Source organism: Cyclobacteriaceae bacterium, assembly GCA_030584025.1.
Lineage (GTDB): Bacteria > Bacteroidota > Bacteroidia > Cytophagales > Cyclobacteriaceae > UBA2336.
In genome coordinates this window covers 807,400-1,038,085 of sequence record CP129487.1, presented here as the reverse complement: position 1 = coordinate 1,038,085, position 230,686 = coordinate 807,400, and the positions used below count along the sequence as shown (strand labels likewise).

Sequence of the window (230,686 nt, the reverse complement as noted above, 5' to 3'; positions counted from 1 at the left end):
ACGGAAGCTGGCCTTGAATTACTCAAAAAAATGCAACAGCAGGAAGTCGATCGCTTCCTCAATTTATCCGATAAAGAAGCGGAACAGCTGAGTAACTTGCTAGATAAAAGTCGGGGCTGATATAGCCTTAATACTCTACCTTCATTGAGTTTTAACTTTTCTCAAAGCGGTTTTCCTTCGTGGAATTAATAATTTAATATCCCTCGTAAGATTTCTTTTCGATCGAGAGGCAGACCATAGATCAAAACTGCTTTGAAGGTTCAACCAATACTGCGGGGTAGTGTCAAACGCAAGCGATAGCTTCAAGGCCATTTCAGGAGAAATGCCGGCCCTACCATTGACGATAGCCGAGAGATTAGGCCTTGCAATATGCAAATGCTCTGCAGCCTTAGTAACAGACAGCCCTAATGGTTCCAGATATAGGTCCTGCAAAATTTCACCGGGATGAGGAGGAGAATGTTGCAAACTAAAATTCATAATCATTTCTTTTAGTGCGTGTCTATAAAGTCCAAATCATACACATCACCATTTTCAAACCTAAAGACCAATCGGTAATTCCCAGTTACATCAAGAGACCAAAAGCCCCTCAAGGGCGGTTGCTTAAGCTGATGCAACCGTGCACCCGGAAGATCAAAATCCCGAACCGTAGTAGCACTATTCAAAACTGCTAACATTTGTTTAAGTTTCTTTACTCGTTCCTGAGGCAATCTCTTAGAATTACCTTTTTCAAAGAGCTCCTTGAGCCCTTTATGTATAAAGTTCTTCACCATGAAATACGTGGTTTTCTTTAAAGAGTTTAAAAAATGGTGAAAAGGTGTCATAAATGTAATGTGTAACATTACACTATACAAATAAAATCACAGAAAAATTACTAGAAAGCCCTACTTCAATTCATTCAGCTCTTTCTTTACAAACGCCATCAGTTCACTGATGTACGCACGACTGAAATCAAATCGTATATTCGCTGCTGCATATACTTCCGGGATGGATTTCATATAACCCAACTTCAAGGCGTTGAGGTAGCCCTGTAATCCTTGCTGCTTATCCTGTTTGTAATTTCGCCAGATGGCAACAGCCCCTAATTGCGCCATACCATATTCAATGTAATAGAAGGGCACTTCGTATAAATGAAGTTGCTTCTGCCACAGGTAATCCTTTGCCTCCTCCTGCCCTTTCCAATCGGTAACGATATCACTGAATTGATTTACGATGGCATTCCAGTTCTCCCTACGCTCCTCCAACGAATGATTCGGATGCTCATAAATCCAATGTTGGAATTTATCAATGGTGGCTACCCACGGCAACGTTTCCAGAATATCCTCCAGATGTTCGCGCTTGGCACGCTTGAGGTCATCTTCATTCGTGAAGAAAATATCCCAGGCATCCATCGAAATCAATTCCATCGACATGGAAGCCAGTTCAGCCACTTCCGAAGGTGTTGATTTAAAATCATTGAGCGTAAGATCACGCGTTAAGAAATTATGCACCGCATGCCCACCTTCATGCATAATGGTAACCATGTCGCGCAAGGTTGATGTGGCATTCATAAAAATAAACGGCACGCCAATTTCTGCCAGCGGATAGTTATAACCACCCGGAGCTTTCCCTTTGCGTGATTCCAGATCAAGATGCCCCATGGCGTTCATGATGCTCAAACATTGACCGAGATACGGATCAATTCTGCGAAAGCATTCAATTGTTTTATCTGTCAGGTCTTTGCCATTTTCAAACGCTTTAAGCGGATCTTTCCCTTCCGGATCAACGGCCTTGTCCCACGGCTTTAGCGGATCAACACTCAGCAATTTTTTACGCTCAACAACGAGTGCATTCTGAATGGGTACAACTTCCGCAGCCACCGACTCATGAAAATCGAAACAATCTTGTGGGGTATAATCAAAACGGCCCATCGCTGTAAACATATAATCGCGGAAGTTTTTAAAACCAGCATTCACAGCCACCCGATGCCGAAGATCAATCAACTTCGTGAACAATTCATCCAGCACTTGCTTATCCTGCAATCTTCGGCTGGAAATTTTATGATATACCCGCTCGCGTTCCTCCCGGTTAACCGACATGAGTTTTACCGATGCCTGTTGAAGTGTCAGCTCTTTTCCATCCAGTTCCACCATCATGGCGCCTGCAATGGTGTTGTACTTTTGCTGCTCCAGACTGATTTCAGTAAACAACGGAATATTTTCTTCCCTGAAAATTTCAATATCCTTCTTCAGGTTCCGGATCATGATATCATAGCCGGTTTCATTGGCCAGCACATCAAGGAATTCACTGGATGTAGCTTTGCGGTTTAACTGATCGGATACCGGGGCCATTTTAGGTTGGATGTTTTCAACAAAATCCTGATAGGCTTTGCTATAGGTTTCGTTTTCGGTAAAGCGGGTCATGTTGATGTAGCGCCAGGCAAAATCTTCACTGATTACACTTTCCAGTTCGCTGCGATCACGCAACCAGTCTTTCAGGCCATCAATGGAAGTAATTTCCCTTTCCAGAAGCCTATCGAAATAAGGCTTCAATTGATCCCACCCGGTAACGGTAAACGTTTCCGGTAAAAATTTTCGGATTGGGCGTTCTAACTTCTCTGCTGCTACCATGTGTAAATAGTTTTAATCCGCTTATATTGAATCACGCAAAAATAAACCGATTTGCCATACTGATCTTTCCACCTGTAAAATTATTACCATGCGATTTTCCATACCCATACTTTTTGCTGTTTTGCTACAGGCCTGTTCCACTGCTGATGAAAATAAGATCGGTTCCATTGAACGACTGGATGCTGAATTGGACAACATTCTTGACCAAAACACCCCCATTGAGATTTTGGCTGATGGTTTTACCTGGAGTGAAGGCCCGGTTTGGGTTGAGGAGCACAACATGTTGCTGTTTTCGGATGTACCGAAAAACACAATTTACAAATGGACAAACGAGAACAAAGTTGAGGTTTACCTCGCTCCCTCCGGGTTTACAGGAACAGAAACGCTTAGCAGAGAACCGGGTTCAAACGGCTTGCTACTTGATAAAAAGGGAAACCTTGTTCTTTGCCAGCATGGTGACAGGCGCTTGGCGTACATGGATGCACCGTTAGACAACCCCCAATCAAATTTTATAACCTTAGCCGATCGTTACGATGGAAAACGGTTTAATAGCCCGAATGATGCAGCTTACTACAATGATGAACTTTACTTTACCGATCCGCCCTATGGTTTGCCAAGGCAAGATGGTGATCCTACGAAAGAAATTCCGTTTCAGGGTGTGTATAAAGTAAGTAAAGATGGCGCTGTAACCCTGTTGATTGATTCACTTACAAGGCCAAACGGCATTGCCTTTACACCAACAGGCGAAATGATTGTTGCCAACTCTGACGGACAAAAAGCAAGGTGGTATACATATACAATAAACGACAGTACAGTTTTAAGTGGAAAAATACTGTATGATGCAACCGACCTGGTACCCACAGAAAAAGGTCTACCCGATGGATTAAAAATTGATAGCAAGGGAAATATTTTCGCAACCGGGCCGGGCGGAGTATTTATTTTTAATTCCGCGGGCAAGCTTATTGGTAAAATAAAACTGACAAACGCTTCTGCTAACTGCACTTTGTCTGATGATGAGAAATTTCTTTATGTTACAAATCACATGTATTTATTTAAAATAGCATTAAAATAATTTACCATGTGGCGTGGATTCATCTTTAACTTAGGATTACTATTTTTTTGTGCTTGCACAACGTATCCATTAAAAAAAGTGGATTGGAATGATCAAGGGTTTGTGCAGACCAGTTATAACGATTCAAGTTGGAACAAAAATATGATTGTGGTATTAGAACACTATAATGAGCCGTTCAAGATCAAAGAGGGTGCAATATTCATAAACAGAAAACTCTATATTAACAAAGAACTACTTTACAATTATTCTACAAAAGCCAAAGATTCAGTTTGGTTAAAGCAAAACACGCTAAGATGAAATTCCTCATTGACATTATCGGCTGGACTGGATCAATTATGGTAATTGCTGCCTACGGCTTAAACAGCTACCAGAAAATAAAATCCGATTCATTAGGATTTCTTTTATTAAACCTGGTTGGAGGGATTTTTTTGATTGTTTACACGGTTTACTATTCTGCATACGCCAACACGTTCATCAATGTAGTCTGGGTAATCATCGCCATTCCTGCTATCATTAAACTTATTGGCAAAAAAGAAAGGCAGTGAAAATCACTGCCTTTCCAAATTAATTTGTTTTTCAGATTTACTTTGGTGCCGACCAAACATTGTTCTGTCCATTGGCATCGCCATTGGTAGGGATAACCAATGAAACGGATTTAATCTTCTTCTTACCCGCATTAACCTTGTGCGCATAGGTAGCTGCATTTTTCCACACAGATGGATTAACCTCTTCCGTAACTTTTGAGTCATCTGTAAACGTAATGTCCATACTAAAGGCTATGGGTCTGCCGCCTAAATTTTGCAACGTTACCACATTGTCTTTCACTCCGGCAATGCCCATATCCATATAACCCCAATCGAAATACCACTTATTCCAGAACCAGTTCAGGTTTTGACCCGACACACGATTAAAGGTGAACATGAAATCATAAGGCGTTGGATGTTTAAACTTCCACTCATTCATATACGTATGCAAGCATTTCGTGAAGACATCTTTACCCAACAGTTTGTATAAACTGTAATACGAGTATGAACCCACCGTATACGAATTTAGTCCGCTTCCTTCATGAACATGGCTGGGCACCATGATGGGCAGAACACTTTGTGAACCCAGGTATGGTTGATCCCAATTTCCTGCAGGAAACAGCGGCTCAATAAAATATTCTGAAAAGGAAGCAAAGCCTTCATCCATCCAAGCATACTTCTTTTCGTTTATTCCCATCATAAACGGAAAATACATATGACACATTTCGTGTAACGTCAGGCCAAGTTGTGCATCCACATCGCTTACTTTTTTACCCGTCCATTGTTCAATCATGGCACCCGACATTTCCTGGTCGTTGGCCATGCCCGGAAACTCCATACCTCCTCCTTGCAAACCATTGAAGATGGTGAAGTAATGGTATGGAAATTCGTAAACCGGAAATTCTGTATGGAAAACTTTCAGCGACTCTTCCATAGCTTTTAACACCGCACCAAACTCCTTATGATTGGCCGGATAGGCAACCTGAATGAAGTAATCTCCCATTTTGTCTTTGTAAGAGCGTGCATCCCAAACAAAGTGGTCGCTTAAGGCAAAAGAAAAATCAGGAAAATTTTTGGCAGTGTATTTCCAGGTAATATTTTTTGAGGAAGATTTTTTGAAATCAGATTCACCGATAATATTCACCGGCTCAATGCTGGCTTTTGCTTTGGCCAGTCTTTCACGAACAGTTTGTGAATACACTTCGCTTTCATTGTTTGGCGCCACTGATGCCCATACCGTAAAATTATCCGGAGCAGTTATCTCTACTTCATAATCAGAATAATCGTGGTAAAACTCGGTTGCCGCATCATACACCACACGATCCCACAGATCAATATCATCCAACACGGCCATTTCCGGATACCAGTAGGCAATGAACATGGAGGTGCTGTCGATGGCGCCACTGCGCTCAAAACCTTCACCGGGTACTTTGTACTTCCAGTTAATTTCAAATTGCATAGCCGACTTTGGTGCCAACGGTTTGCTGAGACGAACGGTATAATTGGTACCGTTATGCCGAACCACTTCACGATTTTTAATGTCTACCACTTCTCCGTTCACCGCCAGCTTCTCAATCACCACACCTTCATGGTTGGCATCAGCCGGGCTACCGGAAGCAAAGAAACCTGCCTTCTTGGAGCCGGGTTTGTAATAATCGTGATAGGTGTGAAACGTTGGGTTGCGAATGGTGTCAGGCGAGTTGTTGAAATACGTGATGATAGCCTGACCGTACAACATTCTCGTCTTCGGGTCAATGGTGGCTTTGATTTTGTAATCGGAACGGTTTTGCCAGTAGGTTGGTGAAACCGAACCGTCTGCTTTACGGGTACCGGCCTCATATGCATTTTGAAATTCAATAGGCATATACAGACCGTATTTGTTGTTTTGTGCTGTTGCTACAAAGCTGACAGCCACGAAAGAAAAGAGTAATATTCTCAAACGCATGAAATAAAGGGTTTAGTTAACTATGATGTACTACGGTTTTTTTAACCGATTGGTTTAAACTATTTCAAAAAGATTGTGAATGAAAAAGGAAGCAAGCAACTTGCATTTATATCAACCTCAATAATTTCACGCAAAGGCGCGAAGTACGCAAAGAAATCGCAAAGTTTTTAAATTACCCAATCTCAATCACCACATCATCCGTAAGCGGATGCCCCACACACGTCAACACATACCCTTCATCGCGTTCCGATTGCGACAGCCCTTCTTCTTCATCCAGTTTTACTTTGCCACTCAGCGCTTTTCCGCGGCAAGCGGTACACAACCCACTTTGGCACGAGAACGGAAGATCAATGCCTTGATCCAAAGCAGTTTCTAAAATGGTACGGTTGGGTTCTACCATAACCTTATACTCATTACCATCGTAACGAATGGTTACTTCGCGTGCTTTCTTCTCTTCTACAGCAGGTGCTGCTTCCTGTTTCTTTTCTTTGTCAATTGTTCCTTGAACAAAACTCTCTTTAAAGATTTTTTCCTTTGGTATGTTATGTTGTGCCAACAGCGTATCCACATTCTTCATCATGCCTTCAGGTCCGCACATGAGGTATGTGGTTTTATCGATGCCCCAATCAGGGATGCGTTCAAATAATTTCTTCAGCATCTCCGGATTCAACAATCCGGACAGACCTTGCCAGTTCATCGGTGCATTGTCGAGCACATGAATCACGTGTAACCGACCCTGGTAGTTCGTCTCCCACTTCGCCAGTTCATCCTTGAAAATAATGCTATCGATGTCGCGGTTGCAGTAAATCAACGATACGATGCTTTCCGGTTCCTGCGTAAGCAGGCTTTTTATAATTGACATCATGGGCGTAATACCTGATCCGCCCGCAAACATGATGAGGTGGCGCTTGCGCGTTTTATCAAATTCAGTGGTGAACTGCCCCATGGGCTCCATGATCTTCAGCACATCACCCGCTTTCAGGTTATCCGGCAGCCAGTTCGACATCAGCCCGTTATCCACCCGCTTTACGGTTACCGCCAAATCTTCATCTACAAAAGGCGATGAACATAAGGAATATGCCCTGCGCACCTCTTTGCCCTGAATGGGTATAATAAGCGTTAAAAACTGACCGGATTTATAAGTGATTTTAGGTTGAGACTGCTGAAACACAATGGTGATGGCATCCTTCGTTTCCCGGATAATCTCCTTCACCTTTAATTCATGATACCGTGACCCACTGTTTGTAGCAGGGGTTTCCTTCTTCTCACTCTTTTTAAAAAAACCAAAAGCCATTTTTTATTGATTTTGAGTCCTGCCTACCAACAAGGCAGGCGCAAAAATAAGGATAAACTACCGGCCGTACTAAAGATTAAACCAATAGGTTAACTTAAACACCAACGCCCGGTTTTTACTGGCTAAATGTTGGGGCAGGTAGTTCTCCGTGTATACAACAAAAAAATCGGAGGCTGGTTTATACCGCCACTGAAAACGGGCGTTCAAATTGATATTATCCGCCAGGTTGTTGTATTGGATAAAGGTAGTGAGGAAGATTTTATCGGTAAACGTAAGGTCAATGCGCGGCCCGATCAGAAATAATTTTTCCTTTCCGTAATTATCGGGCAGATCAATGGCGTTGTAATCGTAGCGGATGGCCACGCTGCCAATAGGTTGATACCGGTAGTTCAGTGAACCATTTACATTAAGTAAGTTACCGTTATAGAATCCGCCATAATTAATACCGGTGGAAAAGTTAAAAATCTTGCGCTGGTCTGAACGGTACCCAATACCAACGCCCGCCCACGTATAGTCTTCTCCTTCCAGAAAGGATGTATACTTCTCCCCGTCAATCGGATTAAACGTATTGGTGAGTTTCTGGTACGTGAGAAAATAACTGAATTCAAGTTCGGATGTATTTCGGAAATTAAAACCATACCCCAACGACAAACTTTTATCGGTAACACTGCCTCCCGGGATGCGCGAGATTTCAGCATTCAAACTTGGACCCATGCGCACAATGTGTTTGCTGTCCGGATAGAAAATACCCTCAATATTCGTAAAGGAATTTTGAAAGCCGGGGTAAACACCGCGAGTAGGTACAAAGCCAGCCTCAGCATTATAGTTTTCCTGAATAAATGCTTCCCCGTACATCGCCTGAAAATTTCTGCTCCTGTAATTGATAAAACCAAAACCTGATTGATTCTTTCCCTCCAGGTGTGGATCGAATGAAGCGCTGTAATAAAAACTTCCATACCACCGGTTGTCGGAACTGAGCAGTTCAAGGTCGGTGGTAAGCACACGGTTATAATCGTTCAGCACCCACGTGGTGTCATTATTGTTAACTTTTGGCTGCCATAATTCCTCATTGAAATATTTGAGACTATCAAATCGCGAAACACCAAGCGATTGTTTCTCCACATACGTAACCGATATATTCGATTGCTTCCAGAAATTTCGTTGAACCGTGGCCACGGTATACAACTGATTCGGTAGGCCGAGTTCTTCCTTTTCCTGCGTAAGCATATTGAGTGCGCTCACGCGCCACTCCTTATTAATTGAACCACTAAGCCTTGCGCCATACAAAATCGGGACCTGCTGGATGTTATTGGAAGTATCACGCGTTAGCCCAACCCTTCTGCTAAAGAACGGACGTGCACTTGGGTAGCCAGCCTGATCGAACAAATCGCTGTTCTCCAAAAAAAATTGCCTCCGCTCCGGAAACCGAAATTCAAAACGCGTCAGGTTAATCACTTGCTGATCGACTTCTACCTGGGAGAAATCAGGATTAACCGTAAGGTCAAGGTTAAGTGAAGGCGTTACACCAATCTTGGCATCAAAGCCTGCATTCAAATCGCTTGTTCGCTTACGCGGAGAAACCTGCCGGTCGACTGATGAAAGTCCGGCTACATACGGAATGATGGAAATGTTTGTGGTGGCTGCCGGTGAAGGATCTTCCCACACCAATTGTCCCGAATACCCAAACGAACCGGAATCAAACTGAATCGGTACAGCAACCCAGGTGCTGGATAAATTTCTTTTTCTATCCCACCGGATGAAGTTGATGTTCCACTCCCTCAAATTGCTTTTAAAGCGAAAACTTTTAAAGGGTATGGCGATCTCCGCAATCCACCGATCTTCATATTTCTCTACGTGGCTATACCACTTGTTGTCCCATGTGGCACTGAAATTATCACCACTTGCACCACCCCCTGAAACGGTTCCTTCCATCTGCACACCACGTGGCGTGATGACAAAAAAGAATCCATTGATGCGATCGTTATACGGTCCAAGGGTGAAGCCAACATTATCGTTATTGTCATAGTCGAAATCACGTCTCAAAGATTGAACGATGTCGGGTGTTTGATCATCGTAACACACAAACGATAGGTAAAAGTTATGGTCATCAAACATAAGGCGTGCTTCCGTTTGAAAAGGCGCAAAGGCTGTATCCACTGGAAAGTTGAGGTAAAAATCCTTAGCCACAGCTGCTCGCTGCCAGTCGGGCTCATCAAGCTTTCCATCCAGTGTTATTAAACCCTGCGCTTTCCGAATGGGCAACTCCGTACCTGGTTTGTTTTGGGCAGTGGCGGCAACTACGAAACACGTAAAGAGGATGGTCAGGAGTCTCATGCGGGCGCGAAGGTAAAGAATAATGATAGTTCAACGGAAGGCCGCTGGTGGAGTTTTGTTCGTTGCTTTCGCCCTTCGAGAACCTCAGGGCTCAGGCGGGGTACAGGTTCAGGGATATGAGGTACGAAACCGGTAACACGTAACCCGAAACGCCCGCGATTTTTACTATTTTTACACCTTAACTACTACACGTGCAGCTCAATACCCTTACCGCTATTTCGCCCATTGATGGCCGCTACTTCTCAACCGCCTCATCGCTGGCTCCATTCTTTTCTGAATTTGGCTTGATGCGCTACCGCGTACAGGTGGAGATCGAATATTTTATTGCGCTTACCTATGCCCTGCCCGAACTGGCAACTTTCCCGAAAGAAAAGGAAGATCAACTGCGCGAACTGTACCGCAACTTTAGCGAAGCCGATGCCACCGCCATCAAAACCATAGAAAAAACTACGAACCACGATGTAAAAGCCGTGGAGTATTTCATCAAACAGAAATTTGAAGCACAGAAGCTTGATGCCTATAAAGAATTTATTCACTTCGGACTCACCTCGCAGGACATCAACAACACCGCCATTCCGCTTTCACTTAAAGACTTTATGGGGCAAGAGTTTTTACCGATGCTTCAACTGGTGGTGAGTGAACTCACTGCGCTTTCCGTATCCTGGAAAGACATCCCCATGCTGGCGCGCACACACGGGCAGCCGGCATCCCCTACCCGCCTGGGAAAAGAACTTTACGTTTTTGTAGAACGAGTAAACAAACAACTCGAACTGCTCAACACCATTCCGCACTCGGCCAAGTTTGGTGGCGCTACCGGCAACTTCAACGCACACCATGTTGCCTACCCCGACATTAACTGGGGGCATTTTGGAAATACGTTTGTGAGCAAGCATCTGGGTTTAGTACGCAGTGAACCCACCACACAAATTGAACATTACGACAACCTGGCGGCCTTGTTCGATAACCTGAAACGCATCAACACGATCTGGATTGATTTCAGTCGTGATGTGTGGCAGTACATTTCCATGAACTACTTCAAACAAAAAATAAAAGCCGGTGAAGTGGGCAGCTCGGCCATGCCGCACAAGGTAAACCCCATCGACTTTGAAAATGCGGAAGGAAACCTGGGGTATGCCAACGCCATTTTTGGGCACCTTTCAGCCAAGCTACCCGTGTCACGCCTGCAACGCGACCTCACCGACAGTACCGTGCTGCGCAACATTGGCGTACCGTTAGCACACACCGTTGTGGCATTGCAATCGCTGCGCAAGGGTATTGGCAAACTGGAGTTAAACCAGGAAGCAATCAATACTGATCTCGAAAACAACTGGATGGTGGTTGCTGAAGCCATTCAAACCATTTTACGCAAAGAAGGCTACCCCAACCCGTACGAAGCCCTGAAAGAACTTACCCGCAAAAACGAGAAAGTGGGCAAAAAAGAGTTTGAAGATTTTATCGACAAGCTGGATATAAAACCAGAGTTGAAAAAACGGCTGAAGGAGATTACGCCTTTTGGGTATACGGGAGTTTAATTAAGTTAGACTCCATTCTTTGCAGTATCTCTCAAAGAGCTTGCCTGCTGCAAGCAGAGACGTTGCAAATAAGGCGCAGAGTCCCTTGCAGGAGAATCTGTGGAAAAGAAAAGGTAAACCGGAACAAAAAAAACGGTTAAAGGAGATTACACCTTTTGGGTATACGGAGATTTAATTAAATTGACTACATTCTTCGCGATCTCTTTCATAAAAAAGACGTTTCGGACAAGACTCTAAGCTACCAAAATAGAAATGCAATTAAAATTATCATTCATTAACGACCCTCTCGTTCTTCCAAAAAGGTATGAATTACTCGAAAGAAAGGCTTCTGAAATAGGGGCTGAGCTAACGAAAATAGTGAAGAAAATTGAAAGCGCTAATCTCCAAATTCAAAATCTTCTCGGAAAGATACACGTTGGTGGCGTTGGACAATTTCAGCTCTTTTTTGGGGAATCAGGTTCAGGTAAAACAACTTTCTTAAGGACTCTACCGAATTTTTTCAAAGACATCCGAATTCATTCATTTGACGCTAATGCCACATATCAATCAATTATTGATCAGATAAAAAATGATAGTCACATTACTGAAAAGAGAATTTATGTGATCGATGATCGAGACAATCCAAAGGTGACAAAAGAAGAACTTCAGACATTTTTTGAAGATTTGAGAATACTATTTCGAAAACAAGAAGGATCTGTATTAATAATATGGCCAATTACAGACAAAGTAGCATGTAAATTAATTGCTGATACAGCATGGGAAGTTGGAAAAGAAAGCATAAGTCCTATTGAAGGGCCAATTTATACTTTTACAGGACTCCCGAAGAAAGATTACTTTGAAGTTGCGGACTACACTGTAAGAAGTTTAAATAATGGTGAAACAATTGAATCATTCGGTATTACAAAAGCTGCAACCGATAGTTTACTCAGTGGATGTAGCACTATTGGTTCCTTTTATTCTCAAATTGAAAAGCTTGCGTATGAAGTGAACGAAAGCAAATGGAAAATACTTGAAGAGAAAGTTAAACCTAAAATTTGGATAGTTCTTACAGGTGACTCTACCACCGAACTAGACCGAACAGTGCGGTATCTCACGCAAGGTATTGAAGGGAAGGTTGATATTGAAAGAGTGTGTGCATTCTTAGACGATCCTGATAATACAAGTGCTTATCTTAATGATTGGAGAAAAAGAAGATCCGAAGCAGGCTTTCTTTTTAGATTTCTGGATGTCCGACTTTTTCACTTGTCACCAAATTTTGTATTATCTGCAATTCGCGTATTTGGCTCTGACATGGCTAAAGAAGCTCTTAACAAAAAAAATGAATCAAAAAATATTTGTGTTGACTTGGTGAAAAGGTCCAGCTTATATAATGCTTTAACAGATCAAACAGATTCGTCAAAACGCAGCGAGAGAGCCACAAAAACTGGTACTCAATATGAGTATATAAGAGTTCAACAAAAAGCTAAGTCACAGGACAAAGAATTAAACAAGGCTATTTCGAAAGCAATTGAAAATGTTCTTTTAGATGATGGGTATAAAGATTTTAATATTAAATCTGAAAAGCAGGCCCTAGCTGGCACAAATTTAAAGCCCGATGTAATTGTCGAACTTAATTCTAAACAGGTAGTTTGCATTGAATTAACCTGGAGAACTACTGGAATAAAAATTGAAGGTGAAACTGAAACAAAACAAAACACCTTATCTCCTGGTCATATTCAGAAATATATACTCGATAAGATTATGGAGTATATAAAAGAACTAGATATTTAAAGTAATTATAAACTAGTCATATTCTTGAGTTGTCCTTTACCAATAAAGCCTAGTAAACTCAAAACCTTGTTGTAAAAGAACTCCTACAAGGGCTAGCGTCACACACAGAGATGTTGATCATTACGAACCCCTCAACTCCTCCATCCTTTTCAACCCCTTCCTCATCAACCTGCCACGCACCACATCCGCCAGCCAGGGCCAGGCACCGGCTAATCGCGCCAATAAACCGCGACTTGCAGGAATGGTTACTTCACGCTTTTTGGTTTTCATCACATCTACTATCTCCGCCACCACGCGCTCAGGCGTGAGCACCTTTTTGTTGCCGGAAAATACGAGGGCGGTTTCTTCGCGGTATTGAAGTTCCAGGTCGTACATGGGTGTTTTCACCAAATCGGGGCACACCACGCTTATGGTTACCCCAAATGGCGCGTACTCGTGTGCGGCCGCCAATGAAAACCCGCGCACCGCAAACTTGGAGGCACTGTACAACGCAATGCCCGGCACAGGTGCAATGCCGGCTAAGGAAGCAATATTAATGATATGTCCGTGACCTTGTTTTTTCATTTGCACGCCAACCGTGTGCGTACCGTACAGCGTACCTTTTGTATTGATGTCGATGTGCCGGTCTATGTCGCTTACCGGAACATTATAAATAAAACCGGGTTGCACGATGCCTGCAAAGTTTACGAGGTAATCAATGACACCAAATTTTTCCACCACGTGGTCGGTCATGTTTTTCCAACCAGCGGCATCGCGCACATCCAACGCATAAAACACCAACTGATCAGAAGCTGGTAAAGCCGCCTGAATCTTGTCAAGTTGAATATCCACCAAACACAACCGGTATTGTTGTACATGCAAGGCGTGCGCAAAAGCAAACCCGATGCCGCTGTTCGCTCCGGTGATGATGGCAACGGGTTTAGTCATAATGTTGGCTTTTTCCGGCCCGATCGATCATTGCTTCTATACACGTGGTTACATAAGCGCCTGTTCCGTACCCATACCAGTTCATCAGCCGGGTTTCGTAGTGGTTGGTTTCAAAATATTTGTCGGGCGTAACATACCCGATGTACCCGCCATTGAAGCTGGTGACCATGGGCATTAAATCATACGCAGCGCCTTGTTGATCAAGTTGTGTGTGAAACTCTCCGGAGTAGTCGCAGGGCGTGCCTAGCATCAGCACATCGCCCAATTGCAACGCGGTAAGAAAGACAGGGTATTCGCCAAAAGCCGAACGAAACACCCATGAACGCAACCGTAAATTACCCGTAAGCTTGGGTTGCGGATCGTTCAGCACCAACCCTACCCGATAAAAATTCAGCGCGTTCTGTTCAACCGGTTTCAGGGTTGATGCAAATGAGGTTACTGCTTGTGTCAGTTCTGTGGCCATCCAGCCGATGCAATCATCGCCACCTTTGGGCACCTTACACGCGTGACTGCCCACTGCGCCCGCCAGAAACATGGCAAAAGAATAACCGCTGGCTTCCACACTGTCGACAAGCGCTCCGGGATAATCGCGCGAAATGCGCAAATCACGTGACGATAGACAAGTAGCATGTGCCGCGTAGCTCAGCAAAATTTGTTTGGTGCTATCTGCAAATTCAAATTCAACGATGCGCAGCAACGAATCCACCGGTCCTTCCTTGATTAACCGGTTTCGTATCGCATGCGGAACAGGAATAACACCCGTGCGAATTGAAGACTGTTTTTGCCTGCGTGATGCCTTTTGAATACAGGCTTTAATCTGATCGGCAATAAAGCGAACTACCTGTTCATTGTAATCGCCATACAAAAAAGAAGCTGCGCCCTCACCCCAGTTGCCGATGCTGTTGTGGCTGTGTGTTGCCCCGAGGTATGTATTCTCCAAAGAGAAACCGATGGCCGGTAATTCCTTTTCCAGGATGGAGGTGACCATAGGCGGAATAATCAGCAAGTCGGCACTCACGATGGCCACCCTTCGCGCACCATTGTCAATCACCATCGCCCTGACAAAAACAGAGTCACGGATTTCGGTGTATAGTTTTCCCCTTCGCTTGCCGTAACCTGCTGTGGCAACCTGGAAAGACGGCACCAGGCTTTCCTTGGCTGAGCCAACATTAAACTGTTCAGCACGTCCTACCTCAGCTGGTAGCAATGCATCTATGCGTTGTTGCATCTCCTCCAGCATCGCGGTTCGATCAATCGAGCGATTAACCGGAGCTATCGTGATCAACGCCAGCAGGAGCAAAAACGCCAGCAGAAAAAGAAATGCCTTGCCAACACCACGAAAAATTTTTTGAATCTTCATGTGGCGTTAAGTTAAGGAAAAGCCGTGATTCCTTGTCTTGATGACGATGTAATAACTAATTTACTATTCCTCAGGCGTATACAACAACCTGCGGTTGGAGAAATCGTAAAGCGTTAGCCTGCGCAGGTCGTAATAGGCTGTCCAGTATGCGCGGAGGGCGCCCACGTAACTACGTTTGGCTGCATCCTTCTCCATCAACGCATTATTTAGATTAGTAATATCTAGCTTCCCAATAAGGTATCTGTTTTGAGAAACCACATAACGCTCTAAGCCTACCTCATCAGATTTTTTGGTGATCTCAATTTGACTCAATAAAACTTCAAATTGCCTAACTAATGTAATAATTTCCTGCTCAAAGTTCACTTCATCCTGAGCGATGACATAATCGTTTAATTTCTTGTTCGCGATAGCAGTTTGCATACGCGCCTGGTTCCGTCCCCAATCAATTACCGGAACATTAAGCGTTAACCCAAAGGTTTGCTGCTGGGTGGGGTCCTGATAAATATCGGATAATGCAAACCCATTATTATTCAAACCAAAAGCAGCTGTCAGGTTCGTTTGAAAACGTTGGCCCCGCGCCTGTGCCACTTCGCGTTCGGCTTCAATCTTCCTTCTTTCAAAAGCAATGAAATCAGCCCGATTCTGCTTAGCCAATTGTAATGCCTCATCAACCGTTACAAACAAAGGGGGAATGGTTTCCGGTAACACCAATTCAAACTCTTCATTATCGCGTAAGCCGAGGTAGCTTCTCATCTGTAACCGCGCTATCTGCAAATTAATCTTAGCTTGTGTTACATCCTGGCGCGAACGCAGCAACTGCAATTCAGCCTGTAACAATTTATCCTTTGGTGTGGTGCCAATGTTATAACGCCCTTCCTCTATCTTGTAAATCGTATCATTATTGGCAAGGTTAAATTCAGCAATCTGCAAATTGATCTGTGCATCCAGTACATTGAAGAATCTATTTACAGCCTCCGCAGAAATAGATTCCATTTCCTCAACGTAACTCCTTTTGGATTCTTCATAGCGCAGGGGTTCAGTGCGCCTGTCCCATCGCAACTGATTAAAAGCAAAAATGGGTTGATTCAATTGGATGTTCATCACGGTTCCACCCCACTGCTCAGCAAAAATCGGATCGGAAGGATTATAATTTCGAAACAACTGAAGGCTTGAGTTCACAGAAACAGTTCCTCCTGTAAATGAAATTGGCTGCACCAATCCCAGGTTAAGGTTGTTATTGGATTGCTCAATCGGAGTGTACCGGAACGAACCATCTTGCTGTGGCGCCTGACTAACGCTTTTTGAATATGCAGGCACCGTACCATTTAACCGCAATTGCGGATTATAATTCGATCTGAAAAACCGATACTGCCAATAGCGGTTTTCCTTTCGGGTTTCGGCTTGCTTGGAAAGTGGCGATTGTGATTTGGCCAGCTCAATCACATCCATGAGTCCGTATTGTTTCTGCTGAGCATCTGCTTCTACACACGCGAACAAGCTTATCCACGCAAACAAAAAAAGTGATCGGATTTTATTCATAACGTAACGATGTAATGGGATCCTGTAGTGCAGCTTTACGCGCAGGGGCAATTCCGAAAATCAACCCTACCGTTGCGGCAACACCAAAAGATAAGATGATGGAAGTAAAACTGATTACCGTGGGAATATTCGCAAACGAAGAAACCAACACAGCCAAGGTAATGCCCAAGGCCACGCCAATTATTCCTCCGCTGATGCTGATCATCACGGCTTCAAACAAAAACTGTTGAATAATATCTGTTTTCTGTGCGCCAATCGCGAGGCGCAATCCAATTTCCTTAATGCGCTCCAGCACGGAGGCCAGCATAATGTTCATAATACCAATACCGCCTACCAATAAGGAAATACCGGCAATGGCACCCAGTACATAATTAAAAATATCGTTGGTGCGCTGTTGTTGCTTGAGTAGTAATTCAGGGATTTCAATTTCATAATCGACTACACCGTAGTGTTTACGCTCCAGTAAGCGAGAAAGAATTTCAGCTGTAGGAGTAAGCGATGTAGTTTCCCCTACCTGGATCACCAGGCGATCTAGTTGATGGTAGTTAACTGCCGGGCCGGTATCTTCATCTCCACCACCATCACCGGTTATGATAATGATCCTTCCTCTGCTAAAATTCTGCATTGGGTTTAGCGTATTTTGGGTAATCATATCGCGGTTCTTGTAGCGAATGAGTACCGTTTGCAGGGGCGTATACACATCCATGTTAAAATCACGGATACCCAGTTTGGCAATACTGCTCTCCGAAACGTAACGCTCCTTCATTACCCCGATAATCGTAAGCCAGTTGGGACCAACCTTTATGGACTTTCCGATTGGGTTTTCAGCTGGAAAAAATTTTGACCGGATTGAGTTACCGATAATGCAAACCGGTGCACCAATTTTCAAATGCTCATCGGTAAACATGGAGCCCTCAGAAAGTTCGAAATTATAGATCTCAAAATAAGCCGGCTCAACGCCCACCAATTTTGCCGATCTGCGAATACCACTTTTAATGATGGTTGACTCCAGAATGATTTCGGGGCTGAGCTTCGTGATGCCTGGAATGGTATTTTGAATACTCTCCAGGTCGCGCACAGTAAGGCCAGGTGAAAATTTCTTTTTCTCTTTCTCTGCCGATGCCTCTTCAATCTTGGTTTCCTCCTGCTCCACGATGGGCTTAACCACAATGTTATTAACCCCTACCAATTTGATTTGATCCAGGATTTCCTGTTGCGCTCCATTGCCAATCGCCAGCATGGCAATAACCGCAGCCACTCCGAAAATAATACCCAGCGCAGTGAGCAACGACCGCAGCTTGTTGGCGATTACCGCGTCAATGGCGATGTAGAGGTTGGCAAAAATTCGTTCCTTCATGATATATAAATAGAGAAGGTAAAGTTATTGTCCGGCTGGCTTCGTGCCTCCCTGTTTTCTTCCTTCTCTGCGAGGTCCGCCCTGCTGCGGTTGACCATTGGTTGATATCTTCACTACCTCACCATTTGGAAGGGTGATGGTCTGCTCTTCCGGCTGAAGGTTTTGTTCAGGCTCCGGTTTCTTGCGCTTTCCATTCATCTCTGGCAACAAGCGGATATCACCATCGGTATTTGAAGGCAGTGATAGATACAGCCGTTCGCCTTCTGTTAATCCAGCCAGAATAACCGCATCATTTGCATTGGTTTCACCCAACATCACTTCCTGCTTGGTACCATTGCTCTTAAATACATAAGAAATGGAATCGGCATGGCTATGCAAACACTCCAGCGGAACATATAGCGCACTGTCCATCACCAATGTGATGATTTTATTACTGGTCGTCATGGCCGGGCGCAAGGAAGGATCGGTGCCCGCAATCTCCACATCTACCTGAAATACTTTAGCATCGCTGTTGGGCCGTTGTTCACCCACATTAGCCACATTTATAACCTGACCAAACAATTTTTTATCGGGATAGGCATCCAAACCAATCTCCACACGCTGACCGCGTTTCACCTTGCGCACATCCACTTCATTTACATATGTCTTCGACATCATGGTGGTAAGATCTGGCAACGTGGCTACAACGGGATCCCAGGTACTGATTTGCGAGCCAGACTTTATAGGTTTTCCATCCCAACCCTTTCGGTAAATAACCATACCGGGTTCAGGCGCTGAAATATCAAACGTTGAAATAAGTTGCATCATGCCATTATGTTCACCTTGCACTTTGCGCAGTTCAGCATTTACCGTACGCATCTTTTCAATGTTCTGCCGCTTTTTAATTTTATAATTCTCAAGCGCCTGGTCTAATGCGCGTTGTGCTTTTTCGAGGTTGATTTCATTTTGCTTGATAGTAGCCGGTGGCTCAAACTTGGATTGCTCCAGTACAATTTTCATTTCCTCCACATTGTAGCGCAGGTTAATCAACTCATCGCGCGACTGGCGCATTTGAAGCGTAGTATCAAGCTGTGTTTGCACAAAAGCAGCCTGCGCCTTTTCCAACTCTATCTCTTTGTCTTTAATGCGTCCTTGAAATTCCGAACGATCAAGCGTAGCAATCCACTCGCCTTTTTTAACTACAGTTCCCTCAGTAATTATATTCTGAATGGTGAGGTTATTAACCCGGTACTCACGCAACTGCGTGGGGGCCTGGATTTTCACTGAGTTTTTAGCCTCCAATTCGCCAGTGGTTTCAATCTCAACCTTAAAGGTGCCGCGCTTTACCGTGGCAAAAACATCAACACCATCCGCTTTCTGATTTCCTTTTACGATAAACCAGGTGATCAGAATAACAACAACTACGCCTGATCCGATAATGAGGTTTCTTTTATTCATAACGGTTTACTTAGTGTACAAAAATAATCGGGTGGCTTTGGTAAATAAAACCACCCGAATAAGATGAGGCCCTGTGGTGTAATTACTCAGGCACTCAGCGAAAGTTTCACTGCGCCTGACCTTTTTTTACTGAAATTTTGCCAATGGCTGCTTCTTTTGTCACTTTACCCGAAGCGTAATCCTTCAACACATTGCCTTTCACCGATAATTCGAGCGAAGAAGGAATTCCGCAGCCCTCGCATTTGGTTAATTTAACGTTAAAGATAAGCGATTCATTGTCTCCCAAACTCTTTACGGTACGGCCATATTCCACTATATTTTCCTTGATATCCTTTTCAAAAGCCGGATATAGCTCTTTTACCTTCTTATCGCGCGCTTCCTGATCTACTTCACTCAATTGAGCGGTGGGCATATTGAACAGGCGTGAGTTTGGCAATTGGTTGCTGCTGTAAACCCGCATGTAATACACGGCCCCAAAATCCTTCAAACGTTCATAGTATATGCCCTCATCGGTGAAGAAGGTGTTGGAAAGATCGGAACGATACAAGCGGTTGAAAATACTCGATAAAAGCTCGAGGTCTGGCTCCACTGCATCAACGGATTCCGTATTGACTACATTAATTTTTTTCAGCGCCTGCTCACGTGTAAGCTTGCCTTGTTTGTGTGCAGTAATGTCACCTTTTGTAATCTCAACCGACAGGTGTGAACGCTTGGGTGATGTAAAGAACTGGTTTACCCAGATGCGTGGTTGATCGCCACGGTTGGTGATTACAATTTTTTCAGTTGGACTAAGTTGACTGATTAAATCGCCATAATCCACTAGAAAATCTTTTGCAGCTGAAATAAGTTTTTCATTATAAACCTGGCGAATGCTATCCGGATTAATTTCTGTTTCCCGTGCTGTCTTGGCTTTTAAGCGAACGCGCTCCAACTCCTCCTTTGCCTTTTGTTGGGCTTCCCGATCCTCACGCGTAGTGACCGAGTAGGTATAACCTCGCGGCATTTCATCTACCCAAACCACATCACCACCCATGCCTGACATGTTAAAAGCTATGGGTGTGGTGAAGTCGGCCGGGAAACGAAACGTTACGCCAAAACCTTCCTGGTAGCTGCCTTCCACATTAAAGCCAAAAAACATGCGTTGCTGATCGAATTGTTGCCGAACCAGGGTCTTCAGAATATTCTCCGCTACTTCAATATCGCGCTCCATGCGCGCTTCGTCTATCTTTTGTGCCCAAGCAGGCGAGGCCATCAGCACAAGTCCACTCATCAAAATGCCTATTATCGTTTTCATCTTAGTTAAATATTAATTTTTAGTTACCAATGAATTTGTGTTATCCACCGAGCTAATGATGCTGGTCAAAATCTGTTCGGTTTCATGTTTGAATAAATCTGTGTTTTGTTCAATCGAGTTAAGTCGTGCCTGAAGCACTTGTAAATCGTTGCGGTGCTGTTGCTCCAGGTATTTGGCGAAATCAATCAAGAGTTCTTCCATATACTTGCGCTGATCCGTTGAGTTCAGGGTGAGGTAATCTTTGATCATCGAAGCATTTTCAGCCTGTAGGGTTAAAGCAAACTGCTGGATCTGATCTTCAGAGGCAGCAGACACGCGCTGTACAAGCTTATTGAAATCAGCATCTGAACGACTGGCCAGGTTTGTCCGGATGGATTGATCAAGTTTTTTCTGCGTCTCAGTCCATTGCGCTTGTAATTGATCATTGTTTCGTGTAAGCGATTGGTCAATCATTTCCTGAACAGCATAAGCCGATAAACCAGGTTGAACCGTTTCCGTTACCGGTAGTTCTTTTGGTTCACCAAAACGAATGGTAAAAGTATTATCCGTATACGATGCATTGAGCCCGGTGAGTTTACCAACCAAAAGAATGAGTGTTAGTGAAGCAGCGATACCCATTAACGAACGACCAAAAGGCGTATTCCAGAAGTACCGGGTTTTGTGATCATCAAACACAATCGGTGGGGCAATCACTTCCTTGTCGGGAATGTTGGTTAATGTTTTTCTTACAAAAGCCAATGATTCCACGTCTTTCAACGCTTCCGGATGTTCCGCCAGGTAGCGCTCCACTTGTCGTTTTTCTTCGCCCTGCAACTCGCCATACAGGTAGCTGATCAACAGGGCTTCATCAGGTCTATAGTTCATAACTCACTGTTTCTTTCGTAATGTTTCTCTTTTCTAAAATCCGCTTCAATGCATCAAGTCCGTAGTACATTCTTGACTTCACTGTGTTCTCCGAGATATTCAACGCTTCAGCTATCTCGCGAAACTTCAACCCTTCATACTCTTTCATAATCACCACTTCGCGTTGCTCCTCGCTTAATTCCTTCAGGCACTGTTGTAGCAAATCGGCCAGCTCCTGTTGCTGATAATGCTTCTCCGGATTATCATTTCTTCGTCCTGTCCTTTCCCAACCGGGCGAGTCTTCCGCCTCCACGTTCACCACCGCATCAAACGATACCGCCTTGGCGCCTTTAATCTTTCTGGCTTCTTCGCGGCAACTGTTCACGGCAATCTTGTACAGCCAGCTTTTAAATCGCCCCACATCCTGCAAGGCTTCAATATTCCGACACATAGAAATAAAAGCCTTCTGCGAAGCCTCCATGGCCAGGTCATGGTCGAGAAAAAACTTAAAACAATAATTATAAATACGCTTGTACCACACCTGTACCAGCCTGCCTTGGGCATTCTTATCCCCTTGTCGGGCGCGCTCGATCAGGGTATCCGAATGCATCAGGGCCATGTCCTGTAAAGTTTCTGCATGCATGTAACTACGTTTTTTGACTGGCTTTAGGCTGTTACTGTATATAGGATGATCGGAAAGTTAAAAAAGTTTTAAACAGGCCATGCCTTAAAAGAGGCAAGGGCTATCTTTGCCCGCTTTATGAAACGACTAATTTCGTTCCTGATCCGTTATGTGCCCAGAAAATACCTGCAACGGGTAACTGGTTTAGGGCAAAGGGTATTTAGTTTGGCCTATGCCGGTAAAAACGTCATGTGCCCGGTGTGCGAAAAAAGTTTTAGAAAATTTTTGCCTTACGGCCGAATCCATCCAAGAGAAAATGCACTATGCCCGAACTGCCTGGCGCTTGAACGCCACCGGTTGTTGTGGCTGTATCTGAAAGAAAAAACCGATTTCTTCTCAGGTCAAAAAGCAGTACTACACATCGCTCCGGAAGTATGCTTCATGAAGCATTTTGAAAAACTGCATGGCGATCAATACATCACAGCTGATATTGAATCACCACTCGCCAAAGTGAAAATGGACATTCACCATATGCCGTTTGAAGACGATCGGTTTGATGTAGTGCTTTGCAATCATGTTTTGGAACACGTACAGGATGATCGGCAAGCGCTAAAGGAAATTTACCGTGTATTAAAACCGGGTGGTTTTGCCATTCTGCAAATTCCTTTTTTTGAACCGGTGCCAGATATAACGTTTGAAGATAATTCCATAACCGATCCAAAAGAACGAGAAAAAATTTTTGGGCAGGATGATCACGTTCGCAAGTACGGTAAGGATTATGTCGACCGGATTAATCAGTCGGGATTAAAAGCTGTTGCCGATACTTTCGTTGACGAGTTGATGCCGGAAACCCGGAACCGGTTTAAGCTGCCGGAACATGAATTGATCTATAAAGCCGTAAAATAATGTCGTTACCCTTTGCCGTTGTATTTGATATGGATGGTGTGATTGTGGACACCAACCCCACGCATAAAATTGCCATTCAACAATTTTGTGCGCGGTACGGATTTAATCTTACCGAAGAAGAGTTACGCACCAAAGTTTACGGCCGCACCAACCGCGATTGGATCACCAACCTGTTTGGTAAACTGACTGAAGAGCAGCTTGAGGCTTATGCGTTTGAGAAGGAACAACTCTTCCGCGAATTGTATGCACCCATTATTAAGCCGGTAAAGGGACTTGTTACATTTCTTGAACTGTTGAAAACAAATAACATTCCCCGTTCAATCGCTACATCAGCCCCACGCGCCAATGTCGACTTCATTTTAAGCGCCACCGGCATCGGGCACTACTTTGATCTTATTCTGGATGAAAGCATGGTGAGTCGCGGCAAACCCAATCCGGAGATTTACCTCAAATCCGCAAAAGCGCTAAACCTGCCAAATGCACAATGCATTGTGATTGAAGATTCATTATCCGGGGTTGCTGCTGCGAAAGCCTCGGGCTCAAAGGTGATCGGGATTACTACAACGCATAGTGAAGAGGAACTGAACAATACTGATCTGACAATACGTGATTTCGATGACCTGAGCATAGATCAGCTTATGAAGTTGATCTGAAGGGTTAGAATTTGACGCCTTCCAAAAAAGGAAATTAGTATACAAATCTGTATCTTTGATACAATCATATGAAATGGAGAGATCATATATCATCTGACCCAGACATCATGTTTGGGAAAACGGTCATCAAGGGTACCAGAATACCGGTGGAGTTAATACTTGAAAAGTTAGCGTCAGCCTACTCAATTGATGAGTTATTGAAAGCCTACCCCCGGATAACCCCACAAGACATTCAAGCTTGTCTTCTTTACGCAGCCGAAAGCACCAAACATGAGAAAACGCTTGCTGTTTAATGCATGAAACAACCCATTATTGCTGACGAGAGTGTTGATTACAGAATCGTTACTGAATTAAGAAATAATAAATTTGAAGTCTATTCAATATCCGAACAACAACCATCAATTCAAGACGAACTAGTGCTAAAAATTGCCTGTGATAATAACGCTCTTCTACTAACTGAAGACAAGGATTTTGGTGAACTGGTTTTTCGCTTTAAGCTTCCCCATAGAGGAATTTTGCTTATCAGAATAGAAAACCCACAAGAAAAAATTCCTACTGTAGTCAGGATGATCAAAAGATATTATAGTGAACTAATAGATAAATTTTCCGTACTCACGGATAGCAAACTCAGGATTAAGGATTGACTTTCCTATATTCAATCATTTTATAATGACATTAAAAAAAGCCGGATTGACCCGGCTCTTTTTATTCACACTATCAAATCTGTAATCTATCCCAACTTATCCAACACGTCCATCACTTCGCGTACAGCCTTGCGACTGGCTTCGAGTAATGCTTTCTCGCCTGTGTTCAGATCAAGCTCAATAATCTTTTCAATACCATTCTTACCCAACACAACCGGAACACCGAGGTAGCAGTCTTTTATTCCATACTCGCCATCTAACTGCACACACACCGGGAATACCCTGCGCTGGTCACGAACAATGGCTTCAACCATTTGCGCTGCCGCAGAACCTGGAGCATACCACGCAGATGTACCCATAAGTTTCACCAACTCACCTCCGCCCACTTTGGTTCTTTCTAAAATCGCGTTCAGTTTATCAGCATCAATCAACTCCGTTACCGGAATACCCGCTACGGTTGTATAGCGTGGAAGCGGCACCATGGTATCACCATGTCCTCCCATCAGCATCGCCTGAATATCTTTAGGCGAAACATTCAAGGCCTCAGCTAAAAACGCACGGTAACGGGCTGTATCCAAAATACCTGCCATACCAAACACTTTCGTGCGTGGAAGTTTTGAAGTCAGGTGCGCCTGGTAAGTCATTACATCCAGCGGATTGGATACCACAATGATGATGGCATCAGGCGAATGCTTGATAATATTTTCAGTAACTGATTTTACAATTCCGGCATTGGTTCCGATAAGGTCATCGCGGCTCATGCCCGGCTTGCGTGGCAAACCTGAGGTGATCACCACCACATCCGATCCGGCAGTTTTTGAATAATCATTGGTTGAGCCAATGGTACGGGAGTCGTACAAATCGATTGGGGCCTTTTGCCAGATGTCAAGCGCTTTACCTTCGGAAATACCTTCCTTAATATCGACCAATACAATTTCATTGGCGATTTCCCGGTATGCGAGAACATCGGCACAGGTTGCGCCCACATTACCGGCACCCACTACAGTTACTTTCATACAATAATCACGTTTAAGTTGTTGAAATTCATTTCGTTGCTTTTACCCGAGAATGGGGTTGCTGAAAAGCGTGGCAATTTATCAATCGGAGAACCAAAGAAAAAGGATAATCAGGCAAATTATGGAGATACTGCAAGCCGTAACACATGACGGGTTTTATCGGTGAGTTTAAACCGGTCGTCAATCCGGTGGCCCACAACCCAAACGATCTCTCCGGCCGATAGTAAAACCGTCACCCGACTCTTATCTGCCCGGTTGACCTTCTCATCAACCAATAGGTTGCTTACCTTTTTTCGACTGTTCATACCTAACGGGAAAAATGAATCCCCAGCCAGCCATTGACGCCATTGTAACGGAAATGCTATCGTATCCGCATCCACCAGGGCAATGTGCTTACCTGAACTTTTTGATAATTGACCCCTGGCGTCTTCAACCGAAATGCGTTCAAGTTTTAGGCTCCATGAACCTAGTTGTGCATCGTGTTGATCGTGTTGAATCACCACCTCGTTCCATTTTGGTGCGGTGTGTGAAAGAATTAACGCATCCCGATCGACAATCAACTCATATCCGGCTCCTTCAAATTTTTTACCCGGTTGTCCGTTCAGCGCTTCCACCACGTGTTCACATACATCAAAATGAAACCCCAGGTGGTGAATTAAATGCCATAACAGAGACGCCTTGTTTGTGTACGTGTTGAAAGCATGTTTGGGAATTACCAGATTATGTCCTTTATAGGTAATGAACTCATTCTTCCAACGACTAAAATTTTCCTCTGCCAATTCCCGCGATCCGGCTTGTTTTCTCCAGCCGCGAAGTATGGTCTGCTCCAAGGAAGGATTTATTTCTTTCAACAAGGGCAAAACCCGGTGACGGATGAAGTTGCGTTCGTAATCCGTTGTAGCGTTACTTAAATCTTCCCGCCATGAAATTCTGTGCAGACTTGCATATTGTTCCAACTCCGCTCGCGTGGCAAACAATACAGGGCGAATAACTTTCCTGTTTTTTACTGGAATTCCTGAAACTAACAGACTTCCCTTTACCCAATTCAGCAAGGAAGTTTCAATGGCATCGTTGGCATGATGTGCCGTTGCCACAAAGTTGTACCCTTCACTATTCAACAATTCGTCAAACCACTCATAGCGCAAATCACGGGCGGCCATTTGAGTTGAAATGCCCCGCTCATCTGCAAAGGCTTTGGTATTAAAGCGGGTAATAAAAAAGGGAACTTGCAACGCCTCCGCTTTCTCCCGAACAAAGCGCTCATCTTCATCCGAATCGTTACCCCTAAGTTGGAAATTACAATGCGCTACGCCAAGATTGAATCCTGCCTTCACAAATAAATCCAGCATGACCATCGAATCCAACCCACCACTTACTGCAAGCAGTACCCGATCTTGCTTAGAACAGAGCTTATGCTTATCAATATGGTTCAGAAATTGCTGTAACACAGGCCAAAGATACAATTCGTGCTCATGTGCCTTCCTGCAATGCTTAAGTTTTTGGTTAATTTTGGCGCCATGCGTTTTGTACTCCTCATCCTTTTATTGGTACCGTTCGGTTTTACCCTGGCACAAAGTCGGGTAACACTCAAGCAGGCCGACCAGTTAAAAGGTGGCGTTAAAGATGGTGAACGTTTCGATCGGGTAATCGGCAACGTAATCTTCGAGCAAAGTAAAACCACCATTTATTGCGACTCTGCTCATTTTTTCCGGGCCAAAAATACAGTGGAAGCTTTTGGCCGGGTTCGTATTATTGAAGGCGACTCCGTAACCATAACGTCCAACAAAGCCGATTACGATGGTAACTCCCGTGTTGCGCGACTACGCAACAACGTAGTGTTCACCAAGCTGGCACAAGCAACGTTATACACAGATTACCTCGACTTCGATCGAATAAAAAATGAAGCCTATTATTTCAATGGTGGAAAGTTGGTGGATAGCATCAACACACTTACCAGTAACAAAGGGTATTACCAGGTTAATACCAACATGGCCTCTTTCAAACGAAATGTGAATGTGGTGAATCCGGATTATACCATGAAGTCGGATTCATTGCAATACAACTCTGCTTCTAAGGTCATCTACTTTCGAACGGAAACAACCGTAATCGATAAAGATGGGAGCACATTTGTATATGAAGGTGGTGAATACGATACCAGAAGCCAACAGTCCGACATTAAACAAGGACAAGCAGAATCGCCATCGTATACCTTAACCGGAAAAAAAATCAAACTGGACGATCTGCGAAAATTCTATACCGTAAGTGGAGATGTGGTGATGACGCACAAAGAAGAAAATCTTACCATCTACGGTGATGATGCTACCCTTGATAAACAAAAGGGAATTGCCAAGGTGTACAACAATGCGTGGTTGGCTCAGGTTACCGAAGAAGGCGATACGCTTTTTCTTTCGGCTGATACATTAGTGTCAATCGACAGTCAGGACCCGACTAAAAAAAGATTGCTTGCCTACCATAACGTTAAAATTTTCAAAAGCGACCTGCAAGGGATAGCCGATTCGCTCGAATACCGGCAGGCAGATTCCATGATGTTCTTCTACAAAGCTCCTGCCTTATGGACCTCCGGTAACCAAATGACAGCCGACACGATCACGATGTTGATCGAAAATAAAACCATTAGTAAAATATTCATGTCCAGCAATTCATTTGTCATCTCAACTGATACCATAAAAAATTTCAACCAGATTAAAGGCCGGAAAATGATTGCCTTTTTCCGTGATAAAAAACTGCATCAGGTGAATGTGGATGGAAATGGGGAGAGCATTTACTTCGCCCTGGAAGACGAAACCAACCTGCTCATGGGAATGAATAAAATTATCTGCAGCAATATTGTCATTCGTTTTAAAGATGCCCGCGTTAACAACCTGAGTTTCTACACCAACCCGGAGGCGGATTTTATTCCACCACACGAACTCCAGAAAGATGACATGCTGCTACCGGGATTTGAATGGAAAATCGACACCCGCCCAACCCGCACGGATGTTGTCAAGCAGAAAAAGGAGTCCGAACTGCCCGCGCCCCAACGTACCCGGTTTTAAATTATTGTTACTTCTTTCAAAATTTTAGGGTTATAGCTATGAAATGCCCTAAAAAATGCTAAATTTTGAGGAACTTCATAGAAGTTTATGAAGAAGACTCTACTCTTGGCATGTTCACTTTTAATCGCATCGCTCCTTCAGGCGCAAAGTTTTGAGGTCAGGGAGGTTGCGGACAACCACAAAGGTTTCATCGGAGATCAGATCAAAGCCCCGTTGTTCATTAAAAACACAACTCAAAAAACCCTTGTTTTGCTTATCCGCAGGGCCGATTCGCAAATTGGTAGCACACAAAAAACACTATTTTGTAAGGATGCTGATTGCCAGGAAAGCAGCACCAACGAAATTACCATACGGCTTGAGCCTGGCCAAACCCTGGAAAATTTTTCTATTGGTCTTGAGGCCGGTCTTGTTCCGGGTGTGAGTTCTGTAAAATACACCCTGATCAATCGCGCTAATCCTATTGATTATCAGGAAGTTGATCTACATTTCAGTGTGGAAGAAAAACCGGCTAAAAATGATATGTACTCCTCCCGGTTTATTACCGTGCACGATGTTTATCCTAATCCGGTTTCGGATTATGCCCACATTGAGTACCGGTTATTGAATGATCAGGTTAAAGCCAAGCTAATCATACACAACATCCTGGGAAGCGCCCTTTCTGAATACCCCCTTCCCTACCATGAAAACCGGGTAAAAATCAGAGCAGAAGAATTTACCCCCGGCATTTATTTCTACACCCTGTATCTCGATAATGAAGGTGTGATGACGCGCAAACTCATCGTAAGGCGCTAATTTTAGCCCGCCAACGTATCTGAACCCACCAAATCTTCGTTTTACTCATTTCAGTTGATGTGCTATATTTGCGGGCTTATGCGGATACCAAAAACCGGATTAACGATTTTAATAACCTTGCTCATTGCAGCGGGGTGCAGCAAATTCAGGAAAATCGAGAAAAACCCCGATTGGCGTGTGAAATACGAGGCTGCCCTGCGCTATTACGATAAGAAAGACTACTATCGTGCTTCCGTGCTCATTGAACAGGTTATGCCCATTATCAGGGGGTTACCGGAAGCAGAAAAGGCACAGTTTTATCTGGCCTACTGTCAGTTCCATGAAAGGCTTTACTTGTTGGCTTCTGAGCAATTCAGAACGTTTTATGAAACGTATGGCCGAAGCGCATTGGCTGAAGAAGCACGTTACATGTACGCATATTCACTCTTTAAATCTTCACCCGGATCAAACCTGGATCAAACCGGCAGCATTGAGGCTATGGCTTCTATGCAGGAGTTTCTAAACCGTTATCCGAATAGTAAGTTTCGTGATCAGGCATTGGATGTTATCTATACTACACAAGACAGACTTGACGAAAAAGGATTTGAAAATGCCCGTCAATACTACCGGATGCGACAGTATAAGGCAGCCATTGTAGCCTTAAAAAACTTTCAAAATAATTTCCCTGACTCCAAGCACCTGGAAGAAGCACGTTACCTGGTTATTGAAGCGCAATACAAACTGGCTGAACAAAGCATTTATTCAAAACAGCGTGAACGGTATCAGGAAGTGGTAGACACGTATCTTGAATTTTTAGATCGGTACCCGTCCAGCGCATTTCTTAAAGAGGCAGAAAAAATGTATGCCGACAGTCTTGAAAAACTCAGTAAATTCAAAAATATAAATTCATAATTATGGCTATCCAATCATCTATTGTTACCCGCGACCTGGAACAACTGGCTAAACCCACCGGAAATATTTACGAATCGGTAGTGGTTATTTCCAAGCGCGCGAAACAAATTGCAGTGAATATCAAGGAAGAACTGAACAGCAAACTGGCTGAGTTCGCCACTACCGTTGATAACCTGGAAGAAGTATTCGAAAACCGTGAGCAAATAGAAATTTCACGTTTCTATGAGCGCATGCCTAAGCCAACTTCTACGGCTACAGAAGAATTTCTGGAAGGCAAGTTGAACTACCGCCTGCGCGAAGAAGAGAACGCTGCTGAAAATTAATTCTATCCGGCATGCTGCACGGAAAAAAAATACTGGTAGGGGTAACCGGCAGCATAGCCGCTTATAAAAGCGCTTTTCTCGTACGACTGCTTGTAAAAGCAGGAGCAGAAGTAAAAGTTGTCATGACTCCTGCTTCGCATGAATTCATAACTCCTTTAACGCTCTCAACATTATCCAAAAATCCTGCGTTATCTGAATTTGTCAGAAATAACAGCGGAGAGTGGAACAACCACGTTGAACTTGGCCTTTGGGCTGATGCGATGGTTATCGCGCCTGCAAGTGCCAACACCATCAGTAAAATGGCTCACGGTACCTGCGACAATTTATTGCTTGCCGTGTACCTGTCAGCCCGATGTCCGGTAATGGTGGCTCCTGCCATGGATCTGGATATGCTTCAACATTCTTCTACAAAAGAAAACCTGACAGCTCTTACTCGCTTTGGTAATCACATTATTGAACCCAATCATGGCGAACTGGCCAGCGGTTTGGTAGGCACAGGTCGAATGGCCGAACCTGAAGAAATCCTGGAATACATCGACCAGTTTTTAAAAAAAAATAAACCGCTTTCGGGTAAGACTGCATTGGTAACTGCTGGCCCTACGCATGAAGCGATTGACCCGGTGCGTTTTATTGGCAACCACTCCACCGGAAAGATGGGGTATGCCATAGCCGAGGAGTTGGCTAAGCAAGGCGCAACCGTTCATCTGGTTTCCGGCCCAACATCCTTGCATACGATTCACCCCGCCATTCACGTTAAGAAGGTGATGTCGGCAGAAGAGATGTATTTGGCTTGTCAGGAAATCTTTCCTAAGACGGATGTTTCCGTGTTGGCTGCAGCCGTTGCAGACTACAAACCCCTTGTCAGAGCCGATCAAAAAATTAAAAAGAAAGACGAAACGCTTTCGCTTGAGCTGACCAAGACACATGACATTGCAGCCTCACTCGGTAAACAAAAAGTAAACGGACAACTCATTGTAGGTTTTGCCCTGGAAACTGAAAATGAAAAATCCAATGCACTGGGTAAACTGGAATCCAAGAATTTTGATTTGATCGTTTTGAATTCCTTAAACGATGAGGGAGCCGGTTTTGGCCACGATACCAATAAAATCACCATCCTCGATCGCCATCAAAAGGCCACCTCATACGAACTGAAAAGCAAAAAAGAACTGGCTAAAGATATTGTTCAGGCAATCCGCGAAAAACTTCATGCGTAGCTTCTTATTTCTGTCTGTACTGTTGATCGGGCTTGCTGCATCAAACGCAGTGGCACAGGAATTAAACTGCATTGTTACCATAAACATTGGCCCCAAAGTGCAAACCACCGACCGTACGGTGTTTACGGATATGAAAAATGCTTTCCAGCAATTTCTGAACACCCGCAAATGGACCAATGACAACTACCTGCCGCATGAAAAAATTAATTGCAGCATTCTGATCAACATAAACGACATGCCGGCTATTGGAATTTTCAGTGCATCTGTACAGGTGCAGGCTGCCCGACCGGTTTACAACACCAACTACAACAGCCTGATTTTCAATTTTGCTGACCGCGATTGGGAATTTGATTACCTCGAATCGCAACCGCTGGAATTCAACGACAATACCTTTACCTCAAACATCACCTCGCTGCTTGCCTTTTATGCCTACGTTATTTTAGGCATGGATTACGACACCTTTAGCGAACTGGGTGGTACACCGCATTTTCAAAAAGCTCTACAGGTTGTGAACAATGCACAATCCAGCAATCGCCCGGGTTGGCAATCTGTTGGCAGCATTCGTAACCGGTATTGGCTAATCGAAAATATTATCAATACCCAATTTACCGATATCCGCAAAGCATCATACAGCTATCACAGGCTTGGCCTTGATACCTTTGACAAAGATGCCGATGCGAGCCGCGAGGTCATTTTAAAAGGCCTGATGGACATTAAAAAAGCCCGGGACATAAACCCGAACGCCATTTTGATTATCGCCTTTTTCGATGCCAAAGGACGTGAACTCGCCAACATTTATTCCGAAGGCGAACTCCCCGTTCGCAGGGAGGTGTATGACCTGATTACCACAATGGATCCCTCCAACCGGTCGAGCTACGAGAAAATTATAAAGAATTAGCCGGCCCAATTCTTTGTGGTGCCGTAGGCATTCATCCTGTATATTTCGAAAAATTAGTTCCCGTTGCTTAAGCACCTGACGATAAAAAACTATGCGCTCATCCGGCACCTGGAAATGGAGCCCTCGGGTCACCTGAACGTAATTACTGGCGAAACCGGTGCGGGTAAATCCATTATGCTCGGAGCCTTAGGTTTACTCATGGGCAACCGGGCCGACACCAAAGTGTTGTGGGATGAACAGGAGAAATGCATTACGGAAGGTATTTTCCTCATCAAGCCGTACAACCTGAAATCATTTTTCAAAGCGGAAGATCTTGATTACGATAATCAAACCGTCATCCGAAGAGAGATCAGCCCAAGTGGAAAATCGCGAGCATTTATAAACGATACACCGGTTACGTTGGATGTGCTGCGGAAACTTGGCGCACTGCTTATGGACGTTCATTCCCAGCACGAAACGCTGATGCTGGGCGATAAGAATTTTCAACTAAAGCTTGTTGATGCGTATGCGGGCAATCAAAGTCTGCTGGAGCAATACCAGGAAGCATGGCAACAATTCGTTCAATCAAAAAAGGAATACGAATTGCTTCAGTTGAAAGCTGAATCATTAAGGCAGGAATCAGACTTCATCAACTTTCAATTGGATGAATTGGTGAAAGCTAGTTTTGAACCCGGTGAACAAGAGAAATTAGAAAGCGAATTGAAAATCATGGAGCATGCCGAGGATATAAAAAGTCGGTTTAATGCCATATTGGATTTGCTTTCCCGATCGGAATATACTGCACAACAAGCGCTAACAGAAGCACGCAATCAATTACAGGCGGTTGCTGATTATTCCAAAGCTTACGAAACGCTGGCTGATCGATTGCAGAGTAACATTATTGAGTTGGATGACATCCTGAACGAAATCGAAACAGCTGAAGTCGCAGTTGAATTTGATCCGCAACGCGCTGAAGCAGCCAAAGATCGTATTGACTTATTGTATCGCTTACTTAAAAAGCACCGGGTAAACTCAATTGATGAACTGCTAACGCTCCAGGAAGAGTTCCAACAAAAAGCCAACCTGACGGCTAACCTTGATGATGAGCTTGCAAAAGCAAAGGCCGACCTTGATCAGAAAACAAAACAGATGCAGGCGCTTGCAGAAAAATTAAGCAAGGCGAGAACCAAGATATTCGAGTCGTTATGCAAAGAGATCACACATTTGTTAAACGAAGTGGGTATTCCACAAGCATCCCTGCGAATTGAACACGCCAGAACTACCCCGACTAATTATGGAGCAGACAGCCTCGATTTGCTGTTTAGTGCCAACAAGGGAATAGCGCCCCGGCCGTTAGGTGATGTTGCATCGGGTGGCGAGTTTTCGCGCTTGATGTTTTGCATAAAATATGTGATGGCTGAAAAAACGGAGATGCCCACCTTGGTATTGGATGAAATCGACACCGGTGTCTCGGGTGAGATTGCCATTAAGCTGGGCAAGCTGATGAAAGCGATGGCTAAAAAGCATCAATTGATAACCATCAGTCACCTGCCACAAATAGCCGCGAAGGCCGATACCCATTACTTTGTTTTTAAAGATAACTCTTCGAAAAAAACAATCAGTTCCATTAAGCGCTTATCCGAACAGGAACGCGTAGAAGAGATCGCCAAAATGATTGGCGGAGAAAAGCCTTCAAAAGTAGCAGTAGAAAATGCCCGTGAATTACTGGTGAACTGATTTATTATGGTTTGATCCGCAATTTCCAAACCTCATCGTACTCAATTCTTCCTTCATCCACCAGTTCGCGGATAACATCTACAAACAACTCGACATCACGTGGATTGATTTTTTGCTCCAGCTCTTCACTGGTCATGGCTGCGTTCGATAGTAAATTCAGTATCTCCTGATGAATTTCCCCTGCCTCTTCCCGGTTTTCCTTTTTTCGGTTTGCGATACACACATCACACAAGCCGCATGTTTCCCAACTGTGTTCATCAAAATATTCCAGTATGCGCTGCATCCGGCATCGGTGATTGGTTGAAGCATAATCCACCATAGCCTGCATCTTTTCTTCAGCCAGTTTTTTGCGGGCAGCCAGCCGCGCACGATCTACCGGTAAACGATCGGCATCCTGACGGGGAAGGATGTACGTAATTTGCGGGTTATCAATAACCGGTTGATACGTGACCACCTGAAGCTCATCTAAATGCTTTAGCAAACCTTTAACTTCAGAAATATCAACCTTCAAACCTGTGGCCAATTGAGCTTCTGATATTTTTATAAAATCCGTAAACAACTGCGCGCCATACAAGCGCAACAGCATTTTAATTACCGAATCAAATTTTTCGTTGGCAACCTGAAATTCATACAAGGCACCCCGATCCATTTGAATATGCAGTTGCGTAGGACTGTAAAAGCTTTCATTAAATTGAACCAATCCTTCTTCTTCCAGTTTCTTCAAGGCACCATAGACCTCCGCCACATGAAAACCGTATCGCTCGCAGAAATCATGCAATTCGAAATCAAAACTCTCACCCACTCCACTTCCTTCAGCCAGTTGAAAATAGTTCGCCAGTGCCTGGTAAACAGTTTTGAGCACCGGAATTTCCGGATGGGATAACTTTACTTTTGTTTTTAGTGATTCAACATCGGAATCGTGATAGAGAATAACGGCATAAGCCCGTAAGCCATCGCGCCCGGCACGGCCTGCTTCCTGGTAATACGATTCCAGGTTTTCGGGTAAGTCCATATGCACCACCACCCGAACGTCTGACTTATCAATGCCCATACCGAATGCATTGGTGGCCACCATCACCCGAAACCTTCCCTTCAACCAATCATCCTGATGCTCCGTGCGCTGCTGAAAATGCAACCCGGCATGATACGGCAAAGCTGTAATGTTTTTTTGGTTCAGCAGATTTGCCAATTCGACTGTTGCCTTACGCGACCGCACATACACAATAGCAGGGCCCTTTACCTTTTGTAATATCTCCAATAATTTCTTCTCCTTATTTTCCGATTTGCGGACAACAAAGGAAATGTTCTCGCGGGCAAAGGTTCGCTGAAAAACTCCGTGAGCTTTTCGGAAACGAAGCTTTTCCATGATATCGGTTTTAACCAATTGTGTGGCGGTTGCCGTCAATGCAATTACCGGAATATCGCCAACCAAATCGCGCAGTGCGGCAATCTCCAGGTAAGGCGGCCGGAAATCATACCCCCATTGCGAAATACAGTGTGCTTCGTCTACCACCAACAACGCTACCTTCATTTGCGATACACGCGCAATGAAAATTTCTGTTTTCAACCGCTCAGGTGAAACGTACAGAAACTTTACTGAACCATGAATACAATTATCAAGTGCTGTATCAATCTGGCCGCGTGGCATCCCGGAATGAAGTGCCACCGCTTGTATGCCTCTCTTCTTCAATCCCTCAACCTGATCTTTCATCAAGGCTATGAGTGGTGACACCACAATACACAACCCATCCAGCAACATGGCCGGTACCTGAAAGCAAACCGACTTACCACCGCCTGTTGGCAACAATGCCAGGGTATCCTGTCCTTTGAGTACGGAAGCAATAATCTCTTCCTGCATCGGACGAAAGACGGTGTGCTTCCAATAGCGCTTTAATATGGAGAGGGGTGTATCCAAACTTTATAAAGATATAAAAAAGAAAACGGGCCAAAGCCCGTTTTTCATGTCACAAAATATTTCAGTACCTGTTACTTATTTGCCGATTGCAGGAGTTTCACACCCGTTTCACCCAGGTGTTTGGTGAGGATATTTTTATAGGGGGTTGAATTTGTATACCCACCGTTTGCTTTGAAAAACTCTTCAAGCAATGGAGTCCAGTCGCTGTTCGTAGGCATAATAAAACCAAATTGCTCCGCTGCCATGTCGCCAACAGGATGACGCTTAACCGATTTCCGTTCGCTTACCGCTTTCAGGTAAAAGGCAAGGTCGAGATAAGAAAATGCATTGGGATCAGAAAATACTTTCTCATATACATCAGGACTGGTATCTAGTGTAACAACCTTCATTGCGGGGAAGTGCTTCTTTTTTAATTCAAGAATTCGTTTTTCATTCAGCGTACCCTTTGCAGTGTATGCTGTAAGCTTTGAGAACGTAGTGGAAATATCTTCCAGTTTATTTAAGGTAGCCACGTTGTTTTGTGTGATCAGGATAGCAAAGTTGGTTATAAATGGCGGGCTGAACTTTACTTCCCTTTTTCGTTCATCGGTTATCGTAATGTTTCCCAACCCAAAAACACCACCGGTAGAAGCCTTTACCTTATCGTACATGCCCCTGAAATTACTTCCATCACCAACATACTTGGTTTGAAGCTTAACGCCTTTCGTTTTATTAACCCAATTCACAAACTCGTTGGTAATATCCACACAAATACCCGTAAGTTTTCCGTTGTTATCCTTGTACACAAAACTGGGAGTCTCTACATACGCGAGGGAAATGGTTCCCTGCCCATTTGCTTTTACCTGCGCCCATGAATCCCCCACATACCCTTGAGCCAGTACCAGCTCCGATGCCAATAGAAGCATCACCAAAACCCATGTCTTTTTCATAGTCAAATCGATTAGTGTTAACCGATTTACAAAATAGTTTCAGGAAATAGGGGAATGGAGTAAGATCAATGTACTATTTACCGGCACATTGAAAATTACCAGATGATTTTCTCCTTATTGAGAAAGGCTTCGATGCCGCGTTTACAATCATTGGTGCCACGCGCATGGGCATTGGATTCGGCCGCGTGTTGTAAGGCTTGCGTTAAAGTCATACCCTGAACTTCTGCTATCAGCTTTTTGGTGAGCTTCATGCTATCAGCCGAATTGGAAGCGATCAATCGCGAAGCAAAATCATTCACTTCAACTTCTAGTTTATCAGCTGCTACCACGCGGTTTATCAAACCAATTGCCAGAGCGCGATCTGCGGCAATCAACTCACCACCTAATAACAATTCACGTGCTGCACCTTCACCAAGCTTACGTAACAAGAACACGGAAACCAAGGCCGGAATAAATCCAATCCGCACTTCCGTGTATCCAAACTTGGCTTCAGGCACGGCAAACACCCAATCGCAAATACTGGCTAATCCACAGCCACCAGCCAAGGCATGACCCTGAACCTGTGCGATCACTACCTTTGGGTGCGTATAGATATTCACAAACAGCTCCTTTAATTGATTGGAGTCGGCCAGGTTTTCTTCAAACGAAAAATTTTGCAGTTGTTGAAGGTAGGCCAGGTCAGCTCCGGCACAAAACGCTTCTCCTGAAGCATTCAGCAAAATCACTTTAACCTGATCGTCTTTTGCCGCCCGATCAAAAGCCTGCTTTAACCCTTCAACCATTTCCGGGCTCAAGGCGTTTCGCTTATCCGGTCGGTTCAGGGTTATTCTGCCGATTCGCTCCTTTACAGTATATTCAACCATGTTCATAACATTACAATTTTATGGAAAAGGCTCCGTGTTGTAAAACGGAATGCACCGGAAGTTGAAGTTGCATCGCTTCTTTCATCAACCGGTTTACGTTGTAATATACGTTACTGCTGTCAATGATTATCTGTTTATAATTGATAGTATTTAGCTGCGTCAATGACCTTACACTATTATAACTGATAATCACATAATCGATTTTAAGATTATCTGGCAAAGAAAAATCCGGTGATGTAAGTTGAAGAAAAGTCTTTCCTTTCCAGGAATATAGTCGACCACCGGGAATATCCTGAACAAAAGCTGATTCGTTGTAATGAATCCGCTCAATACCGCTGATTAACCGGTTTGGACGAATATGAAACCGCATGCGATCGGCATTGGTTACCAGTAATGAATCGGCAAACAAAAAAGATTTTCCCCGATCCATCCATTCCATAGCATGATGACCAGCCACACTATACACAACAAATTTTTCCTGATTGATTTCCTGTTGGTAGTGAACCCATTGAGTCAACCCAAACAACAATGCACAAGCAGATACACCCATCAAATAAATATACTTTCGATACTGAAACAGCAGCAAAGCGAACAGCACGATCCCGACAATCAACCAACTTTGAGCGGTGGTGATGTAAATGTTGTTGATCAGGCTGTAGGGCCATCGTTCAACAGCAAAAACCAGGTAATTCAATAATCCTAAAATACCTTCCAGCAATTGTCCGATCCAGCTTGCTACAACATCCAACGGACTTACCATCAACAAAACAACCCCCATAAGAAGCGAAATGAAAGCTCCCGGAATTACAAACAGATTCGAAACCAAAAAATACACTGGAAACTGATGGAAGTATAACAGACCCAATGAAAACGTTGCCAACTGTGCGGCAAAAGAAACGCAGGTTACCTGCCACACCTTATCCAGCAATCCGTTATTAGGTTCCCACAGTTGGGCGAGTTTAGGTTGAACGTATACAATACCGATTACCGCCAGAAAAGAAAGCTGAAACCCGACAGACATGATCAGGTAAGGTTCATACACCAGCAAAGCAAAGGCTGCGACAGCCAACGTATTGTAAATATTTGTGCTGTAATTTAATGGTCGTGATAAGGCAATAACCGTAAACATGGTAACGGCACGCAAAACAGAGGGCGAAAGGCCCGTAACAAATGCATAAGCCCACAACGCCAAAATACTGATCACGGCCAGCATCCATTTTCCATACCTCCACTGCTTTAAAGGTTTCAGAAAAAGCATGAGAATAAAATAGATAATCCCCACATGCAGTCCGGATACTGCGAGTACATGCATAGCCCCTGATGAAGCGTAGGCCTGAACCAATTCATTATCCAAACCATCTTTAACACCCAGTATCAGAGCAGATGCAACAGCTCGCTCCTGATTCCCATGAATGTGTTTCTCCAATACGCTTTCAGCCCAACGTCTTGCCGTTAAGGCATAGGCCATTATAGCATGAGGCGGATCATTTTCAATCCAGTGCACCGACTCCTTTCGTAAGAATTGCTGATGATAAATTTTCTTGAATGTGAGAAAGCGTTTGTAATCAAACTCGCCCGGGTTGGCTGGCCCCTTTAACTCGTTAGGTGAACCCTGTATCAGCAAACGATCGCCATAGGAGAACGGAGTGGGGAAATCTTCTTTTGAAAAATACCAAAGCATCTTTCCGGAAACCGGTTTCCAGTTCGCACTATCAAAAATATATTGAACATGCGCTTCAACCTTCCACGACTTGGTCTTCTCTTCTTCAAACCCCGCCACAACGGCTATGTATTGCTTGATTACCTTTTCATGCAAAAAATGATCTGCCCTTCTTGATTCGGTATGTAATAATGTGTTGCTGTAACCGGCAAAGAGTACTGCCATCAAACCCAACACGCCAGGATTGATTTTATATTTAAAACGAGAAAGTATCAGAAACCCGGTCACACATCCGATAAAAAGAAACCAGGCCACTTTATCAGGAATCAGATCAGGCTGATAAATGCCCAATACAATACCTGCAATGAAGAAAAAAACGATCCGTACAAATGTGTAGGGCGTCCAATAAAACATGTAGGGAAAATAGCGAAAAGGCGATAGAATTCAAGGCAAGGATCAATTCAGACTATTAATTTCCGCCTTCACTCTTCTGTTTGCGCGCATAGGCGTCAATGATATCACGCACCAATTTATGACGGACAACATCCTTTTCATTCAGTTCAATCAAGCCAATGCCCTTAACGTCTTTTAAAATCGAGATGGCTTCATTCAAACCGGAACTTTGTTTTTTCGGAAGATCAACCTGTGAGGTATCCCCTGTAACAATCATTTTGGAATCAGGGCCCATACGCGTGAGGAACATTTTCATTTGCATGGGTGTGGTGTTTTGCGCTTCATCCAGCAGAATAAAGGCGTTATTTAACGTACGACCGCGCATGTAGGCCAAAGGCGCTATTTCAATGATTTCGCGCTCCATATAATATTGAAGCTTCTCGTATGGAATCATGTCGTTGAGTCCGTCATAAATTGGGCGCAGGTACGGGTCAATCTTTTCTTTCAAATCACCGGGAAGAAAACCCAGGTTCTCCCCTGCCTCCACTGCGGGGCGAGTTATGATTATTTTCTTTACCTGTTTATTTTTGAGTGCCCGCACGGCCAGTGCTACTGAAATGTAGGTCTTGCCTGTACCCGCAGGACCGAGTGCAAACACCAGGTCGTTTTCTTTCACCAGTTGCACCAATCGTTGTTGATTTGGGGTTTTGGCTTTAATCGGTGTGCCTTTGGTTCCATGAAGAATCAACTCTTCACCCGCAACCTGCGACTGAACAATTTCCTGCTCACGCGAAACATAATCCTTCACATTTTCTTCGGTAATAATGCCGTACTTATGGTAATGGTCCATCAGCGACTGGAGGATATCATCAATCTGAATAATCTCATCGGCACTTCCGCGAACCATGATCTGGTTACCCCGCGCCACAATACGGCTTTTAGGAAAAGCAGATGCCAGTTCGGTGATGTTTCGGTTTTCAATCCCCAGAAAATCAACCAGGGATACTTCCTCAAGGGTTATTACTTTCTCAGTCAAAATACGGGATGCAGTTTTTACGGATAATAAATGCTGTTAAAAGTGTTTATTTTTGCCAGTAAACTTACAAAAGAACACGGGGAGCATCAATACATGGCCATTATTACCCTGCTGACAGATTCGGGAACAAACGACCACTATGTGGCGGCTATCAAGGCTAAAATCCTGTCGGTCAATCCGGGTATCCGAATCATCGACATTACCCATGCCATTGCTCCGTGCGATCTGGCACATGCCGCTTTCATTTTGCGGGGTATTTTTCGTGATTTCCCAAAAGGCACCGTGCACCTGGTAGGTGTGCATGCCACGGGTAACCGAAACGATGCCGCAATCGCCTTGCAGGTGGAAGATCATTTTTTTGTTGGCGCAGATAATGGCCTGTTTGGCTTGGTTACCGATAAAGCCCAACAGAACCTGGTTGAACTGAATACACTAACTACTTCAACTACTACCTTCCCGGAAAAAGAAATTTTTGCTCCGGCTGCAGCCCGATTAGCCAGTGGAGTGGGCATCACATCGCTTGGAAAACCGCTACCTACCTTCAAAAAAATGATCGACCGGCAGATGAAAGCCACGCGAAAACAAATTACCGGTCATGTGCTTCGGGTGGATAATTTTGGCAACCTGTTGACCAACATTACCAAAGAAGCCTTTGACGTACTGAGTCAGGATAAAGTGTTCACCATTCAGTTTGGTGGGGAAAAGTTCAGAAAGCTCCATACCCAATACAACCAGGCCGAGGAAGGAGAATGTTTTATTGTATTTAACAGCCTGGGTTTAATGGAAATCGGAATCTACAAAGGCAATGCCTCGGAATTGCTGGGCCTTGAATACGATAGCGTGGTAAACATTATCTTTGACGACTAACTTTATGCTGATCAGAATTGTACGCATGCATTTTACGGAGGCCGGTGTTGACGAATTTTTACAAATTTTTAACACCAACAAAGAGGCCATCCGAAACTTTGAAGGATGTACCCATCTTCAACTCTTAAAAGATGTTGATAACCCCAACACCTACACGACTTTAAGCCATTGGAAAGATGCGGAGTGCCTGGAGCGATACCGCAAGTCAGAGCTTTTCGGCAATGTTTGGGGGGGCATAAAAACCTTATTTGCCGAGCGTTCGCAGGCATTTTCGCTCCAGAAATTTATTGAATTGTAGATTGTTCAAACGGTAATCTTTACCCATATTTGCAGCCCAACAAACAGGCCGGTAAACGGCCTGGCGTTCTTCAAAAAGCCCGGATGGCGGAATTGGTAGACGCGTTGGTCTCAAACACCAATGGTAGCAATACTGTGCCGGTTCGACTCCGGCTCCGGGTACTAAAAAAGGTGCGTTTTTCGATCAGATTAACGCACTTTTTACCGACTTCAACAAACTGTGCCAAGAAACTGTGCCACGGTACCCATATAAACTGGCTAAGCTGGTGCATCACAACTACGATGTTACTAAACGCTGGTATGTCGATTTCTCTGCATGGAACGTTAAGACTGAACGCCTGGAACGCAGGCGACTGTTCGACCCACTAAACCGTAAAAAAAATACGCTTGCGCAGCGCCTTGATATCGGCCGCGAAATGGTAAGCATTGTTAACGCGCAGCTCACTGCCGGCATGTGCCTGGGCCGCGATGAAATTACAGCCGAACCACCAGCCAATATTAAAACCATGCGCGTAAGTGAAGCGCTGCTATTCTTTAAAGATCACAAGGAGGCAGGCGGTTACCGCAAAAGTTATTACCGCAGTTACGTTACACTGGCCACCAATTGGCTGGAGTATGTTGATGCACGCAAGCAAACCGATTTTGAATTACGGCAGCTCGATGCCAACGACCTGCACGCGTGGTTTACCTGGCTCAAAAAAGAAAAGCAGATTGCCAACAAAACACACAACAAGTACCGAAGTGATTTTAATATTTTCATCAGGTGGGTAATGAAGCGATACCCCGGCTCGTTCAAAAAAAATCCGGTTGAAGATGTCCCCATACTGAAAACCGTTGCGCGTAAACATGCTGCATTTAGTGATGAACAAATGAAGGCAATATTGGCCCTTTGCCTGGATAAAGACTACACGCAACTATGGCTGTTTATTCACTTTATTTACTACACACTTGCCCGGCCAAACGAATTGATGCAGCTACGCATACACCACATTGATGTGAAAGAAAACCGGTTATTTATACCCGGTACCATTAGCAAAAACCGAAACGATGAATGGGTGGCCATTGCTCCACCGTTGCTGCGCGCTATTAAAAAAGCAGCCATCCTGAAGGCGGATCCTCAGCATTTCATTTTTGGCAAAAAGCAAGCGCCTGGCGAGGCCATGCCGTACCGTAGCACATTTTGGGAGCGAAACGTTAAGGTGCTGAAGGAGCTAAACTATACCGACCGGCCCTACGATATTTACAGTTACAAGCATAGCGGTGCTATTAGCTTGTACCGGGCCACAAAAGATATTAAGCTGGTGCAACGCCAATGCCGGCACCAAAGCATTGAACAAACCAACACGTATTTGCGCGATTTGGGATTGATGGACGACCACCAGGCGTTACAACACTGGAAAGGATTTGCCGAATAGGCATTATATTTGGTTACTGTAATCAAAAAAAATATACCAATGAAAAAACTGTTCCTTGCACTCATTGCCGTAGCAGCTATGGCAATGGCGTTTACAAAAGTTAATGAGCGTAGCCACGCCAAAGTTGAAAAGTATTTTGGTATGGATGTTTACATTTATAGCGAACCACTTGCCAGGTATGAAGTGCTGGAGGAAAAAAGTTTGAACGTGGCGATGGGTTGCAAAGAATGGATAATTGCACCCATACGTAAAGCTGGTAAAGTTAATGGCGCTGAAGGTGTTATTATTGATTTTCCTGAACCCGGAAAAATGCAGGGTATCAACTACAAAGTAATACGCTACGTTGATTGATTTTTCTTTTTCTTCTCCGCTTTGTGGGCACTCCACCACAACCCCCCAATAATACTTAATGCAACAAGCGCACCAATCCAACCAAACCCGGCCTGCATAATGGCCGGGCTTTCTTCACCCGGCTTACCAGGTGCCTGCATGTTTGAAAATACTTGATTACCGCGTATGCTGTAAACGACACCATCAGGTGCAGTTAACACTAGTCTATCTACCTTGTTAAAGTCGTAGCCTTTGGCTTGCACAGATTTTACAATATCAGCGGGGAATTTGTAGGTTAACAAATCGTTAGGATTTTTTTCAGCCACCTGTAAAATGCCCTTTGAGAAAAAAAAGTCCGCCAACTTGGCCTGTATTTGGGCTTCATACTCTCTTTTAAGCGTGCCGGATATTAAAAGGCTATTTGTTGTACTTAATGGAAGTATTGGTACAAATGTACTTGCATGTCCATCAATTAAAACAAGCAGATGAAATCTATTAGCCGGATCCTTCGGTATAAGCTCCATATATTCAAGCCCGTTAATGGTTACGCGCTTCATGGTATGCGTGGCTGGTTTGTTGCCCAGCTTAATTAATGCCGCAAATGCACCTAATACAGCTCCAACGGCTGTACCAATAACCGGCACAGCTGTACCAAACCCTGCCCCTGCTGCTGCACCACTGGCAATAACGCTAGCCTTACTACCGGTTGGTGTAGTCTGTGAAGCAATGTTTGTAATGGTATTAATTTGATCGGGTGTAACGGTTACACCCAACCCGGAAAGTGCAAAGGCGTTCATAAAAAATTTGGTTTTTACTTTTTCTTCTTCTTGCCAAAAATTGCCCACGCGGCCAAACCAGCAACGGCAACACCGCCAACAATCAACACGGTTTTCATGGTGTTGTTTTGTTGTGGTATGGGCTGTGGCTGAAAGCTGCCGCCATACGTTGGCGTTTGTGTGGCCGGTTGCTTTACGGCATTAATTACGTTGGCAGCACTATCGGCAGCTTTAAAAAGCGTATCCCAAAAGTTAGCCTTTTGCTGTGGTGGCGCTGGTTGCGTTGTGGTGGTTGCAACCTGCTTAATCGGGTCGTTAACCTTTACGGTTGTGAGGTATGAAGTATCTACAAACATAAAATATGGGTTTACATGCTTACCGGTTCGGCCGGTTCCGTTTGTTCTTTAACAAGTTTTTTGATTTGCTGCTTTTGCTTTTGTTCTTCTACCAGGGCATCAACCATAAGTTTATCGGCTTTGGTTTTAAAGTTGCTATCGAGGCGGTTTTTACGCAGGATCAGTTTGCGGTTGCGGATCTCTCCGGCAATATCTACAATGTGCTCCCAATCACGGCCACCCCTAAAGTCGCCTTCTTTGGTGGTTTGCACAATGAGGAAAAATAATTTGTTCGGGTACTTTTTATCCAGGCGCTTTACATCGTGGCTGGTTAGGCCCATGCTGTTCACGCTATCGAAGAAAATCACATCAAAGTGTGCCAGGTGATCTTCCACCAGTTCACCGGAAAAGCTCAAATTAGGATGGCCGATTTTAAACGTGGTTAATTTTTCGGCCAGTGTGCTTTTGCCGTATTCTTCTTCAGCCACGTACAACACCTTTTTACCATTATTGGCAAAGTGTTGCGCAAGCTGGAGCAACTTAACCGTTTTACCGTGGCCGGGCTGGCCCCATATCATTACGTTGCTATCGCTGTTAAGGCGATGAAACTCCTTTTTGAACGGACCTAAATCGTGCTCATAAAATTGTATGCTGGTAAGCTGATCGGCACCGGCCAGTCCATTGAGTGATTTAGCCATTTTAGGTTTACGCTTTTCCACTTTCGGTTTTAAATTTATTGAAGGCTCCGCTGCGGCCTTGCCGCGCTTGTTACGATCCACAGGTGGCAGTGGTCTTTTACTTTCTCGCTTCAACTTAGGAGCGTTCACCACTTTAGTTTTTTTACCCCGGCTTTTTGGTTTAAAGGCTTTACGCTTTTCCTTCTTACTTTTTTTCTTAACCGGTTCAATATCGTTTTTGGTATGTACCACTTTTACTGAAGTAAGTTTTATCGGCTTTAATTCAACCTGCATGGTGTGGCCGTTAATCTGTGTAATTGCCTTTGCCAGTTTCTTTTCGATATCCAAACACTCTACGCCAAACGGTACGTGTGCATCAATTCGCCTGCTGTCAATGTCTTTTTTTAGGGCAGCATGAAATTTTACCAGGGCTTTTTTGGTAATCAGGTTGCCGTTAAGGCGATTGTAATGGCGTATGTGCTTTTCGGCTATTCGCATAGTTCAATTAAAAATTAGCTCCACCCGGATGATCCTTTATACTCCTTGCGGAATTTATCAAGTGTTATGTTCAAGGCTTCTTCATAGGTATATCCAAAATTGCCTATCAAATAGTCAATTTCCCTGATCTCATGCGGTTCAAGGTTCAGGTAATCGGTGCTTTTTTTGCGCCACGGCTTAAAGTAAAGCAGCGCGGCCAGCCCGGCAATGCCTACACCAATCCATATTTTGTTTTGCGTGCTCATTTATTTTTGGCTTTACGTTTAACGGTTGCAATGGCCTTGCTGGCTTTTGCTTTTAGCTTGTGCCGGTTGGCCCATAACAACCCACCACCAATACTCAAGGCCAGCAACCAGCCTAACCACCCGGGCACACCGGCTTGTTGCGGGGTGGGTTGTGTGGCGGGTGTTAGTGGCTCCAGTTTATCGGGTAAAATCAACACCTGGCCGGGGAAAATCAGATCCGGGTTTTTCAAATCGTTAAGCTCAGCAATTGCCGGCCAAAGGGCCATGTTGCCCAATACATCGCGGGCAATTTTGCTTAGTGTGTCGCCTGGTTTTACGGTGTAGGTCATACGTTTTAAATTAAGGTTGCCAAACGCCCAAATGGTTTACAGTTGTGTAGTATTTATATCTTATTATCACATCAACACCATTAGCCCATGTTCCGGTTTTTCGTAAAATGTTTACTGTACCTGTTCGTGTATCAACAAATCCTTCCGCATTGGTTCCGTCAAGTAAAAATCCATCAAATGAAAGCACTTCATCCGTTTCCACTTCAACATCTTCAATAAATTTATTGTCCATCCCATATAGCGCCTGCAATTCAGCTTCCACTAAATCAAGGCTTCCATCGGATGTTGCCAATACACGCTCAACTTCTGTACTTAACACCCCGGCTATTTCGGTTGATCCGTTTAGTTCAAGGAAGTTACCCGCTGTAATTGTACCTGAGTAATTAATATTTCCTGTGTTTACAACTGTAATATCTGTACCAACTGCATGGATTCGTACCACACCATTGTAGTTAATGGTTCCATCTAATAAACTCGCTCCGTCAAAATAGTTGGCTTTCAGGTTTTCAAGTGTTCCGCCACCTGTTATGTAAACATCCTGCTCAAAGTTAAAATTAACTGTGTTTGCATTAATTGTTTTGTTTGCTGTTGTAAGTAAAGGTTTATTAACCATTACCCGTAAGGTTCCGGTTTGAAGCATACCACCTGCTACTATGCTACAATTGTCAACTTCAAGTTGAGTTCGTAAGTGTGGCCGCAAGCGTGTATAATCCGACCAGCGTGATGTGTTTATGGATGAATCTTTAATTATTATTTTTCCACCCACCACTTGCGAAACATCCCATTCGGCAAACCCGTCATCTTCTTTCAGGAAAAATCCGCAATAATATTTATTATCTACAACGGTTAACCCTTCAATGTACATAAGTTGAGGGCCAGCGGTTTCATCAGCAACATTACCTACGTAAATCAAGGCTTGTGCAAGCTGCGCACCACCCGGTTCAGCGTTACCCGGTGTAAATAAACTTACAGTATCGTCAACATCAACTTCGCAATCAATTAAATTAAGCGTTGGGTTTGCACCGTTAACAATAAATAAAGCCTGAGAGGCATTAAACTCTTTATTTTTTAACTTTAATGTGGTGTTGTTAAATGTAATCGAACCACTCATAAAGAGTTCACCCGTAATTATACCACCATTTATAATGCAATCAGTTGGGAAGCTGCCATAAATATCTGTATGATCGGGTTGTACATCAACAAGTGTCATTTCAGCATAACCAATGGTAGTTTGGTAATGCAGGTTTACCAACCGTGTGCTGTTAAGCAGTTGGTTTACATTGGTTGGTATTTTGTTGCTTGAACGAAAATCGCCTTCAATGTTATCTTCACAATAAATTACGTTAAAGTCTGCGCGGTATTCAGGATCAGCGATAACAGGCCCACCACCTGATGCAGAATATAATCTAAAGGCAAAGGCAGTATTTCTAATCAAATTCAGTTGGTCACCACGTATCAAAATATTTGGATGTATGTATGCACCTGAGCCAAGAATATCGCCTGCTGTAAAGCTCGTTATTGATCCGGCAACGATAACCCCGTTATCCACAAGGTTTAGTGTTTCAAACCTAAACATTTGGTAATTGGCAGCGCTCGAAGCAAAAAAGTTAATGCCTATTTCACTCTTTTCAATGGTTACTTCGCCTGTAAATTCGAGTTCACCACGTTCAATACTTAGCAGGAAGTGCCTGTTAAACCCGTAGGTTTGAAGGTTATCGGCTGAAATATAAACCGCTTGATGACCGTTTGGTGGAATAGAGTACACAAAAACATTTCGGTGGTTTTCATAAATCCAAAATCTACCATATTCCTCATAATCGGCAACTGAAATGGTAGGTTCAAAAGCAGTACCAATAAATGTGTATGCGTTTGATCGGTCGTTGGTGGTGTTAATATCGTTGGTTACCGTTATGGTACCCGCTATTTCATCCCAACTTGCAATGGTGTTTACTTCACCAATGGTTTCAAATTCATAGTTGATTAAAATTGTTTTGCCCACTTCAAGGTTATCCCAAAAGCCAGCACGGGCGGATTCATTCAGCTCAATTAATTTTGGATTAGCGCTTTTTCTCAACGTAACATTATAGGTTTCAAGCTGACCACTCAATACATCATTTGCAGTCCATTTACCACCGCCTGTAAACTCTAAGGTGCCTCCTGAATTAACTTTAAAAAGCACATAGCGTAAATGATCGTTTGCAAACGGGAATACATTAACAGTAAATGGTGCATTAATGCGCAGCACTTCATCGGCATTGATGTTTACTTTACCGTTTGTTACGGTATCACCCTGATCGGGTTCTGCATAAATTTCAAGGTAATCGGTAATCTGTAAAACGGTTTCTGTATCAATAGCTCGCAAAGCCTTTTCTTTCAACACATTCATGTTGTTTACACGCATGGCTGTAATTTCTTCAAAAGAGGCTTCGGGATACAGTGTTTCAAGTTCACCGTAAATGAACGCCCCTTCTATAGGGGCTTCCTCAAAAAAATCCTGAAGATCGTCCATTACACCATCTAAATCCTTATTTCCTATAATCAAAAAACTCATTGGGCTTGTTACCTGTGAACCTGCTGTGAGTGTACCCGCGTTATTTTGGGCAAGTACAAAATAGTTATGTGTAGGTACTGTTGTTGAAGCGTGGCTGCCTGTATTTATTTCACCATTAGCTGAAACTGTTACGGTTGTTCCATCACGTTTAGCAGACAAATAATTAAACTCTGCACTTGGTGTATATATTACAGTAACTGCTGTACCTGAATTAAATATAGCTGAAAAAGCATCGCTGTTATTGCGTGGTGTTAATACTGCGCGTTGCGATGATGCTGATCTAACTCCGGTAATTTGGCTTGTGTTAGCCACCGGATTAAACTGAACAATTCCTATAAACGCACTGTTTTGTTGGTACTGTGTTAAAGAGGAAAGAGAAAATCCAGCATTATAATAAGCTAACCCGTCAGATTTTGTGCCTTCTTCGCTATCCCAAATTAAAGCACCACCATTAGCTACTTCGGTCAGTCGATGCGTGGATGGGTTTTTCCATTCAATCTCTCCAAATTGTTTTGATCCATCGTTGGCTATAAAATAAATTTTGTCTGCGTTATCCCAGGTTCCGTCAGCCAACCACCTACGCAATAATTGATCCTGCCGGATTTGATAGGCTAATGTAGGTTTCGTTATGCCCCATGTTGTAGCCTGAGCGAGAATAGCTAAATACTCGTCAGAAAAAACGTAGGCACCGCCCATTGCCATCAATATTTTCCGTAATCCACTCATACAATAATTTTGCAGGTGTATAGTATTGTACCAGCGTTAGCATTACCCTGATTATCGTAGTTTAAAAATTTGGCGAAAAATATAAGTTCATTAACTGCACCATCAGTGTTTGAAATTTCATCGTTGGCCATGTTCACCCATGTATAGGCTGGGTCAAGGGTTATGGTGTCGCCATTCGCTGTAATGCGTACTGAATCAGTACCACCCGGAATAGCATCACCATCAATAGTAATGGTTAAATTATCATCTTGAACGTAATCTGGCCAAACCGTTCCAATTGGGTTATTCATGGCTAAAGAACCATTAAAAGTTACCCGGTTAGATCCTTTGTTTACCTGATCGGGGCTTACAAATTTTCCATTTGGTGAAATCCCTGGTTCGATTACATCACCTGTACTTAGCCTTCTGAATAATGATCCCATGTTATTGCTTTTTAATTTTTCGTTTGTCGAACGCGTTGTTAATGGTTTCTTCAACTATGGTGCGCAGCGCAGTGCTATCACCGGCTACGGTATAGTTTTGGTGTAAATGCAAATTAACGGTGCCGCGTGTGTTTTTAATTTTATCCAGCTCCGTGCCAATGGCGGGCGGGCAATTGCAGTCGGGGCACCTGGGTATGTTTACCACCGGTTTGCTATCCACCACAATGTTTGGTTTCAATACTTTGGCCTGAAACACCATGCCACCAAAGAAGCTGCCACCGGCAATGAGTAGCGGTAAACCAATTTTTGAAAGTATGGCTGTGCTGATCATTTGTTTTCGCGTTTATGTTTGAGGTAGCGCCAATACATACCGGCCCCACCGGCAATGATTGATCCGGTTAATAAAATAGCCTCCAGTATTTGGTTGAGGTCGGCAATGGTGTTTATGCCTATAACTGTAAATCCTAAAATCGAAAGTTTTTCTTCAAAATTCATAGTTCAATCAATCCAGTTTGCGGTTGCTGTAATTTGTTTCGGTATTCGATACTTCACATATACGCCATCGCGGCTGCCGGCATCGTTGGTGTTGCCTTCAACGGTACGTACTTTAGTTGCGGTCCATTCGTCAACAAAGCCTACGTGTGCAATGCGTTTTTTGCTTTGGTAATACAGGCCAAACACATCGCCTGGCAATGGGTTATGGGTTAGCCTATCTTTTGCAAACCAACTTGGCGACCATGCCGCAGCCTGCGGACCTATTACGCCACAGTGGCGCATGTTCCAGTTTACAAAAGCTGCGCACCAGGCGTACCCTGGGCCAAGCTGTGTGCTGGCCAGGTACTTTTCAACGTGGTGGCCATCGTTATTGCCGGTTGCTTCGCGTACACCTATTTCAGCACGGTATGTTTCAACTACACATTCGCGTTGGGTTTTGGTGGCCTTAATTAAGCTGCTTACCGGTGGCTGAATAATAACCGGCTTTTGCTCAGGCACACAACCTGAGCACGTAAGCATAAGCAGAAACAATGCGGTAAGCACTGCCGCCAGTATTACATTGCCCCGTGGCGCGTTATTTTTTACACTGTAAACCATACGGTTGCGCAGAATAAAAAGGTGAACACTAAAAACATGATAAAGGCCAGCTTGGCCATGCTGAATTTGTAGCCCTCCAGCGGCTTGCTGCCATCGCTTTCTAAAAATTCATCGAATGCCTTGTGTAAGCCTGGCGCAGTAAAAAATACCAGCGCGAAGGATAATCCGCTGGCAAAGCAAAGCACACATGCCGCGTAAATAATCGGGTGAATGTAACCGGCATCAAACTGGCCCGCTGTTGGATCAAAAATGCGGTACACAGGTGGTGCAATAAAAAACAGTGCGCTGGCTATGGCGAAGCCAAACCACCCGTTAAATGTTTTCAATATTTTTTTAAAGCGTGTCATACATCAATTTCATTTCCATACTGATCAATTCCACCTAAGCCGTTTAGATTAGTCATAACCATGTAGCGCAACGGTGTTTTATAACTTACGTGCACATGCGTTGGGTAAATAATTAACTGATCGAACGGTAAACCTGATTTTTTTAGTGCTTCGGCCACTTCGTTGGGTGTCATGCCGGGTACGCTGAAATCAGTTGCGCGGCCGGTCATGTGATCGCTGGTGGAAGATCCGCCAACGGCTGCATTAACTAATGGTGAACGGTAACCGGATGAAGGTACAATTCTGCGTTCGGGTGTTCCGGCTGGCCGTATTCTGTTCAGGTAATCGCGAAAGGGTTGCAATACGTTTTGAACCAGGGTGCGCAGGTTATTTATTTCACTTTCACCCGGTACGTTATCGTAACCGGTGGCGGTTTGAATAAACTCATCCAACGTAAAGTTTGTGCCCAACCTAATGGCATTGAGGTTGCCTACAATGCGCTGGCGGTTAAGTACCGCTGCACCACCGGCAATAAGCAAGGCCCACCAATACCATTTTATATTTTTCATGCCGCCTGCGATAGTTTACCCTGGATAAATGATTTACCATACGTTGCAGCCAAATAAATGCCGCCACCAATAAGCAACACGGGCAATCCGTACTTTTTCAGGTAGTAGCCCACGGGATCAGTTCTGCGGGCTTCTTCTTCCTGCTCTTTTTTAACTTCTTGTGCTACGGTTATGGCTCCCTGGTCTTTTAACCCGCTGCCGCTGGCAGCTTCGTTGGGCACGTAGTAAACTTTAGGTGCAGTTCCTGGTGTGTAGCTACTTTCAAACATTAACCAGCTACGGCCATCGGCTTGCTCAGGTCGTAAATAACTATACACAATACCAATGGGTTGCCCGGCCTTTACGGTGCCCACTACGGATGGTGTTCCTCGTGGGCCGCTGTACAATTTTGTATCAACGCTGGCGGTAATGGTTTTGCCGATGATCTGATTTACTGAATAGGTTTTACCACCAATTTTAATCTGATCGTATGCCAACACGCTACCCAACTGCTGGCAGTCGCAGCCTAAACCTGAAAAACCTGAAAGTGCAAATGCGTTCATATCTTTCTAATGTTCGTTACCTGTTTCGGTATGGTGTTTACTTCCTGTGTGGCACCGGTCCATGTGCCGGATGCTTCGCGGTTTTGGCCGCTGCCGGTTACGCGCACATTGGTAAACCCGATTTTTATAAATTCTTTCGCCACTATTTCGTTGCTGGCTATGCTTTCAATCCATGAAAGTTTAAGCGCAGCTTTATACGCTGTATTTTTTTCAAGTACCATACGCCATGCTTGCCGTTCCGTTACTCTTTACAATGGTGCTGCCGTTTTTAATGATGTTGACCAGCCGGCCAATCAGTTCGGGCAATTTGGTTTTATCCTGCACGGTATTGAGTGCGGTAATAAGCGTAGCAAAGCTGAGCTGCACGGGCTTATCCTGGTGGGCAAACCATTGCAGTAATTCCATTATCACTGCGTTGGTTTCTTCATCGCCACCCAATTGTTGTGCCTGCATAGGCATAATGCCACCCGGTGTAAAAATGCCGCGTAAAATATCGGCTATTACCGGGCCGGTGTGTGGGTTATCAAATAGCCCTTTGGCGTGCTCCAGCAACCCGCTTAACCCGGATGGTTTTTCGTGCTGGCGCTCAATTTCTTTTATCTTTTCTTCGGTTTTAATTTCGGCCAGTTGGTTGCGTAGCTTTTCGGCTTCTTCTTTATATTTTTCAGCCCGCTTGCTTTGCTCTTTGGCTTCACTTTCCCACCGGTCAACGTCTTTATTCAGCATGTTGAATACATACTGCGTTTGAATATCCATGCCTGAAGGCATTGAAATGCGTTCGCGTTTCATTACCGGTTTTTCATCATCAGTTTTCTTAAACAGGTTGCCTTGCAAACCGGGTTTATCCGGTTGTGTGGCGGTTAGTTTTTTGGCAATGTTATGTTGCCGCCTGCACCACGGGCTGCAATGCTCCTGGTTAGGCTTTAGCGGTTCAAATTCTTTTCCGCAGGTGGGTAAGGCACATTTGCTCATGTCAGTTTTATTATTTTTTTACTGAGTGCGTTCATAATTTCCTGTTGGTCTTTTGCAAGGCCAACAATTTCAATGCGGCCACGTATCTGCACCTGGTTGCTGGTGGTACGGGCTTCAAGCAAGGTTTTAAACTTGCCATCGGTTACCTGGCTGGCAACCGGAAAAAATTCGATAAAGTCTTTTTCTTTCATTACACAACTTTTACAAATGATATGATGGCAAAGAAATTCCATCGGTAAACTGTAACGCTTCCGCTATCGTAGGCAACCCGTATATCATCCAAACCACCACCTACGGCTGAAATGGTTATTGTTGGTGTGTCGCCACTATCTTCTTTACTTACCAAATCGGTGTTGGCTCCAATCTGTACCGGGTCGGCTGCTCCATCTTTACGAAAACTGGCTGAAATAACTTTGCTTATGCCTGCGCCTCCATCTTCAGCAATACCTTGTGCAAAAAGTAAAATGGTTGCAATGGCATCGGTTATGGTGTCGGATAAAAATATGTTTCGATCCATGTTACCAGCTGCGCCAGCTGTATCCCAAAACCCCCAATTCACAAACTGCGCATTGTTGTATGGGTTGGCTGCACTTTCGCGCAGGTTAAACCCGTTGCCGCCATTTTGTGAAATAACATTGCCCGGTATAACCATATCGGCACCATCCCACGAACCAAAACCGGCAAATGCTCCGGCATTGTTGTATTGTATTGCCTGGTCGCTTCCGCCTGCGGGTGTGGTTGCACCTATGTAATCGGAAAGTTCTTGCCAGTTAGTGTTATCGTTTATGTCGGTGTTGCTCAGGCCACGTACTAAAATCCATGCAACGTTGTTGGCGGGTGTGCCATCTTCAGTAACCTGGATAATCATACCCCACCTGCGCGGCTGTATGTTGTTACGCGCAGTAAGGTCCGTTACCGTAAGGAAAAAAAACGCTTCGTGATTTTGTACGCCTGCAAACATAGGTTAACACTTTGAGTAAACGGTAATCAATGCTTTTCCGCCACTTGTGCCATCCCATTTGATGTACAGTTTATTGCCAGCAATGTCGAAGCCTTCAAAACCGTATTGCAAGCTCGTGGCTGGTGGTATGTAGTTACCCATGTTGGCGGGCTGATTCCAGCCCACCATCATATATTGGGTACTATCAAAGGCATTGCGTATAACTACGGCAACCACATCTTCATCAAGGCCAATGGCATCTTGCGGGCTGTGTGTTGCCTGGTTAACGGCAATTTCGTTAATGCGCAAACTTCCCATGTGTGTGGCTTTTTACTTGGGTAATTCAGTAAGGTCGCGGGCCAGCAGTAAAACCATTTGGCCGGTTAGGGCTGTGTTGGTGTTTACGGTTGGTGTTACGCGGCCATAGAAATTATCGCCACTGGCATACGGAATGTTGACTTTCATCATTTTATCGTCCGGGCCTACGCCACTGTTGGCGTTCCAGGCGTTAATGTTAATGTCGTCAACCCATGTTCTGCGCTTGTCGCGGGCACCTACGTTGTAGAGGCCGGCAGCAGCGCCACCGTTGGCGGTTTCAAAAAAGCCAATGGCAATGATGCGGTTGTAATCGCGATCAAGCTGCACACTGGTTTCTATAATTGAATTGGCAGTAGCGTTGGCACTTTGGCCAAGCTCAATAACCTGCCTGCGATATTGTCTTTCCATTGCTTCAAAATTTCAGTTGGTGGGTGTTGTTTTAAATTTTCCCTTTGGCCCCACCCACCGGTGAAGACAAAGGGAAATTTGCTTACACTGCTTTGCTGAAATTTTTTAGCGCAGGCGGGCCTGGCAACCTTTAAACAATACTTCCATGGCGTAAGTAGTGTTGGCTGCACTTGGCACAGTACCGGCCAGGTTAATATCCACTTCAACCTGAAGTTGCTCAACCCATACCTGCGGGTCGGCCAGTTCGCCACCGTCAAAGTTCAAGGCGCTTCCGCCACTAACGGCTGCTTTTGATCCGTAGTCGGTTACGGGGCTTTCAATCTGCACTTCGCGGTTAAGCTGCACAATCAATTCACCGTTGCGCAGGGCATCATCCATTGAGGATAATACTGAGCTGTATCCGGCTAATGCTGCGGGGCTAAGTGATGCGCTGGTGTTATCAGTTGTGTAACCTACTTCAATGCGATCATAGCAGAAGTTGTAATACTGTGGTAGTTGTCCTTTATCCAAATTGCTAATACCTACGCTTTCGCTGGTTGCGGCATTGATCAACGCCTGGCGACCACTTAAACCGGTAATTGCTCTGCGGATGTAATAGGTAATGTTATCCCACTTGATAGCGCCACCGCGCAGGGCATCCAACGTAATTGCGTTACCCTTCATACGGATGTAGTCATACAGTTTTTTCTGAGCGCGGGTAAGTGGTGGTACTTCCTGACCATCAACAATAAGTTGCGCAGGAATGATAGTCATGCCGGCAAGTGATACACCAGCCACCAGGCCATTTACCAATGCTTCAGGTCCAAGAACAATAGTTGCAACCAGCGTTATGGCCATTGCAACAAAAAAGAAAAGGTTTCGAGATTTCATGTCGTTTTAAAAATTTTGGTTTCACGTTCATTTTTATCGATTCTTTTTTCGGTTGCTTTTTTTGTACGGGGTTTGGGGAGTTGGAGAATTTTTTTTACCTGCGGCCTTCAAGCTGGTAGGCATTGCCTAACCGGCCAAAGCCTTCAAGCTTAAACGCAGTTGATCCGGGGGTGCCTGCGCCTTCAAGCGCATACGCATTACCTAAACCACTTACCTTACCCGGTATACGGTCGTAAGCTGCATTGCTTTCGGTCCAGTGTGTTGGGGGGTAGTGCCCTGAATTAACGGCATGGCCCTGGCTTACGCCACCCAAACCGGTAGGCAGTGCGCTGTGTACACGGGCCATAAATGAACCCTCGGCACCACCTGCGGTAAGGCGCTTAACGGCATTGATAAAACCCACCAGCCCTAACGCAAACGCACCGGACTGCACCAAATCATTTTTGAATTTCTTGTCGGCTAACAGCGCAAGAAACATTACTGCAACGCCTGGAGCTACTTTGCTCAGGAAGTTGCCCACCACCGGAATACGTGCCAAAAAGGTCAGATCCGGTATTCTGCTTACTACCATGTTACCGATAACTAAACCGGCAACACCGGCCCCAAACTTTGCTGCGGGTGCCGTTACTTTTTTTACAGTTGCTTCAACTTTCATTTTCAGATGATTAAAATTTACACTTCGTTTTATCACGTGCTTTTGGCTTCGGGTGCCTTAGCCAACGGCACGGTGATGCTTTTCAGGCTTATGCCTTTGGTTTTTTTACTTTTGGTTGCTTTGGCCCTTTAGGTGCTTTAGGTGCCTTTGGCGCTTGTGGTTTTTTGGGTGCCTTTACTTGCGCACTTGCCTTACGACAAAACTGCGCGTACTTATTATCAATGTTTCGGTACACGCAACCGTTGTGCTCAAAGTGTTCGCCAATGGCAACGGGTTCAACTTCTATTTCGGTTCCGTGGTGCGGACCTTCGTTTAAAAAAATTACTTGCTTACTCATGCTTTTAATTTTAGAGGTGTAACACTTTTATTTTTTTGCGCTTTACGCCACCTAAACCGGGTGGTAATCCCGTGCCGGATCCATTGTTTTTCATGGCGCTTAACGCAACACCGGCAACCATCAACAAACCCCACCAGTTGGTGCCGGCTTCTTTTACTTCGGGTTGTGTGGGTTGCGCAGTTTCTTGAACAGGCTGCGCAGTGGTTTGTACCTGGTCAATTGGTTTTTTTACGGCCACCGGTTGGTGAATAGCCTGGTTAATTTGATCGGCTTCGGTTTTTGTAATAATGGTGGGCACGTTAACGGTGCCTTGTGGCGTATCAACCTTTAAAAAGCTGCCGTTGGTGGTTGGGTTAATGGCTACTTCATATGGTATGCCGTTATCCTGTAAAAATTCTTCAGTAGGTACAAAACCTTGTTGCTTAATGGTGGCATTGTCTACGTATGTGCGCAGCTTGCTTAATTCTTCTACGCTTTTTTGTGCCACGGTTGGGGTGCTGCATTGGCCCAATGTGCCCATGCCTACACCATCTAAATATTGTAATGCCATAGGAAAATCCTTTTTAGCTGTAAAATCAACTTCGTAATTGTGCTGGTTGGTTACCGGATCCAGCACGTAGTATTGCGTGCGGTTGGTTAGCTCAATGTTTTCGTTGCGCTGGTCTTTCGGTACCACAATGTATATGTGGCTCCACTCTTTGCCCGAATAGCGCGTAATGCGATATTTAAACTTTATGCCCTGGTTGGTCAGTAATGATGCCAGCAACACAGCAAAACAATCGCAGTCGCCTGCTAAATCGTGTACCAATCGCCTGGGGCTTCGTATTTGTTCGTGCTTTGGATCATCTTTTTTATAGGCGATGTAATCCAAAATAAAATGACTGTTGTTGCGCAACGTTTGTTCAAGTGTTGCGCCCTTCAGGTGTGCCGCCAGCTTTTTTGTTTGCCATAGTGTACGCTTTACCTTGTCGATGATCAGCGGCATGGTGTCTTTTTCAACATCGGGCACGGATGGTTTTACCGTTACATTATTGTCGGCAGGCTTTGGTACCAGGCCGCGCAAATTCGCAGGCATAGGCTTTACGCTGCGTGCGCCACCGGGTACCAGGCCAAGATGTTGTAACAGGTTATGCCACATTTTTGAAAAGCTGTTTTAAATACACCTGTTTGAAAATATCCTGCGTAATGGGTATGCCGGTAATGGTTACCGTTAATTCCAGCTTTACATCCAGCAACGGGTTTTGATTGCTCAATACGGATAGTAAATTGTTTAGTGTGTTTGATCCGGAAAAAGGATTGAACGCCTTCAGGTTAATTTGAGGAAACAAAGTAACATCGGTGCTATCGTTAGGGTTGATGTTAAAACCTTGTGTGGGTGGTGCCTGGCCAAAGGGCACATACATGCCATTTTTCAAATAGAACATTTTTAGTGAGGCACTTTGAATGGGTGCATACAATGGGCTTGGGTTGTTGATGCGCAGCTTTACCGGCAGGGTAAACACATTATCTTTTATAGAAGGCTGAAAAAAGTCGATAAGCTGTACGGTAATTTGGCCGGCCCATGCTTTAGCCTTTTGCGCCCCTTTCAATAAAACAAAGGCGGCTGCTCCCAGGCCCGTAACGATCAATACTTTTGCCGTTGTAGTCATTTCAAGTTGTTTAAAAAAAGGCGGCTTTCACCGCCTTTTCTCCTTTACCCCTGTACATAAGCTCCAAAAAGAATCGAATGCGCACGTAATATGCGCAGGTTTTATTTACCGGCACCGGTTACGCCCTATTTGTTATGAATTGAGCTTAATTTTAACTATTTTTATAGTGTAAATGGCACACTTTAAACCCTGAAGCACATGCCGAAACTGATCCAAACCCGTACCCGATTGGGCCAACTTTACGGGGTAGACAAACAAACCATTTCGTGTTGGTTAAAGCGCATTGGTATTATGCACAGTTGCGCACTTACACCCCTGGAGCTGGAATTGTTTGTAACCAAATACGGTACACCTGAGCAATTGAAGAAAGTAAGCGAATTGCTTAACGGTTAACGCTAATGCCCCAATAGTTTGCACCGTTGCTCCTATTGGCTGGCGGATTTGAAACACTAAACTAAAATATATGGATGAATTTGTAATAGGATTTATGAGCGAGGAGCCTGATGGCCTCACCCCAATAGATATAGTTATGGACGTGACGGGGCTAACTTATGACGAAATCAAATCATGCTGTAAGGTAATCACCATCCCTGAGTCAGAACCAAGCCAGCCAGAAAAAAATGAAAAATAGTCGCAATGGTGCAAACTTGGTGTTGGCAACTGTGCCGCCACGAAGCGTGGGCAACCGAGGGAAAAAGCTCTGCGCCCGAAGGTTATTGAGGGTGGCGGCATTGTTGCCAATGTATCAAGTGTATATGGCGTAAAATGGGCGAACACGAACTATCTACAAAACACTGAACAGCAAAAAGAAAATTAAAGCCGGAGGGCGGAAACTCACAATTATGAAAGCTACTGTAAAAATTGAAAAAGAAGTCGAATTGAAAACTCTTTCAGTTCAGGCAAATGTGCGCTATTGGGATGATGCAACTATTAATGGTGTTGATGATAAAGAGGGAACGCTAACACCATGTAAAAAAGGTGCTTGCTGGTGTCCAGAAATTGATATTGAAACTGGACAAATTACCAACTGGCAGAAAGGGGTAAAAGCCGACATTCATTTTAAAGTATGTGATGAAGGTGTTTATACACTGAAAGATGATGAAGGTAATGTAATTCAAGAGCGTGAAGGTTACGTTCCAAAATGTATGTCACCAAAAGAACCTGGTTATGGTGATTACATTATCATGAGTGTTAACGAAGATGGATTTATTGAAGGTTGGAAATTTGACCCAGATGATTTTATTGAAACCGAAGATTAATTATTTGTCGTGCGGTGGGGGCTTTAATTTTCTCTTTTTGCCTTCACCACACTTCAATCGAAGAACAAAACTTCAACGCCTATTTTATGACATATACACGTTGTTATAGGCTGGTTTTTGGGCGCGTTGGCTTGGCGCACATGTGGGCTGGATCGCGCGGCCTCCGGCATGGGTGCGACAACTCAGAGGAAAAAACTTGCCTATAATGTATCAAGTGTATAACCAGTGCAAAAAGGCGAACACAATAGTAACTATGAAACACACACTAAAAATATTTTTAAATGCGAAGCGGGGGAATTGAATTACTGAATATTGATTGCATGGAGTATATGAAGGGTGTTCCTGATAAACACTTTGACTTGGCAATAGTGGACCCTCCATACGGGAATAATTTGTCCGGTGGTAGGTCCGCTAAAAATGGGTGGAACCAAAGTATTGATTGGGAGAAGTGTAACAAAGGGTGGAATTTAGAAATACCAAAACCCGAATACTTTGCGGAACTTCAGCGCGTGTCTAAAAATCAAATCATTTGGGGCGGAAACTATTTTGCAAACCTATTGCCGCCTTCTGAATGTTGGTTGATATGGGATAAAGGGCAAAGGGATTTTAGTTTAGCAGATGGTGAAATGGCTTGGACTTCTTTTGATAAAGCCATGAGAATAAAAACCATTCATAGAGCGGTGGCAAATCAAGAAACTAAAATACACCCAACTCAAAAACCCGTTAAACTTTACCAATGGATTTTAAATAGTTTTGCAAAAGAAAATGATAGAGTTTTAGATACTCATTTAGGAAGCGGCTCAATTGCAATAGCTTGCAGTGAGTATAAAGTAAACCTTACCGCTACTGAAATTGATAAGCAAATATATGAAGCAGCCTGTATTCGGGTATCTCAATCACTTGCTCAAATCTCAATGTTTTAACCTATGAGCGCGGGGGCATTTAAAAATATTTTTCTTTCACTGAACTTCACTACGAAGCACACACGTCAACGCCTTTTTGCATTGGTTATACACAGTGTTATAGGCTGGTTTTTGGGCGCGTTGGCTTGGCGCACATGTGGGCGGGTTTGCGCGGCCTCCGGCATGGGTGCGACAACTCAGAGGAAAAAAACTTGCCTATAATGCCTCTGGTGTTTGCGTTCGGGCGATAAGTATTGATGAAACTATTTTTAAAACACTAAACATAAAACTTAAATTTTTGAGCGATGGGAATATTCACTAAAAAACCAACAACATTTATCACACTTGAAATTGACAGTGTACCGGGGCTATTTGATTACCCAAAACATTTACCTATTCCAAGAATAGATGAGGTGATAATTTTTGAAAGCCATCACGGAAAAGTGAGAGAGGTGAGACACATGACAAGTGGTACGGTACATGAAGTAAAAATAGTGTGCGGGAAAATTTAAGTTTTATGTTGCCAAAAACGTCATTCGATATCCTGTCACTAAGCCTGACGCAAACATGGTGTTGTGTGGCTGCGAAGTGTCGGACGTGGGTGGGGCAGCTTACGTTTGGCGTGCGCGTTGGGTGGCCGCTTGCGCACGGGCATGTGGGTTTGTGTCAACGGCAGCGCGCCACCTCGTAGGCAGCCAAATGGCACACAATAATTCAGTACATGCACCAAAGCCGTTTGCCAACGGCTTTTTTTGTGCGCAGCATGGTGCATGTACGGTATTGGCGCACGGTTTTTCTGCAGAAATTTCTTGATCACTACTTTTTTTGAAAAATGGCGACTGATATGCCAAAAAATGGCGTTTCCAGCTTGTTTTAAGCGTTTTTTGCAGTCGTTATTGCAGTCTTTATCCAGTCGCGATTGGTTTTGATGGCGACTGATGGCGACTGCGCACCGGCTTTCAGTCGCTATGGGTTTTGATGGCGACTGGATAAAGACTGGATAAAGACTGATCTAATTACTTGTATTTCAGTTTATTACCTTAATTCAGTCTTTATTTTTACTAAATTATTATAAAGTGGGTGTAAAGGCTATATATATAGAGTGAATCCAATAAAAAAAGGGCTTTCGCCCTTTCACTTATTTTTCCGGATCCGGCCGGAATTGTATGTACCCTGCGCCATTGCTGCGCCAATCGCGCGGGTGTTTTATTTTTAAATGCAGCTCAGCATACTGGTGCAACCAGGTATTGAATTTTTTGCTGGTTAACCAGCTCTTAAAATCTGTGTTGGTTTGCAAAAAGTATTCGTACAGTTGGCGCTTATCAAATTCAAAATCTTCGAAACTGGTGGTGGTAGTCATGGTGCCGTTGAAGCGGTAATTTTCAAACGGCTTGCCGGTGCGTTCAATCACTTCGCGGCAATCGCTCATAAAATCAATAAATTCTGTGGCCGTGTGGTTCATTAGCTTGCGGGCCTCCAGGTTAATGGTTTCCGGCATAATCAAACCTTCCTTCAAAAATAGCTGCGCACAAAAGCAAATAAAGTTATCAAACAAGCTCCATTCGGTTTCATCCCAATCGCGGCCAAACCACTGGCCATAGTATTGGTGTGGGCTGCGATCTTCGCCAAAAAAATCGCTCATTTCGAATTCAATAATACGGTCGCGCTGGCTGGCCCCGATTATGTTTAGCGTTTTATTGGTGCTAATAATCATTTTTGCAAACTGCCTGAAGGGTGTCATGTATTTGGCGTTAACAATCATGCCTTCGGTTACATCGTTAAACACATCTTCAAAATCAAATTTGAAACGGCCACGGGTTTTTACATCGTTCAGGTGTACTACCTGCGTGCCCAGGGTAACATCTTCGTATTTGTTTTTGTTGCCACTGTCAAAATCCTTTCCGTTTATTTCGGTGTAGCTGCGCACGTAGCCCAGGCATTTGGCGAAAAGTGTTTTACCGGTACGGCCTTCGCTGGCTTCGCTTAAACTACTATCGGTAAGCAATACGGCCTTCAATTTGTATTCGTAAAAGTCATGCAGCAGGTAGCCGATAATGCTGCACAAACTTTGAAAACGGTTAACGTTATGCCCGCTTATCTGCCAACAAAAATCGGCAAATACACCTTTCGGATATTTTTCGGCTTCGCGCTCAGGTGCATCCAGGTCGATCAGTTTAAAATCACGGTCCAGCATTTGGGTATCCCATACGCTGCCGTTCATTTCTTCATACGGTTGCATGGTAATGCTGCTACGGGTAACGGTTACAAACCCGTTGCGAAAATAAAAGTACGTGTTGGCGGGTGTGTCTTTGTTGATAATTATGGGTTGATCGGTGCGCACGCGGGCAAATAAATCTTTGTTGAACAACGTTTTCATGCCCTTGTAAAACTTATTGAGCAAAATGGAGCTATCCACGTAGTGGCATTTTTCAAAGTTGTATTCCTTTCGGATAAAATTTTCAATGAAGTCGATTATTTGCTGGCGTGAAACGTTGCGGATTACGTTACCATCTAAACGTACAAACGCAAAGCTATCTTCTTTGCTGTTGGGTGTGTTGCCGGTTTCGTAGCGGGTAAAACCAAAGCTGGCCAGTAAGGCAATGAATTTTTCCAGGTCAATTTCAACACCTTTAAAAACTTCTTCACTGTCTTTATTCAGCGCAATTTGTTCGATAAAAAACGGCCAGCGTGTGGGGTCGCCTTCCAGGGTGTTAACCTTGTTTTTGCGCACCTTAATTTCATCGCTGCGCTTGTGGATGGCAATAAAATCATCAATGAGTTTTTTAAACGTTGGCCAGCTTATGTTGTATTGCTTGCCGATTTGTTTGGCGTATGCTTCGCGGGCTACGGGTTTGGGTATGTGTGCCAGGGTGCGGGCAATATCTTCAACCCGGTCGTTTTTAATGATTGGGTTTTCAATGTTGGCCAGCAGCTTATCGGCTTTCCAAAGTACACCATCTTGTTGGTGGCGTTGAATGTAATCGGCAAGTGAAGTGCATCCGTTGAACATGGGCAAATAAAAAAATGGTTATACGGTTTCGGGTTCATGTTTAACATTGGCAAAAGCCCTTATCAATTCATCCGGATCTATCTTTTTTCCATCATCGGTTTTGGGCATGGGCACAATGGCGGTTTCAAAACCGTGTTGGGTAAGTAAATCAATGCTGCGCAGTGCGCTGGCTTCTCCAGCGGCATCCGGATCCGGGAATAACACCACCTTGTTGGTGTACTTTTTAAGCAGGGCACATTGTTCAGGTGTTAAGGCTGTGCCACAGGTACCTACGGTGTTTTCGTGCCCGGCCTGGTGAAAGCTGATTACATCGGTGTACCCTTCAACTAACCCGGCCCACTTTACGGTGCGTATGGCTTGCTGCGCATAGTGCAGGCCAAACAACACACGCTTTTTATCAAATAGCACACTTTCGGGGCTGTTCATGTATTTGGGGTTGTACTTATCGGGTGTTAAGGCCCGGCCACCAAACCCGACTACTCGGCCCAAATGGTTGTGGATGGGAAACATAATGCGATTGCGGAAGGTATCATACACTACTTTATCCTTTTCGGTTACCAACCCGATTTTAAGCGCTGGCCCGATTAGCGCTTTTTCGTGCAGGATGCTGGTTAAAAACTTCCAGGCATCGGGTGTATAGCCACCGGAAACATCGCCCGGTGCCCAACCAATTTGCCATTGTGCCACGGTGTCGTTGGTGAATTGCCGGTTGGCCAGCTCCAGCGCTGCCGGGTGTGTATTGTGTAAAGCGTTTAGCTGTTCGTTGTAACGCCTGGAAGCGGCCAGCATAATTTTGTACAGTTGTTCGCGTTCGGTTTGTTGTTCGGTAGCCTTTTCGGTTTCTTCATACTCCACACGTTCGCCCACTTTGCCGGCAATGTCAACAATGGCCGAAACAAAATCCATGTTGTTCAGCTCCATTACAAAGCGTATGGCATCGCCACCCTTGCCCGTGCTGAAACATTTAAAAATATTTTTTGCCGGCACTACGTAAAACGATGGTGTTTTTTCGCTGGTGAACGGGCTTAGTGCCGTATAGTTTGCGCCTGCGCGTTTCAGGTCAATGTACCGACTGATTATGTCGTACACAGGTAATTCGCGTATGCGTTCAATGGTGCCGGGTGAAATCATTTGCTGATTTGCTGTTTTTGTGTTTGTAAAAGTTCAATAGCTTCTTTGAGTTCCTTCACGCGCTTGGGTGCAAAACGGTCGGCACCTTTGGCGGCCAGTGTTTGCTCCAGGTGCAGGCGTTTGGATAGTATGCGTATGGGGAATTTCATTGGATTTACTTTTTTATAGACCTACTGTGGCATTTACGGCCGCAATTATTTCCTGCATTACTTTTTGAGATGAATTGCGAAGCGTAAATAATCTACCAGCGCCAGTAAGCCTTAACTCACCATTGATATTGTAGGCTAAACCAACAGGTTTTTCATCTGAAAGCGGAATACGGGTAATACGTGTAAATTGGTTGGCATCAATCCAATAAAAAGCATTATCGCCAACCAACTTAATTTTAATTTTTGGTTTCATAGCTTCGGAAATTCAAGGTGTTGTTTGCCATCGAGTGTGTTGCCGGAAATTTTCTTACCTACTTTGTAGAGTAGAATAGGATGTTTACTTTCTTCATCAATGACCGTACACTTGTACTTATCAATTTTATCTAAATCAAAAGTTGTTTCGGAATTTTCTGCCACGTCCGTCCATGTTGCCCACTCGCCCCACTGCTTAAAAAAGAACGGCACGTTTGCGCTTGCGCACTGATCGCGTAGCGAGCGCACCCAATCGGGGTGCATGGGCCTGGCACCGTGGCCGCTTTCGCCACCGGCTATTACCCAATGAACACCCCCCTTGCCCCCCTCCAGGGGGGATAAGTATGCGGATAAATCAATTGGACCTAAAAGCGGTTCGCATGAAAGGAAACGCACGGCCGCGGGTATTTGCAGTAGCAGGGGTATGCGTTCGTTTGCTGTGGCCTGATCTTCGCAGCTTGTGCCAATCCAAACGTTATCCATTGGCATAATAAACCTCAAGTCGTTTGCTTTCGACTGGAAAAAATCAAGCGCTATGTCAGGTCTTTTAGTTAGAATTTGAAAAGTAGTATTCGGTAAATACCAAAATTCACGGAACACATCTGCGATAAAATTGAAAGGCACATGCGGATGAAATAAATCACTCATGCTGCACACGAAAACCTTTTTACCATCCCATTTTTTGTCATTCATGCGTATTTGATCAAATCGCTCAGGGTGCGTCATTACATCGGTAAATTTCCGATCGCCCCAAAAGCGGTTGGCAATGGTTTCGGCATAACAGTTTTTGCAGCCTTGCGATACTTTGGTGCACCCGGTTACGGGGTTCCAGGTGTAGTCAGTCCATTCAATTGTTGTTTTGTTCATGGCGTTAACAGGGTTAAAAAGTGATAGAACACAAAACCGAATACGGCACCGGCTACAAAGGCGGTAATTACTTTTGCTTTTAGCCGGGTGCGCTGTTGCTCCAGCTCAGCCACAAAGTTGGTAAGCTGTTTGGCGCGTCTTATGCGGGCGTGTTTACTCATGGCTTTTAGCAATTTGTGGTTCATGCTTTTGGTGTGCAATCGGGTATGGGTTACCCCATTCTAAAATGTACTCCCAAATTTTACACAACATGCCTTCCTGGTATGTTTCGCAACGCTTCATCAATGGAAGTAAATACCAAACCGTGCCACTGCCTTTGTATTTTTCCGTGGTTTCGTTGGTATAATGTATGGTCATTACTTGTGTACGCCTATCGTATAACGCCATCAAAATTTCTTTGCCGTAAAAAAATTGCTTCACTTTCTTACAAAAATTTCTCATGGCTACACCCGGTTAAACACGTACAACGATTGATTGAAAAACGCCAGTGTTGGCGAACATGCGGCTGCTGCGCGTGCCTGCATGGTGCGCACAAAATCTATTTTAAAGCCACGGGCTTCAACGGTTGGTACTACGTAGTCGGCATTGCGGCAATTGATGTGGCCGTGGCCGTTTTGCCCTTCAATGGCCCAACTTAATACCAATGTGCTGTTGCAAAAATTGGTTAGTGTATCCAGCACGTTGCTTTCATCTTCCGGGCGTATGTGCTCCAGCACTTCAATGCACAACACCTGGCCACGCATGATGTTTTTTGGCTTTATGGTGTGCATTTTAGTAATGTCAAATTCTTCAACGGCATCGGTTACGGCTATTTGCTTTATGCCGGGTGTGCCTTCGTAACCCATTACTTCGGTAAAGCCGTTATCTTCCAGGGCTTTTAAGTACCGGCCAATGCCACACCCAAAATCAAACACGGGTTGTTGCGCACTTAAATTTGCGCAAAGCCAATGCGCAAGGCCGGGCGAGTGTACATGCAGGGTTTTGGCTTCTTCGAGGCTCCAAATGGTTCCGTTCATAGGGTTATTGGTTAATTGGTTGGTATAGTGATCATCCCACGTGGCACCCCACACCTGGTTGTTGTTGTAATTGCGCTGGCCTACGTGTGCAACTTCTACTTCGCGGGTGGCCATTACTTTGCCGCCATAGCTTTGTATTAGGCGACTAAAAAACCAATCTTCCGGATCGGTTACGGGGTACAACCGGCCTTGCTTATCGGTGCGGATGTGGTCGTTAATGGTAAAATACAGGCTGCGCGCATAAGGCATTTGCATGTTTACAATGATGCACCCTGAGTTAACAAGTATGGGGTATTCGGTGGCTTCGAGTGCCTCAGCCACCGGTGCCTCAGCCATCCGAAAGTATTTGTGCAAGTCTGAAGCGCCAAAGGTTGGCGGCAGCTCCATTACCTGGTGCATGGTTAGGCGGCTAACAATGTTGAATGGATCCGGACTACCTAACGCGGTACTGGTTAGCCCGCTTTGATCTTTAAACGGCACCACTACGCTGAGTAAATCGGTTTCGTGCTTTTCGGCCAGGGCAATCAGTTTATCAACCCAATTTGGTTCGGGCACAATGTCGCCATGTAGCAGAAAAAACCATTTGATGTGCTTTTCTTGCGGGCGTTCGGCATTGTAGTTAAGGGCGGTGCTCCATATGCGGTTAAAGTTGGTGGCCAGCAAACTGCTGGTGCTGAAAATTTTCAGTATGTCCAGGTCGGTGCGGTTACTTGGAAAGTGAATAGCGCTTGCGGTTTTGTGTTCAAGCTGGCTGGTGTGTATGGGGCACCCGATTAAAATGGTAGTTCGTTTGGCTTGCATAAAGGCTTTTACTTTTTCGTATTCGTGTTGATCGTACATTATTGTTCAATTAGTTGTACCGATTTTATTTGCGCAGGCGGCACAATTACCGGTTGTGGGGCTTTCGCATCGGGGCAATAGCCGGTGTTTGCAATGCGCAGGGCTGAACCAATATTTTCAGGTGCGTTTAACGGCTGGCCTATGTTTAGTGCCGAACCAGCGAGGGGCATCAGGTGTGTGGTGCCATCAACGTGGGTAATTTTTGCGTACTTCTTTTTCATGGGTTTATGCGTTTTTGTAAAATGTATGCGATGTCTTTAATGCTGTCGATGGGTTCAGGTTTAAATTGGTATTCATCCCAAAGCATTTGCACCACACGGTCGTACCGTTCTTTGTCGAGCACGGCCCGCAACGGTTGGTGTTGTACCATGTTGCGGTACCCCACCACCGTTTCAATGCGATGCGTAATGATGGCCAACTGCCTGGCGCGGATGGCTTCAGGTGTTTCAGTTGCCGGGTTTGGTGTTATTGCTTTGCTCATATAATTCTTTGTGGATTTTCAGGTTTTCGATCAGCTTGGCGCAATCGGTGCGCGCTTTGTCGTTCATTTGCTGTGGGGTGGCTATGGCTAAGATGTGTTCATAGTGGTGTATCAAATAAATTACTCCTTCGTATGTGTGGCCCACTTCAATACCGTTGATCTTTGTTTTTTGATCGAGGTATATTTTTGCCGGGCGTTTGGGTTCTTGCATCAATAAAAAAGTTTACGTTGGCTGCTTATGCGTGGTGGCTGTGCAACGGGTTTAGGTATTCGGTTTTTCAGTGCTTCAATTTTGTGTGTGTAAGCCTGTACCTGTATGTAATCCCATTGCTGCACATTGTTGATCAATTCACGTTCAGCAAATTGTTTTACCACCAGCAAAAGCCGTTGCCGTTTAGTCATTAGTTGTACCGGGTTTTGTCGTTGTAAAATTTGTATGCCCGGTTGTATCGCTTGTATTGCAGCCAGCGAAATAGGTTGCCGATTAACGTGGCAAAAAGTAAGGATGCGTACAAGTAAATGGCTATCCAAAAAATGGCATCCAGTTTCAACACGTAAAAAATAACCAGCAACACTATTACCAGCATGGCGAACACGCCATTGTAATACCAAAAGTTGCCCAGGCGCAGGTATCGTAAAAAGTTCATGTGGTTTAGGTTTTTTGTTTAGCACGTTCGCGACTTGCTTTTATTAAATCTTGCTTAATCATTTCCAACACACCAATCAGTTCGTAAGTAGTCATGTTGGCTTGGGTTAAATCAATTTTGGTATTGGCAACACCATCAACCTTGTCAACCGTTACTTTTATTACAGAAGCCCCGTTGTTCATAGCTGTGTGTGATGGTTTTCAGTTTTCAATTTGCGCAGTTCGGTGCAGCGTTCGCACACATACTCACCCCTATGCACTAAAACTTTGTCGCCATCCGTTGCAAAGTGTATGGCATGGTTGGGTTTTACCGGTTGGTTGCAGTCGTTACATAGTTTTGGCGTTTGAGCCAACTGCAACTGTTTTACGGCAACCAAATTTTCGTGTATGTCGCGCAGCAGCTCAGCCACCACACTTGGCGGGTAGGTGTTTTGCATGGCTTCGCGCTGGTTGTTATCAAAGCTATCGCGCAGGGCTTCTACAAAGCTGATTTGTTGTTGTATGGTTGTCATGGCTGTGCGTTTAAAATTTTACCCTGAAAGTGTATGGCACCACTAAGCGAATACAGTAAATGGTATTTGCTTTTTGGGTTGTTAATCAGTTGCTCCATTGAGCTGCGATAAATGTTGTGTCGATCTTCGTGCTGATTGAGCACGTGCAAAAACTGCTTTAAATCGTACCTGCCGGTGCGTTGAAACAGGGCCAGCACATCAATGGTTTGTTCGTGCAGGCGTGGGTTTGGTGTAATGTTTACAGTCATTGGCAGGGGCATGAAATGGATGATCGATTATTGGTAATACTCACAAAGCAATTCGTGCTTTTGATTTTATAAATGCGTGTTGCATGATCCTGTTTGCTGTGTTGGATTGTAGCCACCAATTCAGCATCACTGAGCGTATCGGGTGTGGTTACTTTGCTTTTTGGCTGGCAGGCAAGCATTAACACGCCCAACACCAGGGCAAGGCCCAGCGGTAACTGTGGCGTGTGCTTTTTTACCTGGCTTGCCGGTGTTGGTGTGTTAATAAGATTATCGAGGCGCTTTTGCCATTTGGCCCGTGCTTTGCGTAGCACGCGCAATTGTTCGGGGCTGCAATACTGCTTACGCTGCAATTGGCCTTTAATGGTAGCCAGTGTGGTTATTATTCGGTTTGCGTTCATAGGGTGAAAATTCTACGTGGAAAAATTTCTACACTTGTGGGCAAAATTTTTTACTTCAAAGAAGTTTTAACCTTCAATCGTTTTTGGCGGATTGATTCAGCCTGCGGTATGTCGTGGTTCAGTAAATCTTCCACGTTGCAATCGAACACGCGGGCGTAGATAAACAGGCGATCGGACGGGATGGAAGATTTAGCACCGAAAGGAATTTTGCGATCGGCATAAAATTCGTTTTGACTTATTCCATAATCCTGCAAATGCTTCACAACATCACCGATGGATGTTGCGCGAGGCAATGAACCCACTTGCTCATTCAGGGTGTACTTATACTTGTGCTTTGCCTTGCCTTTTTTTGAGATGGGAATGACTTTGGCCATGTGTGTTGTGTTTGATTGTCCAAACATGGCAGGTATTTTGCATATTTCAAAAATTATTTCTTATAAATGCTAATTTTTTTATTAAACAGTTGATTTTCAGCTTCTTAATTTTGTTGAAAATTTTTGCATGATGCCCCTTGAATTAGGAGATATAATGAAAAAGCTGCGGGAATCGAAAGGTTTGAACCAAACGCAGTTGGCTGAGAAAACCGGATTTCCACTGAACACGATCCACCGGTATGAGAACGATTATAAAGATCGCATACCGTCTGATCGACTGGAAACTATTGCCCGTGCATTGGGCGAAACGGTTGATCATTTTTATCAGTATAAATCCAACCCTACTATGTTGGAGGAACCGGCAACATTTTACAGTAAAAGTAAGTCGGCAAAGGTTTCGGTTGTTGTAGAACTTGACGGCAGCATTGAGACGCTTAACAACCTTTTTACCATGCTAAAAAAGCTAAATACGGCAATATGAAGGCACTGTTATTTTTGATCGCGTTTCCTGTTCTTTCTTTAGCACAGGTAGCACCCACCACCCAGGAGGAATACAATTACATTACCAAAGGCTATAAAGAAACAGTTGAAAAGGGTTTAGATATCAAAACCGGCTACGCTATAAAAGATGCCTTTGATTATGCTTTCAATACGAACTACGAATTTAATTTTAAGCAAGTACTGCGCACATCAACCAATGAGGTAGCGGGCACACTTGTTATAGCAAAATCGAAGCTGTGGAGCAACACCTATTACTTGTGCATACCTAACGATTACGGTCGGTTGTACGAAGAATATTTTAAGTCGATTGCAGCTTGGGACCGTGCCATGCTTTACGAGTACTTTAAGGCATATTCGATGTATAGCATACGGTACTAAAGTGTGCCATAAAAGTGTGTCAAACATGCCCAAAATCAGGCACTTAAAAGCATCAGTAAAGGCCAAAATCATATCAAATTTTGATATTCCAAAGGAGTTAGTGTATTCGACTCCGGCTCCGGGTACAAAAGCCTCAGAAGTTTTCTGGGGCTTTTTTGTTTTTCCCTAACCAACGGGTCGAAACCCTCTTTGCAGCTAGTAAAGTTGAATTGTACGGAATGATGGCGCTTCTAATTAACCAAAACAAACGCTCCCCAATAATAGGGATCTTTATACACCTTTTTAATTTCCTGCTGTGCCAACTGAAATGCCTCTTCAATGCTGCGCTTGCCAGTCATCCAATTTTTATAAAACGATTCAAACAAAAGTCGGGTAGCTTCATCATCCACCTTCCATAGGCTCATTATAAGTTTCTCCACCCCGGCAATTTTGAATGCGCGTTGTAATCCAAAAACTCCCTCTCCCACTTCTACATGACCCAACCCTGTTTCACATGCCGATAACACAGCCAATTGCGTGCCTTCCAGATTCATTCCCTGAACTTCATAGGCGGTGAGAACTCCGTCATTTGAATCGGTTATACCTTGCTCCTGTTGATTCATCACTCCCGCAAACAACAACCCGGAATTAAACATCGCATCTGCACGTGCTGCTTCTTGCTCCTTAAACCAAAATCCATGTGTGGCCACATGTAAAATATCAGGTTTAGATTTTTTAAAGGCTTCTTCCGTTGCCTCTGCGCCTAGGTATTGTTCCACAGCCACGCGGTTCTTCTTTAGGGATGTGGCTACGCTTTCCACTTCTTTTTCAGTTCGGGGCAAATCACTCACATTACCCGATGCAATCTGCGCATGTGTAATCGCGCGCTCAGGATACGTTTCAGCATTATCAAATACCTCCTGCTTATTATAGTCATTTATATAATAAGCCGGTCTGCCCATCAACATAGCTTTTTTAACCTTTCTGCGAATGTTAGTTGCTGATGGCAATTCTTTGGCGCTCACAATTTGGTAAACCGTTAAGTCATCAATCAGGTAATTGCCTTTATCGGGATTGAACAGGGCATGCACATTTATCTGTGCATATACCCCGTCAGGCGAAAGAAAAACTTTTCGAACACCCTTTAAATATTCCTGAATCGGCTTCCAATAATCATAATAACTGATGCGATCTTCAATCCGGGCCTGAATGGAGTTTTGATATTTTTTCAATCCACGACCTTCCAAAAACTCACCGTTTTGTAAGAAGATAATTTCCGGGTATTCCGAATCGGGCTTGATGATGAATGCAGCATAAACTACCTGATCATTCGCAAGTGCTTTAAAGCGTTTAATTTCCACAACCGCTTCGCGTTGTTTTAATTTTTCCTTTACCTGCTGCCAAAACACAAACTTTTCAGAGGGTGCTGCAACAAGAGCGGTTTTATAAGATAAGGAAGCCCGAAGCGTATCCAGCTCAATTTTCAACTGCTCCAATTCCTCCTGAGAAGCATTGGCAGATTTTTGTCTTGCATACTGCTGTTGAAGTTCCTTAAACTGCTCATAGGATTTCTTAAGCGACTCATCTTTACTACTCTCCAGTGCCTTGCGCATATGTCGATACTGATACAACAGATTGACCTTGGCATCGAGCGCATGGGCAAATGCACGTTTCTTATTATCAATGATTACATCCTTTTCTGAAATAGTATCGCTGAGTATGCCTTCGAGAAACCAATCGTAAACCGGAAATAACGCCTCTTTCTGTTCATAGATATCCAGCAAATCGGTTTTGCCGCCCAGTTCTTGAAACAGTGCAACCGACTCACGTTCGTGATAGTACTCATTAATATATTCTCCGCTGTGCTGTATGGCTTGCTGGGGATGGCCTGCCAAAATGGAAGTGGCTGACAGTTTTCTCAACAATTTTCGGTAATCCGGTCCGTAAGGTTTAAAGGTATCATCATACATCATCATCACAGCTGCTTCCGAACCGATATCCAATACCATATTTTCATCGCCATAGGTTTGAATTATCTCTATCTCAGCTAACTCCTCCTTTTGTTGTGTACGAGATTCGTAGCCTTCTTGCCACTCATGCTTATAGACATCTGTATACAACACCAATGCCGACTTATATTCCTTAAGGCGAAACATCATATCACCATAAAGCTCCGTTCTTTCACGCCAATCAAAATCAATATTTATTCCCTTTGGTTTTTCAACAAATTGTTTCAGAATTTCTTTAACTCGTGAAGGATCAGAAGATTTTGAAAGCGCCAGAATACGGTTGTGCGAAACCTTCACCGTCCATTCATAAGCGCTAAACCTGCTCTTCAAAAAGTGATTCTGCAATTGTTCAAACCATTGGGCTGCCTCGGTATAATTACTGTCTGCATAATAAGCACAGCCCAACAGGTTAAGGGTATTGTAATAGGCTATTTGGTTGTCAGTATCCGATGTTGATTTGAGCAGGTTTTCGATTCGTTGCTTAGAACTTCGAAAAGTTTGGATAGCTTCCTTGTAATTTGCATTATCCATTTCCAGTTGGCCCTTATGGATTAACACTTTGATGTCACTCAACGCGTACGCTCCTTTCACATCTGAGGTATGATTAATCCAATCGGTGTAAAGGTTGGAAGCCAGCCATTTCCGATAAGGACTTACCCGGTTAGCATATTGATCACCAAGCCAATTGCTATACTGATATAACCAGGCTTTCCGGATGATATCAGCTTCTTGAACTTCATGCAAAATTTCAACCGGGCTCTTTTCCTTACGTTCAAACAACAAGCGATACGGTTGATTCACGCCTAGAAAATTTCGCCTGTTCTGATCAGCCCTCTCTTTGAATCTGACAGACAGCTCGAGTTCACCAATGGATATATAGTGGCCGGCAATAGCTTCAAGTAAATCTGCATATAGTGGATGTTCAACCCCAAGTTTTGACTCAGCTAGTAAAAGGGCCCGATTTAATATTCGTAATCGATCATGTACTTGATGCTTTTGATTCAGCATGGAAGCATAATCCATAAGTGATTGGATAAACAAATACGAAGAATCCAGTTTAGCGTCTTCAAATAATGCCAGCGCTTTTTCCATATAGACTAGCAGAACGGTATCCCTTTCTGAATATCGGTCGCCATGCGATGTAGCATAATCCATCAGGGCTACAGCGCTACGGACAGAATCGCTTTCAAAACGCTTTAACAGATTTGTTAGAGACTCCGTTTCTTCCGCAAACTCGGCTGCCCAAACGGCCCGCAAATACGACAAATGCGGATCATTACTTTGCTGTTCATTCAATGATAATATGTCAAACAATTCGCGTAAACGATCATACCCCTCAAATAAATCATCCTGTTGCATTTGCGTCTTAAGGAAATCATCAGCGGCTTTTTGCCAACGATTATCCTGGGCAGAGAGAATGTAAAAACAAAGAAAGAGGGAAATAAAAACGAAAATCGACTTCATGGTATGCATTAAACCTTTAAAAAAAGGAAATTGAGTCAATCTTAACAATGAATTGAAGTTTTTTCGAAAAATAACTTCAATATTTTTTTAATTATGCTTTAACAATTTCCGTCCCACTTTCAACAGATGCCACATAATGCGTCAGTGGCAATTTCATTTCAGCTTCATATTCACGTTTCAATGAGGATACCAGTTCGTCAATTGCATGCTCATACACAAGGTTTACAGTACAACCACCAAACCCCCCACCCATCATTCGGGCACCAATCACCGCTTCATTGTCCCTTACCCGGTCCACCAACCAATCAAGCTCCTTGCAACTAACCGCATACATATTTCGTAGCCCATCATGTGTTTCAAACACTTTTTTTCCCAACGCCCTCAAATTTCCTTGCTGAAGATCCTCACATCCGGTAAGCAGTCGTTGTATTTCTTGAACAACAAACCGGCTGCGTCTATCAATCAATTTATCTTTTGGCAAAACGTATGCATCCAGCATTGCTTCCGTGACATCACGCAAGGAATTTACACGAGGCTCATGCGCCCGAACCCATGCTACCGCTTGCTCACACTCTGTTCTTCGCGTATTATATTCCGATGAAGCCAACGAATGTTTGACATTGGTGTTTAACAATACCACTTTAACCCCATCAAGTTTAAAGGGCACATACGCATACGCCAGTGAACGACAATCCAGTTTTATCACATGATCCTTCTTACCCATCATGGAAGCAAACTGATCCATGATCCCACACATTACTCCGGCATATTCATGTTCGGCTTTTTGAGTCATTTTCACCATCGTCAGTTTATCCAGGTTGGTGCGCAAAACTTCATTCAACCCAAAAACAGTGGCACATTCTACTGCAGCTGATGAAGACATACCCGCACCAATGGGAATATCGCTAACGAGCACTGCATTAAAACCACGCAGTCGGATTCCTCTTTTTATAAACTGGGCCGCAGAACCAAGTATGTAATTCGGCCAACTGTTACCGGCAACCGGCTGCATATCGGCTACGTTAACGCAGAACGATTCATTGAAGTCAAGCGCCTTCAAATGAATCTCATCATCATCGCGAAGTGTAATGCCGATGTATGCCGCTTTATCAATGGCAGCCGGCAACACAAAGCCTTCGTTATAATCCGTATGCTCTCCGATTATATTGATCCGGCCGGGCGACCGAACGATAAGCGGATTTCCGTGAAATGATTCTTCAAATGCGTTATGAAGTTTCGTAATTAACGTATTCATCATATCTGGAATATAAGTGCCTAAATATAAAGCTTCACATCAATTGAAACCACAGCACAACAGCATACATCACACTTGTATGAATAATTTTTTTCGTATGTTCGATCTGATTTTTTTGACACCAACTCAAGCAAACGATGAAACTCGAAGCCATTGATCATTTACTAAAACCCTTCAACAGCTTCATCAAAAACGAATCAACCGCGGGTATTTTTCTGCTGTTGTGTTCTATTGCTGCCTTAATTCTTTCCAACTCGCCCTGGCACGATGAGTTTCATCATTTCTGGGAACATGAATTTACCGTTGGCATAGCTGGCTACACCATTTCCAACACCCTTCACCACTGGATTAACGATGGACTGATGGCCATGTTCTTCTTTGTGGTAGGCCTTGAACTGAAGCGCGAAATTATGGGTGGCGAATTGGCTTCACCACGCAATGCCGTTTTACCCTTAGCCGCAGCCGTTGGTGGTATGCTTGCACCTGCACTCATCTTTGCCTGCTTCAACTATGATAAACCTTCTTCAAGCGGTTGGGGAATTCCCATGGCCACAGACATTGCCTTTGCGCTGGGTATCCTTTCTTTGCTTGGTGATCGTGTACCCTTATCAGTAAAAATATTTTTAACTGCATTAGCCATTGCCGATGACCTCGGTGCCGTGTTGGTTATTGCCATTTTTTACACATCCGAAATCTCATTTTTAAACCTGGCAACAGGTGCCGTGTTCATGATCACGTTAATGACGGCCAACTACCTGGGGGTACGCAGCACCTTGTTTTATGGAATCGTGGGTATCGGTGGATTATGGCTCGCCTTTCTCATGTCGGGTGTGCATGCCACGGTGGCGGGTGTGTTGGCTGCGCTCACCATTCCGGCACGGACAAAAATTGATGAAGTGGGTTTTGCTACCCGACTCAGAAATTATGTGAAAGAGTTCGAAGCCATTCCCCCTAACGATGTTACGCTGTTGGAACCCGAGCAACTTCATGTGGTTGAGAAAATCAAAAAATTAACGCGTGCAGCTTCCACTCCCCTACAACGTTTGGAGCACGCACTTCACCCAATTGTATTGTTTATCGTGATGCCGATCTTCGCCTTGGCAAATGCCGGTATATCGCTAAAGGGAATTTCCTTTTCTGAAGCGATTACGCCCGTTAGCCTGGGTGTATTTTTTGGATTACTGATTGGAAAATTTATAGGCGTAGTGGGCGTAAGTTGGTTTACGTTAAAAATGGGATGGGCTCAACTGCCTTCCGACATGTCGTTTAAAAATTTATACGGAGTGGGTATGCTGGCAGGTATAGGCTTTACCATGTCGTTATTCATTACCAATCTCGCCTTTCGATCGCCCGATGTTATTCTCGAGGCAAAAGTAGGTGTACTTTCCGCCTCCATACTGGCAGGCGCAGTGGGCTTTTTACTGTTGAAAAAGACGCTGCCTAAATCCGGTGATAGCCAGTGAAATTGTTTATTTTTGCAGTAAATTATTCACATCGGCAGTCTCCCGCTCAGTTGATCGCTTTTCTGCCCGTTTAACCGTAATCATCACTTAAAAAACACATCATGCAAATCGCAAAAAACACCGTAGTTTCCATTCATTATACCTTACGTGATAACCAGGGTAATGTACTTGATTCCAGTATTGGAAAAGATCCATTGCACTACATTCAAGGCATCGGCAACCTGATTCCGGGTATGGAAGAAGGACTGGAAGGTAAACAGAAAGGTGATAAACTGGATATTAAAGTAAGTCCTGAAAAAGGATATGGTGAGCGTAACGACTCCCTTATGCAAAAAGTACCCCGCACTGCTTTTGGTGATCAGGAAGTAAGACCAGGCATGCAGTTTCAGGCACAAACCAGTCAGGGAGCTCAAATTGTAACCATTACTGAAGTTGGATTGGAAAGCGTTACCGTTGATGGCAACCATCCATTAGCCGGAGTTGAACTCAACTTTGATGTAGAAGTGATGGAAGTGCGCAACGCAACATCAGATGAACTGGCTCATGGCCACGTACACGGACCGGGCGGACATCACCACTAGGAATTTTGATTATGACGCTAAAGAGGAAGAAGTTATTCTTCCTCTTTCTTTTTGTTGCTCATCTTGCAAAAGTTATCCATGCCAAGGTGCATCAACGCATCTCCGGCATTAACAACCGGAATGTTATTCAACCCGATGATGTATCCGGTTTCGCTGGCAATCACTTTTTCCTTTGCTGTACCAAACGGATCGGTAATGGTGCCAACCCATTCACCCTTGTGCACCAACTGCCCACATGAAACATTGGCATGAAACAATCCGGCATGTTTTGCGCGCACCCAACCCGAACTCCAGATGATGCGATTCTCCTCCTTCGGCTCGGGTGACCAGTCGATCATGTTCAGGTGATGCATCAACCGCAGCGTTCCGGCTATCCCTTCCTCTATGGCTTGCTGATCAAATCGTAACGACTCACCGCCTTCATACACAATTATGTTCTTGCCCTTCTTTGCCGCTTCTTTGCGTAATGAACTGGGACGAAAGGGTGCATCCAAGGTAAACGGTGCACGGAAGGCATTGGCCAGCTCCATGTTCTTTTCATTGTTTAGTACGGCACGCACCTGCGGATAGTTGGTGCGCATGGCACCACCCGTATGAAAATCAATGCCGTAATCAATAAATGGAATAATATCGTGTGTAACATGCCACGCCACGCGACTGGCCAACGATCCGTTTTTGCTTCCGGGAAAAGAACGGTTCACATCTTTCCCATCGGGCACTTCGCGTGAGAAATTTAAAAATCCGTATACATTAATAATAGGCATGCACACAACGGTTCCACGCTTGGGTTGATGTAGCCCGCCATCCAAAATCCTGCGCACAATTTCCAATCCGTTAATTTCATCGCCATGCATGCCGGCCATTAATGCCAGCACCGGACCATCTTCCATGCCTCGTGAAACATAAATCGGAGTATCGATTAAAGTTTGCGATGGCAAACGTGCCACGTTGATTTTAATCTCCTTAAACTCACCGGGCCGGATTTCCTCATTGGCGATACGAACAAGCTTCATGCGTTCACTTTATCTTTCTGAATTTTCTTTTTCCCGGCATGTTTCTCCAGGTACTGAATGATCTTTCCGGCTATATCGAGCTTGGTGGCACCTTCAATGCCTTCAAGACCTGGTGATGAATTTACTTCAACAATGAGTGGACCACGTTTAGAGGGCAACAGATCAACGCCAGCTATACCCAGGCCCATTTTTTTTGCAGCGGCAACAGCAGCCGATTTTTCAGCGCGTGAAAGTTTGACAACCGTGGCTTTCCCTCCACGGTGCAGGTTGGATCTGAACTCACCATCGCGCGTGGCTTCACGTTTCATAGCGCCTACCACTTCACCATCCACCACAAACGCACGGATGTCCGTGCCTTTCGCTTCTTTGATAAACTCCTGCACAATAATGCGCGCATGTAAGCCATGAAAGGCTTCAATAACCGATTGAGCCGCCTTCTTATTTTCTGCCAATACTACGCCAAGTCCCTGCGTGCCTTCCAGCAACTTAATGACAACGGGCGCGCCACCTACTGCTTCAATGATGCCTTCCGTATCGCGGGAGTAATCCATGAAAATCGTTTTTGGTAAGCCTAAACCCGCACGTGAAAGAATCTGCAAGCTTCGCAATTTATCGCGTGAGCGAATAAGGGCTTGTGATTCAATGGCTGAAAAAACTTTCATCATCTCAAATTGCCGCACCACCGCAGCACCATAAAAGGTAACGGAAGCACCAATACGTGGAATGATCGCATCGAAGTAATCCAACCTGCGGCCCTGGTATAAGACCACTGGATTTTTCTTTTCAATAAAAAGCACACATTTCATGTGATCGATAATCTCCACATTATGGCCGCGTTTTTCACCAGCTTCCTTAATTCGCCTGGTAGAATATAACTTGGAATCGCGGGAAAGTATGGCAATGTTCATGAAGAATCGGTGTTACGATTTGGAAACCTTTTTTTCTTATTCCGGTAAGATAGATTTTTTTTAGTTACATCTATCACAAAACGGTTACGTAAAATCTTACGTCCCAATAAAATAGGAAAACGAAGCGCATCCCTATCGCTTAGCGAAAATTCAGTCTGCATTTCCTCCTCAAAAATCTTAATCGTTGTCTTTATGATGTACCGATGCTCAGCCACCCCAAAGGAATTTTTAATCAGCCGGGTTTCAAATTCTTTAAAGTAAAACACCATCCCGGTAAATTCCGGATGCTCATCATCAAGCAGCACAAACTCCAGTACGCCATTTTTTACTTCAGCACGCGAGCAATGCAGGCTGCTCGTATAAGCGCCTGTGTCGATTTTGGCGTGTATGTTGTACAACCCCAATCCGGGCAGATCAACCCGATCGGAACGACCTAACGTATGCATTTACAATAATTGTTACTGAAGTAAACTACGTCTTTTCAGGGTAATAAAAAAAGGCGATCCCAAAAAATGGAATCGCCCTACCTGCATATTATCCAAAAATTAATTCATTAATATTTCAAGGGAATCTTCACCAACGTGTTCTCCCAAGCCAGGTTCATCGTAGCATTATCGCCTTTTCCATCAAACACAATAGTGAAGGTCTCTACTTCTGATTCAGTTTTGCCAGCCGCGACCTTAATCCGGGCAACATCTTTAGTCTCATCATAAGCATAAGCGCCCCAGGTATCCAACTTCGAATTGAAGATGATCGTCCACTCGTTTTTGTCGGGAATAGTATATAAGGAGTAGGTTCCAGCCTTTAAGGTCTTATCGCCAAACGTAACATCCTTAAATAATTTGATTTCCGTAGTTTCATTGGCACCGGTGCGCCATACTTTTCCATAGGCTTCCGTTCCACCGAGCATGGTTCTGCCTTTCTTTGAAGGACGACCATAGATTACTTTGATAACCGGATCTGAATTACGGCCATCGGGACGGAAATAAGCAATGTCTGCAGGACTCGCATCCACCCCAGGAAATTTCTGAGCTGCTACATCTTCAACTAAAGCAAACAGCAGCAGTGCAACAGCAGCAATCAGTGTACGTGTTTTCATAGCGATTACGTTTTGGTTTATATGTTAATAGAAAAAGTGCCCCGGAAAAATCCGGAGCACTTCAATTCGACCTGTAAACTAAGGGTAAAACGACAATTCGGGGAATTAGGTTTTACCAATGGTGAAACTTACACAAAAAAATTCAATTAACGGCCAAATGGATTGATGGCCGACAACGCGCGCTTGCCACCCCCCATTTTATTCATGGTTTTCATCATTTTACGCATGTCACCAAATTGTTTTAACAATTGGTTAACCTGCTGTACCGATGTGCCGCTGCCTTTGGCGATCCGGTTTTTGCGGCTGCCGTTGATTACATCCGGATTCTGTCGCTCTTCCGGTGTCATGGAACGAATGATGGATTCAATGGGCTTGAATGCATTGTCATCTATATCAACGCCCTTCATTGCTTTGCCAACGCCAGGTATCATGCCTAACAGGTCTTTCATGTTACCCATCTTTTTGATCTGCTCCAACTGGGTCAGAAAATCACTCAGATCAAATTGATTTTTACGCAGCTTGGCATTCAGTCGCTTTGCTTCGTCTTCGTCAAAGGTTTGCTGTGCCTTTTCTACCAGCGAAACCACATCGCCCATGCCGAGAATCCGGCCCGCCATACGGTCGGGATAGAAGCGATCAATTGCTTCCATTTTTTCACCGGTAGAGATAAACTTAATCGGCTTCTCTACAACCCTGCGGATAGAAAGCGCTGCACCACCACGCGAGTCGCCATCGAGTTTGGTTAACACTACACCATCGAAATTCAACCGGTCGTTAAATGCTTTGGCTGTGTTTACCGCATCCTGACCCGTCATCGAGTCAACCACGAACAACGTTTCGGAAGGATTGAGCGCTTCTTTCAAACGCGCAATCTCATTCATCATTTCTTCATCTACCGCCAAACGACCCGCGGTGTCGACAATCACAATGCGGTGATTATTTTTCTTCGCGTGTTCAATGGCAGCACGGGCAATCTTTACAGCGTCTTTATTCTCAGGTTCGGAATAGACTTCAACGCCAACCTGTTCACCCAGCACCTTTAACTGATTGATCGCAGCCGGGCGATAGATATCACAAGCCGTCAGCAACACCTGCCGCCCCTGCTTTTTCAGGTAGCTGGCCAGCTTACCCGAAAAGGTTGTTTTACCTGAACCCTGCAAACCGGCAATCAGAATAATAGCCGGACTTCCCGTTACGTTGATATCAACACTTTCGCTGCCCATCAACTCAGTCAGCTCATCGTTGGTGATTTTCACCAGCAACTGGCCCGGAGAAATGGCTGTCAGTACATTCTGACCCAGCGCCTTTTGCTTTATTTCATCCGTAACTTCTTTGGCAACCTTGTAATTCACATCGGCATCAATAAGTGCCTTGCGAATCTCCTTGATGGTGCTGGCTACGTTGATTTCTGTAATTCGCCCCTGCCCTTTCAGCGTTTGAAAGGCCTTATCCAGCTTGACACTTAAACTATCGAACATAAAAATGTATTTCTGATCTATTAATAATAGACTGCAAAGTTAACCGCTATTTTATAACAGGGAAATCAGATTCCAATAAGTGTTGACAGCCTCATTTTAGTATCTTTAGCCTTAGAAAAATGCATCTATACGATTAAATGAATCTGACAGCAGAAAATATCTTACTTCTGGGCTCCATCCTGTTGTTTCTGAGCATACTGGCCAGTAAAACATCATACCGGGTGGGCGTACCCGCGCTGATTATGTTCTTGCTGCTGGGTATGTTGGCGGGTTCAGAAGGCATTGGTAAGATCAACTTCAATGACCCAAAGCTGGCCCAGTTCATTGGCGTAATTGCATTGAATTTTATTCTATTCTCCGGGGGGCTTGATACGAAATGGGAAAGTGTGCGCCCGGTATTGTGGAAGGGGATTACGCTATCAACCCTGGGCGTACTCATCACGGCTGTCTCGCTGGGTGTGTTTGCCCATTACCTGATGGGCTTCACCTTGTTGGAAGGCATGCTGCTGGGCGCAACGGTTTCTTCCACTGATGCAGCTGCGGTTTTTTCTATCCTACGTGGTAGGAATATCGGACTTAAAAAAAACCTGGGCCCAACGCTTGAATTGGAAAGCGGAAGCAACGACCCGATGGCTTACTTTCTCATGGTTAGCTTGCTACTGCTGTTCGAAAAACCCGACAGTGGATTCTTCGAACTATTCCCATTCTTTTTAAAGCAAATGATTATCGGGGGAGGTTTAGGCTACCTGATGGGCCGTGCCATGACCTTCATCATTAACAAAATCAATCTTGATGTTGACGGCTTGTACCCGGTGTTGGTAACTGCCCTGGTCTTGTTCACGTTTTCCGTTACTGACTTTGTTGGTGGTAACGGATTTTTGGCTGTATACATCAGCTCGGTGATCTTGGGTAACTCCAACTTCATCCACAAGAAAAGTTTGATTCGGTTTTACGATGGCGTGGCCTGGCTGATGCAGATCATCATGTTCCTTGCGCTCGGATTACTGGTTTTTCCTTCTGAAATACCACCGATAGTTGGACCCGGGATTTTACTCTCATTATTTTTAATACTAGCAGCACGTCCATTGAGCGTGTTTATCAGCCTCGCCTTCTTCCGCATGCGCTTCCGCGAGAAGTTGTTTATCTCGTGGGTTGGATTGCGCGGTGCAGTTCCCATTGTATTTGCTACTTATCCCCTGCTGGCCGGGGTGGATAAAGCCAATGAAATTTTTAACATCGTATTTTTTATTACCGTTACTTCCGTAATTCTTCAGGGAACAACGTTATCTACGGTGGCCAAATGGTTGCACCTTGCTGTACCTGAAAAAATAAAGAGGCGTTCACCGCTCGAACTCGAATTGGTGGATTCATTCAAATCAGAATTACTGGAAATCGAATTAAATGAAAACAACCCGGTTGTTGGAAAGTCCATTGTACAACTCTCGTTTCCGAAAACAGCCATCATCATCATGATTAACCGGCAAGGGAAATTTATCAGGCCCGGTGGCTCAACCGTTTTAGAAACCGGGGATAAACTCGCCATCCTGGCCGACAACAAGGAGACCATTCCGAAAATTTACGAATCGTTGAGTGTAAAGTATTCGTTCGCCTAGCGAAACGGAATAAATGGAAATACCTCTCCGGCATCAAATGAAGATCGATCAGCCGGCAATTCCAGAAAACCATTTACCTCTTTCAGGTTTGCAAAATCACCGGAACCACCACCAGGTACCGGAACAGCGATGAACTTTCCCTGATCATGCACGGCACGTACCTGTAAAAAATATGTAAGTGCAGGTTTAAATTCTATAGCTGACGTCAGGATGGCTGTTTGCTCAATTGATTTCACCCCCATGTTGTTGCGTATCCACGGCTTGATGTATCGATAGAAACACAAAAAAGTTGACACCGGATTCCCCGGAAGGGCAAACACCACTTTATTTTCAGATGTACCAAACCAAAACGGTTTACCCGGTCGCTGACTCACTTGATGAAAATGTTTGGTCACACCGAGTTCCTTCAATGCATCAGGTATAAAATCAAATTTTCCTTTCGACACTCCGCCTGAAAGAATCAGCACATCATAATCCTGCATCAGCAGTTGCAACTCATGCAACACATCTTCGCGCGTATCGTTCAGGTGAAATGCGGATGCCTGCCACCCCAGTTCACGCATGGCAGCTTGTAGGGCATAGGCATTTGACCGCCTGATTTGATGAGCCAGTGGAGTGGCGTCAACTTCCACCAACTCATCGCCCGATGAAATAATGGCAGTACGCGGAAAATCGTAAACCTTCACCTCTGCTTTACCTACCGATGCCAGCAAGGCAATTTCAGCAGGTGAAATCAACTGACCTGCTGCAAGCAAAACCTCATTCTGACGCGCATCATTTCCCTGATGATGAATATTCATACCTGCAAAGACGGATTCAAGTTGAATCTTGGCAATGCCCTCATTAATTTCTACATCTTCATAGCGGATAACAGCATCGGTACCTCCAGGCAAAACCGCTCCTGTCATCACTTCCAGGCAATGGCATTCATCCGACAATACTTTTCCTGCGGCCCCAGCTGCCTGAATGCCTTCAATCTTAAACGACTTGTGCGTTCCGAAAGAAGTGCTTCGAATGGCTATTCCATCCATCGCCACCCGGTTGTACGGAGGCAAATCCCGATCGGCCAATACCGGTTCAGCCAAAACACGATTGACAGCTTCGGCTAAGGGTACCGATATGATTGTGTGTGGCGCAGCTACCTGCTGAATAATCCGTGTGGCTTCCGTTACGCTGATCATGAATTCTGCTAACTTTGAAAATGTGAAGAAAGGTAAAAAATTAACACACACCGATGCATCCGGTAATCCGCAAATGGTGGATGTATCGGCTAAAGCGGTTACCAAACGAACGGCCCGCGCACAGGCTATCGTATGGGTTGGTAAAGAAATAATTCAACTCATTAAAAATCAGGAGCTGACAACGAAAAAAGGTCCCGTGTTTCAAACCGCTATTCTTGCCGGTGTAATGGGCGCTAAGAAAACAGCTGATCTAATTCCATTGGCCCACCTAATCGGTATTGAAGATTGTAAGATTACCATTCGCAACACAACCGACTCGGTTATTATTGAAAGTGTTGTTTCCATTGGCTCCAAAACCGGTGTAGAGATGGAGGCACTCACCGCAGTGAGCATTGCTGCACTAACACTTTATGATATGTGCAAGGCATTGTCGCACGATTTGGTGATAAAGGAAATCAAGCTCATGGAAAAAACCGGGGGTAAAAAAGATTTTAAACGTTAAGCCTATGACCATAAGACGAAGGCTCTACCTCACACTGGAGCCTACAGAAAAAGGTGGTATTCTGGAACGGATTTTTGAAATCCTGCTCATCACCATCATTGTTCTGAACATAGTTGCGATCATTCTGGAGTCTGTTCCCCGCTATGCACAAGAATATGGCTTATGGTTTCAATACTTTGAAGATTTTTCCGTAGCCTTCTTTACACTCGAGTACATTTCGCGGCTTTACGCTATTGTAGAAAATCCGAAATTTAGCGACCCGCTTTACGGACGCTTACGGTATGCAAAAACTTCCATGGCTATTGTCGATTTGCTGGCCATCCTTCCTTTTTACCTCACGTTTTTCCCGATTGACCTGCGCTTCCTGAGAATTTTCAGGTTGATGGCCCTCTTCCGCATGTTTAAGATTACCCGTTACATGCAAGCCATGAACATTTTTAAAAAGGTGATCTCAGAACGCAAAGAACAACTGGTGCTTAGTTTTATCTTCATCATTTTCATCCTCATCATTATTTCTTTTTTCATGCACCTGGCCGAACGCGAAGCCCAACCCGATAAGTTTGGTTCCATACCTGAAGCCATGTGGTGGGGCATGGCCACGCTGACTACCGTTGGGTATGGCGATGCGGTACCCATAACGCCATTGGGAAAAATGTTGGGCGGACTTTTTGCCATTGCCGGTGTAGCCTTTCTGGCCCTGCCGGCTGGTATTTTATCTTCCGGATTTTTTGAACTGCTGCACAATCCGAAAGCTAAAAAACACACCTGCCCGCATTGCGGAAAAGATTTTCATGAATAAGGCCTCTGCAATAAACGGATTGATTTTAGCCGGAGGAAAAAGTTCGCGCATGGGCCGCGACAAATCGCTGATCAGTTACCACGGCAAACCCCAGCGCGAATATTTATTTGAACTGCTTTCACCCTTCTGCGAAAGCGTTTACCTGTCATGCAAAAGCATCGTTAATGTTCCAAAAGAATTCAATCCGCTGACGGATGCATTTGATGTGGACACACCCCTGAATGGAATCCTATCTGCATTTAAACTCAATCCAAATAAAGCATGGTTAACCGTTCCGGTAGACATGCCGTATGTGAATGCTGATACGATTCAATGCCTGTTAACCCATCGCGATCCGCAAAAAATTGCCACTTGCTTTTGGGATTCAAGTGGTAAGCTGCCCGAACCGTTGCTCACACTTTGGGAGCCGCACGCAAGCACTTTATTATCAGACTTCTATCACAACAAAGGCTTCAGTCCGCGTGAATTTTTAGTCATGCAAAACGCACATTGCATCACCCCTACCCATTCAAATTGGCTCAAAAACATCAATTCCGATCAGGATTTGAATCAATACTTTGATTCCTTACATGACCGATTTTGAGACGGTGAAAAAATTTTCATTTCAAAGCCATTCCCATACTGAAACTCAAATTCATCAAATCGATTGATTGCTTGGTTCAAGCCTAAATCGGTAATCGTCTAATAAACAACGAACTAAAAATTTAACTGCTTTTCGGGATACTTTTTAGCACCATTCTTGTTTTATGAATTGACGTGCAGTTTCAGGGAACAATACCTTACATAAAATGAAAATGCACTAACGCGCGTAGTACATTAGTGCATTGTCTATAATCTGTTTTGGCTTATGAAAACAACCGCTAAACAACACATCAATCCCATTAACCGCGACCTGGCCATAATTTTTATTATGGGTATGGTCATGGCTATTGGTATGGTTACCGCTGGTATCCTGTTGGTGAGTCAGTTGTAAACACTGGCCACATTAGGCTGAGCGGAGATCCACTCTTCACCGTCCTGAAAGATTTCTTTCTTCCAGATGGGTGCTTTTTCCTTTAGCTTGTCGATAATAAATTGGCATGCTTCAAAGGAGTCTTTGCGATGCGGAGACGATACCGCAATGGCTACTGACACTTCACCGGGCTTTAACGTACCGATGCGATGACTTACTGCCCATCCCAGTAACGGCCATCGATGAGAGGCTTCGTCAATGATCTTTCGGATTTCCGCAACGGCCATGGCTTCATAGGCTTCATATTCCAGCCAGAGTACATTTTTACCGTGGGCCGTGTTGCGAACAGTTCCGATAAAGACATTCACGGCTCCGGCACCCAGGCTGGAGGCGGTGTCAATCACTTTTTGAATGTCGATGGGCTTTGGTGTGATTTTGATCATGCGTTTAGTGGTTTTGTTATGTAATGAGAAAACCAGAAGGGTGATTGAAAGTAAAACTTTGCCCCTCAAAAAGCAAGGAGAATTTCGCAAAGGATAATTACCCCCCTGCAACGGGCGGAATGAGTGCAATTTCGTCACCAACCGCCAACACCTGACCATCCTCGGCATAGGCATGGTTTACCGCAATAAACAAAGAAGTGAGCGTGGCCAATCTGGGATATTGCTTAAACAAAGCTTGTTTGAATTCGTGAACGGTTGTGCCTTCAGCCACCTCCAGTTCCACTTCACGCGTCCCGGTTATATCACGGGTTATGCCAAAGGTTTTTACAGTGCATTTCATGAGGTACAAATAAAACAAATAAATTCACACCTGCTCCATTCCTCACCCTTGCAGGAGGAGGTGTCCGAAGGACGGAGGAGCTCATTACTCTGCGGCCCTCCGCGAATTCTCAGCGTTACTCTGCGGTTAGAATTTTTACCGCAGAGAGCCACAGAGGATGCGCAGAGCACACAGAGGAGCCCGAGTCAAGCTATTACAATGAGGGGGTTTAGCTTCTCCGCGCTCAATTTCCTAACTTTCCACCATGAGCACCGCCACCTTATACGATAACCACGGCCGCAAAATCAATTACCTGCGCCTGGCCGTTACCGATCGGTGCAACCTGCGCTGCTTTTACTGCATGCCCGAAGAGGGCATTACCTACCTGCCCAAAAAAGCACTGCTCACCTTTGAAGAAATGGAACGCCTGGTACGCCTGATGGCCTCCATGGGCATTACCAAAGTACGCCTTACCGGTGGCGAACCCTTTGTGCGCACCGACCTGATGAAGTTGATCCGGAAGATTACAGACATACCCGGCATCAACGATGTTCACCTCACCACCAACGGTGTGCTCACCGAACCGCACATACCCGAACTGAAAGCACTTGGCATTGCCTCCGTAAACCTGAGTTTGGATACCTTGGATAAGGAGCGCTTCAAAATCATTACACGAAGAGATGAATTTGACCGCGTGTGGAGCACCTACGAACAACTGCTACACCACAACATACCGGTAAAAATTAATGCCGTGGTCATGGAGAACAAAAACATTGACGACCTCCTTCCCATGGTGGAGTTGACAAAAAATCAAAACGTTTCGGTACGGTTTATTGAAGAGATGCCGTTTAATGGCGAAGGGCAACACTATGCACACTTAACCTGGACGTATAAAAAAATACTGGAACACCTGAAGCAGCACTACCCTGCCCTGCAAAAAATTACCGACCCCGAGCACACCACAGCCTACCAATACCAGGTGCCGGGCTATGCCGGAAACATAGGCATCATTGCCGCCTTTAGTCGCACCTTTTGCGGCACCTGCAACCGGATACGCTTAACCGCACAAGGAACACTCAAAACTTGTCTGTATGACGATGGCGTACTGAACATCCGTGACCTGATGCGCAACAAGGCTGATGATGCGCTACTCAAACAACATTTACTGAATGCATTTAACCACCGCCCGAAAGACGGCTTTGAAGCGGAACATCAACGCAGCAAACACCAACCGGTAACGGAATCAATGGCGACTATTGGGGGGTGAATAATCCTGAGTGGATATTTATTGATTAATATTTTCAACGAACAAGAACTTGTATTAGCAGCCCGCTTAAAAATAAATTAGAGATGGATAAGAAACTTGAAGACTTACAAAGAGAGAAGTTTGAACTAGAGATTACACTTACGCCTTGGTTACAGATTTTAAGAAAGTTAGGAATACCTTAGTGGATGTTCACAGATAGGTGTATAAAAACCATTAACTCACACGAATTCACCTAATCCGCTCTCTAGCCTTTGTTGGTGTTGCGCAGTGGGCGTGCGTTCGGGTTCACCAACAAAACTGAGAAGCAGAGGACATTAATACCAAGTTTCCAAACATCCAGTTTAAAAATTGCAATACATCACTTAAATTTGTCGATATATATTTCTTTATGTCCCCCATTAGATTACCAAAAACCTTTGCCCTTGTGTGCGGGCTCTTCCTTTCCGCATTTTCCTACGCTCAAAAAAATTATCTACCAGGAAAAATCATCACCACCCAAAATGATACGATTGCCGGGTATATTGATTTTAGAAATTGGGAGAAGAATCCTGTAGAAATCAGGTTCAAAAAGGAAGAATCCTCAAGTGAGGTAATTTACAGCCCGCTTCAAATTTCACGCTTTGAAGTCAATAATGAAGCATACATTGGCGCCATTGTAGAGTCGGAAATAAGTCCCTCCAAAATTAATCTTCTGCAAAGAGGATCCACACCAACTACAAGAACGGATACTGTGTTTCTTCAAGTGCTGATTGAAGGGCCGGTAAGTCTTTACCACTATAAAAATGATGTAGAGAATAGCAATTTTTATATACGAGAAAATACAGCATTTGAGTTGCTCATTTATAAAAAATACATCCTTGGCGAAGAGGGAAAAACGCTTATAAATGAAAACAAAAAGTACATCGGCCAACTAACGCTCTATCTTGGAAATTGCTCAACCATTCAACCCAAAATAAACACTTCAACCTATAGCCAGAGAAGTCTGTTGAATCTCTTCGAATTGTATTACAAATGCATTGGCATGGAAAGCAATCACCAACAAGGGCAACAAAAAATCAAAGTTGAGGTTGGCGCCTTGGCCGGACTCTCACTGAGTACATTCAACTTTAGCGGACAAGGACATGACCAAATTCGTCAAGCTGATTATGAATTGTCTCCCAATTTCACAGCAGGTTTGTTCATAGATATAATTTTGAGTAAAAATTTGGGTAAGTGGTCTATAAACAATGAACTTAGTTTTACACCTTATTCCATAACCGGGAAGTATGCCGCGCAAGAAAATCCAAATCTATACGTAGAGAGCGATATAACTTTCAGTCATACTTACCTGAAATTAAGCAATATGGTTCGCTACCGCTTCTACTCAACTGAAAGCGTGGCAATCTATACAAATCTTGGAGTAACAAATGGGTACATGATTCATGAAGAGAAAAACGAACGCATTACAAGCACAATATTTCACGATGTTGAAACTGTTACCAAAAATCCAGCACTCGAAGAAATCCGCAAATATGAACAGGGCTTTCTATTTGGGTTAGGTGTAAAACGTAATAAATTTTCCTTCGAAACCCGGTATGAACAAGGAAATGGAATATCACCCTACTCCACACTCAATAGCAAACGAAGGAACTTCTATCTTATAGTCGGATACAGATTCTGACCTTCCAATAAGACGTTCAGGTGAAAAAATAACGACCGACAAAACTATGACAAAATTTTACCTGGTAATTTCCATTCTCATTTCCGCGTTTTCGGGTGGTCAACAACAAGATGTTGATTTTACAGAGGTAAATATTACGTGCCTTGATTTAAATTCATTTGAAAAGGAAATCATAATAACGACAAATAACGAATATAAAGATATACTTAAGAGGAAATCACCATTTCCTAATTGCAACTCCGACTCTCAACCACAAATAGACTTCAGTGAAAGTATTTTAGTTGGATATCTAATAGAATCTAGTGGCTGTTCTCCTCCAAAGCATAGTATTAGGCTTTACAAATCAGATAATAAAGTGGTTTTTGAAGTATCGACCGCTCCAGATGGAGCCTGTAGAATGCTATATCAAAAAATGGTCCGGATAACAACTTCAAAAGTGTTCAGTAAACAGATATCCTTTGTTCGAAAATATACTCAAAATTAAAGTGTTGTCAATAGACATTTCTGTCTGACCTTTAACCCCATCAACGTCTCGCATTGCGAACGTTGATGCTCACTAGATTCACCCAATCCGCTCCAACCGCTGCAACAAAGGCGGATGCGAGTAATGAAAGAACACATAAGCCGGGTGCGGATGTAGGTTGGATAAATTATCCACCGAAAGTTTTTTGAGTGCCTCAGCCAGGGCTTTGCCGTTGTAGGTTTCGCGGGCATAAGCATCGGCTTCAAATTCGTTTTTGCGGCTGTACACATTCATCAATAATCCGGTAATTGTCGAGATAGGCGAAAACAAAATAGTAAACGCCAGCAGGTTGAGGTGTACCGCCAGTTGTGATCCGCCCAAAGCCAACGAAAGGTTTTCATTAAATACCATCAGGGAAAGCACAAAGAGCATAAACACAATCTGCACAACTGATAACACATAGCTCCAGATGATGTGCTTCTTCTTGTAATGCCCTACTTCGTGCGCCAGCACCGCCACCAGTTCCTCCGTAGTGTGATTGGCAATGAGCGTATCGTAGAGCACAATCTTTTTCTTTTTGCCCATGCCGGAAAAAAAGGCATTGGCTTTTTTGGAGCGCCTGGATCCGTCAATGACAAAAATGTTGGTAATCGGGAAGTTGATCTTGCGGGAAAATTCCTCGATTGCGGTTTTCAATTCGCCATCGGGCAATGGCGTGAGTTTATTAAACAACGGTAAAATCAGTGACGTATAGAACATGTTCATGAACAACATGAACGCACATGCCATGGTGGCAAACCACATCCAGAAATCCGGGCCAATGGTTTCTACCAGGTAGATTAGTGCTGCCAACAGTCCGCCACCGATAATCGCGCCCAGCACATAGCCTTTTAATTTATCGGTAACAAAGGTTTTGATCGTAGTCTTGTTAAACCCGTATTTCTCTTCAATTACAAAGGTGCCGTACCATTGAAACGGCAGCGTGAGTAAATCGGAAGCGATGCCGAGCACACCAAAGAAAAGCAAGGCGAGTAAAATTTGGTTTTCCGTTACGATGCGCAGCAGTCCGTCTACCCAACCAAAGCCACCCAGCAGGAGCATCAGCAAGGAACCCATAAAACCTATGGTTGAGGTAAAGAATGAAAAGCGCGTTACTTCTTTATGGTAGCGTTGCGACTTCTCATATTTATCGCGGTCATAAAACGAAGCGATCTCGGCCGGTATGTCGGTGCGCATAGCCTTCAGGTTTATGTACTCCAGCACCTGGCCGAATACAAAGCTGACAGACACAATACCTACAATAATCCACAAAAGCACTTCCGGAGATAAGGTCATAATGCGTTCAATACTTATTTTGCGGAAAAATAGTTCAACTTATGCGCATACGAAAGGAGATATCGAAATGGAGCGTGAAAACTTTTTTGAAACTGGCGGGGATCCTGCTCGTGATATTTAATCTTTTTATTTTCCTTTCTGCCTATATCGATCATACTGTTGCAGATGTGAACGACAGTTTTGTCTGGATGGCAGGTATATTTTATCCCTTGTTACTGGCTTCGATCGCCACTACCGGATTTCGCACAGGCACGCTTTATATCAACGACCACCAGGCAATGCCTGATTTTAAGGAAAAACTAAACGCTAAAATTGTAAAGGAAAATATGTTAATCGAATCCGAAACAGAAAATCAAACGCTATACAAGCCAGGTGGTGGTTACTTTAGTTTATTTAACGCCTGGGGAGGAACAGAGAAGCTAACAGCAAATTGGGGTGAGGAAATTATATTGTCGGGTTCGTTGCGCAAGGTTACTGCGCTTGAGGATATACTGACGTGGAATAAGGATTTTAACCCCCTCCGTCCTGCGGACACCTCCCCCTAGTTAGGGGGAGGAATAAGAGAATCATAATAACTTTTGTGTAGCCTCATGCACACGCTCAAACCTGAATTTAGCCAACGCCTCTTTCATCATACCCGCGATTTCACTCGTACACAAATTACCGATACTTCCTTCGTGTGTATGATTCACATTTTTTTCGGGTGAGTAATTTCCCTGCTCAATATCTCTTCCCACTTTCTGGTACGCTTCCCGGAAGGGCATTCCACTCAACACCAACTTGTTTACTTCCTCCACACTAAACAAAAACTTGTACTGATCATCCTCCAGGATATTTTCCTTCACCTGAACATTTTCCAGCATGAGTTGCGTCATGGTGATGCAATCTTTCAAATGCTGAATAGCAGGAAACAGCACTTCTTTCAAGAGCTGCAAATCGCGATGATAGCCGGAAGGCAGGTTGGCGGTTAATAGCGCAATATCGTTTGGCAACCCCATCATTTGATTGCAGCGCGCGCGTATCAACTCAAACACATCGGGGTTTTTCTTATGCGGCATAATGCTTGAGCCTGTGGTGAGCTCATCCGGAAAACGGATGAATCCGAAGTTCTGATTCAGGAACAAACAGGCATCCGCAGAAAGCTTACCCAATGTAGCCGCCACATTGGCCATGGCGCTGGCGACAATGCGCTCTGTTTTACCGCGACCCATTTGCGCGTACACCACATTGTAGTTCAGGTCATCAAACCCTAAGAGTTCCGTTGTCAGTTTTCGGTTAAGGGGAAAAGATGATCCATAACCAGCCGCAGAACCCAACGGATTTTTGTTCACAACCCGATAAGCCGCTTCAAGTGTGATCACATCATCTACCAAACTTTCGGCATAAGCCCCAAACCACAACCCGAATGATGAGGGCATGGCCAATTGAAAATGCGTATAGCCTGGTAACAAGTGTTGCTTGTACTTTTCACTTTGTGCCTGCAACAATCCAAACAGGTTGTTAACCGATTCTACGATTTGTTCAAGTTCATGACGCAAATACAACTTAATATCCACCAACACCTGGTCGTTACGCGAACGGCCACTGTGAATTTTCTTTCCGGCATCACCCAGCTTTTTGGTCAATTCAAGTTCTACCTGCGAGTGTATATCTTCAACACCATCCTCAATTTTAAAATCACCGGATTCAATGCGTTTGTAAATCAACTTCAACTCAGTTGAGAGTTTACTCAACTCATCTGTTGTCAGCAACCCGATTGACTCCAGCATGCGAATATGCGCCAGTGAACCGAGCACATCGAATGGGGCAAGATGCATATCCAACTCACGATCTTTACCCACCGTAAAGGCTTCTACAGATTTAAGAGAGTCTTTGTCCTTTTTCCACAACTTGCTCATAGGTTTCCGGTTACCGGCTACCGGTTACCGGTGACTGGAAACCGGAAACGGGCAACAAGATTGAACATTGGTTTAATAATTGAATATAGGTTTCAATTCCATATTTAATCTCATTCACAAAAATAAACTCATCTGCTGAATGAGAACGAGCCGAATCGCCCGGTCCGATTTTAACTGAGGGAACCGGAATTAGCGCCTGATCGGAAGCGGTGGGTGAACCATATTGCGCAATGCCCAACTTCTCCGCAGCACGTACCAACACATGATCGGCCGGAATGCCGGAAGGGCGCAACCTTAACGACCGCGGAATAACTTCACAGGAAACATGTTGCTGAATAATCTCCAGCACTTCTTCCAGGGTGTACGCATCCGTTACCCGCACATCAACGGTAAACGCACATTCAGCGGGCACTACATTGTGTTGCTGACCAGCATGAATTACGGTTACTGACATTTTCACTTCACCCAAGGTTGGTGATATTTTCGGAAACCGGAATGAACGAAACCATTCTATATCATGAAATGCTTTATAGATGGCATTCTCCCCTTCTTCCCGTGCGGCATGACCGGCCTTGCCTTTTGTAACACAGTCGAGTACCAACAAACCTTTTTCAGCAATGGCCATCTGGCACAACGTAGGTTCCCCTACAATAGCAAAATCAATTTTAGGAAATGATGCCCAGATGCTTTCAATACCATTCTTACCGGAGATTTCTTCTTCCGCGGTTGCAGCCAATAACAAATTAAAGGACAGATTTTCCTGATTGTAGAAATGAAGAAACGTGGCGATCAATGAAACCAGCGGCCCGCCTGCATCATTGCTGCCTAAACCAAATAACTTGTCATCAATAACCTCGGCACTAAACGGATCGCGTGTGTACGATGGGTTTGGCTTGACCGTGTCGTGATGCGAGTTAAGCAAAATGGTAGGCTTACTTTCATCGAAAAACTTATTCACTGCCCACACGTTGTTTCCATGCCGGCTCACCAACACACCATACCCTTCTAAAAATTCTGCAATCAACTGCGCAGTCTTCTCCTCTTCACGACTGAAGGATGGAGTCGAGATCAGTATCTTGAGTAGGTCTACTATTCTATCGAATTGAACCATCTGATTTTTATCAAATTCTGTTACCGGTTTCCTGTCGCCAGTTACCGGTGACTGGCAACAGGCAACCAGTAACCAATAACTATTTCACAATCAACGTACCCTCCGTTTCTTGTCCTACGTTTTGCAACAAGTGTGTTGCCTCGCCAATCAACACTTCCTTTACACCAGCGTTTATAGCCGCAAATGCATTTTCAAGCTTGGGCAGAATACCATCGGCAAACAAACCTTGCGTCAACAAGGTCTTGTAACTGCTTTCATCCAGCAACCGAATCACTGAGGAATCATCTTCAATATTTTTTAACACACCTCTTTTCTCAAAACAGAAAATCAGGCGCGTATCGAAATGTTTACTGAGGGCTATCGCGAGCACCGATGCAATCGTATCGGCATTGGTATTTAATATTGCCCCATCGGCATGTGTAAGCGATGCGAACACCGGAACAACGTTTTGCTTGAGTAAAAAATACAAAAGCGAAGTATTGACATCAGCCGGGGTAATGTCGCCCACAAAACCGAAATCAACTTCACCAACCGGTCGTTTTTTCGCTTTGATCATGTTTCCATCCGCACCGGTTACGCCCAACGCATTGCAACCCAACGGTTGAAGTTGCGCTACCAATTGCTTGTTCACCAATCCGCCATACACCATCGTTACCAGGTCGCGGGTATCGGCATCGGTAATTCTTCTGCCCTTTACAAAGTTGGCCTTAATTCCAAGTTGCTCACCAATCTTGGTGGCCAGTTTGCCTCCGCCATGTACAAGAATCTTCGGTTCTCGGATATGCGAAAAATCCTGAAGGAATTTTTTCAAGGCCTCCGGGTTATCCAGTACGTTACCACCAATCTTAATAACAAATAACCTATTCATATTATTACTAGTAGGCGGTGAGCAATATGCAGTAGGCAACATGAATGACACCTGATTGCTATTACACTTGCCTATTTTCTATTGCTTTTCAAAATTTCACTCAAAACCACCTGCGCTGCCCACACTCGGTTACCGGCCTGTTGTGTTACCAGGCTATTGGCACTATCAAGCACTTCATCACTCAACTCTACATTCCTTCGCACAGGTAAACAGTGCATGACCTTTGCCTGATTTGTTTTTGCTAATTTCTGATTCGTCAACATCCATGACGGATCGTTGCAATAAATCTTTCCGTAATCGGTATACGTGCTCCAGTTCTTTACATACACGTAATCCGCATCACGCAAGGCTTCTTCCTGATTGTGGGTAATGGTTGCTCCTTTTGTAAACTGTACATCCAGCTCATAGTCCTCCGGATGTGCAATTACAAAATCAGCCTCTCCCCACGCGTTGATCCACTGCGCAAAACTGTTAGCCACGCATTGCGGCAATGCCTTTACGTGGGGCGCCCACGTTAATACCACTTTAGGTCTGCGATTTTCTTTAAAAGTTTCAGAAATGGTTATCACATCGGTCAGACTTTGCAACGGATGCAACGTTGCACTCTCCAAACTCACAATTGGAATACCGGAATACTTGATAAACTGATTGATGACCAATTCACAGTAATCCTCCTCTTTATGTTTCAATAGCGGAAAGGTACGCAAACCCAAAACATCAAAATACTTACCCAGCACCGGGGCTGCATCTTTCACATGTTCCACCGTGGTGCCGCTCATGATCACTTCTTCTTCAAACTCAAGCGCCCAACCTTCCGGCCCTACATTAAATACAATCGTATCCATTCCCAGATTCTGCGCAGCTATTTGTGTGCTTAGTCGTGTGCGCATGCTGGGGTTCAGAAACAGCAGGCCCATTCGCTTGCCTGCTCCCAATGACTTATCTGCCAACGGATTTGTTTTATACGCCAGTGCTTTATCCACCAATCGCGAAATACTCGTCACATCCTGTATGGAAACAAAATTCTTCATTCCAATTCTTGCTTCAACGCTTGTAAAAAAATATCCAGCTCATTCTTGGTTACGGCCAATGAAGGCAGCAACCGAATCGTGTTGGGCTTGGCTTCACCCGTGAAAATATGATGCTTCATCAGCAAATCTGTTCTAACCGACTTTTTCGCTTCGGGCAAATCAAACCCAAGCATGAGTCCGCGGCCACGAACATGAGGTATCGCACTAAAATCATTTAACTGATCAATCAGGTAACCGCCAAGTTTCGCTGCATTCTCAATCAGCTTTTCATTTTCAATAACCTCTAACACGGCCAACGCAGCCGCACACGCCAGGTAGTTACCGCCAAACGTAGTACCCAACATACCGCTCCACGGTTTTATATCGGGATGAATCAACACGCCTCCAATTGGAAAACCGTTGCCCATGCCTTTGGCAGTTGTAATAAGACCAGGCTTTACACCCGCATATTGATGCGCAAAAAACTTTCCGGTGCGACCGTAGCCCGATTGAATTTCATCCAGGATCAGCAATGATCCATTAGCCTTACATTTGGATTCAAGAAATTGAAGAAATGAATCCTCAGGAACGTGAATTCCACCAACACCCTGAATACCTTCTATGATAACAGCCGCTACCTGATCATTCAATATCTCTTCAAATGCTTGCTCATCATTCATCGGCACAAACACAATATCATGCCCGGCATTAAAAGGGGCGATAATTTTAGGGTTGTCGGTTGCTGCTACCGCACCGGACGTGCGGCCGTGAAATGCTTTTTTAAATGCGATAATTTTTTTTCTTCCGGTAACGAAAGATGCAAGCTTCAACGCATTCTCGTTTGCTTCTGCACCTGAATTACAAAGAAAGAGTTGATAATCCGGACAGCCGGAAAGTGTTCCAAGTTTTTCGGCCAACTCTTCCTGCATCGGATTCTGAACGCTGTTGGAATAGAATCCGATTTGCTGGAGTTGATCCGTGATCCGTTTTACATAATGCGGATGGGAATGACCGATGGAAATAACCGCATGGCCACCATAAAGATCAAGATACTGTTGACCCTGATCATCCCAAATCCACGAACCCTCGGCTTTTACCGGTGTAATGTTGAAGAGCGGATAAACGTCAAATAGTTTCATTTTAAAATACGTTTCCTTTCAACTTCAATCCTAAGGTCTCATCCAATCCGAACATGATGTTCATGTTTTGTACGGCCTGTCCGGATGCTCCTTTCAATAAGTTATCGATAGCAGAATGTATCACTAATTTATTTCCTTCTTTCTCCAGATAGATCAAACACTTGTTGGTGTTTACCACCTGTTTCAGATCGATCATAGCATCTGACACATGTGTAAAGGGATGACCTTTATAGAATTCCTTGTATAACTGATTCAATTCATATAACGATTTCTGACTTTCCACCACTGAACTCACGAAAATACCGCGGGTGAAATCACCACGCCACGGCACAAAATTTACTCTGCCCTCAAATGTTGGTTGCAACTGCTTTAGCGATTGATTGATCTCAGGCACATGTTGATGTGTAAGCGTTTTATAGGCCGAGATATTACTAGCCCGCCAGGTAAAATGCGTTGTGTCCTGAAGTTTTTGTCCGGCACCAGTTGAGCCGGTTATACCGGTTGTATATACTTCTTTCAACAAACCTTTACTCGCCAACGGTAACAACCCCAACTGAATCGCGGTAGCAAAGCAACCCGGATTGGCAATGCTTTGCGCAAAGCGAATTGACTCACGGTTCAATTCAGGTAAACCATATATAAAAGCGCGACCCGCAGCGCTATCACCCAGCCGAAAATCATTACCAAGATCAATGATTTTTACCGAACTGTTTATTGCGTTTTCTTGCAGAAATTTTTTACTTTCTCCATGCCCCATGCACAAGTACAATACATCCACATCGGAAGAAATTGAATCTGAAAAATTCAAATCCGTTTCTCCAATCAAATCGGTATGCACGGTATGCACCGGTTTACCCGCATGGCTTCTGCTGTGAACATACGTCACGGTTACACCCGGGTGGTTAATCAACAGCCGAAGTGTTTCCCCTCCGGTATACCCTGCCCCGCCAATAATACCAGCTTTAATTTTCAACATCGTTCTGTATTGCGTGATAAATCCCAACCTGATTGCCAAATATTTTCGTAAAGCCTTTCACGTCATCACCGGTCCAACCCAAATTCATCTCCCCGTACTTGCCAAATTTAGCCGACATCAAATCATAAGGTGATTCAATGCCCAACACTTGAAAACGGTAGGGATAGAGTTCAACATGTACTTCTCCGGTTACGTGTTGTTGCGTGCTGGTCAGAAATGCCTCGATATCGCGCATAACGGGATCAAGGTACTGACCTTCATGCAACCAGTTGCCATAAAACTGTGCCAATTGATCCTTCCAACTCAATTGCCACTTGGTAAGCACGTGTTTCTCCAACGCATGATGCGCTTTGATGATCAGCATGGGTGCAGCAGCTTCAAACCCAACACGGCCTTTAATACCAATGATGGTATCGCCTACGTGAATATCACGACCAATACCATACGGCCCGGCAAGTTGTTGCAGATACTGAATAGCTTCAACCGGGTGAGAAAACTGCTGCTCATTCACTTTTTTCAACTCGCCCTTTTCAAAATGCAACACCACCCGCTCACTTCCGGATTTTGTTACCGGTGTAGGCCACGCTTCTTCGGGTAACATACCCAACGAGTTAAGGGTTTCCTTTCCACCAACGGATGTTCCCCAGATTCCTTTATTAATAGAGTATTGTGCTTTTTCAAAATTCATCGCCACACCCTTCTCTTTCAGGTAGGCAATCTCTGCTTCACGCGAAAGTTTTAACTCACGAATAGGGGTAATGATTTCTATTCCCGGAAGCAGAATATTCAACACCATATCAAAACGTACCTGATCGTTACCGGCACCGGTACTGCCGTGGGCCACGCCATCTGCACCAATTGATTTGGCATATTCAGCTACCGCCAACGCCTGCGACATCCGCTCCGCGCTTACACTTAAGGGGTATGCGTTATTCTTCAACACATTTCCATAAACCAGGTAACGGATAACCTTGTCGTAGTACGTTCGTGTTTCATCAACCGTTTTATGATTTACCGCACCTAACGACAACGCATGTGCTTCAATGCGCTTCAATTCGGCTTCATCAAAGCCACCGGTATTTACCGTGATGGTATGCACATCCACATGCATGTCATCCTTCAGGTACTTGACACAAAATGAGGTATCGAGCCCTCCGCTGAAGGCCAAAACAATTTTCTTCTTCATCTTACCAAAAGAAAAAACTTAAAATAGAATTCTTCTTCGGCTCACCTGTACCAGAGCCATTATTCTTGTTGCGCGAACGCAACAGCACGTACTGCTTGAACTTCACCCAACGCTCAAACAGCTTAAAGTTGCCTTTAAACCTGCGCCTGCGCTTCCGCTTCAGTTTTCCATCGGCAGTAACCACGGTTTGCGACTTCACAGGCTGTGCCGCCTGAATTTTTGCAGCGGCTTCTGCCGGATCGAACAGCATAGCCGTGCACATGCAGTTCGTGCGGTTTTTGCTCATCAATATTTCAAAGTTCACGCAGCTGCGGCAACCTTTCCAGAATTCTTCATCGGTGGTTAGCTCGGAATAGGTTACCGGCTCATAGCCCAGATCGGAGTTGATCTTCATCACTGCCAGCCCCGTGGTGAGTCCGAATATTTTGGCTTCGGGATATTTCTTCCGCGACAGTTCGAATATTTTCTTTTTGATGTCGGTAGCCACACCACTCTTGCGAAACGCGGGCGACACAATGAGGCCGGAGTTGGCCACGTACTTCTCGTGTTGCCATGCTTCGATGTAGCAAAAGCCCACCCAGGTTCCATCGGAGGTAACGGCTATTACTGCCTTACCCTCCTCCATCTTCATCTCGATGTATTCGGGTGAGCGTTTGGCAATGCCGGTTCCGCGCGCTTTCGCGGATTCTTCCATCTCCTGTGTGATGGTGGGTGCGTAGTGTTTGTCGTCTGCTGTGGCCAGCCGGACGATGATGTTGTTATGTTCCATTGATCGTTACGATATGGATTACGCCCGTATACACCTGTGGGGCATCAGGGCAGTGTTAATAAAATTTTAGAATGAGTGGACGTGAATCACGTCAAGGCACATCCTGTGCTACACAAGATGTGGTTCGCCAATAAAATCGGGCTTACGGTATCAGATACGCACAAAGCGCGTAGGTCGGCATCGCCTGGTCACCATACAGGCTGGTGTAGAGAACAGAATTGTTCTGGGGGTTTGAAAAGCTGCCGTAGCTGCTTTTGTAGTGGTGAATGGTGTTTTCAATTTCTTTCGTTACGGTTAAGTAAAACGTTAGATAAAAGTCATGCAGTTAATTTGTTTAAACGTATTGCAAAGGTATACGATAATTATTTAGAAATGGTCAACTTTTTTTCAGGAAATAAAAAATTCTGCCTAACGGGAGTTAGCAACTTCTGCTACTCGCTTCTGGCGCAGCGCTCCTCTGGTGTTGTAGCCTCACCCATCTAGACAACTGCGATCATACAAGTCGTGCTGCCCTCTCCGCAGGAGAGGGCAATTCAGTTTTGCGTTGAGCAAGACTGTAATGAGTGAGACGAAACCTTAGGTGCGTTAAAAACTTTGTGCCTTAGAGTCTTGGCGGCCTCTTAATATAAGGTCAGTTACTTTTCAATTTTCCTGAAGCCCGGTAACGCCAACTTAAACTTCAGCGCCACCAACCGGATGCAGATGATCACCAGAATTGAAATGGAGAGGTTGTAGTTGCGCTCCAGTGGTGTGTGGATGTCTATAAGAAGGTAGACGATGGCACCAGCCAGACACGCAGTGGCATAAATTTCCTTTCGGAAGATCACCGGCAGTTCGTTGGTGAGCGTGTCGCGGATAACGCCACCCATTACCGCTGTGAACATGCCCATGATAGCGGCTATCTCCGGCTGCACGCCCAGACCGATAGCCTTCTCTACACCGAGGATGGTGAAGAACGAAATACCAAGTGTATCGAACAGCATGAACGTTCTGCGTAGTTTGATGAACACGCGGAAGAAGAGAATGGCTGTTACCACACCGATCAGCACCGCGTATAGAAAGTTGATGTCGCCAATCCAAACCAACGGATAGCTTCCCAACATCATGTCGCGGATGGTACCGCCACCGATGGCCGTTAAGAATCCCGTGAAGGCCGCGGCAAACCAGTCGTGCTCCTTGTCTTGCATCGCCAGCGCACCGGAGATGGCGAAGAAAAATGTACCGATAAGTTCAAGCGGGTATTGAAAGACCACAAGGATTAAATTTCTTCAAAGTTAGAGTAGCAAAAATAAGAGCAAATTGAATCTCAACCGATAAGCTTATTCTTTAGAATTAAGTAATACACCATCTTGGTATAACTCTATCTTTAAAGTGTCACCATTTTCCTTAAAGAAAACACTCACACCGTTAAGTTGTCCGTTATTATAATTTTTTAGTCTATTCAGTTGACCAGTTCTATAATACATTTTGTCTTCGCCATGTATTTTTCCATTCTTATAATGCCTTATACTCCCGAGTACTCCATCTTCGTACCAGAAAAAATAATCTCCTTCAAGCTTATGATTTTCATTGCGATAACTCAATTTATTCTTGTTCCCATTTTTATAATATGATACTGAAGGCCCAACTAGACTATCATTTTTAAAAAAGGCGGAATCATGCAACTGCCCATTATCATACCAAACAAAAAAAACACCGTTCTTCTTCCCATTCTCGTAATAAATTTCTGGAAAAATCTTACCGTTTTTATGGTACTCTCTTACTAAACCATCTTTGTTGCCATGAAAGGTGCATTTACAAGTAATTATAACAATAAATAAAACCACCAAGAGATTAGCAGTTTTCTTTACACATGTCATGATAGACTTTTACTAATGTTAAACAAACCTCAAAAATCCGGACACGGAATCACCAGTTTGTCGCGGGGTGGTTTGCGCGGATCGCGCATCGGCCATGTATAAACCATACTAAACTCGTGCGCACCGCCACTGCCTGCACCCAGTTTGGAAATGGTATAGTCGTAACTGTAGCCAATGTTCAATGCCTGCTTGGCGCCAATGTTCGTGAAGCCCAGCAACAAAACAATCGACTCATTATTTACAAACCCATTGACTTGCTTGAATGGCACACCACGGTACCACAAGCCGAGTACAAGCGGTTCGGCCGTGTAATACAACCCGAGGTCAAGCTGATCAAACTCGCCCTGATGGCGGTATTGAAAAACCGGTGCGATGCTGCGTTCGGCTTCCTGGGCATACACGCCACTGCCCTTCACTCCGGGCTTCATATAATATTTGAAACCGCCATGTACCGAAAGCTTGATCGGCAGCGGACTGTTTTCATCAATGATGGATTGATTTGGTTGATTGAGGTGAAAGGCCGCCACACCCAGCCATGCCGATTTGGTGAACAGCACACCACCAAGTGAAAGATCAACAAATGTTTTGCTGAAGTTGGTACGGAATTGTTCGGCTGTTGTCGGATTAATAATCTCACCGGTCTGCGGATCAAACTGATCACCAAACGTTAACCGGTTAAAATTGATATCACGATTGTATAACGCAATCTGTGCGCCCGGGCGAAACCCGAGGTTTTCAGAAAACTGAAGTTCATAGGAATACTGTAACCCGACATTCAAGGAACGTAATCCGGCAAGACCTTCAATATCCCTATTCAGGATTATACCTACTCCACTCCTGGCATCTTCAATGAAATAATCAAAGTAAGCCGACATAGTAGTGAAGTTGGCATCAATGGCCGGCCACTGGTTGCGGTAGTTAATGCCGGCACGTGCCTGCCCGGTACCCCCGGTAAGCGCTGGATTTAAGTAAAGGGGCGCTGCGTAGAACTGCGAGAACTGCGGATCCTGCGCAGTTACTTCCCGCGGTGAAAAAAGTATAAACACTCCGCCAAGGAGAATCAAAAAAACAGAATAACGGGTCGGTTTACGCAACAGCATCGGAGCAAATTAAAGCGATTCGTAGTATTTAAAAAACCTCGGGCGGGTAAAAGCCTGTGTTTTCTGATTCTTAACGATATTTTTGGTCAAATTGTATACTTTCGTGATGGTTGGGCGTTTTTATGTTGCCCGATTACAGGGTTTAAACCAAGTTGAGGTATCTGAAGTTTTAAAACGTTTAACATGATTCAGAAAATGCGGTGGTGGGTGATTGTTTTGTGTGGATTGGCAGCCAATGTTTCAGCGCAGGATTTTACACGGTATAACTGGTATTTTGGAAACAGCAATGCGGCCATCCGGTTCAGCCGCTCCGATAATTCAGCTTCATTGGTAACCAATCAAAAGCTTCCGTTCGGAACAGGCGGAAGTGCGGTAGCCACAAATCCCATCAATGCCGACCTGATGTTTTATACAGATGGTTCGCGCGTGTACGATATTTCTGGCGTAGCCACGCCCATGCCCAACGGCACAGGTTTACTAGGAAACACAAACGGAAACCAACCCGTAGCCATCTGCCCGGTACCGGGTGCACCCAATCAATATTATGTGTTCACCAACAGTGCCAATGGTGTTGCAGGTGGTTCGATTGTATTCAGCATTGTCGACATGACGTTGCCTGGAAATTCGGCATTTGGTGCACCCTTTACAGGAGAAGTGACTACTAAAAACCAGGCGATTGCCGGATTGACCAATCGCTCCGAAGCCATGCTGGTTGTACCGCATGGTAATGGAACCGACTACTGGCTGATCACACACGAAAACGGAACGGATAATTACTCCGTAACCCATGTACAACCCGCAGGTGTTTTTGCCACCACAAATTTCGGCAACCTGACCGGGGGATTTAATATTTCAGCCTCCAACTTTGCCTATCACGAAGGCATTGGAAAAATTGCTGTCTCTCCGCTTACTGTTGATCGCAACATTGCTATTCTTGATTTTGATCCAGTTACCGGTTTACTTTCATTCGATCAATTTGTGCTCAACTCTGCCAGCAACCTGGTCGGTGCCATTTACGATACGGAGTGGAGTCCTTCCGGAAGATTTTTATACATCTCCAGAAGAAACGATTCCGGTGCCGATGCGCAAGTGCTGCAATTTGACACCACAAACCCGATCACCACATTGACACCTGTGTTACCCGTATCCGTGAATGGCAGTTACGGCATCCAGATCGCGCCAGACACTGCTATTTATCACATCTATCAGGCAACGGGTGGCGGACCATTTTTACTGGGAAGATTAACCGATGCCGATAGCGTTGGTACTTTGGTGCAATACGAACCCACTGCGTTTACCTCAAACCCGAACATTAACGGAACACAATTTCCTTCCTTCTCCCCTGCATTCGATCTGAACTTAACAGTTTCATTTGTTACCGCAGGCACATGTTCCAATTCACCCATTTCCTTTTTTCCAACTGTTACACCTGATGCCGATAGTTTGGTTTGGGATTTTGGTGACGGACAAAGTTCAAATGCATGGAGTCCCGTGTATGCGTATCAAAACGGTGGCGCATTCAATGTCACTGTAACTGCTTTCTTAAATGGCGAAACGGCTACAGCAACAAATCCCATAAACATCACCCAGTTCGATCTTCAATTGCAGTTGGTACAAGACACAACGGCTTGTGAGTGCGAGCTACCCGTAAACAACGGCACACCACCTTGCCCGAATGACACGAGTGATGATTTTTCCGTAGAAGTTCAGGTTCAAGGCGGGTCACCAATATCTTTCGAGTGGTCAAATGGCGATACCGGTCCAATTCTCACGCCTGATTCTGCCGGTTATTATTATGTAGTAGTAACTGATGCTACCGGTTGTGAAGCATATGCCGGTGTAAACATCCGTGAGTATGGATTGCAAGACCAGCGTGCAAACATCTGGTACTTCGGGCAAAACGCAGGTATCGATTTTAATGAACAACCACCCGTATCCATTTCAGGGCCGCTGAATAGTCCCGAAGGTGTATCGGTAATCAGTGATCGTAACGGACAGGTTATACTCTCTACAGACGGAGTTCGCGTTTACAATAAAAATGATGTGGAAATTACACAAACCGTTGACGGAACACCAATTGTGATACCACCCGGTATTGGTGGCGAAACAGGTTCAACTCAATCGGCCTTGATTATTCCCGTTCCCGGAGATGAAACACTCTTCTATATTTTCACCACGCAGGAAGTTCACGGTTCAGGAACGTATGAATTGCGCTACACGCTATTCGACCTGAAAGAAGATAATGGCAATGGCGGTATTATTGAATTCAATCAACTGCTGTTCACCCGAAGCACAGAACGCATCACCGGTAACGCCAACTGGCTTATCGCGCATGAATATGGAAACAATTCCTTCCGTGCCTACCGCATTACGCAAGCCGGTATTTTAAGTCCGGTTATTTCGAGCATCGGTTCGGATCATACGTTCAATACACCCGAAGCCGGACAAGGCTACATGAAACTGGGCGGACAAAATTTGTTGGCTGTTGCCTTGTCGGAGCCTGGAGTTTCAAACCGGTTAGAAATATTTGACTTTGTGGATTCTACCGGTGTAGTAACTAATTTCCGGATTGCCGATTTAAACACCGCCAATGGACAGGTGTATGGCGTGGAATTTTTTGGAAATAAAATTTTCGCCACGCTGCGCGGTACACCATCCGCTATCCGCGAGTTTTATATCGACTTTGAAGGAAACCCGCAATTGATTTCGCCTCCCTTGGCCGACATTGGAGAAGAACTTGGTGCCATACAGATTGGCCCGGACGGACAGTTGTATGTAGCCGTGAATAATCGAAATGCGTTAGGGTTAATTTTGGTTAACCCGGATACGCTACAGGTGTCGAACTTCAACGTGACTGGTTTTGCATTAACCTCCGGCCAAAGCCAGTTGGGTTTACCGAACTTCATTCAAAACGTAGGCAACCCGATTCAACCACCAGGAATGGACATCGCAGGATTTTGCCTAGGTGAACCAACCCTGTTTACTGGATTTGGCACAGATCCAATCGATGAATTTCAATGGTCTTTTGGTGATGGCTTTACTTCTGATTCATCTCAGGTTGAACATACGTATGCGGCTGCTGGTGATTACACAGTAACGTTAAGAATCTTTAACCGATGCGGCTTAGATACCACATTTGTACAAACCATCACCATCTTCCCACCTCCACCAAATCCCACATTCTTACCTGCTGGCGTACCGCAACCGGTAATTTGTAATGGTGATTTGTTGCTGGAAGCTTTACCCGCAACAACTCCCAATCTGGCAGATCTTACTTTCTTTTGGTCGACCGGTGAAACAACCCGTGAGATTACCGTATCACAACAAAGCCTTGTAAGTGTAACCATCACCAATACAGTCAGTGGATGTACTTCGGCAGGATCCATTATCGTGGCCGATAACCGGCCACCGGTTGAACTCGGACCGGATCAAACCTTGTGTCAGAATGTTCCGCTATTTCCGTTGGATGCCAGCAACCCCGGTGCTGTATATGTGTGGACAATCAATGGTGCTCCTGCCGGAACCGCACAAACACAATCAGTTGACAGCAGTGTGCCTGGTATCTTTGAATACATCGTTTCAGTAACCGATCCGATTACAACCTGTAACGTTCAGGATACCGTAACCTTTACGTTCAATGAATCACCTGCATTCACCGCTGTTCCCTCCAACACGGCAGCATGTGGTACGAATACCGGACAAATTGCCTTAACCATTAATAGTCCGGTAGGAAGTTTATTTAGCTATTTCGTTACCGGTCCATCCACTACACTTCAGGGAATCGATCAGCCAACCGGTGCAGTGGTAAATGCTGGACTTACCGCATTGGGTGCGGGTACGTATGGTATTACCGTTGCCGATCAGGTTTCCGGTTGTGCTACCATCACCACCGTTGGAATAAGTGACAATGTAATTGACATTATCAGCGCGGTTGCGCAAACACCAACCTGTGATCCGGTGGCGATCGATGTGCAAACAACCGGCATTGTAACCATAGCTTCAGCCACTTATAGAATTACAGACTCAGGAACCGGTACTGAAGTAGTTCCATCTACCTCATTAGGTGCTGCAAACTTTACTACACTTCCTGTTGCCGCACCGGGCAACTATACTATTGAAGTTTCTGATGGTAGTTGTATTGCAACAGAAGATATCACCATAAATCCCAATCCTCCCGTGGCTTTTACGGTAGCATCAAATGGATGTACCGATCCTGTTACCGTAACGGTGACTGGTGGAAGCACGTATTCCTGGACTGGCCCGAACATTACCAGCGCCACAAATATTGCCTCCATAACAGCAACACCCCCTCAAGGACCACAAACCTATACCGTTACCGTTACTGGTGGCGCAGGCACCTGCCCGGTAACACAGGATGTTGTTGTGAACGTGAACAACAACCTTACTGTTGACTTCACCCAATCCGATGCCTGTGAAGATCAGGTAACGTTAACCGCTACCACATCTGCTCCCGGCAGCTACACCTACATCTGGACACGCGATAATGCACCGATACCGGGTGGACAAACCATATTGGCTAATATTGCGGACAATGGATCCACGTATTTTGTAACAGTGCAAAATGCAATATCGGGTTGTAGCTTCGATTCACCGCCTAAGGAAGTAATTGTTGCTAATCTTCAATTGACCATGACCACCACCACACCGTGTACAGGATCACCCTTCACGTTAACCGCCACAACCAACCAGCCTGGAACCAATTTCCAATGGTCGGTAGATGGCAATAACATTACTGGTGCGACAAATGCTACACTTAACCGCACCACCGGTGGCTTGTATCGTGTAACGGGTACATTGCCAGGATGTACACGCTTTGTTGAGAACCTGGTTGACCTATTCCCAACTACACCCGGTGCATTACCGCAACGCGCACTCATTTGTAACAATCCGGCTAACCCCGATCCGAATACACGCGAAATACTGCTTGATCCGGGTGCTGGTTTTATCAGCTACGATTGGTCGCAGGGAGGCGTACCATTGGGCATTACCACGCAAACCTTGTTGGTTATTGAACCTGGCGTGTACGGAGTTGACCTGACCAACTCATTCGGATGTGTAAGCACCGATATCATCGATGTGATTGAACAATGTAAGCCCCGCATTGTAGCCCCTACAGCTTTCCGCCCGGGCAGCCCGATTGACTTAAACCGTGAATTCGGTGTGCTCACCTTCTTCATTGATGATACCGGATTTGAAGTCTTCATCTTCAACCGCTGGGGTGAAATGGTGTATCAATCGAGCGACCGCCTGTTTAAGTGGAACGGTGGGTACAACAACAACTTCTCCCAATTACTTCCGGCTGGCACCTATACGTATGTAGTGAAATACCGCAGCATCTACGAAGAAGAAATTCAGGAACAGCGGGGTGGCGTGGTGTTGATGCGTTGAAGGATCGAGGTCCCTAAAAATCTCTGTGGCCCTCAGCGGGTTCTCTTGTATTCTCTCTGCGGTAAAACTCTAAACCGCGGAGTTCGCAGAGAGCTTACGCAGAGCATCCGCAGAGAAAGCTAAACCCCTTTAGATGCGTTTACCCTGCTACAGGGTCGCACTTTTTTATCCTAACCCTCAACTGCTTAACTTGCCTTAAATCCTTTACCTATGATCCGATTTTCAATTTTTGCCCTCTCCATATTCCTGTTGTGTTGCTGCAAATCCAACCAACAGGAAGAAGTTATACAATCAACATCCGTAAACATTGTTCCCATACCGGTTACCGTTAACCAAGCGGGTGGATTTTTTACCTTGCCCGATACCGTGACGATTGCTGCCGGATCAACCGCAGAACAGGATGTAGCTGAATTCTTACTCAGCTTCTTTTCAACACAAGGTGTTCCGGCTAAGCTTACGCAAGATTCTACCGCTACCATTGTGCTGCGTAGTTTTGTTTCGAAAGAAATGTTACCGGAAGGATATTACCACATGGTGGTAAACGAAAACGGTGTTGATATTTTTTCCACCACTGCCTCCGGGTTATTCTACGGAGTACAATCCCTGATGCAGCTAATTCAGCAAGAACAAAACCGTTGGAAGATTCCAACCGCAACCATTACTGATTTTCCCCGCTTCGCCTGGCGCGGCCTGCACCTGGATGTGTGCCGCCATTTCTTTCCTGTCGATTTTGTTAAACGCTACATCGACCTGATGGCGCAATACAAGTTCAATACGTTTCACTGGCACCTCACCGAGGATCAGGGCTGGCGGATTGAAATAAAGAAATACCCGAAGCTGGCCACCACGGCTGCTTACCGGAAAGAAACACTGGTTGGGCATTACAGCGATCAACCGCACCAGTTTGATGGACAGCGTTATGGTGGTTACTACACACAGGAGGAAATCAAGGAAGTGGTGGACTATGCTGCCAAACGTTTCGTTACCATCGTGCCTGAAATAGAAATGCCCGGGCATGCCCTGGCTGCGCTCTCGGCCTATCCGCACCTCGGTTGTACAGGCGGACCGTATGAAGCTGCCACATTATGGGGTGTTTTTGATGATGTATTCTGTGTCGGAAAAGAAAGTACGTTTAAGTTTCTGGAAGATGTGTTGGATGAAGTCATTACGTTATTCCCGGGCGAATACATTCACGTGGGCGGAGATGAATGTCCGAAGACCCGGTGGGAAAAATGTGAACACTGCCAGAAGCGCATAAAAGACGAAGGGCTGCATGATGAACACGAATTGCAAAGCTACTTCATCACGCGCATGGAAAAGTACCTGAACAGCAAAGGCAAAAAATTAATTGGCTGGGATGAAATTTTAGAAGGCGGCCTCGCACCCAACGCAGCCGTTATGAGTTGGCGTGGCGAAGAGGGCGGGATTGCTGCCGCACAATCCGGACATAACGTGGTGATGTCACCGGGCTTTGCCCTTTACTTTGATCACTATCAGGGCGAACCCAAAGATGAACCCGTAGCGTTTGGCGGAAATACACCGCTCAAAAAGGTTTACGAATATGATCCGGCTCCCACGTCACTAAGCCAGGAGGAGATGAGTTACATTTTAGGTGCTCAGGCCAATTTATGGACGGAGTACATCCAAACTCCGGAACATGCAGAATATATGGCGTATCCGCGTGCACTGGCGTTAGCTGAGGTTGTCTGGTCGCCCAAAGAAAACCGCGACTGGAACAATTTTGTGCAACGGTTACCCCATCAATTCATGCTACTCGACCGCAAAAATGTCAATTACCGTAAACCAAAACCCGAAGAACTGAAATAACTGGACACGCGTGCCGGTGTTTTGTATTTTCGTACATCATTTAATTTAAAGACTCATGAAAAAACTTCTGTTAATACTCGGACTCATCATTGTATTCCCATCTTTCTCAACCGTATTGGAACAAATCATTAAAACCCAGATGCACATTACCATCCGCAATGAACTGGGCAACACGGTTGAGGGTGCCACTGTAAAGCTTTTCGAAACAGAAGACGATTATAAAAACGAAACCAACGTGGCTGCTGAAGGAGTTACGGACGCAAAAGGCATTGTTAAATTCAAGGAACTGAAAGCCATCTCCTACTATGTGTTGGCCGAAAAAGACGATCTGAATAATTTTGGAGGTGGTGAACAAACCGGAAAACTGGAGGAAAAGCGCATCAATAAAGTGACTATTGTTATTCAATGAGCCTGACCAGTCGCGGGCAACTGCAACAAGCGCTTCACGTCTATTCCTCACCATTTAAAGAAGAAATAGCCTTTCAGGAAGATTTACTGCAATTGCTTCAGGCTGAACGATGCTATCATCGTGATCATTTGCCCGGACACATCACAGGCTCTTCGTGGATTATTGATGACGCATATAAACGGGTTGTCTTACTCCACCACGGCAAACTGAACAAATGGCTTCAGCCGGGTGGCCATGCCGATGGCGATGAGAATATTTTTAGAGTAGCGCTACGCGAAGCGGAAGAAGAAACCGGCATTACAAACCTGAGATTAGTGAAGCCCGGTATCTTCGATCTGGACATTCATCCGATTCCGGAACACAAAGGTTTTCCAGAACACCTTCATTATGACATCCGGTTTATTTTTGTTGCACCCGCACATCAATCCTTACAATGTTCAGATGAATCACACGAGCTGAAATGGATTTCGTTACACGAAGTGGAAGCGCTGACGGATTACAATACTTCTATCAGTCGCATGGTACACAAAACAAAGTTGTTAGCGCGAAGTAATCAGCACTAAGGCAAAGGCAATCACTACCATCCAGAATTTGTAAACCGCAAGGGCCGGAATCAATACCCACTGCATCTGCATCATAACGGCCAGCAACACCAACAATACAGCAATGCCTTTAATGATGTTTCGGGTTTTGTTGCTCATATCTTCAGATTTAAAGTTTGGCTAAGCTAAGATTTTAGAATCGAAATTTCTAAAGCTTGCCCAAAATTATAGTTTGCCACAAAGTCAAAAGAACACTGCGCAATCTAACCAATTTGATAAAATCTGAGTCTCCGATTTTAATTACTTTTTCACGCAAAGAAGTCGCAAAGAAATTACGCAAAGCTCGCAAAAAGTAGACCTGCTTTCGTCTTGGTGGGCTTTGCGTGCATTTGGCTTTGCGGGTTTTGCGTGAATCTAACTACATGAAATCTCAAAGCAGAACTAATACCATTCACTGATACCCTCAGCAGGTTTCCAATCAGCATCAGGTTCGTAGTGCTTCCACAACAACGCAGAAATTTCACGCAGTAACACATAACCCTCATTGTCGGATGTCCAGCTTTCATCTTCCTGATTTTTGGTGACAACACAAAACACATAATCACCATGCGGAGCATTCACCAGCACCACTTCCGAACGCGATTTGTTTACAGCACCTTGCTTGGACGCCACCTGCACATAGGGAGGAATTTGCGACAACGCTTCGCCATCCCAATAAATACGCGTCAGGTTTCGATAAATGCGTTCGCTGGCTCGTTTGGAAATGATATTCCCCTCATGGATGCGCATGAGTAACTCAGCCATTTCACGTGGCGTAGTTTGTCCCCAACCGTATTGCTTCCAGTTTTCCTGGCGCCCTTCCGTTCTGGAATTCACACGCGTGTGGGCAAAACCATAGTTATCCAATAAGGCATTGATGGCCGTTCCTGTTCCAGCTATATACTGGCACCATAAGCTGGCCGTATTGTCGCTGGTGGTAATCATCAGCATCAACACCTTGCTCAGCGAAATTTTTTCTCCATCCTTAAACGAGCCCAAAATATCCTCACCGGCATAGAGCAGCGAATCGCGATAGGTTAAAACTGAATCATATTTTAATTCGCCCTTTTCAATTTTATCGAAGATGCCAATGGTAATCGGCACCTTGATCATACTGGCCGTAGGAAACAGAGAATCGGCATGGATGGCAACCTCTTCGCCTGTCTTTAAATTCTTCACAAAAATCCCAACATCACCGCGAAATCCCTCCACACGTTTTTGGATTTTACTTTCCAGGGTTTCCGTTTTTGTAGAACAAGCCAGTGTGCCGATAGCAATCAATAAGGCAGATACATAAATTTTCATTTCCCGATGGGTTTAAACGCTCATCAAAATGGCAAATAAATTTTAGTTTTACACCCTATGGCCGAAATCGGTACAGACATTGAAAAGGCAGTAACCCTGTTAACGCAGGGCGAATTGGTGGCCATCCCCACCGAAACCGTGTACGGACTTGCCGGCAACGCATTGAATGTAGAAGCCGTAGCAAAAATTTTCGTTGCGAAAAACCGTCCGCAATTTGATCCGCTTATTGTTCATATTCCTGCCTTATCATTCGCCAAAAATTACGTAACCGAAATTCCAAAAAAAGCTGAACGACTGGCCCAGTTATTCTGGCCCGGACCGCTCACGCTGGTGCTTGAAAAAAAAGATGACACCATTCCGGCCCTTGTTACCTCCGGATTGAAAACCGTTGGCTTTCGCAGCCCCGATCATCCACTTACCCGAAAATTACTGACGAACCTTCCCTTTCCATTGGCAGCTCCCAGCGCCAATCCGTTTGGTTATGTAAGTCCGACTACGCCCGAACACGTGAACGAACAGTTAGGTGATAAGATTGGCTATATTTTAGATGGAGGTGTTTGCTCGATTGGTATTGAATCGACCATTGTGGGTTTTGAAGGTGAGGAACCGGTAGTGCTACGCCTCGGTGGTTTAAGTCTGGAGCGCCTTGAGGCCGTTACCGGAAAATTGAAAGTGCACACACTCTCCACTTCAAACCCGCTTGCACCCGGCCAGTTAAAAAGTCATTATGCCCCCGGCAAACCGCTCAAGCTTGGCAAGCTGGAAGAATTGCTGCAAGAATACCCCGCTCACGACTCAGGCATCCTGAGTTTTTCACGTGATTTCAATTCACCCTATCAGCGCATTCTTTCACGCAGTGGAAACATGGAAGAAGCCGCCCGCAACCTGTTTCAGTCGCTTCGCGATTTTGATAAGATGCCGATAGACATCATCCTGGCCGAACTACTGCCCGAAGAAGGCCTTGGTCGCGCCATTAACGACCGGTTAAAACGTGCTGCTGCTGTTGACAATTCATGATTGTCCGCGTACTTTACACCTTTATCCGATTTTCAGGCTCGCAAACGTTTACACATGCTCGAAAAGAAAAAGAAAGTACTGGTCCTCACCGGTGGTGGCGATTGCCCCGGTTTAAATGCCGTGATTCGTGGAATTGTTAAACGCGCGCGAAAAGAAAAAACCTGGGAAGTGTACGGCAGCATTGAAGCCTTTAATGGCGTGCTGAATGAACCCCAGCAGATTGTTCGACTGAATACACGAAAAACGGCAGGCATTCACGTAAAGGGTGGAACCATTTTAAAGACCACCAACAAATCGAACCCGCTTAAATTTCCGTTCATTCAAAAAGATGGTTCGGTAAAGGAAACTGATCGCTCGTCTGAACTCATCGAGAAGATCCACAAACTTGGCTTTGATGCCGTGATCAACATTGGTGGCGATGGCTCACAAAAAATTTCGCGGGTACTTTTTGAAAAAGGATTGAACATTGTAGGGGTTCCGAAAACCATCGACAATGATTTATCGGCAACCGACATGACGTTTGGCTTTCAAACAGCCGTGCAAATAGCCACCGATAGTTTTGATAAGTTGGTAACCACAGCAGAAAGCCATCATAGGGTAATGATTATGGAAGTGATGGGCCGCGATGCCGGATGGATTGCCCTGCACACCGCCATAGCCGGTGGCGCGGAGATATGCTTAATACCTGAAATACCCTACGACATTGAAAAACTGGTAAAGCGGATTGATACGCGCTACAAACTCGGAAAAGGCTTTGTAAACATTGTGCTGGCCGAAGGCGCCAAACCCAAAGACGGAACCATTGTGTCGCGTAAAGGCGAAAAAGGATCGGAACATGTACGCCTGGGTGGCGTTGCCTTTCAGCTCTCAAAACAATTAAAAGATGCGGGCTGTACAGCCGAAATACGCGAAACGGTTTTAGGTCATATCCAACGGGGCGGCACACCCACTGCATTTGATCGTGTGCTGGCCTCCTTGTTTGGCGTTAAGGCCATGGAGTTGGTTATTCATGGCGAGTACGGCAAAATGGTATCGTACAAAAACAACAACATCACCTACGTTTCATTGGAAGAAGCGACACGTGAATACAACATTGTAAACAAAGACTCCTTTTTGGTAAAAGCAGCCAAAGGATTGGGAATTAGTTTTGGGGATTAACCATAACCGACTATGCTCAAAGGTATAACACTCGGGTTACTGTTATTATCCTTTATTTGCAAAGGCAAATCAGTTGTCACATTCCAACTGGAAACGGATAAGCCTGTTCAATTTTACGTTTCGTTGGTCTATACAAAAAAAGAAATTCCAGCTGTATGGACGGAGAAAACAGCAACGCTTCACATCAGCGAACCACTCCCTGCACTGTTCTATGTTTCATTGGAGGGCAAGGCTCATCCCATATTCATAAAGCAAACCGACTCACTTCAATTTGTTATCCGAAGCACTGGAAAGTTGGAGTTGCTGGAGACCAACACCGATGATATTGTAGTGTTCGAACAACTAAACACACTACATCCGTGGTTAATTCAAAACACAAAAGACATTCCTGAAACGATGAACCTGGATTCAGCCTATACACAGGCTCAGGAATCTTTTCATAACCTGATGAAGAAGATTCTTGTTTCAAAAGAGTATTTTCAATTTGAAGAAGATCGACTGTATTACAAATATCTTCACCTCAATTTGCGTAACTTTTATTCCATTGATGATTCCAATTACAAGAAGATAGCCAGAGAGTCAAATAGGTTTATTAAAAAAGGAGACCACACATTTCATTCATCAAATTTAACTTTACCTGACTACCTAAGTTCAGTCATAGCTTTTAGTGCAGCCTTGAATAACTCCGGCAAACTTAGTCCATTTAAAAAAGATGTTTTTGTAGAGAATATCTATTCCTACGTTGATAGCCTTTCAGCAGAGATATGTTTTACCAAGTATGCTCTCTCTGGTCTGCCAATGGAATTGAAGAACTACTATAGATCTCTTGTTAAAAATGCATTATTAATTGAACTCATTGATCAACTAAAAAATCAGAGCGCAGCACTAAGGGAAAAAGCCAGAAAGGCCGAAAAAAGGGAGCAAATCATACTGGAAGGTGAAAACACGATGGAGGTGTTTGAAAACTTTATTCAGGAACACCGCGGTAAGGTCATTCTGGTTGATTTTTGGACCACCTGGTGTGGGCCTTGCATTGCCAATTTTACCCACTCCAACCTGTTACATGACAGCCTGAAAACTGAACCTGTGGTATTCCTGTACATCTGTACGGATAAAGCCTCCACCAAACCGACCTGGTCGAAAATTATTGAACGCGAAAACCTGGGCGGTTATCATCTTTTCGCCAAAGACAACTGGCCCATCAACCGAAATCCAATTAATAAAAAGTTCGAGATCAATTCATTTCCCCGATACTTCATCATTGATAAAAATGGAACCATAGTCGATGATAAAGCAAGAAAACCCGATACATCAGAAGGCTATATCAAGATGCTTACTGCATTACTTAATTAAAGAATCTAAAATTATACTAATTTATATCGCTCATGAAAACCATCAACGACATCAATTTTTCCGGAAAGCGTGCGCTCATTCGTGTTGACTTCAACGTGCCGCTCGATAAAAGTTTTAACGTAACGGATGACAACCGCATCCGCTCCACCATTCCTACCCTCAAAAAAATTCTGAACGATGGCGGCAGTTGCGTGTTGATGTCGCACTTAGGCCGGCCAAAAGAAGGGCCCGAAGAAAAATATTCATTGAAGCATACTTTAAAAACACTGGAAGCCCTGTTGGGCAAGCCGGTAAAGTTTGCCGGTAATTGCATTGGCGCAGAGGCGTATCAGCTTTCAGCTGCCTTACAAGGCGGTGAGGTGCTGGTGCTGGAGAACCTGCGCTTCTACAAGCAAGAAGAAAAAGGCGACCTTGAGTTTGCCGAAAAACTCAGCAAGCATGGCGACATCTACGTAAACGATGCCTTCGGTACCGCGCACCGCGCACACGCCTCCACCACCATTGTGGCGCAATTCTTTGATAAGAAATGTGCCGGCCTGGTAATGGCTGCCGAACTCGATAATGCCAAACGCGTAATGGAAAAGGCGGAGAAGCCCTTTACGGCCATCATGGGTGGTGCCAAAATCTCCGATAAGATTTTAATCATTGAGCGTTTGCTCAAACAGGTCGATCACCTGATTATCGGGGGTGGCATGGCCTATACGTTTTTCAAAGCCATGGGCGGCAACATCGGCAACTCGCTGGTGGAAGCCGATAAACTTGACCTCGCCAAAGACCTGATCCAGAAAGCAAAGGGAATGGGTGTTGAGCTTCACCTGCCCATCGATAGTATTGTGGCCGATAAGTTTGACGCCAACGCCAATACTTCCATAGCCAATAATACCGGCATTCCGGAAGGCTGGATGGGACTCGACATCGGGCCGCAGGCCGCGGAAGTATTTTCGCGGGTGGTGAAGGAATCGAAAACCATTTTATGGAACGGACCGATGGGCGTTTTTGAAATGGAGAAGTTTCAGGCGGGCACCAAAACCATTGCCGAAGCCGTGGTGACAGCCACAAAGAAGGGCGCCTTCTCCCTGATTGGCGGAGGCGATTCTGCCGCGGCTGTAAGCAAATTTAACGTAGCCGACCAGGTGAGTTATGTTTCTACCGGTGGTGGTGCGCTGCTGGAATACTTTGAAGGAAAAATATTGCCGGGTGTAAAAGCGCTGGAATAAAGCAGCACCAGCACAAGGCGGCTATTTTAAAAATCAATTAATTCTTTATATTTGATTAGCCGATGCGCAGTCGGCTATAATTTTAACTTAATTTCTCTGTTATCATGAACATTTTTGTTGCCAAACTCAATTTCAAGACCCGGCAAGAGGATTTACAAAGTGCTTTTGCTCAGTATGGTGAAGTTTCGTCCGTGAAAATTGTTAAAGATCGCGAAACCGGTCGCTCTAAAGGATATGGATTTGTAGAAATGCCCAACGATGTAGAAGCACAGGCTGCCATTGATGGATTAAATGAAAAAGAGCTGGATGGCCGCGTAATCGTGGTGAAGCCTGCTAATCCAAAGGGGGAACGATCTTAAAAAAATTTCCCACGTTAAAACCTGATAACCCCGTTAACCCCGGGGTTATTTTTTTACTTTACAGTTCAATCTCCACTGGTGAGCACAACGAAACGCATCGGCTTTTTTTTAGGACCACTCTTGTTTGTGGCGTTGTACTTTTTCTTTCCCGAAAACCTGATTTCACCACAAGCTCCGGAAGTATTGGCACTCGCCAGTTTGATGTTAACGTGGTGGATCACCGAAGCTGTTCCCCTTCCGGTAACTGCCTTTTTGCCTCTTGTTGGTTTTCCGTTATTGAATGTGATGAAGATTGATCAATCGGCTCTACCCTACGCACACCCGGTTATATTCTTGTTCATGGGTGGCTTCATGATTGCGCTGGCGCTGGAGAAACACAAACTACATGAGCGGATTGCCTTGAAATTAATTCGGTTTACGGGCACATCAGGCAATGGCATTATTCTGGGTTTCATGCTGGCCGCTGCCTTGTTAAGCATGTGGATCAGTAACACCGCCACCGCGATGATGATGTTGCCGATAGCCGTTTCGGTGGTTCATCTTTTGCTCAATGATGTCAAAACCTTTGAAGACATCAGCAATAAGGGAGAAAGAAATTTTGCAACGGGCTTATTGCTATCCATTGGATACGCCAGTTCACTGGGCGGCATGGCCACCATTGTAGGCACACCACCCAATGTGGTGTTTAAAGGATTGTTGGAAGATTTTTTTGATTTGAAAATTTCCTTTGCCGAGTGGATGGTTATTGGGGTGCCGGTTGCTGCGCTGTTGATTCTGGCGAACTACCTGCTGGTTACGAAAATTATTTTTCCGAACAACCTTAAAAAGGTTGAAGGTTCAGAAGCATTAATTGCGAATCGTCTCGCCAAACTAGGCCCCATAAAAAAAAGTGAAAAGCTCGTATTGGTAATTTTTACAATCACTGCGTTTTTCTGGATGTTTCAGCAACCCATAAATGAATGGCTCAACATCAAGCTGCTTAACGACACCACCATTGGCATGTGCGGAGGGCTGTTGATGTTTATGGTGCCGGTGAACTTCAGTCAAGGTAAATTCATACTCACCTGGTCGGATACGGAAAAGCTGGCATGGGGTATTTTGTTTCTTTTTGGCGGTGGACTTTGCCTTGCAGAAGGGTTGGATGAAGCAGGGATAATCAATGCCGTTGGTCAATGGATTGCCGGCCAAAATGAATTTACCATTTGGTTTTCGCTTATTCTGATTGTGATAGCGGTGCTGCTTTCAGAACTGATGAGCAACGTAGCGCTGGTAAACGTATTTGTTCCGGTTGTTTTTGGTATTGCCGCAGTTATGGATGTAAATCCGATTTTGATGGGATTGCCGGTTACCCTGGGTGCCAGCATTGCCTTGATGTTTCCCATTGCAACGCCTCCAAATGCGATTGTTTTTTCCAGCGGTTACATCCGCATTCAGGATATGGTGAAAGCCGGAGCATTGTTGAACATTATCTCCATCATCATCATCTGGTTGTTTTCCATAACCTTGGTGCAATGGATGTTTGGGTAACCTCCCGTATCTAAAAATAAAAAAGGCTGCCGTCATGATGACAACAGCCTCTCCTGAGATTGTTACAGGTTATCTGTTTTGTTCCTCGCGGTGCTTCTTTTCTTCAATCATGTACGCGGCACCCAAGCCCAAACCACCGAAGATGAAAAGCATGGAGAAATACGCTACTTCTTCCATATAGAAGGCGCGATCCAGAAAATACGCGATCAGTAAACCAAGTCCCGCCCCAATAAACAAAAGAGAAGCGCGAAGCGTACCCGAAGTACCGCTGCGTTGCTTTTTAGCAAAAAGTGCAGGGTCTACACCTTTTTCAATCATGGCCATGCGCTCCGTATTTTCAAACCTACGCAGGTAAACAATCATTATAAACGCGCCTACTATTCCCACTATCGGAATCATTACGCCAATTACTGAGGTTGCATCATTCATATTTCAAGTATTTAAGTGAAATCTGCCCCTTTGACGCAAGTGTTTAAAGGCAGGTTACAAGGCCGAACAAAAATTAGTTTAGCATCGGCTTGAAGGTAAAGCGAACTTACCTGATAAAGCTGTAACTTAAGCATGAAATACTGCGTCCAAGGTGCGTCATGACAGACCCCGAATTTGAGTTAATTGACAGGATTCTTGCCGGCAACCAGGCCGTTTATGCCGAATTGGTAGACAGGCATAAAAGCTATGCCTTTACCATTGCCTACAAAATCCTGGAAAACCGATCGGAGGCCGAAGAAGCCGCACAGGATGCGTTTATAAAAGCCTACCATCACCTGAAGAATTTCAAGCGTGATGCGAAGTTTTCAACCTGGCTTTACCGGATTGTGTTCAATACAGCAGTCAGTTATAAGCGGAAGCACAAGGTAAAGTTTCAGGATATTGAAACAACGGTGGTGGAGTACGGACAGGAAGCAGAAGGCATCCTGGAACGCAGCGATAAAAAAAAGTATATTCAGCAGGCCATGAACAAATTGAATGAGGCCGATAAACTGGCTATCAGTTTGTTTTACCTGGAGGAATTCTCACTGGAGGAGATAGCGGAAATTACCGGCATGCAAGCCAATACCGTAAAGGTACGGGTGCACCGGGCACGCCAGCGATTGGCGGAAGAATTGACCTTATTATTAAAAAAAGAAGCATTAACTTTATAGCCATACGGCCATGAAAAATATCAGCAAACAACAAGAAGAAAACCTGATCGCGTACCTGGATGGAACTTTATCACCATCCGAAAAAGCGCGTCTGGATCAGGAACTGGCCTCATCACCGGTTTTGCAACAACGACTGGCTGCCTTGCAAACCGTTACACAGGTTTTAAAAACCTCAACACTTGAACAGCCCTCTAAAAATTTTACACAGCGCGTGATGAGCGGACTGGATCAATATCCGCTGCGTAGTGGACTTTCTCTGAAAAACGGAATTTTTCTTTTGATCGGTGTGATGATTGCCGTAGGCATAGGTGCTTTTCTATTATCAGCTGGCGTATTTGATAGCACAGGCGCCATTGATCTTAATGACATGGGCATACAGAACAAATACATTCAGGAAAGTTTACCTACCATTCCGGTAAACGGAAAGCTGATCATGAACATCATTATCATGCTCAACATTGCCCTGGCTTTTCTGGTACTCGATCGGGCTATACTAAAGCCCTGGTTTGAGCGCAGAACAAGAATGAATTTCTAAAGGATAAAATTAATCGTCACCTTTCTTAACCTCGCAATCAATCTTCCAATCTTTGGCTAGGGCCAGTTTGCCCTCTTTGGCCTTTTTCAGGATGTCCTCTTTTTTACTCTTGCAGCCGTTGTCAATAAACCGATACCGGATACCGTTGATGGTAAAATTGTAATGGCACGTTTGTGTAGCCATCTGTTTCTTAACGCAGGTTAACTCAACTTCCTCGCTTGTGCGTGATATTGTGGCGGTTAAAACAAATAAACAAACGCTGAATACTGTTATTATAAACCCTTTCATACCACAAAGATAACCATCATCATAAAAAAACCCTGTATCGCTACAGGGTTTCTTGATCTTAACATGATTCTCAAAAATCAATAGCGGTAGTAATCCGGCTTAAACGGACCTTTTACTTCCACACCAATGTATTTGGCTTGTTCAGGTGAAAGCGTTTCCAGTTCTACACCAATCTTCTTCAGGTGCAGCATGGCCACTTTTTCATCCAAGTGCTTCGGCAGCATGTAAACTTTGTTCTCATACTTACCTGCATTGTTCCACAATTCAATTTGCGCAAGAGTTTGGTTCGTGAATGAGTTTGACATCACAAACGAAGGGTGGCCTGTAGCACAACCTAAGTTCACCAAACGGCCTTCAGCCAATAAGATGATCTGGTTTCCGCTCTTCAGCGTATACAAATCAACCTGAGGTTTTACTTCATCGCGGCTGGCATTGGCTTTCAACCACGCTACATCAATTTCATTATCAAAGTGGCCGATGTTACAAACAATGGTCTTGTCCTTCATCGCCTGGAAGTGACGGGCTTGTACAATACCAAAGTTACCCGTAGCGGTTACTACAATGTCGGCTTCTTTTACGGCATCATCCATCTTCTTAACCGCATATCCATCCATCGCAGCCTGTAGCGCACAGATCGGATCAATTTCAGTTACAATAACACGCGCACCGGCTCCGCGCAACGAAGCGGCAGAACCTTTTCCAACATCACCATAACCGGCAACGACTGCTACTTTACCAGCCATCATTACATCAGTTGCTCTGCGGATTGCATCAACCAGCGATTCCTTACAACCATACTTGTTATCAAACTTCGATTTGGTAACCGAGTCGTTGATGTTGATGGCTGGCAATGGAAGTTTACCATTGTTCTCACGCTCAATCAAACGGTGAACACCGGTAGTAGTCTCTTCCGAAATTCCTTTAATGCCGGCAACCAATTCAGGGAAACGATCCAACACCATGTTGGTCAGGTCGCCACCATCATCCAAAATCATGTTCAACGGCTTGCCATCTTTGAATGCGAACAAAGTCTGTTCAATACACCAATCAAATTCCTGCTCGTTCATGCCCTTCCAGGCAAACACCGGGATACCGGCAGCAGCAATGGCGGCCGCGGCATGATCCTGCGTTGAGAAAATATTGCAGCTCGACCAGGTTACTTCAGCACCCAATTCGATAAGTGTTTCGATCAACACAGCCGTTTGAATGGTCATGTGTAAACAGCCGGCAATGCGCGCGCCTTTCAGGGGCTGCTTAGCACCATACTCTTCACGGATTGCCATAAGGCCCGGCATTTCTGCTTCAGCCAGTTTAATTTCTTTTCTTCCCCAATCTGCCAGGGAAATGTCTTTTACTTTGAATTTCAGCGTATCAACCATTTTTATTGAGTTTTTTGTGTTTAAAGCCAGTTTTTGAGTTAAAGCAGTGGCAAAAATACCATAAAGGATCCAAAAATCCTTATCATGCCCAAGCCATGTTCTAACCAGTGCCAATGCTAAATTGTTTGAACCATTTCAACGATTGACCTGTTTGAATGTTTTGTTTAACTGAATTAAAAAGATGACTAAACCAACCATCAAGGTTGATGTAATCTCCGATGTGGTTTGTCCGTGGTGTTACATTGGCAAACGCAGGCTGGAGAAAGCACTTAACAAACTGAACAGCGAATATACGTTCGAGGTAACCTATCATCCGTTCGAACTGAACCCTTCCATTCCGGAAAGCGGTGTAAATCAAAAGCAATACTTATCGCAGAAATTCGGTGGTGAAGAACGCTACGATAAAATAACAGCACACGTTACACAAGTGGCCGCTGAGGAGGGACTCGTCTTCAATTTCCACAAACAAGCTGTTTCACCCAATACACGCCATGCGCATCGCATTATACAGTTGGCTAAACATGTTAACAAGCAAACTGAAGTGAAGGAAGCCTTTATGAAGGCATACTTTACGGATGGAGTTGATCTCAGCAAAAATGAAAATTTGATTACGTGTGCAACGCAAGCTGGCATGGAAAGAAACGTGGTGGAACAACTGCTTTCAACTGACGTGGGCGTGGCCGAAGTAATTCAAGCTGAAAAGGAAATTCAACAATTGGGAATAACCGGAGTTCCATTCTACATCATTAACAACAAATACGGACTATCGGGGGCGCAACCACCCGAAGCGTTTATCGAAGTGATTCAAAAAGCTGCGATGGAAAACGCATCAGTCTGACTTTTTCTTTTTCTTCTTATCACTAACAGGTTCAGGTTGGGCACCTGCAAGCTCGGAATGTCGGATGATCGCCATCCAGATGCTTGACTTGCCATTATCACTACGTGTCCATACTGGTGTGATTATTCCGTTATGTGCAGCAATGCTGATATGCGTTCCTAGTGATTCGTCTTGCGGAAGAAAAGGCGTTTGGCTAACCTTTACGTTTTTAAATGTGGCTCCATGATCGTCTGACCAAGCCATGTACACATCGGTTTTATTGTCATCATGATCTCTTCTGTCGTAATACAAAATGTAAACATGCCCTGTTACCTGATCAATCGTCATGGCCGGCATAAACTGATGTTTACCCGGATCATCATCGTTGATGCGTGCAGGTTGTGTCCAGTTATCGCCATAGTTTAATGAACGTGTGAAATAAATATCGGTATCATCGTCCGCAACCTGTTCGGCCCACACCAGATACAAGGCACCAGCAAAATTTCCCTTGGTATTGTTGCAGATCAAGGTTGGTAAACCATTTACCGATTGAACGCCTGGAATATCAAATTTCCAACCGCCTCGCTGTTCGGTTATGGCAATATCATTGGAAAGCCAAAAGTCTCCACCATCAAAGGACCGATCGAGGTATAAGATTCCATTTTGCGACCAGGCCACAAACATCTTCCCATCAGAGGCAATAGCGGGTACTCCCCCTTTTGCCATACCATCACCATCAATACAATTGCCGCCTTGAACAGAAATGATTGACGGCTTAGACCATTTCGATCCATTAGAAGACTTGCTGAAAAGTATTCGCGATACGCATTCAGCTTCTTTGCTGCCGGGTTTTTCAATTTCCGTCCACGTGAGGTAAATGTTTCCTTTCCGATCAGCAATGGCATTCGGCTGAACCTGGTAGTTAGGCGGATTATATCCTGCTTCATTGCCACCATCCCATGTGTGGCCATTGTCTTTCGATCGCTGCACCACAATTCTGTCATGAAACGTTTCTGAAGCTTTTACATCCGGATCAGCTAAATGGATGTAGTAGAAATTACCCGAGAAGTCGGATAACACCCGGGCACCATAACCGATACCAAAAGGAGAAGTGAGGTTCACATTCTTCCATTCCTTACCGCCATCTTCAGTTACGTACACCTTACCTGATGATGCGCCCAGCACCAGCTTATTCGGGTCCTTAAAACTGATGGCAATTCCTGGTTCGGTTGGATACTGGCCGCGCGTATTGACCGAACTGTCAACCAATACATTCACTACCTGGCCATTTACTTGTAACGACCAAAACACTAAAAACACGATCCCGGATACCTTCATAACGCACAAACTTAAAACGGTGAAAATAAATAAAATAAGGGGTGGGATTCAAGATTTCATTATCTTCCAATCAAAATTTATCACCGGGCTATGTCATCAGAAAAACGATTATTGGTCATGCTGTCACAATTTGTTCGCGACCGGTTTAACCTGGAGAGCGACAAAGCCGATGAACACGAAACGCTGGAGTATATCCGCAAAGGGGTTGAATTCAAGGGCACCAATTTGTGGATTCTCATCTTTGCTATTTTCATTGCCTCTATTGGACTTAATGTAAACTCTACGGCAGTTATTATTGGTGCCATGTTAATCTCGCCACTCATGGGCCCGATACTGGGCATCGGAACAGGCGTGGCCATCAACGATCTTGATCTGCTAAAAAAATCGTTCAACAACCTGATGATCGCTACGCTATTCAGTGTGGCCACCTCTACATTGTACTTTGCCATAAGTCCGCTCAGCACCGCACAATCAGAATTGCTGGCGCGCACCAACCCAACCATCTGGGATGTGCTGATTGCCTTCTTTGGCGGCTTAGCAGGCATTGTGGCTGGTTCACGGAAAGAGAAGAGTAACGCCATTCCCGGTGTGGCCATTGCCACAGCACTGATGCCACCGTTATGCACAGCCGGATTCGGGTTAGCCTCAGGAAACATGTATTACTTTCTGGGGGCATTTTACCTCTACTTCATCAACAGTGTATTCATTAGCCTGGCAACCTACATCATCGTACGCTTTTTAAAATATCCGAAAAAAGAATTTGTAGATCCTGCGCGCGAACGCAAAGTAAAAACATGGATCACCTTCTTTGTGATCATTACGATTATACCAAGTACATACCTGGCGTATCAAACGGTAAAACATAGTTTCTTTGAACGCAATGCGGTATCCTTCATTAGTCAGGAGTTGAACTTCGATAATACGAAAGTAATCAGCCGCGATCTTCGGTACGACTCAAAAAATCCGGTTATTGAAGTTACACTCTTTGGCGAACCGGTAAACGAAGAAATAATTGACCAGGCGCGCAAGCAGTTATCGAATTACAACCTGGAAGAGTGTCAGCTTATTGTATTGCAGGGTTATGATGAGGGCGTAAACGAAGCCTCTCTGGCCAGCAGTATCCGAAGCGGTGTTATTGAAGAACTCTACCGACAAAATGAACAAACCCTTCGAAATAAAGATGAGCGTATTAAATTACTGGAATCGGAACTCACGCGTATAAAACGTGTTTCCAATTACACCCAGGAGCTTTCACCTGAACTTAAAGCGCTCTACCCTACGCTTACCAACTTTAGTGTGAACCAAAGTTTTTTAATGCGGTTGGATTCCCTTCAGCAGGATACCGTATACCTCGCGTATGCCAAGTTTGCACGCAGGCCTACCCGAACTGAAATCAAAAAACTGGATGGCTGGCTTAAGGCACGGGTTAAATCAGAAAATGTACAATTGGTAATTGAATAATTACCGAATCTCTTGCCCTGGTTTTGTCTTCCAACGTTCATGCAACCACAGCCATTGTGACGGGTGTTTGCGTACCTCCGCTTCAATCACATCGTTGAGGCGTTGGGTGTTCACCTTCATATCCGTTTCTTCATCACCCGTAATCGTCAGCTCTACTTCCGGGCAAAAATTTACTTCCTGCATGCCATCCTCACGCAGGTGATAGAAAACCGGAACAATAGCAGCACCGGTTTTCAGGGCCAGCAGCGTTGCACCAATTGGCGTGGCGCAGGGTATTCCGAAGAAATCAACAAACACACTTTTTACCTTTGTATCCTGATCAATTAAAATGGTGATGGTGCCTCCGGATTTTAGTGTTTTGATCAACCGAACCGTTTCCTTGCCACGTTCAATAGCTGATGCACCTAATTTATTACGCTGTTCCCATAACAAATCAGTGAGCCGCTTGTCTTTCATAGGTGTACCGATAATCAACGGCTTATACCCGCGAAAGGCAAGCTCAGTTGCTACAAATTCAAACGCACCCAAATGAGCGGTAAGAAAAATAACACCCTTCCCTTTTGCGAAAGCTTGCTCCGCAATTTCAGCCCTGTTGGCTACCCTGATTTTATCGAAGTCTTCCAGGTTATCAACCTTGAACGCGCGCATAATATCTCCCGCATTTTTTCCCATCATCACAAAAACCTGGCGGGCCAAAGCCTTGATTTCCGTTTCTGATTTCTCTTTTCCATAGGCCATGGTGAGGTGCCGGATGGCCAGCTTGCGTGATCGCCTGGCAAAACAGAAAGAAACACCACCAAGAAATCCGCATAGGGCTAGCCACGCTTTTCGAGGAAAGAGCCGGGAAATAAAAATCATGATGCGCACCAGTCCTAGAATGGCCGGGTAGCGTATCTTTCTGCGGATCTTCTTAAATTTCTTCGATCGTTTTGTCACGCGGCTAAGATACTATTTCTCAACATCAAATAATGAAAACACTTATTCTCATACGCCATGCCAAGTCCAGTTGGGCCGACCATGACCTTTCAGATTTTGATCGACCCCTGAATGAACGCGGCCTGCGCGACACACCCCGAATGGGTAAGCGCTTTAAAGAGAAAGGCATTACACCCGACAAGCTGATTACCAGTCCGGCTAATCGGGCCCTTACCACATGTACGTTATTTGCCGAGACAATTGAATTTCCGAAACAAAACATCAAAACAGAAGAACGGTTGTACCATGCTGATGAAGAAGAAATACTGGATATTGTTCAAAACCTGAAAGAACCGGATGATGTGGTGATTCTGTTTGGGCACAATCCCGGGTTTACCGACTTTGTCAATCGCCTGATGAACATCCGAATAGACAACGTACCTACGTGTGGCATTGTGGCTTGTAAACTACCGGTGAAAGAATGGAAAGATGTTAGCTGGCAGTCGGGGCAACTGCTCTTTTTTGATTTTCCTAAGAATACAGATTGATTATAACCCCATCGGGATAAAATCAACCGCGCGCTTTTCCAAAATGCCAATCTCGCGAAAGCGATACCCAACTACCGCACGAAACATGGAAGTGGTGTTGACCACGTGAAGGTCGCCATACAGGATGGTTCGTGATTGCGCAGAGAAACCGAGGCCTCCAAAAAAACGATCGCTGTTGTAACCAACGCCCAATCGCACGTAAGAAGTTGAATTGATGGTGATGTCATCTTTTTGAACTCCGGTCTCTTGATAACGGATCCAATGATGCGCTGGCCCCACCGCCAATGTGCCATTCAAAAAGAGTTTACGCCAGATAAACGTATGCGAGTAGCCTGGTGTAAGGCTTATGGTTGTGCTGCGTAGCATATCAAAATCAGCACCTTCGCCTAATTCTGCTCGTGAAGCTTCAGTCAGCACCACCGAATCAGCTGCAAGTTTAAAGGAGTTGATTGTACCTCCCAGAATAAATGAACCTTTACTGCGCAGTTGCTGATCGACATAGTTGAACGCGGAGCGAAGCGAAAATTTGCGGTTGTTGAAAACATAAATCCCTCCTATTCCAAAATTGCGCGTATCGATATCCGCACGTTGTGGATACGGGTTACCTGGCGGAATGGTCGTACGCCTGTCGTCAATATAAAAACCCGTATACTTCTGGTAATAAACATCGGCTGCAAATTTTTTAGCCAACAGATTTACCTGAAGATCACGAACCTCAGATTCACCGTAGATCTGTTTACTCTTTTCGTTTAACGGAATGGCAAATGTTGCTTCAATGGCTAAATCAAAAATATATCCACCCACACCCAATGAGAATGAATTATTCGGATAATAATTAATGCGGCTCCTTTCTTCCTGACGGTCGCGTACAGCAAATGACAACGACCGTTGCTTCAGCACCGGCCATAGCGAAAACCGTTCAGGATAATCCTGAATGTAATACGCGCGCAGGGAGTCTTGCGCGGTAACTCCTATAAAAATGAAAACAAAAAAAGAAAAAGCCAGAATGCGCATTACAGGATGTACTCGCTTAGGTCTTTATTCTTCGCCAATCCTGAAAGCTTTTCGCGCACCAAATCAGCGTTGATGGTGATGCGGGCGTTTGTTGGAATTTTATCAGGAACATCAAACAAAAATTCATTCAACAACCGGCTCATCACCGTGTGCAACCTGCGGGCCCCAATGTTTTCCACTTCGGCATTAATGGTAAAGGCTGTCTTGGCCAGTTCTTCAATCGCATCGTCTGTAAACTCAACCGCAACACCCTCTGTTTCAAACAAAGCCTGGTACTGACGGGTGAGGGCATTCTTCGGTTCTTTCAAAATACGCACAAAATCTTCATGCGTCAGGTTGTTTAACTCAACACGAATGGGGAAACGCCCCTGAAGTTCAGGAATCAGATCAGAGGGCTTGCTGATATGAAAGGCCCCAGCCGCCACAAACAATACATGATCGGTTTTAATAACACCATACTTGGTATTCACCGTACTGCCCTCTACAATCGGAAGCAAATCGCGTTGTACCCCTTCGCGGCTTACATCCGGGCCACTGCCACCTTTTTTTGAACCGGAAGCAATCTTATCAATCTCATCAATAAAAATTATACCGGCATTTTCTGCGCGTTGAATGGCTTCGTCTTTTACCTCATCCATATCTATGAGTTTGGAAGCTTCTTCTTCCAATAGAATTCTTCTCGCTTCAGCCACCGTAACCTTACGCTTCTTTGCCTTCTTGGGCATCATGCCGCTGATCATGTCTTGCAGGTTCATCATAGAAACCTCATCCATCATGCCCGCTCCGATCATGCCTATATTTGGATTACCTGAAGGCTTGATGTTAATGTCGATCTTGCGCTCCTCCAGTTCTCCGTTTTTCAACTTCTCACGAAACAATGCGCGGGTGCGCTCATTCAACTCCATGTCGGACGTAGGTACTTCCTGCCCCACCACCTCGGGTTGCGGAGAAAAACCCGTTCGGACAGTTTGTTGCTTTAGCGGTGGAATAAGAGCATCCAGAATAATATCTTCCACAATGGCCGCTGCTTTTTCCTTCACCTCCTCCTTCTTACGCGATTTCACCATGTTTACCGATTGCTCCACCAGGTCGCGTACCATGCTCTCCACATCGCGGCCCACGTAACCCACTTCCGTAAATTTAGAAGCCTCCACTTTTACAAAGGGCGCATCCGCCAACTTGGCCAATCTTCGGGCAATTTCTGTTTTACCCACCCCAGTTGCCCCTATCATTAAAATATTATTGGGGACAATCTCATTTTTTATCTCCGACTGCACACTCATTCTGCGCCAACGGTTCCGCAACGCTATGGCTACATTGCGCTTGGCATCGTGCTGACCGATAATGTACTTATCCAGCTCGGCTACAATTTGTTGCGGTGTTAAATAACTTGAATCCATCATATCGTCTTCTTCTTTAAAATCATGTTGTTCAGATTAGCATTTAGGGTAATGGCATAGTTTGCATTTCCCACACTATATCGGCTCTGACTGACTACCAGATCAAATGCCTTGATCTTTGCCGAAATACCAAATGTAAAACCAGTACCGCCTCCGCCAGCATCCGAACGTAATTCATATTGCCTTAAAAAATTATACCCAACCAGCACGTTTACATTTCGATGCAGCAATATCTCCGCACCAAAATTAACATGCCCTAGCACTTTGTTAAGGGATTTCAATTGTTCTTCAGCATTTGGATCATCATACACCTTACCGGGTTGCGTTAACTTATACGCAGTAAAGGAAAAACGTATGGGCATGTGTTCAGGTTTAAACGTTACACCCGCCTGCACATCAAATGGTAACGTTGAATCTTCGGTTGCTGTATACTGCTGCAACACAAACCCTGCATTTCGAATCGTAAGCCCAACCGTAAGGTCCTGCGAAGGGTGAACAAAAAGTCCACCAATATCAAACAGCAAAGCAGACGACCGAAAACCAGCAAGGTTTGAAAACACGCCTTTCAAATTAATGCCTAACCGGAAATTCGAAACCTGATGACTCTTACTGATCACCAGCGCAGTTTCGCCAGATCGAAAAGTGCCAAGCGACAAACCGGTTTCATCAAATCCTTCTAGGTCGCCATAGTTAATGTGCTGAATACCGAATGAAACAGCTCCGATTTTGTCGAACGAATGCGTATACGAAAACGTGGCTTGACCAACATCGGCTACGTAAAACAGGTACCCGGCTGAAGCCCATCCGGCAAGTGAATCGCTTACCAACGCAGGATTACTGAAAAAGAAATTCGGATCGCGATCGGCATGTGAAACATTAACACCGCCCAACGCGCCAAGGCGGGCATGTGTAGGTAGCGAAAGAAATTCAAATGATGACCGACCGCCCATCTGTGCCAACGATCCTTCGCTTAGAGCAATCAAAACAATTCCTAGCATGAATCGATACACAGGAGATCAGGGGTTAAAAAGGTGGCTCTAATCTACGCCACGGCTTTCACATCTGTAAAGGTAAACTTCATGGAGTTCTTAACCTTATCTTTCAGTAAGGCAATTTTCAGTACATCCGCAACGGAATCCACATAATGAAAGACAAGCCCTTTGATGTAATGCTGTTCGATCTCATCAATGTCGCGCTTATTCTTTGCGCTGAGAATAATCTCCTTGATACCGCTTCGTTTGGCAGCCAGTATTTTTTCTTTGATCCCCCCAACCGGCAACACTTTTCCACGCAGCGTAATTTCACCGGTCATGGCTACCTTAGCTTTTACCTTGCGCTGGGTGTAAATGGAAGCCAGCGAAGTGAACATGGTAATACCTGCCGATGGTCCATCTTTCGGAACCGCACCAGCCGGCACGTGAATGTGCAGGTCGTACTGCTGAAAAATACGGTGATCAATACCTAACTCTTCCGCATGGGATTTTAAGTACGAGAGCGCAGCCATCGCAGACTCCTTCATCACATCACCCAACTGACCTGAGATGGTAAGGGCGCCTTTTCCTTTGCTCAGGCTTGATTCTACAAACAGAATTTCGCCACCCACCTGCGTCCAGGCCAAACCGGTTACCACACCGGCAATATCATTACCCTGATAAAGTTCCCCGTCAAAAATTTCAGCGCCCAGTACTTTGCGAATGGTTTCTTCCGTAATCTCTTTATCAAATGCATCTTCCATCGCCACCGACTTGGCCACATGGCGCACAATGCTTCCGATTTTTCGCTCCAGGTTACGTACACCTGACTCACGCGTATAGCTGTCAATAATTTTAGCGATGGCCTTCTTCGAGAATTTAACGTCTGAAGTTTTTAAACCATGTTCTTCCAATTGTTTGGGAACCAGGTGACGAACCGCTATTTCAATTTTCTCCTCCTGCGTATACCCGGTTATCTCAATGATCTCCATCCGGTCGCGCAAAGCAGGGTGAATGGTATCCAACGAGTTGGCTGTGGCGATGAACAACACCTTCGATAAATCGTACTCAACTTCCAGGTAGTTATCGCCAAATGTGCTGTTCTGTTCCGGATCGAGTACTTCCAGCAAAGCCGAAGACGGATCGCCACGAAAATCTGAACGCACCTTATCAATCTCATCCAGGATAAACACCGGATTACCCGATTGCGCCTTCTTGATGTTTTGCAACACCTTACCCGCCATCGCACCGATGTACGTTCTGCGGTGCCCGCGTATTTCTGCTTCATCGTGCACGCCCCCTAACGACATGCGCACATATTTGCGGTTCAATGCCTTGGCGATGGATCGGCCCAGCGAGGTTTTACCCACACCCGGAGGTCCGTACAAACACAAAATGGGGCCTTTCATATCTTGCTTCAACTTGAGTACAGCCAGGTATTCGAGTATTCGTGTCTTCACCTTCTCCAACCCGAAATGATCTTTATCCAAAATCTTCCGGGCCTTTTTCAAATCAAAATCATCGATGGTGTATTCCTGCCAGGGAAGGTCTAGTAAAAACTCAACATAATTCATGGCGATGGGATAATCTGGCGCGGCCGGGTTGGTGCGCAACAGTTTATCCAATTCCTTATTAAAATGATCTGCTACCGACTTGGGCCATTTCTTTCCTTCACCTTTCTTCCGCAGCTCTTCAATTTCTTTGTCGGGTGTATCGTACCCCAACTCATCCTGAAGCACTTTTATTTGCTGACGCAAAAAGTAATCGCGTTGTTGCTGATCAATATCGGTATGAACCTTCTTTTGAATCTCATGCTTGATCTCCAACATCTGAATTTCGCGCAACATAAACTGAAGCAACAAGGTACCCCGGTCGATGATGTTTTGCGTTTCAAGAATGCGTTGCTTCTCACCTACTTCCACGTTCAGGTTTGATGACAGGAAGTGAATTAAAAAAGCTGTGCTGTGAATGTTATCCAACGCAACATGTGCTTCCTGCGGAATCTCCGGATTCAGTTTCAGGATTTTAAAAGCTGCATCCTTAAGCGATTGCACCAACGCCTTCACTTCTTTATTGTTGGCATCAGGTGAATCATCGTGTTGCAGGTCTATCTGTGCGGTAAGAAAAGGTTCTTCCTGCACAAACTCCTTGATCTGAAAACGATTTTTTCCTTGTATGATGATCGTGGTATTCCCATCCGGCAACACCAGCATCTTGATAATGCGCGCTACCGTTCCGGTTCTGTAAATATCATCGATAGATGGTTCCTCGGCCTGCGCATTCTTTTGCGCCAACACACCAATGATCTTATTACCCTGGTAGGCCTTCTTCACCAACTTGATGGACTTCTGCCGGCCAACGGTAATGGGTATTACCACCCCAGGAAAAAGCACCGTATTTTTTATGGGAAGAATGGAAAGTTCTTCAGGTAAATCGGTCGGTTTTAAATCACTTTCTTGTTCAGGGTTAATCAACTGAATCAAATCATCCGTCTCGTCCTGAACCATCTGAATAGGCAATGCATTAAACATATATAGGTGTCAAATTGGCACAAAGCCAATGGAATTAATACTAAAAAACCAATGCGCCCTTAAAGGACAATAGTAATGCCAAGCCGGTCTGCAGGCCTGCCGGGCAGGTTGTAAAAGAAGCAAAATTATGTCAACTTTAACGATAAGACTCGGCTTCAACCAACCCGGATGTTGTGAAAAAGCATTTTTTAATCTTTCTACCGGCATTTTTACTGTTACTTTCTCTTCCGGCAACTGGCCAAAAACCCGATCGGAAGTTCAAAAAAGGCGGTGTTGTTCAATTAAACGATACCCTGACAACATACAGCCAATCTGACATCTTTAATTTTCCGAACATCAACAACGTTTCCTTCTATTCGGATAAAAAATCGCTTGAAAAAATTGCTGCCATCCCGAAAGATAATGGCAACCAAACACATTACAACTTATTGAAAGCCTATGTTCAACAGTTTGGTGTTGAGAATTTTTCACGCAACACCAACATGCTTTGGCAACTGGCTAAACTTTCTGAGAAGTTTGGTCCACCGGGAGAAGCGGTGCTACTTTACAAATTAGTTTTGAAACATCACCAGCAAGATATTGATGGCCGACAGGTACGACAAGAATATGATAGCCTTACCAAATACCAGAGCGATTACTATGTGCCGTTGAAATACTATTACGAACTAGTGGAGTACCGAAAGGAAATTGATACGCTGCGCCCCCCACAAGGTGTATTACTCAACATGGGCATTCAGGTAAACTCGCCCAAAGCGGATTACGGACCCACCATCGGAAACGTAGATACCGTTTTACTTTTTACATCCAAACGCAACCTGCACACGCAAACACTGGAAAGAAGATACGATGAAGATTTGTTTTACAGCGTGCAGGAATTTGACATGTGGATGGATGCTGTTCCTTTCAATACCATCAACACCAGTTACAACGAAGGTTCGGCTTGCCTGAGCAAAGACGGTAAGCAACTTTATTTTGCACGATGTGATTCACCCGATTCAAAAGGCAGCTGCGATATTTTTGTGGCCGATAGAAAAGAAGACAACAGTTGGGGCAACGTGCGTAACCTAGGCGATAACATCAACACCGTATTTTGGGATTCACATCCTTCCCTCTCGCACACAGGCGATACACTTTTCTTTTCTTCCGATCGGAAAGGTGGTTTTGGGATGACCGATATTTACTTCAGCATAAAAGATAAAGACGGAAACTGGCAACCGGCTAAAAATATGGGGCCGATTATCAACACACGCGGGCAGGAAGTGAGCCCGTTCTTTCACCATAAATTCAATGTGTTGTATTTCAGTTCCAACGGACATCCGTTAAACTTTGGTGATTTTGATATTTTTAAAACTTACAAGCAGAATGGCAATTGGGCCGAACCCAAAAATGTTGGTCCACTGGTAAACGGTGCCGGAAGTGAATACTATTTCACCATTGATTCCAAATCGGAAAAATTATATTATGCCCGGTCGGAAGGTGATGATCCGGCCAACCTGGATCTTCACTCCTTTCCGGTACCGATGGAAGCGCAACCGGAAGCCATCGCAACCTTAAAGGGTTCGCTTACCAACAGCCAAACCGGCAAGCCGATGAAAGGTATTGTTTCCATCATCGATTTGGACAAAGGTGTGGAAGTGGCCCCTAAGTTTTTGCGGCCTGATGGCACGTTTGATTTTAAGCTGATCAACAAACGGAATTATTTGTTAATCATCCAAGGCGATGACTTCTTCCGCATTGAAGAAATTTTCTTTATGGATGGCGACATGGAAATCAATAAAGAAACCGAACCGATTGAAAGCAAGATTGCATTTAAGTCGCTGGAGTTTGAAAGTGGAAAGGCTGATATTTTATCTTCCATGCATGAAGACTTAAGCAAACTCGGAAACTTTATGCTCGATCATCCGCATATTGATCTAACCATCAGCGGGCACACCGATTCAGAAGGAAAACCGGAAGCCAACCTTCGCCTGTCGCAGGAACGTGCCGATGCGATTAAAGCCTACCTGGTTTACGAGTATAAGGTTCCTTCCTCGCGCATTACGGCCATTGGGTATGGGGGCTCAAAACCCATTGTTGAAGAGAAAACAGATGACGACCGCAGACTAAACCGCAGGGTTGAGTTTGAAATAAAGAATAAGATTGACTAATTTAAAATCATGAAAGCACTACATACCCTATTGGTTGTCTGCTGTTTCGCAACGGCATCAGCACAAGAAATCAATTTAATCACTACCACAACTGAAAAACCCTTGTTTGTGGTTAATGGCAAACATACCACGTACGATGATTTGAGTTATATTAAACCCAACGACATTGAATCGATTCATGTATTGAAAAATGAAAAAGCAATTGATCAGTTCGGTGAAGCTGGAAAGAATGGTGTGGTAGTGATTACGCTTAAAAATTTCAAAAAGCCAGAATTAACTCCTGAAGTAACAGAAGAACGCGTTGAGCAAAATCCTAGTGCATTTTTTTACTCTCCTTCAACGGGTGTTCAACCCCTTTTTGTGCTTGACGGAAAAATCATTCAACAGGCAGATGTTGAAAAGATTGACACGAGAAATATTGAATCAATCGATGTATTGAAAGGCGAAAAAGCTACCGATCAATACAGGGATAAGGGCAAAAATGGTGTAGTAGTGATCAAATCTAAAAAAGCACCAATGAAAATCCGGCAATCGGACAAGGAATAATTCCATTAAAAAAACCAACCCAACAAAAAAGCCCCACATGTTGTGGGGCTTCCTGTTTTAGGTAATCTGTGTCTATCAGAACAATTTTATAATATCGTTCGCGAAAATAAGTACCATTAGTGTTAGTAAAAACACCATCCCGATTTTCTGTGCAGTCTCTAAAAACTTATCCGATGGTTTTCTTCGTGCTATCATCTCATAGCTTAAAAACATAACATGTCCGCCATCCAACGCAGGAATGGGCAACAGGTTCATGAATGCCAATACCAACGACAGCACTCCGGTTAACGACCAGAAACGTTCCCAATCCCACACCGTTCCATAAGCCTGCATGATTCCGATTGGACCAGAAAGCGATTCACGAGGAGAAAGCACACCTGAAATAACTTTACCAAATGCCTTTACCTGAACCACCAATGTGGTAAAGGCACGCTCAGTACCTAACGGAATAGACTCAAGGAAACCATAATTCATTTGTTTCTCAATTGTCTCCTCAAGCATTTTTGTATCGGCCCTAAAACCAATTGACTTCTGATCTTTAAACGATTCTTTAAAAGTGATTGTCTGGCCTGCGCGAAGTACCCCCAACTGAATAGAATCACCGGTGGCTTTCACGGCAGCATTCACTTCATCAATATACGAAACCGGCTGTCCGTTAACTTCCACAATTTTATCACCTGCCTGCAAACCCATACGATCTGCCAGTGTTTGTTTGCTCACCTCTGCGATAACCGGTGCTACGCGAAACGAAACAAACGTTCCCACACCCTCGCGTTTATTGAACTTCTGAATAAAATCGGGAGGAATGTTGATGTCGATTAATTTTCCATCCCGTTCAATGGTGTAATAGGCGTTATCGGCTAATAGTGTTTCAGGCTTGATGATATCTTGCAGGTATTCAAAATCCTGTCCGTTGATTTTTACAATCTTATCTCCGGTTTTTAACCCGATGCTCTCTCCTACCGGGCCAACCTGAAAACCACCATTTTCATTGATGACATCTTTCAGAAAATAGATTTCACCAAATGTGTAGGTAACCCCAATAAAGATGAGAATACCCACCACTACATTAACGAAAATTCCTCCCAGCATCACAATGAGGCGTTGCCAGGCTGGCTTAGATCGGAATTCCCACGGCTGGGGCTCTTTATTCATGGTCTCCGTATCAAGTGATTCGTCAATCATGCCCGAAATTTTTACGTAGCCACCCAGCGGAATGGCACTTATGGCATATTCGGTTTCACCCTTTTTAAAGGAAATAAGTTTTGGCGGAAAGCCGATTGAAAATTGTTCCACCCGCATACCAAAATATTTGGCCGCCAGCAGGTGACCCATTTCGTGTACAGCTACTAAAATTGAAATGCTCAACAACAATTGAGCAAGCGATACCATCCAATCCATCAGTTTATCAGTTCTAAAGCTCTAATTCGTGTTTCGTTATCCGTGTTTACGTAATCGTCAAAAGAAGGGTGCTGAATAAAAGACGCTTTTTCCAGGCATTTTTCCACTACATCCGGCATAGCGAGAAAACCAATTCTGTCCTGTAAAAATTCAGCCACCACCACCTCATTTGCGGCATTCAGCACGCACGGCATGTTTCCTCCCCGTTTAAGGGCTTCAAAGGAAAGTGCAAGATTACGAAAAGTTTCCGTATCGGGCTTCTCGAATGTGAGGGCCGGGTAATTCACAAAATCAAAGCGCGGCAAATCGGATTTAAAACGTTCCGGATAGGTAAGTGCAAACTGAATGGGCAACCGCATATCGGGTAAGCCCATTTGCGCTTTCATTGATCCATCTTCAAATTGAACAATAGAATGAATAATCGATTGCGGATGCACCACCACCTCTACCTGTTCAGCCGAAAGGCCAAACAGCCATTTGGCTTCAATCACTTCCAATCCCTTATTCATCAATGTAGCTGAATCAATGGTGATTTTGGCACCCATCGTCCAGTTGGGATGCTTCAACGCTTGCGCCTTGGTTACCGCTAACAGTTCTTGCCGTTTTTTTCCACGAAAGGGGCCACCCGAAGCAGTCAGAATGATCTTTTCGATTTTGTTATGAAACTCCCCGACAATGCATTGAAAAATGGCCGAGTGTTCAGAGTCTACCGGGTAAATATTTACACCTTTTTCCTTTGCCAATGATGTAATCAGCTCACCGGCCACAACCAGTGTTTCCTTGTTGGCTAAGGCAATGGGTTTACCAGCCTCAATCGCTTTGATGGTTGGCTTTAATCCGGAATATCCTACCAGAGCGGTGAGCACAATGTCGATGCTTTCCATCTGCACCACCGAACACAATGCACTTTCACCGGCATAAACTTTTATGTTATGAGGCGAAAGGGCAGCTTTCACTTTTTCATAGTGATCTTCATTGCCGATTACCACCACATTGGGTTTAAAGTCAATGGCTTGTTGAATCAATAAGTCGGCATTGTTTTGCGCGGTGAGTACCTCTACTTCAAATTTATCGGGATAGGCGCGCACGACTTCCAACGCTTGCGTGCCGATGGAGCCGGTAGAGCCAAGAAGAGCTATGTTTTTTTTAGGTTGCAATTGATGAATCAAACAAGTAAAGAGTGGCGAATGTTACAACTTATTTTGCAAATCAAGTAATTGATCTTTCAATATCATTAAATCAACCGCAACAACTTGCCAGACTGCAGGAAGGTCAATACCAAAATATTCATGAATTATTTTATTGCGCATAGCACCTATCTTTCGCCATGGAATATGCAAATTAGATTCTTTAAACGATTCCTCAAATTTTTTACTTGCCTCCCCTATCACCTGAATGTTTCTGATTACCGCATCTTGAATAAGAAAATTTGTATAGAATTCTTCCTCAGAAATATCCCTGGTATACTGCTCAATTCTTGAAATAGAATTTAGCATATGAAGAATGTAGATCTCCGGGCTTTTCACTGCAGAATAAATTGCAAGTCCTTCTCTACATATGGACGAATCAACGGGTTAAGAGACCGTTCTGTAATTAAGTCCACTTTAATGCCCAACGCGTCCGATAGTTCCTGTTCCACACCTACTATGTCCAGCAGCGAGACTTTATTTGAACTGTCCAGAAAAATTAAAATATCCAGATCGCTGGCAGCTCTTTGCTCACTACGAGCATAAGAACCAAATACACCAATTTTTTGGGGTGACAAAGCCCGCAGGTGGTTAATAATCAAGGCCTTTTGCTGATCAGTTATCATTATGCAAATTTACTCAATTTCCGGCTTTCTTTAACCTGCCATTTGACCAAACTACACATCAGTCGTATAAGCCTTAAATTTCTGCATGGATAAGGAAATCGAGTTCAACCTGATTGAGCGATCAGCAAAGGGTAACACAGAAGCTTTTCGTGCATTGGTTGAAGCCAATCAGGCATTTGCCATTTCCCTCGCCTCGCGCTTTGTGCGCGAAATAACCGATGCAGAAGACATTGTGCAGGAGGCCTTTATACGGGTGTGGAAAAACCTGAACCGATACGATTTTAATTTCCGCTTTAAAACATGGCTGGGAAAAATTGTAACGAACCTATGCCTGGATGCAGGGAAATCAGCAAAGTATCGACAAACATTAACGCTTGATGACACAGTACCACATCAGGCAAACGAAAACGCAACAAACGAATTGGAACATGAAGAGCTACGAAACATCATTTTACACCTGGCCACTCAACTTACACCTAAACAGCAAGCTGTTTTTGTATTACGCGATTTGGAGCAACTTGAACCAGATGAGGTGTGTAAAGCACTCGATATGAGCAATGGCAACATGAAGAGCAACCTGTACTACGCCCGGGTACACATTAAAGCCGGACTTGAAAAATATTACAATACAAACCACAAAATATAAGCGAGCTATGAAATGCAGGGAATATGAACAATCGATTTACCTGTGGGAAGAAATTTCATCCGCAGAAAAAGAAATCGTAAGCAAACATATGGAAACTTGCCCGACTTGTGCAGAATTGTTTCAGCAAGTTCAGTTGATGCAGCAACGGGTTAGTGAAGTCTCAAAAAACAAAACTAAAGCACCTCATGCCGCACAACTTACCTCACGCATTATGCAGGCGGTGCATGAACAGCAACAACGTTCACACACAACACGGTTAACGTCAGTATTCTCTCCATTCCAACTGGTTCGATATGCGTGTGCAACACTCTCTTTGGTTTTAGCGATAAGCTTTGGTCTGGAGTATACCCATACAGGAACCCAACAGAAAACACAAATAACAACACTGGAAGAAGGAGTCATTTTGAACTCAGCAATCATTCGTTCGTCAGCAGCAGATCGAAAAAAACGAAAATCAATTTTTAGTACGTGTAAGACACCATTTACTAATCAATTGGCGTACAAAGAATGTATTAAACAACAATTCCAATAAGAAACCATGAAAACTACAACCATATTTTACACCCTGCTTACACTGATCTTACTAACAGCTTGCGAAAATCCCATCGCATTCAAGACTATTGTGCATGAAGATGGTTCCCTCGACAAAACCATTGTGTTGGAGAAAACCGGTAAAGACAAAGCCGAACAAAATTACTTTGGCATTAATAAGCAAAGTGGTTGGATTGTTGAGATTACTGAAAATAAATCAGAAAAGGAAAAAGACAATGACAAATTCCGGATCGCTTTCAGTAAACATTTCAATTCGGTTAATGATGTAAATAATGAACTTGATCGGCAGGCTGATACGTTATTTCAGATTCATTCAACATTCGACAAAAAATTCCGGTGGTTTTATACCTACATCCATTACACAGAAACCATTCGTCCGATTAACCGCTTTACCCTCACCCCTGTTGAAAACTTTTTCAACCAGGAAGATTTCTCGTTCATTGATCGACTTCCGGGTGAAGGCACCCCCATATCAAAAGCCGACAGTGTGTACCTGGAAGTGTTGAACGAAAAAATATCTAGTCTTTTTGTCAAAATGGCCTTATTCGATGAAGCCAATCACATGATTAAAACGGTAATCGCCAAAAACAACCTCGACAAAAGATGGCTGGACACACTGGATCAAAATAAAGAGTTGATTTATCGTATTATCGATGATCCGAAAAGCGAAAACAACATACCCGCTCAAATTGCAGATACACTTGGTATTCCGCTCGACAAGGATCAGGCGGGTAAAGATTTTGAAGCATTAAGCAAAAAATTTGAGTCACGCCTGAATTTTATGAGCTACGCATACGATGGCGGAAAATATGTAAACGAAATTCATCTCCCGTGGGAAATCATCCATACCAATGCTGATTCAGTTGTTCAAAACGTGGCCGTTTGGAAACCGCTAGCCACCAAGTTTGCCCTTCGCGAGTACACTATGTATGCCGAATGTCGTCAGATGAACTTGTGGGCTGTACTGGTTTCGGTTGGCATAGGAATACTTACCCTATGGCTCTTTCTAAAGAAGCGATAAGCCTGAGTATTTTTTGCGCTTTAGCGATGTTTGGGATCGGATAAATCAAGGTACTGATCGGGAAATTCAGCTAACGGAAACAAGGCCAATATGGTGCGCAAGGCATCCAGATCAACGCCTTCACCGCTCACAATCAAATAGAATCTGTTCTTGATGCCGAGTAAAACCTGTGAAGAATTGTTGAGTTTATGGTAATGCTCCCAACCCCTGTTTTCGATCCACAAAAATGATCGCTGCGACACGGTATCCGTCTCCACTTCAGGCAGGTTTGACCATTTGCCGGTCGCCTGTGAATACATAATGGGCGCATTATTATAATCGAATAATAAAATGGTAACCTTTCGTTTATTTTTAATAAAGCTTTGCTCAACCATCGAATACGTAAGTGTTCCAATTTTGATGGTTCTGCCTTTGTGTTGGTCAACACTATTAAATCCCTCTACTTTTTTTGGAATTAATTTGATCATTTCATCAGGTGGCATGATCGAATTGCCTTGTCCGAAAAGAAGGATTGATTGACACACCAGCACTATGGTAAAGGCGTAGTTCAAATGAAAGCGAGGGTGAGGTTCATGCAGGAGTTGTAATCTAAAATCAGACTTTAAATGATTGAAGTGCATCCGCAATTTTTCGATCGTTCGATAAACGAGGAACTTTGTTTTGGCCACCCAGTTTGCCTTGCGATTTCATGTATTCGATAAACGATTGCGGTTTAAGGGAGGTGATTTTCAGCGTTTGCAAAATGTTTCCGGTAATCAAATCATCGTAATATACATTTAACGAACGTAATTGATTGTCCAACTCAAGCGAAAAGGCAGCCATATCCGCAGGCGGATTTGAAAACTCAACAAACCATTCGTGATGCGGCAATCCGTTAGCTGGTGTTACCTGTGGCGCAACCGTAAACTCAATCAGCTCCACTTCCGGAAATTTCTTCCGCGCCTGGTTCATGGCTTTCTCCACTTCCTCCCCGATTACGTGTTCACCAAAAGCAGAAATAAAATGCTTGATCCTGCCCGTTACCAATAACCGGTACGGATTTTTAGAAACAAACTTTACGGTATCGCCAATGGAGTATCCCCAAAGCCCGGCATTGCTGTTGATGATCAGGGCATAATTTTTTCCAAGTTCCACTTCATCAATGCGTAGGCGTGTAGGGTTTGCGGTGAAATATTCTTCTGTAGGAATAAATTCGAAGAACATGCCGTTGTTCAACAGCAACAATAATCCCGGATCATGCTGCGAATCCTGGTAAGCAATAAATCCTTCGGATGCCGGGTAGGTTTCTATTGAATCAACTTTTTTACCAATAGATTCTTCCAGCTTGGCGCGATAGGGTTCAAAGTTTACCCCACCATATACAAACACGGAAAAATTGGGGAACACATCTTTTATCTTCTTTCCCGTTCGTGCATGAATGCGATCAAAATACATCTGCACCCAGGGCGGAATACCGGAAATAAGCGTCATGTTCGCGTCAAGGGTTTCATCGATGATGCGCTCCAGTTTTTCTTCCCAATCTTCAATGCAATTGGTTTGGTATGATGGCTTTTGATTTGTACGCAAATAACCCGGCACCAGGTGATTGGAAATCCCTGACAGCCTGCCGGTTTTTATTCCCGCAGTTTCATCCATCTCCGGACTACCCGAAAGAAAAATCAGGTTGCCATCCAGGAATGAAGCATTGCCCGTTTCATGTACATAGCTCAAGGTTGAATTTCTTGCGCTGGTAAAATGACTAAACTTCGACTCGTGTGAGATAGGAATATATTTTGTTCCCGATGTTGTACCCGATGTCTTGGCCAGGTAAGCCGGTTTGCCTTTCCACAATACGTTGGCTTCTCCTTTCAGGATGCGTTCAACATAAGGCTTCAGCTCTTCATAATCCCGTACCGGCACCTGCTTTTTAAAATCATCATATGTGCGAATGGCCTCAAAGTCATGATCTCTTCCAAATGCTGTGTACTTGGCTTGCTCTATAAGGCTCAACATAATGTTGTGCTGATACAAGGCCGGATTAAGCGACCACTTTCGTGTTTGAGCCGCCACATAGGCAGCGAATGGTTTTGCCAGGAGAGAACGAATACCCATATGTTGTAAAAGTAGTGACGAAATTGCAAATACGAATGACAGATGGTGAACTACCGGATGGGGTAATCCGTTAATATTGACAGAAATTTTTCAAGTGGTTCAACTTTTGCTTGTTCAGGATCATCGTTTTGGTGTTTAATTCGTGTTATGAAGACATTCCTCAAAATTGCTGTTATCGGTTTTATCAGTGGCCTGGCCGGAGCCTTTGTGTTTTTTCAATACCTGGTGAAAATATCAGGCAATCCCTTTCAGCAGGAACCTGTGTACGACATGGCCCGTTACGATTCACCTGCTGTTTTTCCGCCCAATACCGTTGAACTGGAAACAGAAAACAATGCCGAACCTTCTGATTTCAGTCTGGCCGCCAACAAAGCCATCCCCAGCGTGGTTTACATCAACAGCATTTTTAAAGGCACCTCCTACTCGCCATTCGATTGGTTTTTTGGCGGAGGCACCACCTCACAAACTCGTGTTAGCAGTGGCTCGGGAGTAATTTTCTCTACCGATGGCTATATCGTAACCAACAACCACGTAGTAGAGGCCGCTGAAAAGATTGAGGTGATGCACAATAAAAAAGTGTATACCGCTGAGCTGATTGGCACCGATCCTTCTACCGACCTGGCCGTACTAAAAATCAACGAAACAAACCTTCCCGCCATCACCATCGGGTCATCTAAAAATTTGCAAGTAGGCGAATGGGTAGTAGCTGTGGGTAATCCGTTTTCACTTTCATCAACGGTAACCGTAGGCATTGTGAGTGCTAAAGGCAGGCGCATTGGCATTCTGGAAGATAAATTTCCCATTGAATCATTTATACAAACGGATGCAGCCATCAACCCCGGAAACAGTGGTGGTGCACTCGTAAACCAAAACGGTGAATTGGTGGGCATCAACACCGCCATTTTATCCCGTACGGGAAGTTACACTGGCTATGCTTTTGCAGTACCGGTTGACTTGGCCCGAAAAGTAGTGGACGACCTCATCAAACATGGCATTGTGCAAAAAGGAATTTTTGGTGGCCGTGTAATCGAATACGATTTTCAAAATGCCAGAAAGTACGACCTGAACACCAATGTAAAGAATTTTAAAGGCGTGTTGTTGGAAAGCCTTGACAAGGACGGTCCGGCTATGAAAGCCGGTTTACAATTGGGTGATGTGATTACCAAAGTAAACAACGCAGAAGTGAACAGCCAGAGTGCTTTTGAAGAAGAACTGGCTTACAGATATCCAGGGGATAAGGTAGCGATAACTTTTGTGCGCGACAATAAACCCGGAACAACAACCGTAACGCTTACCAACAAAAATGGTACAACTGACATTGTAAAACGAAAAATCCTAACTTCATCCACACTGGGTGCCGATCTGGAAGCCACGGATTATGGCGTTAAAATTTTCAAAATAAAAGGTGGATACATGAAGGAACTGGGCGTACCGGAAAACTACACCATCATTTCCATCAATCGTGTTCGTGTTAAAGATCCACAGGAAGTGATTGACTTCTTCGAAAAATATAAAGGAAGGGTGAGCTTGTATGGCATGAACAGTTCGAAGGAAGTGTTACCATATAATTTTATTCTACGGTAAACGATTTCAATCCTTGGCGGTCTTGGCGACTTTGCGTGAAATTTAGTTCATCCGCATCTTCAACTTCTTACCCAGTTCCTCCACTGAAGCTTTGAAGTTGGAATCGGTTTTCATCATGTCTTCAACCGACTCAAGCGCATGAATAACCGTACTGTGATCGCGGCCACCAAAATTTTCACCAATCAGCGCAAGCGTTAATTGCGTATAGCGCTTGCAGAAATACATGGCCACCTGGCGCGGAATAACGATTTCGCGTTTCTTCACTTTGCCCTTCATGGCATCCAGATCAACCTTGAAGTATTCAGAAACGGTTTTCTGTATAAAATCCACACTTACATCCGACTGGATTTCGCGGATGATGTTTTTCAATACTTCCTTCGCCAGATCGAGATCAATTTCTTTTTTCAACAACGTAGCATGGAAAATGAGTGAGTTTAACACACCTTCCATATCACGCAGGTTGGTGTCCACGCTGTACGCCAGGTACTCGGCTACTTCCGTTGGAATATCAATGCCATCGGCCTGCATCTTGCGGTGAATGATGGCCAGCTTAGTTTCGAAATCAGGCTCCTGCAAGTCGGCTGTAAGGCCCCACTTGAAGCGCGATAGCAAACGCTCCTGAAATCCTTTCATATCCCGTGGCGGGCAATCGCTTGTCATGATTACCTGCTTGCCGGATTGATGTAACTGGTTGAAGATGTGAAAAAACATTTCCTGTGTTTTTTCACGGCCAGCCAAAAACTGCACATCATCCAGAATGAGCAAATCAACCTGTAAGTAAAAATTCTGGAATTCCTGAAGTTTATGATTTTGAAGGGCATTCAAAAATTGTGTGGTAAAATCATTCTGATCTACATACAGCACAATTTTATCAGGCATGTTATTTTTAATCTCGTTGCCTATGGCCTGCACCAGGTGCGTTTTACCAACACCAACTCCTCCATACAACATCAACGGATTAAATGATGTTACTCCTGGCTTTTTGGCAACGGCAACGCCCGCTGAGCGCGCTAACCGATTACAATCACCTTCAACAAAATTATCAAAAGAATAACTCGGGTTAAGTCTTGAGTTTACGGTTTGCGGATTCAGGGCACGAAAGGTGAACGGAGAATAATCCGTATCGGTACCGTTGGCACGTTTGCCATTCATACCATTTGGATAATTAACTGTTACCGGTGGATTTTGTGTATTACCACTATCTACAATTACCGAATATTCCAAACGTCCATCAGGGCCGATGGCTTTGTGTACGGCCTTCTTCAATACGGTTACGTAATTATCTTCCAGCCACTCGTAAAAAAATTGCGAGGGCACCTGAATGGTGAGCACATCACCTTCTACACGCAATGGAACAATTGGTTTAAACCAGGTATTAAAATTCTCTTCTCCTACACTTTCCTTAACGATTTCGAGACAATCATTCCATACTGTTGTGCAGTCAGCTACCATTTAGATTCCATGTTTGAGTTAAAGATCGTTTCCGCAACGGGAAAGGGAGACAAAGATGTAAAAAAAGGATTTAAGAAAACAACATCAGTACCTCTTGATTTTTTTGAAAAATATGCCGTTATAAAAAGAGCACAAATACCAAAGCCAACATAAAAGAAAACTTTTTTAAAAATATTTTTCTGTTCGAAATCGTGCCTGGCCATATTCAAACGATTGAAGGTTTGTTAACTTGGCGCGATGGAAAATAATAGTGGGCTTAACGAACTACTTTCAGGGTTTTCTCCTGCTAATCGCAACGAATGGATACAAGCTGCCGCTGCTGAAATTGATGGCAAAAATCCGTTGGAGGCGCTGCAATGGCATAAATCTGGAATTACTGGCCTCCCTTATTATGACTCCGCAAACACACCCACGAATCCATTTTCGCTCACTCCGTCCGAAAGTGAATTTTTGGGTGCCCGCTCATGGCACAACCTTCCGAAAATCAAGGTGTTAGATGCGAAGGAAGCTAATCAAAAAGCATTGCAATATTTAGCCGCTGGTGCTGATGGCATTCTCTTTGAACTGCAAGGCGATTTTTCATTTGAAGTCCTGCTCCGCAACATTGAATGGCCATATTGCAGCATCGGATTTACATTGGATGTGATTACTACAGATTTCTGCGATCAGCTTGAAAAATATCTTACCGGAAAAAAATTTGATCCCGCTTCCATTCAGGGTTTTATCCATCAAAAAACTTATCCACATCATCCACAAGTTTTGCACAAGCTTATCCACATGCTGGATTCGTACAAAAAAATTTCGTGCATTGGCATTTCCTCCGATGAGCAACTTGTACCCGACCAAATCAGCGACATGCTGATAAAAGCTGTCGAAAAACTCGACCAACTTGAAAGCGGAAAACAAACCACAGGCGCTGAACAAATATTTTTTACTGTAAACCTCTCAACGGATTTTATTATTGAAATCGTCAAACTGAAAGTGTTGCGGATGCTCTGGCATAAAATCATGAACGCATATGGTTCAACCCTCCAATCGCAATCTATTCGCATCCACACCACCAGCGAAGCCTGGATTAGTGAAAGCTTTGAACCACATGGGAATCTGTTAAAAGCTACTACGGCAGGTCTGGCAGCCATTCTGGGCGGATGCACATCCATTACCCTAACACCGGCTGATGAAACCGATGAGCGCCTTGCACGAATAGCACAAAATGTATCACACATTTTACGCGAAGAGTCGCACATCAACAAGGTTGCTGATCCAACAGCAGGCGCGTACTACCTCGAACAACTGATTCAGGAATTAAGCGAAAGTGCGTGGAATAAATTTCTTCAAAACATTAAAACAGCATGAGACCAGATTTTTCAAAAATCGACATCCATCAAAAAAGCAATGAGTATATCGATGCTGTTTTAAAGCCTTGGAGCAGTCCGGAGCAAATTCAGATTAAGCCGGTTTATTCTGAAAAAGATATTCACGATTCGGTTCATACAAAATTTACCTCAGGCATACCCCCCTACTTACGCGGGCCGTATGCCAGCATGTACACGGTTCGCCCTTGGACGATCCGGCAGTACGCAGGCTTTTCGACAGCAAAGGAGTCCAATGCATTCTATCGCAGAAACCTGGCTGCGGGTCAACGTGGGTTATCCGTTGCGTTTGATCTGGCCACCCATCGGGGTTATGATTCCGATCACCCACGCGTAGCGGGCGATGTGGGTAAAGCCGGTGTAGCCATCGACTCGGTGTTGGACATGAAAATTCTGTTCGACCAGATACCGTTGGATAAGATGTCGGTGAGCATGACGATGAATGGTGCCGTTATTCCCATCCTCGCATTTTATATCGTGGCGGCTGAAGAACAAGACGTAAAGCCTGCGCAACTCAGTGGCACCATTCAGAATGATATTTTGAAAGAGTTCATGGTGCGCAACACGTACATCTATCCGCCTGAACCTTCCATGCGCATTGTGGCGGATATATTTGAATACACTTCGCGCCACATGCCGAAGTTCAACTCCATCAGCATAAGCGGTTATCACATGCACGAAGCAGGTGCACCCGCACACATTGAGTTGGCGTATACATTAGCAGACGGACTGGAATACATTCGCACCGGAATAAAAGCTGGTATTGCCATTGATGATTTTGCTCCGCGTCTTTCTTTCTTCTGGGGCATCGGTATGAATTTCTTTATGGAGATTGCCAAGATGCGTGCCGGACGTTTACTCTGGTCGAAGATTGTGCAGCAATTCAATCCGAAAAATCCGAAGTCTATGGCGTTGCGTACGCATTGCCAAACATCGGGCTGGAGTTTAACCGAACAGGATCCCTACAACAACGTGGCCCGCACCTGCATTGAAGCACTTGCCGCGGTATTGGGCGGCACCCAGTCGCTGCACACCAATTCATTGGATGAAGCCATTGCCTTGCCCACGGATTTCTCGGCACGTATTGCGCGCAACACCCAACTTTACATTGAAAAAGAAACCGGTGTTACACGCGTGGTTGATCCGATGGGCGGATCGTATTATGTTGAATGCCTCACCAAAGAACTGGCTGAGAAAGCATGGGAGCTCATTGCTGAAGTGGAACAACTTGGCGGCATGACCAAAGCCATCGAAAGCGGTATACCGAAAATGCGCATTGAGCAGGCAGCAGCAGCGAAACAGGCCCGCATTGATTCTGGAGTAGATGTGATTGTGGGGGTAAACAAATATCGTGTACACGAAAAACCCGACTTCGATATACTGGAAGTAGACAACACGGCTGTACGCAAAGAACAAATTGAACGACTGAATCAACTCAAGGCTGAACGCAATCAACAGGAATGTGATCGTGCATTACAAGCGTTGAAGCAAGCAGCATCGTCCGGCAAAGGAAATCTGCTTGAACTGGCAATTGTTGCAGCCCAACATCGCGCCACGCTGGGTGAAATATCCAATGCCATGGAAGAAGCTTTTGGACGATACAAGGCATCCATCAAATCCATTTCAGGTGTATATTCGGGTGCGATGAAGAACAATGCACACTTTGAAGAAGCCCGCAAGCTAGCCGATGAATTTGCATCACTGGATGGGCGCAGGCCACGTATCCTCGTGGCTAAGATGGGACAAGACGGGCACGACCGGGGCGCTAAAGTAATCGCTACAAGCTTTGCTGATATGGGTTTTGATGTAGACATCGGGCCGTTGTTTCAAACACCTGATGAAGTGGCCATGCAAGCCGCAGAAAACGATGTGCATCTTGTTGGTGCGTCCAGCCTGGCAGGTGGACACAAGACGTTGATTCCGGAATTAGTGGAAGCACTCAAAAAGATCGGGCGGGAAGATATTCTTGTGGTGGCGGGCGGAGTTATCCCTGAAAAGGATTATGATTTTCTGATGCAAAAAGGCGTATCCTTCATTTTCGGGCCGGGTACCGTTATTACCGATGCTGCCAAAGAAATCCTGAAAAAGCTAATTACCTCCCGGTGAATTATTCCCCATTGATATGGGGGCCGACAAATCAAACAAAAGTTGGCTAAAGCCTGCCGAATTCTTTAGATTCGAAGTTGAATCCTTTTCTAAAACGATCCTTTATGAAAAATCTGCGGTTGACGTTTGTGATGGTTATGGCATTGGTGTTGGCCATGCCAGTGTATGCTCAGAAAAAATTTGATAAAACCCTGGCCAAAGCCGATAAGAGTTTCAATTCCGGAGACTACGCCAAAGCGCTTAAAACGCTGACCAAATTTAAATCACTGGTCACTAAAAAACTGGGGGCATCAAACCCCTACATGCCGGGTTACTACACCCGCCAGGCCAAGTTTGATCTGGCGTATGGTACGTTGAAAAACTTTGATAGCAATCTCGAACAAGCGTTAACTACCAGTGCTTCCCTTTTTGGAGAAAACACAACAAAACACGCCAACACACTTATTGATATTGCTGAAGTTTATAACCAATACGGCTACTACCGTAAAAGTCGTGAACTGCTAGCAAAAGCAGAGGCCATAATAACCACTGAAGAACAACCTGATCCGATAATTAAAACCAAGTGGGTACTTGAAACAGCCGAAGCCATGATCGGTCAGGGCTTTTGCAACGATGCCTTAGCGTTACTGCGTGCGAATGAAAGTTTCATTGCTTCACGCGCTGTCGATAAGGAAACGGCTGTTGTAGATGGAAAGATTAAAAGTACGCGTGTACCGGAGGAGGAATACAAACAACGCTTTGGTGGATATGGCAGATTGATTTCCTTGATCACAAGTGCATACGGAAGAAAAGGTGATATCGATAGTACTGACAGCTATTACATTCAAAACCGCCAATGGATTTCAAGAAACCAAAAAATGTTGGGCGAGACCAGTTTGTTATTGGTTCAAAGTGACTATACGTATACTTCCGTAATGGCTGAGAACAACAACGGAAAGGTTCAATCCGGTTTGGATAAATGGGCTGATTTCAGCGACCAACTCAGTGAGTTGAAAAAAAGAACTTCTCCTTCGGTTCCGCTGGGGCATGATCTATACCTGGCTGAACTTTCACAGTTGCAACTCAACGACAACAGAGCACGCTATGCAAACCTCAAAGCGGAGTATGACCGCATGTTGGGCAAGTACTTCACCAAGTCAAGCATACTGAATGTTAACCTTAAGGCTGTTGAATTTGATTCTAAGTTATCAAAAGATAAAACCAGGAATCTAGAGCGAGATGCCGATAGGGTATTGAGCGATGAAGCACTTCCGCAACACCATAAAACGCGCGTAAGCATTCTTGAATTTCTTTACGAGATGTCCATTCAGACTCAACGCTACTCAAATGCAGAATCATACCTGAATCAGATTCTCACCACCAAGAAGGAGTTGTACGGAGAACAATCTCCTGAATATCATTTAGGCCAAATTGCGCTCGCGAATTTTTACCTGGACTACACCAACAAAATTGAAGAAGCTGGAAAAATCTACACCAACAGCTATGAGAAATTTCTGGTAAATGAAATTCATCTCAAACATAAAGATCACCTGAACCTGCTTTACCACCTGGCCACGTATTATGAACTGACCGATAAATTTGCACTAGCTTCCAAAACACTCGAAAAAGCTTCTGATGCAGCACGCTTAAAATATGATGACAAAGATCCGGTTTATGCAATTGCACTGAACCAAACCGCTAAGCTGCGGATGAAAATCGGAGACTATGACAAAGCCACCAACGACATTGATAAATCCTTAAAAATATTCGACCTGAAAGACAACCGCGAAGATCGCTGGAAGAGTGACTACATCAATGCCGTTGAGACGCAAGCAAAACTGTATGGCGTAAAAGGCATGTTCGATGAAGCGCAGGCAAACCTTGACCGCACCCGAAAAATGATTCGTAAATCAGATGTTCCTGTTGGCAATGAACTTTCAACAGCGGAAGAACTTTCAAGTTTATTTATTCAATTAGGATATTATTCTCAGACTGATGTTTTGCTTAACCAACTACTCACTGAATATCAAAAGTTATATGGTTCACAGTCGATGCGTTTGATTGATCCGCTTACCAACAAGGGTATGCTTGCCCTTGCCCGGGGCGATTATCCGGAAGCACAGCGCATTGCCCAACAAGCCAATCAGCTTGCCGTAAAAACATATGGCGAGGCCTCCACGAAAACCGCTCCTACACAACGCCTACTAAGCGATATTTACTACAGCCTGGGTGACTACGAAAAAGCTGAAGAGAATGCACGCAAAGCACTAACCAGTCAAGAAAAGCAGTTTGGTCGGCAACACGTTGAGGTAGCCCGTTCACTTTCGCAACTTGGTTTAATTAAATTCCACGATGGCGATAATCGTAGAGAGGTAGAAAAAATTATGGTCGAAGCCCGCGATATTATTGCAGATAAATTAGGCAAGGACAATCCGCAGTACGCTGAAATTCTGAAAAACATTGCACAGCTTTACATCTCCGAAAAGAAATACGATATCGCTTTTAATTCACTCACCATTGCTGAAAACATCTGGAAACAGAAAGCAGGCTCAAAAAATAACATCAACACGGCCAGTATCTACACCTTAACCGGTGATGTGTATTATCATCAAAAAAATTATAACAAGGCCGAGGAATTCTACAACAAAGCCAGTTCCTTGTACAAGGATAAATTCAGTGCTACACACCCGGAATATGTTAAGCTCCAGTCGAAGTTGAGTAAGGTGTATTACATGAAGAAGGACTTCAAGCGCTCGAAACAAAATATTGAAGGTGCGCTGAATAATTACGAAAACTTCATCAAACAATTCTTCCCTGCTCTGAGTGAACGCGAAAAAGCGAAATACTGGAACACGATCAAAGGCGACTTTGAATTTTATAACACATTAGCCTTTAGTAAGATTGATGACTTTAAGGATTTGAGCGGCAATGTGTACAACTACCAGTTGCTTACTAAGGCGTTGCTTCTAAGCTCGTCCATCAAAATCCGTGAGCGGATTATGAACAGCACCGATGAAGAACTCAAGAAAACCTATCAGGACTGGGTAGAGAAAAAAGAACTGCTCACCCTGGCGATGTCGCTTAGTCCTGCACAGCTGGTTGAAAATGAAATCGACCCTGCCCTGCTTACTGCAGAAGTTGAACGCCTTGAGAAATTCCTGAGTCAGAAGTCGGAACTATTTGGCCAGAGTTTTGACACCAAACGCATCACATTTGAAGATGTGAAGAAGTCGCTTAAACCAAACGAAGTGGCTATTGAAATGATCCGCTTCCGGGTGTTCGATCATACATTTTCTGATTCTGTGGTTTACGCAGCTATGTACTTACGGAATGACAGTAAAAAACCGGAAGTGATTTTGATGAACAACGGTCAAAACATGGAAGGGCGGAATTTCCGTTACTACCGAAATGCCATTACCGGAAAAATTCATGACGATTTTTCATATGCTGCCTATTGGGGCCCTATCCAAAAAGAGCTTGGACAAGTATCTACGATTTACCTTTCTGCAGATGGAGTATTCAACCAAATCAACCTGGAGGCCATACCCACACCTGACGGCAAATACATTCTCGACAACTCCAACATTGTGTTGATCAGTAACACAAAGGATTTATACCTGAACAAGGTAAAGTCGCGGGCTGTACCGGATAACAATGCATCTATGTTTGGAAACCCTCAGTTTTATCTGCAAGCGTCTAATGGTCCAATTACGCAGTTACCCGGAACAGAGAAAGAAATCAACCAGCTTCAATTACTATTAAAACAAAAGGGCTGGACAACCGAGCAGTACCTGGAAGGAAAAGCAACTGAAGAACGCATTAAAGAATTGAACAGTCCGAAAATTTTCCACGTAGCCACTCACGGTTTCTATAAACCTACTGAGCAACTGCGGCCGGAAGATGAAATGGAAGGCAACGAACTGGCGCTTACCCAAAACCCACTACTGCGTAACGGTTTGCTATTGAAAGGCGCTGGCGACTTACTGGATAAAACCGACTACAACTACAACATGGAAAACGGTATCCTCACCGCCTATGAGGCCATGAACCTGAACCTCGACCGCACCGACCTGGTGGTGCTTAGTGCCTGCGAAACCGGATTGGGTGAATTGCAAGCTGGTGAAGGGGTGTTTGGACTCCAACGTGCCTTTCTGGTGGCCGGTGCAAAAGTGCTTATCATGAGTATGTTTAAGGTGGATGATGAAGCGACTCAGAAACTGATGTTGAAGTTTTACCAAAAATGGCTAACCACCAATAATATGCGACAGAGCTTCATCGAAGCCAAGAAAGAAATCCGAAGCGAATATCCCGATCCGATTTATTGGGGTGCGTTTATGATGATTGGATTGGAGTAGACTTGGTCGATAGTCAATGGTTCATGGTGGTTAAAACTATTGACTATTGACTATCGACATTCTATACTTGTTGCATGAAAGCTTTCGCCAGCGACAACTACTCCGGTGTACACCCGGAAATTATGGAGGCCTTGCACCAGACCAACCACGAGCACATGGGCTCATACGGTGCTGATGAAATTACAGCACGCGTGGTTAAAAAATTCAAAACGCTTTTTGGTGATGACACTGAAGTATTCTTTGTTTACAACGGTACAGGCGCCAATGTACTTGGTTTAACAGCAGCAACTCAATCGTTCAACGCCATTATATGTTCTGAGTTGGCGCACATCAATGTAGATGAATCAACTGCCCCTGAAAAATTTACAGGTTGTAAACTGATTGGCTTACCAACCACTAACGGAAAAATATATGCGGATCAGGTTGAGAACCGCATTCAACGATTAGGCGACCAACATCATCCGCAGGCAAAGGTCATTTCCATCTCACAATCCACCGAATACAGCACGGTATATACCGCAGAAGAAGTAAAATCACTATCCGAAATAGCGAAGAAGTATAACTTCTACCTCCACATGGATGGCGCACGCATTAGTAATGCGGCTGTTAGTCTGGGTCAGGATTTCAGGAATTTTACGAAAGATGCCGGTGTAGATGTGCTTTCGTTTGGCGGAACCAAAAACGGAATGATGTTTGGCGAAGCGGTTGTATTTTTTAATCCTGCAGTTGCCAAACAATTTGCCTACATCCGTAAGCAAGGTATGCAACTGCATTCCAAGATGCGGTTTATCACCGCTCAATTCGATGCGCTTTTGTCAAATGACTTATGGAAACGAAGTGCATCGCACGCGAATAGCATGGCCAAACGGCTGGAACATGCCCTTCGGCAAATTCCTCAAATAAAAGTTACACAAGCTGTGGATGGCAATGGCGTGTTTGCCATCATCCCAAAAGAAATTACAGAAGCCCTTCAGCAGGAATTTTTCTTTTACGTGTGGAACGACCGAACCAACGAATGCCGGCTAATGTGCTCGTTCGACACGACAGAAAAAGAAGTAGATCAGTTTGCTGAAAAAGCAAAAGCGCTATGTTCAGCGCTTTAGAAATTTATAGGTACCCTTGAATTTGGTTTCATCATCCCGAAGGGCAATCAGGTAATAGCCTGCTGCAAAATCCTTTACCCGCATGCGTATCTTGTGGTCGTCAATCACCTCAGTCTCAGCCGTCATTTCATTGCCGATGATATTATAGAGCGAAAGCTTAACCTTACCGGCATTTAGCTGATCAAGGTTTATTTCAATGTATTCCGTAGCCGGGTTGGGGTATATTGAAATCGATTTTGCAAACGAAGCGCGCTCTGCCTGGTAAGCACCGTCCTGCGCCATAGCCACACCTGACAAGAGGCAAAAAAGGAGTATGGTAAAGGTTTTAAGCACGTTCATATGTTTAAAATACGCAAAATCCGCACCAATTGTTTTGAGAATTTGCCTATTAGATGCTTCTAAAGCCCAAAAGGTTTAAATAAAAGTGAATTATTTACCGCAGGCTCGAAAAAGCCACCGGTAAGTGCTCAATAAAATCGGAGGCAATCAGTCCGCGTTGGCCGAGCTTTCTGCGGGCTTCATCCCCGGACAGGCCATGTAGCCATACGCCCAATTGTGTAGCATCAACCGGAGAGTATCCCTGCGCCAGCAAGGCCGTTAAAATTCCGGTTAGCACATCGCCACTTCCACCCGTAGCCATGGCCGGGTTACCGGTGTTGTTAATGAACATAATGCCTTCCGGAGATGTGATGGTGGTGTAAGCTCCCTTTAATACCACCACTACCTTATACTCTTTTGAAAATGCCCGTTGACGATCCAATCGTTCAAAATCATTTTTTGATTCACCAGCGAATCGCTCAAATTCTTTGGGATGAGGCGTAAGGATTATTCCTGGTCTTAATAGTGCAAGTAATTCCCGATTTTCGCTGATGATGTTTAACGCATCAGCATCCAATACCATCGGAGCATTAGTTTTCTCCAACGCAACACGCAAAGCCTGAACTGTTTTTTTATCCTTGCCCAAACCCGGCCCAATGCCGATAGCCGAGTATGGGTCTGTTTCCGGAACGATGGAGAAACACGCATCTGCCTGATCAATACTCACCATGGCCTCAGGTACCGTAGTTTGAATGATTTCATATCCCTTCACCGGAACGTGTGATGTGAGTAAACCCACACCGGTGCGAAGGGCCGCACGTGAGGCCAATACAGCCGCACCCATTTTTCCATAACTTCCGGCAATGAGTAAGGCATTTCCGCGCTTTCCTTTGTGGTCAAACTTGTGTTGCGGTTTAACAAGCTTGGCTACATCCTTTCTGGTAAGCAGAAATGTTTCCGTTTGTGCTTGTTCAAGTCCTGCTTTGCTTAAACCAATATCCACTATATGCCATTCACCTACATAAGCGTGATTTTCAGGTAAAAAGAATGCAAGCTTGGGCAATTGAAAAGATACGGTATGATCAGCTTTAAAAATGGCACCTGCAGATGGTGCATCGGCCATTAATCCCGAAGGAATATCTACCGCCACACGAATGGCCTCTGCCTGATTCATACAGGAAATCACCTCCGCACTTACCCCTTCAACTGGTCGTGATAAGCCGGAGCCAAACAAGGCATCAATCAACACATCGCATCCAGCAAACAAGCCCTTATCGTACTGTTTGCTAATGGACTGAATTTGAGTTTTCTCTTTCAATCGTTGTAGGTTTGTTTTGAAATCCAGCGATTCACGACCGGCACCTTCAACTACCCAAACCTTAACGGAATAATTCCAATCCAACAGCATGCGGGCAATGCCCAACCCATCACCACCATTATTACCGGAGCCACAAACAATACCAACCGTATAGCGGGTATCAAAGTGGGTTGTAAACCATGAACAAAAAGCACGACAGGCACGCTCCATCAGGTCGATGGAGGGAATGGGCTCGTGCTTGATGGTGTAGGCATCCAGTTCCCTGATCTGTTTTGCGCTAAGTATTTTGATCATGATATGTGACTAAACAAAAATGTCCTACACAAAGGTAGGACAACTTCAACATCAAACGATGATATCCATCATGCCGGAGGTTGAACACCATAGAACTCATAGTTCTGTGCAATGTATCCTTTCCATTGTTCAGGAACCTGGCTCTCTTCAAAAATTGCTTCCACCGGGCAGGCCGGCACACAGGCATCGCAATCAATGCAAACTTCCGGATTGATATAAAGTTGCTTTCCGTTTTTATCGAAACCGGGTTCTTTCACTTCCGATCCGCTACCGTCTTTACTTATCGGACCATGGATGCAATCCACTGGACAAACATCCACACAGGCAGTATCGCAGGTGCTTACACAGGGTTCACAAATTATGTAGGGCATAATGATGAATTTAGTGGAACGATATGACCAATGTCATGTTTGAATATAAGGAATAAATATAAACTAGACCAATTTTGAAACCCGTAGCTATTCTGAGCCGGGTAGGTTAAATTTAACATAGAAATTACTGGCCATGAGCGAAACAGCGATAAACGGCAAAAAAACGACTAAGGAACTGGAAAAAGTGGTTATCCGGTTTGCTGGCGATTCCGGGGACGGAATGCAGCTTACCGGTTCGCAATTCAGTTTTACATCTGCTTTGTGGGGAAACGACCTGGCCACGTTTCCGGATTTTCCGGCCGAAATACGGGCTCCTCAGGGAACAGTTGAAGGCGTATCCGGCTTTCAGGTTCAGATCGGTAAGATTGATATTTATACACCAGGCGACCAGGCCGATGTATTGGTGGCGATGAACCCGGCTGCCCTGAAATCAAACCTGCAATTTGCCCGCAAAGGAGGCAACGTTATTGTTGATCTGGATGCCTTTGTGGATCGCAACATTGAAAAGGCTGGCTTTGCGACCAACCCCTTAGAGGATGGAACGTTGGCCGATTACAATGTGGTAGAAGCACCAATTTCCTCCCTTACCAAAACGGCTTTGGAAGGACTTCAACTCGACAATAAAAGCATCATGCGCTCCAAGAACATGTTTGCTCTGGGCATGATGTATTGGTTGTTCGATCGTTCGTTAAAAGAGACAGAGAAATACATCGATTCAAAATTCAAGAAAACACCGGCTTTGGCCGAAGGAAATAAACGCGCTTTGAATGCAGGCTTTCACTATGCCGAAACCATCGAAGCCTTGCCGGCCATGTACAAGGTGCCGCCTGCTCAAATCGAAAAAGGAACGTACCGGCACATTTCCGGAAACACAGCAACAGCATGGGGCTTAATGGCAGCTGCCGAAAAAGTGAGTAAAAAACTTTTCCTGGGCTCATACCCCATCACGCCTGCATCCGATATTCTGCATGAACTATCGCGCCACAAAAACTTAGGCGTTATCACCATGCAAGCCGAAGATGAAATTGCAGCCGTGTGTTCCGCCATTGGTGCGAGCTACGCGGGTCAATTGGGTGTCACCACATCATCAGGTCCGGGTATTGCCTTGAAAGGTGAAGCCATCGGGCTGGCCGTGATGGCGGAAATACCGTTGGTAGTGGTTGATGTACAACGCGGTGGTCCTTCCACCGGATTACCAACCAAGACAGAACAAGCCGACATTAACATTGCCGTGTATGGCCGCAACAGTGAAAGTCCGGCTGTGGTACTGGCCGCCAGCACTCCCGCAAACTGTTTCGACTTTGCATACCTCGCAGCAAAAATTGCCATGGAGCACATGACTCCGGTAATTTTATTAACCGATGGTTATCTGGCTAATGGATCTGAGCCATGGAAATTTCCACACACTGCAGACCTGCCACCCATTACGCTACGCGAACCGCATAAGGACAATGGTGTTTATTACCCTTACGTACGTGATGCAGAAACATTGGCGCGTGGTTGGGCCGTACCCGGTACACCGGGGTTTGAACACCGCATTGGTGGATTGGAGAAGCAGGAAAAAACCGGAAATGTTTCGTACGATCCACAGAACCACGAAAAAATGGTTCGAATCCGTGCGGAAAAAGTGGCGCGTGTAGCCAACTACATTCCCGAGCTGGAAGTACAAGGAAATGGTGATGGCAAATTACTGGTTGTAGGTTGGGGCGGTACCTTTGGTGGATTGCACACTGCGGTTACTGAATTGCAACAAGCAAATCGGAAAATTGATTTTGTTCATTTCAACTTCATAAATCCCCTACCAAAAAATACCAAAGCTGTATTTGAAAAGTATGACAAGATATTGGTCTGCGAATTAAACATGGGACAATTCGCTTCGCTGTTACGGAGCAAGTTTCCTGGTATGAATATTTTATCCTACACCAAAATTCAGGGCCAACCCTTTTTGGTTACCGAACTGAAGGAAGTTTTCTTAGAAAACCTAAAAGACTGATCACATGGAAAACACAATAGATATACCGCAAGAAAAAACCCTCACCAAAAAAGATTTTGAAAGCGACCAGTTGGTAAGGTGGTGCCCGGGCTGTGGCGATTATTCCATCCTCTCAGCCATGACCAATGCATTGCCGCAGCTTAACATTCCCCGCGAAAATTTTGTCTTCGTTTCAGGAATCGGCTGCGCAGCTCGCTTTCCATATTATATGAATACGTATGGCTTTCATACCATTCACGGTCGTGGGCCTGCTGTGGCAACCGGAGTAAAACTGGCTAACCCTAAACTGAGCGTTTGGGAAATTCAAGGCGATGGCGATGCGATGGCCATTGGTGGAAACCACTTCATTCATGCTTTGCGTAGAAACATTGATATCAATATCATACTCTTTAATAATGAGATCTACGGACTTACCAAAGGGCAATACTCCCCCACCTCTCCGGCAGGACTAGTAACCAAATCCACACCGTATGGATCAGTTGAACGGCCATTCCAGGCTGCAGAACTCGTGATTGGTGCACAAGGCACCTTCTACGCCCGAACCATTGACACCAATCCGAAATTAATGACGGAGATTTTTGTGCACGCGGCCAAACATGTAGGTACCTCATTGGTGGAAGTGTTGCAAAACTGTGTGATCTTCAATGACGATGCCCATGCTGCCGTTACTGCGAAACAAAACCGCGATGATTTTCAATTGCATGTAAAGCATGGTCAACCCCTGTTATTTGGCAAGGAGAATAAAAAAGGCATTCGTCTGAACGGTTTAAAACTGGAAGTTGTAACGATTGGCGAAAATGGCATCACCGAAAACGACATCCTTGTTCATGATGCACACAATGAAGATCCAACGCTTCACCTGATGCTTGCCCGCATGGCGCCACCTCACTTCCCGATGGCCTTGGGAGTTATTCGTGAGGTCAGGGCAAAAACATATGATGAAGCGATTGCAGAAGAACGTGAAAAGATAACCGCGAATGCACGATACCATTCAGTGGATGACTTATTAAAGAGTGGAGAAATTTGGGAGATTAAGTAAGCAACTGCTTACACCAACTTTTCCTATTTTTGAAATGCAGGTAAAAACACAAGCGAATGAGTAGTGAAGCCTTAATTATATTTTTCATCGGGGGTGTAATCATGGTAGGGGCCGGTATATTGGCATCAAACCTGTTAGCGCCAAAATCAAAAAACCCGTTGAAAGACGAGCCGTATGAGTGTGGTGTTCCTACACAGGGCACTTCCTGGATTCAGTTCCGGGTAGGGTATTACCTGTTCGCCATCCTCTTTCTCATCTTCGATGTGGAAACGGTTTTCATTTTTCCCTGGGCGGTGGTGATGAAGAAAGTTGGCTTATCTGCTTTTATAGAAATTTTAATTTTTCTGATCATTCTCGGACTTGGGTTGTTATATGCCTGGAAAAAGAAAGCGTTGAAATGGGAGTAAATCAAAACACGATAAGTCCGCAACAACATCAGGAACTCCTCAAGGATTTTCCCGGAGAAGTGGTACGTGGCCCCGGCAGCAACATTGTCATCACATCAATTGACAGTGTGGTAAACTGGTCGCGTGCAAATTCCCTTTGGCCGCTTGTATTTGGCACCAGTTGCTGTGCCATTGAAATGATGGCCACCGGTGCCAGTCGCCATGATTGGTCGCGGTTTGGAACGGAGGTGGCCCGTGCTACACCCCGCCAGGCCGACTTAATCGTGATTGCCGGAACCATTGTGAACAAAATGGCGCCCGTACTTAAGCGATTGTACGATCAGATGGCCGATCCGAAATATGTGATTGCAATGGGCGCATGCGCCACTTCGGGTGGACCATTCTATTATAATACATACTCGGTGGTAAAAGGTGCTGATCATGTGATTCCTGTGGATGTGTATGTTCCCGGTTGTCCCCCTCGGCCGGAAGCGTTGTTATACGGTATACTGCAGTTGCAGAAAAAGATAAAAGGCGAGTCGTTGGCAGAGCCACGCGACCCGATGAAGGATTTTGTGTAACCTCACGCCTTACCCCTCTCCTATTAGGATAGGGGAGATAACAAATATTGAATGGACAGCGATTCATTAAAAGATTTTATACTACAACGGGTGCCTGAAGCGGAGATCGTACAAGGCACCCAGTATTTACAGGCGACCATTCCGTCCGAAAAAATCCGTGCAATACTTACTGAACTGAAATCGAATCCTCAAACCTCATTTGATTATCTGTTTTGCCAAACCGGTGTTGATTGGCCGCAACACATGGAAGTAGTCTACCACCTGAAATCCACTACACTGAATCACATGGTGGTTATCAAAGCCAAAATTAATTCGCGTGAAAATCCGGAGATTGACACCGTATGCGATCTGTATCGCACAGCCGAATTTCATGAACGTGAAATCTTTGACTTGTATGGAATCGTTTTCAAAAATCATCCAGACCTAAGAAGACTGCTATTAACTGATGACTGGGTTGGCTACCCCATGCGGAAAGATTACGTAGACCCTGTAAACATGATTGCTTACTGATGGAAGATGTAATCACCAAACCGCTTGAGTCGCAGGAGTACTTCATTAACATGGGTCCGCAGCACCCGTCTACACACGGAGTACTGCGCCTGGTGTTATCGTTGGATGGTGAGATTATCCGAAAAGTAGAACCTCACATCGGGTACATTCATCGCTCCATTGAAAAAATGTGTGAACACGACAGCTACCAGCAGATCGTGCACCTCACCGACCGGATGGATTACCTCTCGTGCCACATCAATAATGAGGCCGTTTGCCTGGCGGTTGAAATGGGTTTGCAACTGGAAGTACCCGAACGGGTAAAAGTTATTCGTACCATCATAGGCGAACTTACACGTTTGTCATCGCACCAACTCTGGTGGGGCGTTATGGGTATGGATTTAGGCGCCATCACCACTTTTCTATACGGCTTCCGTGATCGCGAAATGATCACCGATATTTTTGAAGAAACCTGTGGTGCCCGATTAACCATGAACTACAATGTTCCGGGTGGATTGATGTTCGACATCCATCCAAACTTTCAAAAGCGCACCAAAGATTTCATTGCACACTTCAAAAAGAAATTGCCGGAGTACGATGACCTGCTATCCCACAATGTAATCTTTCGTCAGCGTACCATGGGTATTGGCAAGCTTTCGAAAGAAGATGCGATTTCCTTTGGTGTAACCGGCCCATCCGGAAGAGCCTCCGGATTTTCATGTGATGTACGCAAGCATCATCCCTACAGCGCTTACGATAAAGTGCTGTTTAAAGAAATTCTTCGTACGGAAGGAGATTGCTTTGCGCGTTATCAATGCCGTATTGATGAGATGTGGGAGTCACTTTCCATCATTGAACAGCTAATCGACAACATACCTGAAGGACCATTTAAAGCACCTACCAAAGCAGTAATTAAATTACCAAAAGGTGAATTCTATCAGAAAGTGGAAACGGCTCGCGGTGAATTTGGCGTATACATCATCAGCGAAGGGCAAAAAAGTCCGTACCGGTTGAAGTTTCGCTCACCGGGCTTCAGTAATTTATCTGCATTGAATCACATGGCACAAGGTTGCAAAATTGCCGACCTCGTAGCCATCATGTCGACCATTGATTTAGTTATACCCGATATTGACCGATAGCATGAAGTGGCTCTACGACTTTTCCTACCTCACACGCGCCATCCACGAAGGATTATCAGCACGGTTTGAGCCGGGAACGGTGGTAATACTGGAAATGGTATTGGTGGGCATCACATTCATGTTGTTGTTTGCCATATTGGGGTTAGTGTTGGTGTATGCCGAACGAAAAGTAAGTGCCGTGATTCAACAACGCCTTGGTCCGATGCGTGTTGGAAAATGGGGAACAGCCCAGACGCTTGCTGATGTAATCAAACTTTTGCTTAAAGAACCGTTGATCAACAAAGACGCTGACAAGTTTTTGTTCAACCTTGCACCGTTTGTGATCATGATCGCTGCCTTTATGGCGATTGCTGCATTGCCTTTTGCCAAAGGCTTGCAAGCCATTGATTTTGACATTGGCATTCTCTATGTCGCAGCTGTTTCATCGTTGGGTGTAATTGGTATTTTATTGGCCGGATGGTCATCCAACAATAAATATTCATTGATTGGGGCGATGCGGGCAGGAGCGCAGATTATCAGTTATGAATTATCCGTAGCCCTTTCACTATTAACCATTGTAGTGCTTACGGGTAGTTTGCAATTCAGCACTATTGTAGAATCGCAGGCGGATGGTTGGTGGATATTTAAGGGTCACATTCCGGCTATGATTGCCTTTATCATTTTCCTGATTGCCAGCACAGCCGAAACCAATCGCGGACCGTTCGATTTGGCTGAAGCTGAATCGGAATTAACAGCCGGCTTTCACACTGAATACTCGGGACTGAAGTTTGCCTTTTTCTTCCTGGCTGAATTTGCGAACATGTTTATTGTGGCCGGCATCGGTGCCACGGTTTTCTTGGGCGGCTGGATGCCGTTTCATATTGGCAGTTGGGAAGGCTTTAATGCCATTATGGACTTTATTCCTCCGATTGTCTGGTTCTTTGGCAAAGTTGGCTTTATGATTTTTATGATGATGTGGTTCCGCTGGACATTCCCGCGCCTTCGCATCGATCAGTTATTGACGTTAGAGTGGAAATACCTGTTACCCATTAATTTGATGAACATTGTACTGATGGCGTTTTTGAGTTTGATGGGCTGGCATTTTTAGGAATAGACTTTAGATATAAGATATAAGTAGCAAGACACTGAATGAAAGGGATAGTAAACTATTTCAAAGAAATCTACTTCGGATTGAAGTCCTTAGTTACCGGCATGCGGGTAACAGGCCATTATTTTACCCACCCGAAAGAAATCATCACACAACAATATCCCGAAAACCGCGAAACGTTGAAAATGTTTGAACGTTTCCGCGGAGAAGTGGTGTTGCTGCACAACGAAAACAATGAACATCGGTGCACAGGATGCTCGGCTTGTGAAGTTGCATGCCCGAATGGTACCATTGAAATTATTCATAAGCGTGTAGATGTTGACGGAAGAAAAGTAAAAGCATTAGACACCTTCGTGTATCATTTACAAATGTGTACGATGTGTGGTTTATGCATACCCGCCTGCCCTACCGATGCCATTAAAATGGCCAACACGTTTGAACATGCTGTGTTCGATCGGTCAAAGCTTACGAAAGTATTGAATAATCCCGGATCAAAAATTATGGATGGAGTAAAATAATGGCAACCAGCGCAATCATATTCTACATTATTGCAGGAGTGATGATCATCTTCTCCCTACTCGCTGTTACCAGTCGTAGAATTTTGCGTGCTGCGGTTTACTTGCTGTTTGCATTAGCCGGAACAGCTGCATTGTACTTTATGATCGACTACCAGTTTCTGGCCGCAGTACAGTTGATTGTATATGCCGGTGGCATTGTGGTGCTGATTATCTTTTCCATTTTACTCACCACACACATCAACGAAAAACTGGAGAAACCAGCATGGGGTAAGGTTTTTATCACAGCCGTGTTGGTATTGGGCGGATTTGTACTTACAGTTTATGCACTTTCGAATCATACTTTTGAAGTCTCGCAAGCTCCTCAAGCTGAGGTAACCGTAAGTGTGATTGGCGAAAAGCTACTTGGCTATGGGGAAGGTGGTTATGTATTACCCTTCGAAGTAATCAGTATTTTATTATTGGCCGCGATGATCGGGGCCATTGTTATTGCCAAACGTAAAGCTTCTGAAAAATGATGGAGCATGTACCCATATCGCATGTATTGATGGTGACCAGCGCCATGTTCTTCATTGGAGCATACGGGTTTCTCACGCGAAGAAATTTGGTTACCATGCTAATTGGCGTAGAGCTGATGCTCAACGCAGTGAACATCAACTTTGTGATTTTTGACCGGTATCTATATCCCGATCAAATTGAGGGACATTTCTTTGCCTTGTTCATTATCGCCATAGCAGCTGCAGAAGCGGCTGTGGCCATTGCCATATTTATAAACTTATACCGGAACATTCGCTCCATTGATGTGGAGGAGGTAGATAAAATGAAATACTAAATTAATGAACCAACCCTTTGCGTTCTTTGCGTAATCACTGCGGCCTTTGCGAGAATACTTTTCACGCAAAGCTCGCTAAGAACACGCAAAGCATCGCAAAGTGAAATAGTGAAAAATGTCATACGTTTTACTGATCATAGCGTTACCATTCACAGCATTCGTGATAAACGGATTGCTGAGTGGTAAACTTCCGCATAGGTTAGCCGGTTGGCTGGCTACCGGGGCGATTGGTGTGGCAACGGTTCTGGCTTGGGTTACGGCATACTCCTATTTCTTTCAGTCTACTTCGTTTGAAAAAGTAATTCCATTTCAAATTACCTGGCTTCGCTTTACAGAAACACTTCAAATCGACATGGGGATTTTATTGGATCCCATTTCCGTGATGATGCTGGTAGTGATCACTACCGTTTCCTTCATGGTGTTTCTTTACAGTCTCGGTTACATGCATGGCGAAAAGGGATTTGTGCGTTATTACGCGTTCCTCTCTTTGTTTAGCTTTTCCATGCTCGGATTGGTTGTAGCAACTAACTTATTCCAACTGTATATGTTCTGGGAACTGGTAGGTGTATCTTCCTACCTGTTGATCGGCTATTATTACGATAAGCCCGAAGCAGTAGCGGCAGCTAAGAAAGCATTTATTGTTACGCGCTTTGCCGACTTTGGATTTCTCGTAGGCATCCTGTTGCTCTCGTATTATACAGGTACATTCGATTTCGCAGCAATTACCGATCCCAATCATGTGGCTTTTACCACCATGACGGGCAGTTCATTTCTTGGATTATCGGTTCTTACCTGGGCACTTCTGCTAATCTTTATGGGTGGTGCGGGTAAGTCGGCTATGTTTCCGTTGCACATCTGGTTACCCGATGCCATGGAAGGTCCGACACCGGTATCGGCATTGATTCACGCGGCCACCATGGTAGTTGCCGGTGTGTTCCTGGTAGCGCGCATGTTCCCGGTATTTAGTTTTCATGCCCCTGAAGCATTGGATGCAGTTGCCTTTATTGGTGCGTTCACCCTGTTGTTTGCGGCCATCATTGCCTGCACACAAACCGACATCAAACGAATACTCGCCTTCTCCACCATGTCGCAAATCGGTTACATGATGCTGGCACTTGGTGTCTCAGGTTACGCTGAATATGGATTAGGCTTTACCGCTTCCATGTTTCATTTGTTTACACATGCGTTCTTCAAGGCACTGCTTTTCCTGGGTGCGGGATCGATCATTCATGCCATTCACACAAACGACATTCGGGAAATGGGTAACCTGCGCAGGCACCAACCGATTACGCACATTTTATTCCTGATTGCTTGTCTGGCCATTGCAGGCATTCCTCCTTTTGCAGGATTCTTTAGTAAAGATGAGATTCTTACAGCCGCCTTGGATAGCAGTCCGGTTTACTTTGCCATTGCAGCATTCTCAGCAGGACTCACCGCTTTCTACATGTTCCGGTTGTACTTTCTGGTGTTTTGGAATCGCGAAACGGTTTATGATCACAAACCACATGAATCTTCTTTCATCATGTTGGCACCCATGATGGTATTGGCCGTTGGTTCGGTTGTTACCGGATTCATTCCTTTCGGGAAATTTGTTTCATTCAACAGTCAGCCCTTGCATGTTGAAATGAATCAAACCGTTGCCATTCTCTCTGTGGTGGTGGCAGCAACCGGAATATTGATCGCATGGGCGTTGTATAAAAAGGAGTCACCTTTATCAGAAAAAATTGCTACCGCTTTAAATGGATTATATCGTGTTGCCTTGAAGAAATTTTACATCGATGAACTCTACCTGTTCGTTACCAAAAAAATAATATTCAACCTGGTATCTAAACCCATTGCCTGGTTCGACCGGCAGGTGATTGATGCCTTTATGGATTTTACCGCTACCGCTACCAATAAAGTATCTGCTGAAATAAAAGGGTTGCAATCCGGACAACTGCAACACTACGCGTACATCTTTTTATCAGGAGTAATATTGATTGTATTGGTTATGTTATACGCTTATGCTTAACCCATGATACTGATCGCACTCATTGTCATACCTGCACTGACCGCTTTAGCGGTGATGTTTGCACGCAATGCCAGACAAGCGAAAAATTTCTCGGCTGTGGGCATGAGTAATCAGTTGATTACTTCTTTTTATCTGCTATTCATCTTTTTAAAAGAAAGAGCCGCTGGAAATACCGAAGCTATCTTGTTCGGAAACCGCTTTGAATGGTATCCTGCACTGAACATCAATTTTGACATCGGTGTGGATGGCATTTCTGTGGCCATGATTCTGCTCACCTCCATTGTGATTTTTACAGGAATCTTTGCCAGTTGGGAAGTAAAAGATCAATATAGGGAGTTTTTTGCTTCGCTGATTATCCTGGCAACCGGAGTTTTCGGTTTCTTCATCTCCCTCGATTTGTTTGTGATGTTTTTGTTCTTTGAGCTGGCTGTAATCCCCATGTACCTACTCATTGGCATTTGGGGCAGCGGCAAAAAAGAATACAGCGCCATGAAACTTACGCTTATGCTGATGGCCGGATCCGCGCTGCTGGTTGTGGGTATTCTTGGCATCTACTTTCACTCCGATGTAAATGGTGTACACAGCTTTAACATTCTTGAACTGACACAGCAACAATTCCCCATAGAAATGCAACGCATCTTCTTTCCCATCACCTTTATTGGGTTTGGGGTAATTGGCGCGTTGTTTCCGTTCCACACCTGGTCACCCGATGGACACAGCTCTGCCCCCACGGCCGTTTCGATGCTTCATGCAGGTGTGCTGATGAAGCTGGGTGGGTATGGCTGTTTGAAAGTAGCCATCGGCTTGATGCCCGAAGCAGCACATGAACTGGCCTGGATCTTTTTGATACTCACCTCCATCTCAGTGATCTATGGCGCGCTGGGTGTAATCGCGCAAAGCGATCTGAAATACATCAACGCGTATTCATCCGTAAGCCACTGCGGTTTGGTATTGTTTGCAGTACTCATGCTGAATGAGACTGCTGCCAATGGTGCGGTACTTCAAATGATTTCACACGGATTGATGACCGCCCTCTTCTTTGCTTTGATCGGCATGTTGTACTCACGCACGCACACGCGCATTGTACATGAAATGGGTGGATTGATGAAAGTGTTGCCGTTTCTTTCGGTGTGTTATGTAATTGCCGGTCTGGCTTCGTTGGGCTTGCCGGGTTTAAGTGGCTTTGTGGCTGAGATGACGATTTTCGTAGGAGCCTTTCAACATCCGGATATGTTTCATCGGGTGATTACCATTATGGCGATTTCATCCATTGTAGTAACAGCCGTTTATATTTTGCGTGTTGTAGGCAGTTTGTTGATGGGCCCGATTAAGAAAGAAGCATATCAACATCTTGAGCCAGCCAAATGGCATGAGAAGCTGGCTACGGTAACGTTGATTGTGGCGATAGTAATAATTGGTATTGCGCCTCTGTGGCTTTCGGATATGATTATGGGAAGCTTGGGGGCGATATTAGATTGAAGATTGAAGATTTAAGATTTAGATTCGCGAAATCTGAAATCATAAATCATCATTCATAAATCTTAAATCGAAAAATATGAGTCTTGATGAACTCATGATTATGCGACACGAGTGGGCCCTGGTAGCAGTGGCCCTTATCCTGCTGATTGCAGAAATCGGGATGGCTGAAAACCGTAAACAAAACATCAAGCTGTTTACCTGCGTGCTGATGGCTTTGGTAACCGTTATCGGATTTCTGCCCGCTGAAACCGGCACGGTGTTCGGAAACATGTATGTTACTGATCCGCTTCGTATACTCATGAAAAACATCCTGAACATAGGTGTGCTGATTATTTTTTTACAAAGCTTCAGTTGGTTAAATCAACCCAACTACCAGGATAGAGTAACCGAGTTTTATTTATTGATGCTCTCCAGTCTGATTGGCGTTAGCTACATGATCTCCTCCGGACATTTTCTTATGTTCTATCTCGGGCTGGAACTCACCACCATTCCGATTGCCGCTTTGGCTGCTTACGAACAATTCAAAAGTAAATCCGCTGAAGCGGGTATAAAACTTATTCTGTCCTCTGCTTTTTCATCAGCCATCTTGCTGTTTGGCATCTCCGTACTTTTTGCCGCTAATGGCAACCTGTATTTTAATGCGTTCGAAAGCGGTGATTCCATGATCAACGTGCTGGGCTTCATCTTTTTCTTTTCGGGCCTCGCATTCAAAATCAGCATTGTTCCCTTCCACTTATGGACAGCTGATGTGTACGAAGGCAGCCCAACCAGTGTTACTTCATACTTGTCCGTTATATCAAAAGGCTCCGCTGTTTTCATTTTGGTTATTGTGCTCACCACGCTGTTCCGCGTTATTCAACCCATGTGGCAGGAAGTACTGTATGCCACCTCCATACTTACCATGACCATCGGTAACCTGTTTGCCATTCGCCAGCAAAACTTAAAACGCTTTTTGGCCTTTTCTTCCATTGCACAAGCCGGGTTTATTATGCTGGGCATTGTTGGCGGCACAACCTTGGGCATGGCTACCGTCATCTATTTTGTATTGGTATACGTATTTTCCAACCTGGCTGCGTTTGGTGTGGTACAGGCGGTGGAGCAGGCCTCAGGAAAAATTAAAATTGACGATTACAACGGATTCTATAAAACCAACCCACGGCTTAGCCTGGTAATGATGCTGGCCTTGTTTTCACTGGCGGGTATTCCACCCCTGGCAGGTTTCTTTGGAAAATTCTTTCTGTTTACTGCGGTAGCTGAAAGCGGGTTCTATGTATTGCTCGGAGTTGCCGTGCTCAACACAGTAATCTCTCTATACTATTACCTGCTGGTGGTTAAGGCGATGTTCATCAACAACAGCGATACGCCCGTGACGGCATTTACCAGTGATATGGCGATGCGCATTTCCTTAGTAGCGTGTTCCGTGGGTATATTGATTATTGGATTTTATAGTCCGGTGTTTGAATACATTAAGAATCTTTGTGTGATCGGGAATTAATAAGACGAATAAACAGGAATAACCAGAAAAATGCCGCTCGATAAATTTCAACATCCAACAAAAGAAATAGATGGAAAAACGTTTCGCATCATTGAGGCGAACGTTTCAAAAAACCGCGCGGACTTTCTGCAACAATTGCTACTCCACAATAAACTTGAAATCATTGTTGAAACGGATCCACCCAAAGAAGGCAGCGAACAAACCTATACCCTCATTACACCTGACGTTACCTTTAATCCCATAGTAAAAGTGTACAATCGCGAACTGCGCACGTTAGACGGTCACCGCGTTACACCCGACATCTGGAACCAGCTTACCAATAAGCCCGAGCCGAATTATTGGGATTTGGGGAAGAAGTGAGTGAGATTTTATATATTCGTGAGTTGACATAAATCCTCATCGTCACTTCAAAAGATTGCTGAAGAAGTTCTCCGAGCAAACGTTGTATACCAAATGGAAAAGAAGGTAGATTCAACTGATAATAAAAGAAAAGGTCTAGGACATGATATTCTAATGTTTCTTTTTGGACCACTAGCGTTTTTAGTACTAGTTAGATTCACAGGCTACCAGATATTCTATCATGGTGACCCAACTGACAAAGAGAGAAAGCGAGTAGTGTTTCTATTATCATCTGGAGCTCTTTTCTACTTATTGATCATAATTCTTGTTGCATTGACAATTGAATAGCTGATCATAATTCCGAGAGTGTCACTACAACAGTCTTAATGGCCAGATGTAAAGGGCAAAATCCGACAAGCCTGAAATTTAAAGCAAATAGGAGTTTCTCCTATTTTTGCAAAATTTTTGGTAACTTCGTAGAGGCACTTAAACGCCATGTTCAACCTGAACCGAAACAACTATTATGACAGGAGAACATTTAAAATTACTGGTCTCCACCATTCAACAACTTTCCCTCATTCGGGATCTGGATTCCGTTATTGAGATCGTTCAACGGACTGCCCGGAAATTAACAGGGGCAGAAGGAGCCACATTTGTTTTAAAAGATAAAGACTATTGCTTCTACGCCAACGAAGATGCCATTGCCCCGTTGTGGAAAGGGCAGCGCTTTCCACTTGAGCATTGCGTAAGCGGATGGGCCATGCTTAACCGTGCCAGTGTAGTGATTAAAGACATCTACGCTGACCCGCGTGTTCCTTCCGAAGCCTACTCACCCACCTTTGTGAAGAGCCTGGTGATCGTACCCATACGGATTATGAATCCCGTTGGTGCCATCGGCAACTATTGGGCATATGAGCATGAATGCACAAAAGAGGAAGTGGAGTTGTTACAAGCACTTGCCGATATTACTTCGGTATCCATGGAGAACATTAATGTATACAACGAACTTGAGCAACGTGTCAAGCAAAGAACCGCGGAATTGGAATTTCTGAACCAGGAACTGGAAGCTTTTTCATATTCCGTATCGCATGACCTACAATCCCCCCTTCGCTCCATTAACTCGTTGATTCGACTGGTTTCGGAAAATGCAAACGAAAAACTAGCAGATGGTGAATTAAAAATGCTACAGGCTGCCCGCACAAGCGCTGTTCGTATGAGCGCATTGGTGGATGACTTATTGGCTTTTTCCAAGCTCGATAAAAAAGCAATCTCCAAAACGCGTATCGACATGAATGCCTTAGCAAAATCGGTTGTCAGCGATATTGAAAGCGACCTGGATACAAAGGCCACCATTTTAATTCATCCTTTGCACGAAATTGAGGCAGATTACGGCCTGATGAAACAGGTTATGTATAATCTCATTGCAAATGCTGTTAAGTATTCCTCCAAAGTTCAACATCCGTATATTGAAGTATCTTCAAAAGAAGAAGGCAATGAAATAATTTTCGCTGTTCGTGATAACGGTATAGGATTCGATATGAAATATGCCAAAAAACTTTTTATTGCTTTTCAGCGATTACATAACCAAAGTGAGTTTGAAGGAAATGGCATAGGGCTAGCCACGGTAAGCCGGATCGTACACCGCCACGGTGGCAAAATATGGGCTGAAGCAAAGAAAAATGAAGGAGCTACTTTTTATTTTTCTCTAAGTAATTTGCCGGAAACTATTTCCAGTCAGGTTGAAAGGGCTATCTGATTGCGAAGCGCTTAACTGCTACCCCATTGAATGTAGGGCTACCCTGTTTCCTTCACTGTCGATGAATACGCCCATGTATCCATACTCAGGTGTGATCTGGGTTTTCGGCATGAAGATTTTGCCTCCGGCACCTTCCACTTTTGAAAGTACCTCCTGCAAATCAGGGCTTGCATTGAGGTACACCGTTGTACCTTGTTGTGATGGATGATAAAAATCTTTATGCATACACAGGGCTCCGCCTATCGTTCCGTCTTCGGTAGGAAACATGGCCATTTTCAAATCACCTGCCATGGTGATCTCTGTCAGCTCGATACCAAAAATGGTTTCGTGAAATTTCCTGGCACGATTAAGATCAGTTGCCGGTATTTCAAACCAGCTTACCGCGTTGTTAAGTTTTTTCATGGTTGATTTCGGGTTACGATTCAATTCAATTTACGAAGATCAGATTACTTCCAGGCCGCAATGATTACGCCCATTACGGTAAGCGCCACTACGCTGTACCCGGCATTGATCAAAAATAGTTTGAATGATTTACGTTCAAACAAATAATGTGTTCCTACAAAAGTGGCCACCCAGCCAAAGCCGGCCAAAAAACCCCACAACGCACCCATGGTTGGGTCGCTTTCGGGTCCCATAAACATGGCCAGATTAATGGCTGCTATTAATCCCAGAAAAAAGGCGAGGCCAAAAATTTTTGCCATGTTCCCTTTCTTTAGATCATCTTCAGTAAATCCGTTTTCCTTCATCCAGGCTTTACCAAAAACAGCGGGCGAATACCACAATCCTCCGATTAAGAACGTTGATAAAGCGGCCACCAGAATAGCCCAGTAATTCAAATCCATATTTTCCATATACAAAAGGGTTGGTTGAAATGATTACGGAATTTGTCACCTTTATCCTTGTGAAACCTGATACACTTACCGAACCGGAAAAAATTGCGCCTGAACCGGAAAAACCTGAAGAAGTTCAGCTCAATGACACCACCATTCGTTTGGTAGGCATACCTTTTTTTGGAATTGTAATCCCCAACATTACCGGAGTGTTTGGCCACTTAACCCTTCACGATGTTGCCTATTGGCTGGGCTACCCTTACTTCATTCTGCTAGCCGGGTTAGTATGGCAAGGCAACCGTTACCTGATGTTTCGTACGCGACAACGGTTTACGTGGTTTGATAAACCCATCGAAAAACTGATTCTGTTATTTGTCAACAACATCTTCTATACCACTCCGCTCACCATCGCCTGGTTGTGTTTGTGGTACCGATGGGCAGGTTTCGATGCGATAAACTGGAATACAATTTTAATTGTAGCCTTGCTCATAGTGATTACCGTGTTGTTTATCACCCACGTGTATGAAACCGTATTTATGGTAAAAGAACAGCAACACGAGCAAACGAAAAATGCACTGTTAAAACAAGCCAAGGCTGAGGCGGAGTTACAGGCTTTAAAAAATCAAATCGATCCGCACTTCATGTTCAATGCCTTGAACAGTCTTTCGCACCTGATCACTACCGATTCGCAAAAGGCTCTTCAATTCACGGAGAACCTGGCCGATATTTACCGGTATATCCTCAGCCAGAAAGATCAGAGCCTTGTATTGCTGGAAGATGAACTCACTTTCGTGGAAAAATATACCGAATTGCTAACGCTTCGCTTCGGCCATGCGTTAAATATTCAAAAGCAATTTAATGGTTCAACGGAAAAAGAATTTCTCATTCCGCCCATTTCCGCTTTTATCGCAATGGAGAATATTGTGAAGCACAACGAAATTTCGGAACAAGAGCCCCTGGAGGTGAGCTTGAAACTAGAGGGCACAAAAATGGTAGTTCAAAATGCCTTGCGGGAGAAAAAAAGTATCCGTCACTCATCCAAAATCGGGTTGCAAAACCTGGATGAACGCTTTAAAATTCTTACCGGAAAAACGATAACCGTAAGCAAAACAGAAAAATTCTTTTCCATTTCCCTGCCCCTGGTTAAGCTAACCTGACTTGTGATGCGCATATTGATTATTGAAGACGAAAAACTGGCTCGCGAAAAACTGGAAGAAATGATCGGTCGGTTGGTTCCGGATGCTGAGATCATTGGTCGGCTTGAAAGCGTAAAAGGTTCCATACATTGGTTAACCACAAACCCACATCCAGATTTAGCTTTTGTCGACATTCAGCTTTCGGATGATCACTCATTTGAGATTTTCAAAACATGCGTTGTTGAATTTCCGGTAATCTTCACCACCGCGTACGACAAATACCTGTTGGATTCATTTGAGTATAACTCCATTGATTACCTGCTCAAGCCCATTACCGATAGCAAACTGAAACGAGCCATCGAAAAAGTAAAGCGGTTTGAGCATCATTTTGCAGGTCAAGCATTGAAACTAGCCACCTTTACCCCTACTTCCGCCACCATTCAACGTCTGGTGGTAAAGAAAGGGACCGAATTCATTACACTCGAAATACCTGATATCGCCTACTTTTATACAGAACATAAAGTAGCCTTTGCCCGCGATAAGGAAGGCAGGCGTTTTATTGTTGACATGACCTTAAGCGAACTTGAATCGAAACTGGATAGGCAGGTATTCTTTCGCATTAACCGAAAGTACATCAGCAGCCGGGAAGCCATAGAACGGTTTAAACCCGAAAGTGGTAAGATTAAGATATTTCTTCAGCCTGCCATGAATGAAGACATCTTCGTGAGTAAGGAGACCGCTCCGGAGTTTAGAAAGTGGATTGGTAAAGTGTGATGCCGATAAATCCTGATAACTGTTCTCTGGAATTAGTCAGTTTTCGATTAACTCATACTGACAGGAATTTGCGATGAACGACTCTCCTGAACATCAAACTGCCTGGCCTTGTCCTTTTTCCTTCTGCCCAACCACAAAATCACACCTGTTACCGGAAGTGAAGCAATGGTTAAACTAACCAGGAAGACCAACACCTTACCGGGTAAACCCAGAATGGCGCCCACGTGTATGTCGTAGTTCATGCGCATCAACAACTCCGCACCGGTGGATGCTTCAAACCTATTCCACACATGGTCAACCGGAAGTTCCTGCAACGAGTATTGATCAAAATACCGGTAGTCGATTTTCCAATACGTTGAAATATCCGGATTCGCATTGGCGGCAATGGCCGCATGCTCTTCTTCGGGTGGGTGCACTTCAATCCATCCGGCATCCGGATATTCCTTCAGCATGATTTCCCACACTCGGTCTACGGCCGGAACCGTAGATGTTTCACCGGTTGGTGTGGAGACAGGATTATAATACTCAATAAATTTCTTTCCACCGGAAGCTACGGCAAATAGCCCATCGCGAAACCAAATAAATCCCCAGGTTAATCCGGTTAACACTAAAATTAATCCTAGCCACGAGGCATAGAAACCCAACACGCTGTGCAAGTCGTAATTCTTTCGTCTCCATTTACCATCCCACTTAATGGTGAATTTTTTCTTAGCCGATTTTTTGTTCTTGGGCCACCACAATACAATGCCGGTAATTAACATAACCAAAAAAACCAGTGAAGAAGAGGCCACTAACGGCTGACCGATTTCGGGCGGAAGCCACAAATAAAAATGCCCATCCAGTACAATGCGGAAGAAATCAGCAAACTCATTTTTAACCTTGAGTACTTCGCCCGTGTACGGATTTACATAAACGAAATAATAATAATGTTCTTCAAAGCTGTAGTAAATCGATTTGGCCGCGCGCCCATCGCGATAGTATAAAATTCCGTGAATGTGTTTTCCCGGAAGGGCAGCATCCGAAATTTTTTGAATGGCCGAAGGCGGAAGAAAAGCAGCATCCTGCTTTTCAACATAGCGATACGGCTGCGTTATATCCTGAATCTCTTCCTGAAACGCGTAGATACATCCGGTGATGGCGATAATAAAAACCAGTAGCCCGGAAATCAATCCGAGCCACAGGTGCATGAAGCGTACAAACTTTTTAACCTTTGATTTCACTAAAATCGATAGTTCAGGCTTACTGAAATGTTTCTCAGGTTTTGTGGTGTTACGGTCGACCAACCTGAGAAGTATTGTTTGTCGGTAAGATTATTCACTTTCAGAATTACCGCATAGTTACGCGACATATAAGAAAGCGAAGCATTCATAACGTGGTAAGCGGGCAACGTAAACGTTCCGATGTTGTCGCGGTTAAGCGTTTTGTGTTCACTTGCGCTGATGCCCCCGAAGCCAATACCAAACCCTTTCAATATGCCATGCTGAAGCGTATAGCTTGTCCAATAGTTAATGAGTTGTTCCGGACCTGCTTCTTCAGGACGCATGCCCAGGTAGCCTGCTGCAGGATAGTCAACCGTAACTTCACTCTCATTCTTGCTATAGCCCGCAATGATGTTCCATCCTTTTACCGGGTTGGCGATGGTGCTGATTTCAAAGCCTTTGCTTTCCACTTCGCCACCTTGAATAAAATTGTTCAGGTTTTCAGGGTCGGTCATCACCCGGTTACCGACCTGAATGTTGTAGTAGCTGGCCGAAAAAGTAAGCTTCTTGTTTAATGTATTGGCCTTCACTCCTACTTCCATCTGGTTGGCACGTTCAGGATCAAATGTTCGCATACCTTGTTGATTACCTCCTCCATCAAACACAGCCTGAGGGGCCACATTGATAAATCCATTCATGTAGTTGGCAAAGATGGATACCTGGTCTTTGATCGGCTGATACACCACACCAAACTTTGGTGATACCGTAGTTTGCGATTTCACCTCATCAGTAGACCAATAAGCTGTACTTCCACTGAACTGGTCGAGGCGCACGCTTGCCATAACGGATAATGCCGGGGTAATGTTGATAACATCTGAAATGTACGCACTGATCACTTTGCTTTCGGCTTCGGAGTTACCTTCAAAAGAATCAGCCAGAATATTATCAACACCTGCACGTGTTAATATTCCGGTATCTTCGCCATCCGATAAAGTCACTTGTCCGTTCAGCCTCCATCCGGTGCTTCCATTGAGAATATTTGAGCGGAAGAAATCAAACCCGATGATCATGCGGTTACGCAGATTCCCCAAGTTAAAATCTCCGATGAAGTTCTGTTGAAAATCCGTGGTGATGGTTTCTCCATTTCTGCGGGAGATGTAACGACCAAAGGTATCGCCATCAGAAAAATCCCAGAGGTAGTGATAGTACCCATCTGTTTTCGTATTACTCTTTGATAAGATCGTTTGGGATGTCCAGTTATCAGAAATTTTGTACATAGCCTGTGCTTGCAAACCGAAGGAAGGGTTACGAATGGACAGGTCATTACTGGTAAACGAAGTCTGGTAGTGATTCTGGAATGTACTGATCTCACTAAATGAAAGTGGATTGGAACGATTCAAAAAAACCATCGGAGCGTTGGCTGATTCTTTGGAAAGAAATTCCGTGTTGATGTGGAATGTCAGTCGTTCGCTTGACTTGATTAAAAAAGATGGCGCAATAAAAAATGATTTTGTAAACCCAGCATCCTGAAATGAATTCTCCGTGTGGAAAGCCGTGTTGATGCGGGCAAAAGTTTTTTCATTTAACGGAATATTTACATCTGCCGTAAGGCGTGTGAGCCCGTTGCTGCCGGTAATCAAGCCAACATCGCCTGCAAAGGTTTCAAACGGACGTTTGGTGGTGATGTTGATGAGGCCACCATACGAAATAAGTGGACTGCCGTACAAGGTTCCTGAAGGACCTTTGATTACTTCAATCGACTCAACATTTACCGGATCCAAACCACCGTTGCTGATGGCCGGCATGCCATTAACCAAATTCGGCTGAAGTGCAAAGCCGCGCATAGCATAATACTCGGCTCCATCTCCCCCACGACCAGTTGATTCCCATAACCGGGTAATGCCGGTTGCGTTTTTTAATGCATCGTTCAGGTTGGTTACCACCTGCTCCATCATCACCTTACGGGAAATGGAATTATACACCTGGGGATTTTCCAGATCATTCAGCGGAAGCTTTGCTACAGCAAATGAACTGTCGTTGTAAAAGCGATTAATGCGGCTGTCGTATACGGTAACTTCAGAAAGCTCCTGAAAGCTTTCGTTCAGGCTAAATGAAACTTCAGTAACGGCATTACTGGTTACTGAAACGCTTTGCTCCTGTGCGTTTGCTCCTACCAGCGAGGCGTATAGGGTATAGGTACCCGGTTGAATATTTCGGATTTCAAACTTACCGGCTTTATCGGTTGAGGAACCCTTCGTAGTTCCTTTTAAGGCCACATGAACAAATTCTGCTGGCTGCCCATCAGCCGTTGTAACCGTACCCCGAATGGTACCGGTTTGCGCGTACGCAACGCCTGAAATGCAGGCAAACATGAGTAAGGTAAACAGATATCTATAGTGCATTTAAAGTGAGTTTTAGGTGAATTATCTAAATACGGGGCAAATATATTTATTTAGACTAATTCTAAACAAAAGAAAATTAGCTTTTATTTCCACAAAAAAAGCCGATCCGACTTAACGTCAGACCGGCTTTGAGTAGGGGCTAATAAACTGCCCTGTAAACCAGAAAGTTATTTCTTTACACCAGGAGAACGATTTAAAAACTCATCGTATAGTTCCGTTTGACGGCTTACCATCGGCATTTGCCAGCCCTCAATAAACACATGCTGTACCTGCGTTTTGGTTTCGAAGGGATCGCCATCACAAACAAACAAGGTTGCACTTTTTCCGACCTCGATAGAACCCAATTTATCGGCTACACCAAAAATCTGTGCCGGTACGATCGTAACCGACTTAAGTGCTTCTTCCCTACCTAAGCCATATGCTGCCGCAAAACCGGCATGGTATGGCAAGTTTCGGTAGTTCATGTTTCTGTCGCCTGCCTGAAGGGCTACGGTTACGCCAGCCTTCTTCATCAAACCTGCATTGGCATAAGGCCTGTCATAACGATCGTACTCACGTGTGGGCAAATTCATTACCGGCCCGGTTATTACCGGAATTTTTGATTTGGCGATTTCATCTGCCACGCGCCAGCCTTCAGCCACACCTGATAAGATTACTTTCTTAATCTTTTTCTCCTGCACCCATTTTATAGCGGCTTGAATATCCTTCGATGCATTTACTTCAATGATCAGTGTACGTTCACCACGAACTACAGGTAGCATGGCCTCCAACTCAGGATAATACGTTACCTTACCCTTGTTGGCAGAATCCAGTTTGTGATACTGAATAGTCTTCTCCCACACCTCGTTAATCTTACCAAGACTTTTTTCAACAGCTTTCTTGATGTCATCATCTGATCTGCGATCCCAAAATCCTCTGCGACCGGTTGTTGGAAAATTCATCACCACCGCATCAAAGCCTGCGTACATCTGATCAGGTGTATAACCATGCAGGTTAATCAATGAAGCGGTACCTGGAAACAACCCGCCTTGCGGTACCACCAGTGTAGTGGTTACACCACTGATGCGCGTTACCGGAATAGCTACTGCATTCGGGTTAACCGCGGTAAGTGCCTTCATTTGCGGCACCACATCGCCTACTTCATTGTAATCTTGCGTACGCGGATCAGAACCTACTTCCGATAGACCCAGTATTGAACCACCATCGATCATGCCCGGATAAATAAATTTTCCTTTGCAGTCGATTACGGTTGCACCTTGCGGCACAGCAACATTTCCGCCCACGGCCGTGATCTTGCCATCGCTGATAATCACGGTTCCGTTTTGAATCGTTCCGCGTGTAACCGTCTCAATGGTAGCTCCGGTTAACGCAAAAGTTCCCTTTGTTCCTTTCGGGCTTTGCGCGTATGTGAAAGTCAGCAACGTAAATACCAATGCCGACAGTATGGTTAATTTCTTTCTCATTTTTCTTGTTGGTTAAGGCCAAACAATCTTACAAAGGTGTATTCCGCACCTTGCATGCAGGTTTCATGATCATGACCTGAGCTGGTGTGCAGTGTAACATCAATCGTTTGCTTCGGATCAACATAAATACGTTGATCATCGGCATCCTTCTCACGATCAAATCGAACCACACCATCTACCAGGGTTACCATGGGTACAGTATAAATAGATAGCGGGTGATTTTTGAAGATGGCGATGTCCGCTTCTTTTCCAACTTCAATTGAACCAATGCGGTTATCTACACCAAGTTGCTTGGCCGGGTTGATGGTAATCATAGCCAACGCCTCGTCATCCGAAAGCTGGCCATACTTTTGCGTTTTGGCTGCTTCGTGATACAGGTGGCGCATCAATTCGCCATCATCTGAATTGATAGAAGTGGTTACACCATTCTTGGCGAGAATAGCTGCATTGTAGGCAGTTGAGTAATACACTTCAAATTTATAGGCCCACCAGTCGGAGAATACAGAAGCCATGGCACCGTACTCAGCCAATTCAGGGGCAACCTTGAAACCTTCATTCACGTGCTGAAACACCAGGCGCTTGATTCCGAAATCGCGGCAGACGTTCAGCAACATGTAAATTTCATCAGCCCGATATGAATGGCAGTGAATGATGATGTTGCCACGGAGAATATCGGCCATGGTTTCCAAGCGCTTATTGTAAGCAGGTGGTGCTCCACGGAATCCTTTTTGTGTTTTAGCCTTGTTGTAGGCATCCCACTTTTCCATGTAAGCCTTTCCTTCCGAAAAAGCTTCGCGGATTACAAACTCAACCCCCATACGGGTACGGGGAACAATGGCGTTACCACTGCCGTGCACACGTGTAGGGTTTTCACCCAACGCAAACTTGATGGTGCGCGGTGCGCCTTCCATCTTCAATAACTCAGGATCTTTCACGCCATAGCGAAGTTTCAACGTTTCACACTCTCCACCAATGGCGTTGGCTGAGCCATGCATGGCATGTATGGATGTAACGCCACCAGCTAATGCCCGGTACAATCCAATCTGAAAAGGATTTACTGCATCACCGGTAAACACTTCTGCAGTTACCGGACTGGTAGCTTCATTGATGGCATCAATACCTGCGTGTGAGTGCGCATCAATAATGCCCGGCATAACAAACATGCCGGTTGCATCAATTACTTTATAACCGGCAGGAGCAGCAATGCCTTTGGCAATCTGTGATATCTTACCATCTTTCACCAACACATCGGTATTTTCAAGCGTGCCCTTGGTGACGGTTAACACCGTACCACCTTTAATCAACACGTTGCCACGTTCAACCTGCGCGTAAAGAAGGTTTATCGCAGCAGCAAACAATAAGGTTATTATTAATTTCTTCATAATTTCTTCAGATTAACGGTTGGGATCTTTTGAACCTTTCATCGGAAAACTTCCGTACTGTCCAACCGACATGGTTCCTTCAAAGTCAGTTCCATCAATAGTCAAGTTCACATCAATGGTCATGGAGCCTCCACCGGCATCAAAGCCAAAAGAAAAGGACAACACATTACCATCGACCATGATGGACTTCAACTCTGTTTCACGATCGCTCATGCTGTTGGTGATGGTACCGGAATATGTACCGGCTTCGTTTTTGATATTGATTACACCAGTTGAATTTCCTTGAGGCGTTTCAGTAGTGTAAGACCACTTCCCGTTCGGATCGGCTTTCTTTCCGTTGCCGTTTTTGGCATCCGCCTTTTTCTCTTCTTTCACTTCGTACTTGTACAGCACACCATCCACAAATACATAACGCACTTTTGCTTTCTCATTAAAATATGGTTTATCAGAAATTACCAGGTTGGCTATCTTTCCGTTGTCAACCGTTCCAACACGATCAGCAATACCCAACAACTGTGCCGGTGCAGTGGTGAGCGCGGCCAGTGCCTGATCTTCCGTTAATCCTGCAGCAATTATTCTGCGCAGGTTTGCCGGAATATCTTTTGTTTTAGCGGATGCTGTTGAAAAACCAAAGGACACACCTGCTTTTTGAAAAGCAGAAGCCTGTGCTACATATTGAGCTATTGATTCAGCCTTGCGCTTTTCCAATGCTTCTTTTTCAGCGTTAGACTGATCTTTAGCTTCTTCTTTCTTCTCGTCTTTCTTTTCTTCTTTTACTGCATCCGGTAAGTCAAGACTCAAGAACACCTTTGCGTTTGCCGATTTAATCTTGTTGATCATATCCCAGCAATCTTTCACATCACCCAGCACCACATTGAAGCCGAGATCTTTTTGTAACAGAAGTACACGGTTTGCATCAAGGTAGCGATCGGCCTTGAACAACACCGGCACGCGCTTATCAATTACCGGGTAGAACGCTTCCAGAATTTTATCGTTGGTTGGGCGCTCAAGTCCGGCACGGTTTGAAGCGTACATACTTTCATACGCTTTAGCCTGTGCAGCCTGACGGTACAACTCACGGTATTTCGACATAACCCCGATTACCGTGTTCGGATACATACGCTGCGCACCGGTTAACTCTGAATAGAAAGCTGAATTCGCCAATAACACCATCTCGTTGGCCGTTTCACCGCCCAACTGAATGATGGAACCTGTACCCGGTAGCATACCTCCATAGGGAACAACCTGGGCCGTTGTAAATCCTAAGGCGCGTAATTCTTCAACGGATTTATCGGTAGGATTTAATGACGTGCGTACATCATTTTGTGGTGTAATACCCGCTTGCTCGGGGTCCGGGTTTCCGGGATCTTTTGGTCGTTCGCGGTTTGTCTCCTGCTTGGGTTTTGTAACGCCTGCGCGAGAGTAACCATCAATAAAACCGGCATACACATACATGCTGTCGGCTTTGATCACAATGGCATCCGCAGGGATGGAAAGGTTCTTTCCAACATTTTGAATGATGCCGTTGCGGATGATCACGGTACCCATGTCGACCTTTCGGCCGGGGCCTTGAATAATGTTTACATTGGTGATGGCATACGTTCGGGTAACGGGAGCCAACTTAACCTCTTCCTGGGCAAAAACTCCCAGGGTTGTCCAGCAGAGCAAAAACGCGAGCCACTGCCGGGGTATTCGGTACAATCGATTCATGAACAATAAGTTTAAGATTAGGAACTGAGAGGGCAAGATATAGGGATTGTACCTGTCTGTCAAACTGAATACATGGGTGGTTGATTTTTACATTTGGTGGTACCTCATTTTTTGAAAATCGGGGTTTTGAAGGGCTGGAGATGCCCAAATTGAGCGGTTCACTACATTCAATTTACAGTTCATTACAGAATGGTTCCCGGGGTTAAATCCATTCCCCATACTTGCACCGTAAACGATAGTAAAACGCATTACAACTATGACAGCCAAAGTAACTCTTCGATTTCTCATACTGACGCTTCTGAGCCTTTCCTTATCCCTTCCGGCACAAGAGGCGAGTACAAAAACCTCTTCTTCCACCTCGATAAACGGCACCAAACGGTGGCGAACCAACACCGGCTTTACCGATTTTAATATTGAGTACCGGGGCACGATTGAGGTGACGGATGATGATCGGGACATCAGTTCGATATCCGATGACGGTTACCTGGAAATCAGTAAAACAGTATTTGGAAGCAAACGAGCTATTATAATAGAGCCGCTTGGTGGTGGTCGCATAAAAAAGGAGTACTACGAAGGCCGAACCAAAAAGGATTGGGAGCCCGCTGGCCGCGACTGGCTGGCTGAAATACTTCCCGAGGTTGTGCGAACCACTACGGTAGGAGCCATTAGTCGGGTAAACCGTTTCTATCGCAAGGGAGGGGCAACAGGTGTGATTAGCGAAATCAAATCAATGAAGAGTGATTACGTAAAAGCACATTATGGAAAACTCCTGCTCGATAAAAACATTTCCAATAATGAGCTGCCCGCTGTCATTAACGGACTTTGCGGAAGCATTAGTTCCGATTACTACCTCGCTAACTTACTGCAAAGCAATATCGGTAAACTCATGGTAACACATGAGGCAGCTGATGCATTCTTTAAAGGCACACAAAACATATCATCCGATTACTATAAATCAAATGTGCTAAAGGAAGCTCTAAATAAATACGCTTCAGCACCCGAACAGGTAAAAATAATTCTTGAGTCTGCAGCTACAATTAAGTCGGATTATTACCTATCGACCGTTCTAACATCTACAATGAATAAGCAAGAGATTAAAGAAGAGTCATTAACTGATATAGCAAATATTTCCAGTCGTATTAGCTCCGACCACTATCGTACACAGGTATTAAATAAGATGTTGGATAAAAGAGGCATATCCAAAAATGTGATTGCAAAAATTATCGAATCAACGGCTACCGTTAATTCTGATCATTACAAGACCACCGTATTAAGAAAACTAACCGATCAGGCTAACCTTGATGAGGTCGTACTTAACCAGGTGTTAACCATTACCGGAAATTCAGTAAACTCTGATCATTACGCTTCAACTGTGCTTCAATCCATTTTGAGAAACCAAAAGTTGTCGGACGAAAATTTTAAAAAACTGATAGCCGCCACTACACGAATCGGATCGGATCATTACACATCGGTGGTGCTGCAGGAAGCGTCATCACAACAGCTTACTAAAAGTCAGATCATCAGCATCTGCAAAGGCGTGGAAAACATGGGTTCTGACTATTATAAAAGTACCGTGCTTACCCGATTGGCTCCTCTTGTAAGGCAGGGTGATACCGAGACAAAAGACGCTTACCGTCAGGCAGCAAAAAGAATCAGCTCAGAAACTTATTACGGAAAAGCAATACGCGCGATCGATTAACAAAATAAAGTGGCAATCGATGTACAAAATTGGTACATTCGATTGCCATGAAAACCCAGTTTATCCAGCGCACATTTATGCAGGAGAAAATCCGAAGCATTATTGGATCGGCCGTAGTGGCAAGCATTGCAGGTATTTTATTGTACGGCTACCTGTTTACCAGCGAAACCGGTAGCTTTCCAAATCTCACCCATACAAGTGGTTTTCTAATCAGTGCCTTAACCGGAGCAGTGACAGGAGTCATCATCTATTATTTAAACCGGTTTCTCAACCATGTAATTTCCTGGCAACGAAATTACGCACTTCGCTTTATTGCAGGATTCATCGGGTATACGTTTTTATCGTACAGTATTTTTATTGGGGTTGGCAAGCTGCTCACGGAAACAGGAAAGACTTCCATTTTATGGAAGGGCTTTAATGCTCAAGACGATGACCTTACCTGGAAACTTGCTATTCTGTTGCTGGTGGCCTCTTTTATTTATGCTGTTATTTATTCGTTGCTCTATTCTTACAAGCATTATGCAGTAATTCAGATAGATGTATTACAACAAGAACGAAAGCAACTCGAACTTCAATTTGAAGCATTGAAAAGTCAGTTGAGTCCACATTACCTGTTTAACAGTTTAAACACAATCTCTTCCCTGCTCTATAATGACCCACAAACGGCAGAACAGTTTATTCGCAGGTTAGCACAAACCTATCAGTATGTATTAGCTACCCAAAGTAAACGGTATGTTACCCTGCAGGAGGAACTGGAGTTTGTAAAATCCTATTTCTACCTGTTGCGAATCCGGTTTCAGCAGTCGTTACAGGTGGAAATTAATATTCCAAACAACCTGGTGCTAAGTGTTATTCCCCCGCTTACGCTTCAGTTATTAGTTGAAAATGCGGTGAAACATAATCCGGCAACAGCCGAGCAGCCTTTGTACATCTACATTTCTGCTATCGACAATACACAACTAAAAGTAGTTAACACAAAAACAGAAACACCAAAAACAAAGATCGCTTCTACCCGAATCGGGTTAGAAAATATTAGGCAACGCTATCGGTACTTCACATCAAAACCTGTTCAAATCAAAGATGAAGCGCAGTACACCGTATTGTTGCCTGTCATACAACGTCAGCAGCTGAATCAAGCCTCATGAAAAAGAAGTACTTCATTCATCATCCTTTATTTCGGCTACTTGCTCCTGTAGTGTATGGTGTTATTGTATACCTGCTGATTCTGCTGATCAATAACAACCTTAGCCAACTTAAGGAAATATTCATCGGACAGGAAGTGTATATCTGCATCGGCCTCACGTTTCTTTCTTTTGAAGCGGTGCGCATTACCATTTTACTAGTGGAAAAATACTTACCCGAAACCTGGCAATCCTCTGCCATACCGGTTCAGGTGCTAACCTCCTCCGCAATCAGTGTTGGCCTGGTAGCGTTGGGCCTCACCCAATATTTCAACTGGGTTGTAGGGTTCAGCATTTCGCAATCGCAATTGCTGATATTCTGCGTCATCTACTCCTTTACTGCTCTCTTGTATAATGTTTTATACTATAGCAATTATTACCTCAATCGTGAAAACACCTTAAAACTTCAATCCGAAAAACAACAGCAGGAAGTGCTGGAGATGGAAATTACTGAATTCAAAAATGATATCAACCCCGACCTGCTGTATGAAAGCCTGGAGAGCACCATCGGCTTGATGTATCACAACACCGAAAAAGCCGAGGAATACATTGACCGTCTCGCCTCCACCTATCGCTACATGCTTACCAATCGTCATAAAGAATTTGTTCCTGTAAGTGATGAACTGGAAGCAGGGCGTGATGTATTGCGCTTGTTAAATGAAAAATATGCAGGGCAATTGGTACTGCAGGTTCATCCGGAAGTAACGCAACAATCATTGGTGCTTATACCGGGATCATTACCTATTGCCTTAGAAAACCTTGTACGAAACACCATTATCAATACACGCGAAACTTTTGTTATATCCTGCTACCTGGAGGATCAAGAATACCTCGTGCTTCAAAGTAAACTGAACGATAAACTGCTTGCACATGAACACAGTTTGCAGGCCTTTTTACGCTTGCAGAAATCATACACCTTGTATAGCGATAAACCCATGATTCAGGTTAAAGCCTATGAAGAAAATTATGTTAAATTTCCGGTTGTTCGCATTGTGGAAGAAGTTGCCTGAAAATGAATGTTCTGATCATTGAAGATGAAGTACCTGCCGCTGAAAAGCTGGAGCGATACCTGCTCAAATACGACTCTGCAACTGTAATTGCCGCACGCCTCAACAGCGTTGCCGATGCAGTAGCCTGGTTACGAGATCATCAGGAGCAGGTAGATTTGATCTTTATGGACATTCAACTCATGGATGGACTGAGCTTTCAGATTTTTCAGCAGGTGCAGGTGCGCAAGCCCGTTATTTTCATTACCGCCTTCAACGAATTTGCCCTGGATGCTTTTAAAGTAAACAGCATCGATTATTTGTTAAAACCCATTACGTTCACCGATCTGTCGAACAGCCTGAAAAAATTAGAAAGCCTGCGCGAGCAATTGCAGTGGAATGATTCTAAAACGCGGCAGTTAAGTGATGTTTTCAGTTCCAACAAAACCAAAGATTACAAAAACCGATTCATGGTTAAGCTGGGCGATCATATTCGCTCCATCACTACCGATCAGATCAGTTTGTTTTATGCCGATGGACGCGATGTGTACCTGGTAACCACACAAAACCGAAAGTTTATTGTCGACTACACCCTGGAAACATTGGAAGACCTGCTGGACCCAGCCGTATTTTACCGGGTAAACCGAACGTTTATTTTGAATATTCACGCCATTAAAGATGTGATGATGTATTCCAATAGCCGGTTGAAAATTTCACTGACCCAGGAGTTCGATAAGGAAATAATCGTAAGCCGCGAAAAAGTGAATCCTTTTAAAGAGTGGTTTGACGGCAGGTGATTTTTCTAACAGTAATCCGACAAAAAACATCCTTTAATGTGACTTAAGTCATACTCCTTATATACAAGCCATGGTTTCTTTGTTAAAACATTTCAATCATGGCTTTATCACATTCCTATACCGTCAATCTTTCCTGGCAACACGATCGTCAAGGCGTACTTTTCAGTAAAGAACTCGAAAATTCATTACCAGTAGCCACGCCCCCGCCCTTCCCGAAAGGCGTGGAAAAAATCTGGTCGCCCGAGCATTTGTTTACCGCTGCCGTTAGCAGCTGTTTCATGACCACCTTTTTGGCCATTGCCGAAAATTCAAAACTCGAATTTGAAAGTTTTGCCTGCAAAGCCAGCGGAAAACTGGAGCAGGTTGATGGTAAATACAAAATGACTGAAGTAGTGCTGGAACCACAATTGGTTATTTCCCATGAAAAAGATCAGGCCAGGGCACTGCGCGTGCTGGAAAAAGCTGAAGCGGCCTGCCTGATTACCAACTCCATTACATCGACCGTTACCATGAAGCCGACAATAGTTATCGGTGGTTTGGTTTCAGTGCTTTGATTTTTATTTAATCCACATAATCTAAAAGGCAAAAAGAGCTTCCATTCTCTTGCTTTCCTGCTTTTTGTAAATGACGGGCAAGTGACGGGCTAAATACGCTATCCCAAAGCGGTATTACCCGTATCATTGCACAGCTAAACCGTATTGTACAATGCAACAGCCCGAACTCGGCAGGCGCTTAACCGCCCTGCGCAAAGAACGAAACCTTACCCAGGAAGAACTGGTAGAAAAAAGTCATGTGAGCGTGCGCACCATTCAACGCATTGAAGCGGGGGAAGTGCTGCCACGCCTGTCGACCGTGAAAATTTTGCTGGAAGCCCTGGGGGAATCGTATGACACATTTTTAACGAAACCCACTAACATGGAAACAAGAACTGAACAATTGGAACATTCCGGTCGTAGCGTACTGCTCACCGCTGTAATTGCCGGAGCCATTTACCTGGCTGTTGAAATCAGCTTAGGCGCCCTGGATATTGCCTGGCTAACCAAAGAGCAGGATTGGGAACCGTGGTTAAACATGGTATACATAGGCCTTACCGTAGTCATGATGGCTTCTTACACCCTATTTGCCAGAGGATTTATTCTGTTGAGTAAACTGTTTGAGAACAAACTGCTTACCATTGGCGCATACCTGATGATGGCTGCTGTAATTGGCATTGGAATATTGGATTGCGTAACCCTTTTCTCAGGTGACACAGAACGACTATGGTTGCCTTACTCGATTGCCGCTGCGGTATCAGGAGCACTCACCTTTGTATTTGGCATCGCACTCATCCGGCTGCAGGACGGTATGGGTGAGTTGTCGCGTGTGGCCGGTATTCTGGAAATTCTTATTGGCTGTGCGTTGATTACGGTAATCTTTTTCTTCATCGCGTACATCATCATGGTTCCGGCCATCATCGTAGAAATACTGGTGTTGTACCGGGGGTATGAGTACCTGTCGAAGTCAACGGTAAATCAGGTGGCAATGAGTGCTTGATATTTTTACGGAACAAAAAACAAGATTTTAACCACAACGAAACATAGGTACATAGAAAACTAAAAGTATGTACTACGTTTTGTGTGGTTAACTTCTTTTTGATGATTGAAATTCAACCTACTCTCTTCGCTTTATACCCATCCTTCACCAGCATCTGCACCACACGATCGCGGAAATCACCTTGAATAATAATTTCACCATCTTTCACCGAGCCACCGGTACCGCATTTATTCTTCAGTGCTTTGCCCAAGGTTTCCAAATCGGCAGTGGCTCCAACAAAACCCGTTACCAACGTAACCTGTTTACCGGCTCTTCCGCTTTTATCAAGCAGTACTTTTAATTGTTGTTGCTGGGGTGGCAAGGTAGTGGCTTCATCATCCTGCTGGTAGCTATAATTAAAGTCGGATGATGTTGAGTACACCACCCCTTCGCGGTTTTTCCAGTCGTTTTTCTTGGCCATAACTAAAACATCAGAATAATGGTAAAGATAAGCACGAATGTATTCACAACGCCCATGTTAAACCGCAATTCAGCAGCACCGATTTTAAAAACGATCATCAATGAGCAAAATCCAACAATCAGCGGGAGAAAAAGGAAATTATCATACAGCGAAGCAAAATCATTCAAAATAATCCTGCCTTCTCCTCCTTCCACACGAAGTAATTCTTTCAATAGCTTGGTCTCAACAAAAATTATCGGGTCGCCAGCCTGTGTGCCCACAAAATCTTCTCGCCTTAGTTTCAATTCACGTCCGGATTCTGAAACCATTATCGTGGCATTGCCTCTACCGGTATCTGAAACATAAAAATGCCGGATTGCATCCTCCATTCGCTTTGCTGGCAGCATAATATCAATCAACAGAATGAGACAAACCCCTAAACCAACCCGTGCAATATTAATCAGGTACGGCATTACCCACGCAATCATTTCGCTGTGACTCGGTCCTTTGGGTGGTGGTGGTTTATATGGTCCTCGCCTTCGATATGCCCGATCGCGATGTGGTGGCGCTTCGTCCACAACAATGGTGGTGAAAGGATTTCGTAAGGAATAATCGTACGCGCTACGTTTAGCCGGATCACCCAACACATCATAGGCTTCATTCACGGCTTTGATTAATTCCGCTGCCTGCGGATCAGGATTGATGTCGGGATGCAACTGCTGCACCAACCTGCGATAGGCTCGTTTTATATCGCTGGCATGTGCAGTAGGCGATACACCCAAAATGCTGTAATAATCTTTCATGAAAAAAGCCCGAAAGAAATTCCCCCGGGCTGAGTTTGATTTTAATCGTTACACTTTTATTTCCGGTGCTTTACTACAAAGGTAAGCACAGGGCGCTTGCTGTGGTTCACCACATCTTCAGCAATGCTACCGGCCAGCACATGTGCAAAACCGGTGCGACCGTGAGTGGCCATCGCAATCATGTCGGCATTGATGCTTTCCGCAAAATAAATAATGCCTTCTTCTTCGGTAATATCGTTGAATACGTTAACCGTATAATTTTTCAATTGTAATTTCTTGGCAAAGTCGTTCATGTATTTCTTCACCACTGCATCGCGCTGAAAATTACCAGGTGTGTTGATGCGCACCAGGTGAATGGTTGAATCATACATGGTTTGTGCCTTTTTCACAATTCGTGAAAACACTTCTTCATCTTTGCTCATGGAAGTGGCGTATACAATATTCTTAAACTCTGAACGAACAGGTTTCTTTTGAATGGTTAACACCGGGCAATGCGCATGGCGAACCACCTTCTCCGTATTCGATCCGATAATCATTTCGGTCAGGTTCGACTTACCGGCTGTTCCCATTACCACCAGATCCACCTTATGCTCGGTAATGATGGCCCGCATGCCATGATAGGGAGAACCCATACGCAATTCCTGAATTACCTTAACACCTGAAAAGAAAGAACTTTCGGCAAATCGTTCCATTTGTTTGCGTGTACGTTCAATCAGTTTCATGGTGAAGAGTTTATCTTCCATGTCCGCATACGCAACTTCACCGGTTACTTTAAACGATTCCTTTGATCCTTCTTCAATTACATGCAGTAATATCAATTGCGCACCTGACTTCCGCGCAATACCACTGGCTACTTCAGCCGCGGTTTGAGCTTCTTTAGAGAAATCGGTGGGAACGAGTATTTTTTTCATAGCTGTGGGTTTTTGCAGTTGCTAAAATTATAATTTTTATCGTATAAACAAACGCACCCTGCGTAATAATCGTCAAACAGTTTCAACAACTGCCTCCGGAACAATGAGTACCGGAATTTTGATGGCATTCAGAAAGTGATTGAAAGTAAGTCCTTTGTGCTCATTCATGGTAATGGCCAATTGTTGACCCAATACCACACACGAAACTTTATGGCTTCTTGCATAATAATCTATCCGGTCGGCCATAAAGCCAATTTCAGTAATAAACTCAACCGGAACATGGGCTTTATCCGCCCTGATTTTCTTCAACAGCACATCAAAAGCATCGCGGGCGGCCGCTTCCGTTTTCTTTCTGTATTCGGTAATCCCCTCGCCATTATGTTCCAATAAACGATAGGCATACAAGACAATCAGGTTGGTTTGCTTTTCAGCGGCCAACTCCAATGCTGCGCGCAGGGCTCTCTCTGAGGCCCCATCCAGGTCTATCGCACAAAGTATTGCCTTCATAATTTTTTAATCGAGACTAAGTTTCCAGCTACGAACGTAGGTGGTTTTTGAGCCGATCATCACGACATGCATCAATTTCCAACCTGATTTTTGTCATACTTGCGCGGTTCATTATCTTGGAGGAGTTTTAAAATCATGCAAAACACCTTCGAAATAGCGTTTAACTCATCGGAAACCTTTCGGGAAATTTTCCAGGGATCGGCCGAAGGCATCCTGATGGTAGACGAAAAAGGCATTATTCAACTGGCCAACCCCGTATCGGAACGGATGTTTGGGTACTCAACCGGTGAACTTACGGGCAAACCCCTCGAAATTCTTCTCCCTAACCGGTTTCAATCCAAACACGTTAACTACCGCGAACAATTCCACAAAAATCCATCCCCCAGGCGCATGGGTGTTGGCCGCGACTTGATGGCCATCCGAAAAGATGGGCATGAATTTCCGGTGGAAGTCAGCCTCAGTTACAAGGAAATCAACAACCTGTTTATGGTAGTGGCCTTTGTGATTGACATTACCGAACGAAAAAAAGTTGAGGGAGCACTGAAGCAAAGCGAGGAACAATTACTGCTGTATGCAGCCGAGTTGGAGAAGAAAGTGCAAGCCCGAACGGATGCGCTTAATAAATTAGTGGAAGATCTTGAGCGTGCTAATAACTTTTTGCAGGAGCAGATTGCCGAACGAAAGAAAGCTGAAGAAGAAACCAAAAAGGCGTTGGCAAAAGAACGGGAGCTGAATGAGCTGAAAACAAAATTCGTTTCCATTGCTTCGCATGAATTCCGCACACCCTTAAGTACGGTAATGAGTTCGGCCTCGTTGGTGCAACAGTATAAAGACAAGGGCGATCTTGAAAAAATTGACAAGCACATACAACGGATAAAATCCTCTGTTAATCACCTTACCGCCATTTTGAACGACTTCCTTTCACTGGGGAAACTGGAAGAAGGCCGTGTTGAAATTGAACGGGAAGAGGTAAATGTCGATGAGTTTTTTAATGAAATTCATGAAGAGATCAGGCCGCTGTTGAAAGATGGTCAAACCATTGAACTCTCCTGCACATTAAAGAAGAAAACTATTCCCCTCGATCGCAGGGTGATGCGCAACATTTTATTCAACCTGATTTCTAATGCCAGCAAGTACTCTGATAAAAACAAGACAATCTATATAACCTGTAAAGAAAGCAAGAACGACCTGCTAATTGCCATTCGGGATGAAGGAATTGGCATACCAGAACACGAAATCAAGCACCTTTTTGAGCGTTTCTTCAGGGCAACCAATGCCACCAATATTCAAGGCACCGGCCTGGGATTGAACATTGTAAAACGATACGTAGATTTGCTGGACGGAAAGATTGATTTTGAAAGTTACGAAGGAAAAGGAAGCACCTTTACCATAACACTACCCATTGCATGAAAAAGATATTATTGATTGAAGACAACCTGGATGTGCGCGAAAACACGGCAGAAATTTTATCGCTCGCCAACTACGATGTGCATACAGCCGAGAACGGAAAAATCGGAGTTGAGCTTGCCAGCAAAGAAAAACCCGATTTGATCATCTGCGATATTATGATGCCCGAACTGGATGGGTATGGCGTACTGCACATTCTGAGTAAGAAACCTGAAACAGCAAGCATTCCATTCATCTTCCTTACCGCGAAAACTGAAAAAGCGGATATCCGAAAAGGCATGACGCTTGGAGCGGATGACTACCTGACCAAACCCTTTGATGATACCGATTTACTAAACGCGGTTGAAGCGCGCTTAAATAAAATCAGCTTGTTAAAAAAGCAATACGCGGCTAATGCTTCGGGGCTTGATGAATTTATTGAAGATGCACAACGCGTACTCAACCTCAACGATTTGGCAAAAGACCGAAAAGTAAAAACCTATAAAAAGAAAACCGGCATTTACATGGAGGGTGAACTTCCAAACAACCTCTATTTTGTTAAATCTGGTAATGTAAAGTCTTTCCGTACCAATGCTGATGGAAAAGAGCTGATCATCTCGTTATATAAAGAGGGCGATTTTTTCGGGTACGAGGCCATTCTTGAAAACAGTAATTACGGTGAATCCGCCATGGCGTTGGAAGACAGTGAGCTTACGGTTATACCTCGTCATGATTTCTTAACCCTGCTGCACGGTCATCCGGAAATTTCACGGACGTTCGTTTCCATGCTGTGTAAAAAAATTGCTGAGAAAGAAGCCCAACTGCTCAACCTGGCATACAACTCGGTTCGTCAGCGCACCGCAGAAGCACTACTGAAAATTCATACATTAAAAGAAAAAGATGTGGTTTCCATTTCACGCGATGACCTGGCCAAGATGGTGGGTACGGCTTCTGAATCGGTTATACGCGTGTTGTCAGATTTTCGCGAAGAGGGCATTATTTCCATCGATGGTGGAAAAATTAACGTACTGCATCCGCACAAACTCGAACAGGTAGTGAAGTGGAATGTGGCGAGAGGGTGATCAGGCCGTGATCAGGCCGTTACCTGAGCGGAGTGAATCGAAACTGATTTGTCGCGTTTGATTACCTGGTATCCTGCATAGATCAGCAATAAGCCGATTAATTCGGTAACAAATAACACATTCACGTATCCTGCACGCGTAAACGAACCTCCGATACCTGGAAGCAAAGCACCTATTGCGATAAAAATGTTTCCCAAAAAACGCTTCTGCTTATCCGGCTGACGCGCATAATGTATCGCTGAATAAAATGCACCACCAACAAGAAAAATAAAGGAGTATAGATTTATAAAGGGTGAAAAATAGCGCACCCATTGCCATGACAAAACTTTACCAGCAAGTGTTCCATCAAATCCAGCTGGTAATTGAATAGGCGAAAGCATCACACAACAGGAAGCGATTGCCACAATACCCAACACAACCCACGCACTACGATTGGCGAATCGCTCCGACATCAGCAGGTAAACCGAACCTTGTGCCAATGGAAATCCACCCAACAATGCACCACTGATATACCACAACCTGAAATTTAACTCGCTCCATCCAAAGAGCGCATTAATGCTTTCAGTTGCTGTACCGAATCCAAATGTAAACACACCGAGCGTCCACCAGAACAAGTACTTTGTGCGCTTCACTTCCCAATGTTTATAAATCACAATCAGGAAATAAATTGAAAAAAGTGTGGTTACAATAGGTATATATTCAATCATACTGATTCTTAAATAAAACTGATATAAAAAAACCTACCTCAAAACACAGATTGATATTCCTGCATTTTGAGATAGGTCGTGATCACTACATGTTAGCCTTTCTTCACCAAAGCAAACTCAATCTGTGGGCGGCCACGCTCACCGTTTTGTGTTAATGCCGTGAAACGAAGCTTGTAAATATTTCCATCCACATCCTTTACCAGGTAAAAACGATCGGAACGTACTGCTGGTGCCGAACCCGGGCCACCACCTGACCGCCATTTTGCTCCAATACCAATCTGCGTAGTTAACCAGGTAACACCTGTTAAGTTCGCTTCTCCAAATGCTTCATAAATGCCGGCATTGGTAATTAACAGTTCAGCCGTTTCAACTCCATTTCTGCTCTGCAGCATGATATCCTGAAAATAATATGGAATAAAACCACCACCGAAATTGGTTGAGTTGGTGAATCCAGTCCATGCTATGTCCCAGCGCTCTTTTGCCGGCTCAACCGTTACCACGCCATTTTCAAAACTGATGTACTGGAAATTAAGTTGACTGTCTTTGGTTATTTGAATTTCCTGGAAAGTAGTGGCGGCAATATCTGCATGTTGCAGGGTGTATCCATTTCCATTGCGAATGATGCGAATCTTTTTCCAGCCGCGTGAAGGAATGGGTTGAGACGGATCGCTTGGCGGATTGGAAGCCCCACGATTGACAATGTATACTTTGTTTTCAGCGGCTGTTGCTGAAACAGAAGCAATGGCCGTTTTGGTAAGATCCCCTGCCGGATCATCAATCCACGCCATAGCCTCCACGGAAGAATTTGCACCCACGATCATCACATCATCCAAATCAACGGTATCCGCAGCGGTGACTGCGTTCAAATCGGTTTTATCTAAGGCACGCGCCATCATGGTAACGGATGAATTCAATATAACCCTAAAATCATCTCCCATATAAAATCCTAAATCCCACGATGTACGATCAACCGCAGTCTGGCGGTTGGCACTTAAATCAATAAACACTTTGTTTGGATAGGTTGGCCCACCACCGTTGATGTTCATGATGGCTTGTTCAGCCAATATCTCAGCAAAACTCAAAACCAATTGCGTTGTTTCACCCACTACAAGTCCATTGGCAACACTGTTAATAGAAAACGTAACGGATTCATCCCCATCCAACAAAACGTTTTCACCTTTTGATACCGTAAAGGAAACCTGTGAAGCCCCGGCTGCCACAGGTATCGTGAGGGCATTACCGGTTGCCGCTGGAGTGGTGGTGAAGTCATTGCCATACTCAATTCCATTGGCTTCAAAATTTACGGTAATGCTTCCCTGATCGGCCGCTGCACGGGAAAGACTGATATTTACGCTCAGCTCACCCTCATCAGCAGTAAACCCAAGTTGTGCCGATTCAAATGCAACTAAATTATCTGGTAACTGTGGATCTTCCTCACACGAGAAAAAGAAAGTCAGCAACACACTTAATGCAACTATTTGTAAAAAAAATCTACGCTTCTTCATATTCAATCAATTATTCAGTTTAAAAATGTTTTCAATTAAAGTTTGTAGGTGATTCCGAGGTAATAAGACCGGCCATAGCCAATGGGCTGAGAAGTTCCGCCACCATGTACCGGCCCGCCATTGGCAGCAGCGTTGGTAATGCGCGTTACGTCAAACGCATTTCGTATTCCGCCATTGACGGTAAATCTTTTGAATAGATTTTTTTGCAGATTGATATCAGCCCAATGAAACGCTTCTGCCTCATTCAGGCCAACGGTTCCATCCACATCAAAAATGTAGAATGGTGTTTTGCCGGTATACTTATAATAAATGGAAACAGATGAACGCAAACGCGAAAGTGAATAGGAAATAGAGGAATTCAGTTCAGGAGCCCATACAAAACCAGTGCCTTGCTCCTGCTCAGCAGCCAGCTCATTGTACCTTCCGGTATAACCGAAGCCGGCAGTAACATCCAGGTTTTTGTGTTTTAAGGAATTTACCCAGGTTAATCCCTTCGATCGGAATTTGTCAACATTGATATAGGTAGTAATAGAGGTATTGCCCGGCTTTACTCCATAGCCAATCATGTTGTCCACATCGTTGTAAAAACCCGTTACGGTACTGCTCAGTTGAACACCCTCCTGTTGTACTAAACGTACTGTCCAGGCCGCGTTATAACTATGCGACAATTCAGCTTCCAATTCCGGATTTCCTTCAATGGAATGACTGGCATCAAAGAAATTGAAAAACAACTCGCGGATAGATGGCGCACGGAAACCTCTCCCGTACGACAACCTGAGCTCACTCCGGTTACCCCATTCCATTTTCAGGTTTATGGAGGGTATGGCAGGTGGTGCTGCATAGGCCGTGTTTTCAACAAACCGTACCCCCGGTCTTACACTAATCCATGTTGCCGGCTTTAACTCCGCAGAAAAAAAGAGTGCGTAATCCTCAATGGAAGATACCCCCTCTTTTAGTCTACCTCCACTACCGCTTTCCGTATTTATATCATAACCCGATTGCAACGACAACCGATCGGATGCCTTGAAGAGAAATGTTCCGCGTGCGGTTAATCCTTTAAAGGTGGTGATATCTTGTAAGTCAGGATCCAAGGCAAGGAATTCTTCACCCGTATTTCGGTTTACCGTTGTGGTTTGAACTTTTCGGCTGTAATCAGAAAATGAGAGCGCTCCGTTGTAGCGCCAGCGTTCACCCAGTTTTGTATTTCCCTGTACCTGGTGCATAAATCGATTGGTGATGTACCGCTGATCGAGTGCTTCAATGCCACTGAATAAACCGGGGTTGTAGATGTTTTCGTTCAGGTAATCGAGCCGGTAGTACACATCAAAGTCATCTTTCCTTACTCCAACTGTTGTACTGCCCAACCATTGGGTTTTCGGATGCCATTCTTTGTCTCGGTCTGCCGCGTTGCCCTGCCATCCACCAAAGTAGTTCCGGGCAAAATCACCCATGGCATAAATCTTTCCGTGTGAATAGCCGATGGAAACACTTTCATTGTGGATGCCAGTTTTAAATCCATATTCTTTACCCACTGTTTCTTCATGCAAACGAACTGATGCACTCCATTTTCCCTCTTCAGGTTTTTTGGTAATGATGTTGATTACTCCGGCTAACGCATCGGCTCCATAAACAACAGACATAGGACCTTCAACAATCTCAACACGTTCAATGCTGTTCACATTAATTTGGTTGATGTTTACTTCGTTGCCTGTGCCCTGCCGACCAATCAGGGGCACGCCATCAATCAATACTTTTACATTTTGACCGGACAACCCCTGCATGGTTAAGTTGGATCCACCCAAGGCAAGGTCTTGTGAAAAACGAATGTTCAACTCTGTATTCAGTACATCCTGCAAGCGGGTGGATCCCACAGCTTGTATACGCTCCGATGAAATGGTTCGAACGCGATAAACAGATTGGTGTGCCGACTGCGGTTCAAACTGACCGGTAACCACAACCTCGGCCAGTTCGGTGGCGCCCGGCTCCAATGATATAGTTATTTTACCAGGTCCGGTAACATCTCTAGTTGTGGAGATGTAACTAATGTGCGAGGTGCTTACCCGTACAGGATAGTTTGCCGGATTAATCACTGATCTGCCCGCATCATCTGTAATACCCTGCCCAAAGGGCTCACTGTTTCTAACCGAAACAAAGACAACTGCACCTTCTATAGGCTTACCTGTGGTTTTATCGTTCAGAATTACCTCAACCTGGGCAAAGCCAACCGTAATTATCAGCAGAAAAAAAGAGGTCAGTAAAAAAATGCTTCTCATACGCCACAAACCATTTTGTGCGCGCAAATATGAACTGCGAGACAAGTAAAAAATGCCTTTAAAAGTATAAATAGTAACATAGCAGCTTCTGATCGGTATTTGAATTCAAAATTTGGTATTTTTGCTCCTGTAATTGGTATTTAACATCAATTTTGGCCCTGATAATTGTCATTTTTAAAAAGCATATCTTTACTAAATGAGCACCATTACAAACGAAAATACCCATATCGGGCAGCTTACTAACCTGTTCGGGCGAGACGATATCAAGCTGATTCTGGCACAAAACAAAGAAGAGCAGGAGTATGCATTGGAGGGCACGCTGCATAAAAGCATCATCCAATTTTACTTTTGCCTTGACGGAACAGCACGGTTCGCCTTTGGCCCGCACTACAGCCGTGAAATCCAGCGTGGAAAAAATTACTTTTTCTACAACCCCGAAGGCGATGTGCCCTTTACCCTTTACCTGTCACCTGGGACTCGCATGGTTTTCCTTTTTATTCCATTAAAAAGTTTACACGAACTTTTTACCCACGAACCCCTTCCTTTTTTAAGGGCTGAAAATGTAAACCGGAAGTTTTATGATGAACGTGATATTCCGGCATCCCTGGTTGTGGTGCTGAATCAATTGTTTACTATTCAGTTAAGCGAAAGTGCGCGTGAATTATATTACCACGGAAAAGTATTTGAATTGCTGAGCCTCTATTTCTCAGAGAAAAAACCCAACACCGAAACCTGTCCTTTTCTGAACGATGAAGAAACCGTTCGGAAAATCAAAAATGCCAAGGAGTATCTTTTAAAAAACATGGACGCTCCGCCAAGTCTGAAAACGCTGGCTAAAACCGTTGCGCTTAATGAATACCAACTCAAGGCAGGCTTTAAGGAAATTTATGGCAACACGGTATATGGTTACCTGCTGGATCACAAACTTGATCATGCACGGGTGTTGCTGGATTCAGGAAAATACAAGGTAAATGAAGTGGCTTTTCAGATCGGGTATACCAACCCGAGTCATTTTATTGCCGCCTTCCGAAAGAAATTCGGAATAACACCTAAGAAATATTTAATGCAAAAAGTTAATTAGGTGTGCAGATTACATCCGGCCCATGACTGTGAAACAAATGGGTTTCGGATGACAGACCGCGCCAGATCATCAACACGGCCACCAGTACCAGCATAATGGTTTGAATGCGCTGAAACGACCAGGGAATGAATTTCCGAATGGCTTGCCACGAATAGCTGGCCGCTAACATGGCCGGAATGGTACCTAATCCAAACAAGGCCATCGCCAACGCACTACTAGAAAGATCAGCCTGCACCAAGGCAATCGCCAGAGCAGCATATACTAACCCACAAGGCAAAAAGCCGTTAAATATTCCCGTCAATAAAGCCGATGAAAATTTTTTCGATTGAAGCTGCCTGCCGAAGGATTGCTTCAAATGCAAAACGATTTTTGATAATGAAGGCAAAAAGTATGTCTGTACTCTAGGAATGGCAAGCAGTACTAAAATCAGCACGCCCATGCCAATGGAAATTTTGCCCTGCACACTGCCCCACTGAACTATTTTTCCTAATAAACCCACTACAACGCCCATCGCTATGTAAGTAAGCGTTCTGCCCATATTGTACAACAACCGATACACCAATATATGCTGTTGCGCCTTGCCGCCCACCATCATGGCAATGGGGCCACACATGCCTATGCAATGCAGGCTACCGGTAAAACCCAATATGAAAGCAGCTATCAGCATTAAATCACAATCAGTTTTTCCAGATAGAATTCCTTTCCTTCCGCTTTCCATAACAACTTTACCCGATATGGCCCCGGTGTAAGCGGGTTCAGGTTAAACAACTGCACAGAATCAGCAGATGCCTGAAGCTTAATCTGCTGATCAAGCTTTTCAGATGAAGGACGAACCAGCCTCACCTCACCCGACTCAATAAAACTTACCGAAGGAAAATACACCTTCAGCACCTGACGTTGTTCGATCGTTACTTCCGGTTTCAATTCAAGCTGTTCCGTATTCTGCTTACGTTCCATCTGCTCCTGAAAAGCCAGGTCTTCAGCGTAATAATTTTTCGTTACCAGCCCAATGTCCTGTTTCATCATGATGGTAATCATGGTACCGATGAAGGCCGCAAACAAAACAAAAGCCACTATGATCCATTTTCCCCAATTCATTTGCTTCCTATTTTAGTTATCATCTCTACCTACAAAAATTAACAGTTGACAATTGTTAACTGCTAATTGTTAATTGATTTAACCGGTCCAATAAATTTAACCTTTAGTGTTTCGATACGTTCTCCATTTCGATAAACGCCAACCAACACCACCGTTTTTGCAGTTACAATTTTTTCAGCCGGAATCCGGATGAAGTAAACACTCTTCAGCATTTCACCAGCCGGAACTACCACCTGCTGCTCGCCCACTTTATTTAACACGGCACCTTCAGGCGATTCTGCCTTTACTTCAAGTGCAATGTCTTCAAATGTTTTATTTACGAACTCAACATTATACAGGTTTGTAATGGCTCCGTCATCCGCACGTTGATACAGCGTACCGGGAACTTTAAGAATCGTTGTCTCCACATCGGAACGAGTGGCCAGCATAAACGACAAAAAAGTAAGCAAGGCCAGTAACACAAATGAGTACCCGATAACGCGAGGCGTCATGAGTTTGGCTATACCCTCTTTAATTGAGTTGTATGAAGCATAGCGGATCAACCCTTTCGGTTTACCTACTTTCACCATCACCTCATCACATGCATCAATACAGGCTGTGCAGTTTACACAATCCAGCTGTGTGCCGTTGCGAATATCAATCCCGGTAGGACAAACGTGCACACAGAGCTTACAATCCACGCAATCGCCCTTGGTTGTGTCTACTATACCCTTCTTCAGCTTACCGCGTGGTTCACCGCGAAGCCAATCGTATGCTACTACTATTGAGTTTTTGTCCAGCAATACGCCCTGCAATCTTCCATACGGACAAACTGCTACGCAAGCCTGTTCGCGAAACCAGGCAAAAACAAAATAGAAGATACCGGTAAAAGCCACCAATCCGATGAATCCAGCCATGTTCTCGGTTGGGGGTTGCGACACAATTACTTTTACTTCCTCAATGCCAATTAGGTAGGCCATTGCTGTATGCGAAATAACAATCGAAATGATAATAAAAATAAACTGCTTCAGCCCCTTTTTGAAAATCTTCTCACCCGACCACGATGCCTGGTTTAATTTTCGTTGCTGATTGGCGTCACCTTCAATCCAATATTCAATTTTCCGGAAAACCATTTCCATGAACAACGTTTGCGGGCAAGCCCACCCACACCATACGCGGCCAAACACAACGGTGAACAGAATGATGAAGACGAAGAAGGTAATCAACGTTACAGCAAGCAGAAAAAAATCTTGCGGCCAAAATGCCTGACCTAGAATAACGAACCTGCGCTCGAAAATATTGAGTAACAAAAACGGCTGGCCACCAATTTTAATAAATGGTCCGGCAAAGAAAATGGCCAGCAAAACAATGGTTACAGCAATACGCGCCCGATGGTACGCTCCACCGGGCTTTTTTGGATATACCCAAACACGCTTGCCTTTTTCATCAACCGTGCCCAGGGTATTTCGGAATTCTTCATCGTATTGATAAAGGTTTTCAGTGGCTTGACTCACCTTTTTACAATTAACAACGCCTCACAATTATTATTAAGATCCCGCAGCTTTCACGGTATCCGCGGGTACTGGCTCCTCCTCCACATACAACTCACCTTGCGGTGCTTTCGGGTTAGCCGGATTAGTACCCTTTATACTTTTAATATAGAACGATACATCACGAATCTGCTCAGGTGATAACACCGGGCCCCACGGAATCATTCCCTTCTCCTGAACTCCATTTTTAATTACAGCATAAATATCTTGTATGCTTCCACCATGAAGCCAGTAATCATCAACCAGGTTAGGACCAATGCTTCCTTGCCCATCCGGCATATGGCATGATGCACAGTTGGTAACATAAATCGTGCGGCCTTTTTTGATGATCTCCTCATCATGAACATAACTGAGTGTTTTTTCATCAATAACCGCAGGCGGATTTGCTGCCAGCAATTTGGCCTTTTGTTCAGCAGCTTTTTCAACCGAGGCGGCATATTCATCATCACTCAAAGGCAAGCTATCCGTTACGTGATACACAATCAGGTAGCCAATACCCCAAATAATGGTAGCATAGAATAACCATTTCCACCAGGGCGGCATGTGGTTGTCCAGTTCGCGGATGCCGTCATAATTATGCTCGAGCATGAGATCCTTCTCTTCCTCTTTTGAACGAAAGCCATTAATCCAATCCCAAAACTTCGACCAGTAGCCAGGTTCAGGTGCGTAAGTAATGCCCAACTTTTCAGCGCGTTCTTCTGCAGCCTTACGGATGAACATATTCAGCACCTGCAGCATGTACAACGCTACCAGTATAACCAAGATGGCGGTAACGAAAACAAAACCTATCACCAGGTAAAGCGGAAACATCGGATCGGCAAACGGATCTTTCCAGAAACCGGATTCGGGAGCAACATCTTGCGCCAGCGCAGCAATGCTTAATACCATGAAGGAAAGAATTAAACTAAACGTTTTCATAGGCTTTGATTCGTAAGGGTTTGTTGATCAATGGTCTTGTCTGCCTGATCAAACGGCAGGTTCTCCATTCGCCTGATAAATTTCTTATCCACGGTAAACACCCACCACAACAACATCAGGAAGAAGATAAAGAATATAGACAGCGATATGATCGGCCAGATGGCGATGTTATCGATACCTTGTAATACGCTTTTATACATGACTTACTTGTTTTCTGCGGTTTTAGATTCTTTGATATCCTTTCCTAATCGCTGGAGATAGGCTATCATGGCAACGATTTCGGTTTCAGGTGCCACTTCAATTCCTTCCAACTGAAGGTTTTCAGAAATTCTTCTGGCCTGGATGAGCAGGTGCTCATTGGCAATGGCTTCGTAACCCTCTTCATAAGGCACTCCGATTTTCCGAAGTGCTTTAATCTTCGCAGGCGTTTGGCCCAGGTCGAGTGATTGTTCGAACAACCACGGATAAGCAGGCATAATCGAACCAGTGGAAACCGCATCAGGTGCTAACATGTGATTGTAATGCCAGCTATCGGAATACTTACCACCTACGCGCTGCAAATCCGGACCGGTACGCTTTGATCCCCACAGGAATGGGTGATCGTAAACATATTCACCCGACTTGCTGTACTCTCCGCCTATCGGATCGTAGCGCTCGACTTCCGAACGGAACGGACGCACCAATTGTGAATGACAGCCTACGCAACCTTCGCGTATATAAATATCGCGGCCATGCAATTCAAGCGGTGTGTATGGTTTTACACTGGCAATGGTAGGTACATTTGATTTGATCAGGAATGCCGGAACCATCTCTACAATACCGCCAATTAAAATGGCGATCAGCGTAAGCACAGAGAACATGATGGGCTTGCTTTCCAACACATGGTGCCAACCTCCACCTGAAGAAGTTTCTGTTTTTACAAGTGGTGCCGCTTCAGCAGGTTCATTGGCGATGAAACTTCCTGCGTAAGCAGTTTTGATCAGGTTGTACGTCATGATGATCGCACCAGTCAGGTACAATCCACCACCAATGGCGCGCAACATATACATCGGTAAAATCTGAACGGTTGTCTCCAAAAAGTTTTTGTACACCAGGAAACCTTCAGGATTAAATTCTTTCCACATTAAGCTTTGCACCACACCCGCGATATACAGGGGCAGCGCATAGAAAATGATACCCAACGTTCCGATCCAGAAATGGACATTAGCCAGTTTAGTTGAGTACAACGATGTACCCCACATGCGTGGCACTACCCAATACAGAATACCAAAAATGAGGAAACCATTCCAGCCCAAACCACCTACGTGCACGTGTGCGACAATCCAATCGGTAAAGTGGGCAATAGCGTTAACGTTTTTCAACGACAACAGCGGGCCTTCCAGCGTAGCCATACCATAGGCTGTGATGGCCACCACCATAAATTTCAAAACGGGATCTTCACGCACCCTGTCCCAAGCACCGCGCAAAGTGAACAGGCCGTTTAGCATACCACCCCATGACGGAGCAATGAGCATGATGGAAAACACGGTACCTAATGATTGAGCCCAATCGGGTAGTGTGGAATATAACAAGTGGTGCGGACCCGCCCAGATATATATAAAGATGAGTGACCAGAAGTGCACTATTGAAAGCCGGTACGAATACACCGGGCGGTTAGCCGCCTTCGGCAGGAAGTAATACATCAGGCCGAGGAACGGAGTAGTTAAGAAGAACGCTACCGCATTGTGGCCGTACCACCATTGAACGAGTGCATCCTGCACTCCGGCATACCACGAGTAGCTCTTCATAAAGCTAACCGGAATTTCAAACGAATTAACAATGTGCAATACCGCTACGGTTACAAATGTGGCGATGTAGAACCAAATAGCCACATACATGTGTTTCTCTCTTCTGCGCAGAATGGTACCAATCATGTTCCAGCCAAACACCACCCAAATAATGGTGATGGCGATATCGATGGGCCATTCCAGTTCGGCATATTCCTTTGAAGTTGTATAACCTAAGGGTAATGAGATAGCTGCCGCCAGAATAATCAGTTGCCAGCCCCAGAAGTGAATCCAGCTAAGCATGTCGCTGAACATGCGGGTTTTGAGTAGGCGCTGCATGGAATAATACACCCCCGCAAACATGGCATTGCCTACAAAGGCAAAAATGATGGCATTGGTATGCAGGGGCCGAATGCGACCAAATGTTGTGTACTGTAAATCAAAATTGAATAGAGGATAAAACAACTGAATAGCAGCTGTAAGCCCTACCAGCATGCCCACCAGGCCAAAAACCACGGTGGCGATGATAAAGGCCTTAACGATTTTGTTGTCGTAACTGAATTTTTGGAGTTCCATAGGCTAGGTGTAATACGTTTCCTTGAATTTAACGCGATAAAAGTAGGTTTTCAAGAAAAAGTCGCTCCTGATTTCCATTATTCGGTAACCTGATTTTTGTCAGGTTTTTATTTGGTACGGGCATCACCTCTGCTCCTTACCCCGTATATACTAATAGAATCCATAAACACACAGCGATATGGGAATGATGGGCGGCTTTCTAAAGCAGATGAACGATACCATGCAGCAGAACCGCAGGCTGCTCAAGAAATCTGATAAGAGTAAATCGAAACAAGTGCGGGAAGCCTACAACGAAGAAATAAAGAGGCAAGCTTTACGCTATGAACATGTAGATGTTGATGCCTTAAGAGAGCGAGTACGCAAAAAGGTACACCGCAATATTATTCAAGAAAAAATCATCAAAGCAATTGCACTGACGGTTCTCGCTACATTTGTTGTTGCAGTGATCTGGGTGATTATTTCATTTGATTTTACCGTAAAAAAGAAATCACCCTTCACAGATACCCAATCACTTTTCAAAACAGAAATACATCCTCATGACCAAGCTGGTTACAGCCTCAAAGTTGACTACTATTACCACGGTCCAAAAGCAGCAGAAAGCCTTATTAAAAACGGACTAAAGCATCAGAATTCTGAAAGTTATTACCCTTCAGGTGAACAATTTCGCTCGGCTTTGTATTATTATGATACGTTGGTTCGTGAAGTGTATTTCTTTAAAGATGGAGATACTATAAAATATTTTCCAATTGTGGATCATCACAAAGTCTATCAAATCAAACTACCACGACCAAACAAAAAACGAACTGTTGAATTCTATTTCTTTGATGGAAAAATTATTCAGGAAACATATCGGGAGTATCCCTATATTCATTCGAACTAACCCAGTATCATGATTTTTATTCAAATTCCGCAAGACATTCCCAACCAAAGCACACCCATTGACCTTACTTCAACAACGGATATCATTTTATATATTGTTTTGCCTATCATCATGATAGCCGCTTACATCTACTGGCGCAGGAAAAAACGCTCAGAATAAAATGTGCATAACCCGGTTGATAAGTTGTTGACTACTTTTTGAGTAATTATTTTGTAGACATAAATCAAGCAAGTACTTTCATATCACTAAGTCGAACATTGACAGGGTGATCGACCAACACCGGAAAACAAAAACCGGTTTTCTACGGAAAACAGGGAACAAAAAATCCGGTGCGGGAAGATTGTGTTCACAAGAAGGCGTCCGCAAGGAAAACCTGGTGTGACATGAAACCGAGCAAGGCTTTCGAAGGAAAGTTGGGGCAGTTTTACACTGGCAAGGGTTAACCTTAGCGCTATACATGGGCTACGGCTTATGTGTAACGAAAACGGGAAAATCAAGCAATTGACTTTCCCGTTTTTTTTATGCCATATTTACTAGGCCGTTTCGCGCAAAGCTCGCCAAGTCAAATCCTACGCAAAGCTCGTCAAACGTCTTACTTAAAATTATTCTGGAATTCGATAAACAACCGCGTTGATGTTTACCCCCGCTCCCACCGCTGCAAATACAATCACGCTTCCTTTGATTAACTGATGTTCAGGCATATCACCCTTGCTTACCAGATCATAAAGCGTAGGCACGGTTGCCACCGAACTGTTGCCCAGCCAGGAAATACACATGGGCATTATGCCTTCTGGAGTTTCTACTCCGTATGCCTCAAACAACCGCTTCAAAATGGCATCATCCATTTTGGTGTTGGCCTGGTGAATGAAAACTTTTTTAACATCTGTAATAGGAATTTCTGCTTTTTCCAGACTTGCCTTTACCACAGCCGGCACAGCTTTTAGTGCATGCTCATATAAGGTGCGTCCGCGCATTTTTAAAAACAAATCATCACCCTTGTAATCGGGATTGTAGGAAGGCTCCATCTTCAGCACGTAAGTATACTCACCCGCATTGGTTTGAGAGTGATGTGCCAGAATGCCAACCGGTGTTTCACTGCGTTTCACTTCCAGAATTACAGCACCTGCCCCATCTGCATAAATCATGCTGTCGCGATCGTGCGGATCACAAATGCGCGAAAGTGTTTCTGTACCAATCACCATCACCTTCTTCGCCATTCCCGATTTGATGTAAAAGTCAGCTTGAATCACACCTTGCAACCAACCCGCACAACCAAAAGGCAAATCATAACATACCGTTTCCGGATTCTTGATTCCCAATTTCATTTTTACGCGTGAAGCCAGGGCAGGCACGAGATCACTTCTACGATTATCAGCAGGCACATCGCCAAAATTATGTGCCACAATTATATAATCGAGTGTTTCACCATCGCTGTGCGATGAATTGAGCGCATCAAGTGCAGCCAGGTAACCGATATCCGAAGCGACCAGATCATCCGTAACGTATCTCCGCTCCAGTATGCCGGTTATTTCGCTAAACTTTTGAATGATCTCTTCGTTGGAGCGCGTTAACCGCTTTCCATCAGCCTCATAAAATGTGTGATTCAGAAAATCAGAATTGGTAATGCGCTGTGTGGGAATATACCGACCTGAACCGGTGATAATCGAATAAAGTTGTTCTTGCATAGGTTATTGTCACCACAAAGGTAGCGCAATTCATTGCGGATTATACTGACGTAAATCACCGATGTTATAAAAGAAAAGAACAAACAGTTGTTAGCGATTGAATTTGAGGCGCAATCGTAGAATGTTTGAAAGAGCTTACTGCTTTTTCTGAAAAGATTTCATGATATAATAGACAATGCTGAAAAATGCCAGAAAAATAATCACCGCTACAATTTCTTTCCATGCCAGGTTTGATAAAAACCAACCCGTAGCCATTAAGGCCAGTACAGGAATGAGCAATCCACCCGGATTTACATAAGCCCCTTCAACTTTTCGGCTTCGCAATTTTATTGTAGCAGCAATTACACCAACATAAATCAACAAAATTGACGCGCTCGACAGGATGGCCAATTGCCTGAATCCGCCTGAGATCGCATACAGAAAACTAACGGAAGCATAGAGTACAATAGAAAAGTAAGGTGTAGAGAACTTCGGGTGAATCTTTGCCAAAAATGAAGGCAGCAATCCATCGCGTGCTGCTGCATATGGAACACGCGAAGACACAAACATATCGCCACTGATCAGTCCAAAACAAGAAACCGCAGCCGCCAGAGCCATAAACGAGAGTCCCTGCTTTCCAAAAACAATTGAGGCGACTGCACCTAAAGGCGCCTCTTTTTCAGCTGCCAGTGCATCGCCCAACACACCTTGAGCCACTAATTGTATCGCCAGGTAAAAAAGGAATACAACCAAAACACCTAAAAGAAAACCACGCGGTATGGTGTAGGTCGGATTCTTTATCTCACCTGATGCCGACAAGGTTGCTTCTGCGCCACCACCAAAAGCAAAAAACAAAATCAATGATGCTTCACCTAATTGTTGCACCGAAGGCCATGCCGTTACCTGAAGATTTTCAGTTTGCATATGAGCAAAACCAAAGACAATAAGCAACAACAACGGAATGAGTTTTAATACCGTTACTACATTCACAAACGTAGTGCTCTCTTTGCTGCCCTGAACGTTGAGCCAACTCAACCCTCCAAATACAGCAATAAGAAAGAGTGCGCGAAAAACAGGTTCGCCAAGTTTCGGAAAAAAGATGGCCAGGTTGTCGGCCATAACGTTGGCTACCGCTGCATTTGCCAACGCTGTGAACCCCAACCAAAAAATGGTATTCGTTAAAAACCCAGCCAGCGGGCCAAATGCTTCTTCAATGTAAGCGTATGCACCGCCCGAGGTTGAGATTTTTGTGCCCACTTCTACAAAGCATAGCAGCACCAAACCCAGCAACAACGTACAAACGAAGTATGCCAGAAAAGCCGAAGCGCCAATTTCGGCTGCTACCAACGCGGGCAAGGCAAAAATTCCCGCTCCGATGGTCATGTTTACCGCATTGATGGCAAGTGTGCGAACACCTACCACACGTTTCAGGCCTTCATCGGGATGACTGCTGTTCATCGATCAGTTTAGTAATCATCAAGAAAGCCAATTAAAATCAGAATTGCTAAAGGGAATACAATCATTTCAACGGCAGGCTATACACCAACCGTACAGAAGCAATCAGTCCATTATCAAAGTTTACGTTCTGAGGTGCACGATCATCACCAAAACGCACAATGCTTAATCGGAGATCCATTTTTTCGTTAGCGTTGTATTGTTCATACACCCGACTTAACGAATACCCGATACGCGTTTCAATAAAAAAGTTACCATGTGTATTCCAACGTGCAAACAATGCCTCATCAATGCTGTTGCGTTCAATGTAATCGGTTTTAAATTCCTCCTGCCCAATTCGATAGGTAGTGATGAATCCAAAATGACTGAAACCGGTCGTCAGCGATTCATTTACTCTGTAGCTAACCTTAAGGTTGATCGGCACCAAACCTGTGATACTCCAATTATCATTCAGTTGCCAATCGAGATAAAACAACGGCACGAGCAGCGGGCCAAATAATTCATGGTTGTACAGAAAGCCATAGCGAGTCACCAACCGTTCGTGGTTGCGGTGCTCAAATAAAGCAATGGCCCCTAACTGCCAACTCTTGCTGTCGCTTCCTTTAAAATCCGACATGTATCTGGGCACCGCCAATAATTGAAAACCATTGCGGTCGCTTATTTTTTGCACGATACCGGTTTGAAAAATGATTCCGTGCATGCGCATGGCCGTGAGGTATTCAGTCGGCCTTACATCAATATCGTTGGTAACGTTAAATCCGGAATACGTAAAATCGTTATACCAGATTGTCTTTTCATTGAATTTAATGGGCAGCTTAAGGTTAACTAACAAGTTACTTTCTGTTGCTTTTCCGTTTAGTGGTTGCTGATATGCTGATGGCATGCCCACTACGCCACCGATGGTGAGAATATCAATAGATGACTGTGCAGAAAGCAATGCGTTGAACAAAGAACAAACAGAAATAATCAAGATGCATTTGATTTTCATATGATGTCCTCTTAAAAAGTTTACCCATTACGTTTCATAAACCCATCCAATCGTTTACGTGTCGTAGCTTGCACTTTCTTTTTAAAAAAAGGCGTCCAGCCCAACAACATACCGGTCATGCCAAAAGCCATGCGTGCCCATCGATAAAAATCAAAGGTATCGGTATGCGTGATGATCTTGCCATCTTTAAACTCAAACCTTGCATCAATGATGTTGTGCACCTTTCTCCCGGTTAACGAAAATGTATAGTGTGCCTCCCAGCGACAGGAACCGAATTGATCATCGGCTTTTACATTACTGAATTCCAATTTCCAATCTGCAGGGTTTTTCTTCAGGGTATCAATCAACATGCTCCACATCGCTCCCGCTTCCTTTCCTTTCAAATCCAGAAAAGCTGGATCAGAAAATTTTACATCCGGATGATAGCACGCTTTCATGCCCTCGGCATTAAGTTGCTGGAAGCTGGAGTAGAAGGTATGGATGAGGGTTTCGTTAGCGTTCATGGGTATTTAGTTCGATTGATATTTTATTTCAATTACCCTTGTCTGTGTTGACACAGACAAGGGATCACAACGCCTTAATAAAATACCAGCCCATCACGAGGCAGGTCACTAATTTTAATAAAGTGCTGAAAAGAAATCCGATAAAGGAACCCAGCGCAGCTTTCAATGCGCGATCAGATTCATTGTTGGCCAGCAACTCGCCAACAAAAGCTCCAACAAATGGTCCGGCAATGATGCCAATCGGTCCGAACCAAAAGCCGGCAATCAACCCAATGGTACAGCCCCACATGCCGTACTTGCTGCCACCAAATTTTTTGGTTCCATACACGGGCACCAGGTAATCGAGAACCACTATTACAATCACGATCGCTAACCAGATGAGCAAAAATTTGGTACTGAACGCTGTTGTTTCACGCAACTGCAGTATGAGCATTCCAACATAACTCAACGGTGGCCCTGGCAAAAACGGAACCACGCTGCCAACAATACCGGCAATCATGAAACACGAGGCAATAACCGTCCAAAGTAAATCCATAGGGTTACGAACTTACGAAAATAACAGCATTCTCTTATTGTCCCCTTCAGCTGAAGCTTCCCAACCCTGAGGGCTAAAAATCGCTTTCAAGTATGATTGAAGTCATAGCGCGCTACTTTTAATGGGCCTAGTTTTAAGCTCACCAATCATATAAATAACCATGAATACAACCATGAATTTCGATCAAATGACTGTAGCGGAAATAGCACTTCAACACCCTTCAGCTGCACATGTCTTCAATAAATACCAAATTGATTTTTGCTGTGGCGGAAAAAGGCCTTTTCGGGAAGCCTGTGAAAAAGCCGGTGTAAATCCGGATAAGGTTATGACGGAGCTTTTCAGCTCTGAAACCAACAGCATGCCTGGCACCATTCGCTTCGATACGTGGGAGCCTACCCTGCTGGCCGATTTCATCGTGCAACACCATCACGGCTTTGTACGCAGAAGCATTCCACAACTTTACGAGCTGATTGCCAAAGTATGCGAAGCACACGGTGATCGTGACACCTACTTGCTAACCCTGCGCGATACCTTCACTGAACTTGCTGAAGAACTGTTGCTGCACATGGAAAAAGAAGAAGTGGTGCTTTTCCCTGCCATTAAACGCTTGTATGAAGAAACCCGTATTCCCGTTGACGCAACACCCATACCCTCGCACCTGATGGCCCCCATGAAGGTCATGGAAGACGAACACGACCACGCTGGCAACCTGATCAAAAAAATCAGAACCCTTACCAGCAGCTACACACCTCCCGCTTCTGCGTGCCCTACTTACCGCGTTACATACAGGCGACTGGAAGAATTCGATCAGGATCTGATGCAACATATACACCTCGAAAACAACGTATTGTTTGCAAAAGTAAAAGAACGTTTGGCAACTGCTTACTCTGTAAACTGATATGCAACTGAATCAGGAAATACTTAGCGACATCATCATCTACATGAAATATGCGCGTTACCTGCCCGAGCTAAAGCGCAGGGAAACGTGGGATGAAATCTGTGATCGCTACCAGCACATGATGGCGGAGAAGTATCCATTTCAATACGAAGAAATTATTGACGTGATGAAATGGGTTCGGCAGAAAAAAGTATTGCCCTCCATGCGTGCCATGCAGTTTGCCGGCACTGCCATCGCCCGAAACAACTCGCGCATTTACAATTGTGCTTACCTTCCGGTAGATGACATTCGTGCATTTTCGGAAACGATGTTCTTGCTGTTGGGTGGAACCGGTGTTGGTTATTCCGTACAGTATCACCACGTTGATAAACTTCCGCCCATACAAAAAGCAGAAAAGCGCAGAAGGTTTTTAATTGGCGATAGCCTCGAAGGCTGGGCCGATGCGGTAAAAGTCTTACTGAAAGGCTACTTCGGCATCAGCGAATACATTCCTGATTTTGATTACTCCGACATCCGCCCAAAGGGAGCACGATTGGTAACGGCTGGTGGAAAAGCACCGGGACCGGAACCCCTCAAGATTTGTATTGCACACGTGCAGGCCTTACTCGACCGAAAAGAAAACGGTGAAAAACTCACGCCACTTGAATGTCATGATTTGATGTGCCACCTCGCCAACGCGGTGTTGGCTGGTGGTATCCGAAGGTCAGCGATGATTGCGCTCTTCTCACATGGCGATGAAGAAATGCTCACCTGCAAGTACGGCAACTGGTGGGAACTGAACGAACAACGCGGTCGCGCTAACAACAGCGTAGTGCTGCAGCGCGACAACATTTCGCGTGAAGAATTCTTCGACTTGTGGAAGAAGATTGAACTGTCAGGCTCAGGCGAGCCCGGTTTTTATTTTACCAACGATGTAGACTGGGGTACCAATCCCTGCTGTGAAATTGCCCTTCGGCCGTTTCAGTTTTGTAACCTGTGCGAAGTGAACGTATCGGATGTGTATTCACAAGACGAACTCAACGCCCGTGCACGTGCGGCTGCCTACCTCGGCACGTTACAGGCTGGCTTCACCAACTTTCACTACCTGCGCGAAGTGTGGAAGAATACCACTGAGCAGGATGCCCTGATTGGTGTAGGCATGACCGGCATTGCCAGCGGTGCCGTACAAAAACTTGACTTGAATGAGGCAGCACAGGAAGTAAAGCGCGTGAACCTGGAAGTTTCGGCTAAGATCGGGATACAGTTTGCCGCACGCACAACCACCATTAAACCTTCTGGTACTTCATCATTGGTGTTGGGCACATCATCCGGTATTCATGCCTGGCATAATGATTATTACATCAGGCGCATACGCATCGGGAAAAATGAAGCGCTGTATGAATACCTGCGCATTGCGCATCCTGAATTATTGGAAGATGATTTGCTCAACAGCAAACAGGCCATCATCTGCATACCACAAAAAGCACCTGAGGGAAGTATACTGCGAACCGAAAATGTGATGGACTTACTGGAACGCATCAAAAAATTCAATGAAGAATGGGTACGCAAAGGTTTCCGCAGAGGCAGCAACGCCAATAATGTTTCAGCTACGGTTTCCATTGAAGATGGGGATTGGGAACGCGTAGGCGAATGGATGTGGGAAAACAAAGCTTCGTACAATGGTTTAAGCGTATTGCCCTACGATACCGGCAACTACAAGCAGGCACCGTTTGAAGACATCACCGAAGAAAAATTCAGAGAACTGGAGAAGAGCCTGAAAACCATCGACCTGAAAAACGTGTACGAAACCGATGACGAAACCGACCACAAAGCCGAAGCAGCTTGTGCAGGCGGTGCGTGCCAGGTAGTTTAAGGAAAACTCTGCGGCCCTCCGCGTAAATTTCTCAGCGCCCTCTGCGGTTTTAAATTTTCTACCGCAGAGAGCCACAGAGAAATACGCAGAAATCGCTGAGGCTTCAGAAAGTTTAGTATACAAGGCCACAACACAACTTTTTAACTGACATTCATCAGGAATTTAATTCCCGGCTATGCCTACTTTTCCTGCAAAAAAGAAAAAGTTGATTCCTGCTAAACTTCTGGAGCAATACAAGGCGCGATTGGTGCGCATGCGCAAAGACCAGGTGCTGTTTGAAGAAGGCACCCCGGCCAACGACTATTTCCAAGTAGAAGAAGGCGAAGTGCGCATGTATATCCTCAATCACGAAGGGCAGGAATTTACGCAGGGCATTTTTCATGCGGGCGAAAGCTTTGGTGAACCCCCGTTGTTTGGCAACTTCCCCTACCCCAGCACAGCCATTGCCCTTACGCCCGGCAAAGTGTGGCGGTTAGCCAAACCTGATTTTCTGGAATTACTCAAACACAACTTCGACATTCACCTGAAGCTGAACCACGTACTCTGCAACCGGCTTCAGTACAAATCCATGATCCTTACGGAGATTTCCTCCCACACACCCGAGCACCGGCTTACCACCATTTTAACCTACCTGAAATCTAAAATCCAGCCTGATGGTAACGGCACCAAAATCATCATTCCCTACACCCGCCAGCAACTAGCCGACATGACCAGCCTGCGCGTGGAAACGGTAATCCGCACTGTAAAAAAAATGGAGCAAGGTGGAAAACTAAAGCTGGAGGGGCATAAAATTCTATTTTAAGTATTACCGTAAAGAGTTGGCGTTGCGATGTTGGGATATTTGATATATATTCAATGAATATATTTTAAAGTTGGCCGCAATTTTATCAGTTAGACCAAAAAATTTAGTCATTACAACAAAATGAAGAAAATGTGTGTCTAACGGAATAAAAGGCTAATTTATGAAAACTAAAAAAGTATTCGGACTTATATTACTGCTTGGACTAATAAGTTGTTCAGACGAGGAAACAACTTTTGAGTTAAGTGGAGAGTGGATTGATACCGAGAGTTTTGGGTTACAATTCCTAGAATTTTACTCAAAAAATGAAGGCAGATTTGGCCTTTACTCTAAAAACTACGAACGGTATGAGAATTTCAACTACCGGTTATTTGACAATAAAATCGCAATTGACTTTATCGGTGACAATGAAGGAGAAACAATACATGATTTAACATTTATTGACAAAGATAAAATTGAAATTTCCGACTTGACAGTTATTCCGGAAAATCCAACAAAGATTTATCAAAGGTTTAGCATAAAATCCGACAAGGAGAACAATGAAGTTATTTTAGGAGTAAATGATCTATACTTTGACTTTGAAACTGGAATTCGATTACAGGGCTATCTAATTAATGAGTCGCGATGCCCTAAAGGTGCTGATTGTATTTGGTCAGGGTATGCTGCTGCAAGATTTCATTTAATTGTTGACGGAAATACAGAACATACATTTGACTTAGCAACAATTGATATATCACCAGAACTTAAGAGAGACACACTAATAAACGGAATGACATATAAGTTGCTAGACATTACTCCTTATCCCGATATAAGCAAGAAATACAAAGCTGAGGACTATAAAGTAATAGTATCTTTAGAAAAATAGAAAAAGTAATTGATTAGGTAAAAACTGCCGCCAACACCCGGTTTGTTTAATGGCGGGCGACACAGTCGCCCGTAGTGCCAGCAAGTTTTTTTATTTAAGATATGTGGACATATAAATATATTCTGTACTCACTTTTAGCTGTTGTATTCACATTTTTAATTCATGAACTTACGCATTGGACAATGGGAGAATTTCTCGGATATGAAATGAGAATGACTTTAAACACCGCATATCCCATTGCAGGAAAATATACCAAGGATTGGCACTACACAGTTATTAGTTGTGTAGGACCACTAATAACACTTCTTCAAGCGATTATTTTCTATCTACTAATAAAGCAAAATTCCAATAAGAATCTTTACCCTTTTCTGTTATCGTGCTTTTATTTAGAATTGCTGTCAGGGGTTATGAACTTCAGAAACCCAAATGACTTAGGCAGAATTGGCATATATTTAAATATTGGCTTATTTACTCTTCCAATACTGTTTACCTCTCTACACTTTTTGTTAACATATAAAACATCCAAAAGAGAGAATTACAACAGGAAATTCATATTGACAACATTACTATTGATAATCGTATTTTCTTCAATATGGATTTTAACGAATCAAAAATATAAAGTGATACTTATATAATTGTGAAAGGACTTGACAACTCAGCCGTTGTTGGTGCCTGCCTGCGGCAGTCAGGTTCTTCACCAACAACAAAATAATTGAACTGCAAAATGAATAGACTATTGGTCATACTACTATTCATATCTTTGAGGGGATTATCTCAAAATTACTCTGATTTTATAAATAAGTTTTTACCAGAAGACGAACTTAATCCTGATAACATAATATCACAGTATAACCAGTATGACTTTTCATCAACCTGGAATACAACTAAAAATCATCTAATCGTAGGCATTATTGGCGCTGAACATGAAAGAATCAGAATCAAGTTTCTTGAAGTTCTTAAGACTGACTCAAACACCTACACCGTGAAAGGTAAATCACTACGAAACAACCTCGTCAGGGATTTTTCGGGAACTATTAAATTATTTCAAATCAATACATTCAAAAAACATCATCTTGGTGTTGACAATATATACGCAGACAGCAATATCCTTGCGCAAGGGGTACTTATTGCCAAATACAGGTTTGAGGAAAGTAAAAAGCAGCCTGAAGGAGGAAGGTTTGAGGGAACTCTTTACACTAAATGGTACCTCGATTCAAGCAATAGAATTCAATATGACCAAATCGAATCTGGAGCTGATAGCTATATGAATAACGCTTTTATAGGTACTTGGGTAAGTTACAAAACAAGACAAACGCTTTCCTGCAATTGGGGTGACTTCCGGGTTCCACTTGCTAACCAGGATTTTGATGTAGGTGCGGCTGAATTTTCTCCAAGCAACAAATACTTAGACAAAGGATGGGCGATTTACCAACAGGCCTGGCTCTATAGAAATATCGAAGCTCAGAAACAAGAACTAACAGAATGGTGGAATTGAATAGAGAATGGAAAAATTGATATATGGAATAAATGCAATACTGTTGTTTTTAGTTGTACGTTACGAATACAACTCAGACAGTGACAAAAGCATAATCATTTCGTCTTTGGTTTTCATTATCCTGTTAGCGATGAATCTACTATTCGGCTTTTTCGCCCAACTTGATAAAAAAGCGATTCATAAGCATTTTTACTATGCTGCACTTGGACTTTTCATCAGTGTTTTAATTTTATTAACCATCTGGTGAAAACGGTGGCCGATATTGGTACACTTGTTCCACAACAAAAGTATTAAACAAATCTTTAATGGATTACAAACCCCTTGACCCCTCAACTGAAAACCTATTCGAGTCAACCCTTAAAAATATTCAGCACCAGTTTGAACTAAAAAGAAAAGACACCACCACCGGACTTAAGCTTCTATCAAGATTTGAGGAATTGAAAAAATACAGAAGCCTGTACATCCATAAAGTGATTGAAGTGAAGGGGAACAATGGTTCATTTCTCATTGTATTAATCGATAAGCACCTCACCATTATCGAAACCAAAAGGCACCGCAGAACGGAAAAAGAAATTGAAGAAGTGGAACCTGTACTGGTTTTCAGCATTCCGCATGACATGGGCAAAGTCTACATCAGAAAAGAGATGCTTGTAGATAAAGTACTTGATCTGTTCACGAAGGTCGATATTGATTTTGCTGAATTCCCGAATTTCAGTAAAAACCATTATGTTGTTGGAGAAAACCCCGACCTGGTAAAAAAGCACCTGCCCCACGGACTCATGAAATCACTGGAGAACATTAAGAACCTGACCGTTGAGATAAACGGAAATTGGGGCCTGCTGAGAACGGAACGAAACCTGACTGAAGACGTTTTGATGTTTCTTGTTAGTGTGGGTAATAAAATGACTGTTGGGGATAGCTAACAGAACCACACTACAGGGTTCAGGAAAGCTGAAAAAGTAGTAAATTTGCGCTATGCCCGATCAACAAAAAATACTAAAGGAGATAAAACGAATTGTCCTGGAAAAAGAGCCAACAGCTAAAATTTATCTGTATGGTTCACGGGCACGGGGAACCATGCGACCGGACTCTGATTGGGATCTACTTATCCTTTTGAATAAGGACAACATTACAGCTGATGTCGAGAAAAGTGTGACTTACCCACTCTATGACCTTGAATTCGAAACCGGGCAAGTTATTAGCCCAATGGTATATTCAGAAAAGGAATGGCGCACTAAACATAGAGTAACCCCATTCTATGCAAACATTATGAGAGAGGGTAAACTCTTATGAGAGACTATAGTGCTGAAGATTACATAAAGTACAGGCTACAAAAAGCAAACGAAACTATCGCAGAGACTAAGGTATTGCTTGAAAATAAATTTTGGAATACCGCAGTTAACAGAATGTACTACGCTTGTTTCTATGCCGTTGGAGCACTCCTTTCAAAAAACAAAGTCGAAGTTTCAAGTCACTCCGGTAGCAGACAAAAATTTGGACAGCTGTATATACAAACCGGAGTGATCGGACGTGACTTTGGAAAACATTATTCAGAATTGTTTGAAAAAAGGCAAAAGGGAGATTATAACGATTTTTTTGACATAGACGAGGAGACCGCCTTAAGACTCTACCCACCAACAGTCGATTTTATTAAAGAACTTGAAAAAACAATAAACGAATAAAACTAGATTCTGTTTAATCTATCCATGGAACCCCTTCATTTAAAACTTGTTGAAACTGTACTGGTCATTGTCGGGTTGGTGATTTTAGTGCTGGTTATAAAGGGCACACTCAAAAAAATTGGCAACCGCTATCACCTGCAGAAAGACCGTACGCTCTTCACGGTAAAAGTGATCAACATCGGTTTGTATACGGCAGCGGCCATTACGTTGCTGTTCATCTGGGGTGTTGATCAAAATGAATTAGTGCTATTTCTCTCCTCCTTCATCGCCATAATGGGTATTGCGTTGTTCGCGCAATGGTCTATGCTCTCCAACGTAACAGCCAGCATCCTGTTGTTTGTGAGCCATCCCGCCAAGGTGGGCGATACCATCAGCATCCTGGATAAAGACTATCCGCTAACCGGAAAAATCAAAGACATTGGTGCCTTTTTCGTAAGCATTGAAACGGAGGAGAAAGAAATCATCACCATTCCCAACTCATTGTTGTTTCAAAAAATGATTAAGGTGGAGTCACAATAGTTACTTCTCCAGTAATCCCATTTTATACTGGAACAACTGCGCTACCGTATGCGCACGGTTCTTGGCTTCGGTGGCGTTGTAGCCTTCAAAGTGTTCGTCTACGGTTGCCGTAAACAGCTCCAGCCATCGTGTAAAATGTTCTTTCCCGATAGCCAGGTTCAGGTGTTTGGCCATGGGGTTACCGCTGTACGACATCTCACCCAACAACACCGAGCTCCAGAAGTTGTACATGATGGGTAAATGATGGGGCCAATCCACATGCCCGAATACAGGGCCGAGCAGTTCATCGGCATTTACCTTTTCGTAAAAACTGTCAACCAAAAGTTTGATTTCGGCCCGGGATTGAATTTCCTTTTTCATACAAAACTTTAGTCAAGAATATTTTAACCACATAGAAACATAGATCACATAGAAATTTTAGCCTACTCAACTATGTGCACTATGTGCCTATGTGTTTAACAAAAGTAAATTTTGGCATCACTTCAATTTTGCAGTACGTACCGTTTTGGCTTCAGCATCCGTCCATGCGGCCATAATGAATCCATCTCCCTTAGTCAGTTGTGGAAAACCACTCGACCGCGACTCCGATGATTCGGCCAAAACCGAAACGCGCTCCACGTTTCCGTCTTTTGTTACTTGTGCCACATGAATGTTTGTTCCCTCCATCCAACTTACCACCGCGGTTTGCTCATTCAGCAAAACCAGATCAACCCGGCCAATGGCTTCTTCACTTTTATTCAGTTGAATGGGTTGGTTAAATGTTTCTCCGCCATCGTCAGAAAAAATTACGCTGGCAGCAGGTTTTTCATTGGCCATGGTAAACCATGCAACCGCCAGGGTATTGCCGATGGCCTCACAGCGTGGGCCATTCACCGGACAGCCGCTAATCTCCCACTGGTCGCTGAAGATTGGTTTTGGTTCCGTCCATGTATCATTGACCAACCGCACAATTGACATGTCGCGAATTTCTGTTTCGGAACGATCGCGGTAAATCACCACAGGTCCGTTTGTTGTAATAGCGGAAGTGGTCTGGCAACAATCGCACACCCGGCTATCCAGTTCCCATTCATTTAATTTATTTCCATCGTACGAAAGTACGGCAGCACGAACAGTCATTTCGCCATGATGCCCGTGGTCGTCATGATCGGTGGGCTCATCGCCTACCGTATTTCTGCCATCCAGCCAGGAAACAAAAACGTTTTCCGCATACGGAACAAACGACACAAATCCATGCTCGGCTTGTTTGCCGTCATCGTGCAGCACGGTTGGTTCACTCCAGGCAGTGCCATCAGATGAATGCGCCACCGCCACATCGTATGCAAATGTTCCTTCGCCACTCTTCTTTAATATGTGGGCAATAAACTTTCCTTTCCCATCACTTACCAGCAATGGATAGTCGGCCCAGTTAACAAACCAATCGCTGCCCGAGGTAATCACTACCGGCTCCGACCATGCCTCATTTTGCCAATGCGAAAGCTTGAGGTAATTGATGGTGTCCACGCGTTCAATCCAGGTCAGGTGAATGGCTCCTAAAGGATCGGTGAACAAGTATGGCTCGGCCGAAATTGAACCGGCTGGCGAATTAATTGCCTCAACAACAAACAGTTTTTTGCTATCGCTACAGGAAACAAAAACACTAAAGAAAGCAGCAAGAAGAAACGTATGCTTCATGAAACGGAGTTATAAATCTTTGCGCTTGAAAATACGCAAAGCACCCCAAACCGGAAGCACAATCCACAACATTAAAATCACGGAAGAAAAAATCAACCCCATACTGCTGCCAAAGAAATCTTTATAGAATGCACCGGTGTAACCCATTAATGCGGAAATGTCGAGTTGCAATAGCATTAGAATCCGCGCCAGATCGACCGGGTTTAACGAAACCAGTGCAAGCGTTACTTTCTCCAACGGATAATCCATGAACGTGTAAATGATCCACATCAACAGGCCATCGTAAATCAGCGAGAAGTAAAACCAGAACAGCAGCGCAACGCCTATGGCTTTCGCTTTATCGCGTGTAAGGACAGATGACAGAAACGCCATCGACACGAATACCAGCGTAAGCATAAGGCCGGTGTACAGCAACGTGAATCCGCTTGCGCCTGTGCCGTATAGCACAACCGGAAGGCCCACACCAATGGTAAAGGAAAAACACAGGGAGATGGCCACTGCGAAATATTCGCCCAGAAAAACCACCCTTCGGTTTACGGGTTGCGAAAGCATCAACTCGATAAACTCATACGAATTATAAAAGTGAATGGTACTGAACACAATACTCACCAGCGGAACCACCATCAGTACAATGTTCATCAGACTCATGATTACCTTTCCGGTATCGGAATCCAACTGAAACATGGCAATTGTACTCAGCAGCAAAAAAGCCGTGTACGCCAGAATAAACCGGGTGCGGAGAATATCGTAGAAAACATATTTAATTACGCGAGTCATGATTTATTTTTTTAAGATTATTCGTCATCGCGAGCGGAAGAAGGGGAACTGTGTTGGCGCGAAGCAATCCCTAATTTCATTGTATACTTTCACCTTTTTTTCGGATTGCTTCCTGCCCGTCCGGTCAGGCGGGCGTCATCCCAAGCTCATTCCCTCCAATTCCTCGCAATGACGAGGTTCATTTATTTATACGTTTACTTTTTCTTTTACATTCTCCAAACTACGAATCATCTTCGCCATGGCTTTACCTAATCGCTGTTCACCGGTAATGTCTTTCAATTCAGCAATCGAGTTGTTGTATCGGATTAATCCTTCTTGCAAATACATCACTTCTGTAGCCAGGTCATCCAGATCGCTCATGATGTGCGAAGTGATGATCATCAGCTTGCCATTTTCTTTTTCCTTCAGGATTTTTTCTTTTAAAATCTCCACCGACACCGGATCAAGCCCTGCAGTGGGTTCATCCAAAAACAACACAGGTGGGTTAAACAAGAACGCCAGTGCCGCGCTCACCTTCTGGCGCGTACCGCCCGATAGCGTGTGCATGCGTTTATCAAGCATCTGTTCCAGTTTAAAGGCTTCAATTAACTCTTCATCCAGTATGGGAGGATTTTTCCGGATGTTCTTCATCATATCCAGCAACTGACCGATGCGCATATTATCCGGATAGCGACCAATTTGTGGCATGTAGCCAATCTTCTCACGGTAGCTCCAATGGTTACGAACATTTTCACCATCCACCCAAATCTCGCCAGCGGTAGGTATAACCATACCCAACACCGATTTGATTAAGGTGGTTTTACCTGAACCATTGGGGCCGATCAGTGCATATGATTTTCCGGAAGTGAAGTCAGCACTCACCCCTTTCAACGCCTGCAGCTTACCAAAACTTTTCTTTAATTCTTTAACTGAGATCATAGGGTTTCATGCTTGGGTAATCATCTTTTAAATTCTCGGGAGTTACTGCGGGGAAAACTTTTTCAGCCCTGTCCAGCAAGAAGACCAAAAAGCTCCGCCACAACAAAACGGCTGTGGGTATACGTTCCACCACCATCGCGTACATATTCACCGGACGGAATGGAACATCACCCACTCCATCCTTATTCAAATCGTATCCCTGGTATTTATCCCAGTAGTTGCGATCAATTTTATTCAGCACCATCGTACCATTGGTAGACAAATCAAATGTATTGGACGTGAAATTATTCTCAGAGAAAGTATTATCATCACAGCTTGCCTGCAACTTCACGGCCCATCCGTTTCCTACGAAGGTATTCTTTTTAAATTCCGAGCGACTTGATCCTTCCATATAAATAGCAATCGTGTTGCGATCAAACCGGTTTCCAATGATATGGCTGTCGCGAATATCTTTCAGTAACAAGCCGTAGGCCGTAGGCCCCCAGTTGCGATCGAAGATGTTGTTTACCATCGTTACGTTTTTAGTGTACATGACGGCCACGCCCGCACCATTGTTACGAAAAATATTGTCGCGGTACTCATCATCATGCGAGAACATGAAGTGCAATCCGTAGCGATTGTTTTTCTCGCTGGTGTTTCCTGAAATAAGGGAGTTGGTCACAAACTCGAAGTAAATGCCATCGCGATGGCCGTTGATCGTATTATTGCGAATGGTGGCGTTAGCGCACTGCCAGAGGTGAATGCCGTTACCGGTTTCGTGATCGGCACGTAAGGAAGCACGGAACGTATTTCCTTCTACGATAACATGCTTCGCGTTGGAAATGTGTACCCCGAAAAAGGTTGCGATAAATTCATTGTTCCGAACAACCAGAAAGTTTCCTTGCAAGGAACCTATACCCGCCAGGTCTTTCATGCTGCTCACACCCGAATTAGTAATCTGGAATCCTTCAATGGTAACGTGCTCCGCTTCAACGGTGAATACTTCAACCTTGTGTTCTCCGTCAACAACCGGCTTACCCTCCCCGATCAAAACGAGCGGCTTGGTTATTAAGATATTTCCTTCGCGGTAGGTACCGGCTTTAACCCGAATGGTGTCTCCGGCATTTGCCTGTGCTATGGCCGATCGGATACTGCTGATCTTTCCGCCTGACTGAACAACAATGATGTTGGCCGTTGCCGGAAGCAGCAGCAGTGTAAAAAGACATAAAATACTATATCGAATGTAGTCCTTCATTTTGTGTGGCGACAAATGAGGGCTGCGAACGTTCACTTAAATTGTGCGGTCAACTCGCCCCATGTTAAATAAATACCATTTAGTTCTTTCTTGTGTTGTTTATAAGCCTCCTCTGTTTCAAAGGCAGCCACCTGGCTGGCCATTGGCGATTTTATTTCCGGAGATTTTACATAGAAGGCTATGGTTGCATCAATGAGTTTTTCCGGCTGAGAAAAATCGGTTACCAGGGTGTACTTCATATCGCGTGACGTAACCTCCGGAGAGTTAACAAAACTCATTAAGCAGTTCACGTCATCAAACTTGTATATTTTTCCTTTAGCGGTAACGACCTCCGCGCCAAAGCGCTTATCCATTAAGGTCATTTTGCACGAGTGGCAATTATCGGTTCCGTACCGGATGGCTTCCGGTTCAACGTTGCATGCTGAACTCAATCCTATCAGTGCAGCTAAAGCTATGAATGTGGCGATTCGTTTCATTTTGCTGATTTTCCGTATTTAAAAATTTCAAGTGCCAACAGTCCGATAATCGTTAATCCAATCACCAGAAAAATCCATCCTCCGATATCCGGACCTGAAAAGGCTGTAAAGTTTAATAATTGTTTCGTGCCAATAACGGGTGGCTGGTAGGCCATGCCCGGCACAACTATAGGTGCTGTCGGATCAAGATTATGGCCATAATCATAACCCCACAGGTAGAAATCTACCAGCGCAGCTATGCCTGATGCGATAATCAAAGAACCAAAAGCTACGAGCATAAAACGTCTGTTCACCAAACTGGTAAGCAACCCAAATCCGATCAATGCACCAACAATGTAGATCATGTATTTGAATTCAGGGAACATGCTTACTTCAATGTGCTTCATCCCGATGTAATGGTTAAGCGCAGAGATTATTTTCACATCACCCGAAAGGTTATCAATCCATATTTTCATTTCCAGTCCTTCGGGGTATTGTGGCGCCCACATCAAAATTTGCCATAAGGGTACGTAGTATGCGCTGATCATCGCTAAAGAAGCGATGGCAATGATGATCCGCGTTGATGTTTTTAATTTTTTCATGATGTTTTGTTTAGTGGATTCTACAAGCACTCATGAACCCATCGTCATTAAGTAAGCGCCCTGCCCCTTGCGGGACAGGGACGCTTTTTTCAACCTGCAAACTATGGATCAACCTGTTAGTCAGCGCCACTATTTCTGACCTCCGGTATCACCGGTTGAAAATTTAAGAGGTGTGTTGGAGTTGGCAGGCGATACGCGCAGGTATCCTGACATCTCCTGGTGAAGAGCCGAACAGAAGTCGGTGCAATAGAAAGGCACTACACCGGGTTCTTTTGCTGTCCACTTCAACGTTTGGGTTTCACCCGGCATGATTAATATCTCTGCGTTGTTTGCACCTTTAATGGCAAATCCGTGCGGCACATCCCAATCCTGCTCCAGGTTTGTAACGTGGAAGTATACATCATCTCCTACGCGAACACCCTCAATGTTATCCGGTGTTAAGTGTGAACGAATGGCTGTCATGTAAACGTGAACGTCTTTTCCATTGCGCTCAACACGTGCCATCTTTTCACCTTTGGCAGCATATGGGTGCTCGTTGTGTTCGATCGGGTAAATCTTCACCGACTTATCACGAATCAAACTGGCCGGGATAGCTTCTGCATAGTGTGGCTCACCGGTTGTAGGGAAGTCGAGCAACAATTGCATCTTATCGCCTTCAATCGAATAGAGCTGGGCACTTTGTGTTAATTCAGGGCCTGTAGGTAAATAGCGATCTTTTGTAATCTTATTGTAAGCGATTACGTACTTACCATGTGGTTTAGCCGTAGGACCACCAGGCACAGAAAGGTGACCGATGGAGTAATAGGTAGGAACGCGATCCAATACTTCCAGCGTCTTCACATTCCATTTTACAATCTCGGATGATACAAAGAATGATGTATAGGCATTTCCGTTGGCATCAAACTCCGTGTGTAACGGACCAAGACCAGGCTTTTTCAC

The 230,686-nt window shown here is 44.4% G+C and carries 240 protein-coding genes and 1 tRNA gene (2 of these 241 running past the window's edge); 102 read left to right on the top strand and 139 right to left on the bottom strand.

Annotation, left to right across the window (positions count from 1 at the left end; all coding sequences use genetic code 11):
- Positions 1-120 carry the end of a MarR family transcriptional regulator gene (locus QY309_05075; GenBank protein ID WKZ60854.1) on the top strand. 321 nt of this gene lie to the left of the window's left edge, so the window shows 120 of its 441 coding nt (coding positions 322-441); the start codon falls outside the window, past its left edge; it ends in the stop codon at positions 118-120.
- 21 nt (positions 121-141) lie between these two features.
- Here the strand turns inward: QY309_05075 and QY309_05070 are convergent, their stop codons facing one another.
- From QY309_05070 to QY309_05060, 3 genes are all read right to left on the bottom strand, one after another.
- On the bottom strand, positions 142-477 hold the full coding sequence (locus tag QY309_05070; protein ID WKZ60853.1) for a HigA family addiction module antitoxin: 336 nt from the start codon (positions 475-477) through the stop codon (positions 142-144).
- An 11-nt stretch (positions 478-488) separates the two neighbouring features.
- Positions 489-770: a type II toxin-antitoxin system RelE/ParE family toxin gene (locus QY309_05065; protein ID WKZ60852.1), complete on the bottom strand. Its 282-nt coding sequence runs from the start codon at positions 768-770 to the stop codon at positions 489-491.
- 111 nt (positions 771-881) lie between these two features.
- Positions 882-2,606, bottom strand: coding sequence for a M3 family oligoendopeptidase (locus QY309_05060; GenBank protein WKZ60851.1), 1,725 nt, complete (start codon positions 2,604-2,606; stop codon positions 882-884).
- Between the two features lie 88 nt (positions 2,607-2,694).
- On the opposite strand from QY309_05060, the gene QY309_05055 reads away from it, so the two are divergent.
- Both QY309_05055 and QY309_05050 read left to right on the top strand, forming a co-directional pair.
- Positions 2,695-3,678 carry an SMP-30/gluconolactonase/LRE family protein gene (locus QY309_05055; GenBank protein ID WKZ60850.1) on the top strand — a complete coding sequence of 328 codons (984 nt, stop codon included), beginning with the start codon at positions 2,695-2,697 and terminating at the stop codon, positions 3,676-3,678.
- Positions 3,679-3,971: 293 nt separating this feature from the next.
- Complete coding sequence (locus tag QY309_05050) at positions 3,972-4,223, top strand: hypothetical protein (GenBank protein ID WKZ60849.1); 252 nt, start codon at positions 3,972-3,974, stop codon at positions 4,221-4,223.
- Positions 4,224-4,260: 37 nt separating this feature from the next.
- Here QY309_05050 and QY309_05045 read toward each other — a convergent pair whose 3' ends face one another.
- The 3 genes from QY309_05045 to QY309_05035 form a co-directional block, all read right to left on the bottom strand.
- Positions 4,261-6,147, bottom strand: a complete 1,887-nt coding sequence (locus QY309_05045) for a M1 family metallopeptidase (protein ID WKZ60848.1) — start codon at positions 6,145-6,147, stop codon at positions 4,261-4,263.
- A gap of 172 nt (positions 6,148-6,319) precedes the next feature.
- A complete protein-coding gene (locus QY309_05040; protein ID WKZ60847.1) occupies positions 6,320-7,441 on the bottom strand; it encodes a ferredoxin--NADP reductase in 1,122 nt (373 codons plus the stop codon).
- A 69-nt stretch (positions 7,442-7,510) separates the two neighbouring features.
- Positions 7,511-9,775, bottom strand: a complete 2,265-nt coding sequence (locus tag QY309_05035) for a DUF5916 domain-containing protein (protein WKZ60846.1) — start codon at positions 9,773-9,775, stop codon at positions 7,511-7,513.
- 191 nt (positions 9,776-9,966) lie between these two features.
- On the opposite strand from QY309_05035, the gene purB reads away from it, so the two are divergent.
- Positions 9,967-11,307, top strand: a complete 1,341-nt coding sequence (gene purB / locus QY309_05030; protein ID WKZ60845.1) for an adenylosuccinate lyase — start codon at positions 9,967-9,969, stop codon at positions 11,305-11,307.
- A 252-nt stretch (positions 11,308-11,559) separates the two neighbouring features.
- On the top strand, positions 11,560-13,077 hold the full coding sequence (locus tag QY309_05025; GenBank protein ID WKZ60844.1) for a hypothetical protein: 1,518 nt from the start codon (positions 11,560-11,562) through the stop codon (positions 13,075-13,077).
- Between the two features lie 120 nt (positions 13,078-13,197).
- Here the strand turns inward: QY309_05025 and QY309_05020 are convergent, their stop codons facing one another.
- From QY309_05020 to QY309_04985, 8 genes are all read right to left on the bottom strand, one after another.
- Complete coding sequence (locus QY309_05020; GenBank protein WKZ60843.1) at positions 13,198-14,004, bottom strand: SDR family oxidoreductase; 807 nt, start codon at positions 14,002-14,004, stop codon at positions 13,198-13,200.
- The gene (locus QY309_05015; protein WKZ60842.1) at positions 13,997-15,364 is read right to left on the bottom strand and encodes a neutral/alkaline non-lysosomal ceramidase N-terminal domain-containing protein; all 1,368 of its coding nucleotides are present in this window, start codon (positions 15,362-15,364) and stop codon (positions 13,997-13,999) included. The genes QY309_05020 and QY309_05015 overlap by 8 nt, the downstream gene beginning before the upstream one ends.
- A 63-nt stretch (positions 15,365-15,427) precedes the next feature.
- Positions 15,428-16,903, bottom strand: coding sequence for a TolC family protein (locus tag QY309_05010; protein WKZ60841.1), 1,476 nt, complete (start codon positions 16,901-16,903; stop codon positions 15,428-15,430).
- Positions 16,896-18,260: an ABC transporter permease gene (locus tag QY309_05005; protein WKZ60840.1), complete on the bottom strand. Its 1,365-nt coding sequence runs from the start codon at positions 18,258-18,260 to the stop codon at positions 16,896-16,898. The genes QY309_05010 and QY309_05005 overlap by 8 nt, the downstream gene beginning before the upstream one ends.
- A 24-nt stretch (positions 18,261-18,284) precedes the next feature.
- Positions 18,285-19,697, bottom strand: coding sequence for an efflux RND transporter periplasmic adaptor subunit (locus QY309_05000; GenBank protein WKZ60839.1), 1,413 nt, complete (start codon positions 19,695-19,697; stop codon positions 18,285-18,287).
- Positions 19,698-19,803: 106 nt separating this feature from the next.
- The gene (locus QY309_04995; GenBank protein WKZ60838.1) at positions 19,804-20,991 is read right to left on the bottom strand and encodes a hypothetical protein; all 1,188 of its coding nucleotides are present in this window, start codon (positions 20,989-20,991) and stop codon (positions 19,804-19,806) included.
- A 12-nt stretch (positions 20,992-21,003) separates the two neighbouring features.
- Positions 21,004-21,855, bottom strand: a complete 852-nt coding sequence (locus QY309_04990) for a hypothetical protein (GenBank protein WKZ60837.1) — start codon at positions 21,853-21,855, stop codon at positions 21,004-21,006.
- Positions 21,845-22,477: an RNA polymerase sigma factor gene (locus QY309_04985; protein ID WKZ60836.1), complete on the bottom strand. Its 633-nt coding sequence runs from the start codon at positions 22,475-22,477 to the stop codon at positions 21,845-21,847. Before QY309_04985 ends, QY309_04990 begins: the two co-directional genes overlap by 11 nt.
- Positions 22,478-22,594: 117 nt before the next feature.
- Here QY309_04985 and QY309_04980 point away from each other — a divergent pair, with 117 nt between their 5' ends.
- From QY309_04980 to QY309_04965, 4 genes are all read left to right on the top strand, one after another.
- Positions 22,595-23,362, top strand: coding sequence for a class I SAM-dependent methyltransferase (locus QY309_04980; protein ID WKZ60835.1), 768 nt, complete (start codon positions 22,595-22,597; stop codon positions 23,360-23,362).
- Positions 23,362-24,015, top strand: coding sequence for an HAD family phosphatase (locus QY309_04975; protein WKZ60834.1), 654 nt, complete (start codon positions 23,362-23,364; stop codon positions 24,013-24,015). Before QY309_04980 ends, QY309_04975 begins: the two co-directional genes overlap by 1 nt.
- Before the next feature lie 68 nt (positions 24,016-24,083).
- On the top strand, positions 24,084-24,308 hold the full coding sequence (locus tag QY309_04970) for a DUF433 domain-containing protein (GenBank protein ID WKZ60833.1): 225 nt from the start codon (positions 24,084-24,086) through the stop codon (positions 24,306-24,308).
- 3 nt (positions 24,309-24,311) lie between these two features.
- Positions 24,312-24,659 (top strand): DUF5615 family PIN-like protein, encoded by a 348-nt coding sequence (locus QY309_04965; protein WKZ60832.1) that lies wholly within the window; start codon positions 24,312-24,314, stop codon positions 24,657-24,659.
- 86 nt (positions 24,660-24,745) lie between these two features.
- On the opposite strand, the gene mdh is transcribed toward QY309_04965, so the two are convergent.
- Together mdh and tilS are read right to left on the bottom strand one after the other, a co-directional pair.
- Positions 24,746-25,675, bottom strand: a complete 930-nt coding sequence (gene mdh, locus QY309_04960; GenBank protein WKZ60831.1) for a malate dehydrogenase — start codon at positions 25,673-25,675, stop codon at positions 24,746-24,748.
- A gap of 119 nt (positions 25,676-25,794) precedes the next feature.
- On the bottom strand, positions 25,795-27,123 hold the full coding sequence (gene tilS, locus QY309_04955; GenBank protein WKZ60830.1) for a tRNA lysidine(34) synthetase TilS: 1,329 nt from the start codon (positions 27,121-27,123) through the stop codon (positions 25,795-25,797).
- Between the two features lie 69 nt (positions 27,124-27,192).
- Between tilS and QY309_04950 the strand changes: the two genes are divergently transcribed.
- From QY309_04950 to recN, 7 genes are all read left to right on the top strand, one after another.
- On the top strand, positions 27,193-28,731 hold the full coding sequence (locus QY309_04950) for an OstA-like protein (GenBank protein WKZ60829.1): 1,539 nt from the start codon (positions 27,193-27,195) through the stop codon (positions 28,729-28,731).
- An 87-nt stretch (positions 28,732-28,818) separates the two neighbouring features.
- Positions 28,819-29,523 (top strand): T9SS type A sorting domain-containing protein, encoded by a 705-nt coding sequence (locus QY309_04945; GenBank protein ID WKZ60828.1) that lies wholly within the window; start codon positions 28,819-28,821, stop codon positions 29,521-29,523.
- A 78-nt stretch (positions 29,524-29,601) separates the two neighbouring features.
- On the top strand, positions 29,602-30,414 hold the full coding sequence (bamD, locus tag QY309_04940; GenBank protein WKZ60827.1) for an outer membrane protein assembly factor BamD: 813 nt from the start codon (positions 29,602-29,604) through the stop codon (positions 30,412-30,414).
- A 2-nt stretch (positions 30,415-30,416) separates the two neighbouring features.
- The gene (locus tag QY309_04935) at positions 30,417-30,737 is read left to right on the top strand and encodes a DNA-directed RNA polymerase subunit omega (protein ID WKZ60826.1); all 321 of its coding nucleotides are present in this window, start codon (positions 30,417-30,419) and stop codon (positions 30,735-30,737) included.
- A gap of 11 nt (positions 30,738-30,748) precedes the next feature.
- Complete coding sequence (gene coaBC, locus QY309_04930) at positions 30,749-31,951, top strand: bifunctional phosphopantothenoylcysteine decarboxylase/phosphopantothenate--cysteine ligase CoaBC (GenBank protein ID WKZ60825.1); 1,203 nt, start codon at positions 30,749-30,751, stop codon at positions 31,949-31,951.
- Positions 31,944-32,849: a DUF4835 family protein gene (locus tag QY309_04925; protein WKZ60824.1), complete on the top strand. Its 906-nt coding sequence runs from the start codon at positions 31,944-31,946 to the stop codon at positions 32,847-32,849. Before coaBC ends, QY309_04925 begins: the two co-directional genes overlap by 8 nt.
- Positions 32,850-32,912: 63 nt before the next feature.
- Entirely contained in the window at positions 32,913-34,565 is a 1,653-nt protein-coding gene (gene recN, locus QY309_04920) for a DNA repair protein RecN (protein ID WKZ60823.1), read from the top strand.
- Between the two features lie 4 nt (positions 34,566-34,569).
- Here recN and QY309_04915 read toward each other — a convergent pair whose 3' ends face one another.
- The 5 genes from QY309_04915 to QY309_04895 all read right to left on the bottom strand — a co-directional run bounded on the left by QY309_04915 (position 34,570) and on the right by QY309_04895 (position 41,361).
- Entirely contained in the window at positions 34,570-36,480 is a 1,911-nt protein-coding gene (locus QY309_04915; protein WKZ60822.1) for an ATP-dependent DNA helicase RecQ, read from the bottom strand.
- A 71-nt stretch (positions 36,481-36,551) separates the two neighbouring features.
- Entirely contained in the window at positions 36,552-37,409 is an 858-nt protein-coding gene (locus tag QY309_04910) for an ABC transporter substrate-binding protein (GenBank protein ID WKZ60821.1), read from the bottom strand.
- Between the two features lie 95 nt (positions 37,410-37,504).
- Positions 37,505-38,278 carry an enoyl-CoA hydratase-related protein gene (locus tag QY309_04905; protein WKZ60820.1) on the bottom strand — a complete coding sequence of 258 codons (774 nt, stop codon included), beginning with the start codon at positions 38,276-38,278 and terminating at the stop codon, positions 37,505-37,507.
- Between the two features lie 4 nt (positions 38,279-38,282).
- The gene (locus QY309_04900; protein WKZ60819.1) at positions 38,283-40,346 is read right to left on the bottom strand and encodes a ComEC/Rec2 family competence protein; all 2,064 of its coding nucleotides are present in this window, start codon (positions 40,344-40,346) and stop codon (positions 38,283-38,285) included.
- Positions 40,347-40,401: 55 nt separating this feature from the next.
- Entirely contained in the window at positions 40,402-41,361 is a 960-nt protein-coding gene (locus QY309_04895) for a PhoH family protein (GenBank protein ID WKZ60818.1), read from the bottom strand.
- Between the two features lie 30 nt (positions 41,362-41,391).
- On the opposite strand from QY309_04895, the gene QY309_04890 reads away from it, so the two are divergent.
- The 5 genes from QY309_04890 to QY309_04870 all read left to right on the top strand — a co-directional run bounded on the left by QY309_04890 (position 41,392) and on the right by QY309_04870 (position 44,291).
- Positions 41,392-42,228: an SAM-dependent chlorinase/fluorinase gene (locus QY309_04890; protein WKZ60817.1), complete on the top strand. Its 837-nt coding sequence runs from the start codon at positions 41,392-41,394 to the stop codon at positions 42,226-42,228.
- A 4-nt stretch (positions 42,229-42,232) separates the two neighbouring features.
- Complete coding sequence (locus QY309_04885) at positions 42,233-42,526, top strand: antibiotic biosynthesis monooxygenase family protein (GenBank protein WKZ60816.1); 294 nt, start codon at positions 42,233-42,235, stop codon at positions 42,524-42,526.
- Between the two features lie 77 nt (positions 42,527-42,603).
- Positions 42,604-42,687 (top strand) — tRNA-Leu (locus tag QY309_04880).
- Positions 42,688-42,758: 71 nt separating this feature from the next.
- The gene (locus QY309_04875) at positions 42,759-43,940 is read left to right on the top strand and encodes a tyrosine-type recombinase/integrase (protein WKZ60815.1); all 1,182 of its coding nucleotides are present in this window, start codon (positions 42,759-42,761) and stop codon (positions 43,938-43,940) included.
- 39 nt (positions 43,941-43,979) lie between these two features.
- Entirely contained in the window at positions 43,980-44,291 is a 312-nt protein-coding gene (locus QY309_04870) for a hypothetical protein (protein ID WKZ60814.1), read from the top strand.
- Here the strand turns inward: QY309_04870 and QY309_04865 are convergent.
- The 24 genes from QY309_04865 to QY309_04750 all read right to left on the bottom strand — a co-directional run bounded on the left by QY309_04865 (position 44,279) and on the right by QY309_04750 (position 59,507).
- Positions 44,279-45,067 (bottom strand): hypothetical protein, encoded by a 789-nt coding sequence (locus QY309_04865; GenBank protein ID WKZ60813.1) that lies wholly within the window; start codon positions 45,065-45,067, stop codon positions 44,279-44,281. The two genes, QY309_04870 and QY309_04865, sit on opposite strands and share 13 nt — an antisense overlap.
- Before the next feature lie 14 nt (positions 45,068-45,081).
- Positions 45,082-45,402 carry a hypothetical protein gene (locus QY309_04860; protein ID WKZ60812.1) on the bottom strand — a complete coding sequence of 107 codons (321 nt, stop codon included), beginning with the start codon at positions 45,400-45,402 and terminating at the stop codon, positions 45,082-45,084.
- Positions 45,403-45,413: 11 nt separating this feature from the next.
- Complete coding sequence (locus QY309_04855; GenBank protein ID WKZ60811.1) at positions 45,414-46,556, bottom strand: hypothetical protein; 1,143 nt, start codon at positions 46,554-46,556, stop codon at positions 45,414-45,416.
- A gap of 14 nt (positions 46,557-46,570) precedes the next feature.
- Positions 46,571-46,801, bottom strand: coding sequence for a hypothetical protein (locus QY309_04850; GenBank protein ID WKZ60810.1), 231 nt, complete (start codon positions 46,799-46,801; stop codon positions 46,571-46,573).
- Positions 46,798-47,130, bottom strand: coding sequence for a LysM peptidoglycan-binding domain-containing protein (locus tag QY309_04845; protein ID WKZ60809.1), 333 nt, complete (start codon positions 47,128-47,130; stop codon positions 46,798-46,800). Before QY309_04845 ends, QY309_04850 begins: the two co-directional genes overlap by 4 nt.
- Positions 47,131-47,140: 10 nt before the next feature.
- Complete coding sequence (locus QY309_04840) at positions 47,141-50,407, bottom strand: hypothetical protein (protein ID WKZ60808.1); 3,267 nt, start codon at positions 50,405-50,407, stop codon at positions 47,141-47,143.
- Positions 50,404-50,829 (bottom strand): hypothetical protein, encoded by a 426-nt coding sequence (locus QY309_04835; protein ID WKZ60807.1) that lies wholly within the window; start codon positions 50,827-50,829, stop codon positions 50,404-50,406. The genes QY309_04840 and QY309_04835 overlap by 4 nt, the downstream gene beginning before the upstream one ends.
- A gap of 1 nt (position 50,830) precedes the next feature.
- Positions 50,831-51,160, bottom strand: coding sequence for a hypothetical protein (locus tag QY309_04830; GenBank protein WKZ60806.1), 330 nt, complete (start codon positions 51,158-51,160; stop codon positions 50,831-50,833).
- The gene (locus tag QY309_04825; GenBank protein ID WKZ60805.1) at positions 51,157-51,324 is read right to left on the bottom strand and encodes a hypothetical protein; all 168 of its coding nucleotides are present in this window, start codon (positions 51,322-51,324) and stop codon (positions 51,157-51,159) included. Before QY309_04825 ends, QY309_04830 begins: the two co-directional genes overlap by 4 nt.
- A gap of 3 nt (positions 51,325-51,327) precedes the next feature.
- Positions 51,328-51,921, bottom strand: coding sequence for a CHAP domain-containing protein (locus QY309_04820; GenBank protein ID WKZ60804.1), 594 nt, complete (start codon positions 51,919-51,921; stop codon positions 51,328-51,330).
- On the bottom strand, positions 51,906-52,268 hold the full coding sequence (locus QY309_04815) for a hypothetical protein (protein ID WKZ60803.1): 363 nt from the start codon (positions 52,266-52,268) through the stop codon (positions 51,906-51,908). Before QY309_04815 ends, QY309_04820 begins: the two co-directional genes overlap by 16 nt.
- Positions 52,265-52,816 (bottom strand): D-Ala-D-Ala carboxypeptidase family metallohydrolase, encoded by a 552-nt coding sequence (locus QY309_04810; GenBank protein ID WKZ60802.1) that lies wholly within the window; start codon positions 52,814-52,816, stop codon positions 52,265-52,267. Before QY309_04810 ends, QY309_04815 begins: the two co-directional genes overlap by 4 nt.
- Positions 52,813-53,358, bottom strand: coding sequence for a hypothetical protein (locus QY309_04805; protein WKZ60801.1), 546 nt, complete (start codon positions 53,356-53,358; stop codon positions 52,813-52,815). The genes QY309_04810 and QY309_04805 overlap by 4 nt, the downstream gene beginning before the upstream one ends.
- Entirely contained in the window at positions 53,355-53,579 is a 225-nt protein-coding gene (locus QY309_04800) for a hypothetical protein (GenBank protein WKZ60800.1), read from the bottom strand. Before QY309_04800 ends, QY309_04805 begins: the two co-directional genes overlap by 4 nt.
- Positions 53,569-54,330 (bottom strand): hypothetical protein, encoded by a 762-nt coding sequence (locus QY309_04795; GenBank protein ID WKZ60799.1) that lies wholly within the window; start codon positions 54,328-54,330, stop codon positions 53,569-53,571. The genes QY309_04800 and QY309_04795 overlap by 11 nt, the downstream gene beginning before the upstream one ends.
- A complete protein-coding gene (locus QY309_04790) occupies positions 54,327-54,521 on the bottom strand; it encodes a hypothetical protein (protein WKZ60798.1) in 195 nt (64 codons plus the stop codon). The genes QY309_04795 and QY309_04790 overlap by 4 nt, the downstream gene beginning before the upstream one ends.
- Positions 54,521-55,291: a hypothetical protein gene (locus QY309_04785; GenBank protein WKZ60797.1), complete on the bottom strand. Its 771-nt coding sequence runs from the start codon at positions 55,289-55,291 to the stop codon at positions 54,521-54,523. Before QY309_04785 ends, QY309_04790 begins: the two co-directional genes overlap by 1 nt.
- A 3-nt stretch (positions 55,292-55,294) precedes the next feature.
- Positions 55,295-55,588, bottom strand: a complete 294-nt coding sequence (locus tag QY309_04780) for a hypothetical protein (protein ID WKZ60796.1) — start codon at positions 55,586-55,588, stop codon at positions 55,295-55,297.
- Between the two features lie 12 nt (positions 55,589-55,600).
- Entirely contained in the window at positions 55,601-55,996 is a 396-nt protein-coding gene (locus tag QY309_04775) for a hypothetical protein (protein ID WKZ60795.1), read from the bottom strand.
- A 105-nt stretch (positions 55,997-56,101) separates the two neighbouring features.
- Positions 56,102-56,866: a hypothetical protein gene (locus QY309_04770; GenBank protein ID WKZ60794.1), complete on the bottom strand. Its 765-nt coding sequence runs from the start codon at positions 56,864-56,866 to the stop codon at positions 56,102-56,104.
- A gap of 94 nt (positions 56,867-56,960) precedes the next feature.
- Complete coding sequence (locus QY309_04765) at positions 56,961-57,521, bottom strand: hypothetical protein (GenBank protein WKZ60793.1); 561 nt, start codon at positions 57,519-57,521, stop codon at positions 56,961-56,963.
- A gap of 88 nt (positions 57,522-57,609) precedes the next feature.
- Entirely contained in the window at positions 57,610-57,858 is a 249-nt protein-coding gene (locus QY309_04760) for a hypothetical protein (protein WKZ60792.1), read from the bottom strand.
- Positions 57,859-57,868: 10 nt separating this feature from the next.
- Positions 57,869-58,996 (bottom strand): hypothetical protein, encoded by a 1,128-nt coding sequence (locus QY309_04755; GenBank protein ID WKZ60791.1) that lies wholly within the window; start codon positions 58,994-58,996, stop codon positions 57,869-57,871.
- On the bottom strand, positions 58,986-59,507 hold the full coding sequence (locus tag QY309_04750) for a hypothetical protein (GenBank protein WKZ60790.1): 522 nt from the start codon (positions 59,505-59,507) through the stop codon (positions 58,986-58,988). Before QY309_04750 ends, QY309_04755 begins: the two co-directional genes overlap by 11 nt.
- Before the next feature lie 198 nt (positions 59,508-59,705).
- On the opposite strand from QY309_04750, the gene QY309_04745 reads away from it, so the two are divergent.
- From QY309_04745 to QY309_04720, 6 genes are all read left to right on the top strand, one after another.
- Positions 59,706-59,900, top strand: coding sequence for a hypothetical protein (locus QY309_04745; protein WKZ60789.1), 195 nt, complete (start codon positions 59,706-59,708; stop codon positions 59,898-59,900).
- 70 nt (positions 59,901-59,970) lie between these two features.
- Positions 59,971-60,138, top strand: a complete 168-nt coding sequence (locus tag QY309_04740; GenBank protein WKZ60788.1) for a hypothetical protein — start codon at positions 59,971-59,973, stop codon at positions 60,136-60,138.
- A gap of 211 nt (positions 60,139-60,349) precedes the next feature.
- The gene (locus QY309_04735) at positions 60,350-60,766 is read left to right on the top strand and encodes a hypothetical protein (GenBank protein ID WKZ60787.1); all 417 of its coding nucleotides are present in this window, start codon (positions 60,350-60,352) and stop codon (positions 60,764-60,766) included.
- Positions 60,767-61,086: 320 nt separating this feature from the next.
- Complete coding sequence (locus QY309_04730; GenBank protein WKZ60786.1) at positions 61,087-61,689, top strand: DNA methyltransferase; 603 nt, start codon at positions 61,087-61,089, stop codon at positions 61,687-61,689.
- A 284-nt stretch (positions 61,690-61,973) separates the two neighbouring features.
- Positions 61,974-62,180 carry a hypothetical protein gene (locus QY309_04725; protein ID WKZ60785.1) on the top strand — a complete coding sequence of 69 codons (207 nt, stop codon included), beginning with the start codon at positions 61,974-61,976 and terminating at the stop codon, positions 62,178-62,180.
- 55 nt (positions 62,181-62,235) lie between these two features.
- Positions 62,236-62,481 carry a hypothetical protein gene (locus QY309_04720; protein WKZ60784.1) on the top strand — a complete coding sequence of 82 codons (246 nt, stop codon included), beginning with the start codon at positions 62,236-62,238 and terminating at the stop codon, positions 62,479-62,481.
- Positions 62,482-62,806: 325 nt separating this feature from the next.
- Here the strand turns inward: QY309_04720 and QY309_04715 are convergent, their stop codons facing one another.
- Genes QY309_04715 through QY309_04630 form a run of 18 tightly spaced genes read right to left on the bottom strand, consistent with a single transcriptional unit; the run spans position 62,807 to position 71,592 of the window.
- The gene (locus tag QY309_04715) at positions 62,807-64,678 is read right to left on the bottom strand and encodes a hypothetical protein (protein WKZ60783.1); all 1,872 of its coding nucleotides are present in this window, start codon (positions 64,676-64,678) and stop codon (positions 62,807-62,809) included.
- Positions 64,679-64,696: 18 nt separating this feature from the next.
- A complete protein-coding gene (gene dnaG / locus QY309_04710) occupies positions 64,697-65,809 on the bottom strand; it encodes a DNA primase (protein ID WKZ60782.1) in 1,113 nt (370 codons plus the stop codon).
- The gene (locus tag QY309_04705) at positions 65,806-65,958 is read right to left on the bottom strand and encodes a hypothetical protein (GenBank protein ID WKZ60781.1); all 153 of its coding nucleotides are present in this window, start codon (positions 65,956-65,958) and stop codon (positions 65,806-65,808) included. The genes dnaG and QY309_04705 overlap by 4 nt, the downstream gene beginning before the upstream one ends.
- Positions 65,959-65,971: 13 nt before the next feature.
- Positions 65,972-66,211, bottom strand: a complete 240-nt coding sequence (locus QY309_04700; GenBank protein WKZ60780.1) for a hypothetical protein — start codon at positions 66,209-66,211, stop codon at positions 65,972-65,974.
- Positions 66,208-67,077 carry a phage Gp37/Gp68 family protein gene (locus QY309_04695; protein WKZ60779.1) on the bottom strand — a complete coding sequence of 290 codons (870 nt, stop codon included), beginning with the start codon at positions 67,075-67,077 and terminating at the stop codon, positions 66,208-66,210. The genes QY309_04700 and QY309_04695 overlap by 4 nt, the downstream gene beginning before the upstream one ends.
- Entirely contained in the window at positions 67,074-67,238 is a 165-nt protein-coding gene (locus QY309_04690) for a hypothetical protein (protein ID WKZ60778.1), read from the bottom strand. Before QY309_04690 ends, QY309_04695 begins: the two co-directional genes overlap by 4 nt.
- Positions 67,231-67,518 carry a hypothetical protein gene (locus QY309_04685; GenBank protein ID WKZ60777.1) on the bottom strand — a complete coding sequence of 96 codons (288 nt, stop codon included), beginning with the start codon at positions 67,516-67,518 and terminating at the stop codon, positions 67,231-67,233. Before QY309_04685 ends, QY309_04690 begins: the two co-directional genes overlap by 8 nt.
- A 2-nt stretch (positions 67,519-67,520) precedes the next feature.
- The gene (locus QY309_04680) at positions 67,521-68,933 is read right to left on the bottom strand and encodes a hypothetical protein (protein WKZ60776.1); all 1,413 of its coding nucleotides are present in this window, start codon (positions 68,931-68,933) and stop codon (positions 67,521-67,523) included.
- Positions 68,933-69,154, bottom strand: coding sequence for a hypothetical protein (locus QY309_04675; GenBank protein ID WKZ60775.1), 222 nt, complete (start codon positions 69,152-69,154; stop codon positions 68,933-68,935). The genes QY309_04680 and QY309_04675 overlap by 1 nt, the downstream gene beginning before the upstream one ends.
- A complete protein-coding gene (locus QY309_04670; protein WKZ60774.1) occupies positions 69,151-69,414 on the bottom strand; it encodes a hypothetical protein in 264 nt (87 codons plus the stop codon). Before QY309_04670 ends, QY309_04675 begins: the two co-directional genes overlap by 4 nt.
- Entirely contained in the window at positions 69,380-69,625 is a 246-nt protein-coding gene (locus tag QY309_04665) for a hypothetical protein (protein WKZ60773.1), read from the bottom strand. The genes QY309_04670 and QY309_04665 overlap by 35 nt, the downstream gene beginning before the upstream one ends.
- Complete coding sequence (locus QY309_04660) at positions 69,625-69,816, bottom strand: hypothetical protein (GenBank protein WKZ60772.1); 192 nt, start codon at positions 69,814-69,816, stop codon at positions 69,625-69,627. Before QY309_04660 ends, QY309_04665 begins: the two co-directional genes overlap by 1 nt.
- The gene (locus tag QY309_04655; protein ID WKZ60771.1) at positions 69,816-70,061 is read right to left on the bottom strand and encodes a hypothetical protein; all 246 of its coding nucleotides are present in this window, start codon (positions 70,059-70,061) and stop codon (positions 69,816-69,818) included. The genes QY309_04660 and QY309_04655 overlap by 1 nt, the downstream gene beginning before the upstream one ends.
- A 5-nt stretch (positions 70,062-70,066) precedes the next feature.
- A complete protein-coding gene (locus QY309_04650; protein WKZ60770.1) occupies positions 70,067-70,243 on the bottom strand; it encodes a hypothetical protein in 177 nt (58 codons plus the stop codon).
- Positions 70,240-70,572, bottom strand: coding sequence for a hypothetical protein (locus tag QY309_04645; GenBank protein WKZ60769.1), 333 nt, complete (start codon positions 70,570-70,572; stop codon positions 70,240-70,242). Before QY309_04645 ends, QY309_04650 begins: the two co-directional genes overlap by 4 nt.
- Positions 70,569-70,820, bottom strand: a complete 252-nt coding sequence (locus tag QY309_04640) for a hypothetical protein (protein WKZ60768.1) — start codon at positions 70,818-70,820, stop codon at positions 70,569-70,571. The genes QY309_04645 and QY309_04640 overlap by 4 nt, the downstream gene beginning before the upstream one ends.
- Positions 70,817-71,218: a hypothetical protein gene (locus QY309_04635; GenBank protein ID WKZ60767.1), complete on the bottom strand. Its 402-nt coding sequence runs from the start codon at positions 71,216-71,218 to the stop codon at positions 70,817-70,819. Before QY309_04635 ends, QY309_04640 begins: the two co-directional genes overlap by 4 nt.
- Before the next feature lie 50 nt (positions 71,219-71,268).
- Positions 71,269-71,592, bottom strand: coding sequence for a hypothetical protein (locus tag QY309_04630; protein ID WKZ60766.1), 324 nt, complete (start codon positions 71,590-71,592; stop codon positions 71,269-71,271).
- Between the two features lie 130 nt (positions 71,593-71,722).
- On the opposite strand from QY309_04630, the gene QY309_04625 reads away from it, so the two are divergent.
- On the top strand, positions 71,723-72,073 hold the full coding sequence (locus tag QY309_04625) for a helix-turn-helix transcriptional regulator (protein ID WKZ61681.1): 351 nt from the start codon (positions 71,723-71,725) through the stop codon (positions 72,071-72,073).
- Positions 72,070-72,471 carry a hypothetical protein gene (locus tag QY309_04620; GenBank protein ID WKZ60765.1) on the top strand — a complete coding sequence of 134 codons (402 nt, stop codon included), beginning with the start codon at positions 72,070-72,072 and terminating at the stop codon, positions 72,469-72,471. The genes QY309_04625 and QY309_04620 overlap by 4 nt, the downstream gene beginning before the upstream one ends.
- Before the next feature lie 230 nt (positions 72,472-72,701).
- Here QY309_04620 and QY309_04615 read toward each other — a convergent pair whose 3' ends face one another.
- Together QY309_04615 and galK are read right to left on the bottom strand one after the other, a co-directional pair.
- Entirely contained in the window at positions 72,702-75,923 is a 3,222-nt protein-coding gene (locus QY309_04615; protein WKZ60764.1) for a CHAT domain-containing protein, read from the bottom strand.
- A gap of 91 nt (positions 75,924-76,014) precedes the next feature.
- Positions 76,015-77,181 carry a galactokinase gene (gene galK, locus QY309_04610; GenBank protein ID WKZ60763.1) on the bottom strand — a complete coding sequence of 389 codons (1,167 nt, stop codon included), beginning with the start codon at positions 77,179-77,181 and terminating at the stop codon, positions 76,015-76,017.
- 134 nt (positions 77,182-77,315) lie between these two features.
- On the opposite strand from galK, the gene nhaA reads away from it, so the two are divergent.
- Positions 77,316-78,641 carry a Na+/H+ antiporter NhaA gene (nhaA, locus tag QY309_04605; GenBank protein ID WKZ60762.1) on the top strand — a complete coding sequence of 442 codons (1,326 nt, stop codon included), beginning with the start codon at positions 77,316-77,318 and terminating at the stop codon, positions 78,639-78,641.
- 101 nt (positions 78,642-78,742) lie between these two features.
- On the top strand, positions 78,743-79,222 hold the full coding sequence (locus tag QY309_04600) for a peptidylprolyl isomerase (GenBank protein ID WKZ60761.1): 480 nt from the start codon (positions 78,743-78,745) through the stop codon (positions 79,220-79,222).
- Between the two features lie 32 nt (positions 79,223-79,254).
- Here the strand turns inward: QY309_04600 and QY309_04595 are convergent, their stop codons facing one another.
- The 5 genes from QY309_04595 to ffh all read right to left on the bottom strand — a co-directional run bounded on the left by QY309_04595 (position 79,255) and on the right by ffh (position 83,720).
- Entirely contained in the window at positions 79,255-80,235 is a 981-nt protein-coding gene (locus QY309_04595) for a succinylglutamate desuccinylase/aspartoacylase family protein (protein WKZ60760.1), read from the bottom strand.
- Positions 80,232-81,143 carry a 30S ribosomal protein S6--L-glutamate ligase gene (gene rimK, locus QY309_04590; protein WKZ60759.1) on the bottom strand — a complete coding sequence of 304 codons (912 nt, stop codon included), beginning with the start codon at positions 81,141-81,143 and terminating at the stop codon, positions 80,232-80,234. The genes QY309_04595 and rimK overlap by 4 nt, the downstream gene beginning before the upstream one ends.
- Positions 81,140-81,589 (bottom strand): RimK/LysX family protein, encoded by a 450-nt coding sequence (locus QY309_04585; GenBank protein ID WKZ60758.1) that lies wholly within the window; start codon positions 81,587-81,589, stop codon positions 81,140-81,142. The genes rimK and QY309_04585 overlap by 4 nt, the downstream gene beginning before the upstream one ends.
- A 107-nt stretch (positions 81,590-81,696) precedes the next feature.
- Positions 81,697-82,242 (bottom strand): DUF2911 domain-containing protein, encoded by a 546-nt coding sequence (locus QY309_04580; GenBank protein ID WKZ60757.1) that lies wholly within the window; start codon positions 82,240-82,242, stop codon positions 81,697-81,699.
- A 146-nt stretch (positions 82,243-82,388) separates the two neighbouring features.
- The gene (ffh, locus tag QY309_04575) at positions 82,389-83,720 is read right to left on the bottom strand and encodes a signal recognition particle protein (protein WKZ60756.1); all 1,332 of its coding nucleotides are present in this window, start codon (positions 83,718-83,720) and stop codon (positions 82,389-82,391) included.
- 137 nt (positions 83,721-83,857) lie between these two features.
- Between ffh and QY309_04570 the strand changes: the two genes are divergently transcribed.
- Positions 83,858-85,333, top strand: a complete 1,476-nt coding sequence (locus QY309_04570) for a potassium/proton antiporter (GenBank protein ID WKZ60755.1) — start codon at positions 83,858-83,860, stop codon at positions 85,331-85,333.
- Here the strand turns inward: QY309_04570 and QY309_04565 are convergent.
- Entirely contained in the window at positions 85,330-86,514 is a 1,185-nt protein-coding gene (locus tag QY309_04565; GenBank protein ID WKZ60754.1) for a molybdopterin molybdotransferase MoeA, read from the bottom strand. The two genes, QY309_04570 and QY309_04565, sit on opposite strands and share 4 nt — an antisense overlap.
- On the opposite strand from QY309_04565, the gene moaC reads away from it, so the two are divergent.
- The 4 genes from moaC (at position 86,513) to QY309_04545 (ending at position 88,788) form a co-directional block, all read left to right on the top strand.
- On the top strand, positions 86,513-87,016 hold the full coding sequence (gene moaC, locus QY309_04560; GenBank protein WKZ60753.1) for a cyclic pyranopterin monophosphate synthase MoaC: 504 nt from the start codon (positions 86,513-86,515) through the stop codon (positions 87,014-87,016). The genes QY309_04565 and moaC overlap by 2 nt on opposite strands.
- 4 nt (positions 87,017-87,020) lie before the next feature.
- On the top strand, positions 87,021-87,815 hold the full coding sequence (locus QY309_04555; GenBank protein ID WKZ60752.1) for an ion transporter: 795 nt from the start codon (positions 87,021-87,023) through the stop codon (positions 87,813-87,815).
- Positions 87,808-88,398, top strand: coding sequence for an NTP transferase domain-containing protein (locus QY309_04550; protein ID WKZ60751.1), 591 nt, complete (start codon positions 87,808-87,810; stop codon positions 88,396-88,398). Before QY309_04555 ends, QY309_04550 begins: the two co-directional genes overlap by 8 nt.
- 264 nt (positions 88,399-88,662) lie before the next feature.
- The gene (locus QY309_04545) at positions 88,663-88,788 is read left to right on the top strand and encodes a hypothetical protein (protein ID WKZ60750.1); all 126 of its coding nucleotides are present in this window, start codon (positions 88,663-88,665) and stop codon (positions 88,786-88,788) included.
- Here the strand turns inward: QY309_04545 and QY309_04540 are convergent.
- Both QY309_04540 and moaD read right to left on the bottom strand, forming a co-directional pair.
- The gene (locus QY309_04540; GenBank protein WKZ60749.1) at positions 88,779-89,210 is read right to left on the bottom strand and encodes a molybdenum cofactor biosynthesis protein MoaE; all 432 of its coding nucleotides are present in this window, start codon (positions 89,208-89,210) and stop codon (positions 88,779-88,781) included. The two genes, QY309_04545 and QY309_04540, sit on opposite strands and share 10 nt — an antisense overlap.
- Positions 89,211-89,307: 97 nt before the next feature.
- A complete protein-coding gene (gene moaD, locus QY309_04535) occupies positions 89,308-89,550 on the bottom strand; it encodes a molybdopterin converting factor subunit 1 (protein WKZ60748.1) in 243 nt (80 codons plus the stop codon).
- Between the two features lie 244 nt (positions 89,551-89,794).
- Between moaD and moaA the strand changes: the two genes are divergently transcribed.
- Together moaA and QY309_04525 are read left to right on the top strand one after the other, a co-directional pair.
- A complete protein-coding gene (moaA, locus tag QY309_04530) occupies positions 89,795-90,796 on the top strand; it encodes a GTP 3',8-cyclase MoaA (GenBank protein WKZ60747.1) in 1,002 nt (333 codons plus the stop codon).
- Between the two features lie 424 nt (positions 90,797-91,220).
- Complete coding sequence (locus QY309_04525) at positions 91,221-92,456, top strand: hypothetical protein (GenBank protein WKZ60746.1); 1,236 nt, start codon at positions 91,221-91,223, stop codon at positions 92,454-92,456.
- A 562-nt stretch (positions 92,457-93,018) separates the two neighbouring features.
- On the opposite strand, the gene QY309_04520 is transcribed toward QY309_04525, so the two are convergent.
- Positions 93,019-94,254 (bottom strand): M48 family metallopeptidase, encoded by a 1,236-nt coding sequence (locus QY309_04520; GenBank protein ID WKZ60745.1) that lies wholly within the window; start codon positions 94,252-94,254, stop codon positions 93,019-93,021.
- A gap of 41 nt (positions 94,255-94,295) precedes the next feature.
- On the opposite strand from QY309_04520, the gene QY309_04515 reads away from it, so the two are divergent.
- Entirely contained in the window at positions 94,296-94,799 is a 504-nt protein-coding gene (locus QY309_04515; protein ID WKZ60744.1) for a hypothetical protein, read from the top strand.
- Positions 94,800-94,820: 21 nt separating this feature from the next.
- Here the strand turns inward: QY309_04515 and argH are convergent, their stop codons facing one another.
- The 11 genes from argH to QY309_04460 all read right to left on the bottom strand — a co-directional run bounded on the left by argH (position 94,821) and on the right by QY309_04460 (position 106,170).
- Positions 94,821-96,152 carry an argininosuccinate lyase gene (argH, locus tag QY309_04510; protein WKZ60743.1) on the bottom strand — a complete coding sequence of 444 codons (1,332 nt, stop codon included), beginning with the start codon at positions 96,150-96,152 and terminating at the stop codon, positions 94,821-94,823.
- 10 nt (positions 96,153-96,162) lie between these two features.
- Entirely contained in the window at positions 96,163-97,263 is a 1,101-nt protein-coding gene (locus QY309_04505; GenBank protein ID WKZ60742.1) for a M20 family metallo-hydrolase, read from the bottom strand.
- A 79-nt stretch (positions 97,264-97,342) separates the two neighbouring features.
- Positions 97,343-98,131 carry an acetylglutamate kinase gene (gene argB, locus QY309_04500; protein ID WKZ60741.1) on the bottom strand — a complete coding sequence of 263 codons (789 nt, stop codon included), beginning with the start codon at positions 98,129-98,131 and terminating at the stop codon, positions 97,343-97,345.
- Between the two features lie 71 nt (positions 98,132-98,202).
- Positions 98,203-99,162, bottom strand: a complete 960-nt coding sequence (locus QY309_04495) for an acetylornithine carbamoyltransferase (protein ID WKZ60740.1) — start codon at positions 99,160-99,162, stop codon at positions 98,203-98,205.
- Positions 99,159-100,280, bottom strand: a complete 1,122-nt coding sequence (locus QY309_04490) for an aminotransferase class III-fold pyridoxal phosphate-dependent enzyme (protein WKZ60739.1) — start codon at positions 100,278-100,280, stop codon at positions 99,159-99,161. Before QY309_04490 ends, QY309_04495 begins: the two co-directional genes overlap by 4 nt.
- A gap of 1 nt (position 100,281) precedes the next feature.
- Positions 100,282-101,256: an N-acetyl-gamma-glutamyl-phosphate reductase gene (gene argC / locus QY309_04485; protein ID WKZ60738.1), complete on the bottom strand. Its 975-nt coding sequence runs from the start codon at positions 101,254-101,256 to the stop codon at positions 100,282-100,284.
- Positions 101,243-102,442, bottom strand: coding sequence for an argininosuccinate synthase (argG, locus tag QY309_04480; protein WKZ60737.1), 1,200 nt, complete (start codon positions 102,440-102,442; stop codon positions 101,243-101,245). The genes argC and argG overlap by 14 nt, the downstream gene beginning before the upstream one ends.
- 1 nt (position 102,443) lies before the next feature.
- The gene (locus tag QY309_04475) at positions 102,444-103,211 is read right to left on the bottom strand and encodes a GNAT family N-acetyltransferase (GenBank protein ID WKZ60736.1); all 768 of its coding nucleotides are present in this window, start codon (positions 103,209-103,211) and stop codon (positions 102,444-102,446) included.
- Positions 103,212-103,846: 635 nt separating this feature from the next.
- Positions 103,847-104,464, bottom strand: a complete 618-nt coding sequence (locus QY309_04470) for a trimeric intracellular cation channel family protein (GenBank protein ID WKZ60735.1) — start codon at positions 104,462-104,464, stop codon at positions 103,847-103,849.
- Between the two features lie 66 nt (positions 104,465-104,530).
- Positions 104,531-105,070 carry a toxin-antitoxin system YwqK family antitoxin gene (locus QY309_04465; GenBank protein ID WKZ60734.1) on the bottom strand — a complete coding sequence of 180 codons (540 nt, stop codon included), beginning with the start codon at positions 105,068-105,070 and terminating at the stop codon, positions 104,531-104,533.
- A gap of 29 nt (positions 105,071-105,099) precedes the next feature.
- Positions 105,100-106,170, bottom strand: a complete 1,071-nt coding sequence (locus QY309_04460) for a type IX secretion system membrane protein PorP/SprF (protein ID WKZ60733.1) — start codon at positions 106,168-106,170, stop codon at positions 105,100-105,102.
- Positions 106,171-106,353: 183 nt separating this feature from the next.
- Between QY309_04460 and QY309_04455 the strand changes: the two genes are divergently transcribed.
- The 4 genes from QY309_04455 to QY309_04440 all read left to right on the top strand — a co-directional run bounded on the left by QY309_04455 (position 106,354) and on the right by QY309_04440 (position 114,378).
- On the top strand, positions 106,354-111,579 hold the full coding sequence (locus QY309_04455; protein WKZ60732.1) for a PKD domain-containing protein: 5,226 nt from the start codon (positions 106,354-106,356) through the stop codon (positions 111,577-111,579).
- A gap of 210 nt (positions 111,580-111,789) precedes the next feature.
- Positions 111,790-113,406, top strand: coding sequence for a beta-N-acetylhexosaminidase (locus tag QY309_04450; GenBank protein ID WKZ60731.1), 1,617 nt, complete (start codon positions 111,790-111,792; stop codon positions 113,404-113,406).
- A gap of 55 nt (positions 113,407-113,461) precedes the next feature.
- On the top strand, positions 113,462-113,815 hold the full coding sequence (locus tag QY309_04445) for a hypothetical protein (protein ID WKZ60730.1): 354 nt from the start codon (positions 113,462-113,464) through the stop codon (positions 113,813-113,815).
- Positions 113,812-114,378: an NUDIX hydrolase gene (locus tag QY309_04440; GenBank protein WKZ60729.1), complete on the top strand. Its 567-nt coding sequence runs from the start codon at positions 113,812-113,814 to the stop codon at positions 114,376-114,378. The genes QY309_04445 and QY309_04440 overlap by 4 nt, the downstream gene beginning before the upstream one ends.
- Here QY309_04440 and QY309_04435 read toward each other — a convergent pair.
- A complete protein-coding gene (locus tag QY309_04435) occupies positions 114,355-114,516 on the bottom strand; it encodes a hypothetical protein (GenBank protein ID WKZ60728.1) in 162 nt (53 codons plus the stop codon). The genes QY309_04440 and QY309_04435 overlap by 24 nt on opposite strands.
- Before the next feature lie 282 nt (positions 114,517-114,798).
- Positions 114,799-115,701, bottom strand: coding sequence for a serine hydrolase (locus tag QY309_04430; GenBank protein ID WKZ60727.1), 903 nt, complete (start codon positions 115,699-115,701; stop codon positions 114,799-114,801).
- A 57-nt stretch (positions 115,702-115,758) separates the two neighbouring features.
- Between QY309_04430 and QY309_04425 the strand changes: the two genes are divergently transcribed.
- The 6 genes from QY309_04425 (at position 115,759) to QY309_04400 (ending at position 122,332) form a co-directional block, all read left to right on the top strand.
- Positions 115,759-116,718 carry an L-threonylcarbamoyladenylate synthase gene (locus QY309_04425; GenBank protein WKZ60726.1) on the top strand — a complete coding sequence of 320 codons (960 nt, stop codon included), beginning with the start codon at positions 115,759-115,761 and terminating at the stop codon, positions 116,716-116,718.
- A gap of 54 nt (positions 116,719-116,772) precedes the next feature.
- The gene (locus QY309_04420) at positions 116,773-117,876 is read left to right on the top strand and encodes an ATP-dependent 6-phosphofructokinase (GenBank protein ID WKZ60725.1); all 1,104 of its coding nucleotides are present in this window, start codon (positions 116,773-116,775) and stop codon (positions 117,874-117,876) included.
- Positions 117,877-117,888: 12 nt separating this feature from the next.
- The gene (locus QY309_04415; GenBank protein ID WKZ60724.1) at positions 117,889-119,229 is read left to right on the top strand and encodes a TlpA disulfide reductase family protein; all 1,341 of its coding nucleotides are present in this window, start codon (positions 117,889-117,891) and stop codon (positions 119,227-119,229) included.
- Positions 119,230-119,261: 32 nt separating this feature from the next.
- Positions 119,262-120,446: a phosphoglycerate kinase gene (locus QY309_04410; GenBank protein WKZ60723.1), complete on the top strand. Its 1,185-nt coding sequence runs from the start codon at positions 119,262-119,264 to the stop codon at positions 120,444-120,446.
- A 104-nt stretch (positions 120,447-120,550) separates the two neighbouring features.
- Positions 120,551-120,805 carry an RNA-binding protein gene (locus QY309_04405; GenBank protein WKZ60722.1) on the top strand — a complete coding sequence of 85 codons (255 nt, stop codon included), beginning with the start codon at positions 120,551-120,553 and terminating at the stop codon, positions 120,803-120,805.
- Between the two features lie 78 nt (positions 120,806-120,883).
- Positions 120,884-122,332, top strand: coding sequence for a DASS family sodium-coupled anion symporter (locus QY309_04400; GenBank protein WKZ60721.1), 1,449 nt, complete (start codon positions 120,884-120,886; stop codon positions 122,330-122,332).
- 69 nt (positions 122,333-122,401) lie between these two features.
- Here QY309_04400 and QY309_04395 read toward each other — a convergent pair whose 3' ends face one another.
- On the bottom strand, positions 122,402-122,761 hold the full coding sequence (locus tag QY309_04395; GenBank protein WKZ60720.1) for a hypothetical protein: 360 nt from the start codon (positions 122,759-122,761) through the stop codon (positions 122,402-122,404).
- Positions 122,762-122,919: 158 nt separating this feature from the next.
- Between QY309_04395 and QY309_04390 the strand changes: the two genes are divergently transcribed.
- Together QY309_04390 and QY309_04385 are read left to right on the top strand one after the other, a co-directional pair.
- Positions 122,920-123,474: a sigma-70 family RNA polymerase sigma factor gene (locus QY309_04390; GenBank protein ID WKZ60719.1), complete on the top strand. Its 555-nt coding sequence runs from the start codon at positions 122,920-122,922 to the stop codon at positions 123,472-123,474.
- A gap of 10 nt (positions 123,475-123,484) precedes the next feature.
- Positions 123,485-124,009 (top strand): hypothetical protein, encoded by a 525-nt coding sequence (locus QY309_04385; protein ID WKZ60718.1) that lies wholly within the window; start codon positions 123,485-123,487, stop codon positions 124,007-124,009.
- Between the two features lie 9 nt (positions 124,010-124,018).
- On the opposite strand, the gene QY309_04380 is transcribed toward QY309_04385, so the two are convergent.
- Positions 124,019-124,297, bottom strand: coding sequence for a hypothetical protein (locus tag QY309_04380; protein ID WKZ60717.1), 279 nt, complete (start codon positions 124,295-124,297; stop codon positions 124,019-124,021).
- Positions 124,298-124,374: 77 nt separating this feature from the next.
- Positions 124,375-125,676, bottom strand: a complete 1,302-nt coding sequence (gene ahcY / locus QY309_04375) for an adenosylhomocysteinase (protein ID WKZ60716.1) — start codon at positions 125,674-125,676, stop codon at positions 124,375-124,377.
- 181 nt (positions 125,677-125,857) lie between these two features.
- On the opposite strand from ahcY, the gene QY309_04370 reads away from it, so the two are divergent.
- Positions 125,858-126,514: a DsbA family oxidoreductase gene (locus QY309_04370; GenBank protein WKZ60715.1), complete on the top strand. Its 657-nt coding sequence runs from the start codon at positions 125,858-125,860 to the stop codon at positions 126,512-126,514.
- On the opposite strand, the gene QY309_04365 is transcribed toward QY309_04370, so the two are convergent.
- Complete coding sequence (locus tag QY309_04365) at positions 126,506-127,831, bottom strand: sialidase family protein (protein ID WKZ60714.1); 1,326 nt, start codon at positions 127,829-127,831, stop codon at positions 126,506-126,508. The two genes, QY309_04370 and QY309_04365, sit on opposite strands and share 9 nt — an antisense overlap.
- A 90-nt stretch (positions 127,832-127,921) precedes the next feature.
- On the opposite strand from QY309_04365, the gene QY309_04360 reads away from it, so the two are divergent.
- The gene (locus QY309_04360; protein WKZ60713.1) at positions 127,922-129,292 is read left to right on the top strand and encodes a DUF389 domain-containing protein; all 1,371 of its coding nucleotides are present in this window, start codon (positions 127,922-127,924) and stop codon (positions 129,290-129,292) included.
- On the opposite strand, the gene QY309_04355 is transcribed toward QY309_04360, so the two are convergent.
- On the bottom strand, positions 129,293-130,228 hold the full coding sequence (locus QY309_04355) for a lysophospholipid acyltransferase family protein (protein WKZ60712.1): 936 nt from the start codon (positions 130,226-130,228) through the stop codon (positions 129,293-129,295). It abuts the gene before it with no gap.
- A gap of 32 nt (positions 130,229-130,260) precedes the next feature.
- Here QY309_04355 and QY309_04350 point away from each other — a divergent pair, with 32 nt between their 5' ends.
- The gene (locus tag QY309_04350; protein WKZ60711.1) at positions 130,261-130,755 is read left to right on the top strand and encodes a histidine phosphatase family protein; all 495 of its coding nucleotides are present in this window, start codon (positions 130,261-130,263) and stop codon (positions 130,753-130,755) included.
- Here QY309_04350 and QY309_04345 read toward each other — a convergent pair whose 3' ends face one another.
- From QY309_04345 to lon, 4 genes are read right to left on the bottom strand one after another with little or no spacing between them, the layout of a single operon-like run.
- On the bottom strand, positions 130,756-131,769 hold the full coding sequence (locus QY309_04345) for a DUF4421 family protein (GenBank protein ID WKZ60710.1): 1,014 nt from the start codon (positions 131,767-131,769) through the stop codon (positions 130,756-130,758).
- The gene (gene hslU / locus QY309_04340; protein ID WKZ60709.1) at positions 131,769-133,172 is read right to left on the bottom strand and encodes an ATP-dependent protease ATPase subunit HslU; all 1,404 of its coding nucleotides are present in this window, start codon (positions 133,170-133,172) and stop codon (positions 131,769-131,771) included. The genes QY309_04345 and hslU overlap by 1 nt, the downstream gene beginning before the upstream one ends.
- Positions 133,169-134,167 carry a type IX secretion system protein PorQ gene (gene porQ, locus QY309_04335; GenBank protein ID WKZ60708.1) on the bottom strand — a complete coding sequence of 333 codons (999 nt, stop codon included), beginning with the start codon at positions 134,165-134,167 and terminating at the stop codon, positions 133,169-133,171. The genes hslU and porQ overlap by 4 nt, the downstream gene beginning before the upstream one ends.
- Positions 134,168-134,211: 44 nt before the next feature.
- The gene (gene lon / locus QY309_04330) at positions 134,212-136,671 is read right to left on the bottom strand and encodes an endopeptidase La (protein WKZ60707.1); all 2,460 of its coding nucleotides are present in this window, start codon (positions 136,669-136,671) and stop codon (positions 134,212-134,214) included.
- Between the two features lie 173 nt (positions 136,672-136,844).
- Between lon and QY309_04325 the strand changes: the two genes are divergently transcribed.
- On the top strand, positions 136,845-138,818 hold the full coding sequence (locus QY309_04325) for an OmpA family protein (GenBank protein WKZ60706.1): 1,974 nt from the start codon (positions 136,845-136,847) through the stop codon (positions 138,816-138,818).
- Positions 138,819-138,827: 9 nt separating this feature from the next.
- On the top strand, positions 138,828-139,364 hold the full coding sequence (locus QY309_04320) for a hypothetical protein (GenBank protein WKZ60705.1): 537 nt from the start codon (positions 138,828-138,830) through the stop codon (positions 139,362-139,364).
- 75 nt (positions 139,365-139,439) lie between these two features.
- Here QY309_04320 and rseP read toward each other — a convergent pair whose 3' ends face one another.
- The 4 genes from rseP to QY309_04300 are packed head-to-tail and all read right to left on the bottom strand — an operon-like array spanning position 139,440 to position 142,578.
- Positions 139,440-140,765: an RIP metalloprotease RseP gene (rseP, locus tag QY309_04315; GenBank protein ID WKZ60704.1), complete on the bottom strand. Its 1,326-nt coding sequence runs from the start codon at positions 140,763-140,765 to the stop codon at positions 139,440-139,442.
- Positions 140,765-141,922 (bottom strand): 1-deoxy-D-xylulose-5-phosphate reductoisomerase, encoded by a 1,158-nt coding sequence (locus tag QY309_04310; protein ID WKZ61680.1) that lies wholly within the window; start codon positions 141,920-141,922, stop codon positions 140,765-140,767. The genes rseP and QY309_04310 overlap by 1 nt, the downstream gene beginning before the upstream one ends.
- Positions 141,923-141,955: 33 nt before the next feature.
- Positions 141,956-142,261: a DUF86 domain-containing protein gene (locus QY309_04305; GenBank protein ID WKZ60703.1), complete on the bottom strand. Its 306-nt coding sequence runs from the start codon at positions 142,259-142,261 to the stop codon at positions 141,956-141,958.
- A gap of 26 nt (positions 142,262-142,287) precedes the next feature.
- On the bottom strand, positions 142,288-142,578 hold the full coding sequence (locus QY309_04300) for a nucleotidyltransferase family protein (GenBank protein WKZ60702.1): 291 nt from the start codon (positions 142,576-142,578) through the stop codon (positions 142,288-142,290).
- 85 nt (positions 142,579-142,663) lie between these two features.
- On the opposite strand from QY309_04300, the gene QY309_04295 reads away from it, so the two are divergent.
- The 3 genes from QY309_04295 to QY309_04285 are packed head-to-tail and all read left to right on the top strand — an operon-like array spanning position 142,664 to position 144,797.
- Complete coding sequence (locus tag QY309_04295; GenBank protein WKZ60701.1) at positions 142,664-143,224, top strand: RNA polymerase sigma factor; 561 nt, start codon at positions 142,664-142,666, stop codon at positions 143,222-143,224.
- A complete protein-coding gene (locus tag QY309_04290; GenBank protein ID WKZ60700.1) occupies positions 143,190-143,756 on the top strand; it encodes a hypothetical protein in 567 nt (188 codons plus the stop codon). Before QY309_04295 ends, QY309_04290 begins: the two co-directional genes overlap by 35 nt.
- Before the next feature lie 6 nt (positions 143,757-143,762).
- A complete protein-coding gene (locus QY309_04285) occupies positions 143,763-144,797 on the top strand; it encodes a hypothetical protein (GenBank protein ID WKZ60699.1) in 1,035 nt (344 codons plus the stop codon).
- Positions 144,798-144,817: 20 nt separating this feature from the next.
- Here QY309_04285 and QY309_04280 read toward each other — a convergent pair whose 3' ends face one another.
- Both QY309_04280 and QY309_04275 read right to left on the bottom strand, forming a co-directional pair.
- On the bottom strand, positions 144,818-145,264 hold the full coding sequence (locus QY309_04280; protein WKZ60698.1) for a hypothetical protein: 447 nt from the start codon (positions 145,262-145,264) through the stop codon (positions 144,818-144,820).
- Between the two features lie 127 nt (positions 145,265-145,391).
- A complete protein-coding gene (locus tag QY309_04275) occupies positions 145,392-146,888 on the bottom strand; it encodes a GH3 auxin-responsive promoter family protein (protein ID WKZ60697.1) in 1,497 nt (498 codons plus the stop codon).
- 147 nt (positions 146,889-147,035) lie between these two features.
- On the opposite strand from QY309_04275, the gene QY309_04270 reads away from it, so the two are divergent.
- Positions 147,036-148,472, top strand: a complete 1,437-nt coding sequence (locus QY309_04270; GenBank protein ID WKZ60696.1) for a trypsin-like peptidase domain-containing protein — start codon at positions 147,036-147,038, stop codon at positions 148,470-148,472.
- 42 nt (positions 148,473-148,514) lie between these two features.
- Here the strand turns inward: QY309_04270 and dnaA are convergent, their stop codons facing one another.
- Positions 148,515-149,924 carry a chromosomal replication initiator protein DnaA gene (gene dnaA, locus QY309_04265; protein ID WKZ60695.1) on the bottom strand — a complete coding sequence of 470 codons (1,410 nt, stop codon included), beginning with the start codon at positions 149,922-149,924 and terminating at the stop codon, positions 148,515-148,517.
- Positions 149,925-149,933: 9 nt separating this feature from the next.
- Between dnaA and QY309_04260 the strand changes: the two genes are divergently transcribed.
- The 5 genes from QY309_04260 to QY309_04240 all read left to right on the top strand — a co-directional run bounded on the left by QY309_04260 (position 149,934) and on the right by QY309_04240 (position 158,840).
- Positions 149,934-150,077, top strand: coding sequence for a hypothetical protein (locus QY309_04260; GenBank protein WKZ60694.1), 144 nt, complete (start codon positions 149,934-149,936; stop codon positions 150,075-150,077).
- 84 nt (positions 150,078-150,161) lie between these two features.
- The gene (locus QY309_04255) at positions 150,162-151,280 is read left to right on the top strand and encodes a methylmalonyl-CoA mutase family protein (protein ID WKZ60693.1); all 1,119 of its coding nucleotides are present in this window, start codon (positions 150,162-150,164) and stop codon (positions 151,278-151,280) included.
- Positions 151,277-153,403 carry a methylmalonyl-CoA mutase gene (scpA, locus tag QY309_04250; GenBank protein ID WKZ60692.1) on the top strand — a complete coding sequence of 709 codons (2,127 nt, stop codon included), beginning with the start codon at positions 151,277-151,279 and terminating at the stop codon, positions 153,401-153,403. Before QY309_04255 ends, scpA begins: the two co-directional genes overlap by 4 nt.
- 104 nt (positions 153,404-153,507) lie before the next feature.
- Positions 153,508-157,737 carry a CHAT domain-containing protein gene (locus tag QY309_04245; protein ID WKZ60691.1) on the top strand — a complete coding sequence of 1,410 codons (4,230 nt, stop codon included), beginning with the start codon at positions 153,508-153,510 and terminating at the stop codon, positions 157,735-157,737.
- Between the two features lie 74 nt (positions 157,738-157,811).
- Positions 157,812-158,840 carry a low specificity L-threonine aldolase gene (locus tag QY309_04240; protein ID WKZ60690.1) on the top strand — a complete coding sequence of 343 codons (1,029 nt, stop codon included), beginning with the start codon at positions 157,812-157,814 and terminating at the stop codon, positions 158,838-158,840.
- On the opposite strand, the gene QY309_04235 is transcribed toward QY309_04240, so the two are convergent.
- The 3 genes from QY309_04235 to QY309_04225 form a co-directional block, all read right to left on the bottom strand.
- Positions 158,829-159,173, bottom strand: a complete 345-nt coding sequence (locus tag QY309_04235; protein WKZ60689.1) for a T9SS type A sorting domain-containing protein — start codon at positions 159,171-159,173, stop codon at positions 158,829-158,831. The genes QY309_04240 and QY309_04235 overlap by 12 nt on opposite strands.
- Before the next feature lie 100 nt (positions 159,174-159,273).
- Positions 159,274-160,770 carry an NAD(P)H-hydrate dehydratase gene (locus QY309_04230; protein ID WKZ60688.1) on the bottom strand — a complete coding sequence of 499 codons (1,497 nt, stop codon included), beginning with the start codon at positions 160,768-160,770 and terminating at the stop codon, positions 159,274-159,276.
- A 68-nt stretch (positions 160,771-160,838) separates the two neighbouring features.
- On the bottom strand, positions 160,839-161,141 hold the full coding sequence (locus QY309_04225) for a ferredoxin family protein (protein WKZ60687.1): 303 nt from the start codon (positions 161,139-161,141) through the stop codon (positions 160,839-160,841).
- Positions 161,142-161,274: 133 nt separating this feature from the next.
- Between QY309_04225 and QY309_04220 the strand changes: the two genes are divergently transcribed.
- The 15 genes from QY309_04220 to QY309_04150 all read left to right on the top strand — a co-directional run bounded on the left by QY309_04220 (position 161,275) and on the right by QY309_04150 (position 176,282).
- On the top strand, positions 161,275-163,134 hold the full coding sequence (locus QY309_04220) for a 2-oxoacid:acceptor oxidoreductase subunit alpha (protein ID WKZ60686.1): 1,860 nt from the start codon (positions 161,275-161,277) through the stop codon (positions 163,132-163,134).
- Positions 163,135-163,138: 4 nt separating this feature from the next.
- Entirely contained in the window at positions 163,139-164,173 is a 1,035-nt protein-coding gene (locus tag QY309_04215; protein ID WKZ60685.1) for a 2-oxoacid:ferredoxin oxidoreductase subunit beta, read from the top strand.
- A gap of 56 nt (positions 164,174-164,229) precedes the next feature.
- Positions 164,230-164,580, top strand: coding sequence for an NADH-quinone oxidoreductase subunit A (locus QY309_04210; protein WKZ60684.1), 351 nt, complete (start codon positions 164,230-164,232; stop codon positions 164,578-164,580).
- Positions 164,571-165,140: an NADH-quinone oxidoreductase subunit B family protein gene (locus tag QY309_04205; GenBank protein WKZ60683.1), complete on the top strand. Its 570-nt coding sequence runs from the start codon at positions 164,571-164,573 to the stop codon at positions 165,138-165,140. The genes QY309_04210 and QY309_04205 overlap by 10 nt, the downstream gene beginning before the upstream one ends.
- Before the next feature lie 51 nt (positions 165,141-165,191).
- Positions 165,192-165,650 (top strand): NADH-quinone oxidoreductase subunit C, encoded by a 459-nt coding sequence (locus tag QY309_04200; GenBank protein WKZ60682.1) that lies wholly within the window; start codon positions 165,192-165,194, stop codon positions 165,648-165,650.
- Positions 165,650-166,768, top strand: coding sequence for an NADH-quinone oxidoreductase subunit D (locus tag QY309_04195; protein WKZ60681.1), 1,119 nt, complete (start codon positions 165,650-165,652; stop codon positions 166,766-166,768). The genes QY309_04200 and QY309_04195 overlap by 1 nt, the downstream gene beginning before the upstream one ends.
- Before the next feature lies 1 nt (position 166,769).
- Complete coding sequence (gene nuoH, locus QY309_04190; protein WKZ60680.1) at positions 166,770-167,855, top strand: NADH-quinone oxidoreductase subunit NuoH; 1,086 nt, start codon at positions 166,770-166,772, stop codon at positions 167,853-167,855.
- A 41-nt stretch (positions 167,856-167,896) separates the two neighbouring features.
- A complete protein-coding gene (locus QY309_04185) occupies positions 167,897-168,373 on the top strand; it encodes a 4Fe-4S binding protein (protein ID WKZ60679.1) in 477 nt (158 codons plus the stop codon).
- On the top strand, positions 168,373-168,888 hold the full coding sequence (locus tag QY309_04180; GenBank protein WKZ60678.1) for an NADH-quinone oxidoreductase subunit J: 516 nt from the start codon (positions 168,373-168,375) through the stop codon (positions 168,886-168,888). The genes QY309_04185 and QY309_04180 overlap by 1 nt, the downstream gene beginning before the upstream one ends.
- Positions 168,885-169,202 (top strand): NADH-quinone oxidoreductase subunit NuoK, encoded by a 318-nt coding sequence (nuoK, locus tag QY309_04175; protein WKZ60677.1) that lies wholly within the window; start codon positions 168,885-168,887, stop codon positions 169,200-169,202. Before QY309_04180 ends, nuoK begins: the two co-directional genes overlap by 4 nt.
- A 115-nt stretch (positions 169,203-169,317) precedes the next feature.
- Positions 169,318-171,213: an NADH-quinone oxidoreductase subunit L gene (gene nuoL / locus QY309_04170; GenBank protein WKZ60676.1), complete on the top strand. Its 1,896-nt coding sequence runs from the start codon at positions 169,318-169,320 to the stop codon at positions 171,211-171,213.
- 3 nt (positions 171,214-171,216) lie between these two features.
- A complete protein-coding gene (locus QY309_04165) occupies positions 171,217-172,692 on the top strand; it encodes an NADH-quinone oxidoreductase subunit M (GenBank protein ID WKZ60675.1) in 1,476 nt (491 codons plus the stop codon).
- 76 nt (positions 172,693-172,768) lie between these two features.
- Positions 172,769-174,187, top strand: a complete 1,419-nt coding sequence (locus QY309_04160; GenBank protein WKZ60674.1) for an NADH-quinone oxidoreductase subunit N — start codon at positions 172,769-172,771, stop codon at positions 174,185-174,187.
- A 30-nt stretch (positions 174,188-174,217) separates the two neighbouring features.
- Positions 174,218-174,547 (top strand): hypothetical protein, encoded by a 330-nt coding sequence (locus tag QY309_04155; GenBank protein WKZ60673.1) that lies wholly within the window; start codon positions 174,218-174,220, stop codon positions 174,545-174,547.
- Between the two features lie 502 nt (positions 174,548-175,049).
- Positions 175,050-176,282 (top strand): ATP-binding protein, encoded by a 1,233-nt coding sequence (locus QY309_04150; GenBank protein ID WKZ60672.1) that lies wholly within the window; start codon positions 175,050-175,052, stop codon positions 176,280-176,282.
- Between the two features lie 18 nt (positions 176,283-176,300).
- On the opposite strand, the gene QY309_04145 is transcribed toward QY309_04150, so the two are convergent.
- Positions 176,301-176,684 (bottom strand): VOC family protein, encoded by a 384-nt coding sequence (locus QY309_04145; GenBank protein WKZ60671.1) that lies wholly within the window; start codon positions 176,682-176,684, stop codon positions 176,301-176,303.
- 44 nt (positions 176,685-176,728) lie between these two features.
- Positions 176,729-177,133, bottom strand: coding sequence for a DUF1761 domain-containing protein (locus tag QY309_04140; protein ID WKZ60670.1), 405 nt, complete (start codon positions 177,131-177,133; stop codon positions 176,729-176,731).
- Positions 177,134-177,183: 50 nt separating this feature from the next.
- Here QY309_04140 and QY309_04135 point away from each other — a divergent pair, with 50 nt between their 5' ends.
- Positions 177,184-178,269 (top strand): histidine kinase, encoded by a 1,086-nt coding sequence (locus QY309_04135; GenBank protein ID WKZ60669.1) that lies wholly within the window; start codon positions 177,184-177,186, stop codon positions 178,267-178,269.
- Between the two features lie 6 nt (positions 178,270-178,275).
- Positions 178,276-179,022 carry a LytTR family DNA-binding domain-containing protein gene (locus tag QY309_04130; GenBank protein ID WKZ60668.1) on the top strand — a complete coding sequence of 249 codons (747 nt, stop codon included), beginning with the start codon at positions 178,276-178,278 and terminating at the stop codon, positions 179,020-179,022.
- Positions 179,023-179,069: 47 nt separating this feature from the next.
- On the opposite strand, the gene QY309_04125 is transcribed toward QY309_04130, so the two are convergent.
- The 5 genes from QY309_04125 to QY309_04105 form a co-directional block, all read right to left on the bottom strand.
- Complete coding sequence (locus tag QY309_04125; GenBank protein ID WKZ60667.1) at positions 179,070-180,242, bottom strand: PepSY-associated TM helix domain-containing protein; 1,173 nt, start codon at positions 180,240-180,242, stop codon at positions 179,070-179,072.
- Positions 180,242-182,623, bottom strand: a complete 2,382-nt coding sequence (locus QY309_04120; GenBank protein ID WKZ60666.1) for a TonB-dependent receptor — start codon at positions 182,621-182,623, stop codon at positions 180,242-180,244. The genes QY309_04125 and QY309_04120 overlap by 1 nt, the downstream gene beginning before the upstream one ends.
- A gap of 167 nt (positions 182,624-182,790) precedes the next feature.
- Positions 182,791-184,086, bottom strand: coding sequence for an amidohydrolase family protein (locus QY309_04115; protein ID WKZ60665.1), 1,296 nt, complete (start codon positions 184,084-184,086; stop codon positions 182,791-182,793).
- Complete coding sequence (locus QY309_04110) at positions 184,083-185,468, bottom strand: amidohydrolase (protein WKZ60664.1); 1,386 nt, start codon at positions 185,466-185,468, stop codon at positions 184,083-184,085. The genes QY309_04115 and QY309_04110 overlap by 4 nt, the downstream gene beginning before the upstream one ends.
- Positions 185,469-185,480: 12 nt before the next feature.
- A complete protein-coding gene (locus QY309_04105) occupies positions 185,481-187,178 on the bottom strand; it encodes an amidohydrolase family protein (protein WKZ60663.1) in 1,698 nt (565 codons plus the stop codon).
- Between the two features lie 256 nt (positions 187,179-187,434).
- Here QY309_04105 and QY309_04100 point away from each other — a divergent pair, with 256 nt between their 5' ends.
- The 6 genes from QY309_04100 (at position 187,435) to QY309_04075 (ending at position 193,374) form a co-directional block, all read left to right on the top strand.
- Entirely contained in the window at positions 187,435-188,877 is a 1,443-nt protein-coding gene (locus QY309_04100; protein WKZ60662.1) for a hypothetical protein, read from the top strand.
- A 47-nt stretch (positions 188,878-188,924) separates the two neighbouring features.
- Entirely contained in the window at positions 188,925-190,022 is a 1,098-nt protein-coding gene (locus tag QY309_04095; GenBank protein ID WKZ60661.1) for a histidine kinase, read from the top strand.
- A complete protein-coding gene (locus tag QY309_04090) occupies positions 190,019-191,068 on the top strand; it encodes a histidine kinase (protein WKZ60660.1) in 1,050 nt (349 codons plus the stop codon). The genes QY309_04095 and QY309_04090 overlap by 4 nt, the downstream gene beginning before the upstream one ends.
- 2 nt (positions 191,069-191,070) lie before the next feature.
- Positions 191,071-191,841, top strand: a complete 771-nt coding sequence (locus tag QY309_04085) for a LytTR family DNA-binding domain-containing protein (GenBank protein ID WKZ60659.1) — start codon at positions 191,071-191,073, stop codon at positions 191,839-191,841.
- A 98-nt stretch (positions 191,842-191,939) separates the two neighbouring features.
- Complete coding sequence (locus QY309_04080; protein WKZ60658.1) at positions 191,940-192,395, top strand: OsmC family protein; 456 nt, start codon at positions 191,940-191,942, stop codon at positions 192,393-192,395.
- A gap of 151 nt (positions 192,396-192,546) precedes the next feature.
- The gene (locus QY309_04075) at positions 192,547-193,374 is read left to right on the top strand and encodes a helix-turn-helix transcriptional regulator (GenBank protein WKZ60657.1); all 828 of its coding nucleotides are present in this window, start codon (positions 192,547-192,549) and stop codon (positions 193,372-193,374) included.
- A gap of 112 nt (positions 193,375-193,486) precedes the next feature.
- On the opposite strand, the gene QY309_04070 is transcribed toward QY309_04075, so the two are convergent.
- From QY309_04070 to QY309_04055, 4 genes are all read right to left on the bottom strand, one after another.
- Positions 193,487-193,834, bottom strand: a complete 348-nt coding sequence (locus QY309_04070) for a translation initiation factor (GenBank protein WKZ60656.1) — start codon at positions 193,832-193,834, stop codon at positions 193,487-193,489.
- A 2-nt stretch (positions 193,835-193,836) separates the two neighbouring features.
- Positions 193,837-194,616 (bottom strand): DnaJ domain-containing protein, encoded by a 780-nt coding sequence (locus tag QY309_04065; protein WKZ60655.1) that lies wholly within the window; start codon positions 194,614-194,616, stop codon positions 193,837-193,839.
- 56 nt (positions 194,617-194,672) lie between these two features.
- Positions 194,673-195,527, bottom strand: a complete 855-nt coding sequence (locus QY309_04060) for a universal stress protein (GenBank protein ID WKZ60654.1) — start codon at positions 195,525-195,527, stop codon at positions 194,673-194,675.
- 72 nt (positions 195,528-195,599) lie between these two features.
- The gene (locus QY309_04055) at positions 195,600-196,034 is read right to left on the bottom strand and encodes a universal stress protein (GenBank protein WKZ60653.1); all 435 of its coding nucleotides are present in this window, start codon (positions 196,032-196,034) and stop codon (positions 195,600-195,602) included.
- A 135-nt stretch (positions 196,035-196,169) separates the two neighbouring features.
- Between QY309_04055 and QY309_04050 the strand changes: the two genes are divergently transcribed.
- Both QY309_04050 and QY309_04045 read left to right on the top strand, forming a co-directional pair.
- The gene (locus tag QY309_04050; protein ID WKZ60652.1) at positions 196,170-197,444 is read left to right on the top strand and encodes a PAS domain-containing sensor histidine kinase; all 1,275 of its coding nucleotides are present in this window, start codon (positions 196,170-196,172) and stop codon (positions 197,442-197,444) included.
- Positions 197,441-198,502 carry a response regulator gene (locus QY309_04045; GenBank protein WKZ60651.1) on the top strand — a complete coding sequence of 354 codons (1,062 nt, stop codon included), beginning with the start codon at positions 197,441-197,443 and terminating at the stop codon, positions 198,500-198,502. Before QY309_04050 ends, QY309_04045 begins: the two co-directional genes overlap by 4 nt.
- Positions 198,503-198,513: 11 nt before the next feature.
- On the opposite strand, the gene QY309_04040 is transcribed toward QY309_04045, so the two are convergent.
- The 3 genes from QY309_04040 to QY309_04030 form a co-directional block, all read right to left on the bottom strand.
- Positions 198,514-199,209: a hypothetical protein gene (locus tag QY309_04040; GenBank protein ID WKZ60650.1), complete on the bottom strand. Its 696-nt coding sequence runs from the start codon at positions 199,207-199,209 to the stop codon at positions 198,514-198,516.
- Between the two features lie 92 nt (positions 199,210-199,301).
- A complete protein-coding gene (locus QY309_04035) occupies positions 199,302-200,714 on the bottom strand; it encodes an HmuY family protein (protein WKZ60649.1) in 1,413 nt (470 codons plus the stop codon).
- 35 nt (positions 200,715-200,749) lie between these two features.
- Complete coding sequence (locus QY309_04030) at positions 200,750-202,987, bottom strand: TonB-dependent receptor (protein WKZ60648.1); 2,238 nt, start codon at positions 202,985-202,987, stop codon at positions 200,750-200,752.
- A 196-nt stretch (positions 202,988-203,183) separates the two neighbouring features.
- Between QY309_04030 and QY309_04025 the strand changes: the two genes are divergently transcribed.
- The gene (locus QY309_04025; GenBank protein WKZ60647.1) at positions 203,184-204,068 is read left to right on the top strand and encodes an AraC family transcriptional regulator; all 885 of its coding nucleotides are present in this window, start codon (positions 203,184-203,186) and stop codon (positions 204,066-204,068) included.
- On the opposite strand, the gene QY309_04020 is transcribed toward QY309_04025, so the two are convergent.
- The 6 genes from QY309_04020 to ccoN all read right to left on the bottom strand — a co-directional run bounded on the left by QY309_04020 (position 204,061) and on the right by ccoN (position 209,955).
- Positions 204,061-204,735: a sulfite exporter TauE/SafE family protein gene (locus QY309_04020; GenBank protein ID WKZ60646.1), complete on the bottom strand. Its 675-nt coding sequence runs from the start codon at positions 204,733-204,735 to the stop codon at positions 204,061-204,063. The two genes, QY309_04025 and QY309_04020, sit on opposite strands and share 8 nt — an antisense overlap.
- Entirely contained in the window at positions 204,735-205,166 is a 432-nt protein-coding gene (locus tag QY309_04015; protein ID WKZ60645.1) for a FixH family protein, read from the bottom strand. Before QY309_04015 ends, QY309_04020 begins: the two co-directional genes overlap by 1 nt.
- A 62-nt stretch (positions 205,167-205,228) precedes the next feature.
- Positions 205,229-206,659, bottom strand: coding sequence for a cytochrome c oxidase accessory protein CcoG (gene ccoG, locus QY309_04010; GenBank protein ID WKZ60644.1), 1,431 nt, complete (start codon positions 206,657-206,659; stop codon positions 205,229-205,231).
- Between the two features lie 33 nt (positions 206,660-206,692).
- Positions 206,693-207,613, bottom strand: coding sequence for a cbb3-type cytochrome c oxidase N-terminal domain-containing protein (locus QY309_04005; GenBank protein ID WKZ60643.1), 921 nt, complete (start codon positions 207,611-207,613; stop codon positions 206,693-206,695).
- Entirely contained in the window at positions 207,610-207,813 is a 204-nt protein-coding gene (locus tag QY309_04000) for a cytochrome C oxidase Cbb3 (GenBank protein ID WKZ60642.1), read from the bottom strand. The genes QY309_04005 and QY309_04000 overlap by 4 nt, the downstream gene beginning before the upstream one ends.
- Before the next feature lie 3 nt (positions 207,814-207,816).
- Positions 207,817-209,955: a cytochrome-c oxidase, cbb3-type subunit I gene (ccoN, locus tag QY309_03995; GenBank protein ID WKZ60641.1), complete on the bottom strand. Its 2,139-nt coding sequence runs from the start codon at positions 209,953-209,955 to the stop codon at positions 207,817-207,819.
- Positions 209,956-210,133: 178 nt separating this feature from the next.
- Between ccoN and QY309_03990 the strand changes: the two genes are divergently transcribed.
- Both QY309_03990 and QY309_03985 read left to right on the top strand, forming a co-directional pair.
- A complete protein-coding gene (locus tag QY309_03990; GenBank protein WKZ60640.1) occupies positions 210,134-210,835 on the top strand; it encodes a hypothetical protein in 702 nt (233 codons plus the stop codon).
- A gap of 9 nt (positions 210,836-210,844) precedes the next feature.
- Entirely contained in the window at positions 210,845-210,994 is a 150-nt protein-coding gene (locus QY309_03985) for a hypothetical protein (GenBank protein ID WKZ60639.1), read from the top strand.
- Positions 210,995-211,437: 443 nt separating this feature from the next.
- Here the strand turns inward: QY309_03985 and QY309_03980 are convergent, their stop codons facing one another.
- From QY309_03980 to QY309_03960, 5 genes are all read right to left on the bottom strand, one after another.
- Complete coding sequence (locus QY309_03980; GenBank protein WKZ60638.1) at positions 211,438-212,520, bottom strand: ketoacyl-ACP synthase III; 1,083 nt, start codon at positions 212,518-212,520, stop codon at positions 211,438-211,440.
- A gap of 135 nt (positions 212,521-212,655) precedes the next feature.
- Entirely contained in the window at positions 212,656-213,957 is a 1,302-nt protein-coding gene (locus QY309_03975; protein ID WKZ60637.1) for an amino acid permease, read from the bottom strand.
- Positions 213,958-214,018: 61 nt separating this feature from the next.
- Positions 214,019-214,942 (bottom strand): DUF6268 family outer membrane beta-barrel protein, encoded by a 924-nt coding sequence (locus QY309_03970; GenBank protein WKZ60636.1) that lies wholly within the window; start codon positions 214,940-214,942, stop codon positions 214,019-214,021.
- Positions 214,943-214,962: 20 nt separating this feature from the next.
- Entirely contained in the window at positions 214,963-215,445 is a 483-nt protein-coding gene (locus QY309_03965) for a nuclear transport factor 2 family protein (GenBank protein ID WKZ60635.1), read from the bottom strand.
- 64 nt (positions 215,446-215,509) lie between these two features.
- Positions 215,510-215,980: a DUF456 domain-containing protein gene (locus QY309_03960; GenBank protein WKZ60634.1), complete on the bottom strand. Its 471-nt coding sequence runs from the start codon at positions 215,978-215,980 to the stop codon at positions 215,510-215,512.
- Positions 215,981-216,140: 160 nt separating this feature from the next.
- On the opposite strand from QY309_03960, the gene ric reads away from it, so the two are divergent.
- The 9 genes from ric (at position 216,141) to QY309_03915 (ending at position 224,090) form a co-directional block, all read left to right on the top strand.
- A complete protein-coding gene (gene ric / locus QY309_03955) occupies positions 216,141-216,878 on the top strand; it encodes an iron-sulfur cluster repair di-iron protein (GenBank protein ID WKZ60633.1) in 738 nt (245 codons plus the stop codon).
- Position 216,879: 1 nt separating this feature from the next.
- Entirely contained in the window at positions 216,880-218,730 is a 1,851-nt protein-coding gene (locus QY309_03950) for a hypothetical protein (GenBank protein WKZ60632.1), read from the top strand.
- Between the two features lie 175 nt (positions 218,731-218,905).
- Complete coding sequence (locus tag QY309_03945; GenBank protein ID WKZ60631.1) at positions 218,906-219,532, top strand: Crp/Fnr family transcriptional regulator; 627 nt, start codon at positions 218,906-218,908, stop codon at positions 219,530-219,532.
- Between the two features lie 160 nt (positions 219,533-219,692).
- Positions 219,693-220,394 carry a hypothetical protein gene (locus tag QY309_03940; GenBank protein ID WKZ60630.1) on the top strand — a complete coding sequence of 234 codons (702 nt, stop codon included), beginning with the start codon at positions 219,693-219,695 and terminating at the stop codon, positions 220,392-220,394.
- Positions 220,395-221,118: 724 nt separating this feature from the next.
- Positions 221,119-221,889 (top strand): hypothetical protein, encoded by a 771-nt coding sequence (locus QY309_03935; protein WKZ60629.1) that lies wholly within the window; start codon positions 221,119-221,121, stop codon positions 221,887-221,889.
- A gap of 305 nt (positions 221,890-222,194) precedes the next feature.
- On the top strand, positions 222,195-222,812 hold the full coding sequence (locus QY309_03930; protein WKZ60628.1) for a hypothetical protein: 618 nt from the start codon (positions 222,195-222,197) through the stop codon (positions 222,810-222,812).
- A 52-nt stretch (positions 222,813-222,864) separates the two neighbouring features.
- The gene (locus QY309_03925) at positions 222,865-223,182 is read left to right on the top strand and encodes a nucleotidyltransferase domain-containing protein (GenBank protein WKZ60627.1); all 318 of its coding nucleotides are present in this window, start codon (positions 222,865-222,867) and stop codon (positions 223,180-223,182) included.
- The gene (locus tag QY309_03920) at positions 223,179-223,571 is read left to right on the top strand and encodes a HEPN domain-containing protein (GenBank protein ID WKZ60626.1); all 393 of its coding nucleotides are present in this window, start codon (positions 223,179-223,181) and stop codon (positions 223,569-223,571) included. Before QY309_03925 ends, QY309_03920 begins: the two co-directional genes overlap by 4 nt.
- 24 nt (positions 223,572-223,595) lie before the next feature.
- Positions 223,596-224,090 carry a mechanosensitive ion channel family protein gene (locus QY309_03915; GenBank protein WKZ60625.1) on the top strand — a complete coding sequence of 165 codons (495 nt, stop codon included), beginning with the start codon at positions 223,596-223,598 and terminating at the stop codon, positions 224,088-224,090.
- On the opposite strand, the gene QY309_03910 is transcribed toward QY309_03915, so the two are convergent.
- The 8 genes from QY309_03910 to nosZ all read right to left on the bottom strand — a co-directional run.
- Positions 224,091-224,450 carry a group III truncated hemoglobin gene (locus QY309_03910; protein ID WKZ60624.1) on the bottom strand — a complete coding sequence of 120 codons (360 nt, stop codon included), beginning with the start codon at positions 224,448-224,450 and terminating at the stop codon, positions 224,091-224,093.
- A 117-nt stretch (positions 224,451-224,567) separates the two neighbouring features.
- Positions 224,568-225,761, bottom strand: a complete 1,194-nt coding sequence (locus QY309_03905) for an exo-alpha-sialidase (protein ID WKZ60623.1) — start codon at positions 225,759-225,761, stop codon at positions 224,568-224,570.
- Positions 225,762-225,770: 9 nt separating this feature from the next.
- Complete coding sequence (locus QY309_03900) at positions 225,771-226,538, bottom strand: ABC transporter permease subunit (protein WKZ60622.1); 768 nt, start codon at positions 226,536-226,538, stop codon at positions 225,771-225,773.
- A 186-nt stretch (positions 226,539-226,724) separates the two neighbouring features.
- Positions 226,725-227,456, bottom strand: coding sequence for an ABC transporter ATP-binding protein (locus tag QY309_03895; protein WKZ60621.1), 732 nt, complete (start codon positions 227,454-227,456; stop codon positions 226,725-226,727).
- Positions 227,443-228,690, bottom strand: a complete 1,248-nt coding sequence (locus tag QY309_03890; GenBank protein WKZ60620.1) for a nitrous oxide reductase family maturation protein NosD — start codon at positions 228,688-228,690, stop codon at positions 227,443-227,445. The genes QY309_03895 and QY309_03890 overlap by 14 nt, the downstream gene beginning before the upstream one ends.
- Positions 228,691-228,722: 32 nt before the next feature.
- On the bottom strand, positions 228,723-229,166 hold the full coding sequence (locus tag QY309_03885) for a nitrous oxide reductase accessory protein NosL (protein WKZ60619.1): 444 nt from the start codon (positions 229,164-229,166) through the stop codon (positions 228,723-228,725).
- Entirely contained in the window at positions 229,163-229,747 is a 585-nt protein-coding gene (locus QY309_03880; GenBank protein ID WKZ60618.1) for a hypothetical protein, read from the bottom strand. The genes QY309_03885 and QY309_03880 overlap by 4 nt, the downstream gene beginning before the upstream one ends.
- Before the next feature lie 129 nt (positions 229,748-229,876).
- On the bottom strand, positions 229,877-230,686 hold the 3' end of the coding sequence (gene nosZ, locus QY309_03875) for a Sec-dependent nitrous-oxide reductase (GenBank protein ID WKZ60617.1). The gene runs 1,167 nt beyond the window's last position; only the last 810 of its 1,977 coding nucleotides appear in the window; its start codon lies beyond the right edge, outside the window; its stop codon occupies positions 229,877-229,879.

Bases quoted from the DNA above. Each gene is read 5' to 3' on its own strand.
- QY309_04675 (WKZ60775.1), bottom strand. From the start codon at position 69,154: ATGAAAAAGAAGTACGCAAAAATTACCCACGTTGATGGCACCACACAC.
- QY309_03880 (WKZ60618.1), bottom strand. From the start codon at position 229,747: ATGAAAAAATTAAAAACATCAACGCGGATCATCATTGCCATCGCTTCT.
- QY309_04065 (WKZ60655.1), bottom strand. From the start codon at position 194,616: ATGAAAGATTATTACAGCATTTTGGGTGTATCGCCTACTGCACATGCC.
- QY309_03940 (WKZ60630.1), top strand. From the start codon at position 219,693: ATGAAAACTAAAAAAGTATTCGGACTTATATTACTGCTTGGACTAATA.
- QY309_04215 (WKZ60685.1), top strand. From the start codon at position 163,139: ATGGAAAACACAATAGATATACCGCAAGAAAAAACCCTCACCAAAAAA.
- ffh (WKZ60756.1), bottom strand. From the start codon at position 83,720: ATGTTCGATAGTTTAAGTGTCAAGCTGGATAAGGCCTTTCAAACGCTG.
- QY309_04820 (WKZ60804.1), bottom strand. From the start codon at position 51,921: ATGGTTTACAGTGTAAAAAATAACGCGCCACGGGGCAATGTAATACTG.
- QY309_04970 (WKZ60833.1), top strand. From the start codon at position 24,084: ATGAAATGGAGAGATCATATATCATCTGACCCAGACATCATGTTTGGG.
- QY309_04165 (WKZ60675.1), top strand. From the start codon at position 171,217: ATGATACTGATCGCACTCATTGTCATACCTGCACTGACCGCTTTAGCG.
- QY309_04965 (WKZ60832.1), top strand. From the start codon at position 24,312: ATGAAACAACCCATTATTGCTGACGAGAGTGTTGATTACAGAATCGTT.
- QY309_04070 (WKZ60656.1), bottom strand. From the start codon at position 193,834: ATGGCCAAGAAAAACGACTGGAAAAACCGCGAAGGGGTGGTGTACTCA.
- argH (WKZ60743.1), bottom strand. From the start codon at position 96,152: ATGAGCAAGTTGTGGAAAAAGGACAAAGACTCTCTTAAATCTGTAGAA.
- QY309_04035 (WKZ60649.1), bottom strand. From the start codon at position 200,714: ATGAAGAAGCGTAGATTTTTTTTACAAATAGTTGCATTAAGTGTGTTG.
- QY309_04430 (WKZ60727.1), bottom strand. From the start codon at position 115,701: ATGAAAATTTATGTATCTGCCTTATTGATTGCTATCGGCACACTGGCT.
- QY309_04695 (WKZ60779.1), bottom strand. From the start codon at position 67,077: ATGAACAAAACAACAATTGAATGGACTGACTACACCTGGAACCCCGTA.
- QY309_04670 (WKZ60774.1), bottom strand. From the start codon at position 69,414: ATGAGCAAAGCAATAACACCAAACCCGGCAACTGAAACACCTGAAGCC.
- QY309_04885 (WKZ60816.1), top strand. From the start codon at position 42,233: ATGCTGATCAGAATTGTACGCATGCATTTTACGGAGGCCGGTGTTGAC.
- QY309_04750 (WKZ60790.1), bottom strand. From the start codon at position 59,507: ATGACTACAACGGCAAAAGTATTGATCGTTACGGGCCTGGGAGCAGCC.
- QY309_04760 (WKZ60792.1), bottom strand. From the start codon at position 57,858: ATGAGTAAGCAAGTAATTTTTTTAAACGAAGGTCCGCACCACGGAACC.
- QY309_05005 (WKZ60840.1), bottom strand. From the start codon at position 18,260: ATGAAGGAACGAATTTTTGCCAACCTCTACATCGCCATTGACGCGGTA.
- argC (WKZ60738.1), bottom strand. From the start codon at position 101,256: ATGTTGAAAATTAAAGCTGGTATTATTGGCGGGGCAGGGTATACCGGA.
- QY309_04600 (WKZ60761.1), top strand. From the start codon at position 78,743: ATGCAAATCGCAAAAAACACCGTAGTTTCCATTCATTATACCTTACGT.
- QY309_04570 (WKZ60755.1), top strand. From the start codon at position 83,858: ATGAATCTGACAGCAGAAAATATCTTACTTCTGGGCTCCATCCTGTTG.
- hslU (WKZ60709.1), bottom strand. From the start codon at position 133,172: ATGATGGATTCAAGTTATTTAACACCGCAACAAATTGTAGCCGAGCTG.
- QY309_03895 (WKZ60621.1), bottom strand. From the start codon at position 227,456: ATGATCTCAGTTAAAGAATTAAAGAAAAGTTTTGGTAAGCTGCAGGCG.
- QY309_04520 (WKZ60745.1), bottom strand. From the start codon at position 94,254: ATGACCTTATCTCCGGAAGTGCTTTTGTGGATTATTGTAGGTATTGTG.
- QY309_03890 (WKZ60620.1), bottom strand. From the start codon at position 228,690: ATGAAGGACTACATTCGATATAGTATTTTATGTCTTTTTACACTGCTG.
- QY309_04765 (WKZ60793.1), bottom strand. From the start codon at position 57,521: ATGAAAGTTGAAGCAACTGTAAAAAAAGTAACGGCACCCGCAGCAAAG.
- ccoN (WKZ60641.1), bottom strand. From the start codon at position 209,955: ATGGAACTCCAAAAATTCAGTTACGACAACAAAATCGTTAAGGCCTTT.
- galK (WKZ60763.1), bottom strand. From the start codon at position 77,181: ATGATGAATACGTTAATTACGAAACTTCATAACGCATTTGAAGAATCA.
- QY309_04370 (WKZ60715.1), top strand. From the start codon at position 125,858: ATGACTAAACCAACCATCAAGGTTGATGTAATCTCCGATGTGGTTTGT.
- QY309_05040 (WKZ60847.1), bottom strand. From the start codon at position 7,441: ATGGCTTTTGGTTTTTTTAAAAAGAGTGAGAAGAAGGAAACCCCTGCT.
- QY309_04580 (WKZ60757.1), bottom strand. From the start codon at position 82,242: ATGAAAACACGTACACTGATTGCTGCTGTTGCACTGCTGCTGTTTGCT.
- QY309_04660 (WKZ60772.1), bottom strand. From the start codon at position 69,816: ATGACTAAACGGCAACGGCTTTTGCTGGTGGTAAAACAATTTGCTGAA.
- QY309_03970 (WKZ60636.1), bottom strand. From the start codon at position 214,942: ATGAAAATCAAATGCATCTTGATTATTTCTGTTTGTTCTTTGTTCAAC.
- QY309_04275 (WKZ60697.1), bottom strand. From the start codon at position 146,888: ATGGGTATTCGTTCTCTCCTGGCAAAACCATTCGCTGCCTATGTGGCG.
- QY309_04865 (WKZ60813.1), bottom strand. From the start codon at position 45,067: ATGAACGCCTTTGCACTTTCCGGGTTGGGTGTAACCGTTACACCCGAT.
- QY309_05025 (WKZ60844.1), top strand. From the start codon at position 11,560: ATGCAATTAAAATTATCATTCATTAACGACCCTCTCGTTCTTCCAAAA.
- QY309_04390 (WKZ60719.1), top strand. From the start codon at position 122,920: ATGACAGACCCCGAATTTGAGTTAATTGACAGGATTCTTGCCGGCAAC.
- QY309_04220 (WKZ60686.1), top strand. From the start codon at position 161,275: ATGAGCGAAACAGCGATAAACGGCAAAAAAACGACTAAGGAACTGGAA.
- ahcY (WKZ60716.1), bottom strand. From the start codon at position 125,676: ATGGTTGATACGCTGAAATTCAAAGTAAAAGACATTTCCCTGGCAGAT.
- QY309_04320 (WKZ60705.1), top strand. From the start codon at position 138,828: ATGAAAGCACTACATACCCTATTGGTTGTCTGCTGTTTCGCAACGGCA.
- QY309_04850 (WKZ60810.1), bottom strand. From the start codon at position 46,801: ATGAGCACGCAAAACAAAATATGGATTGGTGTAGGCATTGCCGGGCTG.
- QY309_04800 (WKZ60800.1), bottom strand. From the start codon at position 53,579: ATGGTACTTGAAAAAAATACAGCGTATAAAGCTGCGCTTAAACTTTCA.
- QY309_04150 (WKZ60672.1), top strand. From the start codon at position 175,050: ATGACAGGAGAACATTTAAAATTACTGGTCTCCACCATTCAACAACTT.
- moaD (WKZ60748.1), bottom strand. From the start codon at position 89,550: ATGAAATGCACTGTAAAAACCTTTGGCATAACCCGTGATATAACCGGG.
- QY309_04595 (WKZ60760.1), bottom strand. From the start codon at position 80,235: ATGAAGCTTGTTCGTATCGCCAATGAGGAAATCCGGCCCGGTGAGTTT.
- QY309_04105 (WKZ60663.1), bottom strand. From the start codon at position 187,178: ATGAATCGATTGTACCGAATACCCCGGCAGTGGCTCGCGTTTTTGCTC.
- argB (WKZ60741.1), bottom strand. From the start codon at position 98,131: ATGAATAGGTTATTTGTTATTAAGATTGGTGGTAACGTACTGGATAAC.
- QY309_04060 (WKZ60654.1), bottom strand. From the start codon at position 195,527: ATGAAAAAAATACTCGTTCCCACCGATTTCTCTAAAGAAGCTCAAACC.
- QY309_04440 (WKZ60729.1), top strand. From the start codon at position 113,812: ATGAGCCTGACCAGTCGCGGGCAACTGCAACAAGCGCTTCACGTCTAT.
- QY309_04075 (WKZ60657.1), top strand. From the start codon at position 192,547: ATGCAACAGCCCGAACTCGGCAGGCGCTTAACCGCCCTGCGCAAAGAA.
- QY309_04845 (WKZ60809.1), bottom strand. From the start codon at position 47,130: ATGACCTACACCGTAAAACCAGGCGACACACTAAGCAAAATTGCCCGC.
- QY309_04080 (WKZ60658.1), top strand. From the start codon at position 191,940: ATGGCTTTATCACATTCCTATACCGTCAATCTTTCCTGGCAACACGAT.
- QY309_03920 (WKZ60626.1), top strand. From the start codon at position 223,179: ATGAGAGACTATAGTGCTGAAGATTACATAAAGTACAGGCTACAAAAA.
- QY309_04195 (WKZ60681.1), top strand. From the start codon at position 165,650: ATGGAAGATGTAATCACCAAACCGCTTGAGTCGCAGGAGTACTTCATT.
- QY309_04810 (WKZ60802.1), bottom strand. From the start codon at position 52,816: ATGAAAAATATAAAATGGTATTGGTGGGCCTTGCTTATTGCCGGTGGT.
- argG (WKZ60737.1), bottom strand. From the start codon at position 102,442: ATGAAGAAGAAAATTGTTTTGGCCTTCAGCGGAGGGCTCGATACCTCA.
- QY309_04205 (WKZ60683.1), top strand. From the start codon at position 164,571: ATGGGAGTAAATCAAAACACGATAAGTCCGCAACAACATCAGGAACTC.
- QY309_04025 (WKZ60647.1), top strand. From the start codon at position 203,184: ATGAGCACCATTACAAACGAAAATACCCATATCGGGCAGCTTACTAAC.
- QY309_04120 (WKZ60666.1), bottom strand. From the start codon at position 182,623: ATGCACTATAGATATCTGTTTACCTTACTCATGTTTGCCTGCATTTCA.
- QY309_04305 (WKZ60703.1), bottom strand. From the start codon at position 142,261: ATGCTAAATTCTATTTCAAGAATTGAGCAGTATACCAGGGATATTTCT.
- QY309_04000 (WKZ60642.1), bottom strand. From the start codon at position 207,813: ATGTATAAAAGCGTATTACAAGGTATCGATAACATCGCCATCTGGCCG.
- QY309_04270 (WKZ60696.1), top strand. From the start codon at position 147,036: ATGAAGACATTCCTCAAAATTGCTGTTATCGGTTTTATCAGTGGCCTG.
- QY309_03925 (WKZ60627.1), top strand. From the start codon at position 222,865: ATGCCCGATCAACAAAAAATACTAAAGGAGATAAAACGAATTGTCCTG.
- QY309_03950 (WKZ60632.1), top strand. From the start codon at position 216,880: ATGCAACTGAATCAGGAAATACTTAGCGACATCATCATCTACATGAAA.
- QY309_04690 (WKZ60778.1), bottom strand. From the start codon at position 67,238: ATGAGTAAACACGCCCGCATAAGACGCGCCAAACAGCTTACCAACTTT.
- QY309_04005 (WKZ60643.1), bottom strand. From the start codon at position 207,613: ATGAAAACGTTTAGTTTAATTCTTTCCTTCATGGTATTAAGCATTGCT.
- QY309_04735 (WKZ60787.1), top strand. From the start codon at position 60,350: ATGAAAGCTACTGTAAAAATTGAAAAAGAAGTCGAATTGAAAACTCTT.
- QY309_05015 (WKZ60842.1), bottom strand. From the start codon at position 15,364: ATGAAGATTCAAAAAATTTTTCGTGGTGTTGGCAAGGCATTTCTTTTT.
- QY309_04085 (WKZ60659.1), top strand. From the start codon at position 191,071: ATGAATGTTCTGATCATTGAAGATGAAGTACCTGCCGCTGAAAAGCTG.
- QY309_04950 (WKZ60829.1), top strand. From the start codon at position 27,193: ATGCGTTTTGTACTCCTCATCCTTTTATTGGTACCGTTCGGTTTTACC.
- QY309_04555 (WKZ60752.1), top strand. From the start codon at position 87,021: ATGACCATAAGACGAAGGCTCTACCTCACACTGGAGCCTACAGAAAAA.
- QY309_04155 (WKZ60673.1), top strand. From the start codon at position 174,218: ATGCCGCTCGATAAATTTCAACATCCAACAAAAGAAATAGATGGAAAA.
- QY309_05010 (WKZ60841.1), bottom strand. From the start codon at position 16,903: ATGAATAAAATCCGATCACTTTTTTTGTTTGCGTGGATAAGCTTGTTC.
- QY309_04825 (WKZ60805.1), bottom strand. From the start codon at position 51,324: ATGAATTTTGAAGAAAAACTTTCGATTTTAGGATTTACAGTTATAGGC.
- QY309_04295 (WKZ60701.1), top strand. From the start codon at position 142,664: ATGGATAAGGAAATCGAGTTCAACCTGATTGAGCGATCAGCAAAGGGT.
- QY309_04210 (WKZ60684.1), top strand. From the start codon at position 164,230: ATGAGTAGTGAAGCCTTAATTATATTTTTCATCGGGGGTGTAATCATG.
- QY309_03980 (WKZ60638.1), bottom strand. From the start codon at position 212,520: ATGCAAGAACAACTTTATTCGATTATCACCGGTTCAGGTCGGTATATT.
- QY309_05035 (WKZ60846.1), bottom strand. From the start codon at position 9,775: ATGAGACTCCTGACCATCCTCTTTACGTGTTTCGTAGTTGCCGCCACT.
- QY309_04245 (WKZ60691.1), top strand. From the start codon at position 153,508: ATGAAAAATCTGCGGTTGACGTTTGTGATGGTTATGGCATTGGTGTTG.
- QY309_04300 (WKZ60702.1), bottom strand. From the start codon at position 142,578: ATGATAACTGATCAGCAAAAGGCCTTGATTATTAACCACCTGCGGGCT.
- QY309_04725 (WKZ60785.1), top strand. From the start codon at position 61,974: ATGGGAATATTCACTAAAAAACCAACAACATTTATCACACTTGAAATT.
- QY309_03900 (WKZ60622.1), bottom strand. From the start codon at position 226,538: ATGACTCGCGTAATTAAATATGTTTTCTACGATATTCTCCGCACCCGG.
- QY309_04020 (WKZ60646.1), bottom strand. From the start codon at position 204,735: ATGCTGATAGCTGCTTTCATATTGGGTTTTACCGGTAGCCTGCATTGC.
- moaC (WKZ60753.1), top strand. From the start codon at position 86,513: ATGAATTCTGCTAACTTTGAAAATGTGAAGAAAGGTAAAAAATTAACA.
- QY309_03945 (WKZ60631.1), top strand. From the start codon at position 218,906: ATGCCTACTTTTCCTGCAAAAAAGAAAAAGTTGATTCCTGCTAAACTT.
- QY309_03965 (WKZ60635.1), bottom strand. From the start codon at position 215,445: ATGAACGCTAACGAAACCCTCATCCATACCTTCTACTCCAGCTTCCAG.
- QY309_04090 (WKZ60660.1), top strand. From the start codon at position 190,019: ATGAAAAAGAAGTACTTCATTCATCATCCTTTATTTCGGCTACTTGCT.
- QY309_03910 (WKZ60624.1), bottom strand. From the start codon at position 224,450: ATGAAAAAGGAAATTCAATCCCGGGCCGAAATCAAACTTTTGGTTGAC.
- QY309_04615 (WKZ60764.1), bottom strand. From the start codon at position 75,923: ATGAAGTCGATTTTCGTTTTTATTTCCCTCTTTCTTTGTTTTTACATT.
- QY309_04055 (WKZ60653.1), bottom strand. From the start codon at position 196,034: ATGAAGGCAATACTTTGTGCGATAGACCTGGATGGGGCCTCAGAGAGA.
- QY309_04260 (WKZ60694.1), top strand. From the start codon at position 149,934: ATGTTTGAGTTAAAGATCGTTTCCGCAACGGGAAAGGGAGACAAAGAT.
- QY309_04655 (WKZ60771.1), bottom strand. From the start codon at position 70,061: ATGAACTTTTTACGATACCTGCGCCTGGGCAACTTTTGGTATTACAAT.
- dnaA (WKZ60695.1), bottom strand. From the start codon at position 149,924: ATGGTAGCTGACTGCACAACAGTATGGAATGATTGTCTCGAAATCGTT.
- QY309_03975 (WKZ60637.1), bottom strand. From the start codon at position 213,957: ATGAACAGCAGTCATCCCGATGAAGGCCTGAAACGTGTGGTAGGTGTT.
- nuoH (WKZ60680.1), top strand. From the start codon at position 166,770: ATGAAGTGGCTCTACGACTTTTCCTACCTCACACGCGCCATCCACGAA.
- QY309_04095 (WKZ60661.1), top strand. From the start codon at position 188,925: ATGAAAACCCAGTTTATCCAGCGCACATTTATGCAGGAGAAAATCCGA.
- QY309_04545 (WKZ60750.1), top strand. From the start codon at position 88,663: ATGAAAACAACCGCTAAACAACACATCAATCCCATTAACCGCGACCTG.
- QY309_04550 (WKZ60751.1), top strand. From the start codon at position 87,808: ATGAATAAGGCCTCTGCAATAAACGGATTGATTTTAGCCGGAGGAAAA.
- nuoL (WKZ60676.1), top strand. From the start codon at position 169,318: ATGTCATACGTTTTACTGATCATAGCGTTACCATTCACAGCATTCGTG.
- QY309_04350 (WKZ60711.1), top strand. From the start codon at position 130,261: ATGAAAACACTTATTCTCATACGCCATGCCAAGTCCAGTTGGGCCGAC.
- rseP (WKZ60704.1), bottom strand. From the start codon at position 140,765: ATGGATTGGATGGTATCGCTTGCTCAATTGTTGTTGAGCATTTCAATT.
- QY309_04975 (WKZ60834.1), top strand. From the start codon at position 23,362: ATGTCGTTACCCTTTGCCGTTGTATTTGATATGGATGGTGTGATTGTG.
- QY309_04980 (WKZ60835.1), top strand. From the start codon at position 22,595: ATGAAACGACTAATTTCGTTCCTGATCCGTTATGTGCCCAGAAAATAC.
- QY309_03935 (WKZ60629.1), top strand. From the start codon at position 221,119: ATGAATAGACTATTGGTCATACTACTATTCATATCTTTGAGGGGATTA.
- QY309_03915 (WKZ60625.1), top strand. From the start codon at position 223,596: ATGGAACCCCTTCATTTAAAACTTGTTGAAACTGTACTGGTCATTGTC.
- QY309_04780 (WKZ60796.1), bottom strand. From the start codon at position 55,588: ATGGGAAGTTTGCGCATTAACGAAATTGCCGTTAACCAGGCAACACAC.
- QY309_04255 (WKZ60693.1), top strand. From the start codon at position 150,162: ATGGAAAATAATAGTGGGCTTAACGAACTACTTTCAGGGTTTTCTCCT.
- QY309_04730 (WKZ60786.1), top strand. From the start codon at position 61,087: ATGGAGTATATGAAGGGTGTTCCTGATAAACACTTTGACTTGGCAATA.
- QY309_04180 (WKZ60678.1), top strand. From the start codon at position 168,373: ATGGCAACCAGCGCAATCATATTCTACATTATTGCAGGAGTGATGATC.
- lon (WKZ60707.1), bottom strand. From the start codon at position 136,671: ATGTTTAATGCATTGCCTATTCAGATGGTTCAGGACGAGACGGATGAT.
- QY309_04720 (WKZ60784.1), top strand. From the start codon at position 62,236: ATGGTGTTGTGTGGCTGCGAAGTGTCGGACGTGGGTGGGGCAGCTTAC.
- QY309_04795 (WKZ60799.1), bottom strand. From the start codon at position 54,330: ATGAGCAAATGTGCCTTACCCACCTGCGGAAAAGAATTTGAACCGCTA.
- QY309_05060 (WKZ60851.1), bottom strand. From the start codon at position 2,606: ATGGTAGCAGCAGAGAAGTTAGAACGCCCAATCCGAAAATTTTTACCG.
- QY309_04475 (WKZ60736.1), bottom strand. From the start codon at position 103,211: ATGGAACATAACAACATCATCGTCCGGCTGGCCACAGCAGACGACAAA.
- QY309_04365 (WKZ60714.1), bottom strand. From the start codon at position 127,831: ATGAAGGTATCCGGGATCGTGTTTTTAGTGTTTTGGTCGTTACAAGTA.
- QY309_04115 (WKZ60665.1), bottom strand. From the start codon at position 184,086: ATGAGAAAGAAATTAACCATACTGTCGGCATTGGTATTTACGTTGCTG.
- QY309_05000 (WKZ60839.1), bottom strand. From the start codon at position 19,697: ATGAATAAAAGAAACCTCATTATCGGATCAGGCGTAGTTGTTGTTATT.
- QY309_04285 (WKZ60699.1), top strand. From the start codon at position 143,763: ATGAAAACTACAACCATATTTTACACCCTGCTTACACTGATCTTACTA.
- QY309_04505 (WKZ60742.1), bottom strand. From the start codon at position 97,263: ATGGTTCAATTCGATAGAATAGTAGACCTACTCAAGATACTGATCTCG.
- QY309_05045 (WKZ60848.1), bottom strand. From the start codon at position 6,147: ATGCGTTTGAGAATATTACTCTTTTCTTTCGTGGCTGTCAGCTTTGTA.
- QY309_04425 (WKZ60726.1), top strand. From the start codon at position 115,759: ATGGCCGAAATCGGTACAGACATTGAAAAGGCAGTAACCCTGTTAACG.
- QY309_04990 (WKZ60837.1), bottom strand. From the start codon at position 21,855: ATGAACTATAGACCTGATGAAGCCCTGTTGATCAGCTACCTGTATGGC.
- QY309_03905 (WKZ60623.1), bottom strand. From the start codon at position 225,761: ATGAAGCATACGTTTCTTCTTGCTGCTTTCTTTAGTGTTTTTGTTTCC.
- porQ (WKZ60708.1), bottom strand. From the start codon at position 134,167: ATGCTAGGAATTGTTTTGATTGCTCTAAGCGAAGGATCGTTGGCACAG.
- QY309_04450 (WKZ60731.1), top strand. From the start codon at position 111,790: ATGATCCGATTTTCAATTTTTGCCCTCTCCATATTCCTGTTGTGTTGC.
- QY309_04145 (WKZ60671.1), bottom strand. From the start codon at position 176,684: ATGAAAAAACTTAACAACGCGGTAAGCTGGTTTGAAATACCGGCAACT.
- scpA (WKZ60692.1), top strand. From the start codon at position 151,277: ATGAGACCAGATTTTTCAAAAATCGACATCCATCAAAAAAGCAATGAG.
- QY309_04715 (WKZ60783.1), bottom strand. From the start codon at position 64,678: ATGTTCAACGGATGCACTTCACTTGCCGATTACATTCAACGCCACCAA.
- QY309_04785 (WKZ60797.1), bottom strand. From the start codon at position 55,291: ATGTTTGCAGGCGTACAAAATCACGAAGCGTTTTTTTTCCTTACGGTA.
- QY309_04160 (WKZ60674.1), top strand. From the start codon at position 172,769: ATGAGTCTTGATGAACTCATGATTATGCGACACGAGTGGGCCCTGGTA.
- QY309_04380 (WKZ60717.1), bottom strand. From the start codon at position 124,297: ATGAAAGGGTTTATAATAACAGTATTCAGCGTTTGTTTATTTGTTTTA.
- QY309_04925 (WKZ60824.1), top strand. From the start codon at position 31,944: ATGCGTAGCTTCTTATTTCTGTCTGTACTGTTGATCGGGCTTGCTGCA.
- QY309_04945 (WKZ60828.1), top strand. From the start codon at position 28,819: ATGAAGAAGACTCTACTCTTGGCATGTTCACTTTTAATCGCATCGCTC.
- QY309_04240 (WKZ60690.1), top strand. From the start codon at position 157,812: ATGAAAGCTTTCGCCAGCGACAACTACTCCGGTGTACACCCGGAAATT.
- QY309_04465 (WKZ60734.1), bottom strand. From the start codon at position 105,070: ATGACATGTGTAAAGAAAACTGCTAATCTCTTGGTGGTTTTATTTATT.
- QY309_04620 (WKZ60765.1), top strand. From the start codon at position 72,070: ATGAAGGCACTGTTATTTTTGATCGCGTTTCCTGTTCTTTCTTTAGCA.
- QY309_05055 (WKZ60850.1), top strand. From the start codon at position 2,695: ATGCGATTTTCCATACCCATACTTTTTGCTGTTTTGCTACAGGCCTGT.
- QY309_04540 (WKZ60749.1), bottom strand. From the start codon at position 89,210: ATGATCAAAATCACACCAAAGCCCATCGACATTCAAAAAGTGATTGAC.
- QY309_05020 (WKZ60843.1), bottom strand. From the start codon at position 14,004: ATGACTAAACCCGTTGCCATCATCACCGGAGCGAACAGCGGCATCGGG.
- QY309_04280 (WKZ60698.1), bottom strand. From the start codon at position 145,264: ATGATCAAATTAATTCCAAAAAAAGTAGAGGGATTTAATAGTGTTGAC.
- QY309_03985 (WKZ60639.1), top strand. From the start codon at position 210,845: ATGATTTTTATTCAAATTCCGCAAGACATTCCCAACCAAAGCACACCC.
- QY309_04130 (WKZ60668.1), top strand. From the start codon at position 178,276: ATGCGCATATTGATTATTGAAGACGAAAAACTGGCTCGCGAAAAACTG.
- QY309_04030 (WKZ60648.1), bottom strand. From the start codon at position 202,987: ATGAGAAGCATTTTTTTACTGACCTCTTTTTTTCTGCTGATAATTACG.
- QY309_04805 (WKZ60801.1), bottom strand. From the start codon at position 53,358: ATGAACGCATTTGCACTTTCAGGTTTTTCAGGTTTAGGCTGCGACTGC.
- nhaA (WKZ60762.1), top strand. From the start codon at position 77,316: ATGAAACTCGAAGCCATTGATCATTTACTAAAACCCTTCAACAGCTTC.
- QY309_04740 (WKZ60788.1), top strand. From the start codon at position 59,971: ATGGATGAATTTGTAATAGGATTTATGAGCGAGGAGCCTGATGGCCTC.
- QY309_04640 (WKZ60768.1), bottom strand. From the start codon at position 70,820: ATGACTGTAAACATTACACCAAACCCACGCCTGCACGAACAAACCATT.
- QY309_04045 (WKZ60651.1), top strand. From the start codon at position 197,441: ATGAAAAAGATATTATTGATTGAAGACAACCTGGATGTGCGCGAAAAC.
- QY309_04360 (WKZ60713.1), top strand. From the start codon at position 127,922: ATGTCATCAGAAAAACGATTATTGGTCATGCTGTCACAATTTGTTCGC.
- QY309_04680 (WKZ60776.1), bottom strand. From the start codon at position 68,933: ATGTACGATCAACACGAATACGAAAAAGTAAAAGCCTTTATGCAAGCC.
- QY309_04650 (WKZ60770.1), bottom strand. From the start codon at position 70,243: ATGAACAACGGGGCTTCTGTAATAAAAGTAACGGTTGACAAGGTTGAT.
- QY309_04905 (WKZ60820.1), bottom strand. From the start codon at position 38,278: ATGAACATGGTTGAATATACTGTAAAGGAGCGAATCGGCAGAATAACC.
- QY309_04815 (WKZ60803.1), bottom strand. From the start codon at position 52,268: ATGACACGCTTTAAAAAAATATTGAAAACATTTAACGGGTGGTTTGGC.
- dnaG (WKZ60782.1), bottom strand. From the start codon at position 65,809: ATGATTTCACCCGGCACCATTGAACGCATACGCGAATTACCTGTGTAC.
- QY309_04415 (WKZ60724.1), top strand. From the start codon at position 117,889: ATGCTCAAAGGTATAACACTCGGGTTACTGTTATTATCCTTTATTTGC.
- ric (WKZ60633.1), top strand. From the start codon at position 216,141: ATGAATACAACCATGAATTTCGATCAAATGACTGTAGCGGAAATAGCA.
- QY309_04775 (WKZ60795.1), bottom strand. From the start codon at position 55,996: ATGGAAAGACAATATCGCAGGCAGGTTATTGAGCTTGGCCAAAGTGCC.
- QY309_04405 (WKZ60722.1), top strand. From the start codon at position 120,551: ATGAACATTTTTGTTGCCAAACTCAATTTCAAGACCCGGCAAGAGGAT.
- QY309_04185 (WKZ60679.1), top strand. From the start codon at position 167,897: ATGAAAGGGATAGTAAACTATTTCAAAGAAATCTACTTCGGATTGAAG.
- QY309_04460 (WKZ60733.1), bottom strand. From the start codon at position 106,170: ATGCTGTTGCGTAAACCGACCCGTTATTCTGTTTTTTTGATTCTCCTT.
- QY309_04770 (WKZ60794.1), bottom strand. From the start codon at position 56,866: ATGAAATCTCGAAACCTTTTCTTTTTTGTTGCAATGGCCATAACGCTG.
- QY309_04910 (WKZ60821.1), bottom strand. From the start codon at position 37,409: ATGAAAAAGACATGGGTTTTGGTGATGCTTCTATTGGCATCGGAGCTG.
- QY309_04420 (WKZ60725.1), top strand. From the start codon at position 116,773: ATGCTCGAAAAGAAAAAGAAAGTACTGGTCCTCACCGGTGGTGGCGAT.
- coaBC (WKZ60825.1), top strand. From the start codon at position 30,749: ATGCTGCACGGAAAAAAAATACTGGTAGGGGTAACCGGCAGCATAGCC.
- QY309_04445 (WKZ60730.1), top strand. From the start codon at position 113,462: ATGAAAAAACTTCTGTTAATACTCGGACTCATCATTGTATTCCCATCT.
- QY309_04200 (WKZ60682.1), top strand. From the start codon at position 165,192: ATGGACAGCGATTCATTAAAAGATTTTATACTACAACGGGTGCCTGAA.
- QY309_04700 (WKZ60780.1), bottom strand. From the start codon at position 66,211: ATGAAACCAAAAATTAAAATTAAGTTGGTTGGCGATAATGCTTTTTAT.
- mdh (WKZ60831.1), bottom strand. From the start codon at position 25,675: ATGAAAGTAACTGTAGTGGGTGCCGGTAATGTGGGCGCAACCTGTGCC.
- bamD (WKZ60827.1), top strand. From the start codon at position 29,602: ATGCGGATACCAAAAACCGGATTAACGATTTTAATAACCTTGCTCATT.
- QY309_03960 (WKZ60634.1), bottom strand. From the start codon at position 215,980: ATGGATTTACTTTGGACGGTTATTGCCTCGTGTTTCATGATTGCCGGT.
- QY309_05050 (WKZ60849.1), top strand. From the start codon at position 3,972: ATGAAATTCCTCATTGACATTATCGGCTGGACTGGATCAATTATGGTA.
- QY309_04840 (WKZ60808.1), bottom strand. From the start codon at position 50,407: ATGAGTGGATTACGGAAAATATTGATGGCAATGGGCGGTGCCTACGTT.
- QY309_04435 (WKZ60728.1), bottom strand. From the start codon at position 114,516: ATGAGCAACAAAACCCGAAACATCATTAAAGGCATTGCTGTATTGTTG.
- QY309_04900 (WKZ60819.1), bottom strand. From the start codon at position 40,346: ATGTTTTATTGGACGCCCTACACATTTGTACGGATCGTTTTTTTCTTC.
- QY309_04110 (WKZ60664.1), bottom strand. From the start codon at position 185,468: ATGAAGAAATTAATAATAACCTTATTGTTTGCTGCTGCGATAAACCTT.
- QY309_04995 (WKZ60838.1), bottom strand. From the start codon at position 20,991: ATGAAAACGATAATAGGCATTTTGATGAGTGGACTTGTGCTGATGGCC.
- moaA (WKZ60747.1), top strand. From the start codon at position 89,795: ATGAGCACCGCCACCTTATACGATAACCACGGCCGCAAAATCAATTAC.
- QY309_04705 (WKZ60781.1), bottom strand. From the start codon at position 65,958: ATGAAATTCCCCATACGCATACTATCCAAACGCCTGCACCTGGAGCAA.
- QY309_04395 (WKZ60720.1), bottom strand. From the start codon at position 122,761: ATGAATGATGCAACCTCAGTAATTGGCGTAATGATTCCGATAGTGGGA.
- QY309_04790 (WKZ60798.1), bottom strand. From the start codon at position 54,521: ATGAAAGAAAAAGACTTTATCGAATTTTTTCCGGTTGCCAGCCAGGTA.
- QY309_04985 (WKZ60836.1), bottom strand. From the start codon at position 22,477: ATGCATGCAGAAACTTTACAGGACATGGCCCTGATGCATTCGGATACC.
- QY309_04630 (WKZ60766.1), bottom strand. From the start codon at position 71,592: ATGGCCAAAGTCATTCCCATCTCAAAAAAAGGCAAGGCAAAGCACAAG.
- QY309_03990 (WKZ60640.1), top strand. From the start codon at position 210,134: ATGGGAATGATGGGCGGCTTTCTAAAGCAGATGAACGATACCATGCAG.
- QY309_04935 (WKZ60826.1), top strand. From the start codon at position 30,417: ATGGCTATCCAATCATCTATTGTTACCCGCGACCTGGAACAACTGGCT.
- QY309_04410 (WKZ60723.1), top strand. From the start codon at position 119,262: ATGAAAACCATCAACGACATCAATTTTTCCGGAAAGCGTGCGCTCATT.
- QY309_04685 (WKZ60777.1), bottom strand. From the start codon at position 67,518: ATGAGAAATTTTTGTAAGAAAGTGAAGCAATTTTTTTACGGCAAAGAA.
- QY309_04755 (WKZ60791.1), bottom strand. From the start codon at position 58,996: ATGTGGCATAACCTGTTACAACATCTTGGCCTGGTACCCGGTGGCGCA.
- rimK (WKZ60759.1), bottom strand. From the start codon at position 81,143: ATGAACATTGCCATACTTTCCCGCGATTCCAAGTTATATTCTACCAGG.
- nuoK (WKZ60677.1), top strand. From the start codon at position 168,885: ATGATGGAGCATGTACCCATATCGCATGTATTGATGGTGACCAGCGCC.
- QY309_04860 (WKZ60812.1), bottom strand. From the start codon at position 45,402: ATGTTTGTAGATACTTCATACCTCACAACCGTAAAGGTTAACGACCCG.
- QY309_04040 (WKZ60650.1), bottom strand. From the start codon at position 199,209: ATGATTGAATATATACCTATTGTAACCACACTTTTTTCAATTTATTTC.
- QY309_04745 (WKZ60789.1), top strand. From the start codon at position 59,706: ATGCCGAAACTGATCCAAACCCGTACCCGATTGGGCCAACTTTACGGG.
- QY309_04625 (WKZ61681.1), top strand. From the start codon at position 71,723: ATGCCCCTTGAATTAGGAGATATAATGAAAAAGCTGCGGGAATCGAAA.
- QY309_05070 (WKZ60853.1), bottom strand. From the start codon at position 477: ATGAATTTTAGTTTGCAACATTCTCCTCCTCATCCCGGTGAAATTTTG.
- QY309_04385 (WKZ60718.1), top strand. From the start codon at position 123,485: ATGAAAAATATCAGCAAACAACAAGAAGAAAACCTGATCGCGTACCTG.
- QY309_05065 (WKZ60852.1), bottom strand. From the start codon at position 770: ATGGTGAAGAACTTTATACATAAAGGGCTCAAGGAGCTCTTTGAAAAA.
- QY309_04645 (WKZ60769.1), bottom strand. From the start codon at position 70,572: ATGACAACCATACAACAACAAATCAGCTTTGTAGAAGCCCTGCGCGAT.
- QY309_04665 (WKZ60773.1), bottom strand. From the start codon at position 69,625: ATGCAAGAACCCAAACGCCCGGCAAAAATATACCTCGATCAAAAAACA.
- QY309_04870 (WKZ60814.1), top strand. From the start codon at position 43,980: ATGAAAAAACTGTTCCTTGCACTCATTGCCGTAGCAGCTATGGCAATG.
- QY309_04855 (WKZ60811.1), bottom strand. From the start codon at position 46,556: ATGCGAATAGCCGAAAAGCACATACGCCATTACAATCGCCTTAACGGC.
- QY309_04230 (WKZ60688.1), bottom strand. From the start codon at position 160,770: ATGATCAAAATACTTAGCGCAAAACAGATCAGGGAACTGGATGCCTAC.
- QY309_04345 (WKZ60710.1), bottom strand. From the start codon at position 131,769: ATGCGCATTCTGGCTTTTTCTTTTTTTGTTTTCATTTTTATAGGAGTT.
- QY309_04140 (WKZ60670.1), bottom strand. From the start codon at position 177,133: ATGGAAAATATGGATTTGAATTACTGGGCTATTCTGGTGGCCGCTTTA.
- QY309_04635 (WKZ60767.1), bottom strand. From the start codon at position 71,218: ATGAACGCAAACCGAATAATAACCACACTGGCTACCATTAAAGGCCAA.
- QY309_03930 (WKZ60628.1), top strand. From the start codon at position 222,195: ATGGATTACAAACCCCTTGACCCCTCAACTGAAAACCTATTCGAGTCA.
- QY309_04455 (WKZ60732.1), top strand. From the start codon at position 106,354: ATGATTCAGAAAATGCGGTGGTGGGTGATTGTTTTGTGTGGATTGGCA.
- QY309_04050 (WKZ60652.1), top strand. From the start codon at position 196,170: ATGCAAAACACCTTCGAAATAGCGTTTAACTCATCGGAAACCTTTCGG.
- QY309_04515 (WKZ60744.1), top strand. From the start codon at position 94,296: ATGCGCATACGAAAGGAGATATCGAAATGGAGCGTGAAAACTTTTTTG.
- QY309_04890 (WKZ60817.1), top strand. From the start codon at position 41,392: ATGCTGTTAAAAGTGTTTATTTTTGCCAGTAAACTTACAAAAGAACAC.
- QY309_04835 (WKZ60807.1), bottom strand. From the start codon at position 50,829: ATGGGATCATTATTCAGAAGGCTAAGTACAGGTGATGTAATCGAACCA.
- QY309_04565 (WKZ60754.1), bottom strand. From the start codon at position 86,514: ATGATCAGCGTAACGGAAGCCACACGGATTATTCAGCAGGTAGCTGCG.
- QY309_03885 (WKZ60619.1), bottom strand. From the start codon at position 229,166: ATGAAACGAATCGCCACATTCATAGCTTTAGCTGCACTGATAGGATTG.
- QY309_04490 (WKZ60739.1), bottom strand. From the start codon at position 100,280: ATGAAACTATTTGACGTTTATCCGCTCTTCAACATTACACCGGTAAAA.
- QY309_04585 (WKZ60758.1), bottom strand. From the start codon at position 81,589: ATGCATACGTTAGGTCGTTCCGATCGGGTTGATCTGCCCGGATTGGGG.
- QY309_04225 (WKZ60687.1), bottom strand. From the start codon at position 161,141: ATGCCCTACATAATTTGTGAACCCTGTGTAAGCACCTGCGATACTGCC.
- QY309_04015 (WKZ60645.1), bottom strand. From the start codon at position 205,166: ATGAATTGGGGAAAATGGATCATAGTGGCTTTTGTTTTGTTTGCGGCC.
- QY309_04100 (WKZ60662.1), top strand. From the start codon at position 187,435: ATGACAGCCAAAGTAACTCTTCGATTTCTCATACTGACGCTTCTGAGC.
- QY309_04495 (WKZ60740.1), bottom strand. From the start codon at position 99,162: ATGAAGAATTTTGTTTCCATACAGGATGTGACGAGTATTTCGCGATTG.
- QY309_04830 (WKZ60806.1), bottom strand. From the start codon at position 51,160: ATGATCAGCACAGCCATACTTTCAAAAATTGGTTTACCGCTACTCATT.